We start from the raw sequence: 230,686 nt of genomic DNA on the forward strand, positions 1-230,686 counted from the left end.
ACCCTCTCCATGGCCGACCGCCACCGCATCGACTTCCACAACGGCGTCGACGAGGACTGGGAGATCACCTTCGCCGAGACCGGCCTCGAGGCCGCCACCGGCTCCCGCATCCGCAAGATCGCCCCCTACATCGACACCGACCACTTCTTCCTCACCTACGGCGACGGCGTCGCCACCGTCGACGTCGCCGCGCTCGCGAAGGCACACGAGGAGTCCGGCAAGATCGGCACCGTCACCGGCGTCCACCCGACGTCGAAGTTCGGCGAGATGCACACCGACGGCAACCGCGTCGTCGAGTTCAACGAGAAGCCCACCCAGGTCTCCGGCTACGTCTCCGGTGGCTTCTTCGCGTTCCGCCGCGAGTTCCTCGAGAACTACCTCGGCGCCGAGGGCGACGACAACGTGTGGCTCGAGCACGAGCCGCTGCAGAAGCTCGCCCGCGACGGCGAGCTCAACGTGCGCCCGCACGAGGACTTCTGGTCCGCCATGGACACGTTCAAGGACTACGAGCACCTCAACGGTCTGTGGGCCAAGGGCGAGGCGCCCTGGAAGATCTGGGACTGACCCGCGCGGCGCCGGCGGGCCCGTGCAGGGTGGGCCCGCCGGGCGTCACGACGGCGTGCCGCTCAGCGTCTGCGCCGGATTCAGGTCCGCGAACTGCCGCACGCTGCCGTTGCGCACCGCGTCCCACAGCGACCGCCCGCGCGCCTCGTCCAGGTACACGACCGACTGCGCCCCTTCCCGGCCCAGCCCGGCCACCGGCGCGGTCACGAAGGTGACGTCCGAGCCGCGCAGGTTCCGGTTCGCCAGCGCCAGCTGCACCAGCCCGGTGTTGGACAGCGAGTCGTCGATGCTGACCGCGTCGCCGACGCTGGTGGCGAACGCGTACAGCGACGCCGGGTCGGTGCTCGCCGTGGCCTGCACCTTCTCGAGCAACGCCTTCATCGCGTTCTGCTGGCGCGCGGCTCGGTCGAGGTCGCCGTTCGGCAGGTCGTACCGCTGGCGGACGTATGCCAGTGCCTCCGCGCCGTCGAGGTGGTTGGTGCCCTCGGTGAACTCGACGCCGTCGTTGCTGGTGGCCCGCGCGACGGTCACGTCGATCCCGCCGACCGAGTCGACCAGGCTCGTGAAGCCGGCGAAGTCGACGACGCCGAAGTGGTCCACCCGCACCCCGGTCAGCTGCTCGACGGTCCCGATCAGCAGCGGCGCGCCACCGAACGCGTACGCGGCATTGATCTTGTTCGGGCCGTGGCCGGGGATCTCGACCCAGGAGTCGCGCGGGATCGAGACGACGCTCGCCGACGCGCCGTCCGGGGCGAGCGTCCCCAGCATGATCACGTCGGAGCGCTGGGACCCGGGGTCCGCGCTCGCCGCGGCCCCCGTCGTCGGTTCCGCGGAACGCGAGTCGGTGCCGACGAGCAGGAACGTGGTGCCGCCGAAGCTCGCCGGACGCTCGGTGTTCTCGAGCCCCTTGAACGCGTCGGGGATGCGGGGGACGTCGTTGCCGACCGACGCCACGAGCCAGGCGATCCCGCCGGCGACCAGCAGCAGGAGGGCCACGACGAGCGCCAGCAAGGTCCACAGGACCTTCCGCGTCCGTGTCGCGGGCGGGGCGGTGCGCATGGGTGTCCTCCCGGGACCGGGTCAGGAGGTCCCGGGTGTCCTGTCGGGATCGGACGCGCGACGTTACCGTCCCGGCGTCACGCCGCCGACAACCACGGCTCCCAGGCCGGCAGCGGCTCCACGGCGAGCACCAGCACCCCGCCCCCGTTCCGCGACGGCGGCGCGGGCTTCGTCCGCAGCGTCCAGCCGAGCTCCTCGACGAGGCGGTCGGCCTTGCGCGAGTTGCACGCGCGGCAGGCGGCGACGCAGTTGTCCCAGCTGTGCGTGCCACCCCGGCTGCGGGGGACGACGTGGTCGATGGTGTCAGCACGCCGCGTGCAGTAGGCGCAGCGGCGGCCGTCGCGGCGCAGCACCCCGGCCCGGGTCATGGGGACCGCACGCCGGTAGGGGACGCGGACGTAGCGGGACAGGCGGAGCACCGACGGTGCGGGGAGCGAGAGGTTCTCGGAGCGGAAGGCGGCGCCCTCCAGGGTTTCCTGGAGGCACTCGGCCTTACCGGCGAGCAGGAGGCAGATCGCCCGCTTGGAGGTGACGACGGCCAGGGGCTCGAAGCTGGCGTTGAGGAGCAGGACCCGCGACCCCGCAGGGATCCCCGCGACCGAGCCCGGGGTGGGCCGCTCGGTCGCCGGTGCCGGGGAGCCGTCGTCGGGGAGCGGATCGACCGCTCTCAGGTCGGGGGCGGCGACGGTCTCGGCACCACTGGGAAAGGGTTGTCGGTAAGGCACGCGACCACCTCCGCGAACGCTCGGGTCCGTGATGTAGTCGACCATACGGAAGCGAGGTTTCGCGAGTGTGATATCGGGGCCGACGGTACGTGACCGGCCGGTTCCCGACGATCACCGGTTGCGGGCCCTGACCGCGGTCATCTCGCTGCAACGAGCGGAAACACCCACGTCACAGGGGGCGTGGAGTCGGCCACAGCGGCGTGTCCGTACCCGATCGGGCAGCTATACAGGTGTACATGGACGACAACGCCACGCACACGGAGCCGACGACGCGGGCCGCGACCTGCGCCTGCTGCGGCCGTCGCGGCGTCCACCAGCGGCTGCTCGTGACGGGCCCGGGGGCGCCCCGGGTCGTCACCGCCTGCCCCTACTGCGACCTCCGGCCGGCCGAGCTGCAGGGCTGGCTCGCCGACTTCCCCCGCGCCTGACGACGCGGCCGGTCACACGGCGGCCCGGACCGCCCCGAGCACGTCGGCGACCAGGTCGTCGGTGTCCTCGATCCCGCAGGACAGCCGCACCAGCCCGTCCGGGACCGCGTCGCCCCACCGCGCCCGCCGGTCGGCGGCCGTGCGGAGCCCGCCGAAGCTGGTCGCCGAGTCCACCAGCGTGGTGCGGGACAGGAACTCCGAGACGGCGTGCACGTCGGCCAGGGTGAACCGCAGGACGCCGTTCCAGCGGCGCATCTGCCGGGCCGCGAGCGTGTGGGCCGGGTCGTCGGGCAGGCCGGGCCAGCGGACGTCGTGCACGCCGCCGGTCTCCCGCAGCGCCAGCGCGAGCGCGCGGGCGTTGTCGGCCTGCCGGGCCAGGCGCAGGTCGAGGGTGCCGAGGCCGCGCAGCGCCAGCCAGGTCTCCATCGGCCCGGCGATCGCCCCGCCGCGGGTGCGGAAGCCCCGGATCCGCTCGGCGTGCAGCGGGTCGGCGGCGCTGACGTGCCCGAGCAGCAGGTCGCCGTGGCCGCCGAGGGCCTTCGTGTCCGAGGCGACGACGAGGTCCGCCCCGAGATCCAGGGGCCGCTGGCCGAGCGGGGTGGCGGTGGTGTTGTCGACGGCGACGACCGCGCCCACCTTGTGCGCGGCGGTCACGACCGCGGCGATGTCGCACACCTCCAGCCCCGGGTTGGACGGGGTCTCCAGCAGGACCAGCGCCGGACGGTGCCGCACGATGGCCAGCTCCCAGTCCCCCGCCGTCGCGCAGTAGGCGACCGGGACGCCCAGCGGCCGCAGCTCCTCGTCGGCCAGCGCCCGGGCGACGTAGTAACCGTCCGCGGGGAGCAGCACGCCGCGCTCCGGGGTCCCGAACGCCCGCAGCACGGCCGCGATCGCCGCCATGCCGGACGGGAACACCGTGCACGGGCCGCCGTCCAGCTCGCCGACGGCCGCCTCGAACTCCCGCCAGGTCGGGTTGCCCGCACGGGCGTAGAAGTCCGAGCCGTCGCCGGCGTCCTCCGGCCGGCCGAGGTGGTACGTGCTGGTCAGCACGGGTCCACGGTGGACGGGGTCGCCGATCTCGTGGGTACCGGGCTCGCCGCCGCGCACGCACCGGGTGCCATCGCCGCTCATCACGGGCCGGACGCTACCCCGTGAGTGGTTAGCAGGGCCGGAACCCTGCTAACCACTCACGGGTCACTCGGGTTTCGGCGCCCGGCTGATCAGCTCCTTGGCCATCTGGCGGGCCGTCATCCCCTCGTGGCACAGCCGGCGCACCGCGTCGGCGATCGGGAGCTCGACGCCGTGGCGGTCCGCCAGCTCGCAGATCGACAGGCAGGACTTCACGCCCTCGGCGACCTGCCCGTGGTTGGCCCGCTCCGCCTCGGCCAGGCTGGCCCCGCGCCCGAGCTGCTCCCCGAAGGTGCGGTTGCGGGACAGCGGCGAGCTGCACGTCGCCACGAGGTCGCCCATCCCGGCCAGGCCGGCGAACGTCAGCGGGGAGGCACCCAGCGCCACCCCGAGCCGCGACATCTCGGCCAGCCCGCGGGTGATGAGCGACGCCCGCGAGTTGTCGCCCAGCCCCATCCCCGCCGCGACGCCGACGGCCAGCGCGATCACGTTCTTGCCGGCGCCACCCAGCTCCGCGCCGACGACGTCGGTGTTGGTGTAGGAGCGGAAGTAGCCGGTCGCGCACGCCGTCTGCAGGGCCACCGCGCGCTCGTGGTCGACGCAGGCGATGACGGTGGCCGTCGGCTCCTCGTGCGCGATCTCCGCGGCCAGGTTCGGCCCGGAGACCACGGCCAGCCGGTCGGGGCCGACCCCGGTGACGTCGTCGATCACCTCGGTCATCCGCTTCAGCGTCCCGAGCTCGACACCCTTCGCGAGGCTGGTGAGCGTGACCCCGTCCGGGATCAGGTCCCGCCACTGCTCCAGGTTGGCGCGCAGCGACTGCGAGGGCACCGCGAAGATCACCGCGTCGGCGCCGTCGAGCGCCTCGGCCGGGTCGTGGGTGGCGGACAGCTTCGCCGGGAGCTCGACGTCGGACAGGTAGTCGGGGTTGTGCCGGGTCTCGTTGATCGCGTCGGCCACCTCGGCGCGGCGGGCCCAGAGCCGGACGCCGCGGCCGGCGTCGGCGAGGACCTTCGCGAACGCGGTGCCCCAGCTGCCGGCGCCGAGGACGGCGACCCGCGCGATGTCGTGCACCGGCTCGTTGACCGGACGCTCCTCGAACGCCCGGCTCACCGGCCGGCCTCCCGCTCGGAGCTGCGCCGGTAGAACTCGGCCGGCGCGGCCTCGCCCCGCACCTCGGCCAGCAGGTCGCGCACCCTGCTCATGATCAGGTCCGTCACCTCCCGCAGCACGACGGCGTCCGCCGGGCGCCCCCGGTACGCCGACAGGTCCACCGGATCGCCCGCGCGCAGCACCAGGTCGGTGCGCGGGAGCGGCCGGAACCTCTTCCCGTAGTGGTCGTACACCTCGCGGGTACCCCAGTGCACCATCGGAACCACCGGCACGTCCGAGGCCAGCGCCATCCGCGCCACACCGGTGCGCGACCGCATCGGCCAGCCCTCCGGGTCCCGGGTGATCGTGCCCTCCGGGTAGATGATCACGATTTTCCCGTCGGCGAGCGCCCGGGTGCCGGCGGCCAGGCTGTTCTGGGCGTCGGCGGTGTCCCGGAACACCGGGATCTGCCCGCTGCCGCGCAGGATCGCGCCCAGGAGCGGGACGCCCCACAGGCTGTTCTTCGCCATGAACCGCGGCACCCGGCCCGCGGTGTGCACGAACAGCGCGGTGTGCACCGGGTCCAGGTAGGAGATGTGGTTGCCGACGAGCAACGCACCACCGGTGGAGGGCAGGTGTTCGCGGCCCTGGTAGCGCTGCCGGCCCGTCAGCCACCCCAGCGGGTAGAAGACGGTCGCGGCCAGCCCGATCCAGAATCCGCCCTTCTCGCGGGCCACCGGCGGCCTCCTCCCACCCGCCGGAGCGGGTGCCTCGGTCCCGAACCAGCATGATCCGGTCGTGGGAGTCTCCCCACAAGACGCCCCTGCTGTGAACCCGGCCCCGGCGATCGGCCGGGGGAACCCTCCGGCGAGGTGCGACGATGGGCGCGTGACCCTGCGGGTGGACCTGGTCGTCCCGGTGAAGCCGCTGCCCGGCGCGAAGACCCGGCTGCGCGGCGCCGCGGACGGTGGCGTCGGCGATCTCGGCGCGCACCTCCGGCTGGCACTGGCGCTGGCCCGGGACACCGTGCACGCCGCGGTGTCGGCCGCGGCCGTCCGGGACGTCGTGGTCATCTCCTCCGACCCGGCGGTGGCCCTGGAGGCCGGCCCGCTCGGCGCGGAGGTGGTCACCGACCCGGGGCGGGGGCTCAACGGCGCGCTGCGGCACGGCGCCGGCATCCTGCGCTCCCGGGACGCCGGCTCCGCGATCGGGGCGCTGCAGGCCGACCTGCCCGCGCTGCGCCCGTCCGAGCTCGACGACGCCGTCGCCCGGGCCGCGGCACTGTTCGCCACCGGGGTGCAGCGGGTCTTCCAGCCGGACGAGCCCGGCACCGGAACCACCCTGCTGATCGCCGCTCCGGGGCTCGACCTCGCCCCGCGGTTCGGCGGGGCCTCGGCGGCGGCGCACCGGGCGTCCGGGGCGGTCGTGCTGCCCGGCGACCGGCCCGGCCTGCGCCGCGACGTCGACACCGCGGCCGACCTCGACGCCGCCGCCGTGCTCGGGGTCGGGGACTGGACCCGGGCGGTGATCGCGAGCCGGGACGGCGGGACGCACCGGCGCGGCCATCCAGAATTCATCTGTGACGTCGGGTGTCTGTTTGGCCCGCACGACCCGGGTGCGAAACAATCGCCACGTGAGTGACGACTCGGCTGCCCCGACCGGACGGAACGGCGCCTCTCCCTCCGGAGGGCGACCCCGGGCCGGGGGCCGGCGCGCACCACGTCCCGCCTCCCGCCGGGTGCACACCGCCGGACGCGCCGTCACCGAGCAGAAGGCGCCGGCGGCCGAGATCCCGGTCCAGCAGGCCCAGGCCGGCCCGCCCGCGCCGCCCGCCGCACCGACCACACCGCCGCCGAACCTCGGGGCCGCCCCGATCGCGCCGCCCGCGGGCGCGACCGCGCCGACGGCCGTGCAGGACGTCCTGCCCGACGACCGCTACCTCAACCGCGAGCTGTCCTGGCTGGACTTCAACGCGCGGGTGCTGGCGCTCGCCGAGGACTCCAGCCAGCCGCTGCTCGAGCGCGCCAAGTTCCTGGCGATCTTCGCGTCCAACCTGGACGAGTTCTACATGGTCCGGGTGGCCGGGCTGAAGCGGCGCGACGAGACCGGCCTGTCCGTCCGCAGCGCCGACGGGCTCACCCCGCGCCAGCAGCTGGCCCGGATCGCGGAACGCTCGCGGGCGCTGTCCCGGGCGCACGCCGAGGTCTTCATGGACGAGCTGCGCCCCGAGCTGGACGCCGCCGGCGTGCACATCCGCGCCTGGGACGACCTCACCGACGCCGAGCGGCTGCGGCTGTCCGACTACTTCTCCGAGCACGTCTTCCCGGTGCTGACCCCGCTCGCGGTCGACCCGGCGCACCCGTTCCCGTACATCTCCGGGCTGTCGCTCAACCTCGCGGTGACGGTGCGCGACCCGGAGGGCCGCACCGAGCGGTTCGCCCGGGTGAAGGTCCCGAACAACGTGCCGCGGCTGGTGACGGTCGACCCGCCCGACTCCGACGCCCGGGCCGGGAGCCGGCACGTGACGTTCCTGCCCATCGAGGACCTCATCGCCGCGCACCTCGGTGACCTGTTCACCGGCATGGAGGTCGCCGAGGTCCACCCGTTCCGGGTCACCCGCAACGCGGACCTGGAGGTCGAGGAGGACCGTGACGAGGACCTCCTGCAGGCACTGGAACGGGAGCTCGCCCGGCGGCGGTTCGGCCCGCCGGTGCGGCTCGAGGTGCTCGACACCATGTCCGAGCACGTGCTGGAGCTGCTGCTGCGGGAGCTCGACGTCGACCCCAACGACGTCGTCACCGTTCCCGGCCTGCTGGACCTCACCGGGCTGTGGCAGGTGCACGGCGTCAACCGGCCGGACCTGAAGGACGACCCGTTCCGCCCGGCCACGCACCCGGCGTTCGCCGAGCGGGAGACCCCGCGCAGCGTGTTCGCGACGCTGCGCGAGGGCGACGTGCTGGTGCACCACCCGTACGACTCGTTCTCCACCAGCGTCCAGCGGTTCATCGAGCAGGCCGCCGCCGACCCGAACGTGCTGGCGATCAAGCAGACGCTGTACCGGACCTCCGGTGACTCCCCGATCGTCAACGCGCTGATCGACGCCGCCGAGGCCGGCAAGCAGGTCGTCGCGCTGGTCGAGATCAAGGCGCGGTTCGACGAGCAGGCCAACATCCGCTGGGCCCGCCAGCTGGAGAAGGCGGGCGTGCACGTCGTGTACGGCCTGGTGGGGCTCAAGACGCACTGCAAGACCTGCCTGGTCGTGCGCCAGGAAGGGTCGGAGATCCGCCGGTACTGCCACATCGGCACCGGCAACTACAACCCGAAGACGGCCCGGCTCTACGAGGACGTCGGGGTGCTCACCGCCGACCCGACGATCGGGGCCGACCTCACGGATCTGTTCAACTCGCTGACCGGCTACTCGCGCCAGACGTCGTACCGGAGCCTGCTCGTCGCGCCGTACGGGATCCGGCGCGGCATCGTCCGGCGGATCGAGGACGAGATCGAGGCGCACCGGGCCGGGGAGCCCGGCGCCCGGGTCCGGATCAAGGTGAACTCGATGGTCGACGAGGCCGTGATCGACGCCTGCTACCGCGCGTCCCGGGCCGGTGTGCCGGTCGACATCGTCGTCCGCGGGATCTGCGCGATCATCCCCGGGCGCGAGGGCCTGTCGGAGAACATCACGGTGCGCTCGATCCTCGGCCCGTTCCTCGAGCACTCCCGGGTGCTGCACTTCGGCTCGGCCGACGAGTACTGGATCGGCAGCGCGGACATGATGCACCGCAACCTGGACCGCCGGGTCGAGGCGATGCTGCGGGTGGCCGACCCGAAGCTCGCCGACCAGCTCGGGGAGATGTTCGACTCCTGCCTCGACCCCGCCACCCGGTGCTGGACGCTCGGGCCGGACGGCTCGTGGACGCCGTCGCCCGCTACCGGGGGCGACAACGTCCGGGTTCGCGACCACCAGATCGAGATGATGAACTCCCGCCGCGGGACGGACGAGGACTGATGCGCGTGCTGTCCCCGCTGCGCACCGACGGCGCAGAGGTCGACCCTGCCGGTCTCGCCGACGTCGTGGCCGCCGGGACGCTGCCCTACCGGCGTACCGCGGACGGGTCGGTCGAGGTCGCGCTCGTGCACCGCCCGCGCTACCACGACTGGTCGCTCCCCAAGGGACACCAGGACCCGGGCGAGCCGCTGACCCTGGCCGCGCTGCGCGAGACCGCCGAGGAGACCCAGCTGCACTGCCGGCTCGGCGGGCGGCTGGGGCACACCACCTACGAGGTGACCGGCAAGGGCCGCAAGGTCGTGCACTACTGGGCGGCCGAGGTCGTGCACGACGACGGGTTCGTCCCGAGCGACGAGGTCGACGCGCTGCGCTGGGTGCCGGTCCGGCTCGCCGGTGACATGGTCAGCTACGAGCACGACCGCTCCCTGATCACGCGGCTCGCGACCGTGGGGGTGCCGACGGCGACCGTGGTGTTCGTCCGGCACGCCAAGGCCGGCAGCCGCGACGACTGGGACGGCGACGACGACCTGCGCCCGCTGTCCGGGACCGGGTTCAGCCAGGCCGACCGGCTCGCCGACTTCCTGCCGCGGTTCGGGCCGGACCGGCTGTACAGGGCACCACCGCTGCGGTGCGCGCAGACCATCGCGCCGCTCGCCGAGAAGCTCGGCCTCCCGGCCCCGGTCGCGGAGCCGCGGCTCGGGGAGCGCGGGTACTGGGTCGACCCGGGCGCCGGCCGTGCCCGGTTCCGGGAGCTGGCGGCGCAGCCCGGGGTGACGCTGATCTGCAGCCAGGGCGGGGTGATCCCGGACGTCGTCGAGGACCTGCTCACCGGGTCCGGCACGGACCACGCCGGCGTGCCGTCGCACAAGGCGAGCACGTGGGTCCTGGGGTTCGACGCCGGCGAAACCCTGCTCTTCGCCGACTACTACCGCCGCCCGCCCGCCTGACGGCGAGTCCGGGTGGGGCCGCACCGGGATCGATCAGCACGAAGCCGACCCGGGAGGGGCGCCAGGGTTCGGACGCGCCCTCGGCTGTCGATCATCACGATGGCGCCCGGGGTACGGCCAGAACGCGCGCCTCGAGCACCCCGCGCCCGTCGATCATCACGAAACCGCCCCGAGAAGGGCGCCAACGTGCGTCTCGACATGCCACACGTCGGTCGATCAGCACGGTCCCGCCTCCGCCACGGCCACAACGCGCACCGCGAGCACCCCGTGCCGATCGACCAGCACGATCTTCCCCCGCGACGGGCGCCAAAGTGCGTCTCGAAGATCGCGCGCCCGAGGCCGAGCGGCAGGTCATCGCCGGGCCAGGCCGGACGCGCGTCTCGTCTGTCGGCGGGGCGACCGGGCCAGTCCGCGCTCGCCGCGGCGGGACAGCTACTTCTCGGCGGTCGCCCTCTTCCGCGGGGCGGGTTTCTTCGCCGCGGACGACTCGGTCGCGCCGGGAGCGCTGGTGTCGGGTGGGATCGTCTTCTTGGTGGCCGTCGTGCGGCTGGTGCCCGCCGGCTTCGCGGCGCGCTGCCGGGTCCCGCCCTTCGCGGCCGCAGCCTTACCGGAGGAGTTCGACGACGCGGTCCCCTTCGTGGCGGTGCCCTCCGCCGCAGCCGTCCTCGCGGTGGCTCCCTTCGCCGCGCCGTCCTTCGCGGTGGCGCCCTTCGCGGCGGTCCCCTTCGCGCTCGTGCCCTTCGCCGCGGCACCCTTCGCGCTCGTCCCCTTCGCCGCGGCACCCTTCGCGCTCGTCCCCTTCGCCGCGGCGCCCTTCGCGCTCGTCCCCTTCGCGGAAGTCCCCCGCGCCGCGCGGCTCGTCGCGGTGGTTCCCTTGCCCCCCTTGGCCGACACGCTCGCCGACGCGTCGGAACGGGACCGGCGGGTGCTCGCCGGGGCGGATCCGGAGGTGTCGCGCGGGGCCCGGCGGGGCGCGCTCGTCGCCCCCTCCGCGGCGGCCTCGCTACCGGCCACCCGCTCCTTGAACGCAGCCCCCGGCCGGAACGACGGCACCACCGTCTCGGCGACCGGGACGGTCTCGCCGGTGCGGGGATTCCGCGCGGTCCGCGGCGCCCGACGGCGCGGCTCGAAGACCCCGAACCCGGTCAGCGTGACCGAGCCGCCCGAGCCGACCGTGTCCACGATCACCTCGACCATCGCGTCCACGGCGGCCGCCGCAGCACGACGGTCACCGAGCCGGGTGGTCAGCGCATCGACGAGCTGAGCCTTGTTCATGGTCACGAACGGTAGGGCTGCGGCCCTGCCCTGCACCAGATCCCGCCGGAAGTCCAGGACGCATACCCCCCGGTCGGGCAGGTCCATCCGGGTGGTCGCGCCACCGGCCGATCCGGCGGGACGACCACCCGGAGCGACCTCAGACCGTGGTGCGCGGCATCCGCGCGGGGCGGGCTCCCTCGAACGCCGTGATCGCGTCCTCGTGGCGCAGCGTGAGCCCGATGTCGTCCAGGCCCTCCAGCAGCCGCCACCGGGCGTAGTCGTCGATCTCGAACGAGACGGTCAGGTCTCCCGCCTGGACCGTCTTCTCGACGAGGTCGACGGTCACCTCGGTGCCCGGCTCGTTCTCGAGCTTCTTCCAGAGCAGCTCGACGTCCGGCTGCTCGACCTGCGCGGCAACCAGACCGGCCTTCGCCGAGTTGCCGCGGAAGATGTCCGCGAACCGCGACGAGATCACGACCCGGAAGCCGTAGTCCATCAGGGCCCAGACGGCGTGCTCGCGCGACGACCCGGTGCCGAAGTCCGGCCCGGCGACGAGCACGGACCCGCGGTCGTACGGCTCGTTGTTCAGCACGAACGACGGGTCCTGCCGCCACGCGGAGAACAGGCCGTCCTCGAAGCCGGTCCGCGTGACCCGCTTCAGGTACACGGCCGGGATGATCTGGTCGGTGTCTACGTTGGACCAGCGCAGGGGCACGCCGATCCCGGTGTGGGTCTCGAACTTGTCCATCAGTCCAGGTCCTCCGGGCTGCTCAGCGTTCCGCGGACGGCGGTGGCCGCGGCCACCAGCGGCGACACCAGGTGCGTACGGCCGCCCTTGCCCTGCCGCCCCTCGAAGTTCCGGTTCGACGTCGACGCGCACCGCTCACCGGGGGCGAGCTGGTCCGGGTTCATGCCCAGGCACATCGAGCACCCGGCCGAGCGCCACTCCGCGCCGGCCGCGGTGAAGACCTTGTCGAGGCCCTCCTCCTCGGCCTGGAAGCGGACCCGCATCGAGCCGGGCACGACCAGCATCCGGACGCCCTCCGCGAGCGAGCGCCCGTCCAGGATCTCCGCGACCGCGCGCAGGTCCTCGATCCGGCCGTTGGTGCAGGAGCCGACGAACACCGCGTCCACCGCGACCTCGCGCAGCGGGGTGCCACCGGTCAGCCCCATGTAGTCCAGCGCCTTCTCGACCGAGGCCCGCTCGCCCTCGTCGACGATCGTCGAGGGGTCCGGCACGCGCTCGCCCAGCGGCAGGCCCTGGCCGGGGTTGGTGCCCCAGGTGACGAACGGCGTCAGCTCGTCGGCGTCGATGTCGACGACCTTGTCGAACTCGGCACCCTCGTCGGTCCGCAGCGAGCGCCAGTCGGCGACGGCGTCGTCCCAGTCCGCACCGGACGGCGCGTGGTCGCGGCCCTTCAGGTAGGCGAACGTCGTCTCGTCGGGGGCGATCATCCCGGCCCGGGCGCCCGCCTCGATCGACATGTTGCAGATCGTCATCCGGGCCTCCATCGAGAGGTTCTCGATGACGTTGCCCCGGTACTCCAGCACGTGGCCCTGGCCGCCACCGGTACCGATCTTCGCGATGACCGCGAGGATGACGTCCTTGCTGGTCACCCCGGGGCGCAGGGTGCCGTCCGAGGAGTTGACGTTGATCGCCATCGTCCGGAACGGCTTGAGCGGCAGCGTCTGGGTGGCCAGCACGTGCTCGACCTCGGAGGTGCCGATGCCGAACGCCATCGCGCCGAATGCACCGTGCGTCGAGGTGTGCGAGTCGCCGCAGACCACCGTGGTGCCCGGCTGGGTCAGGCCCAGCTGCGGGCCGACGACGTGCACGATCCCCTGCTCGGGGTCGTTCATCGGGTACAGCCGCACGCCGAACTCGGCGCAGTTGCGGCGCAGCGTCTCGACCTGGGTCCGGGAGACCTCGTCGGCGATCGGGGCGAGGACGTCGAGGGTCGGGACGTTGTGGTCCTCGGTGGCGAGGGTCAGGTCCGGCCGGCGGACCTTCCGGCCGGCGAGCCGGAGCCCGTCGAACGCCTGCGGGCTCGTGACCTCGTGCACCAGGTGCAGGTCGATGTAGAGCAGGTCCGGCTCGTCACCGGAGCCCCGGCGGACCAGGTGCCGGTCCCAGACCTTCTCGGCCAGCGTCCGCGGCGTCGTCGCTTCGCTCACGCCGCCTCCTTCTCTCGCGTGGGTCACAACGTGGTGGACTTCCCAGATATTGGAAAGTTAGTATCGGAACGTGGGACAGTCTAGCGGGATCGGCGTGCTCGACAAGGCGGTGGGGGTGCTCCGTGCGACGGCGGAGGGGCCCTGTGGGCTGGCCGAGCTCTGTGAGCGCACCGGCCTGCCCCGCGCGACCGCGCACCGGCTGGCCGTCGGCCTCGAGGCACACGGCATGCTGCTGCGCACCCCCGACGGCCGCTGGCACCCCGGCCCCACGCTCGGCCAGCTCGCCGGAGGCCGCCCGGACCCGCTGCTCGACGCCGCGGCCGGCGTCCTGCCCCGGCTGCGCGACATCACCGGCGAGAGCGTCCAGCTCTACCGGCGCGACGGCGTCCACCGGATCTGCATCGCGCACGCCGAGCCCCCGTCCGGGCTGCGGGACACGGTGCCCGTCGGCTCGCGGCTGCCGATGACGGCCGGGTCCGGCGCCAAGGTGCTCGCCGCCTGGTGCGACCCGGCGACCCAGCGGCTCATCCTCGCCGACGCCACCTTCTCCGAGCGGGTGCTGATCGACGTCCGCCGGCGCGGCTGGGCCCAGAGCGTGGCCGAGCGGGAGGCCGGGGTCGCCTCGGTGTCCGCGCCGGTCCGGGACGGCACCGGCCAGGTCGTCGCCGCGGTGTCGGTGTCCGGGCCGGTCGACCGGATCGGGCGCCGCCCCGGCGTGCGGTGGGCGGCCGATCTGCTCGCCGCGGCCGACGCCCTGCACCACCGCCTCGCCTGAGGTCCGGGATCACACCTCCACTACCGTGTGGGGGTCCGGCACCGGGCCGGACCCGTGGCGACGGTGGAGTGCATTCCGGGGAGACAGTGCAGACCAGCACATCGGCGGGTTACCTGCTGGGCATCGACGTCGGCACGACCAGGACGGCGGCCGCCGTCCTGCGCTCCGGCACGTCCGGCCCCGAGATGGTCACCCTCGGCGACCACTCGGTGGACGTCCCGTCCGTCGTGTACGTCGCCGCCGACGGCTCGCTGTTGTTCGGCGACGCGGCCGAGCGGCGCGCGCTGACCGAACCGGACCGCGTCGCGCGCGAGTTCAAGCGGCGCATCGGCGACCCGACCCCGATCCCGCTCGGCGAGCACTCGTTCACCGCCGAGCAGCTGTCCGCGCTGCTCACCGAGCACGTCGTCGACATCGTCTCCCGGGTCGAGGGCGGCCCGCCGGAGCGGGTGGCGGTGTCCCATCCCGCGTCGTGGGGCTCGCACAAGTGCGACCTGTTCGCCGACGCGCTCGCCGAGCGCGGGCTGGCCGTCACCTTCCTCACCGAGCCGCAGGCCGCGGCGCTGCACTACGCGACGAACGAGCGGGTCGAACCCGGCGCGACCGTCGCCGTCTACGACCTCGGCGGTGGGACGTTCGACGCCGCGGTCGTCCGCAAGGAGGCCGCCGGCACGACCGACACCGGTGGCACGGTGGTCGGCGGGACGCTGTTCACGCTGCTCGGCCGGCCCGACGGCGTCGAGCAGCTGGGGGGCGCGGACTTCGACCAGGCCGTCGTCGACCACGTGCGCGACGCGGTGCCGCAGGCGTTCGAGGGGCTCGACGAGGCCGACCCGGACGTCCTCGCCCAGATGGCCCGGCTGCGGCGCGAGTGCCGCGAGGCCAAGGAGGCGCTGTCCGCCGACACCGAGGTGTCCATCCCGGTGTGGCTGGGCGAGGTGCGGACGACGGTGCGCCTGCACCGCAGCGACCTCGAGGACCGTATCCGGCCCCGGCTGGAGGAGTCGGTGGAGGCGCTGCAGCGGGCGATCGCGTCGGCCGGGCTGGCCGCGTCCGGCCCGTCGGTCGTGCTCCTGGTCGGCGGCTCGTCGCGGATCCCCCTGGTGGCGCAGCTGGTGTCGTCCGAGCTGGAACGCCCGGTGCAGGTCGACGCCGACCCGAAGAACGCCATCGGCAAGGGCGCCGTCCTGGCGCTGGGCCCGGTCGACCCGGTGACGGCGGCACCGTCCGGCACCGGGACCGCCCTGCCGGCGACCGCGCTCGGCGCGGCCGCCGCGGGCGGCGGGACCGTGCTGGCCCCCGACCCGGGTCCGCTGCCGTGGGAGGAGCCCGGCGCCGCCGCACCGGCGGCGTACGACGAGGGGCCGACCGCGCACCTGACCGGCGCGGACGCCGACCCGCCGACCCAGCCCGTCCCGGTCGTCCCGGCGTACGGCGGGACGGAACCGGCGACCGCCCTGTACGGCGACGGCTACACCGACCCCTACGACGACGCCGACGGGGACACGGCCGTCTCCCCCGAGCCGTCACTGGCGCGCCGGTCCCCCGGCATGCTGATCGGGGCCGGTGGGGCCGTCGCCGCGGTGGCCGTGCTGGGCGCGGTGTTCTTCTGGCCGCAGGACCGGAACGTGAGCAACGCGACCCCCGAGCTGCCGGCGATGCCGACGACGACCGTGGCGCCGCCGCCCCCGACGGAGGAGCAGGAGCCGGTGGAGCAACCGGAGCCGACCCGGGAGCGGACCAGCACGCCGCGGACGACGTCCGACACCCCGGCACCGGCGCCCCCGCCGCCTCCGCCGGTGACGACGCCGGCGCCCCCGCCGGTCACCTCGTCCAACCCGCCGCCGACCACCCCGCAGCCGACCCCGACGTCGACGTCCACGACCGGCGACGTCAGCATCCAGCCAGTTCCTCCCGAACAGCGGTGATCCTCCGATCGGTGCCGGACCCTGCAGCGGACGGCACCGAACCCGTGTTCCCGGCGTGCCCGGGCGCGACTCCCACGCACGACGAAGGCCCCCGCTCCGGAGAGCGGGGGCCTTCGTTTCCGGTAGTCCCGACGGGATTTGAACCCGCGCTACCGCCTTGAGAGGGCGGCGTCCTAGGCCGCTAGACGACGGGACCAGGGACATCGATATTCATCTGTCGTGTGCGCGACATCTCGCGTAGTAGCCCCGACGGGATTTGAACCCGCGCTACCGCCTTGAGAGGGCGGCGTCCTAGGCCGCTAGACGACGGGGCCGAGACGAGATGATGTCGATGTCAGAAACCGGGATCCGCGGAACTGGATGAACCGGGAGGCGGTTTCCGCTGGGGTACCAGGACTCGAACCTAGACTAACTGAACCAGAATCAGTCGTGCTGCCAATTACACCATACCCCACCGAAAATCGGGGCTCAGCCGCTCAGTATCTGATCACACTCAGTGTCTGGTCACTGCGTGCGGGCCGCGCCCCGATCTCCGTGATGCCAGTACTCTAACCCATGCCCTGAGAGCGCCTGACACCGGCCCCCAGGCGGGCGAGCGAGCGCTCCCGTCCCAGCAGCTCCATGCTCTCGTACAGCGGGGGCGACACGGTCCGGCCGCTGATCGCGACCCGCACGGGGGCGAACGCCTTCCGTGGCTTGAGGCCCAGGCCGTCCACCAGCGAAGCCTTGAGCGACTCCTCGATGGCGGCCGCGTCCCACGAGGTGAGCTCGCTCAGCCCGGCCACGGCGGCGGTGAGGACCGGCTCCGCGTCGGCGTTCAGGTTCTTCGCGGCGGCGTCCTCGTCGGGGGCGAAGGTGTCCTCGTCGCGGAACAGGAACGCCAGCATCCGGGCGGCGTCGGAGAGCACCTGGCTGCGCTCCTGGACCAGCGGTGCGGCCGCGGCGAGCAGCTTCTCCTCCTCCGGCCCGACGGCGACGCCCTCCGCCTCCAGGTAGGGCACGATCCGCGCCGCGAAGTCCTCCGGCGCCAGCAGCCGCAGGTGCGCCGCGTTGATCGCCTCGGCCTTCTTGAGGTCGAACCTGGCGGCGTTGCCCGACACCCGGGAGACGTCGAACGCCGCCACCATCTCGTCGAGCGTGAACACGTCGCGGTCCTCGGCGATCGACCAGCCGAGCAGGGCCAGGTAGTTGAGCAGCCCCTCCGGCACGAACCCGCGGTCCCGGTAGTGGAACAGGTTCGACTGCGGGTCCCGCTTGGAGAGCTTGCGGCTGCCCTCGCCGGTCACCAGCGGCAGGTGCGCGTAGGTGAAGGGCCCGTGGCCGATGCCGACCCGCTCCAGCGCCTCGAGCAGCGCGATCTGCCGCGGCGTCGAGGCCAGCAGGTCCTCGCCGCGCAGCACGTGCGTGATCTCCATCAGGGCGTCGTCGACCGGGTTGGTCAGCGGGTACAGCGGGGTGCCGTCGCCGCGGGCCAGCACGAAGTCCGGCACCTGGCCGGCGCGGAAGGTGACCTCCCCGCGGACCAGGTCGGTGAACGTGATGTCCCGGTCGGGCATCCGCAGCCGGTAGACGGGCGTGCGCCCCTCGGCCCGGAACGCGGCCCGCTGGTCCTCGGTGAGGTCGCGGTCGGCGTTGTCGTAGCCCAGCTTGGGGTCGCGGCCGGCGGCGCGGTGCCGGGCCTCGATCTCCTCGGCGGAGGAGAACGACTCGTACACCTCGCCGCCGTCGATCAGCCGGCGCAGCGCGTCGGCGTAGAGCTCGCCGCGCTCGCTCTGCCGGTACGGGCCGTGCGGGCCGCCCTTGACCACGCCCTCGTCCCAGTCCAGGCCGAGCCAGTTCAGCGCGTCGAGCAGGGCCTCGTACGACTCGGCGGAGTCCCGCTGGGCGTCGGTGTCCTCGATGCGGAACACCATGGTGCCCCCGTGGTGGCGGGCGTGCGCCCAGTTGAACAGGGCGGTGCGGATGAGGCCGACGTGCGGGATTCCGGTCGGGGACGGCGAGAACCGGACCCGGACCTGGGCAGGAGTACTCATGAGGTGGTCCTTCGGACTCGTGAGTGGTTGTGAGGGCTCTGGCCCTGCTAACCACTCACGGGCGCCTCGTGCGAGGACACCAGCGCGGCCAGCCGGTCCCCGATCGACGACGTGTTCCCGGTCGCCGAGTGGTCCCGGGTGGCGAGGTCGAACGCGACCGCCGCCTCGATCCGGCGGGCCGAGTCGCGGTGGCCCAGGTGGTCGAGCATCAGCGCCACGGACAGCACCGCGGCCGTCGGGTCCGCGATCCCCTGGCCCGCGATGTCCGGCGCCGAGCCGTGCACCGGCTCGAACATCGACGGGTTGGTCCGGCTCGCGTCGAGGTTGCCGCTGGCGGCGAGCCCGATGCCGCCGGTCACCGCGGCCGCGAGGTCGGTGAGGATGTCGCCGAACAGGTTGTCGGTGACGATCACGTCGTAGCGACCCGGGTCGGTGACCATGTGGATCGTGGTCGAGTCGACGTGCTGGTAGGCCACCGACACCTCGGGGTACTCCAGCGACACCTCCTCCACGATCCGCGACCACAGCGCGCCGGCGTAGCTCAGCACGTTGGTCTTGTGCACCAGGGTCAGGTGCTTGCGCGGGCGCCGCTGGGCGCGGGCGAACGCGTCGCGCACGACCCGCTCGATGCCGAACGCGGTGTTCTGGCTGACCTCGGTCGCGATCTCGTGCGGGGTGTCCTTGCGGAGCAGGCCGCCGGTGCCGACGTACGGCCCCTCGGTGCCCTCGCGGACCACCACCATGTCGATCTCCGGGTTGCCGGCCAGCGGGCCGCGCACGCCCGGGTACAGCCGGGCCGGGCGGAGGTTCACGTGATGGTCCAGCTCGAAGCGCAGCCGCAGCAGCAGGCCGCGCTCCAGGATGCCGCTGGGCACCGACGGGTCACCGACCGCTCCCAGCAGGATCGCGTCGTGCTGCTTGATCTCGGTCAGCACCGACTCGGGGAGCAGCTCTCCCGTGGAGTGCCAGCGGGAGGCGCCGAGGTCGTACTCCGTCGTCTCCACGTCGCCCGCGACCTCACCGAGGACCTTGAGTGCCTCAGTGATCACTTCCGGGCCGATGCCGTCACCAGGGATGACCGCAAGGCGCATGACCTCGTCCTCTCGTCGTACTGCAAGACCGCACGCTACCGCCTGCCGACGCAGGGTCATCGGCTGGCCACCTGGTGGGGCGTACTCGACCGGGTGAGAGCTGCGCCTCACCCGGTCGGCGCGCCGCCGTACCCAGGCCGGACGGGTCCGGCGTCCGGGCGCCGGGTTCCCCCGGCCGGTCGGCCGCCACCCGTTCGGGGGCCGCCGGGTCCGATGGCTCAGCCGTCGAACGAGATCAGCCGGACCGTCCGCGCCCCGACCGACGCCCCGATCGGCTCCAGCACCGCCGGGTCGATGCGCCGGTCCACCCGCAGCAGCATGATCGCATCGGTGCCGTCGGTGGTCTGCGAGATCTGCGCGGCCTCGATGTTCACCGCCGCCTCGCCGAGCAGCGAGCCGACCCGGCCCATGACACCCGGACGGTCGGCGTACTCCAGGAGCATGACCTCGCCCTCGGCCCGCAGGTCGAAGTGCCGGCCGTTGATCTCGACGAGCTTCTGCACCTCGGCCCGGCCGGTCAGCGTGCCGGAGACGGTGATCGACTCACCGTCCGGCATGGCGCCGCGCAGCTGCACGACGCTGCGGTGGTTCGCGCTCTCCGGGGTGGTCGTCAGGTCGACCGAGACCCCGCGCTCCTCGGCGAGCTGGGGCACGTTGACGAACGTCACCTGGTCCTCGACGACGTGGGTGAACACCCCGCGCAGGGCGGCCAGCGACAGCACCGACACGTCCTCGCCTGCCAGCTCGCCCGCCACGTCGACGGTGACCGAGCTCGGGGTGCGCCCCGCGACGGCGTGCAGCGTGGTGCCCAGCTTCTGCACCAGTGGCAGCCACGGCCGGACCTCCTCGCCGACCGCGCCGTGGGCCTGCACGTTGACCGCGTCCGGCACGAACTCGCCGGCCAGCGCCAGCTGCACCGACCGTGCGACGTCCGTCCCGGCCCGGTCCTGCGCCTCGGCGGTGGAGGCCCCCAGGTGCGGGGTGACGACGACGTTCTCCAGCTCGAACAGCGGGCTGGCGGTGGTCGGCTCGGTGACGTAGACGTCGATCCCGGCGCCGGCCACGTGCCCGGACCGGACGGCCTCCGCGAGCGCGACCTCGTCGATCAGGCCGCCACGGGCCGCGTTCACGATCAGGACGCCCGGCTTGGTGAGCGCGAGCTGGTCCTTGCCGATCAGGCCGACGGTCTCGGGCGACTTCGGCAGGTGGACCGTGATCATGTCGGCGGTCCGCAGCAGCTGCTCGAGCTCGACCAGCTCGATGCCGAGCTGGGCGGCGCGGGAGGGCGCGATGTACGGGTCGTAGGCGACCAGCTTCATGCCGAACGCGGCCAGCCGCTGCGCGACCAGCTGCCCGATCTTGCCGAGGCCGACGATGCCGGCGGTCTTGCCGTTCAGCTCCACGCCGCCGTACGCCGACCGCTTCCACTGGCCCTGGCGCAGCGACGCGTCCGCGGCCGGGATGCGCCGGGCGGCCGCCAGCAGCAGGGCGATCGCGTGCTCGGCGGCGGAGACGATGTTCGAGGTCGGCGCGTTGACCACCATCACGCCGCGGGCGGTCGCGGCCGGGACGTCGACGTTGTCCAGGCCGACACCGGCCCGGGCGACGACCTTCAGCCGGGTGGCGGCGGCGAACACCTCGGCGTCCACCTGGGTCGCGGAACGCACCAGCAGCGCGTCGGCGTCGGCGATCTCCGTCAGCAGCGCCTGCCGGTCGGTGCCGTCGACGTGGCGGATCTCGACGCCGTCGCCCAGCTGCTCCACCGCGGACGGCGCGAGCTTCTCGGCGAGCAGGACGACGGGACGAAGGGGGGTGGCGACTGTGCTCACGGTGTGAACGTGCTCCCGGGGCTCGGGTGGTGGTCGTACGGGGTCGGGACTGGCTCCATCCTAGAGCCAGCCGGTCGGTCGGCGGAGGCGTCGGCGTCGGCCGATGCCCCGTTACACGGGAAACCCCCGCCCGGTGTGCCGGTGCGGGGGTTCCACGTGTGCCTGCCCGAGTGGGTGCGCCCGGGTCAGACGTCCGCGGGCCGTCCGGCCCGCGAGCTCATCTTCCTACTTGGCCTTCTCGCCGACCCAGCTCATCAGACCGCGCAGCTTCTCGCCGACCTGCTCGATCGGGTGGTCCTGGCCCTGCTGCTGCAGCTTGGTGAAGTTCGGCCGGCCGGCCTCGTCCTCGGCGACCCACTCGCGGGCGAAGGTCCCGTCCTGGACCTCGGCGAGGATGGCCTTCATGTTCTCCTTCACCTCGGGGGTGATCACCCGCGGGCCGCGGGTGAGGTCGCCGTACTCGGCGGTGTCGGAGATCGAGAAACGCTCGTTGGCAATGCCGCCCTCGTACATGAGGTCGACGATCAGCTTGAGCTCGTGCAGGCACTCGAAGTAGGCGATCTCGGGGGCGTAGCCCGCCTCGGTCAGCACCTCGAAACCGGTCTGGACCAGCGCCGCGGCACCGCCGCAGAGCACGGCCTGCTCGCCGAACAGGTCGGTCTCGGTCTCCTCCTTGAAGGTGGTCTCGATGACGCCCGCGCGGGCGCCGCCGATCCCGGCCGCGTAGGAGAGGGCGAGCGCCTTGGCGTTGCCGGTGGCGTCCTGCTCGACGGCGATCAGGGCCGGGACGCCCTTGCCGTCGACGAACTGGCGGCGGACCAGGTGGCCCGGGCCCTTCGGGGCGACCATCGCGACGTCGACGTCGGCCGGCGGCTTGATCAGCTCGTAGCGGATGTTGAAGCCGTGGCCGAAGAACAGCGCGTCGCCGGCCTTCAGGTGCGGCGCGATGTCCTGCTCGTAGATCGCCCGCTGCTTGGTGTCCGGCGCGAGGACCATGATCAGGTCGGCCCAGGCGGAGGCCTCGGCCGGCGTGACGACCTCGAGGCCCTCGTCGGCAGCCTTCTGACGGGACTTGGACCCCTCCGGCAGACCGATCTTGACCTCGACCCCGGAGTCACGCAGGGACAGCGAGTGCGCGTGCCCCTGGGAGCCGTAGCCGATCACGGCGACCTTGCGGCCCTGGATGATCGACAGGTCGGCGTCGGCGTCGTAGTAGATGTTGACACTCATGACGGAAGGATTCGTTCCTCTCGGGGGTGTGCGTATCGAGGTCTGTCTAGCGGACGGCCGCGGCGGTGATGGAGCGGGGGCCGCGCCCGACGGCGACCATCCCCGACTGGACCATCTCGCGGATCCCGTACGGCTCGAGCATCCGCAGCAGGGCGTTCAGTTTGTCCGCGGTGCCGGTGGCCTCGATCGTGACGGCCTCCGGGGAGACGTCGACGACCTTGGCCCGGAACATCTGCACCGTCTCCAGCACCTGGCTGCGCACGGTGGCGTCGGCCCGGACCTTGACCAGCAGCAGCTCGCGCTGGACCGACGTCCCCGGCTCCAGCTCGACGATCTTGATCACGTTGATGAGCTTGTTGAGCTGCTTGGTGACCTGCTCCATCGGGAGCTCGTCGACCTCGACGACGATCGTCATGCGGGAGACGTCGGGGTGCTCGGTGGGCCCGACCGCCAGCGAGTTGATGTTGAATCCGCGGCGGGAGAACAGCCCGGCGACCCGGGCCAGGACACCCGGCTTGTCCTCGACCAGGACCGAGAGGGTGTGCAGCTCGCTCACTTGTCGCCCTCCAGGGCCTTCCCGGCGACGTTCGCGACGTCCTCCACGGACGCGGCCAGGTCGTCGTCGTCGTACTCGGGCCGGATGTCCCGGGCCACCTTGATCTCGTCGTTGCTGGTGCCGGCGGCGACCATCGGCCACACCTGGGCGTCTGCACCGACCACGAACTCGACCACGACCGGCCGGTCGTTGATCTCCATGGCCTGGTGGATGACCCGGTCGACGTCCTCCTTGGACTCGACCCGCAGCCCCACGCAGCCCATGGACTCGGCCAGCATCGGGAAGTCCGGGATGCGCAGCTTGTGCGTGTTGAGGTCGGTGTTGGAGTACCGCTCGCCGTAGAACAGGTTCTGCCACTGCCGGACCATCCCCAGGTTGCCGTTGTTGATCACGGCGACCTTGATCGGGATGCCCTCGATCGCGCAGGTGGCCAGCTCCTGGTTGGTCATCTGGAAGCAGCCGTCGCCGTCGATGCACCAGACGACGGTCTCCGGCTCGCCGACCTTGGCGCCCATCGCGGCCGGCACCGCGTAGCCCATCGTGCCGAGGCCGCCGGAGTTCAGCCAGGTGCGCGGCTTCTCGTACTTGACGAACTGTGCCGCCCACATCTGGTGCTGGCCGACGCCGGCGGCGTAGATCGCGTCCGGGCCGGCGATGGCGCCGATCCGCTCGATGACGTACTCCGGCGACAGCGAGCCGTCGGCCGGCTCGGTGTAGCCGAGCGGGTACCGGTCGCGCAGCCCGCCGACCTGCTTCCACCAGGCCGACAGGTCCGGCGCGCCCTGCTCGGCCCGGTCGGCCCGGACCGCCTCGATCAGCTCGGTGATGACCTCCTTGCAGTCACCGACGATCGGGACGTCCGCCCGCCGGTTCTTGGAGATCTCCGCCGGGTCGATGTCGGCGTGCACGATCTTCGCGTCCGGCGCGAAGCTCTCCAGCTTGCCGGTGACCCGGTCGTCGAACCGGGAGCCGAGCGCGACGAGCAGGTCGGAGCGCTGCATCGCCGCGACCGCCGCCACCGTCCCGTGCATGCCGGGCATGCCCAGGTGCTGCGGGTGGCTGTCCGGGAACACCCCGCGCGCCATCAGCGTGGTGACGACCGGTGCACCGGTCAGCTCGGCCAGCTCCCGCAGCTCCGCGGCCGCCTCCGCCTTGAGCACCCCGCCGCCGACGTAGAGCACCGGCTTGCGGGACTCGCGGATGAGCCGCGCGGCCTCCCGGATCTGCTTGCCGTGCGGCCGGGTCGTCGGCCGGTAGCCGGGCAGCTGCAGTGCCGGGGGCCAGGAGAACGTGGTCTGCTCCTGCAGCACGTCCTTCGGGATGTCCACCAGGACCGGCCCGGGCCGGCCGGTGGACGCCAGGTGGAACGCCTCGGCGATCGCCCGCGGGATCTCCGCCGGGTCGGTCACCAGCACGTTGTGCTTGGTCACCGGCATGGTGATGCCGGTGATGTCGGCTTCCTGGAAGGCGTCGGTGCCGATCAGCGCCCGGGTCTGCTGGCCGGTGATGGCCACGAGCGGCACCGAGTCCATGTGGGCGTCCGCGATCGGGGTGACCAGGTTCGTGGCCCCCGGCCCGGACGTCGCCATGCAGACCCCGACCTTGCCGGTGGCCTGCGCGTAGCCGGTGGCGGCGTGCCCGGCGCCCTGCTCGTGCCGGACGAGGATGTGCCGCACCTTCGTCGAGTCCAGCAGCGGGTCGTACGCCGGCAGGATGGTGCCGCCGGGAAGCCCGAAGACCACCTCGCAGCCGATCTCCTCGAGCGAGCGCACCAGGGACTGGGCGCCCGTCATGGGCTCGTCGACGATCCGCGGGCCCGGCACGGTCGCGTCGCCGCGGGGGGACTCGGTCCGCGGCGCCGCGGCCCGGCCCGGGGGCGGGCCCGGTTTCGGGCCGGTCGAGCCGGACTTGGAGGGGGCGGTGGTCATCTCGGTCTGCCTCGCTGGAGATCGTATTTGTCGATCAGAGCCTGTGCTGGACACAAAAAAGCCCCCGCCGCCCGGTGGGCTGGTGCGAGGGTGAGCGCGTCGTCGGGTGCGTTCGAGTACGTCGAACTCAGGCGGCGACGCGCCCGGGAAGTACGGTAATTCGAACGGCGAACATGGCGGCGACGCTAGCACGGATCCCACGCGCGGCGTCAATCGGCCCCGCGCATCCGGGCCGTGAACCGGCCGTCCGGCGGTGTCACACTGGGGACGTGAGCAGCACCGACGATCGCGAGGCCGACCACGTCACACGGGCGGGCGACCCCACCCCCGCACCCGCGCCGTCCCGCGATGTGGACCTCGGTGTCGCGGCCACGCCCCGGGTCCGGAACGAGGGCCGCCAGGTTCGCGAGGGCGCCCGCGCCCTCGTGTTCAAGCCGTCCCGGCTGACGATCGTGGTCGCGCTGGTCGCCGTCGTCGGCGGGCTGCCGCTGCTGTTCAGCGTGCCGTACTTCTGGCTGGCGCTGGTCGTCCCGGCCGGGATCGCGGTCTGGGTCCTGCGGACCCGGACGACCGTCGACCCCGACTCGCTCACCGTCCGGACCGTGACCGGGTCGCGGACCGTGCAGTGGGACGACGTCCGCGGGCTGCGGCTGGGGAAGCGGTCCTCGGTGAGCGCGGTGCTGGCCGACGACGCCGAGCTGACCCTGGCCGCGGTGAAGGTGCGGGACCTGCCGGCGCTGTCGCTCGCCAGCGCCGGCAGGGTCGCCGACCCGACCGGGGGCTGAACGCCACCGGCTCGCTCGCCGGACCGCGCCGCGGCGCCTCGGACCACGTCTCGCGACGGGGCCGCATCTCGTGGGCTCTGTCGCCGGGCTCGCAGACACTGTCGCCGGCTGCACGGGCCGGCGTCCCCGGTCCGGGCCCGGCGCCGCGGGGCGTACCGTTACGGGCGACCTGCACGCGCGCGGCCCGGGGCGCGGACCCGTCCCGCCGGCCGCCGCGCGCCGATCCCGGGCCGGCCCGCGCGCCCACCACCCCTGTGCCGCGCCCACCCGGCGTCACCGCGCGACCGGCCCCGGCCGTCCCCGACCCGACACCCGCTGGAGACCCGACCACATGCCCGCCCTGCGTTCCCGCGTCACCACCCACGGCCGCAACGCCGCCGGAGCGCGCTCGCTCTGGCGCGCCACCGGGATGGGCGACGACGACTTCGGCAAGCCGATCGTCGCCATCGCCAACTCCTACACCCAGTTCGTGCCCGGCCACGTGCACCTCAAGGACATGGGTGACCTCGTCGCCGGTGCGGTGAAGGAGGCCGGCGGGATCGCGCGGGAGTTCAACACGATCGCCGTCGACGACGGCATCGCCATGGGGCACGGCGGGATGCTCTACTCGCTGCCGTCGCGCGAGATCATCGCCGACGCCGTCGAGTACATGGTCAACGGGCACGCCGCGGACGCGCTGGTCTGCATCTCCAACTGCGACAAGATCACGCCCGGGATGCTGAACGCCGCGATGCGGCTCAACATCCCCACCGTCTTCGTGTCCGGCGGGCCGATGGAGGCCGGCAAGGCGGTCGTCGTCGGCGGGGTCGCGCAGGCACCCACCGACCTGATCACCGCGATCGCCGCGTCGGCGTCGTCCGAGGTGGACGACGCCGGCCTGACCGAGGTGGAGCGCTCCGCCTGCCCGACCTGCGGGTCGTGCTCGGGCATGTTCACCGCGAACTCGATGAACTGCCTGACCGAGGCGCTGGGGCTCTCGCTACCCGGCAACGGGTCCACTCTGGCCACCCACGCCGCGCGCCGCGAGCTGTTCCTGAACGCCGGCCGGACCGTGATGGACCTGGCCACCCGCTGGTACCGGGACGACGACGCGTCCGCGCTGCCGCGCAACATCGCGACCCGCGCGGCGTTCGAGAACGCGATGGCGCTCGACGTCGCGATGGGCGGCTCGACGAACACCGTGCTGCACATCCTGGCCGCCGCGCAGGAAGGCGAGATCGACTTCGACCTCGCCGCCATCGACGAGGTCTCGCGCCGGGTCCCGTGCCTGTCCAAGGTGGCCCCGAACTCCGACTACCACATGGAGGACGTCCACCGGGCCGGCGGCATCCCCGCCATCCTGGGCGAGCTGTGGCGCGGCGGGCTGCTCCACGAGGACGTCCACAGTGTCCACTCGCCGTCGCTGGCGCAGTGGCTCTCCGAGTGGGACGTCCGCGCGGAGAACCCGTCCGGGACGGCGATCGAGCTCTACCACGCGGCGCCGGGCGGGGTCCGGACCACCGAGGCGTTCTCGACCGAGAACCGCTGGTCCTCCCTGGACCTCGACGCGGCCGGCGGGTGCATCCGCGACGTCGAGCACGCCTACTCCGCCGACGGCGGACTCGCCGTGCTGCGCGGCAACCTGGCCGTCGACGGCGCGGTCATCAAGACCGCCGGGATCCCGGAGGACATCTGGCAGTTCGAGGGCCCGGCCGTCGTCCTGGAGAGCCAGGAGGAGGCGGTCTCGGCGATCCTCAACAAGGAGATCACGCCCGGCGACGTGCTCGTCATCCGCTACGAGGGCCCGTCCGGCGGGCCGGGGATGCAGGAGATGCTGCACCCGACCGCGTTCCTCAAGGGAGCGGGCCTCGGCAAGGTGTGCGCGCTGATCACCGACGGCCGGTTCTCCGGCGGGTCGTCCGGCATCTCGGTCGGCCACATCTCGCCCGAGGCGGCCGACGGCGGGACGATCGGCCTGGTCGAGAACGGCGACCGGATCCGGCTCGACGTCCGCGCCCGCTCGCTGGAGCTGCTGGTCGACGACGCCGTGCTCGCCGACCGCCGCGCCAAGATGGAGGCGAGCGAGCGGCCGTGGCAGCCGAAGGACCGACAGCGCCCGGTGAGCAAGGCGCTGCGGGCCTACGCGCACCTGGCGACGAGCGCCGACACGGGGGCGGTCCGGCGCGTTCCCTAGGGTGGCCGCCATGGCCCTCGGAACCAGGACGCTCGGCTCGCTGACCGTCTCCGCGCAGGGACTCGGCTGCATGGGCATGAGCCAGAGCTACGGCGCCGGCGACGAGGCCGAGTCGATCGCGACGATCCACCGCGCGCTCGACCTCGGCGTCACCCTGCTCGATACCGCGAACGTCTACGGCGACGGCGCCAACGAGGAGCTCGTCGGGCGCGCGATCGCCGGCCGCCGGGACCGGGTGGTGCTCGCGACCAAGTTCGGGATCGTGCGTGACGCGTCGGGGGCCCAGGCCGCGCAGGGTGACCCCGCGTACGTGCGACGGTGCGTCGAGGAATCGCTGCGCCGCCTCGGCGTCGACCACATCGATCTCTACTACCAGCACCGGGTCGACCCGGACACGCCGATCGAGGAGACCGTCGGCGCGCTCGTCGAGCTGATCGAGGCCGGCACGATCCGGCACTACGGCCTGTCCGAGTGCAGCGCCGAGACCGTCCGCCGGGCGCACGCCGTGCACCCGCCCGCGGCGGTCCAGTCGGAGTGGTCCCTGTGGACGCGGGGCATCGAGGAGTCGGTCGCGCCGGTGTGTGCCGAGCTCGGCGTCGGGATCGTGCCGTTCTCGCCGCTCGGCCGCGGCTTCCTCACCGGCGCGATCACCTCGACCGGCCAGCTCGCCGAGGGCGACATGCGCCGCGGCCTGCCCCGGTTCAGCGACCAGAACCTGACCGCGAACCTGGCCATCGTCGAGGCGCTCACGGTGATCGCCGCGCGCCGGGGCGTGACGCCCGGCCGGCTCGCGCTGGCCTGGGTGCAGGGCCGGGGCGAGCACGTCGTCCCGATCCCGGGGACGAAGCGGCGCCGCTACCTGGAGGAGAACGTCGAGGCCGCGTCGCTGGAGCTCTCGGCCGGGGAGCTGGCGGAGATCGAGTCCGCGGCCGCGACCGTCGCCGGGGAGCGGTACCCGGCGCACCTGCAACGCAACGTCGGGCGCTGATCCCGGCCGGCGGTCAGCGGCGGGCGCTCGCGAGCAGATCGCCCAGCTCGTCGACCGCGGCCGCCGCCACCCGCACCATCGACGCGACCCGGTCCGGCCCCTGGTGGTCGGCCGCGAACGGCAGGTACTGGACGTGCGCCTGCGCCCGCGCCCACACCGCCTCGACCGCGACCATCGCGGGCGGGTCGGGGGCGCCGAGCGCCTCGTGCAGCGTGTCCCGGTACAGCGCCGGGACCGCTGCCGGTGCGGCGTCCGCGGGGCCGTCGTCCGGCGGTGCGGTGAGGACGACCGTGTCCAGCGACCCGGCGGCGACGCGCGCGTTCCCCCAGTCCAGCAGCAGCGCGCCGCCCGGTCCGGTGTGGATGTTGGCGCGGTGCGCGTCGCCGTGGCACAGGGTGCGCGGCAGCACCCGCAGCGCCAGCCCGACGCGGTCGTCGCGGGCCCAGGCGCGGACGGCCGCGTCCGCGTCGAGGTAGGCCCGCGCCCCGGTCCGGTCGGCCGCCGACCGCAGCCGTTCGGAGGCCAGCCCGCACAGCCGTTCCCACCAGCCGGCGTCGACGACCGGCACCCCGCGCGGGCGGTTCCGCCGCCAGTGCGCGTGGACCAGGGCCAGGGTCCGCCAGACGTCGTCCGGGACCGGGGCGCCGGCCGGCAGCGGGCCACCCGGCTCGTGCGCGAGCAGCACCCACCCGTCGCCGTGGGCGAGCATGCGGGGCAGCCGGACCGGGCCGTTCACCACCGCGACGGCCCGCAGCGCGGCGGCCTCGACCGGCCCGCCGTGCTTGAGGACGACGGCCGTGCCGTCGTCCAGGTCGATCCGCTCGGCGCCCCCGGAGGCGTAGCCCCCGCCCAGCGGCGTGCGGGCCGCCACCCGCACCTCGCGGCGCAGCCGCCGCGCGAGCGGGCGCAGCCAGGCGTCGTCGCCGCTCACGTGCGCAGCACGAACAGGACCAGCAGTGCCACGCCCACCGCGACGACCAGGCAGAGCACCGACCACGGCAGCGGGCGGCGCTGGTAGGTACGGCCGGCGTCGAGCGCGATCCGCCCCGCCCCCGCGAACAGCAACGCGGCGGCGCCCGCGCCGAGCAGCAGGTGCAGCTCGAGCGAGTTCGGGCCGTCCGCGGCGAACAGCGGGACGGCCGGCACCCCGCCCGGGCCGAGCGACAGAACGATCGCGACGAGCTTGACGGCGAGCAGGCCCGCCGCGGCGAACGGCGTCAGCAGGCCGAGCACGAGCAGCGCGCCCAGTGCGAGCTCGCCGACCCCGAGCAGCCACGCCAGCGGGCCCGCGAACGTCGTGAACCCCAGCCCGTCCAGGGCGGCCGCGGTGCCGGCCGGACCGAGCCCGCCGAGCAACCCGAACACCTTCTGCGCGCCGTGCGCGGCGAAGATCCCGCCGACGACGACGCGCAGGATCAGCAGCCCGATGTCCGACGACACGTGGGCGGGCACCGGCATGCGCTCCGGCCGGGTCCGCTCCCGCGGTTCGTCGCCGGAGATGCTGCCCCAGTCGTAGTGCTCGGTGGGCCCGCTCATACCCCTGGACCCTACCGGCGTTCAGCCCGGCGACCTGGGGGTTTCCCCCGGCGAGTCCCCTAGTAGGCCCCGGTGACGAGGTTCGGGGGCCGTTCCCCGCGGGCGAACACAGCCAGCTGCTCGGCGGCCACCCCGTACGCGCGGCGCATCGCCAGCGGCACGCTCCCGCCGACGTGCGGGGTCAGCAGCAGGCCCGGTGCGGAGAACAGCGGATGTCCCTCGGGCAGCGGCTCCGGGTCGGTGACGTCGACGGCCGCGCGGATCCGGCCGGACTGCAGCTCCGCGAGCAGCGCGTCGGTGTCGCAGACCGGGCCGCGGGCCCCGTTGACCAGCAGCGCGCCGTCCGGCATGGCGGCCAGGAACTCGGCGTCGATCATGCCCCGGGTCTCGTCGGTCAGCGGGACGACGACCACGGTGGCGTCGTGCTCGCCGAGCAGCCGGGGCAGCTCGTCCCAGCCGTGCACGCCGTCGCGGGCGGTGCGGCCGACCATCGTGACCTCGACGTCGAACGGGGCGAGCCGGGCCCGGGTCTTCTCCCCGACGTCGCCGGCCCCGACCAGGAGGATCCGCTTCCCGGCGAGCTCCTCGGTCTGGTGGTAGTCCCAGACGCCGCGGTCCTGGGCGCGGACGAACCGGTCCAGGTGCCTGTAGACGGCCAGCAGCACCGATACCACCCACTCGGCGGTGGCGCCGCCGTGGGCACCACGGCCGTCGGAGAGGGCGATGCCGTCGCGCAGCCGCCCGATCCACGCCTCGGCCCCGGCGGTGAGCAGCTGCACGATCTCCAGCTGCGGCATCGTCGTGGTCAGCTCCACCGCATCCGAGCTCGCGAGGAACGGGGCGACCAGGGCCCGGGCGGTGGCGGCCTCGTCGGGCAGCGGCTTCTCCGGGTCGTAGACGACCGGATGCAGGCCGTCCACCTCGGACAGGATCTCGGCTCCTTGGGCGTGCGGCACCAGAACGGTCACAGGGCTCATGTCCCGCGACCGTACTCACCTGCCGCTCACGCCGGGCCGCCTAGCGTGGCCGGTGTGACCGCCCGCCTGACGCTGCTGGTCGCGGCGCTGCTCGCGTCGCTGGTGCTCGTGTCCGGCTGTGCGACGTTCCCCGACCAGGGTGCGCGGGAGTGGCGGCCGAAGGCCGAGGGCGAGGGCGAGCTGGGCGGGCCGCCGGAGCTGGCGCCGACCGAGGAGCCACCGTCGTCCGGCCCGGCGCCGCCCCAGCAGCCCGGGGCGCAGCCGCCGCCCGGGCCCTGCGAGGACCCCGACCCGCAGGTCGTCGCGGCCTGCCTCGGTCCCGTCGGCGCCGTCGCCGTACTGCCGCCCGGGGATCGGGCCCTCGTCGCCGAGCGCCGCACGGGCCGGGTGCTGCAGGTCCGGAAAGGCGCCGACCCGGCGCCGGTGGCGACCGTCCCGGTCGATCCCGCCACCGGGATCAGCGGTCTGGTGCTCTCCCCCGGGTACGCCGAGGACCGCCTCGTCTACGTGCTCGCCGGCACGCCGTCGGGGGGCCAGGTGCTGCGGATCGCGCCGGGGGAACCGCCGAAGCCGGTGCTCACCGGGCTGCCGAACGGCGGGGGCGCGCTCGCCGTCGACGGGTCGGCGCTGGTCGTCGCCACCGGTGCGGGCGCCGGCCCGCTGGCCGGCGCGGTGCTGCGGATCGACACGCTCGGGCGCCCTGCGCCCGGCAACCCGGACCCGGCGTCGCCGGTGCTGGCCCGGGGGCTGGCCGCGCCGGGCGGGGTGTGCGTCGACCCGGCCGCGCGGACGACCTGGGTGACCGACCGGACGCCGGGGCGCGACGTCCTGTACCGGGTCTCCCCCGGCCGGCTCGGCGCACCGGCGTGGACGTGGCCGGACCGCCCCGGTGTCGCCGGGTGCACCGTCCTGCCGGGGACCCTCGTCGTCGCCCAGCGGACCGCCGGGGCGCTGTTCGTGCTGACCCCGGGCCAGGACGGCACCTTCACCGGCGACCCGATGCCGGTGCTGCAAGGCGTCTACGGGTCGATCGGCCCGGTCGCCGTCGCCCCGGACGGGCTGCTGTGGCTGGGCACGGTCAACCGCGACGGCGCCGCGCCCGGCCGCACGGACGACCGCGTGGTGCGGATCCAGCCGCCTGCGGGGGGCGGGGAGTCGGCGGCGTAGCCGCCCGTGAGTACTTAGGCGGGCTCTGACCCTCGGAACCACTCACGGGCGACGCAGTCGCTGCACGGCCTCAGCTGCCCCGTCCACCCTCGCCGATGCAGGACGGCAGCGATGTCCCAGGCTGCAGCGCACGGATCCGACGCCAGATCGCGCCAGCCGAACACGAGCCGGGACCGGCCACGGAGCTCTGCCGCGTTGTCCCGGCGCCGGTCCCGGAAGGCCACGTCGGCACGCAGATGGGTGCGGCCGTCGAGTCTGACGGTGAGTGCACATCCGCTGTCGTCGTACGTGACGTCCTCCCAGCAGGTGATCCCGTCCACCGAGAACGGTGTCTGTCTCCGGCCCACCGGCAGACCGTGCGCCTGCTCCACCGCCGTCAGATAGAGGTCCTCCAGTGCCGACTGCACTCCGTCGCGCACCGTCCGGATCGCGGATTCCATTGCGCGGCGGTACCGGCGAGGTGGACGTTCGACGAGGCGTTGCTCGACCTCGAGCGGCGACACCCGCCCGCCGGTGAGCAAGGACAGGAGCACGCCGCGCGCTTCGCGTGCAGACGGTTCCTCGACGGCGAGATCGATCGCCGTGTCCGCCCGAGAGGTCCGCGGCGGGTGCGTCTTGACGGCGATGTGCCGGTGGGCGCGGGAACGGTGAACCACGATCTCGGGTTGGCAGACGGCCGACGAGGTGTAGGGCACCGTGAGGTGGACCGGCCCCGCCACCACGGGAACCAGCCCCCACTCCTCGGCCGCGGTCCGGTGACTCAGCACGGCGACGGGGCCGCCGTAGAGGAGTGCCCCGGCAATGAGCGACTCGCGAGGCAGCGGACCGGTGAAGGTCGCGTACACCGCACGGACGAATCCGTTCCAGCGGCCGGCCGCCACCTGGGCCAGCACGTCGTCCTTCGTCAGCCCGAGGGTTCGGAGCTGCTCGATGTGCACCATCCCGGCCTGGGCAAGCAGCAGGTGACGCCACTCGCCGTCGCGGCCGCCGTCGCGGACGGCTCGGGGGACGACGGGCCGATTCGTTCGCATGGGAAGACTGTGCGACCGGATCGGCCCGTCGGACCCCGCGACTTCGCAGCCTGTGGATAGGTCTTCGCCCTGTGAGTGGTTAGGAGGGTCCAGGCCCTCCTAACCACTCACGGGCGCGCAGCGCTCGATCACCAGCTCCCGCACCCGCTTGGCGTCGGCCTGCCCGCGGGTGGCCTTCATGACCGCCCCGACGATCGCGCCGGCCGCCTGGACCTTCCCGCCGCGGATCTTCTCCACGACGTCGGGCTGCTCGGCCAGGGCCGCGTCGACGGCGGCGACCAGCTCACCCTCGTCGGAGACGACCTTCAGGCCGCGGGCGGCGACCACCTCGTCCGGGGAGCCCTCGCCGGCGAGCACGCCGTCGACGACCTGCCGGGCGAGCTTATTCGTCAGCTCCCCGGCCGAGACCAGCTCGATCACCCGCGCGACCTGCTCCGGGGTGATCGGCAGGTCGGCCGGCTCGATCTCGCGGGCGTTGGCCTGCTGGGCCAGGTAGGAGACCCACCAGGACCGGGCCTCCTGGGACGGCGCCCCGGCCGCGACGGTCGCCTCGACCAGGTCGAGCGCGCCCGCGTTGACCAGGTCGCGGATCTCCTCGTCGGACACGCCCCACTCGGCCTGGATCCGGCGGCGCCGCTCCCACGGCAGCTCCGGCAGGGTGCCGCGCAGCTGCTCGATCCACTCGCTCGACGGGGCGATCGGGACCAGGTCGGGCTCCGGGAAGTACCGGTAGTCCTCCGAGGTCTCCTTGCGGCGCCCGGCGCGGGTGTGCCCGGTCTGCTCGTCGAAGTGCCGGGTTTCCTGCACGATCTCGCCGCCGGCGTCGAGCACGGCGGCCTGCCGGCTCATCTCGTGCCGGACCGCACGCTCCACCGACCGCAGCGAGTTGACGTTCTTCGTCTCGGTGCGGGTGCCCAGCAGGCCGGACCCGCGCGGCGACAGCGAGAGGTTCACGTCGGCGCGCATCGAACCCTGGTCCATCCGGACGTCCGAGACGCCCAGGGACTTCATCAGGTCACGCAGCGCGGTGACGTAGGCGCGGGCGACCTCGGGCGCGCGGGCGCCGGTGTCGGGGATCATCTTCGTGACGATCTCGATCAGCGGGACGCCGGCCCGGTTGTAGTCGAGCAGCGAGTGGTCGGCACCGTGGATCCGGCCGTCGGCGCCGCCGACGTGCAGCGACTTGCCGGTGTCCTCCTCCATGTGCGCGCGCTCGATCCCGATCCGGACGACCTCGCCGTCGTCGAGGGTCAGGTCCAGGAACCCGTCGGTGGCGATCGGCTCGTCGTACTGCGAGGTCTGGAAGTTCTTCGGCATGTCCGGGTAGAAGTAGTTCTTCCGGGCGAACCGGCCCCACGGGGCGATCTCGCAGTTCAGGGCCAGCCCGATCCGGATCGCGGACTCCACCGCGGCCCGGTTGACGACCGGCAGCGCCCCGGGCAGCCCCAGGCACACCGGGCAGACCTGGGTGTTGGGCTCGGCGCCGAACCCGGTCGGGCAGCCGCAGAACATCTTGGTGGTCGTGGACAGCTCCACGTGCACCTCGATGCCCATCACCGGATCGAAGCGGGCGACGACGTCGTCGAAGTCGACGAGCTCGACAGCCGCGGTCATGCGGACACCTCCGGAACCCGGGCGATCAGCGGTCCGCCCTCGTCGGCGTCGCGGGCGGCCTCGAAGGCGGCCCCGACGCGGTACATGACGGCCTCGCCCAGCGCGGGCGCCATCACCTGCAGCCCGACCGGCAGCCCGTCGGCCAGGCCGGACGGCACCGACATGCCGGTGACCCCGGCGAGGTTGGTGGGGATCGTGGCCAGGTCGTTGAGGTACATGGCCAGCGGGTCGTCGACCTTGTCCCCGATCGGGAACGGCACCGTCGGGGTGGTCGGCGACACCAGGACGTCGGCCTGCTCGAACGCCTTCGCGAAGTCCCGGCTGATCAGCGTGCGGACCTTCTGCGCCTGGCCGTAGTAGGCGTCGTAGTAGCCGCTCGACAGCGCGTAGGTGCCGAGCATGATCCGGCGCTTGGCCTCGGCGCCGAAGCCCTGCTCGCGGGTGTTCGCCATGACCTCCTCGGCGCTGCGGCCCTCGGCGGCGCGCAGGCCGTAGCGCATGGCGTCGAACCGGGCCAGGTTCGACGACACCTCGCTCGGCAGGATCAGGTAGTAGGCGGCCAGCCCGTACTCGAAGTGCGGGCAGCTCACCTCGACCATCTCGGCGCCGAGCTTCTCCAGCAGCCGCAGCGACGCCTCGTACGCGGCGCGCACGCCCGGCTGGTAGCCCTCACCGCCCAGCTCCCGGACGACGCCCACGCGCAGCCCGGACAGGTCCCCGCGCGCACCGCTGCGGGCGGCCGCGACGACGTCGGGCACCGGGCGGTCGATCGACGTCGAGTCCCGCGGGTCGTGCCCGGCGATCACCTCGTGCAGCAGCGCCGCGTCCAGCACGGTGCGCGCGCACGGGCCGGCCTGGTCCAGCGACGACGCGCAGGCGACCAGGCCGTAGCGGGAGACCCCGCCGTAGGTGGGCTTGACGCCGACGGTGCCGGTGAAGGCGGCCGGCTGGCGGATCGAGCCGCCGGTGTCGGTGCCGATCGCCAGCGGCGCCTCGTAGGCGGCCAGCGCGGCCGCCGACCCGCCGCCGGACCCGCCGGGGACCCGCGTGGTGTCCCACGGGTTGCGGGTGACGCCGTACGCCGAGTGCTCGGTCGACGAGCCCATCGCGAACTCGTCCATGTTCGTCTTCCCGAGGACGGTGACCCCGGCCGCGCGCAGCCGCTCGGTCACGGTCGCGTCGTACGGCGGCTGCCAGCCCTCGAGGATCTTCGACCCGCAGGTGGTGGGCATGTCCGAGGTGGTGAACACGTCCTTGAGCGCCAGCGGCACCCCGGCCAGCGGCGACGCCGGCGCGGCACCACGGGCGAGCGCGGCGTCGACCCGCTCGGCGGAGGCCAGCGCGGCCTCGCTGCCGATGTGCAGGAAGGCATGCACCCGGCCGTCGACGGCGGCGATCCGGTCCAGGTGGGCCTGCGCGGCCTCGACCGCGGAGACCTCCCGCGAGTGGATCTTCTCGGCGAGCTCGGCTGCGGTGAGGCGGATCAGCTCGCTCACTGCTCCTCCCCCAGGATCCGCGGCACCATGAAGCGGCCGTCCTCGGCGGCGGGCGCGCCGGCGAGTGCCTGCTCCTGGCTCAGGCCGGGGCGGTGCTCGTCGGGCCGGAAGACGTTCTCCAGCGGGACGGCGTGCGAGGTCGGCGGGATGTCGTCGGCGGCGACCTCCCCGACCCGGGCCACCGCCCCGATGATCACGTCGAGCTGGCCGGCGAACACGTCCAGCTCCTCCTCGGTGACGGCCAGGCGGGCCAGCCGGGCGAGGTGCGCGACCTCGTCACGGGTGATGGCCCCGCCCGGAGCGGGGGAATCGGCGGTCATGCCCCTCCTCGGGATGATTCGGAAGTCGCGCCCGGGGCCGTCCGCGGCCCCGGCTGCCCGGTCGTTCCGGGCCGGAGCCGCGACGGCGGCGGTGCGGCGACGACGATGCTGCGGCCCACCCGGAACACCGCCCGACACGCCTCGCGGGCGGACGGGTGCGCCGGTGCGCATCCAGTCTATTCCCGCCGGTCCGGCGCCCGGCCGCCCCCCGGTGACCGGCCGCCCGCCCGCACCGGCGGGGGGAGATGGTGACCGGCGCGCGCCGGGGGTGGCAGGATCACGGTTCCCGCCCGGAACTCCGCACCCGCGGAGGCGGCGCCGTCGTCACCCGCGCGGGGTCACCGGCATGCCGCGAAGGCGTCCGCGCCGAGGGAGAGGATCCGTTCGTGTCGTTCCTGCTCCGGGTCATCCTCCCGGACACGCCCGGAAACCTCGGAGCCGTCGCCTCGGCACTCGGCGGCGCCGGCGCGGACATCCTCAGCATCGACGTCGTCGAGCGCAGCGGCGGGCAGGCCGTCGACGACATCGCGATCGAGCTGTCCGCGAACCGCCCGCCGGACGTGCTGATCACCGCCGCCGAGTCGGTGCCGGGCGTGACGGTGGAGTCGGTCCGCCCGCACACCGGCCTGCTGGACACGCACCGCGAGCTGGAGCTGCTCGACGAGATCGCCGGGAACCCCGGCCACGGGCTGGACCTGCTCACCGCGGAGGTGCCGCGGCTGTTCCGGGCCGGCTGGGCCCTCGTCGCGGTCAGCGAGCTCGGGCGGTCCTACCGGATCGCGGAGAGCTCCACCGCGCCGGAGACGCGCACCGGTGACCTGCCGTGGCTGCCGCTGGACCGGACGATCGCGCTCGACGAGAGCCACTGGGTGCCCGAGCCGTGGCGAGCGATGGACACCGAGCTGGCGGCGGCGCCGTTCGGCACCGGGGCCCCGCCGAAGACGCTGGTGGTGGGGCGTCCGGGCGGCCCGGTGTTCCGGCCCTCGGAGCTGGCGCGGCTGGCGCACCTGGCCGGGATCGTCGCGACCGTGCTGAAGGCCTGAGGTCCGGCGGTCGAGGGCCGAAGCAGCGGCACTGAGGCCCGGCGGTCGAGGGCCGAAGCAGCGGCCCTGAGCCCCCGGTCAGACCCGGATGGACAGGGCGGTCCGGACGAGGTCGTCGTTGCCGGTGGCCAGCCAGCCGTCCGGGCGGACCAGCACGTCCTCGAACCCGATCCGGGTGTCGATGTTGACCCGGGTCGCGTACTCGAGGACCGGCCAGGCGCCCTCCTCCTCGCCGTGCAGCAGCACCGGCACCGGGGGCTGACCGAGCGCGCGCAGGATGCGGATCCCCTCGGCGACCGCGGTCTCCGGGTCGACGACGGTCGACTCGGCGATCACCCGCCGGGTCCCGGGCGGCAACCCGTTCTGGCGGAGGGTCACGGCGTCGCCGCTGGTCCAGACGCCCAGCTCGACGGCGATGCCGACCGACCATGCGGCCTGGCAGACGTCGGTCCAGCCGAGCTCGTGCACGTTCACCCCGCACACGTCGGGCTTGCCGGATCCGAGCCGCCCCCAGGCCCGCACGGTCTCGACCCGGTCCTGCGGGTCGGGCACGATCCAGCGCCCGGTCGGCACACCGATCTCGACGCCGGGCGCCTCCTGCCGGATGAGTGCCACCACGTCCCCGATGACGGCCGGGTCCAGCGTCTCCGCACCGCTGTCGTCGCGCGGGTGGACGTGCACCGAGGTGACGCCGAGCCGGGCGACCGCGCGGGCGTCGCGAGCGAGGTGGCGGGGCAACACCGGGAGGGCGGGATGTGCGTCCGCCGGCCGTGACCCGTTGAGTGCCGCCTGCAGCACCGTGTTCCCCCGCTTCGTCGTGCCGGCTCCGGGCCGAACGGCCCGGTGACCCCGAGAGTAGGCGCCGGATCCCGGGTGGGGACGGCCGGGCGCGCTCGTCGGGCGGGGGTGTCGCCGTCCGGCGGAGTTCCCGCGCCGGACGGCGACACGCCGGGTGAGCGGGCGATCACGCACGGCGTGCCGTCCGGCGACGCCACCCGGACGCGCCGTCTCCCCGCCCGACCGGTGCCGGTCGAACCGCCGCGGCGCACTCGACCGCACCCTTCACTCGGCGGCAGCGTGCTCGGCCGCACCGTTCGCTCGGCGGCGTCGTGCTCGGCCGTACCCTTCACTCCGCAGCCTCCGCAGCGTCGTGCTCGGCCGCGCCGCTTCACTCCGCCACGGCGCTCGGCCGCGCCGCTCACTCCGAGGCGGCGTGCTCCCGTGCGGCGTCCGGCCCGCGGTCGAGCAGGGTCCGGAACCCCACCTCGTCGAGTACCGGCACGCCGAGCTCCTTCGCCTTGTCGTACTTCGACCCGGGGGCCTCCCCCGCGACGACGAACGCGGTCTTCTTCGACACCGACCCGGCGGCCCGGCCGCCCCGGGCCATGATCGCCTCCTTGGCCTCGTCCCGGGACCAGCCCTCCATCGAACCGGTGATCACGATCGACAGGCCTTCCAGGAAGCGGGGTACCGAGGTGTCGACCTCGTCCTCCATCCGGACGCCTGCGGCCCGCCACTTCTCGACGACCTCGCGGTGCCAGTCGACGGAGAACCAGTCCCGGACCGCGGCCGCGATGGTGGGGCCGACCCCGTCCACGCCCGCGATCGGGGCGAGCGCCTCGGCGACGGCCTTCGCCCGCGCCCGCGCGGCGGCCTTCTCCTGCCGGCCGGCCTCGGCCACGGCGGCGTCCGCGTCACCCTGCGCCTCGGCGGCCTCGCCTTCCTGGGTGGTCGCCGGCGCCGCGGAACCGGCCGCGCCCTGCGCACCGGGCCCGCCGTCGCCGTCGGGCGTGCCGTCCTCCCCGAGCCCGCCGGCCTCCTCGATGGCGCCGCCCTCGTCGGGTGTGTCGGCACCCCCGATGGTGCCGCCGCCGGGGGTGCCGGTCTCCTCGCCGCCCTCGCCGGGCGTACCGGCGTCCTCGCCGGGCGCGCCGTCCTCGCCCGCCGTGCCGTCCGAGACGATCTCGACACCCGCCGCCTCGGTGCGCTCCCTGGCCCGCGCTGCCGCCAGCTCCAGCGCCTCCATCGAGCCGAACTCGCGGGCCAGCGCCTGCGCCGCCGTCGGGCCGACGTGGCGGATGGACAGCCCGACCAGCACCCGCCAGAGCGGGCGGTCCTTCGCCGCCTGCAGATTGGCGAGCAGCTTGCGCCCGTTCGCCGACAGCGCACCGGCCTTGGTCCGGAACAGGTCGGTGCGCAGCAGGTCGTCCTCGGTGAGGGCGAAGACGTCGCCCTCGTCGGTCAGCACCCCCGACGTCAGCAGGGCGACGGCCGCCTCGTAGCCGAGCCCCTCGATGTCGAACGCGCCCCGGCCGGCCACGTGGAACAGCCGTTCCCGCAGCTGCGCCGGGCAGGAGCGGGCGTTCGGGCAGCGCCGGTCGACGTCGCCGGCCTTCTGCCGGACCAGCGCCGTCCCGCACTCCGGGCAGTGCGTGGGCATGACGAACTCGCGCTCGCTGCCGTCCCGGACGTCGGTGACCGGGCCCAGCACCTCGGGAATCACGTCGCCGGCCTTGCGGATCACGACCCGGTCGCCGATGAGCACGCCCTTGCGCCGCACCTCGTCGGCGTTGTGCAGGGTGGCCATCTCGACCGTGGACCCGGCGACCTTGACCGGTTCCATCACCGCGTACGGCGTGACCCGTCCGGTCCGGCCGACGTTGACCCGGATGTCCCGCAGCGTCGTGGTCGCCTGCTCGGGCGGGTACTTGTAGGCGATCGCCCAGCGCGGGAACCGGGAGGTGGCGCCGAGCCTGCGCTGCAGGGCGACCTCGTCGACCTTGACGACCACGCCGTCGATCTCGTGCTCGACGTCGTGCCGGTGCTCGCCCCAGTGCTCGACGAACTCGATCACGCGCTCGATGCCCTGCAGCACCGTGGTGCGCGGGGAGATCGGCAGCCCCCACGCGACCAGCGCGTCGTAGGCCTCGGACTGCGTCCGGGGGGTGAACCCTTCCCGCTTGCCCAGGCCGTGGCAGATCAGCTTCAGGTTCCGCGAGCCGGTGACCCGCGGGTCCTTCTGCCGCAGCGACCCGGCCGCGGTGTTGCGGGGGTTCGCGAACGGCGGCTTGCCCGCGTCGACCAGCGCCGCGTTCAGCTTCTCGAAGTCCTCCAGCCGGAAGTAGACCTCGCCGCGCACCTCGACCAGCTTCGGGACCGGGAAGTCGTCGGTGCCGGTGAGCCGCTCGGGCACCTCGTCGAGGGTCCGCATGTTGAGCGTGATGTCCTCGCCGGTCCGGCCGTCACCGCGGGTCAGGGCCCGGGTCAGCCTGCCGTCCTCGTAGAGCAGGTTCACCGCCAGCCCGTCGATCTTGAGCTCGCACAGGTAGTGGAGGTTCTCGCCGACCTCCTTGGTGACCCGCTCCTGCCAGGTGCGCAGGTCGTCGACGGAGAACGCGTTGTCCAGCGACAGCATGCGCTCGAGGTGTTGGTACGCAGTGAACTCGGTGGAGAACGTGCCCCCGACCCGCTGGGTGGGCGAGTCCGGCGTGGCCAGCTCGGGGTGCTCCTCCTCGAGCGCGAGCAGCTGCTGCCAGAGCTCGTCGAACTGGCCGTCGGAGATGACGGGCGCGTCCAGCACGTAGTACCGGAACTGGTGGTCGGCCACCTCGGTGGCCAGCTGCGCGTGCCGCTCGCGGGCCTGCTCGTCGGTCTGGGAACTCACGACGGCAGGTTAGCCGCGACCGCCGACAGTCCACCCGTCCAGACGGCGAGCCGCACGCGTCGCGGTGGGAGGCTGCATGCCCGTTCTCGAGGAAAGGACAGTGACATGGGTGGTCGGGTCGTGCACTTCGAGATCCCGTTCGACGACGGGGACCGCGCCCGCGCGTTCTACCGGGACGCGTTCGGGTGGAACGTCCAGGAGATGCCGGAGTTCAGCTACACCATGGCGGCCACCGGACCGGCCACCGAGCAGGGGATGCCGAGCGAGCCGGGCTTCATCAACGGCGGGATGTTCGCCCGGAGCGAGGAGTGGCCCGCGGCCGGACCCGTGATCGTCGTCGACGTCGAGAGCATCGACGACACGATGGCCCGGCTCACCGAGCTCGGGGCGACGTCGGTCGTGGACAAGCAGCCCGTCGGGGAGATGGGATTCGCGGCGTACTTCCGGGACCCCGAGGGCAACGTCATCGGGCTCTGGGAGAGCGCCGCGGCGTGAACCCGCGGGTTGACAACCAGGTAAGCCTTACCTAATGTCTGCGGTGTCGCTTCGTGGTGGGAGCGGCGCGTCAGTTCGGGACGGACGGCCCGGTCGCACCCCGGTGCGGCCGGGCCGTCGAACGTCGGCGGGATGGGCCGGGATCTCGGTGAGCACGACGTCCGGGCCGGAGTCCGGCGGGTGACGGCCCCGGAGCTGCGCCCGGACGCGCAGCACCGCGCGACCGTCGCTGAGATGCGCGATGTGGGCCCGACGGGGACGGATTCGCGGTGATCGACTCCGTGGGGCCGGTCGAGGCGCACGTTCCCGCCGCGACCCAGGCGCATTCGCGCTGATCGACTCCGTCGAGGCCGATCGAAACGCACGTTCTCGCCCCAGGCCCGGCAAGTTCGCGCTGATCGACTCCCCGACGCCGGCCGAAGCGCACCTTCTCGCCCCAGCCCCGGCGAGACCGCGCTGATCGACTCCCCGACGCCGGCCGAAGCGCACCTTCTCGCCCCAGCCCCGGCGAGATCGCGCTGATCGACTCCCCGACGCCGGTCGACGCGCACGATATCGCCGCCGCAACGGCAGGTTCGCGCTGATCGACTCCCCGAGGCCGGTCGAAACGCACGCTCTCGCCCCAGCCCGGCAGATTCGTGCTGATCGACCCGCCGAGGCCGGTCGAGGCGCACACCCTCACCCCCACCCCCGGCGAGATCGCGCTGACCGATTCCCGACGCCGGTCGAGGCGCGCGATCTCGCCGCATCCCGGGCGCATCCGCGCTGATCGCATCCCTTGGAGCCACGCCGGATGCCCGGCAGAGTCGTCGCATGTTGCGTCTCGGGTTCCCCGTCGTCGGCGTCACCGATCCGGACCGCGCCGCCGCCTTCTGGTCGGCCGCACTGCACCTCGAGGTCTCCGACGAGTGGGCGAGCCCGCGCTGGCGCACCCTGACCGGCCCGGACGGCACCCATGTCCTCGGCCTCATGCGCAGCGACTCCCCGCCCGAGCCACGACCCAGGCTGCACCTGGATCTGCTGGTCGACTCCACCGACGAGCAGGCCGCCGAGGTGGAGCGCCTGACCGGCCTGGGCGCCACCGTTCCCGACTGGAACGGCTATCCGGCCGATCCGGACTTCGTGGTGCTGGCGGACCCGGACGGCAACCTGTTCTGCGTCGTCGACCTGAGCCGGGCGCCGTCGTCCGGCTGAGGATCGCCGCACCTATCCTGGTGAGCGTGACCGACCCGCAGGACGCCCATGTGATCGGCGAGACCGCGCGCCGGCGCACCTTCGCCGTCATCTCCCACCCGGACGCCGGCAAGTCCACCCTCACCGAGGCGCTCGCCCTGCACGCCGAGGTGATCGACTCGGCGGGAGCGGTCCACGGCAAGTCCGGCCGCAAGGGCGTGACCAGCGACTGGATGGAGATGGAACGCGCCCGCGGCATCTCGGTGTCGTCGGCGGTGCTGCAGTTCGCCTACCGCGACTGCGTGATCAACCTGCTCGACACCCCCGGCCACGGCGACTTCTCCGAGGACACCTACCGGGTGCTCGCCGCCGTCGACGCCGCGGTGATGCTGCTCGACGCGGCCAAGGGCCTCGAGCCGCAGACCTTGAAGCTGTTCGACGTCTGCCGGTCCCGCGGCGTCCCGGTCATCACGTTCGTCAACAAGTGGGACCGGCCCGGCCGCGAGGCACTGGAGCTGCTCGACGAGGTCGAGCAGACGATCGGGCTGCGCCCGATGCCGCTGACCTGGCCGCTCGGGATCGCCGGCCAGTTCAAGGGCCTCATCGAACGCGAGACCGGCGAGTACACCGCGTTCACCCGCGCCGCGGGCGGCGCGACGAAGGCCACCGCGACCGTCGTGGACGCCGGCACGATCGCCGCGGCCGAGCCCGAGTACTGGCAGACCGCGCAGGACGAGCTGGGCCTGCTCGACGAGATCGGCGCGAGCTGGGACGAGAAGGACTTCCTGTCCGGCACCGCGACCCCGGTGCTGTTCGGGTCGGCGCTGTCCAACATCGGCGTCGCCCGGCTGCTCGACGCGCTGGTCGATCTCGCGCCCGCCCCCGCCGCCCGGCCGGACGCCGAGGGCAACGACCGCCCGCTGGACGCCCCGACCGCCGGGCTGGTGTTCAAGGTGCAGGCCGGCATGGACAAGGCGCACCGAGACCGGATGGCGTTCCTGCGGATCTGCTCCGGCCGCTTCGAGCGCGGCATGGTGCTCACCCACGCCGCGACCGGCAAGCCGTTCGCCACCAAGTACGCCCAGTCGGTGTTCGGCGCCGAACGCAAGACCGTCGAGGAGGCCTTCCCCGGCGACATCGTCGGGCTGGTCAACGCGACCGCGCTGCGCCCGGGCGACACCCTCTACGCCGCGGACCGGGTGGAGTTCCCGTCGATCCCGGCGTTCGCCCCCGAGTACTTCGCGGTGGTCCGCGCCCGCGACGCCGGCAAGTACAAGCAGTTCCGCAAGGGCATCGAGCAGCTCGGCAACGAGGCCGTCATCCAGGTCCTGCGCTCCGACCTGCGCGGCGACCAGGCCCCGGTGCTGGCCGCGGTCGGGCCGCTGCAGTTCGACGTCGTCACCGGCCGGCTGGAGACCGAGTTCAACGCCCCGGTCACCCTGGACCGGCTGCCCTACCAGATCGCCCGGCTGACCGAACCGGACGCCGTGGAGGTCCTGTCCGGGCAGTCCGAGTGCGAGGTGCTGCGCCGCGACTCCGACGGTGCCCACCTCGCCCTGTTCAGCAACAAGTGGCGGATGGACATCATCCAGCGCCGGTTCCCGGACCTGCGGTTCGAGGCGATGCCGGCCGGTTCGACGATCACCTGAGGGCGGCGAGGGCGCTCAGTCCGCGTGGCAGCTCGCCGGCGCGCAGGCGAGCGTCCCGCCTGCCGGGGCGGGGTCGGCCGTACCGCCGCCGCCCAGCGTGACGATCACGAACACGGCCAGCCAGATCAGCCCGCCGGCCAGCCCGGCCACCGCCACACCGGCCGCCGAGACCGGGATGCGGTTTCCCCGCCGTGGCCCGCGGACGGCGCCGATCGTGCCGAGCACCAGCCCGACGCCGTCGAGCATCAGCCCGGCGCAGACCAGCGCCAGGCCCCACATCGTGGGGGGCCCGGCGATCAACAGGGCCACCGCGACGGCCACCAGCCCCGTGCCCAGCGCGGCGGACACGAGGGCGGGGCGCCCCGAACCGCCGCGCGGCGCGGGGCGCCGGGCGTCGGGACGGTCGCGGAGCACGGCACCAGCATGAGGACCGGACCCCCGGCACGCGCCCGGGAGCCGAAGAGATCCACAGTTCTGGGTACGGGGCGCTGCGCGCTCGTGAGTGGTGATGAGGGCCCTGGCCCTGTTTTCCACTCACGAGCCGGAGGCATTCAGGTCGCGCCGCCGGTAGCCGGCCGCACCGACAGCGGCGGCGACGAGCGCGACCACCGTCGTCACGGCCGCCGCGCGCGGGTCGGCCGGTTCCGCGGGCACCGCAGACAGGTGCGCGAAGGGCGACATCGCCCGCACCGGTGCCGGCGCGTCCACGCTGTCGGCCAGGACCTGCCAGAGGAACCCGCCGGCGCCGGGCAGCACCCCGGCCGGCAGGGCCATGCCCGGCCGTACGCCCAGCCCGAGCGCGGCGAACCCGGCACCCAGCAGCGAGATCGGCACCGTGACCGCAGCCCCCGCCAGCACGTCCGCGACGCCCAGCGGGGCGCCCGCGGCCGCCATTCCCGCCCACAGCGCGAGACCCCCGGCGACGGTCAGCGCGGTGGCCCCGGCCGCGGCGACGGCGAGGTACCCGGCCAGCAACCACGGCCGGGACAGCGGGCCGGCCAGGAGCAGCGGCAGCCGCGCCTCGGTCTCGTCCTGGGCGAGCACCGCGATCCGGCGGGCGGCGAACGCCCCGACCGGGACCGGCAGCAGCGCGAGCAGGGCCGCCGCGAAGCCGGCGGGGGTGCCGAGCGCGGCGAACCCGGCTCGCGCGGCGAGCTCCGCGAACGTCGGGTTCGCGGCCAGGAAGTCGGTCGCGGAGACCACCAGCAGGCCGACCAGCAGGTAGTAGGCGGCGATCCCGGCGGCCCAGGCCGCCAGCGGCCGCAGCGCCGTCCGGGTGGCGAACCCCGGCACCGACCCCAGCAGGAGGAACCGGGACCGGCGCACCGATCGTCCGGCCAGCAGGCCGGATCCGGTGTCCCGCCGGCCGGACAGCAGCGCCGCCGTCACGAGCAGCACGACCCCGGCCGTGGCGAGCACCGCCAGCGGCCCGACCCTGTCCGCGTGGAACGGCGCCACCATCGCCGTGAGCCCGAACGGGCCGAGCCACCGCAGCCACCCGAGCTCGGGCACTCCGTCACCCACCATCCGCAGCATCAGGGTGACCAGCAGGACGCCGATCCCGGCCCCGGCGGCGCCCGCCCGGTTCCCGGCGACCTGGGCCGCGACCGCGCCCACCCCGGTGAAGACCAGCCCGGTCAGGCCGACCCCGGTCCCGTGCAGGACGGCACCCCGCGTCGTCGCCCCGGCCGCCACCATCGCCACCCCGACGGCACCACCGGCGGCCAGCGCGAACACCGCCACCACACCGCCGGTGACGGCCACCGCGACCTCGCGCCGCACCCGTCCGGCCAGCATCAGGTTCCAGCGGCCGGCGTCCTCGGCTCCCCGCAGGACCACCGAGACGGCGAGGACCGCCCACACCCCGACCAGCACCCCCACGGCGACGCCGGTCCGCCACACCGCGAACCCGCCCGGGTCGTCGAGCGCCACCGGTTCCCCGAACAACGTCCGGATCGCCGGGTTGCCGGCGAGCACCGCGAGTGCCGCCGCGCCCCCGGGAGCCTGCCCGACGACCGCGTCGTAGCTCGCCACGACGGCCGCGGTCATCCCCGCGGACGCCACGACGACGGCGACGCCACCGCGCCGGACGTCCCGCACGGCGACCCGGGCGACCGACCGGGCGGGTCCCGTGCCGGACGCCGGGACGGCGGTGGCCCGCGGCCGACCCGTCACGGTGCTCATCGGGCCTCCGCTCCGTAGTAGCCGAGGAAGATCTCCTCGAGCCCGGGCTCGCGCACGCGCAGCGTTCCGACGTCGGCACCGGCGAGCGCGCGCAGGGCCGCGGACGGCGGTCCCGCGAGGGTGAACCGGAGCCGGCCGGCGTCCGGCCACTCCAGGTCGGCGACCCCGAGCACCCCGCCCAGGTCCGGTGGGGCGCCGGTGAAGGTGACCTCGACCTCGGTGCGGTGCAGGGCACGCAGCGCCGCGACGTCGGCGACGTCGACCAGCCGCCCGGCACGCAGCAGGCCGACCCGGTCGCAGACCGCCTCGACCTCGGCCAGCTGGTGCGAGCTGAGGAAGACCGTCTGACCCCGGTCACGGGCCTCCCGCACGGCGGCCCGGAATTCCTGCTCCATCAGCGGGTCCAGGCCGCTGGTCGGCTCGTCCAGCACGAGCAGCGGCGCACGGGTGGCGAACGCGGCGACGAGCGCGACCTTCTGCCGGTTCCCGGTGGAGTAGGTGCGGGCCGGCTTACCCGGGTCGAGCGCGAACCGTTCGACGAGCTCGTCGCGGTACCGCCGGTCGACGCCCGGGCCGAGCCGCCCGAGCAGCTCGAGGGTCTCGGCGCCGGTCAGGCGCGGCCACAGGGCGACATCGGCCGGGACGTGGGCCAGCAGCGGGTGGGCCCGCACGACGTCGCCGCACGGAACGCCGAACACGTGCGCCGAGCCGGCCGTCGGGCGGGCCGCGCCCAGCACCAGCCGGATCGTGGTCGACTTCCCCGCCCCGTTGGGGCCGAGGAACCCGAACACCTGCCCGGCGGGGACGGCCAGGTCCAGCGGGTGGAGGGCGACGGTCGCGCCGTAGTGCTTGGCGAGCCCGTCGGTGCGCAGGGCGTCGACGCCGGGGATCACGGTGGCCTCCGAGGGACGGCAGGGCAGGACCTGCCGACCAGGCTTCCCGGCTCACCTGGACGGAGACGTGACTCCCTCCGAGGGGCGCTGCGGGCTCGTGAGTGGTGATGAGGGCCCTGGCCCTGTTTTCCACTCACGAGCCGGAGGCCTCGTCGGGGTCGGCGAACGCCTTCCCGAGCTCGCGGGACAGGGACAGTGCCCGGCGCGCCCACGCCGGGGTCGCCCCGGCCAGCCCGCACGCCGGTGTCGGGACGGCGAGCCGCGCGAGCCGCTCCCGGGCGAAGCCCAGGCGGTCGGCGAGGTCGTAGCCGGCCCGGGCGAGGTCACCGATCGCGGGCTCGCGGTCGGGCGCCGTGCCGGGCACCAGCCCGAGCAGCAGCGGGATGCCCTCGTCCCAGGTCTCGCCGACGGCGTCGAGCGCGCGGGGCTCGGCGGTCGCCCCCGTGAACGCGGGCCGGGTCGCGTCGATCCCGACGGCCGCGGCGCCGGTGCCGGCGAGCAGCCGGATCGGCGGCCGGTCCGCGCAGCAGTGCACGACGACCGGCGCGTCGATGTCCGCGATCAGGTCCCGCAGCAGGTCCTGGGCGTCCGGTGCGCGGACCGCGCGCACGGTCCCGTAGCCGGACGCGGTGGGCAGCGACCCGGCGATCACCGCGGGCAGGCCGGGTTCGTCGAGCTGGACGACGACCCTCGCCCCGGTCCGCTCGGCGATCTCCGCGACGTGGGACCGCAGCCCCTCACCGAGGCTGGCCGCGAACTCGCGGACGGCGCCGCGATCGGTGAGCACGCGGTGCCCGGAGGCCAGCTCGACCGACGCCGCGAGCGTCCACGGACCGGCGACCTGGATCTTGACCTGGCGGGGGTGGATCCGGTCGCACGCGTCGTCGAACGCGTCGACGTCGCCGGCCAGCAGGTCGCGGGCCCGGCGCAGGTCACGCCCGGGCCGCGCGGTGACCCGCCAGCCGGTCGGGACGACCTCGACGGCGAGGTCGACCAGCAGGCCCGCGGTGCGGCCGATCATGTCCGCGCCGACGCCGCGGGCGGGCAGCTCGGGCAGCGCCGGGAACTCCGGGGTCTCCCCGGTGACCAACGCCGACGACTCGCGCGGGTCGGTCCCGGGCAGCGAACCGACACCGGTGGCGACGCCCTCGGGCCACCGCTCGCGCGGGGCGGGCGGCTCCTCCGGCTCGTCGTGGGAGACCTCGATGCGGGGCTCGGGCGGCCGGGTCTCGCCGGGGCGGACGTCGCCCAGGCCTGCGGCGGCGAGCGCGGCGGCCAGCGGGTCTTCGGAACTCACGTGCCCAGTCTGCCCCGCAGCCGGCACGATCCGTGCCCGGGGAGCGGGAGCGGGTCAGGCGGTCGCGGCGATCGTGGCGCTGCCCAGGACGACGTCGCCGCCCGGGTCCGGCCGGTAGAACGCGACCGCCTGGCCGGGCGCGACACCGCGCAGCGGCTCGCCGAGGGCGACGCTCACCCCGTCCCCCGCCGGCGTGACCTCGGCCGGTGCGGTCCCGCCGTGCGCCCGCACCTGGACGACGCAGCCGAACGGGCCGTCCGGCGCGGCCCCGGAGGTCCACACCGGTCCCCGGGCGGTGATCGAGGTGACGTCGAGCGCCGAGTCCGGGCCGACCCGCACGGTGCCGCTGACCGGCTCGATCCCCAGCACGTAGCGGGGCCGGCCGTCGGCGGCGGGCCGGTCGACCCCGAGCCCCTTGCGCTGGCCGACGGTGAACCCGTGCACGCCGTCGTGGGTGCCGAGGACCTCGCCGGTGGCGTCGTCCACCAGCGACCCGGGCGTGCTGCCCAGCCGGTCCCGCAGGAAGCCCTGGGTGTCCCCGGTCGGGATGAAGCAGATGTCGTGGCTGTCCGGCTTGCGCGCGACCCGCAGCCCGAGCCGCTCGGCCTCGGCGCGGATCTCCGGCTTCCTGGTGTCGCCGACCGGGAACATCGCGTGCCGCAGCTGGTCGGCGCGCAGCACGGCGAGGACGTAGGACTGGTCCTTGCCGTCGTCGGCCGACCGGCGCAGCTCCGGGACCGACGGGTCGAGCCGGGCGTAGTGGCCGGTGCAGACCGCGTCGAAGCCCAGCGCGAGCGCCCGGTCCAGCACCGCCGCGAACTTGATCTTCTCGTTGCAGCGCAGGCAGGGGTTCGGGGTCTCACCGGCGGCGTAGGCGGCGACGAAGTCGTCCACCACGTCCCGGGCGAACTCCTCGGAGAGGTCCCAGACGTAGTACGGGATACCGAGCACGTCGGCGGCGCGGGCCGCGTCCGCCGCGTCCTCCCGGGAGCAGCAGCCGCGGGAACCCGACCGCATCGCGTCCCGGGTGCGGGACAGCGCCAGGTGCACCCCGACGACGTCGTGCCCGGCGGCGACCGCCCGCGCGGCCGCGACCGCGGAGTCGACGCCACCGCTCATCGCAGCGAGGACGCGCACGGCTCAGCCCGTCACCGTGGCGGGCGTCCGGCCGGCGCGGCGGGCGCGCTCGACCACGGAGGCGATCGCGCCGGCCAGCGCGGCCACGTCGTCCCGGCTGCTGGTGTGCCCGAGCGTGAACCGCAGCGAGCCGCGGGCGGTGGCCTCGTCGGCGCCCATCGCGAGCAGCACGTGGCTCGGCTGCGAGACCCCCGCGGTGCACGCGGAGCCGGTCGAGCAGTCGATGCCGTGCGCGTCGAGCAGCATCAGCAGGCTGTCGCCCTCGCAGCCGGGGAACGACAGGTGGGCGTTGCCCGGGAGCCGGCCAGGGCCGCCGTCGATCCGGGAGTCGAGCGCGTCGCCGTTGAGGACGGCGGTGGGCACCTCGGCCAGGACGGCGCCGACGAGCTCGTCGCGCAGCGCCGCCAGCTCGGCGCGGCGCCGCGGCGCGGCGGCGACCGACTCGGTGACCGCCGTTGCCAGCCCCACCAGCGACGGGACGTCGAGCGTCCCGGAGCGGACGTCGCGTTCCTGGCCGCCGCCGTGCAGCAGCGGGGTGCAGGCGACGTCCCGGCCGAGCAGCAGCGCACCGGCGCCGTACGGGCCGCCGAGCTTGTGGCCGGTGAGGGTGAGCGCGTCGGCCCCGGAGGCACCGAAGTCGACGTCGAGGATCCCGACCGCCTGGACCGCGTCGGTGTGGAACGGCACCCCGAACTCGTGCGCCACCTCGGCGAGCTCCCGCACCGGGTTCACCGTGCCGACCTCGTTGTTGGCCCACATCACCGAGACCAGCGCGGTGCCGTCCGGGTCCTCGGCGAGCGCGGCCCGCAGCGTCTCGGGCCGGACCCGCCCGAACTCGTCGACCTCCAGCAGCCGCAGCCGGGCGCCCTCGTGCGCGACCAGCCACTCGGCGGCGTCGATCACGGCGTGGTGCTCGACCGCGGACACCAGCACCCGGCTGCGGCGCGGGTCGACGGTGCGCCGCGCCCAGAACAGGCCCTTGACCGCGAGGTTGTCGCTCTCGGTTCCGCCCGTGGTGAACACGACCTCGGACGGGCGCGCACCGGTCACCTCGGCGATCCGCTCGCGCCCCTCCTCGACCTCGCGCCGGGCCCGGCGGCCCGACGAGTGCAGCGACGACGCGTTGCCGGTGCGGCCGAGCGCCTCGCTCATGGCGGCGACGGCGGCGGGCAGCATCGGAGTGGTCGCCGCGTGGTCCAGGTACGTCATCGACGACCAGGGTAATCCCCGCGCCCGGCGACCGGTCCGCTCACCCGGTACCACCACCGGCCCCGCCGTGCCGGACCCGGTCCCGGGCGCGCGCCGCCAGCGCCCGCCGGTCCCCGGCCCCGGGCTCGATCAGCGCGCCGACGGTGACCTCGCAGACCAGCCCGGGCAGCCGCAGCACCCGCCCGACGGTGTCGCCCAGCGTCTGCTCGCCGACGAACGCGGCGGCCGTCGTCGGACGGCCGTCCCGGGTGGTCAGCGCGACCGTCACCGGGCGGACCGGGGCCCCGGCGTCGATGGCGGCCTGGAACGGGGCCCGCCGGTAGTCGCCGCCTGCGGCGCCGCACCAGGTCGTCGCCTCCGGGAAGACACCGACGAGTACCCCGGACCGCAGCGCGTCCGCGGTCGCGGCGACGGTGCCCGGCAGCCCCGACAGGCCCTCCCGGTGCACGAACAGCGTCCCGGTCCGGGCCGCGAGCGGGCCGATCAGCGGCCAGTCCCGCACCTCCTGCTTGGCCAGCATGGTGAGCGGGCCGAGCGCGCCGAGGGCCGGGACGTCGATCCAGGACGTGTGGTCGGCGACGACGAGCGCGCCCCGCCCGTCGGCCGGGGCCAGCGGCCCGCCCCGGACGACCAGCCGTACCCCGGCCGCGGCGAGCACCCCGCGGTGCAGGGCCCGCAGCACGGGGCCGAGCACCCGGCCGCCGAGCAGCGCGGCGAGCGGGACCAGCACGGTGGCGGCGGCGAGCACCGCCAGCAGGGCCACGGTGCGCCGGGCGAGCCGCCACCGGCCGGTCCGTGCCCGCGCCGGGAGGCACTCGCCGGGGGTGCACGGCGACCAGATCGCCCACGGCCCGCCCGGGCGTTCGGTCGCGGGCAGGGTGGCCGGGTGGGTGGGGTGCTCGATCCCCGCAGGGGTGCGGCCGGTGGGCCCGGCCGGGCGGGCCGGAGCGACCGGTGATGCGGGTTCCGGCGACGGGCCGCGAGCCGGCGCCGGGGGGTGGTGCGTGGTGGTGAGCAGGGCAGAGCGGGCCGGCTCGGGGGCGGTGCGATCCGCTCCCGGCCCGGCCGTGAGCGTCATGCGGGCACCCCCGGGCCGGCGGCTTCGCCGAGGAAGAACCGCAGGTAGCGCTGGTCGATGTGGTCCATGCCGAGCAGGATCGGGAAGTCGGCGACCCCGAAGTCCGGGTCGTGCGCGGGCGGGCCGCACACCCAGGTCCCGAGCCGGAGGTAGCCGCGCAGCAGCGGCGGGACGGTGGTCGTGCGGTGCGGCGGCGCGCCCGCCGGGTCCCACGGCCGGTGCGGCGTCGTCCGGTACTCCTCGGGCGCCAGGTGCTTCGCCCGCACCTTCTCCCAGACGCCCGCGGCCCGCATGCCGCCGTCGGCGAGCGGGACGCTGGCGCAGCCGATCAGCCAGCGGTGCCCGGTGAGCAGCATGTAGCGCGCGATCCCGGCCCACACGAGGCCGACGACGGCGCCGGCCCGGTGGTCGGGGTGCACGCAGGAGCGCCCGGTCTCCACCATGGAGGCGCGCAGCGGGTCGAGCCGGGACAGGTCGAACTCGCCGTCGGCGTAGAGCCCGCCGGCCGCGTGGGCGCGCTGCGGCGGGAGCATCCGGTAGGTGCCGACGATCTCGCCGGTGGCGTCCTCGCGGACGACGAGGTGGTCGCAGAACCCGTCGAAGCGGTCGGTGTCCCGCCCGGGTTCGGCGACGTCCAGGCGGGCACCGAGTTCCTCGGCGAACACCCGGTACCGCAGCGCCTGCGCCGCGGCGACGTCGTCGGCGTCGGTCGTGAGCAGCAGGGAGTACCGCCGGGCCGCGGTCTCCGGGGTCGAGACGATCACCTGGTTCACGCCGGTGTTGGTACCGGTCCCCCGCGACGCCCGGACGGTTCCGCGACGACACGGTGATGGCGTCCGCATGAACGCCGTCCGACGCGTGTCGTCGCAGGTAGCGCCAGGTGAACGGGCCCGTCATACGCGGCGACGCCCGGGTGCACGCGGCACCCGGGCGTCGCCGGAAGGGGCTCGGAGTGGGTCAGCCCTTGCGCTTGGTGACCTCGTCCTGCAGCTGCGGTGCGACCTTGAACAGGTCGCCCACGACGCCGAAGTCGGCGATCTCGAAGATCGGCGCCTCCTCGTCCTTGTTCACCGCGACGATCGTCTTCGAGGTCTGCATCCCGGCCCGGTGCTGGATCGCACCGGAGATCCCGAGCGCGATGTAGAGCTGCGGCGACACCGACTTGCCGGTCTGGCCGACCTGGAACTGGGGCGGGTAGTAGCCCGAGTCCACCGCCGCCCGGGACGCACCCACCGCGGCACCCAGCGAGTCCGCCAGGGCCTCCACCACCGAGAAGTCCTCGGCCGAGCCGACACCCCGCCCACCGGAGACGATCACCGTCGCCTCGGTCAGCTCCGGGCGCGACCCGCCCTGGATCGGCTCCCGGCCGGTCACGGTCGCCTGCCGCCCGGACGGCGCCGGCACCTCGACCGACTCGCGCGCCCCGGCACCGGTGGACTCCTCCACGTCGACCGCACCCGGCCGCACGGTGATCACCGGGTGCGCGGTGTTGGCCTTCGCCTCCGCGGTGTACGCGCCACCGAAGATCGAGTGCTGCACACCCTCGGCGGTCACCCCGACCACGTCGGAGAGCAGCCCCGAGTTCGTGCGCACCGCCAGCCGCCCGGCGACCTCCTTGCCGTTCGCCGACGCGGTGATCAGCACCCCGGCCGGATCCACCGACCCGACCAGGGACTCCAGCACCCCCACCTCGGGTGCGAGGAAGTCGGTGGAGTCGGTCTCGGCGACGTAGATCTTCTCCGCGCCGTGCGCGGCCAGCCCGTCGGCCAGCTTGTCGGCCACCCCGGCCGCGCCCACGACCACCGCGGACGGCGATCCGAGGGCCTTCGCGGCGGTCAGCAGCTCGTAGGTGGTCTTCTTGACATCCCCGTCGACGTGGTCGACGAGAACCAGAACCTCAGCCATGACTCTCTATCTCCAAACCAAGCAGGTACAGGGGGACGGGGCTCAGATCAGCTTCTGGCCGACCAGGTACTCGGCGATCTTCGCGCCGCCGTCGCCCTCGTCGGTGACCTTCTCACCGGCCTGCTTCGGCGGCTTCGGCGCCGAGCTGGTCACCGTGACCAGCGCGTTCGCCAGCCCGACCTGCGACGACTCGATCCCGGCACCGGCCAGGTCCAGCTTCTCGACGGGCTTCTTCTTCGCCGCCATGATCCCCTTGAAGCTGGGGTAGCGCGGCTCGGTCGACTTCTCGCCCACCGACACCACCGCCGGCAGCTCCGCCGACAGCCGGGTCACGCCGTCGTCGGTCTCCCGCTTCACCGACACCGTCGACCCCTCGACCGACAGCTCGTTCGCCCACGTCAGCGCCGGCACCCCGAGCAGGTCGGCGATCATCGCCGGCACCGCGGCCACCTGCCCGTCCGAGGCCGAGTTCCCGGCGATCACCAGGTCCCAGCCCTCGACCCGGCCGATCAACGCCGCCAGCGCCCGCGCGGTCTGCACCGCGTCCGAGCCGTGGATCGCCTCGTCCGACAGGTGCACCGCCGAGTCCGCGCCCATCGACAGCGCCTTGCGGATCGCGTCCGACGCGCCGTCCGGGCCCATGCAGACCACGACCACCTCGCCCTCGCCGGCGGCCTCCTTCAACTGCAGCGCCTGCTCCACGGCCCGCTCGTTGATCTCGTCGATGACCGCCTCGGTCCCCTCCCGGTCGAGGGTGTGGTCAGTCCCGGACAGCTTCCGCTCCGAGTAGGTGTCAGCCACCTGCTTCACCAGGGCCACGATCTTCATAGGACCTCTTCGACCTCCTGCCGCGGCGGCCTGCGCCCGTGCGCACACCGCGTCGTCCTCGTTCGCGGTGACCGGCCCCGGTCGCCCGGTTCCGGCCCCGCATCGCGTCACCGCGACGGTGCTGGGCCGCGCGCTCGTTGCGAGCGGAGGTGGGCCGCGGCGTCGCGCCCGTCGTGTAGCCGATGACTCTGCCAGCGTCGTGCCCTAATGGCACGCCGTGCCACTGTGACGTTCATTGTTACCAGTGAGTAGCCTGCGGGCGAAATGCCCGCACCCGGTGACCGTACTCACGCGCGCCGCCGGTCACCGCGGGACGTGCGACGTCACACCCGGCCGGACGGCGCACCTTCGCTACCGTCGGGACCTCGCGCACCGGCAGGAAGGAACCGACGTGCAGGTGACGGGGTTCGACGATCGCTCGGGGACCGGCTACGTGCTGAGCACGGGCACGCACGCGGACGAGGACGTGCCCGGCAGCCGGGTCGTGCACCACGACGGGGTGACGATCCGGGCCACCGAGGGCCTCGCCGCACTCCTCGAGGACGCGCTGGCCCACCGGCCGACCACCCAGCTCGCCTGGGGTGGACCGGAGGTGCCGCTGACGCTGGACGACGCCACCCTCCTGGCCTGGCTGCGCAACGACGTCGGCGGCGTGGTGACCGTCACGGGCGAGCCCGGCTGATGGCCGCGTCCTCGCTGCTGCTGTCCCGCGCCGACCTGGACTTCCTGCTGCACGACTGGCTCGACGTCGGCTCGCTGACCGCCCGGACGCGCTTCGCCGAGCACTCCCGGGAGACCTTCGACGCCGTCCTCGACGTCTGCGCCGAGATCGCCGCCGAGCGGTTCCGCCCGCACAACAAGCGCAACGACACCGAGGAGCCCCGCTTCGTCGACGGCCGCGTGGAGCTGCACCCGGAGGTCCGCCCGGCCCTCGAGGCGCTGGCCTCGACCGGGCTGCTGGCGGCGACCGCGGACGAGTCCGCGGGCGGGCTGCAGCTGCCGCACGTCGTCCACTCGGCCTGCACCGCGTGGTTCGCGGCGGCCAACATCAGCACCTTCGCCTACGCGATGCTCACCACGGCGGGCGCCAACCTGCTGCTGGCCCACGGCTCCGACGAGCAGGTGGAGCGGTTCGTGCGGCCCATGCTGGCCGGCCGCTTCCACGGCACGATGTGCCTCTCCGAGACCCAGGCCGGCTCGTCGCTGGCCGACATCACGACGCGTGCCGAGCCCCGCGACGACGGCACCCACCGGCTGTTCGGGACCAAGATGTGGATCTCCGGCGGGGACCACGAGCTGGGCGAGAACATCGTCCACCTGGTGCTGGCCAAGATCCCCGGCGGGCCGGCGGGGGTGAAGGGGATCTCGCTGTTCGTGGTGCCGAAGTTCCTCGGCTCCGGGGAGCGCAACGACGTCGTCCTCGCCGGGCTCAACCACAAGATGGGCTACCGGGGCACCACCAACACCGTCCTGAACTTCGGGGAGGGCACGCACACCCCGGGCGGCGAGCCGGGCGCGGTGGGGTACCTGGTCGGCGAGCCGCACACCGGGCTCGCGCAGATGTTCCACATGATGAACGAGGCCCGGATCGGCGTCGGGGCCGGCGCGGCCGCGCTCGGCTACACCGGCTACCTCGCATCGCTCGACTACGCCCGGACCCGGCCGCAGGGCCGGCCCCTCGCCGGCAAGGACCCGCACGCACCGCAGGTGCCGATCGTCGAGCACCCGGACGTCCGGCGGATGCTGCTGGCCCAGAAGTCCTACGCCGAGGGCGCGCTGGCGCTGGTGCTGTTCTGCGGGCGGCTGCTCGACGAGCAGGAGACCGCGGAGGACCCGGCGGAGCGGGACCGGGCCGGGCTGCTGCTCGACGTCCTCACCCCGATCGCGAAGAGCTGGCCGTCGCAGTGGTGCCTGCACGGCAACGACCTGGCGATCCAGGTGCTCGGCGGCTACGGCTACACCCGCGAGTACGACGTCGAGCAGCACTGGCGGGACAACCGGCTCAACCCGATCCACGAGGGCACGCACGGCATCCAGGCCGTCGACCTGCTGGGCCGCCGGACCGCGGTGCGCGGCGGCGCCGGGCTGGACGCCCTCGACGCCCTGCTCGCCGGGACGATCGCCCGGGCCCGCGCGCACGGCGGCGACCCGGCCGGGTACGCCGACGAGCTCGACGCCGCCCGCGCCCGGCTGGTCGAGGTCACCCGCGCGCTGCACGCCGAGCCCGACGTGACCGCCCGGCTCGCCAACGCCTCGATCCACCTGGAGGCGACCGGGCACGTCGTCGTCGCCTGGATCTGGCTGGAGCAGCTGCTCGCCGCCGGCGGCCGGGACGACGACCTGGGCCACGGCAAGCGGGCCGCCGCCCGCTACTTCTTCCGCTACGAGCTGCCCCGGACCGGACCGCAGCTCGACCTGCTCGCCGCCCTCGACCGGACCACCGTGGACCTGGACCCGGCCTGGCTGTGACCCGGGCCGGGTGGCCGGCGTCCCGGTGGCGCGTGATGGAGTCTCGACCGTGACCAGCAGCCTGCCCCTGACCGGGGAGCGGACCGTCCCCGGCGTCGCGCACGAGAACTACTGGTTCCGGCGCCACGAGGTCGTCTACGCCGCGATCGCCGCCGACTGCTCGGGTGCGGCGGTGCTCGAGGCCGGCTGCGGCGAGGGCTACGGCGCCGCCCTGCTCGCCGGGACCGCGCGGCGGGTGCTGGCGCTCGACTACGACGAGACGACCGTCGCGCACGTCCGCCGCCGCTACCCGCGGGTGGCCGTGGCCCGGGCCAACCTGGTGGCGCTGCCGGTCCCGGACGCCGCCGTCGACGTCGTCGTCTCGCTGCAGGTCATCGAGCACCTGTGGGAGCAGGAGCGGTTCCTCGGCGAGTGCCGGCGGGTGCTGCGCCCGGGCGGGACGCTGATCGTCTCGACGCCGAACCGGATCACGTTCTCGCCGGGCCGGGACACCCCGCTCAACCCGTTCCACACCCGCGAGCTGGACCCGCGGGAGCTGGCCGGGCTGGTGCACGACGCCGGGTTCTCCCCGGTGGCGGTCCGCGGGCTGCACCACGGCCCCCGGCTGCGCGCGATGGACGCCCGGCACGGCGGGCTGATCGAGGCGCAGACCCGGCTGGCGCTGTCCGGCACGCCGTGGCCCGCGGAGCTGGCCGCGGACGTCGCGGCCGTGAGGAGCTCGGACTTCGCGCTGCACGACCGCGACCTCGACCGCTCGCTCGACCTGCTGGTCACGGCGGTACGCCCACGATGACGCCGCCAGTCGGGACGTTCTGCCTGGTCCTGCACTCGCACCTGCCGCTGCTGGCCCGGCACGGGCGCTGGCCGGTCGGCGAGGAGTGGCTCTACCAGTCGTGGGCGCAGTCCTACCTGCCGGTGGTGGCGACGCTGCGCCGGCTCGCCGCCGAGGGGCACGGCCAGCTGGCGACGCTCGGGGTCACCCCGGTGCTGGCCGCCCAGCTCGACGACCCGTACTGCCTGCGCGGGGTGCACGACTGGCTGGGCGGCTGGACGCTGCGGGCGCACTCGGCGGCGGCCCGGCTGCCCGACCTCGCCGCGCACGAGCACCGGGTGTCGACGGCCGCGACCGAGGAGTTCGAGGCGCACTGGCGGCACGGCGGCTCCCCGGCCCTGCGCGCGCTGCGCGACACCGGTGCGGTCGAGCTGCTCGGCGGGCCGGCCGCGCACCCGTTCCAGCCGCTCCTGGCGCCGCGGGTCCGGCGGTTCTCGCTGCGGGCGGGGCTGGCCGACCACGCGCTGCGGCTCGGCGCGCGGCCGGCCGGGATCTGGGCCCCCGAGTGCGGCTTCGCGCCGGGCATGGAGCACGACTACGCCGGCGCCGGCGTGCGCCGGTTCCTCGTCGACGGTCCCGCACTGCGCGGCGACACCGCGCTCGCCCGGCCGGTCGGGGACTCGGACGTGCTGTGCGTGGGCCGCGACCTCGACGTCACCTACCGGGTCTGGTCGCCGCGCAAGGGCTATCCCGGATCGGCCGAGTACCGCGACTTCCACACCTGGGACCACCCGTCGGGGCTCAAACCGGCCCGGGTCACCGGGCGGCGGGTGCCGCCGGAACGCAAGAAGCCCTACTCCCCCGCGCTCGCCGCCCGGGCCGTGGAGCGGGACGCGCAGGACTTCGTCGCCACCGTCGTCGCCCGGCTGCGGGCGCTGCGGGAGTCCACCGGGCGGCCCGCGCTGACCGTCGCCGCGTTCGACACGGAGCTGTTCGGCCACTGGTGGCACGAGGGCCCGGACTGGCTGGCGGCGGTGCTGCGCCTGCTGCCCGCGGCCGGGGTGGCGGTGCGGACGCTGGGCGGCGCGATCGACGACGGCCTGGTCGGCAACCCGGTGGCGCTGCCGGAGTGCTCCTGGGGCTCGGGCAAGGACTGGCGGGTCTGGGCGGGCCCGCAGGTCGCCGACGTCGTGGCGGGCAACGACGCGGTGCAGCACGACCTGCTGTCCGCCGTGGACGCCGACCGGACGGGACCGGGCCGGGACCCGCTGGCGGACCTGCTCGCCGACCAGGCGTTGCACGCGCTGTCCAGCGACTGGGCGTTCATGGTCACCAAGGACTCCGCGGCCGGCTACGCCCGAGCCCGTGCGGCGCTGCACGCCGGCCGGGTCGCCGAGCTGTCCGGGCTGCTGCGGGCCGGCCGCCGGCGGGCGGCGCACCGCCGGGTCGCGCAGTGGGCCGACACCCCGGCACCCGCGTTCGGGCACGTCGACGCCCGTGACCTCGCCCACATCGCTACCCCGGGGTAACCGGCGGTACGGCGTTTGCCAGTATCTCCACGATGCGGGTGCTGATGCTCAGCTGGGAGTTCCCGCCGGTCGTCGTCGGCGGGCTGGGCCGGCACGTGCACGCGCTGGCCCGCGAGCTCGCCGTGGCCGGGCACGACGTCGTCGTCCTGTCCCGGGCGCCCACCGGCACGGACGCGGGCACCCACCCGACCGTCGCCGAGACCGTCGACGGTGTGCGGGTGCTGCGCGTCGCCGAGGACCCGCCGCACCTGGACTTCTCGCACGATCTCGTGGCCTGGACCCTCGGGATGGGGCACGGCCTGCTGCGGCACGCGCTCACCGAGCTCCTGCCGCGCTGGCGCCCGGACGTCGTGCACGCCCACGACTGGCTGGTCGCGCACCCGGCGATCGCGCTGGCCGACGTCGCGGGTGTCCCGCTGGTCGCGACCCTGCACGCCACCGAGGCCGGCCGGCACTCGGGCTGGCTGCCGGGCCCGATGAACCGCCAGGTGCACTCCACCGAGTGGTGGCTGGCCCACCGCGCGGACGAGGTGATCACCTGCTCGGCGGCGATGCGCGCCGAGGCGGCGACGCTGTACGACCTCGACGCCGGCGCCGTCCACGTGGTGCACAACGGCATCGACCCCGGGCGCTGGCGGACCCGCTCCCGGGCGGCGCCACCGGTACCCGGCCGCGGGCCACGGCTCGTCTACTTCGGACGCCTGGAGTACGAGAAGGGCGTCCAGGACCTGATCGCGGCGCTGCCCCGGATCCGGCGCCGGCACCGCGGGACGCGGCTGCTCGTCGCCGGGACCGGCACCCAGCAGGAGATGCTGGCGGCCCGGGCGGCCGAGCACCGGGTGAAGACCGCGGTGGACTTCCTCGGGCACCTGCCCGACGCCGAGCTGACCGGGCTGCTCCGCGGCGCCGACGCCGTCGTGCTGCCCAGCCGGTACGAGCCGTTCGGGATCGTGGCCCTCGAGGCCGCGGCCGTCGGCGCGACGCTGGTCGCGTCCACCGCGGGCGGGCTCGGCGAGCTCGTGCGCGACGGCGAGACCGGGCTCGGTTTCGCGCCCGGGGACGTGCCCGGGATCGTCGAGGCCGTCGACCGGGCGCTGGCCGACCCGCGGGCCGCGCGGCGCCGGGCCCGGGCTGCGCGCGCCCGCCTGCGCACCGACTTCGCCTGGCCGGCGATCGCGGCCCGCACCGCGCAGATCTACGCCGGGGCCGTCGCAGGCGGTGCCCGGGACCTGCCCCGCCCGAAGATCCCGACCGGCAACCTGTTCGGCCGGGAGCCCTGAGCCGCGCGCTCCCCGGGGCGGGTCAGGCCCGGTCGAGGCGGGTGCGCAGGGCCCGGTCGGCCTTGCGGGCCATGTCGGCGACGGCGGCGCGCTGCGCGGCGGCGGCCTCGTAGTCGGCGCGCCGGTCCCGCACCACCCGGGCCGGGGTGCCGACGGCGATCGAGTCGGCCGGGAGGTCGCCGCGGGCGACGGCGTGCGCGCCCAGCACCGAGCCTGAGCCGATCCGGGTGCCGCGCAGCACCGTCGTCTTCACCCCCAGCCAGCAGCCCTCCCCGATCCGCACCGGCGCTTTCACGATGCCCTGGTCCTTGATCGGCCGGTGCACGTCGGAGGTGCGGTGGTCGAAGTCGGTGACGTACACCCAGTCCGCGACCAGGGTCGCCGCGCCCAGCTCGACGTCGAGGTAGCAGTTCACGGTGTTGTTCCGGCCGAAGACGACCTTGTCGCCGATCCGCATCGAGCCCTCGTGGCAGCGCAGCGCGGTGCCGTCGCCGATGTGCACCCAGCGCCCGATCTCCAGCCGGCCGAACCCGGGCCGGGCCTCGATCGTGACCCCCTTGCCGAGGAAGACCATGCCGCGCAGCACGACGTGCGGCTGCCGGATGCGCAGCACCAGCAGCCGCCAGTACCGCAGCAGGTACCACGGCGTGAACGCCCGGTGGCGCAGGATCCAGCGCAGCGAGGTCAGGGTGAACAGCCGGGCCTGCTCCGGATCGGGCTGCGGTCGCACGGGAGGAGACCCTAGTGCCCCGTCAGGCAGCGTTCGGCACGGAACTCGGCGGCCCAGGCGCCCGCCGACGGCGTTGCCGACCAGGCCGAGTACCTCCGGTACTGGGCCCGGCCGGCGCCTTGCCGGCGAACCCCTGGATCCACCGATTTCCGCACCAACGTTGCCTGACGAGGCACTCGGCGTGTGCACCGGGTGTTCCGCGGGTACCTCCCGGCGGGCACCACCGACCCGAGGGAGCACAGCACGTGAGCGAGCACCGCGAGCCCGACGACGGATCCGACGTCGGCACCGGCGAGCTGACGGCCGGGGGCACCGGCACCGTCCGCGACGAGCAGGACCACGCGGGCCGGCCCCGCCCCGCCGCGGGCACCGACGACGCCGGCGCCACCGAGGCCGCCGCCCGCGAGCTGGACGCCGAGAACGAGGACGAGCCCACCCGCACCGAGTGAGCCACGGGACACTGGGCCGGTCGTTAGGCTGCCGCCCGTGAGCCCGCGCCCGCTGATCATCGACACCGACCCGGGTGTGGACGACGCCGTCGCGCTCGTCCTGGCCCTGCGCAGCCCGGAGGTGGACGTCCGGGCGGTCGTCGCTGCGTACGGCAACGTGGGGCTGCCGCGCACCCTCGACAACGCCGGCCGGCTGCTCGCCCTCGCCGGCCGCGACGACGTCCCGCTCGGCGTCGGTGCGGACCGGCCGCTGGTGCACCGGCTGGAGCGCCGCGCCGGGCACGTGCACGGCGCCGACGGGCTCGGCGGGCGTGCCGCGCACCTGCCGGGTCCGGTCGCGCCGCGGCCCGGGTCCGGGATCGCGCTGATGGCCCGGGTCCTGGAGGAGGCGACCGAGCCGGTCACGATCGCCTCGATCGGCCCGCTCACCGACACCGCGCTGCTGCTCGCGACCCATCCGGGCCTGGCGGACCGGATCGAGCGGGTCGTGGTGATGGGCGGGGCGATCGGCGGCGGGAACGTCACCGGTGCCGCGGAGTTCAACGTGCACGCCGACCCGGAGGCCGCGCACCGCGTCCTCACCCAGGACCGGGTGCCGGTCGCGCTGGTGCCGCTCGAGACCACGCTGACCTGCGCGGCCGGGCCCGACTGGGTGGCCGCGCTGGCCGGAGCGGACCCGGTGTGCGCCGAGCTCGCGGCGATGATCGCGCCGTACCGGGACCACTACCGCGACCGGTACGGCCGTGACATGGTCGCCCTGCACGACGCGGTCGCGCTGCTGGAGTGCGTCGCCCCCGGGTCGCTGGCCGCGGCCCCGGCCCCGCTCGCCGTCGACACCGGGTTCGGCCCGGCTCGCGGCGCGACCGTCCCGCAGCAGGTCCCGGAGGGCCCGCCGGTCGACGTCCTGTCCGCACCGGACGTCCCGGCCGTCCTCGACGCCGTCCTGGGGCGGCTGACCTACGCGAGCCCCTTCTCGATGGCGTAGCGGACCAGCGCACCCCGCCCGGGCACGTCGAACTTGCGCAGCAGCCGCTGCACGTGGTTCTCCACGGTGCGTGGCGAGAGCACCAGGCGGGCCGCGATCTGCCGCGCGGTCAGGCCCTCCACGACGAGCCGCAGCACCTCGGCCTCGCGCGGGCTGAGCTCCGGCACGGCGTGGGCGGGTGCGGCCACCGACTCCAGGACGACGGCGGCCAGGCCCGGCGAGAACGCGGGCCGCCCCGCGGCCGCGGCCCGGGCGAGCTCCGCCAGCTCGGCCGGGTCCGCGGTCGTCGCCACCCCGGTGGCACCGGCCCGGACGGCGTCGAGCACCAGGGTGTGGTCGGCGTCCGGCGCGGCGACCGCGAGCACCGGTGTCCCGGGAAGCCGGGCGACCAGCGCCTCGATCACCGGCAGGGCCACCTCGCAGGGCGCGGCCAGATCGACCAGCACCAGGGCCGGCGCCTGCCGGGCGACGGCGGCGGCGACCGCCTCGGGCGGGCCGAGCGGGACGCGACCGGCGACCCGCGGCCCCGCGGGCACGTCCGCGTCCCCCACCACGACGACGGCGCGGGCCCGGTCGGTGTGGTCGTGGTGCACGTGCCGGTCTCCCGCTTCCCGTCCGATTCGCCCGGACCGGCCAGCCTGCCATGCCGCACGGCGCGACGGGCACGGCCGAACGTGCGGTACGCGGCCCGGGGCCGCCGGACCGTCAGGCGGCCGGGGTGACGCGGCGGCGGGCACGCAGGAGGCGCCGGGTCACGGCCGCGACGGCCCCGACGACCACCGCGAGCCCGATCCCGGCGAGCACCGACCGCACCGGGTCACCCCCGGTGAACGGCCCCACGGCCACCCCGATCCCGGTCATCCACCCGCTCCACAGCACCGAGCTGGCCAGCGTCGCGGGCAGGAACGCGCGCAGCGGGAGGCGGACCCGGCCGGCCGCCGTCACGCTCGCGAGCCGCCCGCCCGGCACCAGCCGGGTCGCGACCAGGGCGAGGATCGGACGCCGGTGCAGGTGCCGCCGCACCCACGCGCCCACGCCGTCGTCCCGCGCGCGGCCGCGCACGATCGTGTGCGACGAGCGCCCGGCGCCGTACAGCAGGCCGTCGCCGAGCAGCGACCCGGCCACGGCGGCACCGAACAGGGCGGCGATCCGCCAGCGGTCGCCGTCGGCGAGTGCGGACGCGGCCGCGCTGAACAGCACCGGTTCGCTGGGCAGGAACGGCATCGGGCCGTCACACAGCACGGCGAGCGTGAGGAACGGCAGCAGCCACGGGCTGTCCAGCAGGTACCCGATCAGCGCGGTCGGGTCGGTCACGGGGGCTCCAGGGGCGGCGTCGGGCGGGGCGGGGCCGAGTCTGCCCGGTGTCGTGATCCGATCGTGACCCGGGTGGCCGGCGCGGAGCGGTTCAGTCGGCGAGTCAGTCGGCGAGCCCCTGCTCGATCGCGTACCGGACGAGCTGGCTGCGGTTGTGCAGCTGCAGCTTGCGCAGGGTGTTCTGCACGTGGCTCTCCACGGTGCGGTGCGACACCACGAGCTTCGCGGCGATCTGCTTGGCCGTCAGGCCCTTCGCGACGAGCCGCAGCACCTCGGTCTCCCGCTCGGTCAGCGCGGGGACCGCGGGCGCGCCGTCGGCCGGCGCGGGGCCCTCGGCGAGGCGCCGGTACTCGCCCAGCACCAGCCCGGCGAGGCCGGGGGTGAACACCGCCACGCCGCGGGCCGTGCGCCGGATCGCGTCGATCAGCTCGTCGACCCCGGCGGACTTCACCAGGTAGCCGAGCGCGCCCGCCTTCAGCGCCTCCAGGACGTCCGCGTGCTCGCCGGACGCCGACAGCACCAGCACCCGGGTGTCCGGGCTCTTCTGCGCGATCTCCGCGATCGCCTCCACACCGGACGTCCGGCCCAGGTTGAGATCCATGAGCACGACGTCCGGCCGGACCGCGGTGGCGATCCGCACCGAGGCCGGGCCGTCCGGGGCGGTGGCGACGACGTCGAGCCCCCGCTCGGTCAGGTCCCGGGCCACCCCCTCGCGCCAGATCGGGTGGTCGTCGACGACCATCACCCTGACCGGTGTCTCCTCGCTCACGTGTCCCCCCTGTGCAGCCGGATGACCCATTCAGTACCGACGTCCGGACCCGTGTCCAGCGTCAGCGTGCCGCCGATCTCCTCGACCCGGCCGCGGATCGAGCGGGACACGCCCAGCCGCCCCTCCGCCTCGGCCTCGGCGAGGCGGCCCTCGGGGATCCCCGGCCCGTCGTCGCGCACGCTGACCTCGACCGCACCGGGCAGCTCCTCCACCAGCACCCACGCGCGGGCGGCCGGCCCGGCGTGCAGGGCGACGTTGGCCAGCGCCGCCCGCACGGCACCCTCCACCTCGTCGACGACGGCCGCGGGGAACTCGACCGGGCGTCCCGGCGCCGCCACGGTCACCCGCTCCGAGGCGAGGATCCGCAGCGCGGCGGCGAGGTCGCGCCGGCCGTGCGCGTCGGTCGTCCCGGAGCCGCTGAGCAGGGCCCGCACCGCGGTCTCCTGCTCCCCGGCCAGCACACCCAGCTCGGTGGCGGCCCCGCCGATCTCGGCGCCGCGCCGCCGGACGTGCGCGAGGACCTGCAGGACGCCGTCGTGGATGGACCGGGTGAGCCGCTCCCGCTCCGCGGCGGCGGCCTGCTCGGCGGCGAGGCGGCGCAGCCGGGACGCGGTGCGTTCCAGCACGTGCGAGGCGAACCCGACGGTCAGCCCGGCCAGCACGAGCAGCTGGATGTCGCCCAGCTCGAGGACGCCGAAGCGCTCCTTGGACAGCACCAGGGCAGCGGAGATCACCAGCGCGGCGGCCGTCCCGCCGCGGACGCGGTACGCGACCGCGCAGGCCAGCACCGCCCCGGACGTCCAGATCGACCCCATGCCGGGCCCGCCCGCGTCGAGGTGGTCCACCCGCACGACCCACGGGGTCGTGGCCATGATCGCGACACAGACCGCGAGATCGGCCAGGGCGAGCCGCCCCCGCCGGTCCGGGGCGCCCGGCAGCCCGCCCAGGTAGCCCCAGGACGTCACCGCCGTCCAGGCCGCCATCACCAGCAGCACGCCGACGGCGGCCGCGGGACGCTCGTAGCCGCTGCCGAGGTGGTACACCGTCACGCCGGCGACGGTGAGCAGCGTCAGCAGCCGGTAGGCGATGACCCCGCGCCAGAACGGCTCCAGCGGGTGCTCCACGTCGACGAGTGTCGCGCCCCGCACCCGCGAGCGGGCCCGTTCCGGCAATCCGGTCATCGCGGCGCGGTGCCGGTGATCAACGCGTTGTAGAACCAGCTGCGCGGCACGACCCGGGACAGGACGTGCGCGTCCAGCCAGGACAGCCGCTGCCAGCCGTGGTAGGCGAACATCGCCCAGTTCCAGCCGAGCTTGCCGGCCGGGACGGCGGCCTCGAACGTCCGCACCGGCCAGCCGAGCATCGCCGCCGAGAACTCCTCGGTGCTGGCCCGCACGGACTCGAACCCGGCGGCGCGGGCGGTGCGCTCCAGGTCGGCCGGGTCGAACGTGTGGATGTCCACGACCGACTCCAGCGCGGCCGCGCGGGACGACTCGTCGAGCTCGTGCTGGGGGCGCCGCCAGCCCTGCAGCGGCGGCAGCTTCGTCAGCGTCGTGGTGGCCTTCCAGGTCCACTGCCCCAGCGTGCGCGCGTAGGCGTCGCCGACGGTCGTCGGCTCGCCGGCGAAGACGAACCGGCCACCCGGCTCCAGCACCCGGTGCACCTCGCGCAGCGCGGCCGCCACGTCCGGGATGTGGTGCAGCACGGCGTGCCCGACGACGAGGTCGAAGCTGTCGTCCGGGAACGGGATGTGCTCGCCGTCGACGACCCGGCCCTCGACGTCGAGGCCGAGGCCCTCCGCGTTGCGCGTCGCGGCAGCCACCATGCCCGGGGAGAGGTCGGTGACGACGCCGCGCTCGGCCACCCCGGCCTGCATGAGGTTGAGCAGGAAGAACCCGGTACCGCTGCCCAGCTCCAGTGCCCGCAGGTAGGGACGCCCGTCCCACGGGGCGGCGGCGCGGAACCGGCCGACGGCGTAGTCGATGCAGCGCTCGTCGTAGCTGATCGACCACTTCTCGTCGTAGGTGCCCGCCTCCCAGTCGTGGTAGAGCACGTTGGCGAGTTTCGGGTCGTGCCAGGCCGCCTCGACCTGCTCGGCGGTGGCGTGCGGGGTGGGCGCCGGGTCCGAACTCATGAGTAGGAGTCTGGCAGAGCGGCCCGGCGTGCCACGACCTGCTCCCGGCCGCTCCGCTCAGCATCGATGTTCGCTCCGCAAGCTCCGCTCAGCATCGATGTTCGCTCCGCAAGCTCCGCTCAGCATCGATGTTCGCTCCGCAAGCTCCGCTCAGCGGCCGGTGAAGGTCGCCTTCCCGGGGCCGCTCTCGACGAACGACGCCATGCCGGCCTTCGCGTCGTCGGAGGCGAAGACCCCGGCGAACAGCTCGGACTCGAGGTCCAGACCGGTGCGCAGGTCGGTCTCCAGGCCGTTGTCGATCGCCTTCTTCGCCGCGGCGTAGGCCAGCGCGGGCCCCTGGGCGAACTGCGCCGCCCAGGCCACGGCCCGCGGGTAGACCTCGTCGGCGCCGACGACCTCGTCCACCAGGCCGATCTCCAGCGCCTCCTCGGCGGCGACCATCCGGCCGGTGAAGATCAGGTCCTTGGTGCGCGGGGCACCGATCAGCCGGGCGGCCCGCTGGGTGCCGCCACCACCCGGGAAGATCCCCAGCAGGATCTCCGGGAAGCCGAGCTTGGCGTTGTCGCCCGCGATCCGGCGGTCGGCACCGAGCGCGATCTCCAGCCCGCCGCCGAGCGCGTAGCCGGTCACCGCGGCCACCGTCGGCTTCGGGATCGTCGAGATCGCCCCCAGCCCGGCGGACAGGCTGCGGGCCTGCGGCGCCATGTCCGCGTAGGACATCGCCGCCATCTCCTTGACGTCCGCCCCGGCGGCGAAGGTCTTCTCTCCACCGTGGACGACGACGGCGCGCACGTCGGCGCGGGCGCTCGCCTCGGCGGCCACCTCCAGCAGCTCACCCTGGATCTGCCGGTTCAGGGCGTTCATCGGCGGGCGGTCGATCCGGATCGTCCCGACGCCGTCGTCCACGGACAGGCTCACGAATTCGGTCACGCCGCGGACCCTAACGGGGACGTGGCGACGGGTCAGCGCCTGCGGTAGGCGCCGAACCGCCCGCCGTCGCGCCGCTCGACCGTCAGCGGCAGCCCGAAGGTCTCCGACAGCGGCTCGGAGGTCATCACCTCGTCGAGCAGCCCGGCGGCGACGACCTTGCCGTCGCGCAGCAGCAGCCCGTGCGTGTAGCCCGGCGGGATCTCCTCGACGTGGTGGGTGACCAGCACCGACGCCGGCGCGTCCGGGTCCTCGGCCAGGTCCGACAGCCGGGCGACGAGGTCCTCGCGCCCGCCGAGGTCCAGCCCTGCGGCCGGCTCGTCGAGCAGCAGCAGCTCCGGGTCGGTCATCAGCGCCCGGGCGATCATGGTGCGCTTGCGCTCGCCCTCGGACAGGGTCCCGTAGGCGCGGCCGGCCAGCGGGCCCATCCCGAGCTGGGCGAGCAGCTGGTGCGCGCGGCCGGTGTCCTGGTTCTCGTACTCCTCCCGCCAGCGGCCCAGCACGCCGTACCCGGCCGAGACGACGACGTCGGCGACCTTCTCGTCACCGGGGATCCGGATGCCGAGGTGCGCCGAGGTGAGGCCGATCCGCGGGCGCAGCTCGAACACGTTGACCCGGCCCATCCGTTCGCCGAGCACGTGCACGACGCCGGAGGTCGGGTGCAGCTCGGCGGCGGCCAGGCGGAGCAGGGTCGTCTTGCCGGCGCCGTTCGGGCCGAGCACCACCCAGCGCTCGTCCAGCTCGACCCGCCAGTCGACGGCGTCGAGCAGCGTGGTGGAGCCGCGCCGGACGGTCGCGGCGTCCATCCCGACGACGAGGTCCTCGTCGTCGACGGCAGTGCTGGTTGTGACGCCGGACGCGGGCGAGGTTCGGGGCGAAGTCACGGCCCTATCCTGGCCGATCGTGCCTGTCTTCCCGCTCGGTGCCCACCCCGACGACCACGGGACCCGCTTCGCGGTCGCCTCGACCAGCGCGGAGATGGTCGAGGTGTGCCTGGTCGACGGCCCGGAGCACGGCGGAGCCGGGGAGCTGACCGAGCGCCGGGTCGAGCTGGTCGAGCACACGTTCGGCGTCTGGCACGGGCACGTGCCCGGGGTGAAGCCGGGGCAGCGCTACGGCTACCGCGTGCACGGGCCGTACCGGCCGTTCCACGGGCTGCGGGCCAACCCCCACAAGATCCTCGTCGACCCGTACGCGACCCGGATCACGGGTGCGGTGACCGATGTCGTCGCGGCCCGCGGCTGGCACGGCGACCCGATGTCCGGACCGCCCAGCACCCGCGACTCGCTCGGCTCGGTGCCGCTGTCGGTGGTCACCGCGCCGGACCTCGCGCCCCGCCCGCCCCGCCCGGACGTGCCCTGGTCCGAGACCGTGATCTCGGAGATCCACGTCAAGGGCTGGACGGCGCTGCACCCCGAGGTCCCCGAGGCGCACCGCGGCACCTACCTCGGGCTGGCGCACCCGGCCGTGATCGCGCACCTGCAGCGGATCGGGATCACCGCCGTCGAGCTGCTGCCGGTGCAGGCGAACGCGCCCGAGCCGCCACTGCTGGAACGCGGCGCGGTGAACTACTGGGGCTACTCCACGCTCGGGTTCCTCGCCCCGCACCCCGGCTACGCCGCCGTCGAGGGCAACGAGGCCGCCGAGTTCCGCTACCTCGTCGACGCCCTGCACGCGGCCGGGATCGAGGTGATCCTCGACATCGTCCCGAACCACACCTGCGAGGGCGGGGTCGGCGGCACGACGCTGTCCTACCGCGGGCTGGACGCGCCGGCGTACTACTCGCTGGGCGGCTCGGGCCACGACGCCGACATCACCGGCACCGGGAACACCCTCGACGCCGGCTCGCCGACGGTGATCCGACTGGTCTGCGACGCGATGCGGCACTGGGTGCACGCCTACGGTGTCGACGGCTTCCGGGTCGACCTCGCCTCGGTGCTGGGCCGCCCGCGGTCGGGCGTGTTCTCGCCGGACTCCGCGCTGCTCACGGCGATCGCCCAGGACCCGACGCTGTCGACCTGCAAGCTGATCGCCGAGCCGTGGGACGCGACCGGGGAGGGCTACCGCGTCGGCGGGTTCGGCGTGGCCTGGTCGGAGTGGAACGGGCGCTACCGCGACGCCGTCCGGGACTTCTGGCGCGGGAACGGCGGCGGGATCGCCGAGCTCGCGTCCCGGCTCACCGGCAGCTCCGACATCTACGCGGCGTCCGGGCGGCGGCCGTGGGCCTCGGTCAACTTCGTGACCGCGCACGACGGCTTCACGCTGCGCGACCTCGTCTCCTACGAGCGCAAGCACAACGAGGGCAACGGCGAGAACAACCGCGACGGCACCGACGACAACCGCTCGCAGAACTTCGGGGCCGAGGGCGAGACCGACGACGCCGGCATCCGCGCCGCCCGGCTCGCCACCGCGCGCGCGATGCTGGCGACCCTGCTTCTCTCGATCGGCACCCCCATGATCACCGGCGGGGACGAGCGCTGGCGCACCCAGGGCGGCAACAACAACCCGTACTGCCGCGACGACGAGACGTCCTGGGTGGACTGGACCGCGAGCGCCGAGACCGCCGCGCTGGAGGCGTTCACCGCGAAGGTGGCCGCGCTGCGCCGGGAGTCCCCGGTCCTGCACCGCGACCAGTTCTACGTCGACGGCGAGGTCCTCTGGTGGGATCCCTCCGGGCGGCCGATGGAACCCGCCGACTGGCACGACGGGGACCGGCAGACCCTGGTCGTGCTGCTCGCCGACTACTGGCTGCTCGTGATGCACGCCGGGGACAAGCCGGTGGATTGCGTGCTCCCGGCCGGGCACTCCTTCGACCCGGTCCTGGACTCCACGACCGACGACGGCGAGCCCGCCGACGCCTCGCCGGTCGACGCCGGGGCGACGGTCGTGCTCCCGCCGCGCTCGGTACGCCTCCTGCGCAGCCGGTAGCCCGTCCGGCACCCGGCCTCCCCGATCGGGCGTCGTCGCCTGCTTCGACCCGCGCTGGAACCAGCCGGCCGACACCGGTGGCGGCACCGGGCTGCACTACGTCCACGACGTGCGCGACGCGGTCGGCGGGCAGGTCGGCGGGGGACGACCACCGACTCGGCGGCCGGGGTCTTCAGCGCCGACCGGTCGCCCGGGTTCTGCCGGGTCTCGCGGCGGCGCATAATCCCGGCATGCCGCGCTACGAGTTCCGCTGCCGGGAGTGCAGCTCGACGTTCGAGGTGGACCGCCCGATGGCGGCGGCCTCGGATCCGGCGCCCTGTCCGGTCGGGCACGCCGACACCGTCAAGCTGCTGTCCACCGTCGCACTGGGCGGACGGGCCGGCAGCGGGGCGCCCGCGCCGCTCCCGGCCGGGGGCGGGGGCTGCTGCGGCGGAGGGTGCTGCGGGGGCTGACGGCCGCGCCGTCACACCGGCCACTCCGGACACGACACCACGGGCAACCGGTGCCGCGTCGAGGCGAGGAGTCCGCGATGGACGTTCCCACCGGGCGGGCCGCCTGCGCCCGCCTCCACACCGGCCTCGGCCGTGCTCTGGCGGTGGCCGTGCTGCTCACCGCGTGTTCGGGCGCCCCGGCACTCACGCCCGCGACCTCCGTGGCCACCGCACCCGGGCCGACCGCACCGCTGAGCAGCCACACGCCCGCCGGGACCGCCGCAGCCGGGCCGGAGCCGGTGCTCGGCGCGGCCCGGCCGCGGGCGAGCGGGCTCGGCACTGCACGCCCGTCCGTGATCGACCTGGGCGGGGCGAGCTCCACCGGCGTCGTCGAGGATGTCGTCTGGCAGTCCTGGGGCACGCCGACCGCCACCGGGACCGGCACCGCCGCGTACGCCGCGCCGGGCGAGGCTCTCGCGGCGGCGACCCGGCAGCGGGCGGCCGTGGTCGCCTCCGACCTCGGGACCTGCGACGGCCGGCCCGCCTACCGGTCGCTGACCTGGTACTTCCCCCAGCACGGGGAGGTCCCGGACGCGCGTCCCCCGCTGGACGTCTGCCCGTGAGTGGTTCGGAGGGCCCCGGCCCTCCTAACCACTCACGGGCGGCTCCGCCGCCACCACGATCCGGCCCAGCTCCACCGACGACGCCAGGTGCGGGTGGTGCGGCAGCACGCGGACCGTGTAGCCGGTCAGCCCGGCGTGCGGCAGCGGCACCTCGACCTCCCAGCTGCCGTTGCCGCGGTGCTCCATCGCGGCGGTCACCGGGTCCGCGAGCTCGTCGGCGTCGTTCACCCGCCCGACGACGGCCTCCACCACGACGTCCGAGGGGTCCAGTCCGGCCAGCTCCACCCCGGCTCGCACCGTCATCGGCGATCCCACGACCGGGGTGTCGGGCAGCCCGGAGGCGTCGACACCGGTGATCCGCACGTGGTTCCAGGCCTTGGTCAGCCGGGCCCGGTACTGGGCGAGGTCCCGGGCCGCGGCGTAGTCGTCGGCCGCGGCGTCGGCGGCGGCGCGGGCCGCCGGGGCGTACCAGTCCTGCACGTACTCGCCCACCATCCGGGTCGCCTGGACCTTCGGGCGCAGGGTGGTGAGGGTGTGACGCACCATCTCCACCCAGCGCAGCGGGACGCCGTCGGTGCGGTCGTAGAACGCCGGCCCGACCTGGGTGGCGATCAGCTCGTACAGGGCGTTGGCCTCCAGGTCGTCGCGCCGGGCCGGGTCCTCGACGCCGTCCGCGGTGGGGATCGCCCAGCCGTTGCCGCCGTCGTAGAACTCGTCCCACCAGCCGTCCCGGATGGACAGGTTCAGGCCGCCGTTCAGCGCGGACTTCATGCCCGAGGTCCCGCACGCCTCGAGCGGGCGCAGCGGGTTGTTCAGCCAGACGTCGCAGCCCCAGTACAGGTAGCGGGCCATCGACATGTCGTAGTCGGGCAGGAACACGATGCGGTGCCGGACACCGGCGTCGTCGGCGAACCGCACGATCTGCTGGATCAGCGCCTTGCCGCCGTCGTCGGCGGGGTGCGACTTCCCGGCGACGATCAGCTGGACCGGCTGGTGCGGGTCGAGCAGCAGGGCCCGCAGCCGCTCGGGGTCGCGCAGCATCAGGGTGAGCCGCTTGTAGGTGGGGACGCGGCGGGCGAAGCCGACCGTAAGCACGTCCGGATCGAACACGTGATCGGTCCAGCCGAGCTCCGGCTCGGACGCGCCGCGTTCCAGCCAGGCCGCCTTCACCCGGCGCCGTACCTCGTCGACCAGCCGGGACCGCAGCGTGTTCCGCAGCGCCCACAGGTCGGCGTCGGAGGTGCCGCGGACCTCGTCGCCCGGCTCCCCGATCACCTCGGTGACCTGACCGGCCTCCCAGGTGGGGCCGTGCACACCGTTGGTGACCGACCCGATCGGCACCTCGTCGCGGTCGAAGCCCGACCACAACCCGCCGAACATCTCGCGGGACACGATCCCGTGCAGCCGGGAGACGCCGTTGGCGCGCTGGGCCAGGCGCAGGCCCATGTGTGCCATGTTGAACATCTCCGGGTCGTCCTCCGAGCCGAGCGCGAGCAGCCGGTCGGTCGGCAGCCCCGGCAGCAGCCGGTCGGTCAGGTAGTGCCGGACCAGGTCGATGCCGAACCGGTCGATGCCGGCCGGCACCGGGGTGTGGGTGGTGAACACCGTCCCGGCGCGGACGGCGGCGAGCGCCTCGTCGAAGTCCAGCCCGGTCCCGGACGCGGTCGCCGCCGAGCTCGACGACGGGCCCGCCCCGTTCGACGTGACGGCCGCACCGGTGCACAGCTCCCGGATCCGCTCCAGCCCGAGGAAACCGGCGTGCCCCTCGTTGGTGTGGAAGACCTCGGGTGCCGGGTGCCCGGTCGTCCGGCAGAACGCCCGGACCGCGCGGACCCCGCCCACTCCGATCAGGATCTCCTGCTGGATGCGGTGGTTCTGGTCGCCGCCGTAGAGCCGGTCGGTGACCCCGCGCAGGTCGGGTTCGTTCTCCTCGATGTCGGTGTCGAGCAGCAGCAGCGGCACCCGCCCGACCCGGGCCAGCCAGATCCGCGCCGCCAGCGTCCGGTCGCCGGGCATCGCGACCCGCACCAGCACCGGGGCGCCGTCGGGCTCGGCGAGCAGCTGCAGCGGCAGCCCCTGCGGGTCGATCGCCGGGTAGTGCTCGAGCTGCCAGCCGTCGAGGGAGAGCGACTGCCGGAAGTACCCGGATCGGTACAGCAGTCCGACGCCGATCAGCGGGACGCCCAGGTCCGATGCCGCCTTGAGGTGGTCACCGGCCAGCACGCCGAGCCCGCCGGAGTAGTTGGGCAGCACCTCGGAGACGCCGAACTCCATCGAGAAGTAGGCGACGGCCGCGGGCAGCCGCGGGTCATGCTCGTCCTGGTACCAGCGCGGCTCGTCCAGGTAGCGCTCCAGGCCGGCCGCCTCCTCGGCGACCCGGGCCGCGACGGTCTCGTCCTCGGCGAGCTCGGCGAGCCGGTTGCTCGGGATCTCGCCGAGCAACCGGACCGGGTCGTGGCCGCAGGCGTCCCAGGCGTCCGGGTCGAGCGAGGCGAACAGGTCCCGGGTGGGCGCGTGCCACGTCCACCGCAGGTTCGTCGCCAGCGTCTGCAGCGGCGCGAGCGGCCCGGGGAGCTGGGCACGGACGGTGAATCGGCGGAGGGCTCTCACGGCGCGGACACTAGTCGTGACCGCGGCCGGGCGTCTCCCACCCCGCTCCGCGACCGCGGCCGGCGACCCACCCACGAACGATCACTGAACCGATGCCGAACGGCCCGTGCCGCGCCGTGTCCCGTCGCACACGACACTGGACCCGATGGGTACGGTTGTCCCGTGCGCCACACAGGTCCCGGCGTACACATCCGCTCGAATCAGGAACCGGGGGTGACGTCCGATGACGGGGCGGCTCGGGATCGACGACGTGACCCCGTTCGTGCAGACGGGCGACCCGGCGAAGGCGGTCGTCGGCGAGGTGGTCCCGATCCGGGCGACCGTGTGGCGCGAGGGCCACGACGCGGTCGCCGCGAACGTGGTGTTCACCCCGCTCGGCGCGAACGGCGAGCCCGGCACCCCGCGCTACGTGCGGATGCAGCCCGACGGGATCGGCACCGACCGGTTCGTCGCGTGGGTGTGCCCCGACGCCGAGGGCCGCTGGACGTTCCGGGTCGACGCCTGGAGCGACCCGTGGGCGACCTGGCGCTCGGGCGTCGAGAAGAAGCTCGCCGCCGGGCAGTCCGCCGACGAGCTGGCCAACGACCTCGAGCTCGGCGCCCGGCTGCTGTCCCGGGTCGGGCGGCGACCGTCCGAGAAGGACAGCCGGGACCTGCTCCTCGGTGCGGCGAACACCCTGCGGGACACCGCCCTTCCCCTGCGCGCGCGGGTCGCCCCGGCCCTGTTCGACGCCGTCGTGAAGATCATGACCGAGCGCCCGGTCCGGGAGCTGATCACGCACGGGCCGGAGCGGGAGATCCACGTCGACCGCAGGCGCGCCCTGTACGGCTCCTGGTACGAGTTCTTCCCGCGCTCGACCGGCGGGCGCGACGAGACCGGGCGGCCGGTGCACGGCACGTTCGCGACGGCGTCCAAGGAGCTGGACCGGGTCGCGCGGATGGGCTTCGACGTCGCCTACCTGCCGCCGATCCACCCGGTCGGCACGGTGCACCGCAAGGGCCGCAACAACTCCGTGCACGCCGAGCCGGGTGACGTCGGCTCGCCGTGGGCGATCGGCTCCGCCGCGGGCGGGCACGACGCCATCGATCCCGAGCTCGGCGACTTCGACGACTTCGACGCGTTCGTGGCCCGGGCCGGGGAGCTCGGCCTGGAGGTCGCGCTGGACCTCGCCCTGCAGTGCGCGCCGGACCACCCGTGGGTCGCCGCGCACCCGGAGTGGTTCACCGTCCGCCCGGACGGGACGATCGCCTACGCCGAGAACCCGCCGAAGCGCTACCAGGACATCTACCCGCTGAACTTCGACCGCGACCCGGAGGGCCTCTACGCCGAGTGCCTGCGCGTGGTCCTGCTCTGGGTCGAGCACGGCGTCACGATCTTCCGGGTCGACAACCCGCACACCAAGCCGCCGAACTTCTGGCACTGGCTGATCTGGGAGGTCAAGCACCGGCACCCCGAGGTGCTCTTCCTGGCCGAGGCGTTCACCCGCCCGGCCCGGCTGTTCGGGCTCGCACGGCTGGGCTTCACCCAGTCCTACACCTACTTCACGTGGCGGACCGAGAAGGACGAGCTGATCGACTTCGCCACGATGCACGCCGAGCACGCCGACGAGTGCCGGCCGAACCTGTTCACCAACACCCCGGACATCCTGCACGAGTCGCTGCAGACCGGTGGGCCGGCGATGTTCGCGATCCGCGCGACGCTGGCCGCGACGATGTCGCCGACGTGGGGGGTCTACTCCGGGTTCGAGCTGTTCGAGGGCACCCCGGTGAAGCCCGGCAGCGAGGAGTACCTCGACTCGGAGAAGTACGAGCTGCGCCCGCGCGACTTCGAGTCGGCGCTCAACCAGGGCCGGTCGCTGGAGCCCTACCTCACCCTGCTCAACGAGATCCGGCGCGCGCACCCGGCGCTGCAGCAGCTCCGCGAGATCCACTTCCACGAGGTCGACAACGACCGGCTGATCGCCTACTCCCGGCTCGACCCGGCGACCGGCGACCAGGTGCTCGTGGTGTGCACGCTGGACTCGTACGAGACGCAGCAGGGCACGGTCAAGCTGGACATGCCGGCGCTCGGGCTGCGCTACACCGACGTCGTCGACGTGCACGACGAGATCTCCGGCCAGACGTTCCGGTGGGGCGAGTACAACTTCGTCCGGCTGATCCCGCAGGACAGCGTGGCGCACGTGCTGCGGCTGCCGGCGCAGGTCCCGCTGGTCTGACCGGCGCGCCCGGGGGCGGCGTTCGCGTTTCCCGGGCACGACCGACATGCGCGTTGTCGCCCCCGATCGGGGCGAGTTCGCGCAGATCGACAGCCCGCCCGCTCGGCCGACACGCACGATTCCGCCCTCGACGGGGCAAGTTCGCGCAGATCGACTCCGCCGGAGCGGCCGACCAGCACGTTTCCGCCGTCGCCGGGGCGAATGAGCGCAGATCGACAGTCCGCGATCAGCCGACACGCACGTTCCCGCCCCGCTGCGGGCGAGTTCGTGCTGATCAGCGGTCGACGGGCCCGTCCTCGGCACCCGGACCCTCGACGGTGACCCACGCGGTCCGGGCCGTGTCGGTCAATCGCCGGTCATAGGTCACCAGCACCGTCGGCTCGCGACCAGCGCCGCGGTGTCGAGGTAGATCATCAGTAGCGCTCGTCGTCCCCCATCTCCCGGAGCACGGCGGTCGAGTCGGATGCGGCCGGTCCGCCCGGTCGGGGCGAGAGGCCGCGCCGGGTCGGCAGGGTCACCACCCCCTCGGAGACGAGGTCGGCGAGCGGGTGTGCCGGCACCGGCACGAGCCGCCCCGCTCGGTCACGTCGATCTCCTCGCCGCGCTCGACCCTGGCCAGCACACCCGCGGGGTGTCCTGGTTCAGCTCGCGAACGGCACCTCGGCCATGCCCGAACGGTACTACCGGATGTGCTACGAGTCCCGGTCGTCCTCCTCCGGCGGCGGCTCCAGCACCACCGCCGCCGAGCGGAACGGGGTCATGTCGAGGCGGAAGCCCTGCAGGTCGTCGACCGTCCCGACCGTCTCGGAGGAGAACAGGTCCACGACCGGGGAGCCCGGCGTGAAGTGGTCGGAACGCACGGCGGCGTCGACGTGCTCGTCGGAGAAGTTGAGCACGGTGGCCTGGGTCCGGCCGTCGTCGAGGACGTGCACCATGACCAGCAGGCCGCGGTGTGCGACGTCGGGGATGTCGACCTGCCGGGCCGTCGCCACGCCGCAGTGCTTGCGCACCTTCAGGATCGCCTGCATCTGCCGGGCGAAGCTGGTCTCGTCGGCGAGCTGGGAGGGCAGGGTCCCGTAGAGGCTGCGCCCGCGCGGCATCCCGGACGACGACGTCTGCGCGTCCGGCCGGTGCCCCATCAGGTCGTGCGCCGGCCGGGAGATCCACCGGGTGTCCCCGGAGGCGAGCAAGTCGGAGACCTGCTGCGGGGGCAGCGTCAGCATCCCGAGCAGGTCCCAGCCGGACAGCGCGAACACCCCGGGCTGGAACGCGTTGAACATGACCAGCAGCAGGTGCACCCGGCGGATCCGCTCGACGTCCTCGGGGCCGATGTCGTCGAGCGCCGGGATCCCCAGCGCCGCGGCGATCACGGTCGCCGTGGTGCAAGCGATCCCGTTCGTCGTGAAGATCAGGTTGTAGGGCGCGTCCGGCCCGGTCAGGTGCTCGCACAGGTCGCGCCGGATCGTGTCCGCCAGGTCGCCGCCGGTGATCTCCTCGCCACGGAAGTGGAAGACGTCGTCGGTGTGCCCGGCGGTCCAGTGCACGAGCTCGTAGGTGAGCTCGTCGTGGTTCTGCAACGCGTGCACCAGCGACGCTGGGTCGACCCCCAGGTCCAGCGCGGTGCGCAGGGTGAGCCGCAGGAACTCGGTGTCCGCGGTCGCCAGCGCGTGGTGGTAGGCGGGGCGGTTGACGAAGTCGTAGGACAGGTCCGCGCCGGCCTCGGAGGTGACCTTGATGTCGTCGACGGTCAGGTTCAGCTCCTGGAAGGTGAACCCGCCGACCTTGCGCACCATCGAGGCGATCAGGTGGTTCGCGGCCTCCGAGAGCGGGTGCCCCTCCGACCAGCCCGGCATCCCGCCTGCGGACTTCTCGACGCCGAGGAAGCCGTTCGCGTCCAGCCGCAGCGCCCCGGAGCCGAGGTCGGCCAGCGAGTGCAGGGCGTCGCCGATGACCATCCGCATCCCGGCGAACGTCGGGTCCAGCCAGTTCACCGAGGGCTGGCCGTCCTTGAAGTAGTGCAGGTAGACCCAGCGCCGGGTGACGCCGTCGGCCCCGGTCACCTCGCCGGTGGCCGACCAGTTGGTCTCCTTCACGCCCTCCCGGTAGAAGATCACCCGCTGCAGCGCGCCGACGATGTAGCCGGCCTTCTCCAGCGACTCCTCGGTGGCGACGTCGAGGTTCACCGAGTCCCGCCCGGCCGGGACCTCCGGAAGCATCCCCCAGTCGGCGGGCTCGATCTCGACCATGTGGTAGATGCCCGGGTAGTCGCCGTAGCCGAGCTCGGCGAGCCGGAAGTCGGGGCCCTTGCCGGTGTGCCCGGGCACGATGTCGTCGATGATCGTGCCGCCGTACCAGGTGGCGGTGGCGCACATGGCACGGAACTCGTCCTCGGTGCCGAACTCGGGATCGATCTCGTTGGAGATCCGGTCGAAGTGCCCGTCGACGCTCGGGGTCGGCTGCCAGCCGGTCAGCCCGCCCGCCTTCTTCACCGGCCCGGTGTGGACGGCCTCGATGCCGATCGTCTCGAACGCCTGCCAGAGCTCGGTGTCGCCCAGCGCGCCGAGGAACGACACGCCGTCGGCGGTGATCAGCGAGATCGGGTAGGCGGTGAACCACACCGACGCGGTCTCCACGGCGTGCCGCGGGCCGGGGCTGGCGAACGGGTTCTGCCACATCGAGCCCATGCCGGAGAACTGGCGGGCGAGCTCGTCGGCGTGCCCGAGCATCGACTGGGCCAGCAGCCACGACACGTACACCGGGTTCTCGCCGGTCGCGGGGCCGTCCTGGGCCACCGAGCGGCGCCGCACCGTGGACCGGACCCGGGTCCGGTGCCGCAGGGTGCGCGGCCGCGCCTCGTGGAAGTACTCCGCGAAGTTGACCTCCAGCGGTTCGTGCGCGTGCTCCGGTTCCGCAGGCTCCGCCACCGGATCGGCCGCCTGCCGGTCGGGCTCGGGGATCTGGGCCATCGGCTCTCGCTCGGTCACGCCGCCGGTCCTCCGGATCGCTGTCGGGGCCTCGCCGTGCCCGCGGTGCGACCCGACCGCGGTGCCGCACGCCGGACGTGCGGCACCCGTCGCGGAGCACGGGCACCGGGATCAGTATGGGTTTCCGGGCACGGGGATGCCCGGGCAGAACGTGGTGACCGCCCGTGACCAACCCGGTGGCTCACCGCCACGGACCGTACCAGTGGCCGGGGCGCGCACCAGGCCCGGATCGGCAGGTCCGGATAGGGTTCCCGGGGCGGAGCGTCGCGGCACGCCGCGACGGTGCCGCGCTGACCACGGCCGGGTGCACCGGCCGGCGAAAGGGGGACGACGCGTGCGGCCGATCGGAGCTTCCGACCACCTCTCGGCGCTGCCCGAGCTGCTCCGGAGCTGGCTCCCAGCGCGGCGCTGGTTCGCCGAGAAGGGACGGCCGCTGCAGGACGTCCGGGTCGCGTCCCGGGTCGCGCTGCCGCCGCCCCCCGGCCTGGCCGGGCTGGACGTCCTCGTGCTCGCCGTGTCCTTCGCCGACGGCCCGGACCGCCACTACCAGCTGCACCTGGCCCGCGCCGAGTCCGCCCCGCTCGGGGCCGCCCCGGTCGGCGAGCAGGGCGGCCACGTCCTCTACGACGGGCTGCACGACCCGGCCGTCACCGGCTGGATCCTGCGCGCGATCGCGGACGGGACCACGGTGGACGGCCTGGCCTTCGTCCCGGAGCCGGGTGCGGAGCTCCCGCTCACCGAGACCGGCCGGGTCGTCGACGCCGAGCAGTCCAACACCTCGGTCCGCTGGGGCGAGAGCTCGATCCTCAAGATCTACCGGCGGCTGTCCCCCGGCCTGAACCCGGACCTGGAGCTGCACCGCGCCCTGCGCGCGGCCGGCTCCACCTCCGTCGCCGCGCTGCAGGGCGGCATCGAGGGCTCGCTCGGCGGCGAGCCCGCCACCTACGGGCTGCTGCAGGAGTTCGCGGTCGGCTCGGAGGACGGCTGGGAGCTGGCCACCGCCGCGGTCCGGGACGGTGCCCCCTTCACCGCCGAGGCGCGGGCGCTCGGCGAGGCGCTCGCCGAGGTGCACGTCGCGCTGCGCGACGAGCTCGGCACCGCCGAGGCCGACCCGGCCGCGATGGCCGCGTACTGGACCCGGCGGTGCGAGACCGTCGCCGGGCAGGTGCCGGTGCTCGCCCCGCACGTCCCCGCGATCCGCGCCGTCTACGACGAGGTCGCCGCGCTCGGATCCCCGGTCGTCGTGCAGCGGGTGCACGGCGACCTGCACCTCGGCCAGACCCTGCGCCGCCCCGACGGCCGCTGGCTGATCATCGACTTCGAGGGCGAGCCGGCTGCCACCCCGGCCGAGCGCCGGGCGCCGGACGCGGCGGTGCGGGACGTCGTCGGGATGCTGTTCTCGTTCGACTACGCGGCGTTCCACCACCTGCTGACCCGCCCCGGCACCGACACGCCCGGGGAAGGTCTCGGTTCGGACACTCCGCAGGCGCGTGCGGCGCACGCCTGGTCGGCCCGCAACCGGGACGCCTTCTGCGACGGCTACGCCGCGCGCACCGGCTCCGACCCGCGCGCGCAGGCGGCGCTGCTGCGCGCCTACGAGCTGGACAAGGCCGTCTACCAGGTGCTCTACGAGACCCGCAGCCGCCCGACCTGGCTGCCGATCCCGCTGACGGCCATCGCCCGTAGCACGTCCGCGCCGCTCGCGTAACCCGGAAGCCACCGGACCTTCGCGATACCGACTCCCGGGCAACGCCCGACCCACCGGGCGACCGGCCGCGGGATCGTGGAATCCTCCGAGAAGGAGGATTTGACCATGACACGACAGCTCCGGGCGCACTCATGGCACCGGCCGTGAACGTCGCGTCCCCGGCGGTGGAGGAGGTGCTCGGACTGGTGCTCCGGCCGAGCCCCGGCACCGTCGGGATCGTGCTGGTCGCGCTCGCCGTCGGCGTGCTCCTCGAGGGCCCCGTCGTCACCGTCGTCGCCGGGTCGCTGGCCGGGGCCGGGCTGCTCGACTGGTGGGTGGTCTGGCTGGTCGTCCTCGCCGCCGACGTCGTCTCCGACACCGTCTTCTACCTGCTGGGCCGCGGCGGGCGGCGGCCCCGGGTGGCACCGCTGCTGGTGCGGCTCGGCCTCACCGACCGGCGCCGGGACGCGCTGTGCGACACCGTGCAGGACAAGCTCGGGAACGTGGTGACCGGGGCGAAGCTGGTCGACGTGGGTGCCATCCCCGCGTTCCTCGCCATCGGCCTGGCCGGGGTGCCCTACCACCGTTTCCTGGCATGGGCCGCTCCGGTCGCCGCCGTCCGGACGGCCGTGCTGGTCGCCGTCGGCTGGGGCGTCGGGGGCCGGTTCGCGTCGGAGCTCGCCGACCGGCCGTGGATCATCGTGGCGGTCGGTGCCGGAGCCGGCCTCGTCCTCATGGCCGGGCGCGCACTGTGGGTGCGCGTCGCGGCCCCGCGGAAGGAGAACGTGTGCGCGTCCTGATAGGCGCCGACACCTGGACCCCGAACGTCAACGGCGCCTGCTACGCCGCCCGCCGGCTGGCCGCCGGGCTGGCCGACCGCGGGCACGACGTGCACGTCGTCGCACCGGCGACCGGGTTCCGCAGCCGGCCCGCCGAGCGGGTCGGGCCGATCACCGAGCACCGGGTCCGCTCGATGCCGGTGCCGCGGCCCACCGGGTTCCGGATCTGTCCCCCGCCGGGCCTGCACCGCACCTGCCGTGCGCTGCTGCGGCGGGTCCGCCCGGACGTCGTGCACGTGCAGAGCCACATGATCCTCGGCCGGATGCTGCTGTCGGCGGCCCGGGAGCTCGGCATCCCGGCGATCGCGACCACGCACATGGTCCCGGACAACATCCTGCCCGCGATCAGCTTCCTGCACCTGCCGGCGGGCGGGCTCAAGCGGCTGTTCTGGTGGGACGCGGCGCGGGTGCTGGACCGGGCCGGCGTCGTCACCGCCCCGACCCCGCACGCGGCGATGCTCGCCGAGACCCACGGGGTGCCCGGCCCGGTGTTGCCGGTCTCGAACGGGCTCGACACGTCCCGGTTCCGGCCGGACGACGGGGAGCGCGGGCCGGCGTTCCGGGCCCGGCACGGCATCCCGGACGGCCCGCTGGTCGGCGTCGTGGGCCGGCTCGACCACGAGAAGCACGTCGACGAGATCATCCGGGCGCTCTCGGTCGTGCGGCGCAGCATCCCGGACGCCCGGCTGCTGGTCGTCGGCGACGGCAACGAGCAGGGCCGGCTGCTGGCCACGGTCCGCGCGGAGGGCCTCGAACGGGCGGTGACCTTCACCGGCCGGCTGCCCGACGACGAGCTCGCCGACGTCTACGCCGCGATCGACGTGTTCGTCAACGCGGGCACCGCCGAGCTGCAGAGCCTGGTCACGCTGGAGGCCATGGCCACCGCCCGGCCGGTCGTCGCCGTCGACGCGGGCGCGCTGCCGCACCTCGTGCGGCACGGCGAGAACGGCTTCCGCTACCCGCACGGCGACGTCGACGCGCTGGCCGCCCGCGTGGTGCAGGTGCTCGCCGACGCCGACGGTGCGGCCCGGATGGGCGAGGCCGGCCTGCGGATCGTCGCCGAGCACACGCTGCCGGCCACCCTCGACGCGTTCGAGTCCCTCTACCGTGCCCAGCGGGCCGCCCTGGTGCCCGACACCCGCCGCCGCGCCGACCGGCCCGGCCTGACCCGGACCGGCCGGGGACGCTGACGCCGTGCACATCGCGTTCTTCAGCGACCAGCACCCGGCCACGCTCGGCGGGCTGCAGGTCTCGATGGGCCTGCAGCGGGACTACCTCGAGCGGGCCGGGCACACGGTGACCGCGTGCGCGCCCACGGCCCGGCGGACGCCGTCGGCGCGCTACGGGCGCGGCGACGACGTGCTCCTGCCCGCGGCCCCGGTCGGCGAGTACTCGTTCGCGGTCGCCGGCGCGGCCGCCGACCGGGCGGTCGACCGCGGGTTCGCCGGCCGGCCACCGGTCGACGTCGTGCACGTCCAGGCCGACTTCTGGGGCGCGTGGACCGGCTACCGGTTCGCCCGCCGGCACCGGCTGCCGGTCGTGCACACCATGCACACCAACGTCGAGGTCGGGCTGCCGGCGGTCATGCCGTTCCCGCGCGCGGTGCTGCGGATCATGTACGCCGCCCACCGGCACCACCTGCGGTGCGGGCCGGTCCGGGACGTCGCGGGCTACGTCCGCGCGTTCGCCGGCGCCGCGGACGCCGTGGTCGTCCCGAGCAGCCACTTCGCCGACCGGCTCGCCGGGTACGGCGTGACCCGCCGGCCGCACGTGATCCCCACGGGCGTCGACGACGACCGGGTCTCGGCCCTGCTCGCCGAACCCGACCGGCCCCGCGCGCGCCCGCTGCTGGTGTGGCCGGGCCGGGTCAGCCGGGAGAAGCGGCTCGACGAGTTCCTGGAGGCATTCGCCCGCTCCCGCGCCGACGCCGACCTGGCCGTCTACGGCGGCGGCACCGACCTCGGCCGCTGCCGCGCGCTGGCCGGCCGGCTCGGGATCGGCGACCGGGTCCGGTTCACCGGCTCCGCCCCGCACGACGCCGTGCTCGCCGCGATGAGGCACGCCGACCTCGTCGTGCAGAGCTCGCTCGGCTACGAGACCCAGGGCCTCACCGTCTACGAGGCCGTCTCGCTGGGGACGCCCGCGCTGGTCCGCGACCCCGCCGTGGCCCGGGACGTGCCGGCGCCGTGGTGCCGGCTCGCCGCCGACGCGAGCGTGGACGCCCTGGCCACCGCGATCCGGGACGCGGCAGGCCGGCCCCGCCCGGCCGTCGCCCCGCCGGCCGAGTTCGCGCAGAGCCGGCTCACCGCGCGGCTCGTGGCCGTCTACGACGACGTCCGGTCCCGCCACGCCGGTCCCACCGGGGTGCACCGTGCGGCCTGACCCCGGCACCGCGGAGCCGGCCGCACCGGACCGGTCCACCGTGGAGGCCGCCGGGAGCCGCACCGCCGTGTTCGCCTACGGCGACCCGGCCGCGCCGGCGGTCCTCGCCGTGCACGGCTTCCGCGGGACCCACTTCGGGCTGGAGCCGGTCGCCCGCGCCCTCGCCGCCCGCGGCCACCGGGTGCTGGTGCCGGACCTGCCCGCCACCGGCGCGTCCACCCCGCTGGACGGCCCGCACGACGCCGCCGGGTACGCCCGCTGGCTCGCCGCGGTGTCCGGCCGGCTGGGCACCCCGCCGGTGCTGCTGGGGCACTCGTTCGGCTCGGTCGTCGTGGCCGCCGCCGTCGCCGCCGGGATCCCGCACCGGGCCGTGGTGCTGGTCAACCCGATCGCCACGCCCCCGCTGGAGGTGTCCCGGCGCGGCGCGGTCGCCGCGACCCGGGCCTACTACGGGCTCGCCCGCCGGCTGCCCACCCGTCCCGCGCGGTCGCTGCTGGCCAGCAAGGCGGTCGCGGTGCTCACCAGCGAGCTGATGGCCACGAGCACCGACCGGGAGCTGCGGCGCTGGATGCGCGGCGAGCACGTCCGCCAGGCCGGCCTGTTCGCCGACCGGGACGCGGTGCTGGAGGCGTTCGCGGCGTCCACCGGCGGGACCGTGCGCGACTTCGCCGGGCGGTTCCCGGCGCCGACCCTGCTGGTCGCCGGGGAACGCGACGACCTCGGACCGGTCGAGACGCAGCGGCGGCTGGCCGCGCTGATCCCGGACGGCACGCTGCACGTGCTGCCCGGGGTGGGGCACCTGATCCACTACGAGGCCACCGACGCCGCCGCCGGGGTGGTCGCCGGCTGGCTGGGCGAGCGACTCGGACCCGGTCAGGCCTCCGCCGAGCCGTAGCGGTCACGCAGCACCGGCTTGACGACCTTGCCGCTCGGGTTGCGCGGGAGCGCGTCGACCAGCCGCAGGTGCCGCGGCCGCTTGTAGGCGGCCAGGCGCTCCCGCGCGAACGCCTCGATCTCGTCGGCGGTGGGCGGGTCGGCCGGGTCGCGCGGGGCGACGACGGCGAGCGGCGTCTCGCCCCACTTCGGGTCCGGCACGCCGATCAGCGCCACCTCGGCGATCTTGGGGTGCCCGGCGAGGACGTTCTCCACCTCGGCGCAGTAGATGTTCTCCCCACCGGAGATGATCATGTCCTTCTTGCGGTCGACGACGTAGAGGTAGCCGTCCTCGTCCTCCCGCACCAGGTCGCCGGAGTGGAACCAGCCGCCGCGGAACGCCTCGGCCGTCTCCTCGGGCTTGTTCCAGTACCCGCTCATCACCATCGGGCTGCGGTAGACGATCTCGCCGACCTCGCCGCGCGGGACGTCGTTCATGTCGTCGTCGACCACCCGGACCTCGACACCGATCATCGGGGTCCCCACCGAACCGATCTTGCGCAGCGAGTCCTCACCGCGCAGGTAGGTGGTCACGGGGCTGCACTCGGTCTGGCCGAACGCGGTGCACACCTCGGCCTGCGGGAACGAGTCGATCATCGTGCGGAGCAGCGTGGTGGACGCGGGCGCGGCACCCCAGGAGATCCGCCGCAGCCGCGAGAGGTCCTGGCCCGCCAGGTCGGGCACGGCGCACACGGCCTGCCACTGCGCCGGCACCATGAAGCACGACGTGACGCCCTCCTCGGCGAGGGTGCGCACCGTGGCCGCCGGGTCGAACCCGCCCGAGGGCGGGATGACGATCTTGCCGCCGGTCATCAGCACGGGCAGCATCCCGGACAGCCCGGCGATGTGGAACAGCGGCGCCGCCGACATCCACACCCGGTCGTCGGCGGTGATGCCGAGCGTGGCCACCGAGCAGAACGCGTGCAGGTAGAGGTTGCGGTGGGTGAGCACCGCACCCTTCGGGAACCCGGTCGTCCCCGACGTGTACATGATGTAGGCGGGGTCCTCGTCGGCCACCACGATCTCGTCCCACGTGGACGGGGCGGTGGCGAGGCGCTGCTCGTGCCCGGCGCCGTAGGTGAGGACCGCGCGGACGTCCGGCGCCGACTCCCGGGCCTGCTCGACGGCCGGGGCCAGTCCCTCGTCGACGAGCACCAGGCAGGCCCCGCTGTCGCGCAGCACGTAGCCGATCTCGCCCGCGGTGAGCCGGAAGTTGACCGGCACCGCGATCGCGCCGATCCGCAGCACGGCCAGCCAGGACTCGACGACCTCGATGCTGTTGACCCCCAGGACGGCGACCCGGTCGCCGTGCCCGGCCCCGTGCCCGGCCAGGACGTGGGCCAGCCGGGTCACCCGGTCGTCGAGCTCGGCGTAGGTCCGGCGGTGCCAGGGGTCGACCATCGCAGGCGCGTCCGGGGCGACCCGGGCGTGCCGGGCGACGAGGTCGCTCATCGTCATGCCCCGGCCGGGCGTGGTCGTCCCTGTCGTCGTCGGTGTCGTCGGTGCGGTCCGTGTCGCGGTCATCGGCGTCCTCGGCGTGCTCGCGGGTGGAACGGTGCGTCGTGCTGCGGACAGTCAGAAGATCGAGTACGCCCCGTCGACGACGATCTCGTCGCCGGTGTGGAAGCCCCCGATCCCGGCGGCGAGGTAGACGGCGAGCCGGGCGAAGTCACCGGGCTCGCCCCACCGCCGCTGCGGCATGCGTTTCAGGACGTTCTTCTCGAACGTCTCGTCGTGCAGCGTCGACGAGGCCAGCGGGGTCTCCGTCCAGCCCGCGACGATCGCGTGCGCGTTGATCCCGTACCGGGCCAGCTCGACGGCGCAGCCCTTGATGATCGCGGTCAGCCCGGCCTTGCTCGCCGCGTAGGCCTGGTTGCGGGGCGCCCCGTGCACGGTCGACACGCTGGAGGTGCCGACCAGCACGCCACCGCCGCCGCGCTCGACCATGTGCCCGGCCGCGGCACGCAGCGTGAGGAAGGCGCCGTCGAGGTTGATCCGGGTGACCCGGCGGAACTCGTCGAGCCCGGTGTCGACGAACCGGGTCCCGGACCCGTTGACGCCGGCGTTGGCGAAGCACGAGTCGACCCGGCCGAAGTGCTCGAGGGTCGCCGCGAAGGCCGTGGTGACCGCGTCCTCGTCGCCGACGTCGCAGTGCAGGGCGCGCACCCGGGTGCCGTGCGCGGCCAGCTCGGTCGCGGCCTTCTCGTTGCGCTCGGTGTTGGTGCCCCAGATGCAGACGTCGGCGCCGCACTGCGCGAGCCCGCGCGCCATCCCCAGCCCGATGCCGGAGTTGCCACCGGTGACCAGCGCGACGTGCCCGGTCAGGTCGAAGAGTCCACTCATCTCACGGCCCATTCCCCGGTGAACTCCGGTTCTCGCTTCTCGTTGAACGCCGCGAACGCCGCCGGTGCGTCGGCGGTGGCGAAGTTGACCGCCTGCGTGCGGGCCTCGCTCGCCAGCGCCTCGCGCATCGTGCGGTCGGCGTTCTCGTGCAGCAACGCCTTGGACTGCGCCACCGCCACCGGGGCCGCCGCGGCCAGCCGGGCCCCGAGGTCGGCCACGAACCCGTCGATCCCGGCGGCGTCGACGACCCAGGTGACCAGGCCGAGCCGGTGCGCCTCCGCGGCGTCGATCGTCTCGGCGAGCAGCGCGAGCCGCTTGGCCTGCTGCATCCCCACCAGGCGGGGCAGCAGCCACGAGCCCCCGAAGTCCAGCGACAGCCCGCGCCGGGCGAAGATCTGGGAGAACCGTGCCGCCGGCGTGGCGACGACGAGGTCGCAGCCCAGCGCCAGGTTCCAGCCCGCGCCGACGGCGACGCCGTCCACCTGCGCGATCGACGGCACCGGCAGCTCGTGCAGCAGCAACGCGACCTCGTTGACCCGCCGCATCCGGTCCAGCGGATGCCCGGCGGAGACCCCGCCGGACAGGTCGGCGCCCGCGCAGAACGCCCCGCCGGCCCCGGTGAGCACGACCGCACGCACGTCCGCGTCGTCGCGGGCCACGGTGAGCTGGTCCCGCAGCGCGCCCCACAGCGCGGCGTCGACGGCGTTCTTCCGCCGCGGCCGGTTCAGGGTGAGCGTGAGCACCCCGCCGTCGCGGCGGGTGAGCAGGACGTCCTCGCCCATGGCCGTCCTACACCCCGATCCGGTCGGCGAGCCGGGCGCGGTGGCCCGACGGCGGGCCCAGCAGCTGCTCGGCGCTCTTGGCCCGCTTGTAGAACAGGTGCGCGTCGTGCTCCCAGGTGTAGCCGATCCCGCCGTGGTACTGGATCATGCCGGTGGCGGTGGTGAACGCGGCCGGGCCGATGTAGGTCTGGGCGAGCGCGGCGGCCACCGGCAGCTCCGCCCGGTCGTGGTCGGCGGTCCAGGCGGCATGCCGCAGCACCGAGACCGCGAGCTCCCAGGCGCTGTACATGTCGGCGCAGCCGTGCTTGACCGCCTGGTAGGAGCCGATCGGGCGGCCGAACTGCACCCGCACCTTCGCGTGGTCGACGGTCAGCTCCATCGCGCGCTGCAGGAGGCCGGCCTGCTCGGCGGCCAGTGCCACGGCCGCGAGGTCGGCCACCAGGTCCACCGCGGCCGCGGCGTCGGCGGTCGCGAGCCGGCGGGCCGGGGTGCCGTCGAACTCGAGGCGGGCGACGCGGCGGGTCGGGTCCAGCCCGGTCAGGCGCGTGCGGGCGAGCCCGGCGGCACCGGCATCGACGGCGAACCACCCCGGCCCGTCCGGGGTCCGCGCGACGACGAGCACGACGTCGGCGGTGTCCCCGGCGAGCACCGGCGTCTTGACCCCGGTGAGCTCCCACCGGCCGTCCCGCTCGGCGGCCGTGGTGTCCCCGCCGGTCCGGTCCCACTCCCCGCCGTGCTCGGCGACGGCCACGGTGCCGACCAGCTCGCCGGCCGCGAGCCGCGGGAGCAGCTCGGCGCGGGCACCGTCGTCGTCGAGGGCCAGGAGGGCGTCGGTGGCCAGCACCGCGGAGGCGAGGAACGGCACCGGGGTGAGCGCGCGTCCCAGCTCCTCGGCGACGACCGACCGGTCCACGTGGCCCGCGCCGGCACCGCCCAGCTCCTCGGGCACCACCAGCCCGAGCACGCCGAGACCGGCGAGCCCGGTCCACACCGCAGGGTCGTGGCCGGGGTCGCCGTCCATCACGGCGCGGACCCGCTCGGACGGGGCCCGGTCGGCCAGGAACTTCCGCACCGCCGCGCGCAGGTCCTCCTGCTCGGCGTCGAGCACGAGCTTCACCGGTCCCCCTCCCGTCGCCGGGTGCCGACCGCGAGATCGCGGAACGGCACGTCCCGGTCCACCTGGGGCTCCTTCGGGAGCCCGAGGATCCGCTCGCCGATGATGCTGCGCTGGATCTCGTTGGTGCCGCCGGCGATGCTCGACGCCGGGGCCGAGTTGATCGCGAGCGCGAGCTCGGCGGCGCGCTCGTCACCCGGGTCCCAGGCCACCGCGTCCGCCCCCGCGATCTCGCCCGCGACCTCGATGGCCCGCCGGGCCTGCAGCGCGCCGGCCAGCTTGGCGACCGACCCGCGGGCGCCCGGCGACCGTCCCGCCGCGGCCTCCTGCCGCATCCGGACGTTGAGCAGCTCGAGCGCGCGCTCGTGCGCGTAGAGCTCGGCGAGCCGATCGCGCCGCACCGGGTCGCGGCCGGCACCGGTCCGGCGGGCCAGCTCGGCGAGCGAGGCGAACTCGAGCGGGTTGGACCGCGCCCGCTGCCGGCCGCCGATCGACACCCGCTCGTGCCCGAGCATCGTCACGGCGGCGGCCCAGCCCCCGCCGATCTCGCCGAGCACGTCCTGCGCCGGGATCTCGACGTCGTCGAAGTAGACCTCGTTGAACGGGGCCCGCCCGGACATGTCCTTGAGCGGGCGCACCGTGACCCCGGGCGCGTGCATGTCGACGACGAACATGGTCAGCCCGGCGTGCTTGGGCCGGTCCGGGTCGGTGCGCGCGAGCAGGGCGCCGAAGTCGGCGAACTGGGCGTTGGTCGTCCACACCTTCTGGCCGTTGACCACCCACCGGTCCCCGTCGCGGACCGCCCGGGTCTGCAGGCTCGCGACGTCGGAGCCGGCGCCGGGCTCGGAGAACAGCTGGCACCAGATCTCCTCGCCGCGCAGCAGCGGCGGCAGGTAGCGCCGCTGCTGCTCCGCGGTGCCGAGGTCGACGACGGTCGGCCCGCACATCCCCATCCCGATCATGAACGGGTACAGCGGGAGGTCGTACGCGGCGGCCTCGTCGGCGAACACCTGCTGCTCGGCCTGGCCGAGGCCCTGCCCGCCCATCTCCCGCGGCCAGGTGATACCGGCGTAGCCCGCGTCGTGCAGCGCGGCCTGGAACTCCCGGGCCGTGCGCAGGTACTCCTCACCGGACAGCCCGGCGACCGGGCCGGGTGCGTGCTTCTCGAGCCAGGTCCGCAGCGCGCGGCGGTACTCCTGCAGCACCGCGCTCTCGTTCCCGGTCTCCTCGACCGCGGTCATGCGCCGCTCCCTCCACGTCGACGGGGGCGCGCCGAACTTACCGATCAATCGTTAAGTGCACAACGCTCCGCCGGCCGCCGGGATCGGTCATGCTGTCGCGGTGAGCACCGCACCCGCCGAGCCGGACGTTCCCGAGAGGAGCGCCAGCGGAACGAGCATCGATACCGCTTCGCCCCCGCGCGGCGGCGGCCGGGACGCCATCACCGCGGCCGCGCGCGAGAGCTTCGCCGAACGCGGGTACCACGGCACGTCCATCCGGGACATCGCCCGCCGGGCCGGCCTGTCGCTGTCGGCGCTCTACTACTGGCACCCGAGCAAGCAGCACCTGCTGGCCGCCCTGGTGGAGGAGATCACCCACGACTACTTCGAGCGGTGCGACCGCGCGCTGCGCGAGGCCGGCGACGACCCCGCCGACCGGCTGCGCGCGCTGGTCCGGGTCACCGTCGAGTACCGGGTGAGCCGGCGGGTGGAGAGCAACATCGCCACCCTCGAGTGGCGCAACCTCGACCCGGACAACCGGGAGCGCCTCGCAGGGCTGCGCCGCGCCGCCACCGAGCTCTGGGCCGGGATCATCGCCGACGGCGTCGCGCGGGGCACGTTCCGCGTCGCGTACCCGGACGACGCCCGGCGGGCGATCGTCGCGGCCTGCAACGCGATCGCCCAGTGGTACGAGCCCGGTGGGGAGATCACGTTGCCGGAGCTGGTCGACCGCTACACCGCGATCGCGCTGCGGGTCGTCGACCACCACGACCGAGCCCCTTCTTAACGATCGTTCAGCTAAGGTGGCCGGCATGAGCGGGATCGACGGCGCCGACCGGGTCCGTGTCACCGTCACCGGCGGGATCGCCGACGTCCGGCTGTCCCGCCCGGACAAGCGCAACGCGCTGGACCCGGCCATGTTCGAGGCCCTGGTCACCACCGGCGAACGGCTGCGCACCGAGCCGAGGGTGCGCGTGGTCGTGCTCTCCGGGGAGGGCCCGGACTTCTGCGCGGGGCTCGACTTCGGCGCGTTCCGGGCCATGGCCGAGGGGGAACGGCTGTCGGCGCGCGTGCAGCTGCCGCCCTCGGACGGCCCGGCCCGGGCCACCGGGCAGCGGGCGGCCCACGTGTGGGCGGAGCTGCCGGTGCCGGTGATCGCCGCGGTGCAGGGCAACGCGCTCGGGGGCGGGCTGCAGATCGCGCTGGGTGCCGACATCCGCATCGTCGCCCCGGACGCCCGGCTGTCGGTGCGGGAGATCGTGTGGGGGCTCGTCCCGGACATGACCGGCAGCCAGCTGCTGCCGGAGCTCGTCGGCCGCGACGTCGCCAAGGAGCTCACGCTCACCGGTCGCACGGTCGGCGGCACCGAGGCGGTGACGATCGGGCTCGCCACCCGGGCCGACGCCGACCCGCTCGGTGCCGCGCTGGCGCTGGCCCGCGAGATCGCCGGCCGCAGCCCGCACGCGGTGCGTGCCGCGAAGCGGCTGCTGGACCTCGCCGGACGGGTCGACCTCGCGACCGGGTTCGCCGCCGAGCAGGCCGAGATCGGGGCGCTGATCGGGAGCCCGAACCAGGTGGAGGCCGTCACGGCCGGCTTCGAGAAGCGCGCCCCGGTCTTCGACGAATCCTCCTGACGACCGGCACCGGACTGCGATCCGGCAACGGTCCCCGACCGCGCTCGGCGGGCACCGGCCGGGGCCAGTACGGTTCCGCAGGTGACCTCCGATGAGCTGCGAGCGACCCGCGACGACGAGACCGCTGCTCACGCGCCGGATCAGGCGACGATCGACCGGCTCCTGGGCGGCGCCCACCACGACCCGCACTCGGTGCTCGGCGCGCACCCGCACGCCGACGGCACCGCCATCCGCGTCCTGCAGCCGCACGCGACCTCGGTGGCCGTGCTGCCCAACGGGGAACGGGAGCTCGCCCACGAGCTGACGAAGGTGCACGACGCCGGGCTGTTCTCCGGTGTCGTGCCCGGTTCCGGTGGCGACTACCGCCTGCTGGTGCGGCACGGTGACGACGAGGAGGTCACCGACGACCCGTACCGCTGGCTGCCGACCCTCGGCGAGATGGACCTGCACCTCATCGGCGAGGGCCGGCACGAACGGCTGTGGGGCGTGCTCGGCGCGCACGTCCGGGAGTACGACACCGCCTCCGGCCCGGTCTCGGGGACCAGCTTCGCCGTCTGGGCGCCGAACGCCCGGGGGGTGCGCGTCACCGGGGACTTCGACGGCTGGGCCGGCTGGACGCTGCCGATGCGCTCGCTGGGCAGCTCCGGCGTCTGGGAGGTGTTCCTGCCCGGCGTCGGCGTCGGCGCCCGCTACAAGTTCCGGATCCTCGGCCAGGACGGCAACTGGCGGGACAAGGCCGACCCGATGGCGTTCGCGACCGAGATCCCGCCGCAGACGGCGTCGGTCGTCACCCGGGACGTCCACGAGTGGGGCGACGCGGAGTGGATGGCGGCGCGCGCCGGCCGGCGACCCCACGAGGAACCCATGAGCATCTACGAGATGCACCTCGGGTCCTGGGTGCCGGGGCTGGACTACCGGGAGATGGCCGACCGGCTCGTCGCCTACCTCGACGGCACCGGGTTCACCCACGTCGAGCTGCTCCCGGTCGCCGAGCACCCGTTCGGCGGGTCCTGGGGCTACCAGGTCACCTCCTACTACGCGCCGACCGCGCGGTTCGGCACCCCGGACGACTTCCGGTACTTCGTCGACCGGCTGCACCGCGCAGGCTACGGCGTGATCGTCGACTGGGTGCCGGCCCACTTCCCCCGTGACGAGTGGGCGCTGGCCCGCTTCGACGGCACCGCCTGCTACGAGCACGCCGACCCGCGCCGCGGCGAGCAGCCGGACTGGGGCACGCTCGTCTTCGACTTCGGCCGCAACGAGGTGCGCAACTTCCTGGTCGCCAACGCGCTGTACTGGCTGGAGTCGTTCCACATCGACGGGCTGCGGGTTGACGCCGTCGCCTCGATGCTCTACCTCGACTACTCCCGGGCCGACGGCCAGTGGCTGCCCAACGTGCACGGCGGCCGGGAGAACCTCGACGCCGTCGCGTTCCTGCAGGAGATGAACGCGACCGTCTACCGGGAGCACCCGGGCGTCGTCACGATCGCCGAGGAGTCCACCGCCTGGCCCGGTGTCACCCGCCCCACCTACATGGGGGGCCTCGGGTTCGGGTTCAAGTGGAACATGGGCTGGATGCACGACACGCTCGACTACACCGGGCGCGACCCCGTGCACCGCAGCTACCACCACAACCAGATGACGTTCTCGCTGATGTACGCGTTCAGCGAGAACTACGTGCTGCCGATCAGCCACGACGAGGTCGTGCACGGCAAGGGCTCGCTGTGGACCCGCATGCCCGGCGACGACTGGAACAAGGCCGCAGGGGTGCGCGCCCTGCTGGCCTACATGTGGGCCCACCCGGGCAAGCAGCTGCTGTTCATGGGCAGCGAGTTCGGGCAGCCCCGGGAGTGGTCCGAGCAGCGGTCGCTGGACTGGCACCTGCAGGAGGACCAGCTGCACGGCGGGATCACCACCCTCGTCGGCGACCTCAACCGGGTCTACCGCGAGCACCCGGCGCTCTGGTCGCGCGACACCACCCCGGACGGCTTCGCCTGGATCGACGCCAACGACGCCACCGGGAACGTCTTCTCGTTCCTGCGGCACGGGGTCGACGCCGAGGGCCACGCGACCGTGCTGGCCTGCATCGCGAACTTCTCCGGGGCGCCGCGCGAGGACTACCGGGTCGGCCTGCCGTTCCCCGGGAACTGGACCGAGCTCGTCAACACCGACGCCACCGGCTACGGCGGCTCGGGCGTCGGGAACCTCGGCCGGGTGACGGCCGAGCCGGCGATGTGGCACGGCCAGCCCGCGTCGGCGGTGCTGCGGCTGCCCCCGTCGGGCGTGCTGTGGCTGGTGCCGGAGGAGACGGGCGGGCCGGTGACGTCCGCGCCGGCCACCGCGACCGGGACCGTGCCGCCGCCGCTGCCCGCCGACGAGCTGCCCGACGAGCCCGAGGACACCGACCTCGAGGCCCCGCCGACCCCGGACGACGGCTACCGGGCGGCGGCGCCGGCTCGGGAGTCGGCATCGGCCGCTGCCGGGGACTCCGCGGCGGAGCCGGCGTCGGACGGCGAGCCGGCGACGGAGCGGGTGTCGACCAGCGTCGCGCCCGCCCCCGGCACGGTGGGCGCGCGGGCCGTCCGCAACGGCTCGTTCGTCACCGGCACCTCCGGCACGGGTGGCTCCGACACGGGCACCGCGTCACGCGACTAGTCCCCCCGGCCACCCGGGTGATCAACGATCCGGCATGGACACCGGCCAGATCTGACCGCTTTCCCTGCCGGATCGGCGATCACCCGGGCTGCGTCGCCCCCGCGTCCGCGCGGCGGACGCCCAGCACGGCGGCCGCCCCAAGCGCCGCGACGGCGGCGAAGGCGAAGAAGCCCCACGGGTAGGCGATCCCGGCCTGCAGCAGGAGCCCGCCGAGCACCGGCCCGGAGATCGCGCCCAGCCGGCCGATCCCGCTGGCGGCGCCGATCGCGGACGCCCGCGCGTGCGCCGGGTAGTGGCGGCTGATGTAGGCGTACACGAGAACCTGCGAGCTGAACACGAACACCCCGGCCAGCAGCACGCCGACGTAGACGCCGACCCCGGGCATCCGGACGGCCAGCAGGGCCAGGAACACCGTCGCGGCGCAGAACCAGGCGACGGTCGCCGGGCGCAGCCCGACCCGGTCCGCGACCGGACCGGCGACGAGCAGGCCGAGCACCGCGCCGACGTTGAGCACGAGCAGCTGCGACAGCGCCGCGCCGAGGCCGTACCCCGCGGTCCGCATGATCTGCGGCAGCCACGTGTTGAGGCCGTAGACCAGCAGCAGGCCCATGAACGACGCGACCCAGAACGCGATCGACGACGGCAGGTAGCCGTCCTTGACCAGCTGCGCGACCGGGTTGCGGGGCGCCGCGCGTCCGGCGGCCGGCGCCGCGGCGGGGGCCTCGTCGGGCAGGAAGCGGGCCAGCAGCGGCACCAGGACCACCGCCGGCAGCGCGCCGAGCACGAACATCCACTGCCAGCCGAACGCGGGGATCACGCCGATGCCCAGCAGCGACGTGGCCACCGCTCCGACGTGGTAGCCGGTCATGAGGATCGTCGTCGCGCTGCCGCCCCGGCCGGGCCGGCCGTGCTCGTTGACCAGGGCGATGGCGACCGGGAGCACACCGCCGAGGCCGAGACCGGCCAGGAAGCGCAGCACGCCGAACGTCCACGGACCGGCCGCGAACGCGCACGCGAGGCTGAGGACCGAGAACGACACCACGGTGATCAGCATGGCCGTGCGACGGCCGACGCGGTCGGCCAGCGGCCCCGCGGACAGCGCGCCGACCATCACCCCGACGAGGCCCGCGGTCGAGATCAGCGAGGCGGTGGCCGGGTCCAGGCCCCACGCCGGTTCGTCGAGCAGCGCGGGCAGCACGACACCGAGCACGACCAGGTCGAAGCCCTCCAGCGCCACGGCCGCCCAGCACAGCGGCGCGATCCAGCCGCGGCGCACCGTCCTGTCCTGTCCTCCGGCCGTCACCCTGCTCCGGGATCCGTCGGTCACCGCGGGCCTCCTCGCTCGATCGGTGCCGGGGAGTGTGCGAGCTCAGCGAGCGAGCCGGGGCGACGCTTCCGCAGAGCGGAAGGCCGGCCGGTCGACGGGCGGAGCAGCGACCACCACGTCGCGAGCAGGACCGCGGTGTAGAGGGCCCGGGCGAGCGGGGCGAGCAGGTGACCGTCCGGCCACAGGTCCACCCAGCCGACCGGCACGACGGCCAGCGCCAGGATCGCCGCCACCACCCGGCGCCGGGTCGCGCCCCGCGGCGCGCTCGCGACCAGGACCACCAGCCCCGGTACGAGCAGCAGCAGGTAGTTGTGCCAGGCGATCGGCGCGGCGAGCAGCCCGGTCGCGACGACGGCGAACGGTGCCGTCCCCGCCGGGTCGGTGCCGGCCGCGGCCGACCGCCCGTCGCGGGCGCTCCGGCGGGCGTAGTGGCAGAGGGTGCCGGCCAGCAGCAGCCCGCCGGCGACGGTGCCGACGACCGTGGGCAGCCCCCAGCGCAGCGCGAGCCCGGGCAGCGACGCGTTGTCGGGCGTCGGGCCGACCGGCTCGGTGAGCACCATCGCGATCCACTGCCACGCCGTCGCCGGGCCCGCGACGGCCACACCGGCCAGCGTCGCCGTCGCCGCGGCCGCGATGCCGGCGAGGAACGGCCGCCACCGGCGCTGCGCGGCCGGCAGGAGCAGCAGCGGTCCCAGGGACGGCTTGAGCGCGACGGTGACGCCGTAGCACGTGGCGGCCAGCCGGGGGTGCCCGCGGCGCTCCGCGAGCCAGCCCGCGACCAGCCCGGCCAGCAGCAGCGGGTAGATCTGGCCGAGCAGCAGGGTCCCGTGCAGCGGCGAGGACGCGAGCACGCCGCCGAGCACCAGCCACGTCCAGGTCAGGCCGATCCCGGTCTCCCGGCAGGCCACGCCGACCGCGCCCACGACGAGGGCGACCGAGAGCGCGGTGAACAGCCGGTACGCGGTGACCGGTTCCAGCAGGCCGAACGGGGCCAGCAGCACCGACAGCAGCGGCGGGTTCAGGTTGTTCAGGCGGGCGCCGGTGTCGTAGATCGCCGCACTGCCGGGCCCCTGCTCCACGAGGGCGTGGGCCGACTGCCAGAAGGTGTCGAAGTCGACGTGCATCGTCGCGAGATCCGTCGCCGGGATCCAGCGCAGCAGCGGGGGCTGACCGAAGGCGAACAGCAGGACCGCGGTGAGCAGGGCGGCCCCGGCGACGACCGGGGCCCCGGCCCGGACCAGTCGATGCGGCCACGCGGCTCCGGTGGGGTGCGACGCCGGCGGGGCCGGCTCGCCGGGGCCGGGCGCAGGTTCCGTCGCGGGGTCTCCGGCCGCCGGCCGGAGCGCGTCGGTCACGGCGCGGGCGGGATGGGAACCGTCATCGCCCGGTCAGAACAGCGCCCGGGCGAGCGCCCGGCGCGCCGTGCTGACCCGCTGGTCGTCCGCGGGGAACAGCTCGAACAGGCCGACCAGGTGCCCGCGGACGCGGTCCCGGTCGTCCCCGCCCGTGCGGGCCACCGTGTTCACCAGCCGGGTGAACGCGGCCTCGACCTGGTCGGCGGCCATCTCGGCGTCGGCCGCCGCGAGCTGGGCGTCGACGTCGTCCGGGTTCGCGTCGGCGCGCTCGATCGCGGACGGGTCGGCCTGCTCGGCACGGGCCAGGAACCGCACCTGCGCGAGCGCGGCCTTGGCCTGCTCGTTCGCCGGCTCCGTGTCCAGGATGCCCAGGTAGGCGGACTCCGCGGCCGCGTAGTCGCCCTGTTCGAGGGCCTCCTCGGCCGCCGTGAACCGCGGGTCCTCCGGCTCCTCGGCGGGTTCGGCACCGGCCTCGTCCGCCGCCCGGCGCTCCCCCTCGGCGATCGCCGGCATCCGGTCGCGGAGCGCGTCGAGCAGCGACCGGACCCACTCGGCGGCCCGGTCGTCGGGGATGGCCCCGTTGACGGCGTCGACCGGCTGGCCACCGACGAGCACGACGACCATCGGGACCTGCTGCACCCGGAAGGCCTGCGCGATCCGCGGCTGGGTGTCGATGTCCACCCGGGCCAGCAGCCACGCGCCCCCGCCGGTCGAGGCCAGCCGCTCCAGCTCCGCGGAGAGCTGCTCCTCGCGCGGGTAGCGGCTGGCCCAGAGCTCCACGACCACCGGGACCTGCAGCGAGGGCTCGACGACCTCGTTCTGGAAGCCCGCCTCGGTGGCGTCGACGACGTACGCACCGCCGCCGCCCCCACCTGCGGCCGGGGCACCGCCGGACGAGGTCTGCTTGTTGGCCGCCTCGGCCCGCGCCTTCAGACCGGAGAGATCGACCGCTCCGGCCATGGCCGAGGACATCGCTGCACGCTGGGCCGCCTGACGAGGATCTGGGCGAGACACGCCGCCCATCCTGGCACGCCCGCGTGTCGGGCGTGACGCACCCCGCCCCTCCGCCGTGCGGGCCGCCGGCCGGACCCGTTCCATCCCATGGACGATCACCGGACCGGCGGAGCAACACCCGGCCACCCCACTCGTTGAACACGGTGCAGGGCCATCGTGGTGACCCTGCGTGACCGGGCCCCGGGCGCGCGCGGCGCGTCCACCCCCGAGTGACATCCCCCAGAAGACGAGTGAGAACGCCGGACCACCGGTGAACGACGGAGGAATCCCGAAGATGAGCAACGTTCAGTCCGCCGCCAAGCCGACCCTCGCGTACGTGTCGCTTGCGCTGGGCGCCCTCGGCGTGATCGCCGGGTTCCTCGTCCCGCTGTTCGCCTGGATCCTGGGCGCGGCGGGTCTGGTCACCGGTTTCCTCGCCTACCGCCAGCCGGCGCTGGCGAAGCTGGGCCAGATCGGCATGGTGCTCGGTTTCGTGGCGATCCTCGTGGGCGTGTACCACTTCAGCAGCATCATGGCCTGACGGCGGCGCCGCCCCGATCGCGGGACGGCACCCCGCACCACCACGAGCGGGCCCCTCGTGGGAACAGTTCCCACGAGGGGCTCGCTCGTAAAGATCCCGGGAACTCGCGCCACGGGCTCGCGCGGGGTCGGAGCCGTCAGCCGGGGGCCGCAGCGACGCCGGCCAGCAGCCCGGCCAGTTCACCCGGGCGCGTGCACATGGGGAAGTGCCCGCCCCCGAGCTCGACGACCTCCGCCCCGATCCGAGCGGCCTCCCGGCGGCTGCCGTCCGGGTCGACCACACGGTCGCCGGTGCAGATCACCGACACGGTCCGGACGGTCGGCCAGGTGGTGAGCGGGCACGGCTCCGCGAGCAGGGTCCAGTCCTGCGGGCGCAGGTCCGCGACCGCCGCCGCGACGGCGGCCCGCCCGCCCCCGGCCGGCTCCTCGGCGACACCCCGGTACAGCCCGGTGGCGGCGGTCTCCGCGTCCGGCCAGTAGGTGATCCGCCCCTCGCCCCGGCGCACCCCGGCGTCGTACCCGGGAACCATCAGCTCCGGCTCGGCCCGCATCCGGTCCCGGTAGGCCCGGCCGGGCTCGGGGACGAGCGCGCCCACCAGCACCAGCGCCCGTACCCGGGCGGGGTCGAGCCGGCCGGCGACCGCGGCCGCGACCAGCCCGCCCAGGGAGTGGCCGGCCAGCACCACGGGACCGTCCGCGCCGGCCGCCGCGAGCACCGGTGCCATCAGGTCCTCGTGGCCCGTGCCGGGGGTGTCCGCCGGCAGGTCGGGCGCGGACGCCGGCATCCCGGTCCGCTCCAGCTGGGCCACGACGGGCGCCCAGGAGGAGCCACGGTGCCAGGCGCCGTGGACCAGGACGACCTGCGCCGTCACGCGCCCGACTCCCGCAGGTGTTCCTCGACCCGGTCGACCTTGGCTCGCAGCTGCCCGTGGTGGCCCGGCCGGATGTCGGCCTTGAGCACCAGGCTGACCCGCGGGGCGACGGCGGCGACCGCCTCGACGGCAGCCTTGACGACCGCCATCCCCTCGTCCCAGGTCTCGGACTCGATCGTGGTGAACATCGACGTGGTCTCGTTCGGGAGACCCGACTCGCGGACCACCCGGACCGCCTCGGCGACGGCGGCGCCGACGCTGCCGTCACCGGAGGCCGAGCCGGAGGGCGCGATGCTGAACGCGAAGAGCATGGCGCCAGCCTGCCACGCCGCACCGGCACCTCACCGGCACGCGGGCCGGGCGTGCGGCTCCACTTGCTAGCGTCGTGCCATGGCAGCACACGGGTCGCTCCCCTTCGACCCGATCCAGCGCGCGGCCGATCTGTGGGAGGAGCGGATCGGCCCGTCGCGCACGATGGCCGCCGTCACCAGCGTCATGCGGGTCCAGCAGATCCTGCTGTCCGAGGTGGACGGTGCGCTCAAGCCGCTCGGCCTGACCTTCGCCCGCTACGAGGCACTGGTGCTGCTCGACTTCGCGCGCCGCGGCAGCCTGCCGATGCGGGTGATGGGTGAGCGGCTGCAGCTGCACCCGACGAGCGTCACCAACATCGTCGACCGGCTGCAGGGCGACGGTCTCGTCCGCCGGCTCCCGCACCCGACCGACCGCCGCGCGACGCTGGTCGAGCTGACCCCGGAGGGCCGTGACCGGCTGGCGAAGGCGACCGCGGCCGTCACCGCGATCGGATTCGGCCTCACCGGCCTGGACGACGCGGAGCAGGACCAGCTGACGGCGCTGCTGCGGACCGTGCGGCGCTCGGCCGGCGACTTCGACCAGTAACCGCACCTCCCTCCCTCCCTCACCCGCCCCGCCCGCGACGACGGCGCCGGGGCCTGCGTGGCGGTGGCGGCACACCGTGACCATGGCCGGGCCAGCCGCGCATCACCGACCCGCGTGGCGGGACCGGTGCCCGCAGCATCCGCCGCACGGTCGCCCAGCCCGCTGCAGCGCCGGAGCCACCGGACAGCGCGACGCAGACGAGGTAGTCGATCAGGTCCATCGAGCACGCTCCGAGCGGGGTTGACGAGGTGCTGCGGCAACGGCGTTGACCCTACGGCGGGGGACCGACAGAATCGGTGTCGTGGACCCGGGCGACACCGCACCGACGGGGTCCGTGACACCCGGAGCCCGCTCCGCGCTGCGCGCCGCCCGGCAGGAGCGTGGCTGGTCCCAGACCGACGCCGCGCGGCGGCTGGCGGAGCTCGCCGCCCGGCGCGGCGGGAGCACCGCGCGGCCCGGCAGCCTCAAGACCCAGCTCTCCCGCTGGGAGAACGGGCACGCGACCCCGGCCCCGGAGCACCGGGCGCTGCTGGTCGAGCTGTACGGGGGCACCCCGGCCGAGCTCGGTCTCGAACCGGCGGCCCCGGAGACCGCCCACGGGGCCGACGACCGGCTCCGGGCCGCACTCGCCCGGGCCGCTGCACTCGACGACGCCGGCCTGGCGCTGCTCGCCGACCAGCTCCGCGGCACGGCGGCGCTGGACCACCGGCTCGGCACGGCTGCCGCGCACGGCACGCTGACCAGCCAGGTCGAGCAGCTCCGCGAGCTGCTCACGCACTGCGTCGATCCCGGCACCGCCGAGCGCCTGGCCGAACTCCTGGCCGGGGCGGCGCTCCTGGCCGGCGACCAGGAGCGCGACCGGGGCGCGCCGGACCTGGCCTGGCACGCCTACGTGCTGGCCGGCGAGGCGGCCGGGCGGGCCGCCCGCAGCGATCTGGCCGCACTCGCGCACGGCCGCCGCGAGCGGCTCCGGCGAGAGCTGGACCGACCGGCCGTCGACCGCGCCGTCCCGCCGCCCGGCCGGATCGACGTGCACGCACCCCCGGTGCCCATCTGGGCCGAGCTCGGGCACGACGACGGCGGCGAGAGCTCGATCCGGGACCGGACGGAGGCCGCGCTGCGCGAGGCGACCGAGGCGGCCCGGGCCGGGCGCGCCGAGGACGCGGGGGCTGCGGCGGCCCGTGCCCGGCGGCTCGCCCTGCGCTCCGGGTCGGCGCGCACGCTCACGCTGCTCCGGCAGGCGCAGCGACCCTCCTGAACTGCCGACTCATGGAGCTTTGGTCCCGTGGCACGGGACCAAAGCTCCATGAGTCCCAGCCCGGGAAGGCGGCGGCACGCGGGTGGGCGTCGCGGCGGGGTGGGCGTCAGCCGGAACTCTCGAGCAGCTCGTCGGCGGCAGCCCACGGGTCCAGCTCCCCGGCCAGCACCCGGCCGGTCAGCGCGTCGAGCGCCGCCCCGCCGCGCACCTGCTCCATCCGGGCCCGCACCTGCTCCATCCCGATCGCCTCGATCTCGCGGCGGATCCGCTCGCGCCGGCGCCGCTCGCGCTCACCGGACTTCTCGGCCCAGGTCAGGTGCTCGTCGAGGGCGTCGGCGAGCGCGTCGATCCCCTCGGCCCGGGAGGCCACGGTCGACAGGACCGGCGGCGCCCAGGCCTCCGCCCCGGCGTCCTCGCGCAGGTGCAGCATGTTCCGCAGCTCGCGGACGGTGCGGCGGGTGCCGTCCCGGTCGGCCTTGTTGACCACGAAGACGTCACCGATCTCCAGGATCCCGGCCTTCGCCGCCTGGATGCCGTCGCCCATGCCGGGTGCGAGCAGCACGACGGTGGTGTCGGCCAGCCCGACGATCTCGACCTCGGACTGGCCGACGCCGACGGTCTCGACCAGCACGACGTCGCAGCCGGCCGCGTCGAGCACGCGCAGCGCCTGCGGGGTCGCCCAGGACAGCCCACCGAGGTGGCCGCGGGTGGCCATGGAGCGGATGAAGACGCCGGGGTCGTCGGCGTGCTCCCCCATCCGCACCCGGTCGCCGAGCAGCGCGCCCCCGCTGAACGGCGACGACGGGTCCACGGCCAGCACGCCGACCGTCCGGCCGCGGGCGCGGAGCTCGGTGACCAGCGCCGAGGTCGAGGTGGACTTCCCGACGCCGGGCGAGCCGGTCAGCCCGACCACGTGCGCGCGCCCGGTGTGCGGGGTCAGCGCGGCGGACACCTCCCGCAGCCGCGGGCCGGCGTTCTCCACCATCGAGATCAGCCGGGCGACGGCGAGCTGCTCGCCGGCGCGTGCCCGCTCGACCAGCTCGCCGGGGTCCGGGGGTCCGCCCACGGTCGTCCTCCTCCTCGACGCCGGGGCGCGCGGGACGCCCGGCGCAACGGGCCGGGATGTGCGTCGGCCCCCGCCGCAGCGGGGGCCGACGAGCAGATCCGGGATCAGGCCTTCGGCACCCGGACGATCAGGGCGTCGCCCTGGCCGCCACCGCCGCACAGGGCGGCCGCGCCGACGCCGCCGCCGCGGGCCTTGAGGGCCAGGGCGAGGTGCAGCGCGATCCGGGCGCCGGACATGCCGATCGGGTGGCCGAGGGCGATCGCACCGCCGTCGACGTTCACCTTGTCCTCGGCGATGCCCAGCTTGCGGGTGGAGACGATGCCCACCGCGGCGAACGCCTCGTTGATCTCCACGAGGTCCAGGTCGGCGGGCTGGATGCCCTCCTTCTCGCAGGCCTTGGCGATCGCGTTGGCCGGCTGCTCGTGCAGCGAGGCGTCCGGGCCGGCGACGACGCCGTGCGCACCGATCTCGGCGATCCAGTCCAGCCCCAGCTCCTCGGCCTTGGCCTTGCTCATCACGACGACCGCGGCGGCACCGTCGGAGATCTGCGACGCGGAGCCCGCGGTGATCGTGCCGTCCGCCGAGAACGCAGGCCGGAGCGCGCCGAGGCTCTCGGTGGTGGTGTCCCCGCGCACGCCCTCGTCGGTGGTGAACTGCACCGGGTCGCCCTTGCGCTGGGGGATCTCGACCGGGGCGATCTCCTGGTCGAAGGTGCCGTCCTGCGCGGCGCGGGCCGCGTTCTGGTGCGAGCGGGCGGCGAAGGCGTCCTGCTCCTCGCGGGTCAGGCCGTAGCGCTCGTTGTACTTCTCGGTCGATGCGCCCATCGCAACCTGGTCGAACGCGCAGAACAGCCCGTCGTAGGACATGTGGTCGGTGAGCGTGGCGTCACCGAACTTGGTGCCCTCGCGGGACTTGGTCAGCAGGTGCGGCGCCTGGGTCATCGACTCCTGGCCCCCGGCGACGACGACGTCGAACTCCCCGGCCCGGATGAGCTGGTCGGCGAGGGCGATGGCGTCGATCCCGGACAGGCAGACCTTGTTGATGGTCAGCGCCGGGACGTCCATCGGGATGCCCGCGGCGACGGCGGCCTGGCGGGCGGGGATCTGGCCCGCGCCCGCGGTCAGCACCTGACCCATGATCGTGTACTGGACCTGGTCGGGAGCGACGCCCGCACGCTCCAGCGCGGACTTGATGGCGACCCCACCGAGCTGGGCTCCGGAGAACCCTTTCAGCGAGCCGAGCAGGCGGCCCATGGGCGTGCGGGCCCCGGCGACGATCACGGTTCCGGACACGGGTCCTCCAGCAAGCTTCGTTGACAGGTGGGCGGCCACCATACCCACGTCTCACGGTCGTACGGCACGACCCGAACGGTGGGGGTGACCAGCGGCACATCGCCCTACTCGCGAGTAGAACGGGTACCTTCTGCCCCCATGACGACAACCGAGGACGCTCTCTCACCGCTGGTCGTGGCCGTGGACCACGTGGGCATCGCGGTGCCCGACCTGGACGAGGCGATCCGCTGGTACGCGGAGAACCTGGGCCTCGTCCCGGTGCACGAGGAGACCAACACCGAGCAGGGGGTGCGCGAGGCGATGCTGGGCGCCCCCGGCGAGGCGGCGGGGGCCACCAAGGTGCAGCTGCTCGCCCCGCTCGACGGGAACTCGACGATCGCGAAGTTCATCGACCGCAACGGCCCCGGCCTGCAGCAGGTCGCCTACCGGGTGGCCGACGTCGCGGCCGCGGCCGACGCATTGCGCGCCAAGGGGCTGCGCCTGCTCTACGACGAGCCGCGCCGCGGGACCTCGAACTCCAAGGTCAACTTCGTCCATCCCAAGGACGCCGGCGGCGTGCTGGTCGAGCTCGTGGAACCGGCCGCCGAGGGCCACTGACACCGCTCACGCAGTACGGGCGTCCGGTGGCCTGGATCACGAAACCGGGTGCCGGATGTCACGCCCACCCAGCCGGCTTGGATACGATACTACGCAGTAACTTGCGGTATCCCAAGCAAACGGGTCCGATGTACCCGGATCACTCCCCTAGCAACGTCGCCATCGGAGGCCACCAGTGAAGGACATCCGCGACGCCATCCTCGCCGGGCAGTTCGCCGACGTCGGCGGCCTGGAGGTGCCCGAGACCTACCAGGGCGTCACCGTCCGGGCCGAGGACGCCGACATGTTCGAGGGTCTGCCCACCCAGGAGAAGGACCCGCGCAAGAGCCTGCGCGTCGAGGACGTCCCGGTCCCCGAGCTGGGCCCGGGCGAGGCGCTGGTGGCCGTGATGGCCAGCGCCATCAACTACAACACGGTGTGGACGTCGATCTTCGAGCCGCTCTCGACGTTCAACTTCCTCAAGCGCTACGGCAAGCTCTCCCCGCTGGCCGCCCGGCACGACCTGCCGTACCACGTGGTCGGCTCGGACCTCGCCGGCGTGGTCGTGCGGACCGGGCCGGGAGTCAACTCCTGGAAGGCGGGCGACCAGGTCGTCGCGCACTGCCTGTCGGTCGAGCTCGAGAGCCCGGACGGGCACTCCGACACGATGATGGACCCGGAGCAGCGCATCTGGGGCTTCGAGACGAACTTCGGCGGCCTCGCCGAGCTGGCACTGGTGAAGTCCAACCAGCTCATGCCCAAGCCCGACCACCTCACCTGGGAGGAGGCCGCCTCCCCCGGCCTGGTCAACTCGACCGCCTACCGCCAGCTGGTGTCGCGCAACGGAGCCGACATGAAGCAGGGCGACGTCGTGCTGATCTGGGGTGCCTCCGGCGGCCTCGGCTCCTACGCCACCCAGTTCGCGCTGAACGGGGGCGCCACCCCGGTCTGCGTCGTCTCCTCCGAGGAGAAGGCCCAGATCTGCCGGAACATGGGCGCCGAGCTGGTGATCGACCGCAACGCCGAGGGCTACAAGTTCTGGAAGGACCCGCAGACCCAGGACCCCAAGGAGTGGAAGCGCTTCGGGGCCCGGATCCGGGAGCTGACCGGCGGTGAGGACCCGGACATCGTCTTCGAGCACCCCGGCCGGGAGACCTTCGGCGCCTCGATCTACGTCACCCGCAAGGGCGGCCAGATCGTCACCTGCGCGTCGACCTCGGGCTACATGCACGAGTTCGACAACCGCTACCTGTGGATGAACCTCAAGCGGATCGTCGGCTCGCACTTCGCGAACTACCGGGAGGCCTTCGAGGCCAACCGGCTCGTCGCCAAGGGCATGATCCACCCGACGCTGTCGCGGGTGTACCCGCTCGCCGAGACCGGCCAGGCCGCGTACGACGTCCACAAGAACACCCACCAGGGCAAGGTCGGCGTGCTGGCGCTGGCCCCCGAGGAGGGTCTGGGCGTGGCGAACCCGGAGAAGCGGGAGAAGCACCTCGAGGGGATCAACCGCTTCCGCGGGGTCTGACCTGCCGTGCGAACCGACGCCGGGTCCGGTCGTGCTGCACACGACCGGACCCGTGTCCAGGGGTGGGTGAAGCTGGTGACCCTCGGCGCGGGAACACACGGCCCCGCTACGCGCTCGGCGGTACGGTGACGCCATGGCCGGTGACCACGATGTGCCCGTACCCCGGACCGGTTTCTCGATCGCGCGCCGCGGATACGACCAGGCGCAGGTCGACAGCCACCTGCGCCGGCTCGACGCCGAGGTGCGGATGCTGGCCGCCGACCGGGACGCCGCCGTCGCCCAGAACACCCGGCTGAGCCGCGAGCTGGACGACGCCCGGACCCGCGTCGAGGCCCTGCAGCAGCAGGTGAACCGGCTCGCCGGGCCCCCGCAGAGCGTCCAGGGCATGAGCGAGCGGCTCCGTTCGATGCTCCGCCTGGCCGAGGACGAGGTCGCCGAGATGCACTCCCGGGCCGACCGGGAGATCGCGGAGCAGCGCCGGCAGGGCGAGGAGCACGCCCGCGCCGTGATCGCCGACGCCCGCGCGCGGGCCGAGCAGCTCACCGCGGACGCCGAGGCCCACCGCGCCGACCTGGACCGGCAGGCCGAGGAGCGGGACCGCGCCCTCGACGAGAAACAGGCCCGGATCGAACGGGAGCTCGCCGAGCTGCGGGAACGGACCGAGACCGAGCTCGCCGAGCTCCGCGACAGCACCGAGCGCTCGCTGGCCGAGCAGCGGGAGAACACCCTGCGCGAGCTCTCCGAGCAGGAACGGGTCGTCACCGAGCGGCTCACCCGCGAGGACGCCCAGGCCCGGGAGAACCGCGAGCAGATCGAGCACGACTTCCGGATCGCGATGGACCAGCGTCGCGCCGAGGCGCTGAGCGCGCTGTTCGCCGAACGGGACGGGCTGACCGACGAGATCACCCGGCGCAGGCGGGAGACCGACGAGGAGGTCCGGCAGGCCCTCGACGAGGCGCGCTCCGAGGCCGAGCGGCTCCGCTCGGATGCCCGCCGGGACGCCGAGGAGACCACCACGCGGGCCCGCTTCCGCGTCGAGCAGCTCACCGACCTGCGCAGCAAGGTGGCCGAGCAGCTACGCACGACCCGGGCGCTGCTCGACACCGAGGCCACCGCCCTGGAGGCCGGGCCGTCCCTGGCCGACGTCCCGGAGCAGCCCGATCCGGCCGGGTCCGGCCAGGCCACGACCGGGCAGACCGCGGACCGCCCCGCGCGCCCCTCACCCGCGCCCCGCTCCCACGCCTACGCCGAGCAGGGCTCGCACGCCCGCTGACCCCGGGCCGGCCTCCCGCGCCGCGCCCGGGCAGACGGCCGGGCCACGCCGGCCCACCCGAGCGGGCCGCCCGCCGTCAGCGCCGCCGGGAGCCGGGCCGGCGCCGGTCGCGGGCGTTCCAGCAGGGCAGGTGCCAGTGCCTGCGATCCTCGACGCCGCCGGTGTCGTCGGCCGGCCACGCCACCACGTGCGGCGTGCCCGCTGGCAGGACCTGGTCGCAGCCCGGGCAGCGGTAGTCCTTCACCGACGACCCGCCGGGGACCCGGCGGACGTTCCACTCGCCGTCCCGCCCGCTCTCCCGGGACGTGATCATGCCGCTGCCGAGCGGCGGCGCGACCGGGCGGCCCCGCCCCCGTTCCGTGGGGCGGGGCCGTCTGGCGCGTCCGCGGGCCATCCGCTCGTCGCTCGCCGGGCGGGTCAGCGCTGGGTGTAGTCCCGGAAGCCGTGCCCGGTCTTGCGGCCCAGCCGGCCCGCCGTCACCAGGTGCTCCAGCAGCGGCGCCGGCGCGAAGCCGGACTGGCGGAACTCCGAGTACAGCGACCGCTGGATCGCCAGCGACACGTCGAGGCCGACCACGTCGAGCAGCTCGAACGGCCCCATTGGCAGCGCGCAGCCGGTCTTCATGGCCGCATCGATGTCGTCGGCGGTCGCGTAGTGCGCCTGCAGCATCTTCACCGCGTCGTTGAGGTACGGGAACAGCAGCGCGTTGACGATGAACCCGGCCCGGTCACCGCAGCGCACCGGCACCTTCTTCAGGTTCTTGGTCACCTGCACCACGGTGGCGGCGACGTCGCGCGAGGTGCCGATGGTCGACACGACCTCGACCAGCTTCATCACCGGCGCCGGGTTGAAGAAGTGCATCCCCACGACGTCGGCGGGCCGCCCGGTGGCGGCGGCGCACTCGACGATCGGCAGCGACGACGTCGTGGTCGCGAGGATCGCGCCCGGCTTGCAGATCTCGTCGAGCGCGCCGAACATCGCCCGCTTGACGTCGATCTCCTCGGCGACGGCCTCGACGACCAGGTCGACGTCGGCCATGTCCTCGAGCCGGGTGGTGCCGGTGATCCGGCCGATGATCGCGTCGCGGTCGGCCTCCTCGAGCTTCCCGCGGGCGACCGCCTTGTCCAGCGACCGGCGCACCTGCCCGACCGAGCCCTCGACCTTGGACTCGCTGCGGCCGCGGACGACGACGTCGTACCCGGCCTTGGCGAACACCTCGACGATGCCCGACGCCATCGTGCCGGTGCCCACGACGCCGACCCGGTTGACCTCCCGCAGCGTGACGTCGTCGGGGACGTCCGACGACGGCGTCTCGCCGTCCGGCACCACGGCCGAGGAGTGCGGCGCCTCGTAGCTGTAGAAGCCGCGCCCGCTCTTCCGGCCGAGCAGCCCGGCGCTGATCATCTGCTTGAACACCGGGTTCGGCGCGTGCATCAGGTTGCGCGACTCCCGGTACATCTGCTCGAGGATCTCGTAGGCGGTGTCCAGGCCGATCAGGTCGAGCAGGGCCAGCGGGCCCATCGGGTAGCCGCAGCCGTAGCGCATGCCGGCGTCGATGTCCTCGCGGCTGGCGTAGCGCTCGGCGTACATCCGCGCGGCGTGGTTGAGGTAGCCGAACAGCAGCGCGTTCGCGATGAACCCGGCCCGGTCGCCGATGACGACCGGGACCTTGCCCAGCGAGTCGGCGAACGCCTGCACGTCGTCGATCACGTCCGGCTCGGTGACGACGGTGCGCACCACCTCGACCAGCTTCTGCACCGGCGCCGGGTTGAAGAAGTGCATCCCGACGACCTTGCCGGGACGCGTGGTGCGCACGGCCAGCTCGGTCACCGACAGCGACGAGGTGTTGGTGCAGAGGATCGCGTCCTCGGCGACCACCTCGTCGACCGCGGCGAACGCCTCCGCCTTCGCCTCCAGGCTCTCCGGGATCGCCTCGACGACGAGCTGGGCCGGGGCCAGCTCGGACAGCGACGTGGTGATCGTGATGCGGCCCAGCAGCTCGTCGGCCTGTTCCTGGGTGAGCTTGCCCCGCTCGACCGCACGGCCGGTGGAGGCGGCCAGGTGCGCGCGGCCCCGCTCCCCCGCGGCCTCGTCGATCTCGACGGCGATCACTTCGAGACCGTTGCGGGCGAAGACCTCCACGATCCCCGCCCCCATCGTGCCGAGGCCGAGCACTCCGACCGTCCGGAACTCGCGTGCCACGCTGGAACCTCCTGGTTCGACGTCACTGTCTCGCGCGCGATCCTGCCATCCGATCCCCACCCGTGAGTGGTTCGGAGGGCCGTGACGCTGCTAACCACTCACAGGCGGCCGTGCCGCACCTTCACGATCCCGAGCAGCGCCTGCATGGTCTTCGCCGTCCGCCGGAAGCTCGTCACCACGATCGGCATCGCGAACCGCTGCCGGGCGATCGACTGGGCCCGGGTGAACTCGCGGAGCCCGTCGGCACCGTGGATCCGGCCGAAACCGGACTCGCCCACACCGCCGAACGGCAGCGCCGGGATCCCGGCGAACGAGATCACGCCGTTGATCGACACCATCCCGCAGCGCAGCCGCTCGGCGATCTCCTCGCCGCGCTTCGCGGAGAACACCGTGGCGCCGAGGCCGTAGCCGGTGGCGTTGGCCCGGCGGACCGCCTCGTCGACGTCCGGGACCCGGTTCACGACCAGCAGCGGGGCGAACGTCTCCTCGGTGACGGCGACCGACTCCTCGGGGACGTCCGCGATCACCACCGGGTCGATCCGGCCGTCGTCGCGCACCGAGTCGGCGCCGCCGACGATCGCCCGCCCGCCGGACGACAGGGCGTCGCCGACGTGCCGGCGCACGATGTCGGTCTGCGACGGCATCGTCATCGGCCCGAGGTCGCCCTCGTTCGCGGCCGTCCCGGTCCGGAGCTTCGCCGCGGTCGCGCGCACCTTCTCGAGGAATCGCCCGGCGACCGCGTCGACGACGTAGACCCGCTCGACGCCCACGCAGGTCTGGCCGGCGTTGGACATGCCGCCCCAGACGGCGGCGTCCGCGGCGGCGTCCAGGTCGGCGTCGGCGTCGACGATCAGCGGGTCCTTGCCGCCGCACTCCATCAGCACCGGCACCAGGTTCTCCGCGCACGCGGCCATCACCCGCCGCCCGGTGGCGGCCGACCCGGTGAAGGCGATCTTGCCGATCCCCGGGGCCCGGCACAGCTCGGCGCCGGTCGGCCCGAACCCGGTGACGACGGTCAGCAGCGGGTACCGGCCGACCTCCGGCACGGCCTCGGCGAGGGTCCGGGCGAGCTCGTGCCCGACCCCGGGAGTCAGCTCGGAGGGCTTGAACACGACGGTGTTGCCGGCCGCGAGCGCGTACGCGATCGAGCCCATCGGCGTGAAGACCGGGTAGTTCCACGGCCCGATGACGCCCACGACCCCGAGCGGCCGGTACGCGACCGACGCCGCCTGGTTGGCCATGAGCAGCCCCGGCGAGACCGAGCGCTTCCCGAGCACCTTCTGCGCGTTGCCCGCGGCCCAGTCCAGGTGGTCGATCGCGAGGACGACCTCGAGCCGCGCGTCGTCGAACGGCTTCCCGGTCTCGTCGGCCACCACCCGCGCCACCCGGTCCAGCTGGGCGACCAGCACCTTCTTCCACGCAGCGAGGCGGCTGCGCCGGCCGGCGAACCCGAGGCCGTCCCACCAGGCGGCGGCCTCGGCCGCGGCGCGGACGGCGGCGCGGACGTGCTCGCCGTCGTGCACCGGGTAGCGGGCGAGCTCGGCACCGGTCCGCGGGGACAGCGAGGCGAACTCGTCCGGGGCGGGCGTCGTGGTCGCGGAGTCGGCAGCGGTGGCACTCACGTGATCAGCGTAAACGCACCGGCCGGGTCCGGTCGTGCCCGCGCTGGCCCGGTGGGGCCGGGCCTCAGCCGCGGCCGAGCACCGCGCGCAGGAACTCCCGGGTGCGTTGCTCGTGCGGGTCGTTGAACAGCTGCTCCGGGGGCCCCTGCTCCACGATCCGGCCGCTGTCGAACATCATCACCCGGTGCGCGAAGTCCCGCGCGAAGCCCATCTCGTGGGTGACGCAGAGGATCGTGATGTCGGTGGCCGCACCGATCTGCCGCAGGACGGCCAGCACGCCGGCGACCAGCTCCGGGTCCAGGGCCGAGGTGACCTCGTCGAGCAGCAGCACCTGCGGGCGCATGGCCAGCGCCCGGGCGATCGCGACCCGCTGCTGCTGGCCGCCGGACAGCCGGGTCGGGTGCTCGTCGATCTTCCCGGACAGCCCGACCAGGTCCAGCAGCTCCTCGGCGCGGGCGTCGGCCTCGGACCGGGACAGCCCCAGCACCCGGATCGGGGCCTCGGTCAGGTTGCCCCGCACGGTCATGTTCGGGAACAGGTTGAACTGCTGGAACACCATCCCGATGGGCTTGCGGACATCCCGCAGGTGACGCTCGTCCGCGGGCACCAGGACGCCGCCCTGTTCGCGGTGCGTCAGGCACCGCCCGGCCACCGTGATCGTCCCGGCGTCGACCCGTTCGAGGGTCATGAGCAGCCGCAGGATCGTGGTCTTCCCGGATCCCGACGGCCCGATGAGCGTGACGTGCTCGCCCGGTGCGACCGTGAAGTCCAGCCGGTCGCACACCACGGTGTTGCCGAACCGCTTCTCGACGTGATCGAAGACGATCATCGGGTCAGGTGCCGACACGGTTCCGCTCCAGTCGTCGGACCAGCATGGACGCCGGGTAGCTCAGCAGCAGGAAGAACAGCCCGGCCAGGGTGTAGGGCTCGACGTACCGGAACGTCTCCGACCCGACCTGCCGCCCGGCGTTGACCAGCTCCACGACGCCGATCGCCAGCAGCATCGGGACCTCCTTGAACATCGAGATCACGTAGTTGCCCAGCGCCGGCAGCACCCGCGGCACCGCCTGCGGCAGGATCACCGCCGTCCACACCCGGCTGCGCGGCAGGTTCAGCGCGGTCGCCGCCTCCCACTGCCCGCGCGGCACCGCATCGATCCCGGCCCGGTACACCTCCGAGGTGTAGGTGGCGTAGTGCACCCCGAGCGCGAGCACCCCGACCGTGAACGCGCCCAGCGTGATCCCGAACCCGGGCAGCACGAAGAACAGGAAGAACACCTGCACCAGCAGCGGCGTCGAGCGGACCACCTCGACGAACGCCCACAGCAGCTGGTCGAGCACCGGGATCCGGGCCCGCCGCAGGACGGCGATGACCAGGCCGAGCACCAGGGCCAGCACCGACCCGAGCAGGGTGATCTCGACCGTGGTGACCAGCCCGCCCAGCAGCACCGGCAGGATCTCGATCGCGAAGCCCCAGTCCCAGAGCGGCATCACGAACCCCCGCCCACTCCGGCCGGCAGCACCGGCCGCTGCCGCCCGACCGTGCGTCCGACGCGGGCCGCGGCCACCCGTTCCGCGAACCGCATCCCGGCCGTGATCAGCGCCGCGAGCAGCAGGTAGATCAGGAACACGATCCCGAAGATGAGCAGGGTGTCCTGGCCGAACGCCGGGATGAGCACGTCACGGGCCTGCCGGGTCACCTCCTCGACGGTGATCAGGGAGAGGATCGCGCTGGACTTCAGCAGCTGGATGAAGAGGTTGTTCATCGGCGGCAGCGCCTCCACCACGGCCTGCGGCAGGATCACCCGGCGCATCCGCTGGACCGGTCCGAGGCCGAGCGCGATCGCGGCCTCGTACTGCGCGCGGGGCACCGACTGGACCGCACCGCGCACGACCTCCGCCCCGTACGCGCCGTGGTTGAGCCCGAGCACGATCACGCCGGCCCACAGCGGGACGAGCTGGTAACCCACCAGCACCGGCAGCACGAAGTAGATCCAGAACATCTGGACCACCTCGGACGTGCCGCGGAAGCCCTCCACGTAGATCCGGGACAGCACCCGCACCCACCGCTGCGGCGCGAGCAGCATCAATCCCGCGACCACCGCGAGCACGATGGTCAGCACGATCCCGCCGACGGTGGCCACCACCGTCTGCGGGAGTCCCTCGGCCAGGACGGCGAGGATCGTCGGCAGGTTGTCCAGCACGAGCGTCGCCCGCGGTCAGGCCGCGCAGAGCCGCTCGGTGGTGACCTCCGGCCCCGGCAGGTTCTCCTCGGTGAAGCCGAACGGGCCGGCCAGCTGCAGCCACCGCCCGCTCTCGTGCAGCTTGCGGAGCTCGCCGTTGAAGGCGTTCCGGAACTCGTCCTCGCCGTGGCGGAACACGAACGCGCCGGCCGAGATCGTCTCCTCGCCGTTGATCACGGGGAAGAAGCCCGGCGTGACCTCGACCGCGGCGCCCGGGTTCTTCTTCACCACGTCGTTCAGCGAGATGTTGGTCAGCGCGGCGGCGTCGGCCCGGCCCGCGGTCACCGCCTGCAGCAGCGAGTTCTGCGCGTCCAGCACCTGGATCTGGGCCTCGGGCACCCCGCTGTCGGTGGCGTACCCCTGCTCGACCGCGCCGCTGAGCACCGCCAGGCGCAGCCGCTTCGTCCGGACGTCGTCGAAGGTCGCCACGCGCTGCGGGTTGCCCCGGGGCACGAGGAACGCGGTGGGCGCGGTGTAGTCCGGGATCGAGAACGCCGCGTTGCGGCAGCGCTCGGGGTTGATGAACATGCCGGCGGTGACCAGGTCGAACTGGCGGGCGTTCAGCGCCGGGATCAGCGAGCCGAAGTCGACGGGCGTCGCCTGGACCTCGGGGACACCCAGTGCCTGCAGCACCGCGCGCCCGACCTCGACCGACTCCCCGGTCACCCGCCCGCTCGGGTCGGTGAACCCGTAGGGGGCCTCGTTCGCGATACCGATCTTGATCGTCCCGGCCTCCCGGGCGGCGGCCAGCGTGCCGCCCTGGCCCCCGCCCCCGCCGGTCTGGGTGCAGGCCGAGAGCACCGCGGGCCCGCCGAGCGCCACCGCCCCGGCCACCGCGACACGCCGGAAGAACTGCCGCCGGGTGTAACCACCATCGGACATGAGGGCCTCCTTGCCGGTGTCCTGCACGGCATGCCGGTAGGCAGCAGAACCTAGGGGGCACTCGATCGTGGCGGCATAGTCGTTACCGGACCGCAATCCGAATTAGGGCGTGTCGTGGCCCGGAGACCTGCGGCCGGCGAATCAGAACAGCAGCAGGTCGTCGCGCTGCATCCCGCGCAGCGCGTCGTAGTCCACGGCGACGCAGCGGATCCCCCGGTCGGTCGCCAGGGTCCGGGCCTGCGGCCGGATCTGCTGCGCGGCGAACACGCCCTGGACCGGGGCGAGCAGCGGGTCGCGGTTCATGAGCTCGAGGTAGCGGGTGAGCTGCTCGACGCCGTCGATCTCGCCGCGGCGCTTCACCTCGACCGCGACGTGCCCGCCGTCGGCGTCACGGCACAGCAGGTCGACCGGGCCGACGGCCGTCATGTACTCGCGGCGGACCAGCGTCCAGCCGTCGCCGAAGGTCTCCGGGTGCGCGGCGAGCAGCTCCTGCAGGTGCGCCTCGACGCCGTCCTTGACCAGGCCGGGGTCGACGCCGAGCTCGTGGGACGAGTCGTGCAGCACCTCGTCGATGGTGATCACGAGCGACTCGTCGGCCTTGTTGCGCACCGTCCACACCCCGGACTCCTCGGTGAGCCAGCACGGCGGCGACATCCAGTTCAGCGGCTTGTAGGCGCGGTCGTCGGCGTGCACGCTCACCGAGCCGTCCGCCTTGACCAGCAGCAACCGGGGGGCCATGGGGAGGTGGGCGGTCAGCCGTCCGACGTAGTCCACCTGGCAGCGGGCGATGACGAGACGCACCCGGCTCACTGTAAGGCGACGGCGGCGGGCCGGGTGGGGCGGGTGAGCGGTGCTGCGCCAGGCTGGGCGGGTGATCGAGCAGACCGCCACCCGCCTGGTCTACGCGAACAGCTGGATGACCGTCCGGGAGGACCGCATCCGCCGCCCGGACGGCACCGAGGGGATCTACGGCGTCGTCGACAAGCCGACCTACGCGCTGGTCGTCCCGCGCGACGATGCGGGACGGCTGCACCTCGTCGAGCAGTTCCGCTACCCGGTCGGCGAGCGCCGCTGGGAGTTCCCGGCCGGCACGGCGCCGGACCGGGACGACCAGGACCCGGCCGAGCTGGCGGTCCGCGAGCTCGTCGAGGAGACCGGCCTGCTGGCGACGACGTGGACGATGCTCGGCACCCTGGACGTCGCCCCCGGCATGTCCAGCCAGCGCGGCCACGTCTACCTGGCGACCGGGCTGACCGCCGGGCCGCCGCAGCGCGAGCACCAGGAACAGGACATGCGGGCCGCCTGGTTCACACCCGCCGAGTTCGAGGAGATGGCGCTGCGCGGCGAGCTCACCGATGCGCAGAGCCTCGCCGCGTACACCCTGCTGCGCCTGCACGACGCCCGGCGCTGACCGAGGGACGGGACACCGGTGGCGGCCGCCTCTATCGTGGGCGCCATGATTCCGGCCTCACCGCTGCGGCCCGCCGTGACCAGGTGGTTGCCGTGACGGCCGGCCGCGGCCTCGGGCTCGGCGACCCGGAGCGGGAGAACGCCGTCCTGCTCGACATCATCGAGGCCACCGCATCCGGCCCCGGGGTGGAGCCGCTGGCCGCCGCCGTCGCCCGGGTGATCACCGAGGCGACCGCCACCGACGTCTGCTTCGTGCACGTCCTCGACGACACCGACACCGCGCTCACCCTGGCCGGTGCGACCCCGCCGTTCGACGCGCTGGTCGGCACCGTGCACCTGCCGCTCGGCCACGGGGTGAGCGGCTGGGTGGCCGCCCAGCGCACCCCCGCCGTCATCCAGGACGACAAGACCTCCGACCCGCGCTACCTGCCGATCCCGGAGCTGCGCGGGGAGGACTACACCTCGATGGTGTCGGTGCCGATGCTCTCGGAGCCGTACGGCCTGGCCGGGGTGCTGAACGTGCACACCGTGCAGCGGCGCGAGTTCGGTGACCGGGACGTGCGGCTGCTGCTGGCGATCGGCCGGCTGCTGGCGGCGGCGCTGCACCAGGCCCGGATGCACCGGCGGCTGGAGGCCAGGGAGCGGGTGCACGAGCGGTTCGCCGAGCAGACCGTCGCCGCGCAGGAGACCGAGCGGCGCCGGCTCGCCCGCGACATCCACGACGGCATCTCGCAGCGGCTGGTCACGCTGTCGTTCCACCTGGACGCGGCCGGCACCCTGCTGTCGCAGGGCGAGGCCGGCGAGGCGCGCACCCAGCTCGCGCGCGCCTCCGAGCTGGTCGGCACCACCCTGGACGAGGCGCGGGCGGCGATCGGCGCGCTGCGCCCACCGGTGCTCGACGACCTCGGCCTGGCCGGCGCGCTGGCCGGGCTGGCCCGCGACGTCCCCGAGGTGGACGTCCGGCTCGACCTCGACGAGCGGCGGCTCGCCGACCACGTCGAGGTGGCGCTGTACCGGATCGCCCAGGAGGCGCTGCAGAACGTGCACAAGCACGCCGGCGCCGGCCGGGTGCTGCTGCGGCTGGCGTGGGGCGACACCGGTGTCCGGCTGGAGATCGGCGACGACGGCGCGGGGTTCGCCACCTCGGGCGACGGGTACGGCATGACCTCGATGCGCGAGCGCGCCGAGCTGATCGGCGGGACGCTGGAGGTCCGCTCGCTGCCCGGCTCGGGCACGACGGTCGTGGTCACCGCGCCGTCCGGCACCGACCCGTCCGGCGACGAGCTCACGCCGGCAGACCTGCCCGGCCCCGGCGCACGTACGGGGTCACCGGGCTCAACCGGAGCGACGCCGGCAACCGGACGAGCACCTCTCGACGACCGGTGAGCGTGAGCCGCCCGTCCCGGGCGGCCGCCAGCAGCTCCAGCATTCCCTCCCAGACCTGGTAGAGCACGCCGAGCGGCGACTCGATCGTCGCGTCGACCTCGTAGCCGGGGTCGGTGAAGCACAACGAGACGTCGTGCGGCTCGACCACGAACCAGAACCGGGTGCGCCGCGCGTCCGGCACCCGCACGTGCACCACCACCCGCCGACCCCCGAACGGAGCCGGGTCGATGCCGCCGCAGATCCACCACATCAGCACGACCGGGTCCAGCTCGTCCGGGCGCGGCTCCCCGAACGCCCACCGCGCACCCCATTCGGCCAGCCCGAACAGCATCGGGCGGAGCTCCTCGCAGGCCGGTGTCGGCAGGTACCGGCCCTCGGAACGCACGATCAGGCCGTGCCGCTCCAGGTGGTCGAGCCGCTTGGACAGCAACGCCCGCGACATCCCGGCAGGCCACGGGCGAGCTCGTTGAACCGGGTCGCGCCCACGAGCAGGTCCCGGATCACGAGGAACGTCCACCGGTCGCCGAGCAGCTCGATCGCCCGGGTGATCGGACAGTACTGCCCGTAGCGTGTCATGCCCCGAAGGATGCTCCCGGCGGTTCATTTTCAGAACTGGGCGAGCCCGCGCGGCCGCCCCACGCTGAGCTCCATGACCACCACATGGGCACCCACCACGATCACCGACGACGCCGTGTCCGCCCTGGCCACGGCGGTCGGGCAGGCCGCTGCTCCGTTCGAGGAGCAGCACGACCGGGACGCCACGTTCGTCACCGAGGCATACGCAGAAATGACGACCCGCGGGTACCTGCGGCTCGCGGTCCCGGCCGAGCTCGGCGGGCTCGGCGCGGACACCCGCCAGGTGCTGCTCGCCGAGGAGGAGCTGGGCAGCTGGTCCGGCGCGGCCGCGCTGTCCGCCGCGATGCACCTGTACCTGACGCTGCTGCAGCGGCGCCGGTGGCGGGGCGGGGCACCCGACGCGGAGCGGGTACTGCGCCGGGTGGCCGAGGACGGCCTGATCCTCGCCACCAGCGGGGGCTCGGACTGGGTCCGGCCCACCACCGTCGCGACCGAGGTCGAGGGCGGGTACCGGTTCGACGGCCGGAAGACGTTCTGCAGCCAGGCCCCGGTCGCCGGTGCGCTGTCGACCTCGGCGGTGCTCGGCCCACCGGGGCCGGGGGCCACCGTCCTGCACGCCGGGGTGCCGATGACCGCGCCCGGCGTCACGGTCGTCGAGACCTGGGACACGCTCGGCATGCGGGCACCGCCAGCCACGACGTCGTGCTCGACGGCGTGTTCGTGCCCGCGGGGGCGTCGTCGGCACGCGGCCCTACGGCGAGCTGTCCGGCCCCCTGCTGGCGGCCGCGATCCACTTCGCGCCGGTCGCCGCGGCGGCCTACCTCGGGGTCGCGCGGGGTGCGCTCGCCGAGACCGGGCGGCTGCTGGCCGCCCGGACCGATCCGCCGGCCTCCGCGGTGCGCCGGCTCGGGGAGGTCACCGCACGGGTCCGCGGGGCGCGCTGGGCGCTGCACGGTGCCGTCGCCGAGGTCGGCGAGTACCCACCGCTCGACGAGGCGACGCTGGCGACCGTGATGACCGCCAAGCGGCAGGCCGTGCTGGAGGCCCGGGCCGCCGTCGACGGGGCGATGGAGATCGTCGGCGGGCCCGCGTTCCATCGCGGCTCGGCGCTGGAACGGGCCTACCGCGACGTGCGTGGCGGCCCGTTCCACCCGCTGCCGCCGGAGTCGACGCTCGAGCTCCTGGGTACCCGTGCCCTGCGGGCGGCCGCGCGGACCTGAACCTCAGGACGTGCGGACCGGCAGTTCCGCGACCCGGCTGAATCCCGGCTGCACCATCCACGGGATCTCCCGGGCCGGGACCGCGAGGGCGAGGTCACCGAACCGCTCGAACAGCATCCGCAGGGCCACCTCGCCCTCCTGCCGGGCCAGCGCCGCGCCCAGGCAGTAGTGCGCGCCCTGCCCGAACCCGAGGTGCCCCTCGCCGCGCCCGGTCTCCCGGCGGACGTCGAGCTCGTCGGGCCGCTCGTAGGCCCGCGGGTCGTGGTTGGCCGCGAGCAGCCCGGCGGTCACCGGGGTGCCGGCCGGGATCGGGACCCCGCCCAGCTCCACGTCCTCGACCGGGTACCGGAACTGGGTGAACTGGACCGGCCCGCGCGTCCGCATCAGCTCGTTCACCGCCTGCGGCCAGCGGTGCGGCTCGGCCCGCAGCACGGCGAGCTGGTCGGGGTGGGTCAGCAGGGCCAGCACGCCGTTCGAGATCAGGTGCGCGGTCGTCTCGTGACCGGCGATCACCAACGCGAAGATCATCGTGACCATCTCGCGGTCGGAGAGCCGGTCGCCGTCCTCCTCCTGCGCGGCGATCAGCGCGCTGACCAGGTCGTCGGCCGGTTCCGCGCGGCGGGCGTCGATCAGCGCGTGCGTGTGGTCGACGGCCGCGCGCAGGACCCCGGACATCCGTTCGGGGTCCCGGCTGGTCAGCACCCGGCCCCACTCGTGCCACTGCGGCCGCTGGGCCTCGGGCACGCCGACGAGCTCGCAGATGACGGTGATCGGCAGCGGGTAGGAGAACGCCTCGACGAGGTCGACCCGCCCGGCCGCGGCGATGTCGTCGAGCAGCCGCGCGGTGATCTCCTCGACCCGGGGGCGGAGCGCCTGCACCCGCTTCACGGTGAACGCGCGGGACACGAGCTTGCGCAGCCGGGTGTGCTCCGCGCCGTCGGTGGTGAGGATGTTCCGGATCAGGTAGCCGGCCAGGTCGTCGTCCAGCCCGAGCTTCTGCAGGATCAGCTCCCGCACGCCCGGCCCGCCCGCGAGCTCGGGGTCGTTGACGAACCGCGGGTCGGTGAGCACGGTCCGGACGTCGTCGTACCGGGTGACCAGCACGACCGGCGGCGAGCCCAGCATCGTCACGTGCGTGACCGGCGCCTGCTCGCGCAGCCGGGCGAACCCCGTGTAGGGGTCGGCGGTGAACTCCGGTGCCGTCAGGTCCTGCACCTCGGTCGGCGTGCTCATGGCGTTGCTCCCCCTCGTGGTGGTGGCGCGTCGCGGCCGGGATCACCGGACGCGGCGGCGCCATTCGGTGTCGATGTGGTCGATCAACGGCCGGTACAGCGCGGCCACCTCCGCCGCGACCCGCGCGGCGCCGGACTCGGGGGCCGGGCCCGCCAGCAGGCGGCGGACGGCGTGCTCGATCAGCTCGCCGCGGCGGCCGCTGTCCGCGGGCACGAACGTCCCGGACTGCGGCAGGCCGCCCAGCACGAAGAACCCGTAGGTGACCGCGGCCCAGCTGTGCACCTGCTCGTCGACGTCCAGGTCGTCGGCGACCAGCCCCGCCTCGCGCAGCAGCCGGAGGTAGCGGCGGGACACGTCGTTGCGCTGCGCGGCGAGCTCGCCGAGCGTCTCCGCCGCCTCGTGGACGAGCCGGCCCAGCACCTCGACGTCGCCGAGGTACAGCACCCGGGCGACGTCGTCGCCGAGCATCCGCTCGTACATCAGCCGTGACATCCGCCAGGGCAGCGCGACCGCGGGCTCGGCGAGGATCCGGTCGGCCAGGTCGGCCAGCATCCGTCGCTGCGCGCGCAGCAGGACGGTCAGGAACAGCGCGTCCTTGGTGCGGACGTGCAGGTAGACGGTCCCCTTGCCCACCCCGGCCCGGCGCGCGACGTCCTCGATCGTCACCCGCCGGTAGCCCTGGCGGACGAGCAGCTCACCCGCCGCGTCGAGCACCCGCTCCATCCGCGCGGTGTCCCCGGCCGGCGGCGCCGCTGTGACTGGATTGACGGATCCGGTCATGCGGTCAGAGTAGCTCCCGCCCGGGGCGCTGTCGAGATACCGTCGAGCCATGTCCGACTACGAGCATCTGCTGGTCAAGCAGGACGGCGACACGGTCCGGATCACGATGAACCGGCCCGCACGCCGGAACTCGCTGACCGAGGAACACCTGCGCGAGCTGCTGGACGCCTTCGAGTCCGCGGGCCGCAGCGACGCGACCGGCATCGTGCTCGCCGGTGAGGGCAAGGCGTTCTCGTCCGGCCACGACTTCGGCGACGTCGCCGGCCGCGACCTCGCCCGCGTCCGCGACCTGCTCCGCCTCTGCACCACGGTGATGCGGACCGTGCAGGAGGTCCCGCAGGTGGTCGTCGCCCGGGTGCACGCCACCGCCTGGGCGGCCGGCTGCCAGCTCGTCGCGTCCTGCGACCTGGCCGTCGCCGCCGAGTCGGCGACGTTCGCCCTGCCCGGCGGCAAGGGCGGCTGGTTCTGCCACACCCCGGCCGTCCCGGTGGCCCGCAACGTCGGCCGCAAGCGGCTCATGGAGCTGGCGCTCACCGGCGACCCGATCGCCGCGGTCACGGCCGCCGAGTGGGGCCTGGTCAACTACGCCGTCCCGGACGCCGAGCTGGACGCCCGGGTCGACGAGCTGCTCGCCCGCGCCACCCGCGGCAGCCGGCTGTCCAAGGCGGTCGGCAAGCAGACCCTCTACGCGCAGCTCGACCGCCCCGAGGCCGACGCCTACGCCATCGCCTCCGAGGTCATGACCTCGATGTCGCAGTCCGGCGGCGCCCGCGAGGGCATGGCCGCGTTCCTGGAGAAGCGCGCCGCGCAGTGGCCCGACTAGGAGATCCCCTAGGCTCGGCCGGACCATGGGGGATCCGGGCCGACTGAGCAGGCGGGGACTGCTCGGCGCCGCGCTGGCGCTGGGCGGTGCCGCGCTGGCCGGCGGCTGCGGCCGTGAGTCGTCCGATCCGCTGGCCCGGTTGCGCAGCGGCGGGGACGTCGTCGTCGGGCTCTCCGGGGAGCGCCCGTTCGGCTACACCGACGGGTCGGGCCGGCCGACCGGGGAGAGCCCCGAGGTGGCCCGCGCCGTCGTCGCCGAGATCGGCGGCGGCGGGCTGATCGCCGTCCAGGTCGCGTTCGACCAGCTCATCCCCGACCTGCTCGACGGCCAGTTCGACGTCATCGCGGTCGGGCTCACCGTGACCCCGCTGCGCTGCCAGCAGGTCGCCTTCTCCCGGCCGGACTACGTCGCCAGCACCGCGCTGCTCGTCCCGGCCGGGAACCCGCTCGGCGTGGCCACCCTGGCCGGGGTCCGGCGGGCCGGTGCGACGCTCGGGGTGCTCCGCGGATCGGCCGAGCAGGAGTTCGCGTACGCCGCGCACATCCCGGCGGACAGGATCGTCACGTTCGACTCGCAGGGCGCGCTCGTGCGCGGGGTGGCCGCGGGTGAGGCCCAGGTCGGCGCGCTGACCCGGATCGCGCTGCTCGACGAGGTCCGGCGCAACGCCGGCATAGGCCTGGAGGTCACCGCCGGGTTCACGCCCGAGGTCGGCGGGCGCCGGGTCGCCGGAGCCGGCGCGTTCGCGTTCCGGCCGGGCGACGCAGCGTTCCGCGCCGAGTTCGACCGCGGCCTGACCGCGCTGCAGGAGTCCGGACGCTGGCTGGAGATCGCCCGGCCGTTCGGGTTCACCGAGCACAACCTGCCGCCGCGCGACCTCACGATCGACGAGCTCTGCGCCCGCACCCCCGAGTCCTGACCGCCCCGGCGGGCGCGGGATGCGAGGATCCGCCCATGGTGCTGCGCATCGCCGGCTTCCCGGTCCCCGGTCCGTCCGAGCTGCTCACCGGGGCGGCCGGTGTCCTCGACCGGACCGGTGAGCTCGCCGGATCGGTCGTGGCACTGCCGGCCCGCGCCGGTGAGCTGATCGACGAGGCCGGGTCGCTGGTCGGGCGGATCGCCACGATCGCCTCCCGCGCGGAGGACCTGCTGGACCGGGTGGACGGCGTCGTCGCCCGCGCGGACGTCCTGATCGGGACCGTGGAAGGGGTCGCCGCGGAGGCGACCGAGGTGGTCGGGCAGGTGCGGCCGGTGGCCGACCGGGCAGCCGACCTCGTCACGCGGGTCTCGGGAGTAGCCGACGACGCCACCGGCCTGATCACCCGCGTCTCCGGGGTCGCCGACGACGCCGGCAGCCTGATCACCCGAGTCTCGGGGGTCGCCGAGGACGCGGACGGCCTGGTCCGCACCGTCACGACGGTTGCCGGTGAGGCCGAGGGCCTGGTCCGCACGGTCACCGGTGTCAGCGACCGCGCCGGGCACCTGATCGCGCAGGTGGAGCAGGTGACCGGGGACGCGACCGGCGTCGTCGACGCGGCGAACCGGGTCGCAGCCCGGGCCGGCGAGGTCGTCGACCAGGCCGCGGGCACCAGCGACCAGGCCGGCCGGCTGCTCGACGTCTACGGCCCGCTCGCGCACCGGGCAGCGCCGCTGGCCACCCGGTTCGTCGACGAGCTCTCCGAGACCGAGGTGCACGCCGCGATCAAGCTCGTGGACCAGCTCCCGGTGTTCACCGAGCACATGGAGAACGACATCATGCCGATCCTGGCCACGCTGGACCGGGTCGGCCCGGACGTCCACGAGCTGCTGGACGTGCTGAAGGAGGTCCGGCAGGCGATCGTCGGGATCCCCGGCTTCAAGCTGCTGAGCCGCCGCGGCGAGAGGGACGAGGCCTGACCCGCCGCTCCCCCAGCACCCTAGCCGCCAGCACCCCCACTCATGGAGCTTCAGTCCCGTGGCACAGGACTGAAGCTCCATGAGTGTGAGACCGGGCGGGGGCGCGGGCTCAGGAGAGACCCTGGGCCTGCCGGATCAGCGTGACGATCTCGTCCATCATCTCGGTCAGCCGGAAGTTCTTCGGCGTGAACACCGCGGCGACCCCACCCTCGCGCAGCCGCTTCTCGTCCTCCGGCGGGATGATCCCGCCGACCACGACCGGGATCTCCCCCGCGCCGGCGTCCCGCAGGCCCTGCACGACGGCCGGCACGACCTCCAGGTGCGACCCGGACAGCACCGACAGCCCGACGGCGTGCACGCCCTCCTGCACCGCCGCCGCCACGATCTGCGACGGCGTCAGCCGGATGCCCTGGTAGACGACCTCGAACCCGACGTCCCGGGCCCGGACGGCGACCTGCTCGGCGCCGTTGGAGTGCCCGTCGAGGCCGGGCTTGCCGACCAGCAGCCGCAGCCGCTGGCCGAGCTCGTCGCCGGTGTCCCGGACCCGCGCGCGGACGTCGGCGATCTCGGCGGCACCCTCGCCGGACGCGGTCGCCGCGGACACCCCGGTCGGGGCCCGGAACTCGCCGAACACCTCGCGCAGCGCGCCGGCCCACTCGCCGGTGGTCACGCCCGCCTTCGCGCAGTCGATCGAGACCTGCACGAGGTTCCGGTCGGTCTTGGCCGCGTCCCGCAGCGCGCGCAGCGCCTCGTCGACGGCGGCCTGGTCGCGTTCCGCACGCCACCTCCTGATCGCCTCGACCGCGGCCCGCTCGGTCTCCGGGTCGACGGTGAAGATCGCCTCGGCGCCCTCGGCCTGCAGCGGGCTGCGCTCGGTGGTCTCGAACTTGTTGACGCCGACGACGACCTCGTCGCCGGACTCCAGCCTGCGGCGCCGCGCGGCCAGCGAGCTGACGAGCTCGCCCTTCATGTAGCCGCTCTCGACGGCCGCGACCGCGCCGCCCATCTCCTGCACGCGGTCGATCTCGGCGCGGGCGCCGTCGACGAGCTCGGTCACCTTCGCCTCGACGACCCGCGAACCGTCGAAGATGTCCTCGTACTCGAGCAGGTCGGTCTCGTAGGCCAGCACCTGCTGCATCCGCAGTGCCCACTGCTGGTCCCACGGCCGCGGCAGGCCGAGGGCCTCGTTCCAGGCCGGCAGCTGCACGGCGCGTGCCCGCGCGTCCTTGGAGAGCGTGACGGCCAGCATCTCCAGCACGATCCGCTGGACGTTGTTCTCGGGCTGGGCCTCGGTCAGCCCCAGCGAGTTGACCTGGACGCCGTAGCGCAGGCGTCGCTGCTTGGGGTTCTCGACGCCGTAGCGCTCGCGGGTGATCTCGTCCCAGAGCCGGGCCAGTGCCCGCATCTTGCACATCTCCTCGACGAACCGGATGCCGGCATTGACGAAGAACGAGATGCGGCCGACGACGTCGCCGAACTTCTCCGGCGGGACCTGGCCGGAGTCGCGGACGGAGTCGAGCACCGCGATCGCGGTGGACAGCGCGTACGCCAGCTCCTGCTGCGGGGTCGCCCCGGCCTCCTGCAGGTGGTAGCTGCAGATGTTGATCGGGTTCCACTTGGGGATCTCCGAGACCGACCAGGCGACCATGTCGGTGATCAGCCGCAGGCTGGGCCCGGGCGGGAACACGTAGGTGCCCCGGGACAGGTACTCCTTGACGATGTCGTTCTGGGTGGTGCCGGCGAGCTTCCTCCGCACGTCGGCGTAGTCGAGCCCCTGGTCCTGCGCCTGCTCCTCGGCGACGGCGACGTAGAGCGCCAGCAGCCACATCGCCGGGGCGTTGATCGTCATGGAGGTGTTGGCCTCGGCGACCGGGATGCCCTCGAACAGCGCCCGCATGTCACCGATGTGGCTGATCGGCACGCCGACCTTGCCGACCTCGCCCTTGGCGAGCTCGTCGTCCGGGTCGTACCCGGTCTGGGTGGGCAGGTCGAAGGCGACCGAGAGGCCGGTCTGGCCCTTGGCGAGGTTGCGCCGGTAGAGCTCGTTGGTCTTCTCCGCCGACGAGTGCCCGGCGTAGGTCCGGATCACCCACGGGCGGTCGCGCTCACGATCGGTCGGGTACGGCACCGGACACCTCCGCGTCGTCGTCGGCACAGCCGGTCCAGATTCTACTGGCGAGTAGGGCACGGCGGGCGTCGAGTCGCCCCTCGTCACACCCTCCTGCGCGGAAAACTACGCGATCTGCGCGACATATCAAGCGCTGGATCGGTTCACCCCGCCGGCCGGCCAGGACCCGCGAACCCAGCGGGACCGTCCCGGGGATGCGACCATCGGCCGGTGGCGTTCGACCTCGTCCCCCGTCTGGGCACGATCGTCGGCATGCTCGTGGCCCTGGTCGTGATCTGCCTGCTGTTGCGTTGGACCTTCGGTCACCACAAGAACCTGCTGCTGCCCACCGAGGACCCCGACGACCCGGTCGCGACCGGGCTGCTCACCGAGGTCGCCCGGCGGCCGGACGCCGACGCCGCCGCGACGCTGCGCGAGCGGCTGCGCTCCGAGGGGATCCGCTCGACCGTGTCCCCCGCCGACGACGGCGGCTACGCCCTGCTGGTCTTCCCGCGCGACGTCCCCGGCGCCACGGCCGTGCTCGGCCGCGACCACCCGCCGGGCTGAACCGGGTCAGGACACCCGGTGGTACCGGGCGTCGAAGAAGCAGAACAGGCCGTAGCAGGCGATCCCGAGCCCCACCGCGAGCAGCAGGACCACCCCGTAGGGCTGCTCACGCAGCGTCTTCAGCGCCGCGTCCAGCCCGTTCGCCCGCTGCGGGTCGTAGGTCAGCGCCGCACTCACCAGCAGCACGCCCACCACGCCGATCGCGACCCCCTTGGCGATGAAGCCCACCTGCCCGGTACGGGCGTTGAGCCGGCGGGTCCGCAGGCTCGCCGCGAAGAGGTCCTGGTCCTCGGTGAACTGCTTCCGCCAGCCGTTCCTGATCATGTTCCCGCCGACGGCCAGTACGACGACCCCCACCACGGCGATCAACACCGGACCGCCCGGCAGCCCCAGCACTCCGGCGGCCGCCCGGCTGCCCCCGGACGAGGTGCGCCCCTGGACCGCCGTCGTCGCGGCGGCGGCCCCGAGCGCGGCGTAGACCACCGCGAGCCCGGCGGAGGCGATCCGCTTCCAGATCCGGAACCCGCGGCTGCCCACCACGCCGACACCGCGGACCGCCACCAGGGCGCGCCACAGCACGACCGCGGCGAACCCGGCCACCACCACCCAGAGCAGGACCCGGCCCATCGGCTCGGCGGCGATCGCGGTGAACGCTCCGTTCTGGTCCGCCGGGGCCCCCGATCCCAGGGCGACCTGCACGGCCAGCCAACCGATCAGCAGGTGCAGCACCCCGTAGGCGGCGATGCCGACCCGCGCGGCGACCCGCACCGGCGCCGAGCGTGCCGCGGCCCGCGCGCCCCGGTCCGCCGTACGACCGGCCCGGTGCACGTCCTCCGCGTCGGGGGTGCTCACCATGGCCGGCCTCCTCCGCTCTCCGGTGGTGAGCCTGCCACGACCGGGTGGCGGCGGCAGCGCCACCGGGCCGGCCGCTACCGCTCCGGCTCGCCCGCGACCCGCCGGATGTCCGCGCCCAGCGCGGACAGGTTCTCCACGAAGCGCGGGTAGCCGCGGTCGATGTGCGCGACGTCCCACACCTCGGTGGTGCCCTGCGCGCACAGCCCGGCCAGCACCAGCCCGGCCCCGGCCCGGATGTCGCTGGCCCACACCGGGGCGCTGGAGAGCTCCGGCCGCCCCCGGACGACGGCGTGGTGCCCGTCGGTGCGGGCGTCGGCGCCGAGCCGGACCATCTCGTCGACGAACCGGAACCGGGCCTCGAACACGTTCTCGGTGATCATCGAGGTGCCCTCGGCGACCGCGGACAGCGCGATCGCCATCGGCTGCAGGTCGGTCGCGAAGCCCGGGTAGGGCAGCGTGACGAAATCGACCGCCTGCGGCCGCCCGTCCATGGCGACCGAGAACTCCTGGTCCCCGACGGTGATCCCGGCGCCCGCGCTGCGCAGCTTGTCCAGCACCAGGTCGATGTGGTGCGGGTCGACGCCGCGCACCGTGACCTCGCCGCGGGTCATCGCGGCGGCGAACGCCCAGGTGGCCCCCACGATCCGGTCGCCGATCACGCGGTGCGTGGTCGGCTGCAGGCCGGCGACGCCGTGCACCGTCAGCGTCGACGAGCCGACACCCTCGAGCTTGGCGCCCATCTGCTGCAGCATCACGCAGAGATCGACGATCTCCGGCTCGCGGGCGGCGTTGTCGATGACGGTCGTCCCCTCGGCGAGCACGGCCGCCATCAGGATGTTCTCGGTCGCGCCCACGCTGGGGAAGTCCAGCCACAGCTGCGCGCCGTGCAGGTCACCCGCCGTCGCGGTGACGCTGCCGTGCACGATGTCGGTCGTCGCACCGAGCTTGCGCAGCCCGTTCTGGTGCATGTCCAGCGGCCGGGAGCCGATGGCGTCACCACCGGGCAGCGGGACGACCGCCCGCCGGCACCGGGCGACCAGCGGGCCGAGCACGCACACCGATGCCCGCAGCTTCGACACCGAGCGGTAGTCGGCCTCGGCGCCGGGGTGCGCCGGCACGTCGATGTGCACGGTCGACCCCTCGATGGCCACCGTGCAGCCCAGGCTGCGCAGGACGTCGGCCATGAGCGGCACGTCCAGGATCTCGGGGCAGTTGGTCAGCGTCGTCCGGCCCTCGGCCAGCAACGCCGCCGCCATCAGCTTGAGCACGCTGTTCTTCGCCCCGACGACGTCGACGGACCCGCTCAGCCGGGCCCCGCCGCGGACCGCGAAATGCTCCACCACGCCAGGAACGGTAACGGGACGGAGATCGTGGCCCGGCCACACCCCGACGTGCCACGGCCCGGTACGCCGTCCGGCGCAGCCTGCCGCCTGGTCGTCGTGCCGGGCCGAGGCACTAGCCTGTCGGGGTGGCGGTTCACCTCACCCGGATCTACACGAAGACCGGCGACGACGGCACGACGGCCCTGGGCGACTTCAGCCGGGTCCGCAAGACCGACCCGCGGCTGGCCGCGTACGCCGACACCGACGAGGCGAACGCCGCGATCGGCGTGGCGGTGACCGTCGGCGGGCTGGACGAGCGGGTGGTCGACCCGCTGCGGCAGATCCAGAACGACCTGTTCGACGTCGGCGCGGACCTGTGCGCGCCGATCGTGCCCGAGCCGGAGTACCCGCCGCTGCGGGTCACCGAGGGCTACGTCACCCGCCTCGAGGCGTGGTGCGACGAGTTCAACCCCGAGCTGCCGAAGCTCAACTCGTTCATCCTGCCCGGTGGGACGCCCGGTGCCGCGTACCTGCACGTCGCCCGGACCGTGACCCGGCGGGCGGAGCGGTCGGTGTGGGTGCTGCTGGAGGCCGACCCGGAGCGCACCAACCCGCTGACCGCGCGGTACCTGAACCGGCTCTCGGACCTGCTGTTCATCCTGGGCCGCGTCGCGAACCCGCAGGGCGACGTGCTGTGGCAGCCGGGCGGCCCGCACGGCGCGCCCGACGCCGGCCCGGCCTGACCCACCCGCACTCCGACAGGCGCCCCACCGGAGCGGGGGCTCCAGCGTGGTCCTACGAGGCCTGGCTGTAGTGGCTGCGGCCCGGCGGCGTGGACTCCAGCCAGGCCAGAAAACCGGTACGGACGTCCCGGGACATCGCGAGCTCGACGTCGATGGCCCGGCCGCCGGCGTCCCGGCCCCGGCAGCGCAGCACCTCGACCGCCATCGGGATCGCGAACTCCTCGGAGCGGTGCGGGGGCCTGCGGTCGACGATGTCCAGCGCGGCCCGGTCCAGCACCACGGTGGGGCCGATCCGGAAGCTCGTGAGCCGGTACCAGGCGAACCGCTCGCCCTCGTAGCGGCCGACCCCGAAGTGCCAGTCCGTGACGGCGAAACGGCGGCGCAGACACAGGTCCACGCCGCCGTTCCGCATCAGTCGTACCCGCCGTACGGCGAGCCAGGCCAGAGGGACGACCAGGCACAGCAGCAGAACTCCGACGATCGCCGCGATGAGATCCACTGCCGTGCCGGTCCCCGGTCTAGCGGGCCTCGGCCGCCCGCAGGCGGGCCTCGGCCCGTGCCTTCGCCGCCTTGCCGTCGTCGGAGTCGTCGGCGCGGTCCAACGCCCGGCGGGCGCGCTCCACGTCGATCTCCCCGGCGTGCTCGGCGAACTCGGCCAGGATCGACACCCGCTCGGCCGACACCGACAGGAACCCGCCGTGCACCGCGATGGTGTTCTTCGCGCCGTCGGTCCCGTCGATGCGGACGGTCCCGGCCTCCTCCAGCTGGGCCAGCATCGGCTGGTGGCCGGGGAGGATCCCGACCTCGCCGACGGTGGTGCGAGCGATCACGAAGCGTGCATTGCCCGACCACAGCCGGCGCTCCACGGAGACCAGCTCCACGGTCATCTCAGCCGGCATACGCTGCTCCGATGTTCACTCCGCAAGCTCCGTTCATCAGCCTTCCAGCTTCTTGCGGTTCTTCTCCAGGTCGTCGAGACCGCCGCAGAGGAAGAACGCCTGCTCGGGCACGTCGTCGAACTCGCCCTTGGCGATCTTGTCGAACGCCTCGATGGTCTCCTTCAGCGGGACCGTCGAGCCCGGCTGGCCGGTGAACTGCTCGGCGACCAGCAGGTTCTGCGACAGGAAGCGCTCGATCCGGCGGGCCCGGCCGACGAGCTGCTTGTCCTCCTCGGACAGCTCGTCGATGCCGAGGATCGCGATGATGTCCTGCAGGTCGTTGTACTTCTGCAGGATCCGCTTCACCTCGTTGGCGACCCGGAAGTGCTCGTCGCCGACGTACTGCGGGTCGAGGATCCGGGAGGTCGAGGTCAGCGGGTCCACCGCCGGGTAGATCCCCTTCTGGGAGATCGGCCGGGAGAGCTCGGTGGTCGCGTCCAGGTGGGCGAACGTCGTCGCCGGAGCCGGGTCGGTGTAGTCGTCCGCGGGGACGTAGATCGCCTGCATCGAGGTGATCGACCGGCCGCGGGTCGAGGTGATCCGCTCCTGCAGCTCGCCCATCTCGTCGGCCAGGGTGGGCTGGTAGCCCACCGCGGACGGCATCCGGCCCAGCAGGGTGGAGACCTCCTGGCCGGCCTGGGTGAACCGGAAGATGTTGTCGATGAACAGCAGGACGTCCTGGTCCTGCGCGTCACGGAAGTACTCCGCCATGGTCAGCGCGGACAGGGCGACGCGCATACGGGTGCCCGGCGGCTCGTCCATCTGGCCGAACACCAGGGCGGTGTTCTTCATGACGCCCGACTCGGTCATCTCCGTGATGAGGTCGTTGCCCTCACGGGTGCGCTCGCCGACACCGGCGAACACCGAGGTGCCGCCGAAGTTCAGCGCGACGCGCTGGATCATCTCCTGGATCAGCACGGTCTTGCCGACGCCCGCGCCGCCGAACAGGCCGATCTTCCCGCCGACCACGTACGGGGTCATCAGGTCGAGGACCTTGATGCCGGTCTCCAGCATCTCGGTCTTGCCCTCGAGCTGGTCGAACCGCGGCGCCTTCTGGTGGATCGACCGCAGGTCGCCGGTGAACTGGAGGCTCGGGTCGTCCAGGCAGTCGCCGAGCGCGTTGAACACGTGGCCCTTGACCTGGTCACCCACCGGCACCGAGATCGGACGGCCGAGGTCGGTGACCTCCTGGCCGCGGACGACGCCGTCGGTCGGCTGCATGGAGATCGCGCGGACCAGGTTGTCGCCCAGGTGCTGGGCGATCTCCAGGGTCAGCTTGCGCTTCTCACCGGAGAGGTCGACCTCCAGCGTGAGCGCGTTGTACAGCTCCGGCACCTGGTCGCGCGGGAACTCGACGTCGACGACCGGGCCGGTCACCTGGACGACGCGCCCGGTGATCGTTCCGGTGGCCGAGCTTTCGGCGGTTGCGGTCATCAGCTCTCACTTCCTGCGCTCGCGAGGGCGTCGACACCACCGACGATCTCGCTGATCTCCTGGGTGATCTGCGCCTGACGGGCCTGGTTGGCCTCCAGGGTCAGACTACGGATCAGTTCGTTGGCGTTGTCGGTCGCGGCCTTCATGGCCCGCTGCCGGTTCGCCGACTCGGACGCCGCGGACTCCAGCAGGGCCGCGTACAGCCGCGCGCCGATGTACTTCGGCAGCAGCGCGTCGAACAGCGTCTCCGCGTCCGGCTCGAACTCGTACAGCGACGGGATCCCGGCGGTCCGCGTCTCCGACGGGTAGTTCTGCTGCGCCTCGGCGTCGGTCGCGTTCTCCGGCTCGGCCGAGGCCGAGATCCCGCCGGCGTACTCGACCTGGAGCGGAGCCATCCGCCGCGCGGTGGGAACCTGCGTGATCATGTTCTTGAAGCTGGTGTACACGAGGTGGAGCTCGTCGACACCCTGCTCCGCGTCGCCGTCCTCGCCCGCCATGAAGGCGTCGACCAGGGTCCGCGCCGCCTCGGCCGCGTTCTCGTAGGCGGGCTGCTCGGAGAAGCCCGTCCACGACTGCTCGATCGGCCGGTTCCGGAACCGGTAGTACGAGACGCCCTTGCGGCCGATCACGTACACCACCGGTTCCTTGCCCTGGTCCCGCAGCTGGTTCTGCAGCCGCTCGGCCTCCTTGAGCACGTTGGCGTTGTAGCCGCCGCACTGGCCGCGGTCGCTGGTGACGACCAGGACGGCCACACGCCGCGGCTGCTCACGCTCGACGAGCAGCGGGTGGTCGAGGGCCGAGTTGGCGGCGAGCTCGGAGAGCGTGCTCGTCATCAGCTCGGCGTACGGCCGTGCCTCCTCCACCCGCGCCCGGGCCTTCGCGATCCGCGAGGTCGCGATGAGCTCCTGGGAGCGGGTGATCTTCTTGATGGACTGCGTCGACCGGATACGCCGGCGCAGCACCCGGATCTGTGCCGCCATCTGCTACCAGCCTCAGCTCTTGGGAGCGGACTTGTTGACCGTGACCTTTTCCTGGTCCTCCTCGGTCTCGCGCGACTCCTCCGGCTCCTCCACCACGGACGACCCGTCGGCGGCGGTGAACTCGTTGCGCTTGAACTCGTCCACGGCCTTCGTCAGCGCCTGGACGGCGTCGTCGGAGAGCTGGCCGGTGTCGGAGATCTCGGTGAGGGCCACCGACGCGTGCCGGCGGGCGTAGTCACGGAACTCCGACTCGAAGCGGGAGATGTCGGCGACCGGCACCGAGTCCAGCTTGCCGGAGGTGCCCAGCCAGATCGAGACGACCTGGTCCTGGACCGCGACCGGCGCGTACTGGCCCTGCTTCAGCAGCTCGACCAGGCGCTCGCCGCGGCCCAGTGCCGCGGCGGACGCGGCGTCGAGGTCGGAACCGAACGCGGCGAACGCCTCCAGCTCGCGGTACTGCGACAGGTCCAGCCGCAGCGACCCGGAGACCTTCTTCATCGCCTTGACCTGGGCGTCGCCACCGACCCGGGACACCGAGATACCGACGTTGATCGCCGGCCGGACGCCCTGGTTGAACAGGTCCGACTCGAGGAACACCTGGCCGTCGGTGATGGAGATGACGTTGGTCGGGATGTAGGCCGACACGTCGTTCGCCTTGGTCTCGATGATCGGCAGGCCGGTCATCGACCCCGCACCGCGGTCGTCGGAGAGCTTGGCGCAGCGCTCCAGCAGCCGCGAGTGCAGGTAGAAGACGTCACCCGGGTAGGCCTCGCGGCCCGGCGGGCGGCGCAGCAGCAGCGAGATCGCGCGGTAGGCCTCGGCCTGCTTGGAGAGGTCGTCGAAGACGATCAGGACGTGCTTGCCCTGGTACATCCAGTGCTGGCCGATGGCCGAGCCGGTGTAGGGGGCGAGCCACTTGTAGCCGGCCGGGTCGGACGCCGGGGCGGCGACGATCGTCGTGTAGTCCAGCGCGCCGGCGTCCTCGAGGGACTGCCGGACACCGGCGATCGTGGAGCCCTTCTGGCCGATGGCGACGTAGATGCAGCGGACCTGCTGCTTCGGGTCGCCGGAGTCCCAGTTCTCCTTCTGGTTGATGATCGTGTCGACGCAGACCGCGGTCTTGCCGGTCTTGCGGTCGCCGATGATCAGCTGGCGCTGACCGCGCCCGATCGGCGTCATGGCGTCGATCGCCTTGATGCCGGTCTGCAGCGGCTCGTGCACCGACTGGCGGTCCATCACGGACGCGGCCTGCAGCTCGAGCACGCGGCGGGACTCGGTCTCGATGTCACCGAGGCCGTCGATCGGGTTGCCGAGCGGGTCGACGACCCGGCCCAGGTAGCCCTCGCCGACCGGGACCGAGAGGACCTCGCCGGTCCGGGTGACCTGCTGGCCCTCCTCGATGCCGGTGTAGTCGCCGAGGATGACGGCACCGATCTCGTTCTGCTCGAGGTTCAGGGCGACGCCGCGGACGCCGCCCTCGAACTCGAGCAGCTCGTTGGTCATGGCCGAGGGCAGGCCCTCGACGTGGGCGATGCCGTCGCCGGTGTCGGCCACGATCCCGACCTCGCGGCGGGACGTGCCGCTCTCCAGCGACGAGACGTAGCTGGAGATCGCGCTCCGGATCTCCTCGGAGGAGATCGTCAGCTCTGTCATGCTGCGTCGTTCCTTCTCTCGAACGGGTCCTGGGTCGGGCCGCCGTGGCGACCGTCTGGAGCAGGTCAGCTGGGCAGGGACCGGCGCGCGGCGGCGAGTCTGCCCGCCACGCTGCCGTCGATGACCTCGCCGCCGACCTGCACGACCAGTCCTCCGAGGAGGTCCCGGTCGAGCTCGACCTGCAGGGAGATCTTGCGGCCGTAGATGCGGCCGAGGGTGTTTTCGAGGGCCGCCGCCTGGTCGGGGGTCAGCTCGACGGGCGTGCGGACCTTGGCCACCGAACGGTCCCGGCGGGCCGCCGCGAGCTCGGCGAGCTCCTCGGCGAGCGCGTCCAGCTGCCGACCGCGCGGCAGGCGGACGGCCTCGCGCTGCAGCGTCGCCGTCACCGGGTAGACCTTGTCGCCGAGGATGCCGTCCAGCAGCCGGATGCGTCCCTCGACCGGCTTCGTGGTGTCGGCGAGCAGGCCGTTCAGCTGCGGCTCGCGCGCCAGGATGCGGCCGAAGCGGAAGAGCTGGTCCTCGACCTCGTCGAGGGAGCCGGTCTTCTCCGCGATGGCGACGGTGGCCTGGCGGGCCAGCGACTCCGCGGCGGTGGCGACGTCCCGGGGCCGGGACCAGCGCTGGCGTGCCAGCTCGGCGACCAGGTCGACGGTCGGCTGCGAGAGCTGCCCGCCGAACAGGCGCCTGACCAGGTCGGCCCGCGACTCCTCCGGCGAGGCGGCGTCGGCCAGCAGCCGCCGGATCGCACGCTCGCCGTCCAGGAACCGGGCCACCGCGAACAGCTCGTCCGCGGTCGCGGTCACCTCTCGCGCCGACGCGCCGTCGACGTAGGCGTCCAGCCGCTCGGTCAGCGCGGCGAGCGCGTCCCGGGACGCGGGCTGCAGGACGGCTGCCATCAGTTCGCCCCGCTCCGCTGGGCGCCGGCCGACTGCTCGAGCTCACCCAGGAACGAGTCGATCGTCGAGGACCGGCGCGAGTCGTCGGCGAGCTGCTCGCGCAGCAGGCGCTCCGCCAGCTGCACGGACAGTCCCCCGACCTCGTTGCGCAGGGAACGCTGCGCGGCGTCACGGGCCGCGACGACCTGCTCCTCGCCGCGGGCCTTGATCCGGGCGGCCTCCTGCTCGGCCTCGGCCCGCAGCTCGGCCTTGATCTGCTGACCCTCGGCCCGGGCGTCGTCGCGGATGCGCGCCGCCTCGGCCCGCAGGCCGGCCAGCTGCTCCTCGTACTCCCGCTTCAGCCGGTCCGCCTGCTCCTGGGTCTCCTGAGCACGCTTCAGGCCGCCCTCGATGGCGTCGGTCCGCTCCTCGTAGAGCTTCTCGAAGCGCGGAACCGCGAACTTCCAGAGCACGAAGAGCAGGATCGCGAACGCCACGATCCCGAGGACGAGCTCGTTCCCGTGCGGGAGAATCGGCAGCGGTTCCTCGGCGGCGATAATCAGTTCCACCGTGTGTCCTTCCCTGACGTGGCCGCCGGTGACTGGACCGGCATGGGTGTGATCAGCCGCCGGCGATGAAGAACAGCACCAGGCCGATCAGCATGACCAGCTCGGCGAGCACGAAGGTGGTCCAGCCGATGCCCATCAGCTGGCCACGGGCCTCCGGCTGGCGCGCGGTGCCGCTGATGACGGCCGACCAGATCAGGCCGACGCCGATGCCCGCGCCGATGGCGCTGGCACCGAAGCCGATGGCCGCGAGGCCCGGGTTGATGTCGGCGGCCTGGGCCAGAACCTGGGTCGTGTTCACTTCGTTTTCCTTCCGTCGGGTCCGCGGGGTGCGGGTCGTTCGGTGGGTCGGGCCGGACGAGCCGGCGGATCGGATCGGCGCGCGGGCGCCGGGGTCTAGTGTTCCTCCGAGATCGCCGCGCCGATGAAGACGGCGGCGAGCAGGGCGAAGACGTAGGCCTGAATGACCTGGACCAGCGCCTCCAGGAAGGTGAACGCGATACCGGCCACGAAGACCAGCGGCGCGGGAATCGTGAGCGCGCCACCGGCGAAGAGCAGGAACTCGGCCCCCACCGCGGTCAGCGCCAGGATCAGGTGGCCGGCGAACATCGCGGCGAACACACGCAGTGCCAGCGAGAGCGGCTGCACCAGGAACTTCTGCAGGATCTCGATGACGATGATCAGCGGCGCGATGAAGACGGGCACGCCCGGCGGCAGCGCCGCGTGCTTGATGTAGCCCGCGAAGCCGTGCTTCTTGAACCCGGCGTAGTGGTAGAAGACGTAGACGAACAGCGCCAGCGCGATCGGGAACCCGATCCGCGACATCGTCGGGAACTGGATCACCGGGATGATCGCGAACAGGTTGTTGACGAGAATGAAGCTGAACAGCCCCAGGATCAGCGGGATGAACGGCTTGAACTCGGCGGAGCCGATCTGGTCCCGGGCCATCCCGTTGCGGGCGACGTTGTAGAAGGACTCCAGCGCGAACTGGCCCTTACCGGGGACGATCGCCATCTTCCGGGTGCCCAGGGTGAACACCGCGATCACGATGATCAGCGACAGCACGGCGAGGACCATCGGCTTCGTGACGACACCGAAGATCGGCGGGTAATTGAAGAGTCCCTGGCCGGGCGGCGTGAACTCCTCTGCCGCCAGTACGAACGTACCCAATGGGGGTCCTTCCGGTGCTCGGTGTCCCCGCGTCCGCGCGAGCCGGGGGATCGCCTGCAAGGTGCCTCGTGGCGCGATGCCTCCGGACGTCCGGGCCGAAACGCCGGAAGTCACCCACATCGCCTACGGGCGGATGCTATCAGCCGTACTTCTACAGCTTGTAGGGGGCTGGCACGCAGCTCACCTGGGCCTTCGCTCTGCAAAATGATCTTGAATGGCCTTCCGCGACCCTTCGCGTGATCCTTCGTTAACACGGGCGGACCGGCCGTGGGCGCGCCGGTTCCCCGGCGGTTCCGATGCGGGGTGGTCCGCGGCACCGAGGCCCGGACGGCGTCGCGGGCGGCCCGGCTCCGCGGGCGCCGATCACCCAGGTCAGGCCTGCGGTGAGCCCGGATCCGGCCCGATGAGGATCTTGAGCTTGCTGCCTGCCCAGGCCTCCGCGGCGGTCGTCGCGACGAACACGACGAGCAGGGTGATCGCCAGGGACATCCGGTCCAGGCCGGGCGCACCGCCGAGGGTGAACAGGACCGCGAGCAGGATGACGGCCTTGCCGGCCAGCCCCGCAAATGAGGCCAGCATCACATGCCCGGGTTCGAGGTGCGTCGTGCGCAGCATGAGCGCCGGGGTGAGCAGCGCGGACCCCGTGGCGACCAGCCCGCCCAGGCCGGAGCCGTAGAGACCGGGAAGCCCCTGCACGAGGGTGGCGACGGCGAGGCAGAGCAGCGAGGTCACGCCCCCGACCAGTGCCGCCCCGCGGGCCATCGACCCGGCCAGCCGGCGGACCACCTGCGCCTGACCGACGGCGGGACCGCTGTAGTCCACCGTTCCCCACCGGTCCCAACGCCACACGGCCCGTCCGCCCCTCCGGATCGGCGCCCCACCTGCCGGGACGCACGTCTCCACGGTATCTCGCCCGCGCCGGTGCGGGCCGCCCGCCTCCGCGCGATCACCCCGTGATCACCCGTTGTGGAGTGCAGCGCCCGCGTCGCGAACGCTGCACTCCCCAACGGGTGATCTCCCGGTGTGCGGCCCGGTCCGTGACGGCGGGCACCCGCCCGAACGGCCAGGAGACCCGCGCGCCCGCGCCACGGGAACCGACCGCCGCCGTCCGGGGTGGGCGGCGCAGGTCGCTGCCGCACGGCCCGGCGCGCCGCACCGCCCCGGCGCGCCGCACCCGTGCCCGGCGTGCCGCACCCTTCCCGCGGGGTGCGGCACGCCGGGACGGGGTGCCGCAGGGCTCAGTCGTCGGTCACCGGGCGGCTCGAGCGCGTCGACGTGGGCACGGTCGGGGACTCCGCGCGTTCCCCGTCGGTCGCCGGTACGCGGCCGTTCCCCTCGACCGGGCCCACGTCCGGGGACCGAGGCGATTCCTGACGGCCGAGGTCCGGTGCGCGGCCCGCTCCGGGGGCGCCCGCGCTCCCGGTCCGCCGGCCGGGCACGGCGTCGCGCGCTCCGGGGTCGGGAGCGGGCTCCCACGCCCCGGTGCCGGGCGCCCCGGTCCGCGCATCGGACGCACCGTTCCGCTGGCCCGTCGAGCGGATGCCCCGCGCAGGCTCCGGCACCCCGTTCCGGGCACCCGGCCCCGCGGCGCGCCCCGAACCGGGTCCGTGATGCCCGGCCGAGGACGAGCCGCGCGGTGGCGGACCGCCGGGCGGCGGCGCGGACCCGGGAGGCCGTGCGGACCCGGGCGGTGATGTGGCCCCAGGCGACGATGAAGGCCCGGGCGACGAGGCCGACCCGGACGGTGCCGTGGAGCCAGGCGGCCGTGCAGACCTAGGCGGCGATGCGGGCCCAGGCGGAGATGCAGCCCCGGACGGCCGTGCGGAGGCGGGCGGCGATGCGGAGGCGGGCGGCCGCGCCGACCCGGTCGGACGCGCCGCGGGCGGGCCGGGGGCCACCGGATTCGCGGCGGCACCGGGCCGCACCGGCGGAGGGGCACTGCCGCGCCCGACCCCCGGACCCCGCCCGGAGGCGCCGGTCCGGGGCCCGGACCCCCCGGGAACCGGGCCGCCGCCACGCCGTACACCGCCCCCGCCGGGACCCGGGGCGCGGCCCGGCTCGTCGTTCCGCGGAACGCCGGGAGCGGGGCCACGGCCGTCCACCGGCCCCCCGGGCCGGATCCGCCCGCCCGCGGACGGGTGCGGCCCGTCCGGCTCGGGGACGTCGTCGGACGAGGCGACCGACGCGGCCGCGGCGGCCGCCCGGACCCGGGACCGGTAGGGCACCGCGGAGGCGACGAACGCGATCCCGAGCGCGATCGCGGTGGCGGCCAGCACCAGCCCGGTGTGCGGGACCAGGGCCAGCGCGACCGCACCGAACGCGATCACCGCGACCCACAGGTAGGCCAGCAGCACCGCCCGCCGGTGGCTGTGCCCGACCTGGAGCAGCCGGTGGTGCAGGTGCATCTTGTCCGGGCTGAACGGGCTGGTCCCGGCCCGCGTGCGCCGCACGACCGCCATCAACAGGTCGAGCGTGGGGATGAAGACGATCCCGATCACGACGAGGATCGGCGCGACGAGGGCGACCAGGTCGGTCCCGGACGTCTCGTCGCTGTACGGGAGCCGCCCCGACGCGCTGGTGATCGCCGCCGACAGCATCACCCCGACCAGCATCGAGCCGGTGTCGCCCATGAAGATCCGGGCCGGGTTGAAGTTGTGCGGCAGGAACCCGAGGCAGGCCCCGGCCAGCACCACGGCGATCAGCGCGGGCGCGAACGCCGCCGGGTCGTTGCCGTTCTCCCGGATCAGCCCGATGCAGAACACCGCGGTGGCCAGGGTGGTGATGAGCCCGATCCCGGCGGCCAGCCCGTCGAGGCCGTCGACGAAGTTCATCGCGTTGACCAGGCCGACGGTCAGCAGCACGGTGAGCAGCACACCCTGGCTCTGCCCGAGGGAAAGCAGCGACCCGGAGATCCCCGTCCCCCCGCCACCGAGCGGGATCCAGATCATCAGCCATTGCACGCCGTAGAGCACGAGCAGGCCACCTGCCGTGACCTGCGCGGCGAACTTGGTGATCGCGTCGAGGTCGTAGCGGTCGTCGAGCATGCCCACCCCGACGAGCAGGGCCGTCGCCAGGACGACGCCCATCACCTCGGAGCTGCCCTCGAAGTACGCCAGCCGCAGCGCGGGCAGCTGCAGCGAGAGCACGAGCCCGGCGAGGATCCCGCCGAACATCGCGAGGCCGCCCCACCGCGGGGTCGGGGTGACGTGCACGTCCCGGCCCCGCGGCCAGGCGACGGCGCCGGCCTTGAGCGCCAGCATGCGGACCGGGCCGGTCAGCAACAGCGTCACGACGGCGGTGACCAGCCCGACCAGCAGGAACTCCCGGATGGGGAGTCCGTGGCTGAGCTGGTCCACCGGCACGTCGCGCGCCTTTCCCGGTCCGGGAGTTCGTCGGTCAGCCCCGAGGGTAGGCGGGTGCCTTGCGGACGAGTGCGGTGACCGCCTCGGCGACGTCGCGGAGCTCCGCGTCACCGGCCGGGGTGTCGTGCTCGGCCTTGACCGCACGGGCCAGCAGGGAGCCGACCTCGGCCATGTCGGTCTCGGTCATCCCCTGCGTGGTGACGCTCGGCGAGCCGACCCGGATGCCGGACGGCTTCATCGGCGGGGCCGGGTCGTACGGGATGGCGTTCTTGTTGAGCGTGATGCCGGCCCGGTCGCAGCGGGTCTCGGCGTCGCCGCCGGAGATGCCGATCGGCCGCAGGTCCAGCAGGGCCAGGTGGTTGTCGGTGCCGCCCGAGACGGCCCGCATGCCCTCGGTCTCGAGGCTCTTGGTCAGCGCCTGGGCGTTCGCGATGACCTGCCGGGCGTACGCCTGGTACGCCGGCTGCGCGGCCTCCTTCATCGCGACGGCCTTCGCCGCGACCGCGTGCATCAGCGGGCCGCCCTGGGAGAACGGGAAGACCGCCTTGTCGATGGCCTTCGCGTGCTCCTCGCGGCACAGCACCATGCCGCCGCGCGGACCGCGGAGCACCTTGTGCGTGGTGGCGGTCACGACGTCGGCGTACGGCACCGGCGACGGGATCGCCTGGCCGGCGACGAGCCCGATGAAGTGGGCGGCGTCGACCATGAGCTTGGCGCCGACCTCGTCGGCGATCTCCCGGAAGGCCTTGAAGTCGATCAGGCGCGGGTACGCCGTCGCGCCGGCAATGATGATCTTCGGCTGGTGCTGCCGGGCCAGGTCGCGGACCTGGTCGTAGTCGATGAGCTCGGTGTCCTCGCGGACCGTGTAGGACACGGGGTGGAACCACAGCCCGGAGAAGTTGACCTTGCTTCCGTGCGTCAGGTGGCCGCCCTGCTTGAGGTCCATGGCCAGCACGGTGTCGCCCGGCTTGGCGAACGCGGCGTAGGCCGCGAGGTTCGCGCTGGCACCGGAGTGCGGCTGCAGGTTGGCGTGCTCGGCGCCGAAGAGCTCCTTCGCCCGCGCGTTGCCGATGTTCTCGGCCTCGTCGACCACGCTGCAGCCGCCGTAGTATCGGCGGCCGGGGTAGCCCTCGGCGTACTTGTTGGACAGGGTCGACCCGAGCGCCGCCAGCACGGCCGGGCTGGTCAGGTTCTCGCTCGCGATGAGCTGGAGACCGCCACGGAGGCGCTCCAGCTCGTCCAGCAGGACACCCGCGATGTCGGGATCCTGCTGTTGCAGTGCGGAGAAGTCCGGGCCCCAGAAGGTCTGCTCAGTCACGCCCGGAGAGGCTACCCGCAGCGGCCGTCCCTGGCTGTGCCACGGACCACCCGATCAGACCGGATCGACCTCCTGGCCGACGACCTCCTGCACCTGGGCCGCCGTCACACCGCCCTCGCGGAGCAGCCGGGGGCGAGAACCGGTCAGGTCGACGATCGTGGACGCGACCGGTTCGCCGGACGGGCCGCCGTCGAGGTAGACGCCGACGCTGCCGCCCAGCTGGGTGATCGCCTCGGTCACGGTGGACGCCGGCGGGTTGCCCGAGGTGTTCGCGCTGGACACGGCCATCGGCCCGACCTCGCGCAGCAGCTCCAGGGCGACCGGGTGCAGCGGCATCCGCAGCATCACCGTGCCGCGGGTGCTGCCGAGGTCCCAGGCCAGCGACGGCGCGTGCTCCAGCACCAGGGACAGCTCACCCGGCCAGAACGCCTCGATCAGCGCCCGCGCGGACTGCGGGACCGTGCCGACCAGGCCGTCGATCGTCGTCCAGGACCCGACGAGCACGCCGACCGGCATGTCCGGGCCCCGCCGCTTGGCGGCGAGCAGGTTGCGCACCGCGGTGCCGTTGAAGGCGTCGCAGCCGATGCCGTACACCGTGTCGGTGGGCAGGACGACCAGCTCACCGGCCCGGACCGCACGGGCGGCCGCGTCCAGGCCGCGCTGCCGTTCGGCCGGATCGCTGCAGTCGTACAGCGGCTGGGTCTGCGGTGCGCTCACGGTCGGCGAGGATACGACCGTCCCTGGTCACCACCGGAAGGCACCCGGCGCGCGGTGACGAACCGGGGACGCCCGGTCAGGTCGTCGTGCTCGGTCACGTCGGCCAGGGTCCGCCTGCGGCGCAACAGTTCGGGCACGGTCTCACCGTGTGAGTCGTCGTGCTCGACCGCGAGCGCCCCGCCGTGCCGCAGCCAGCCGGTCGCGCCCCGCACGACCGCCTGGATGATCTCGGTGCCGTCCGGGCCGCCGAACACCGCGCCCGGCGGGTCCCACCGGGCCACCTCGGGCGGGACCGGGGTGCCGTCCGGGACGTAGGGCGGGTTGCACACGACCAGGTCGACCTTCGCCTCGAGCTCGACCAGCAGGTCGGGCCGGCGGACGTCCGCGACGTGCAGGGTGACCGGGCGCCCGCCCGACCGGGCGTGCGCGTCGAGGTTGCGGCGGGTCCAGACCAGCGCCGACGGGTCGGCCTCGAGGGCGTGCACCTGCGCGTCCGCCCGGGACACCGCGAAGGCCAGCGCGAGCGCCCCGGTCCCGGTGCACAGGTCGAGCACGACCGGCCGGTCGACGTCCCGGATCGCCCCGAGCCCCCACTCCAGCAGCAGCTCCGTCTCCGGCCGCGGGGTGAACACGCCCGGCCCGACGGCCACCTCCACCGGCCCGAGCACCGCGGTACCCAGGATGTGCTGCAACGGTTCCCGGGTGGCACGCCGCTTCACCAGCACCGCGAGCCGCTCGACGACGTCCGGGTCGACCAGCGGGATCATCGGCAGCATCGCGCGGGTCGAACCCAGCACGTGCGCGGCGAGGAGCTCGGCGTCCACCCGCGGGGAGGCCACCCCGGACGCGGCCAGGGTGCGTTCCGCCTCCGCGATCGCCACCCGGAGCGGGCGGCGGGTCATCCCATCGCCTCCGCGCGCTCGGCGGCGGTGAGCGCGGCGAGGACGTCGGCCAGGTCACCGTCGAGCACCGAGGACAGGTTGTACGCCTTGAACCCGACGCGGTGGTCGGAGATCCGGTTCTCCGGGAAGTTGTAGGTCCGGATCCGCTCGGAGCGGTCGACCGTGCGGACCTGCAGGCGACGCTGCTCCGATGCCGCCTCGGCGGCCTCCGCCTCGGCCTTCGCCTGCAGCCGGGCCCGCAGGACGTCCATGGCCCGTGCCTTGTTCTGCAGCTGGGAGCGCTCGTTCTGGCAGCTCACGACGATCCCGCTGGGCAGGTGGGTGATCCGCACCGCGGAGTCGGTGGTGTTGACGCTCTGCCCCCCGTGCCCGGACGCCCGGAACACGTCGACCCGGATGTCGGAGTCGGCGATCTCGACGTCCGGGGTCTCGTCGGCGTCCGGGAACACCAGGACACCCGCCGCGGACGTGTGGATGCGGCCCTGCGACTCGGTGACCGGCACCCGCTGCACCCGGTGCACGCCGCCCTCGAACTTCAGCGACGCCCACACGCCCTGCGCCGGGTCCTTCGAGCGCACCGACAGCGTGATGTCCTTGAACCCGCCCAGGTCGGACGGGGTGGAGCTGAGCACCTCGACCTTCCAGCCGCGGGACTCGGCGTAGCGGGTGTACATCCGCACGAGGTCGCCCGCGAACAGCGCGGACTCCTCGCCGCCCTCACCGGACTTGACCTCCATGAGGACGTCGTCGGAGTCGTGCGGATCGCGGGGCACGAGCAGCTCGGAGAGCTCGGTCTCCAGCTCGACGACCCGGCCGTCCAGCGCGTCCGCCTCGGCGGCGAACGCCCGGTCCTCGGCCGCGAGCTCGCGGGCGGCGTCGCGGTCGTCGCGGGCCCGGGCCAGCGCCCGGGCGCACCGCACGATCGGGCCGAGCTGGGCGTAGCGCTTGCCCAGCTTCCGGGCCTGCACCTGGTCGGCGAGCACCTCGGGGTCGGCGAGGCGCTGCTCGAGCTCGGCGTACTCGTCGAGCACGGCGTCGACCGACTGGGTGGGGCTGGCCATGGCGCGGGTCCTTCCGGGGGCGGGAAAACGCGAAACGGCGCCCGCCTCCTCGCGGGGCGAGGGGACGGGCGCCGTGTCGGGAGCTACTTGCCGGCGGGCCGGCGCTTCCCGTAGCGGGCCTCGAAGCGGGCCACGCGGCCGCCGGAGTCCAGGATCTTCTGCTTGCCCGTGTAGAACGGGTGGCAGGCGGAGCAGACCTCGACGGTGATCGCACCGTTCGACTTCGTGCTGCGGGTGGTGAACTGGTTGCCGCAACCGCAGGTGACCTGGGTGTCGACGTACTGAGGGTGGATGCCCTCGCGCATGGGATTCTCCTCTCGATGGCCGCCGGGTCCCGCCGTCGCGCACGCGGGTGAACCGGAGCCGGGAAGCTGACGGTCCATTGAACCACCCGGGCCGCGGCGGAATTCCCACCGGGGCCCGGGCGCCCCATGGAGCTAGTCGTCGTCCTTGCCGGGTGCGTTCTTCGCGACCTGCATCAGGAACTCGATGTTGGTCTTGGTCTTCTTCAGCCGGTCGAGCACCAGGTCGATCGCCTGCTGGTCGTCCAGCGCGGCGAGGACGCGGCGGAGCTTGACCATCACCGCGTGCTCGTCCGGCGACATCAGCAGCTCCTCCTTGCGGGTGCCGCTGTCGCCCACGTCGATCGCCGGGAAGACCCGCTTGTCGGCGATCTTGCGGTCGAGCTTGAGCTCGGCGTTGCCGGTGCCCTTGAACTCCTCGAAGATCACCGTGTCCATCGTGGACCCGGTCTCGACCAGCGCCGTCGCGAAGATGGTCAGCGAGCCGCCGTCCTCGATGTTGCGCGCCGCACCGAGGAACCGCTTCGGCGGGTACAGCGCGGTCGAGTCGACACCACCGGAGAGGATCCGGCCCGAGGCCGGCGCCGCCAGGTTGTACGCCCGGCCGAGGCGGGTGATGTTGTCCAGCAGGACGACCACGTCGTGGCCCATCTCGACCAGCCGCTTCGCCCGCTCGATCGAGAGCTCGGCGACGGTGGTGTGGTCCGACGGCGGCCGGTCGAAGGTGGAGGCGATGACCTCGCCCTTCACCGACCGCTGCATGTCGGTGACCTCCTCCGGCCGCTCGTCGACGAGGACGACCATGAGGTGGCACTCGGGGTTGTTCGTGGTGATCGCGTTGGCGATCGCCTGCATGATCGTGGTCTTGCCGGCCTTCGGCGGCGACACGATCAGCGCACGCTGACCCTTGCCGACCGGCATCACCAGGTCGATGACCCGGGTGGTGAGCTGGGTCGGCTCGGTCTCCAGGCGGAGCCGCTCGTTCGGGTACAGCGGCGTCAGCTTGGTGAACTCGGCACGCTGGCGCGCGCTCTCCGGGTCCCGGCCGTTGATCGTGTCCACCCGGACCAGCGGGTTGAACTTCTGCCGCTGCTGCTCGCCCTCGCGGGGCTGGCGGACGGCACCGGTGATCGCGTCACCGCGGCGCAGGCCGTTCTTGCGCACCATCGACATCGAGACGTAGACGTCGGTCGGGCCGGACAGGTATCCGGTGGTCCGCACGAACGCGTAGTTGTCCAGGATGTCGACGATGCCGGCGACCGGCAGCAGGACGTCGTCGTCGCGGATCTCGGTGTCGACGTTGCCGCCGCCACCGCCGCCCCGCTCGCGGTCCCTGCCGCGGCGGCGGTCCCGGAACCGGCGCCCGCGACGGCCGCGGCCGTCACCGTCGTCGTCCTGGTCGTCGCTCACCGCGGTGCGGCCGCCGGCACGGTTGTTGTTGCGGCCGCCGCCGTCGTTGTCGTCGTTGTTGTTGCGGTTGCGACCGCCGCGGCCGCCGCCGTCGCGGTCGCTCGCGGCGCCGTCGTTGCGGTTGTCGCTGCGGTTGTCGTTGCGGTTGCGCCCGCCCCGGCCGCCGTCGCCACGGCCACCGTCGTCGGTGCCGGAGTCGGACTGGGCGTCCTTCTGGGCGTCGCGCTGGCCGGCGTCGCGCTGGCCGTTCTCGTCGGGCTGACCACGGCGGCGGGTGCGGGAGCGACGGCCGCCGTCCTCGGTCCTGTCACCCTTGCGGTCGTCGCCGGACGGCGTCTCGTCCGTCTTCTCCGGACGGTCGCCCGTCACCGGGGCCTCGGCCGGGGCGGAGGCCTTCGCCTCGACGGGCGGTGGCCCGGTGGGAGCGGACTCGGCGGGCTTGGACTCCACCGGCTTCGTCCCGGCAGGCGTCGACTCCACCGGCTTCGACTCGGCGGGCTTCGTCCCGGCCGGCGTCGACGGGGCGGCCTCGGACGCGGCGTCGGGCGCACCGGCCGGGCGGCTGGCTGCACGACGGCGGCGGGTCCGCGGCGCGGGTGCCTCGGCCTGCTCGGCGTCCGCGGCCGGGGCCGCACCGTTGGTGGAGGTCTCGCCGAGGGGAAGCTGCTGCGACCCCTCCGCGCCGGCGGACCCGGCCTTCGGCTTCGACTTCCTCGCCGGGGCGGCCGCACCCCCCTGACGCTCCTTGATGGCCGCGATCAGGTCGCCCTTTCGCATGCCGGAGATGTCCGGGACGTTCAGCTCGGTGGCCAGCTGGCGCAGCTCGGCCAGCACCATGCCGGACAGGCCGCCGCGACGGCGGGGCGCCGCCTCGTTCGATGCGGTCCCGGTTCCGGCGAGATCGGTCTCGCTCACAGGGTTCCTTCCTGACCGACCCGGTTGTCCTGTCCAGGTCAGGGGATGTCACACGCTCGGCCGGCACGGAGAGCCCGCACCGGCAGCATTCACAGATGGAGTCCACGACGACGTCGCGGGAGTCAGGCCGCCCGTTCGGGATTCCGAGTCCGGTCAGAAAGGAGATCGGGCGAGCGGGCCCGGCCGCAAGACTACGCCGATGTCGCGTGGATCGCCATGCAGAGTCGAGACTAGACGTCTCGCCTCCGCCCGGCAACAACCCCCCACCCCCGGCGCGCCGCCGCACGGGTCGTGTCGCTCACATCCACGGGCTGACCAGCGGAAAGGGATCTCGGATCGCGGCCGGTGGGCGCCAGGACGCGCTCGCGTGCACCGGATCCGTGGGAGTCAACGGCATGACCGCTCCGGGTATTCCCGTCCGTTCGGCGACCGGCTGCCCGGCACGGCCCGCACGCCGTGTCGATCAGCACGCTGCTGTCCGCCGGCACGTCGACACGCGCACCCCGATCATCGCCGGGAGTCGACCAGCACGGTTTCGCCCGCCGGCCGGCCGAGAAACACGCGCCCCGCCCATCGCCCCGGGGGTCGGCCAGCACGTTGCTTCCCGCCGACCTGCCGGCACGCGCTCCCCGACCATCGCGCCGGCGTCGACCAGCACGTTGTCGCCCGTCGAAGGGCCACAACGTGCACCTCGACCACCATCCCCGAGTCGATCAGCACGAATCCGCCCGCCCGCGGGCCGAAACGCGCGCCTCGACGACAGCGGTCGACTCGACCGGCACGTTTTCGCCGCCCGGAGGACGGAAGCGTGCGCCTCGCTCGCCCCCGCTGAGTCGATCATCACAGTGTCGCCGCTCAAGGGGCCTCAACGGGCGCCTCGACCAGCATGCCCCGGTCGATCAGCACGCAGCCGCCGCTCGACAGTGCGAAACGTGCACCTCGGCCACCGCACCCGAGTCGATCTGCACACTCTCGCCGCTCACGGGGCCGGAACGCGCACCTCGGCCGGCGTCCCGGAGCCGCGCTCGCCACGAACGGGTCGTTCGTTGCGCTCCTCCCACGAAGGGTCCGCTCGTGAAGGGCCTGCGAGGCAGGGCCGTGCGGGCAACGACCGTGCGAGGCGAGGGCAACCCCCCGGGCGAGGAGTCAGAGCACCTCGACGTGCACACCCTCGGTGTCCACCGGCAACGGCAGCACTGCGAAACCTTCGGTGTCGACGTCGTCGGGCACCTCACCGTCGGTGGTGAGCGCCAGCACCGTCGGTCCGGCGCCGGAGATCGCCGCGGCGATCCCCCGCTCGCGCAGGCTCTCGACCAGGCGCAACGAGTCCGGGTAGGCCGGCCGCCGGTAGGGCTGGTGCAGCTTGTCCTCGGTCGCGGCCAGCAGCAGGTCGGGGCGCCGGGTCATCGCGAGCACGGCGAGCGCGCACCGGCTGCCGGTGAAGGCGGCGTCGGCCAGCGGGACCTCCTCGGGGAGCAGCCCGCGGGTGCTCTTCGTGGACGACTCGATCCCGGCGACGAACGCGACCGGGCGCACGTCCGGGTGCACGTCGAGCTTCTCCGCGTGGAACCGGCGCGCCGCGCCCCGCGTCTCCCAGGCCACCACGAACCCGCCGAGCAGGCTGGCGGCGGCGTTGTCCGCGTGGCCCTCCATCCCGGCCGAGAGCTGCAGCACCGCGTCGCGCTCCAGCTCGAGGTCGCGGCCGGCGAGGACGGCGGCCGCGGTCACCCCGGCGACGGCCGCGGCCGCCGAGCTGCCGAGACCGCGGGAGTGCGGCACGGCGTTCGTGCACCGCAGGCGCAGCCCCGGAGGCGCCCCACTACACCCCCCGAACAGCTCGAACGCCTGTCGCATCGCGCGCATGACCAGGTGCCGCTCGTCCCGGGGGACGAACCGGGCACCCTCACCGGCGACGTCGACGAACAGGCCGGGCGTCTCGAACACCTCGACGTCGATCTCGTCGTAGAGGCCGAGCGCCATGCCGAGGCAGTCGAACCCGGGCCCGAGGTTCGCCGTCGACCCGGGCACGCGGATCCGCGCGCGCGTCGGGCGCCCCATCAGGCCAGCTCGAGGGCGGCGGCGACCGCGCCCGGGTCGATCGGCACGATCTCCGGATCCGGCGCGGTGAGCAGCGCGGTGTCCGGGTCCTTCAGCCCGTGCCCGGTCACCGTGCACACCACCAGCGAGCCCGCCGGGAGCGAGCCGTCGGCGTGCGACTGCAGCAGCCCCGCGACGCTGGACGCCGACGCCGGCTCCACGAAGACGCCCTCCTCCGCGGAGAGCATCCGGTACGCGGCGAGGATCTCGTCGTCGGTGACGGCGGCGAACTTGCCGCCGGACTCGTCACGGGCCGTGGTCGCGCCCTTCCAGGACGCCGGGGCCCCGATCCGGATCGCGGTCGCGATCGTCTCCGGCGCCGCGACCGGTGCACCGTGCACCAGCGGCGCGGCACCGGCGGCCTGGAACCCGAACATCCGCGGCAGTGCCGGGATCAGCCCGTCGGCGTGGTAGCCGCGGTAGCCGTGCCAGTAAGCGGTGATGTTGCCGGCGTTGCCGACCGGGAGGCAGTGGACGTCCGGGGCCCGGCCGAGCTGGTCGCAGATCTCGTAGGCGGCCGAGGCCTGCCCGGCGATCCGGGTCGGGTTCACCGAGTTGACCAGCGCGATCGCCGGGTAGTCGGCGGTCGTCTTGCGGGCCAGCTCCAGGCAGTCGTCGAAGTTGCCGTCGATCTGCAGGATCCGGGCGCCGTGCGCGACGGCCTGGGCGAGCTTGCCCAGCGCGATCTTGCCGCGCGGGACGAGCACGGCGCAGGTCATCCCGGCGCGGGTCGCGTACGCCGCCGCGGACGCCGAGGTGTTGCCGGTGGACGCGCACAGCACGCTCTGCTTGCCGTCGGCCAGCGCGGCGGTGACGGCCATCGTCATCCCGCGGTCCTTGAACGACCCGGTCGGGTTGGCGCCGTCGACCTTCAGGTACACCTGGCAGCCGGTCCGCTCGGACAGCCGCGGTGCCGGCAGCAGCGGCGTGCCGCCCTCACCGAGGGTGACGACCGTCCAGCCCTCCCGCACCGGCATCCGGTCCCGGTAGGCCTCGATGACCCCGGGCCAGTGTCCGGGCGGCGGGGGCGCCACCGCACCCGCCACCTGCCTCGCGAGCTCCGTGCCGCCGGCGGCCGGCCCCCGGACGTTCTGCACGCTGCCGGTCATCGCCGACGCCTCCACCTGGTTCGAGAACTCATTCGCCCATGCCGAGCGCGCTCACCGCGCGACCCAGGCCCTCCACCCGCAGCACACCCGCCACGCCGTGGACCTGCTCGAGGTCGAGCAGCGCGGACACCGTGGCCGACAGCGCCGCCTCGGGCGCCGAGTGCGTGACGACGGTGAGCCGGGCCTGGCCGGCGTCGCCGTCGATGGCGCCGTTGGTCCCGCCGGTCTGGCGGACCGCGGCGATCGAGACGCCGTGGTGGGCGAACTCACCGGCGATCGCGGCGAGCACGCCCTCGCGGTCGGCGACCTCCAGGTCGACGTGGTAGCGGGTGGGCACCTCGCCGATCGGGCGCACCGGCAGGCTCGCGTACGCCGACTCGCGCGGCCCGCGGCCGCCACCCACCCGGTTGCGGGCCACCGCGACGAGGTCGCCGAGCACCGCGGACGCGGTCGGCGCGCCACCGGCGCCCTGGCCGTAGAACATCAGCTGGCCGGCGGCCTCGGCCTCGACGAACACCGCGTTGAACGCGCCGTCGACCCGGGCCAGCGGGTGCGCGTCCGGCACCATCGCGGGGTAGACGCGGGCCGACACGGACTCGTCCCCGTCGCCGGTGACGATCCGCTCGCAGATCGCCAGCAGCTTGATCGTGCAGCCGAGCCGGCGGGCGGCCCCGACGTCGGCGGAGCTGACCTCGCGCATGCCTTCGCGGTGCACGTCGGCGGCCGTGATCCGGGTGTGGAACGCCAGCGTGGCGAGGATCGCGGCCTTGGCGGCCGCGTCGTAGCCGTCGACGTCCGCGCTCGGGTCGGCCTCCGCGTAGCCGAGGCGGGTGGCCTCCTCCAGGGCGTCCGCGTACGACGTGCCGCCGGCCGCCATGGCCGACAGGATGAAGTTCGAGGTGCCGTTGACGATCCCGGCGACCCGGGTGATCCGGTCCCCGGCCAGCGACTCGCGCAGCGGGCGCAGCAGCGGGATCGCCCCGGCGACCGCGGCCTCGTAGTAGAGGTCGGCGCCGGACGCGTCGGCGGCCTCGGCCAGCGTCGGGCCGTCCTCGGCCAGCAGCGCCTTGTTCGCCGTGACCACCGACTTGCCGGCCTTCAACGCCTCCAGCAGCCAGCCGCGGACCGGCTCGATGCCGCCGATGACCTCGACGACGACGTCGACGTCGTCCCGGCCGACCAGCTCACCGGCGTCGGTGGTGACCAGGTGCGGGAAGTTCTCGGTCAGCCACGGGTGCTTGTGCGGGCGCCGGACGGCGACGCCGGCCAGCTCGACCGGTGCACCGACCCGGGCCGCCAGCTCGCCGGCCTGCTCGGTGATCAGCCGGACCACCTCGGTGCCGACGGTCCCGCAGCCCAGCAGTGCCACCCGGACGGCGCTGCTCTCGCCCCTCGCCACAAGCCCTCCTCGCGTACCGCACCCGCTCCAGCGGGCGCCGATCATTCCTGGTCAGGCCGGTCCCGGGCAGACCGGGGTGGCCGTTCTCACCCGGCTCCCGCCCGGCTGTCGCCCGGCACCGTGCGCAGGTGCGTTCACACCTCGAACCGGAACTGGTCCTCCAGTGTCTCGCGGCGCAGCAGGGTGCGGTCGGCCCCCTCGCGCACCGCGACGACCGCGGGCCGCGGCAGCCGGTTGTAACCGGATGCCATCGCGTAGCAGTACGCCCCGGTGGCCGCGACCGCCAGCAGGTCACCCGGCGCGAGGTCCGCCGGGAGCCAGCAGTCGCGCACCACGATGTCACCGGACTCGCAGTGCTTGCCGACCACCCGGGACAGCACCGGCCGGTCCCCGCCCGGCACCGAGTCCCGCTCGGAGGAACGGGACACCAGGCGCACGTCGTACTCGGCGTCGTACAGCGAGGTGCGGATGTTGTCGCTCATCCCGCCGTCGACGCTGACATAGCGCCGGGAGTGGCCGCCCAGCGGCACGTCCTTGATCGTCCCGACCTCGTAGACGGTGACGGTGCCCGGCCCGGCGATCGCCCGGCCCGGCTCGACGGCGATCGCTGGTGCGTCCAGCCCTGAGGCGGCGCACTCGCGCTTGACGATGGCCCGCAGCTCCTCGGCCAGCGCGGGCATCGACAGCGGCGTGTCCCCGGAGCGGTACGCGATGCCGATGCCGCCGCCCAGGTCGAGGGTGCGCAGGCTGGTGAGGTGCTCCGCGCCGTGCTCGGCGTACAGGTCCGCGAGCACCTTGACGACGCGGCGGGCGGCGGCCTCGAAGCCCTCGGTCTCGAAGATCTGGCTGCCGATGTGGCTGTGCAGCCCGACGAGCTCCAGGTGCCGGGCGGCGAGCACGCGGCGGGCCGCCTCCAGCGCCGCCGAGCCCTGCCCGCCGAAGGAGTCGCCGGCGATCGAGAACCCGAACTTCTGATCCTCGTGCGCGGTGGCGATGTACTCGTGGGTGTGCGCCTCGACGCCGACGGTCAGCCGGATCAGCACCGGCGCCCGCACCCCGCGCTCGGCCGCGACGGCATCCAGCCGGGCGATCTCGTCGAAGCTGTCCAGCACGATCCCGCCGATCCCGGCGTCGACGGCGGCCGCCAGCTCGGCGACGGACTTGTTGTTGCCGTGCAACGCGATCCGCTCCGGCGGGAACTCCGCGCGCAGGGCGACCGCGAGCTCGCCCCCGGAGCAGACGTCCAGCGACAGGCCCTCCTGCGCGACCCAGCGGGCCACCTCGGTGCACAGGAACGCCTTGGCCGCGTAGTGCACGGCGGACGCGCCGAACGCGGCGGCGAACTCGGCGCAGCGGGACCGGAAGTCGTCCTCGTCGAGCACGAACAGCGGGGTGCCGTGGCGCTGGGCGAGATCGCGGACGTCGGCCCCGGCGACCCGCAGGGCACCGTCGGCGCCGCGGGCGGCGTTCCGCGGCCAGACGGCCGGGTCGAGCGCGTCCAGCTCGGCCGCCGACCCCGGGTGCGGCCCGGCCGACTCGTGCTCGGGGGTGATGCCGGCGTGCAGCGGTCCGGCGGGGTGGGCTCTCATCTCGTCACATCCGTTCGGGTGCGCTGACGCCGAGCAGGCCCAGCCCGTTGGCGAGCACCCGGCGGGCGGCCACGCAGAGGGCGAGCCGCGCCCGGTGCAGGTCGGTGACGTCCTCGTCACCCTGGGGCAGGACACGGCAGGTGTCGTAGAACTTGTGGTACGCGCCGGCGAGGGACTCCAGGTAGCGGGCGATCCGGTGCGGCTCGCGCAGCTCGGCCGCGGTCCGGACGACCTCCGGGAACTCGCCGAGCGTCCGGATCAGGTCGCCCTCCCGGTCGTGGGACAGCAGGCCGTAGCCGTCGCCCGGCTCGACGCCGAGGTCGGCGGCGTTGCGGGCCAGCGAGGCCAGCCGGGCGTGCGCGTACTGCACGTAGAACACCGGGTTCTCGTTGGTCCGGCTCGTCAGCAGGTCGAGGTCGATGTCCACCGAGGAGTCCACCGAGGACCGCACCAGGGAGTAGCGGGCGGCGTCGACCCCGACGGCGTCGACGAAGTCCTCCAGTGTGACGATGGTGCCGGCCCGCTTGCTCATCCGGACCGGCTCGCCGCTGCGGACCAGGTTGACCATCTGCCCGATCAGGACCTCGACGACCGACGGGTCGTCACCGATCGCGGCGGCGACCGCCTTCAGCCGCACCGTGTAGCCGTGGTGGTCGGCGCCGAGCATGTAGATGCAGCGGTCGAACCCGCGGGAACGCTTATCCCGCAGGTAGGCGATGTCACCAGCGATGTAGGCCGGGGTCCCGTCGCTCTTGATGACGACGCGGTCCTTGTCATCGCCCTGCTCCGTGGAACGCAGCCACCACGCGTCGTCCTTCTCGTAGAGGCTGCCGTTGTCCTTGAGCTGCTGGATCGACTCCTCGACCGCGCCCGACTCGTGCAGCGACAGCTCACTGAACCACACGTCGAAGTCGGTCCCGAACTCGTGCAGCGAGCGGCGCATCTCCTCCAGCATCAGCGCGACCCCCACCCGCCGGAACGCCTGGTGCCGCTCCGCCTCGGGCAGGTCCACGATGCCCGGCTCGGCCGCCACGACCTTCCCGGCGATCTCGCCGATGTAGGCGCCGCCGTAGCCGTTCTCCGGGGTGGGGAGGCCGGTGGCGGCGGCGATCAGCGACTCGGCGAACCGGTCGATCTGGGCGCCGGCGTCGTTGATGTAGTACTCGCGCGCCACGTCGGCGCCCCGGGCGGCCAGCACCCGGCCGAGCGCGTCGCCGACGGCGGCCCAGCGGGTGCCGCCCAGGTGGATCGGGCCGGTCGGGTTCGCGGAGACGAACTCCAGGTTCATCCGGGTACCCGCCAGCTCACCGCCGGTGCCGTAGGCGGCGCCCGTCGCGAGGATCTCGCCGACGATCGCCCCCTGCGCGTCCGCGGCCAGCCGCAGGTTGATGAAGCCCGGCCCGGCGATCTCGGCGCTCGCGATCCCGTCGCGGCCCGCCAGCTCCTCGGCCAGCCAGGATGCGAGGTCGCGCGGGTTCACCCCGGCCTTCTTGGCGGTGCGCAGGGCGACGTTGGTGGCGTAGTCGCCGTGCTCCGGGTTGCGGGGGCGCTCGACGCCGGCGTCGGTGGGCAGGGCGGAGACGTCCAGGCCGCGTCGGGTCAGCACGTCCCGCGCGACGTCACGGACCAGATCGGCGAGCACGTCGGGATTCACCGTCAGGATTCTAGGAGGTGACCGCGGGCACCTTCATGCAGGTCTCGGCCGTGGCCCGCGCGTGCGGGGCGCGTAGCGTCGGCCGCTCCCCCGCCGGTCGACGCGCCGGCCCCGATCCCCCGGTCGCCGCGCGAGCCCTCGCGCTCGACCGTCCGGAGGTTCCATGGTCGACCGCCGACCCCGGACGCCCGACGGCGGCGCCCCGGGACGCCCCGCGAGCCGCGGGTCCGAACCGTCCCGGGGGCCACGCGCCCGGCTGGTCGCCGCCCTCGACCGCCCGCTGGTGGCCGCGGGCGGGTGCGGGATCCTCGCGCTGCTGCTGGGAGCGGCGTTCGTGGCCGTGTCGCTGGCGTACAACGAGGGCAACCTCGTACCCCCGCTGGACGACGTCTACATCCACCTCCAGTACGGCCGCCAGTTCGGCCTGGGCGAGCCGCTGCGCTACCAGCCGGGCGAGCCCGTGACGACGGGCGCGTCGAGCCTGCTCTACGTGACGCTGCTGGGCGCGGCGTCCGCGCTCGGGCTCCACGGGCAGGGACTGCTGGCGTTCGCGGTCGGGTCCGGCCTGGTGGCCGTGGCGGTCACCGCCGCGTGCACCGTCGTCGCCGGGTACCGGCTCGGCGGCCGGGCCGCGGGCCTCTGGGCGGGGGTGCTGACGGCGTCGTCCGGCCCGCTGCTGTGGGGCGCGGCGAGCGGCATGGAGGTGGGGCTGCTCGCCGCGCTGCTCACCGGCACCCTGGCCTGCTACCTGCGGGAACGGCCCCGGTTCGGCGGGACACCGGTGCTGGCCGCGCTGCTCGCCCTGACCCGCCCCGAGGGTTTCCTGGTCGCCGCGGCGCTGGTCGCGGCGATGCTGTGGGCGGCGTGGCGGTCCGGGCGGCTGCGGTCGTGGCGGACCCCGCTGCTGGCGCTGCCGCTCGTCGTCTTCGCGGGGCAGCTGCTGCTGTACCGGCTGCTGACCGGCACGGCGCAGGCGAACGGCGTCGTCGCGAAGTCCTGGCTGCACGCCGGGCTGCTGCGCCAGCCCACCGAGATCGCCGACCACACGCTGCACAACCTGCAGGCCATGGTCGCGGCGCTGGCCGGCCTGTCCGGGCAGGACGTGCTGCCGCCGCTGACGCTGGCGGTCGCCGTCGTCGGGCTGGGCGTGCTGGCCGCCCGCCGGGAGCGGACCCTCGCGGTCGCGGTCACCCTCGGCCTGTCGCTGGTGCTGCTCAGCGTCGCGACGCTCACCACCGCGCGGTGGCAGGACCTGCGCTACCTGCAACCGTTCCTGCCGCTGGTCGTGCTGCTCGCGGTGCTCGGCACGGGCGCGGTCGGGCACCGACCGGCCCGGCACGGCATCCTCGCGGTGGGGCTGCTGTTCACCGTGATCGTGACGCCGACCTGGGCGCTGCGGCTGGGCCAGCAGGCGTCCGCGATGCGCGAGGGGCCGGTGAGCGTCGGGCAGTGGATCGCCGGGAACGTGCCGCCCGGTGACGTCGTAGCGATCAACGACGCCGGCGCGGCCGCCTGGTTCGGCGGGCGCCGCACCGTCGACCTCGTCGGGCTGACGACGAACGGCATGGCCGCACCGGCGCTCAACGGTCCCGGCACGCTCTACGAGGCGCTGCGCCGGCTGCCCGAGCGCGAACGCCCGCAGTGGTTCGCGATCTTCGACGACTGGGGCGGGATCCCAGTCGCCGACCTCGGACGGGCCGCGCTGCTCGGCGACGAGCCCGTCATCACGTTCCGGCTCGCCGGGCCGGCCCGCCCGATCTCCCCGGCCGCGCCGCAGACCTGCCAGATCGACCGCAGCTGCGACCGGGTCAGCGTGTGGCGGGCGGACTGGAGCCTGGACGGCTCGGCCGACCTGCCCGACCGCGGGGTCCCGGGCCGGATCGTCGACCACCTCAACGTCGGCGACATGACCGACGAGGCCGTGCACGGCTGGGCGCCCGGCCCGCCGGTACTGGGCCTGCAGCCGGCCGGCGTGCTGGACCGGACCGTCGTCGACGGGCGGGTGGTCGCCGACTCCGGCCGGCACGTCGTCGGCGGGGAGATGTTCACCCTGCGCGGGCTCACCCCCGGCCGTCCGGTGACGCTCACCGGACGGATCGGGGCCGCCACGCCCCTGGCGGGCGACCGCACCCGGGTGGTCGCCGTCGACGCCGGCGGGGTGCGGGCCGGGACCTGGACCCTGCCCGAGGGGATGCCGTGGGAGCAGGCGTCGTTCACGATCCCGGGCGAGCTGGTCACCGGCCCGGATCTCACCGTGACGACGAGGGCCGAGCACCCGTTCCTCGCGCCGTACCCGGACTACCGGTCCTACGGCTGGTGGGTGAGCCAGTGATCCGGCGGTGACCCCCGCGCGGGGCCGAGCGGAGCGGTGCGCTACGGTTCTCCCATCGCACGGCCCCCGTAGCTCAGGGGATAGAGCACCGCCCTCCGGAGGCGGGAGCGCAGGTTCGAATCCTGCCGGGGGCACCCACTGCCTCATCAGCCGAATCGGCCTCTCACCATCCGCAGCACGGTGAGGGGCCGATCCTGTTCTGCACGGCAGCGCCCGGCCTCGCCCGGGCGTTCGACCGGTTCGAGTCCGACACCGAGCACGACGACGACTTCCTCGCCGACTCCATGCCTCCCGCCGAGCCGACGTCGAGTGAGCGTCGTCGACACCGACGTGGCCACCGCGATCGCCGACGCGGCCGGCCGGTCGAACCGGTGCAGCACCCGCACTCGCGACGCCATGATCACCCGCTGTGGAGTGCAGCGCTCGCCTCGCGAACGCTGCACTCCACAACGGTCGATCATCGGGTCGTGCGGGACCGGTCAGCGCGCCCGGAGCGCTCGTGCCAGGCGATGAACCCGGCGGCCCGAGCCTCGTCCGAGCCCATGAAGGAGGCGACCGGCCTCGACACCGACGTCGCGCCGGCCGTTCTCAAGGACCACATGCCCGTCCACGGTCCGGCCGTCCGTTCCGGTCGCTACGTCGACAACCCTGGGGATCTCCAACAGGAACATGGTCGACCGGCGCCATGCGGCGGATACGCTCGCCGCCCCCGGCGAGAGGAGCCCGACATGCGGACGCCGATCCGAGCTGCCGCTCTCTCCATCACCGTCCTCGGGCTCACGCTGGCCGGCGCCACTGCCGCGGTGGCCGCCCCGGTCGACGGCGTGGGGCCGTGTTCGGCCGAGTGCACTGTCGGCGGCCTCGGCCAGGGCGGGACGAGTTCGGACGGCGCCGCGCAAGGTTCGTTCCGCGCCGGGCCGGGCCGGATCCCTGAGGTGAACGCCACGGCTGCCGGAACCGAGGAGTCGGGACGCCTCGAACTCAGTGGCGCGATCGAGGGGACGCTCAGCGGGACGTTCCACCGCGGCGGTGGTTTCCGCGGCCACACCACCGGCTCGGAGTTCGGGGAGTGCAGCGGGCAGTGCGCGCCGTGAGCTGAGCGGCGCGCACGATCGTCCTGCTTGGACCGTGCGCCGGGCAGCGGGCACTCGCGAGGACCGGCCGTATCTCCCGCGCGCCTGCGGCCCCGACACCGCACCATTGGCGAAATGGCCACTCCTCCCGGCACCGTCCTGCGACCGATGACTCCCGACGACGTGCCGCGCGCCTCGCAGCTCCTCGCCGATGCGTTCGCGGACTACGCGTGGACCCGGTGGACCGTCGCCGCGGACGACCACGCCCACCGGCTGCGGGAGCTGTACTCCACGTTCCTGACGGCGGTCGCCCTGCCGTACGGCGTGGTCGACGGCGCCGACACCCTCGACGCAGGCCTCGGCGCGGTCGCCGTGTGGACGCGCGCGGGTGCTGTGCCCGACACGGTGCGGGAACGCGTCGGCGCGGTGGCCGTGGAGCTCACCGGCGATCGGGCCGCCGCGGCAGAGGCGGCCGACACCGCCTTGGCCCCGAAACGCCCCGCGATCCCGCACGTATCGCTCGATGCCCTGGGGGTGGACCCGCGCCTGCAGGGTCGCGGTCTCGGGAGCGCGCTCCTGCGCGCCGGCCTGCGGGCCGTCGACCGTGCAGGTCTGCCGGCGTATCTGGAGACGAGCGAACCAGGCAACGTGCGCCTGTACGAGCGACACGGCTTCGTCGTCACGGGTGTCGTCGATCTGGAGGGCGGCGGCCCGCGCACGTGGTCGATGCTGCGGGCGCCGGCATCCGTCTCGTGATCGAGGTGTGTTAGCCGCCGCGGCCGAAGGGCGGCGATCGCAGCCCGTGCCGCGACGTTCCGTCCCGAGCCCATGGGAAGCCGGCCGCGGGCATGCGGGTACGCGGGTACGCGGGTACGCGGGTACGCGGGTACGCGGGTACGCGGGTACGCGGGTACGCGGGTACGCGGGTACGCGGGTACGCGGGTACGCGGGCAATCGCACCGCGACCGAGGTTCGTGCCCTGATCGCCGGCGAGTCAGGCCGCGGTGGCGGGGCGGGGTTGGCGGCGTGGTTGTTGCAGCGGGTCGATCCAGCGGGGTGGGACGAACTCGGGGAGCCCGTCGCGGATCCGGACGATCCATCCGGGGTGGTGCAGTAGCCGGTGGTGCAGCTTGCACACCATGACCGTGTTCGACAGTGCGGTCGGTCCGTCGATCTCCCACGGGACGATGTGGTGGACCTCGCACCAGGACGGGGGCCGGTCACAGCCGGGGTGGGCGCAGCCGCGGTCGCGGGCGGTGATCGCGCGGCGCAGCCCGTCCGGGATGGTGCGTGTGGCCCGGCCGATGTCGAGGGGTTGGCCGGCGCCGTTCATCACGATCGGGACGACGGCGGCGTCGCAGGCCAGCATCCGCAGGCTCTCCGGGGTGAGCCGGCCGCCGAAGTCCAGCAGCGCGCCCGTCGCCCGGCGCTGCAGGTCCTCCAGCCCGATCAGCACGTTCAGCATCGGCCGCCGCCCACCGGTCTCGGGCAGCTCCCCGCGCTCGAGGACCTGCGCGCACAGCTCGGACAACGCGTCGGCCTGGCGTTCCTCGGGGCGGCGCTCGTCGAGGTGGTCCCGCGGCGCGGCGCAGCGGATACTCCTGGCCGATTCGGTCGTCCGTCGCAGCCCGCGGTTCCGGAGGAGGGCACATGGCTCCTTCAGCACACGGTCAGATCACGGTCCCCGTGGTGGGAGCCGAGCGGCTGTGCCGAGTCCTCGTGGCCGTCTCCGTCGTCGGCGGCCCGCTCGGCTACCTCGCCGGGTCGGCGCTGCACCCTCCCGTCCAGGAGATCGGAGCCGGGCAGCTGACGATCTCGGCGAACGCCGGCGCCGACCCGGTCGTCAACAACGCACACCTGGTCGCGTACGTCGTCGCCTGTTTCCTCCTCCCGATCGGAGCGGCCGGCCTCGGCCACCTCGCCTTCCGCCGGAGCCCGTGGCTCGCCACGGTCGGTGGCATCCTCGGGGTGGTCGGCTGGCTCCCGTTTGCCGCCCTGACCGCGCTGGACGATCTCGCGCGGACCATGGCGCTGCTCCCGGACGATGGCCGGTACGCCGACCTCTACTCGCGGTTCGAGACCGGGCCGGTCATGACGTTGTTCCTGCTCGTCTACGTGATCGGTCATCTGGTCGCGTACGTCCTGCTCGGAGTGGCTCTCGACCGGGCACGCGCCGTCCCCCGGTGGTCGGCCTGGTGCTTGGTCGTCAGCAGTCCGGTGACGATGGCGGGTTTCGTCCTGCCGGGTCGCCCGGTCTCCACAGTGGGCATCGCCGGTCTCGCCCTGCTCTTCGTCGGCAGCCTCCCCGCGGCCCGGGCGATCCTCCGGCGCCCCTGACCGACGGGAGCGATCGCCGGCGTCGATCCGCAATCGCTGCCGCCCGCGGCTTCAGCAGTCGAACACCGACCAGCAGAGGTCGTTGCGCAGCCTCTGGTCGTCGAGCACGAGCTCCCGGATCGCGTCCGGGAGCTGGTCGCGCTGCCACCGGCACTCCCGCCGCCCGGCGACCTCCCCGAGCCCCTCCGGGGCGGCCGCCCGGACCGCCTTGATCGCGTAGGCGGCCGCGCCGAGCTCGTGTGCGGCGACGTGTGCCACGCAGCCGGCCTGCCCGGCGGCGTACGCGGCGTACCGCGGCGCCCCACGCAGCTCCCTGGCCGCGCCCATCGCGTGGCCGCCGGCGGCGCGGGCCTGCATCATCCTGACCTCGCCACGCACCCAAGCGCGGGCGTGCTCGATCGCCTCACGTGGGCGCCGGTCCTCGGGACGGGCGGCCTCGAAGAGCCCGCGCACGTGCTCGGCACAGGTGGCGGCCCACAGCGCGAGCAGATGGTGGTCGGGGTCCGTGAGGGTCCCGCCGCGGCGGATCGTGACGAATCGGGGGTCCCGCACTTCGGGAAGGATCACAGCGGCTTTCCCACTCTCACCTTATACACGATTCACGACTCCCATGAGGATTCTTTTCACGTTCCATAATCGGCCGTCGCAAGACCCGGGCGGACGGCATGGAGTGGCAACGGGTGGAGTACGTGGTGGGCCTCGACGAGGTCGGGCAGGGACAGGTCGCCGAGGTCGGCGGCAAGGCGGCCAACCTGGGTGAGCTGACCCGGCTCGACGGCATCCGGGTGCCACAGGGCTTCGTGGTGACGGTGGACGCGTTCCGGCGGGTCGTGGCCGGGGCGCGGCCGGTCGAGGTCGCGATCGGACGGTTGGCCGGCCTGGCGCCGGACGACCGCGCGGCGATCGGCACGGTGAGCGCCGGGATCCGCCGGGTGATCCACGAGCTCCCCCTTCCCGACGATCTCGTGGCGGCAATCGGCCGCCGGATCGCCCGGCTCGGCGGGCAGACGGCCTGCGCGGTCAGGTCCAGCGCGACCGCGGAGGACCTGCCGACCGCGTCCTTCGCAGGTCAGCAGGACTCCTATCTGGACGTCGTGGGGCCGGAGGCGATCCTCGAGCACGTCCGGCGGTGCTGGGCGTCGCTGTTCACCGAGCGGGCGGTGAGCTACCGGCTGCGCAACGGCGTCGACCACGGACACGTGCACATGGCCGTCGTCGTGCAGGAGATGGTGTTCCCGCAGGCGGCCGGGATCCTGTTCACGGCGGACCCGGTGACTTCGAACCGGAAGCTCGCCACCGTGGAGGCCGTCCGGGGCCTCGGCGACACGCTGGTCGCCGGGCGGGTGAACGGCGACACCTACACCGTGCGCGACGACGAGGTCGTCGCGAGGACGGTCGAGCCGCAGCAGCGTCCGGTGCTGACCGACGCGCAGGTCGTGCGCCTGGTCCGGCTCGGCCGCCGGGTCGAAGCGCACTTCGGCCGGCCCCAGGACATCGAATGGTGCCTGGCGGGCGAGGTCGTCCACATCGTGCAGAGCCGGCCGATCACCACGGTGTTCCCGGTCCCGGCGACCGGCGACGACGAGAACCACGTCTACATCTCCGTCGGTCACCAGCAGATGATGACCGACCCGATGAAGCCCCTCGGCATCTCGCTCTGGCAGCTGACGACTCCCCTGCCGATGGCCGAGGCCGGTGGCCGGTTGTTCGTCGACGTCGCCGACGCCCTGGCGGCACCGGCGAGCCGCGCGCGCATCCTGGACGGCGCCGGACGGTCCGATCCGCTGATCGGGGACGCGCTGCGGACCCTCCTCGAACGCGGCGACGTCGTCCGGGCGCTCCCGGACGAGGGCCGCGCCGGTGCGGTGCCGGACAGCAGCCCGGAGCTGATCGAGGCCGATCCGGCGCTCGTCACCGAACTCGTCGATCACACCCGGGCGTCCCTCGCCGCCGTGGAACGGGGCATCCGCACCCGGTCCGGGCCGGAGCTGTTCGACTTCGTGCTGGCCGACATCGCGGAGCTGCGGCGGATCCTGTTCGACCGGCGCGGCCATCAGGTGATCACGACGGGGATGGAGGCGGCCTGGTGGCTCAACGACCACCTCCACGCGTGGCTCGGCGAGAAGAACGTGGCCGACACGCTCACCCGGTCCGTTCCGCACAACGTGACGTCGGAGATGGGGCTGGCCCTGCTGGACGTCGCGGACGTGATCCGGCCGAACCCGGACGTCGTCGCGTTCCTGCAGGAGGTCGAACGCAGCGGGGCCGACGACTTCCTCGACGAGCTCGGGGCGGTCGCGGGCGGGCGCGAGGCGCGAGCCGCGCTGCGGAACTTCCTCGACCGGTACGGCATGCGCTGCGTCGGCGAGATCGACATCACGCGGCCACGCTGGAGCGAGCGGCCGGCCACGCTCGTCCCCACGGTCCTCGGCAACGTCCGGAACCACGAGCAGGGCGCCGGCAGGCGGCGCTTCGAGCAGGGACGGCAGCAGGCACTGGCGAAGGAACGGGACGTGCTGCACCGCCTGCGGGCCCTCCCCGACGGGCGGCGGAAGGCCGAGGAGACCAGGCGGATGATCGACCGCGTCCGCACCTTCGCCGGGTACCGGGAGTACCCCAAGTACGGCATGATCTGCCGCTACTTCGTCTACAAGCGAGCGCTGCTGCGGGAGGCCGAACACCTCGTGCGGGCCGGCGTGCTGCGTGAGGCCGAGGACGCCTTCCACCTCCGCTTCGAGGAGTTCCGCGAGGCCGTGCGCACGCGCCGGGTGGACGACCGGCTGATCCGGGCCCGGAAGGACGAGTTCCGGGCGCACCGGGCGCTCACGCCACCCCGGGTGTTCACCTCGGACGGCGAGGTCGTCACGGGCACCTACCGTCGCGACGGCCTTCCGGCCGGGGCGCTGGCCGGCCTGGCCGTCTCCGCCGGCACCGTGGAAGGGCGGGCCCGGGTCGTCACCGACATCGCACGGGCCGACCTCGACGCCGGCGACGTCCTGGTCACCGCGTACACCGACCCCAGCTGGACCCCGCTGTTCGTCGGGATCGCGGGACTGGTCACGGAGGTGGGCGGCCTGATGACCCACGGCGCGGTGATCGCGCGGGAGTACGGCCTGCCGGCCGTCGTCGGGGTGGAGGACGCGACCCGGCTGATCCGCGACGGGCAGCGCATCCGCGTGCACGGGACGGACGGGTACGTCGAGCTCCTGTCCTGACCTGCGGCGCCGCTCCGCGCCCGCTGATCGGTGCCATCGATCAGGTCATCGGCACAGCAGTGGGCTCGCGATCTTGTCGGCCCGGGGTGGCGTTCGCCACGATCTGGAGCACAGTCACACCGACGCAAGGAGGCGCCCGTGACGGCCGTTCCCGGTACCCACCTTTCCGGCCCGGCCGACGCTCGCCTCCCCACACCACCCCCGGACGCTCCCATCAGGATCGTCGTGATCGACGACCACGAGATGGTCATCGCCGGCATCACGGCGATGCTGGAGCCGTACCACCAGCGGGTGGAGGTGGTCGCCACGTCCACGACGCCCGGGGACGCCGTCCCCCTCGTGACGGAGCTCCGGCCCGACCTGGTGCTCTGCGACGTCGACCCGCAGGAGCTGGCGGGGCCGGGCCTCTGCCGGACCCTGGCGGACCGGCTGCCCGGCTGCCGGGTCGTGCTGCTGACCGACCGCGAGGAGGAGCGCCACCTCTTCACCGCCCTGCGGGCCGGTGCTGCCGGCTACATCCTCAAGAGCGTCGGCGGAGCGGAGCTGGTGCGGTCGCTGGAGGTCGTGCACGCCGGGACCACCGTGATCGATCCGGTGCTGGCCGGCCGCACCCTGCGCAGGGCCGCCCAGCAGCTCAGCGACGAGTCCTGGCCGGGCATGCGGCAGGGACTGACCCACCGCGAGAGCGAGGTGCTGTCGATGACGGTGGCCGGGCTCTCCGCTCGTGGCGTCGCCAACCGGCTCGCGGTCGACGACCGCGCCGTCGGCGTCCATCTCCGTTCCATCTATCGCAAGCTCGACGTGGACGACCGGGCCGGAGCCGTCGCGGCGGCCCGACGCACCGGCATCCTGGTGTAACGCCGGGTGAGCGACCGGCACGTATGGTCCAGTCGTCCTCCCCCACTCGCTCCCCACCCGGGGGGATGAACTCACCACCGAAAAGGGTGAGGCTGCAGCCCGGGCAGGCCGGGAACCGTCGGCGAGCACAGCCGGCGTCGCGACGCTCTATCCTGCCCGTTCCGTACCGGTCGTCCACCCGCCGCGAGGCGGAAGGCCGGATCCCATCAGGAGGTCGTGCAATGACTGCAGGATTCCTGGAACGGCGGCGGATCGTCGCCCGACCGGGCTGGAGCCGGTGGTTGGTTCCCCCGGCTGCGCTGTCGATCCACCTCGCGATCGGACAGGCCTACGCGTGGAGCGTGTTCAAGTCCCCGCTCGAGGCGGGCCTGGGCATCTCGGGCGTGGCCAGCGCGCTGCCCTTCACCCTCGGCATCATCATGCTGGGCCTGTCCGCCGCCGTGTTCGGCACCAAGGTGGACACCAACGGCCCGCGGTGGGCGATGGTGGTCGCCACGTCCTGCTTCGTGTCCGGGTTCCTCATCTCGTCGCTCGGCCTGTACCTGGGCCAGTACTGGATGGTGGTGCTCGGCTACGGGGTCATCGGCGGGATCGGGCTGGGCGTCGGCTACATCTCGCCGGTCTCCACGCTCATGAAGTGGTTCCCGGACCGGCCCGGCCTGGCCACCGGCATCGCCATCATGGGATTCGGCGGCGGCGCGCTCATCGCCTCCCCGCTCACGGCGGCTCTGCTGTCCGCCTTCGGTGCGACCGGCCCGGAGCCGGCCGTCAACGGCATCGCCACGACGTTCCTCGTCATGGGACTGATCTACGCGGTGTTCATGTCCGTGGGCTGGCTGCTGATCCGGGTGCCCGCCGACGACTGGCAGCCCCCGGGCTGGAGCCCCGAGCACGCCGCCATCCACGGCCCGACCACGAAGGGCCAGGTGTCGGCGGCCAACGCCATCAAGACACCGCAGTTCTGGCTGCTCTGGGTGGTCCTGACCTTCAACGTCACCGCGGGCATCGGCATCCTGGAGCGTGCGGCGCCGATCTACAAGGACTTCTTCCCGGAGGCCACCACACCGACCGCGCTGGCCGCGGCGGCCGCCGGGTTCGTCGCGATGCTGTCGCTGGCCAACTCGCTCGGCCGGATCCTGTGGTCGACGACCTCGGACTGGGCCGGGCGCAAGAACATGTACCGGATGTACCTGGGTGTCGGGGCGCTGCTCTACCTGACGGTCACGTTCACGACGAACAGCAACAAGGTCGTCTTCCTGATCTGCTGCATCCTGATCCTCTCGTTCTACGGCGCCGGATTCGCGACCGTGCCCGCCTACCTGCGTGACCTGTTCGGCACCTACCAGGTCGGCGCCATCCACGGGCGGCTGCTCACGGCCTGGTCCACCGCGGGCGTGCTGGGTCCGGTCATCGTGAACGCGGTCGCCGACGCCCAGATCGCGCAGGGCGTCCAGGGGCCCGACCGCTACACGACCGCCTTCTACATCATGATCGGGCTGCTGGCGGTCGGCTTCGTCTGCAACGAGCTGATCCGGCCGGTCCACCCCCGCTTCCACCAGCCCGAGGACACCAGCACACCCGCGGAGGCACGCGCATGAGCGAGCAGGTCCACGCCCGTCAGGGCAACATCCACCCGGTCATGGCCGCGCTGGCATGGCTGTGGGTGCTCGTGCCGTTCGGCTACGGGCTGCAGCAGCTGCTCATGAAGATCCCGGCGCTGTTCGGCTGAGGCCGGCTGCCACCCACGACACCACCCCAGCACGAACGAGGCGGTGAGCCCGACCGGGCTCACCGCCTCGTGGCGTGCGGGGCGGGGCGGGGTCGTGGGCCGGCGTGAGGAGCGAACGACCCTGCACGAAGCACGAAACGCCCCCTGCACGAACGAACGGCCCCGCCCGGTGATACCGGGCGGGGCCGTTGCGCGGGGAGGGACGCTCTGTCTCAGCCCACCGAGGCGGCCCGCTTCCGCTCCATCAGCCGCATGATCATCGGCGTGAAGATGAGCTGCATGGCGAGGTCCATCTTCCCGCCCGGGCAGACGATCGTGTTGGGACGCGACATGAACGAGTCGTGCAGCATCGACAGCAGGTACGGGAAGTCGATCCCGTGCGGGTCGCGGAACCGGATGATCAGCATCGACTCGTCCGCGGTCGGGATGGTGCGCGCGATGAACGGGTTCGACGTGTCGACCACGGGCACCCGCTGGAAGTTCACGTCGGTGTGCGTGAACTGCGGGCACATGTAGTTCACGTAGTCCGGCATCCGGCGCAGTATCGTCTCGGTCACCGCCTCCGTGCTGTACCCGCGGGACGCCTTGTCCCGGTGCAGCTTCTGGATCCACTCGAGGTTGATCACCGGGACGACGCCGATCTTGAGATCGGGATGCCGGGCGATGTCGACGCCGTCGGTCACGACGGCGCCGTGCAGGCCCTCGTAGAAGAGCAGGTCCGTGTCGGGCGGCAGGCTCTCCCAGGGCGTGAACGTCCCGGGCTCCTGCCCGTACGGCGCCGCTTCCACGTCGTCGTGCAGGTACTTGCGCACCTTGCCCGTGCCCGTCTCGCCGTAGGTGCGGAAGAGCTCCTCGAGCTGGTCGAAGAGGTTCGCCTCCGCGCCGAAATGGCTGAAGGCGTGGTCACCGCGGTCGTGCGCGTCGCGCATGGCCGCCTTCATCTCGGCACGGTCGTACCGGTGGAAGCTGTCGCCCTCGACGAACGCGGCGTCGACCCCCTCCCGCCGGAAGATCTGCTTGAACGTGCGCATCACCGACGTCGTGCCGGCGCCGGACGATCCGGTCACCGACACGATCGGGTACCTGCGTGACATGCTCCAACCTCCTTGTCGTGTCGCTGCTCAGCCGCCCGCCACCCGGAACAGGCCACGCTCCCCGTAGAGCGGGGAGTCGTAGGGGTGGTCGTTGTGCTCGCGGTGGTACCGGTCGATCAGCGCGACCTCGTCGGCCGACCCGAAGATGAACGGCACGCGCTGGTGCAGGCCGGTCGGGGCGACGTCGAGGATCCGCTCCCGCCCCGTGCTCGCCGCGCCGCCGGCCTGCTCGATGAGGAACGCGACCGGGTTGGCCTCGTAGAGCAGCCGCAGCCGGCCCGGCTTGGCCGGGTCCTTCGTGTCGCGCGGGTAGAGGAACACCCCGCCCCGGGTCAGGATCCGGTGCGTCTCGGCCACGAGCGAGGCGATCCACCGCATGTTGAAGTCGCGGTGCCGCGGCCCGGACCGGCCGGCGAGGCACTCGTCGACGTAGCGGCGGACCGCGGGCTCCCAGAACCTGCGGTTCGAGGAGTTGATCGCGTACTCGCCGGTCTCCCGGGGCACCTGGATCGACTCCCGGGTGAGGATGAACTCGCCCAGGGCCGGGTCGAGGGTGAACGCGTGCACCCCGCGCCCGGTGGTGAGCACCAGCATCGTCGCCGGCCCGTACAGCGCGTAGCCCGCGCAGACCTGCTCCGTGCCGGGCTGCAGGTAGTCCTCGGCCGTCGCGTCCTTCCCCGGCTCGGGGGCGCGCAGCACGGAGAAGATGCTGCCGACGGAGACGTTCACGTCGATGTTCGACGACCCGTCCAGCGGGTCGAAGACCAGCAGGTACTTGCCGCGCCCGTACTCGGCGGGGAGCACGTAGGGCTCCTCGAGCTCCTCCGAGACGGCGCCGGCGAGCCGGCCGCCGCGCTCGGTCAGCCGGAGGAACAGCTCGTTGGCGAGGATGTCCAGCTTGTACTGGACCTCGCCCTGGACGTTCGTGTGGTCGCTGCGGCCCAGCCCGTCGCGGAGCGCGCCGAGCGCCACCCGGTTGGCGACCGCCTTGCAGGCCACCGCCACGTCCAGGACGACCGAGTTGAGATCACCGCCGGCATCGGGATGGTGACGCCGCTCCTCGATGAGGAACTGCGCGAGGGTCGTGTGGTCGGCGAGCATGGTCTTCCCTCCTCGGTGGGGCGGATCCGCCGGCCCCGGCGGTACCCACCGGCCGGCGACCGCCCGGAACCGCGACGGCCGGTTCCGAGCCTGTCCCGCCGGGCCGCGCCGGTCATCCCCCTGCGTGGGGGTCGGCCGGGGGGTGTGGCGTCAGGACCCGCTCCCCGACCACCCGAGCTCGGGTGCGGCGAGCACGTGCTCGATCAGCAGCCGGGTCGACGACGTCGGCCGCGGCTGGCTCACCAGGTGCCACGGCCGGTCGAGCGGGACCCCGGGGACCGGCAGCTCGACCAGCGCACCCGAGGCCAGCTCCCGGCGGACGGCCTCCCGGGAGACGAGCGTGATGCCGAGCCCCGCGACGGCGGCGGCGATGACGGCACCGTTGGACCCCAGCGTCATCTGCGGGGGTGCGACGTCCAGGGTCTCCAGGAGGGCGGTGCAGGTGGCCCGCATCCCGGACGCCGGCTCGCGGAGCAGCCAGGTGACCCGTGCGGGGTCGAACCCGGCACGTTCGTCGGGGTTGCCGACCACGATCAGGTCGTTCGGGCGGACGGCCTGCGCCCTGGCCGCGTACAGGTCCTGGGGCGGCCGCCCGGCCACCACCAGGTCCACCTCGTGCCGCGCCAGCATGGGCCAGACCAGCCCGCGGGGCGCCACCTCCAGGTGCAGCACCACACCGGGATGCTTGGCCCGGAACGAGGTCAGCATGCCGGGGATGAGGAACTCGCCCGCGGTGGTGACGGCGCCGATCCGGACCGCGCCGTGCTCGGGGTCCGCCTCCGTGCGGGCCGCCAGCACGGCCTCGTCGTGCAGGCCGAGGATGCGGCGGGCGTACTCGGCGTAGCGCTCCCCGGCCGGGGTCAGCCGGACCCCGCGACCCTGCCGGGTCACGAGCGGCGTGCCGACCTCGGCGGCCAGGATGCCGACGGCCGACGAGACCGACGACTCGGTGACGACCAGGCGTTCGGCCGCGCGGCGGACCGAGCCGGTGTCAGCCAGCTCGACCAGCGCGCGCAACCTGGCGTTGGTCGTCACCTCGTCGTCGGTCCTCTCGTCAGGCCGAGCGCACCGTCCCGGTGTCGGATTCCTCGCGGAACACCCGGCTCGCGAGCAGGTCTTCCGCCTCGATCGTCATGAGCGCCTGCAGGTCGACCTGCGTGTCCTGCTCGACGAGCCTACGCGCCTGCCGCAGCCGGGCCCGCTCCATCGCGTTGCGGACGCTCCGCGCGTTGGCGAACCACGGTTGCCCGACCCGGCGCTCCAGGTACCGGCGCAGCACCTCACGTGCCTCGTCGGAGAACCGGTAGGACAGCTCGTCGGTCATGAGGACCGCGATCTCCTCCAGCTCGCTGACGGTGTAGTCCGGGAACGTGATGTGGTGCGCGATCCGGCTCTGCATCCCCGGGTTCGCCGCGAAGAAGACGTCCATCTTGTCGGCGTAGCCGGCCAGGATGACGACCAGGTCGTCCCGGTTGCCCTCCATGACCTGCAGCAGGATCTCGATGGACTCCGAGCCGTAGTCCCGCTCGTTCTCCGCCTTGTACAGGTAGTACGCCTCGTCGATGAACAGCACGCCGCCCATCGCCCGCTTGATGACCTCCTTCGTCTTGGGCGCGGTGTGCCCGACGTACTCCCCGACGAGGTCGTCGCGGGTGACGCTGACGAGGTGCCCCCGGCGCAGGTAGCCCAGCCGGTGCAGGAGATCGGCCATCCGCAGCGCGACCGTCGTCTTGCCGGTGCCGGGGTTCCCGGTGAAGCACATGTGCAGCGTCGGACGCTGCGCGGTGATCCCGAACCGCTCCCGCATCCGGTCGACCAGCAGCAGGGAGGCGATCTCCTCGATGCGGGTCTTCACGGGCGTCAGCCCCACCAGCTCGCTGTCCAGGCTCTTCAGCACCTCGTCGATGCCGGCTTCCCGCCGCGCCACGCTCAGGTCGACCACGGCGCCGGGGGGAAGTGGCTCGGGCGCGGCGTCCTCCTCGGGGTCCGCGCCCTGGCGGAACCCGAAGGAGACGCGGCCCGTCTCGTCCTGTGCGGTCACGTCGATCACCCCTGGGTGTAGCGTTCCCCGGCCGGACGATCGGTCGCGTAGGCGCGGGTGGTGTAGCGGATCTGTCGGTCGGCGACCTCCTGCCGCTCGATCTGGAAGCCGGGCTCCTCGGCGGGCCGCTGCACGATGAACGACAGCGCCACCGTCTGGCGGCCGAGCCGGGCGTCGTAGGCGTTGAGCCGGATGTAGTGGTTCGGCTTGGCCTTCCGGCAGGCGTTCACCTCGAGCAGGACGCCGGCCGGGTCCTTCAGGTCGAACATCGGCAGGCCCCACATCTCCCAGTACACGTTGCGGGGGTGCGGGTCGTCGGTGAACTCGACCGACAGCGGCCAGCCGTTGTCGAGGCAGTACTCGATCTGCTTGGAGATCTCCTCGTCGGTGAAGTCGGGGAGGTAGGAGAAGGTGCCCTGGGTCACGCGCATGTCGACTCCTGATCAGGCGGTCGTCGGGGTGGCGACGACGTCGGCGGTGTCGGTGGACTCGTAGTTGAACGTGATGTCGCCCCACGTCGCCAGGGCCATGTCGAGGGCGCGGTTCTTGCCCGCCGCCTTCTTGAGGATGTTCTCGCCCTCCTTGAGGAGGTCGACGCCCTCGTTGCGCGCCTTGATGGTCGCCTCGAGCGCCACGCGGTTCGCCTCGGCGCCGGCCGCGATCCCCATCGGGTGGCCGATGGTGCCGCCGCCGAACTGCAGGACGACGTCGTCGCCGAAGAGGTCCACCAGCTGGTGCATCTGGCCGGCGTGGATGCCGCCGGAGGCCACCGGCATCACCGGGGGCAGGGACTGCCAGTCCTGGTCGAAGTACAGGCCCTTGACCGGGTCGGCGTCGATGTAGTTCTTGCGCAGCGTGTCGTAGAACCCGAGGGTCGTGTTCTTGTCGCCCTCGAGCTTGCCGACGACCGTCCCGGCGTGGATGTGGTCCACCCCGGCCAGGCGCATCCACTTGGAGATGACCCGGAAGCTGATGCCGTGGGTCTTCTGCCGGGTGAACGTGCCGTGCCCGGCCCGGTGCAGGTGCAGGATCATGCCGTTGGCCCGGGCCCAGTTCGCCATCGACTGGATCGCGGTGTAGCCGATCGTCAGGTCGATCATGATGATGACCGAGCCGAGCTCCTTGGCGAAGTTCGCCCGCTCGTACATCTCCTCCATCGTCCCGGCGGTGACGTTGAGGTAGTGACCCTTGATCTCACCGGTCTCGGCCTGCGCCCGGTTGACCGCCTCCATCACGAACAGGTACCGGTCGCGCCAGCGCATGAACGGCTGCGAGTTGATGTTCTCGTCGTCCTTGACGAAGTCCAGGCCCCCACGGAGGGCCTCGTAGACGACGCGGCCGTAGTTGCGTGCCGACAGGCCCAGCTTCGGCTTCGTGGTCGCGCCGAGCAGCGGACGGCCGTACTTGTTCAGGTACTCGCGCTCCATGATGATGCCGTGCGCGGGACCCTGGAAGGTCTTCACGTAGGCCACCGGGATGCGCATGTCCTCGAGCCGCAACGCCTTCAGCGGCTTGAACCCGAACACGTTGCCGATGATCGAGCTCGTGAGGTTCGCGATCGAGCCCTCTTCGAAGAGGTCGATGTCGTAGGCGATCCAGGCGATGTACTGGCCGGGCGTGCCGGCGACCGCCTCGACCTTGTAGCACTTGGCCTGGTAGTGCTCGTGCGCGGTGAGCCGGTCGGTCCAGACGACGGTCCAGGTCGCGGTGCTCGACTCGCCCGCGACCGCGGCGCCCGCCTCCTCCGGCGGCACTCCCTCCTGGGGGGTGATGCGGAACGTGCAGAGCACGTCCGTGTCCTTCGGGACGTAGTCCGGCTGCCAGTAGCCCATCTCGGCGTAGGGGATGACCCCGGCGTTCCATCGGTTCGACATGACTCCATGGTCGGGGTCACATGCCTCGCCGTCTATCGACACTTTGCCGCGAACACTTGAGTGATCACTGAAGAATCGCCCTCCCCGACCGGCTCCCCGGAAAGGGTGAGGTCACGGCGGGGGCGCGGCACGTACGGTCGGCGACCACGTTCGCCACGGAAGGAGCTCACGACATGGACTCGTGCAGGGAGATCGCGGCGCAGATGGTCGCCCCCGGGAAGGGCGTCCTCGCCGCGGACGAGAGCATCGGCACGATGTCGAGCCGGCTCGAGAAGGCCGGGGTCGAGGCGACCCCGGAGAACCGCCGCCGCTACCGCGAACTGCTGTCGACGGCGCCGGGGCTCGCCGACGGGGCGTCCGGGATCATCTTCTGCGACGAGACGCTGCGCCAGACCTTCACCGACGGCAGGCCGTTCGCGGAGGCGGTGCACGCGCTCGGCATCCTGCCCGGCATCAAGGTCGACACGGGGGCGAAGCCCTGTCCGGGCCTGCCCGGCGAGACGGTCACCGAGGGCCTCGACGGCCTGCCCGGCCGCCTCGAGGAGTACGCCGAGATCGGTGCCGCGTTCGCCAAGTGGCGCGCCGTCTACGTGATCGACGTCGAGCGGCCCAGCCCGGGTGCGATCCGCAGCAACGGCAACGCGCTCGCCCGGTACGCGGCGGCGTGCCAGGCCGCCGGGATCGTGCCGATCGTCGAGCCCGAGGTCCTGATGGACGGCGCGCACACGATCGAGCGCTGCGCCGAGGCCACCGCCGCGGTGCACGCCGATCTCCGCACCGAGCTGGAGCTGCTGCACGTCGACCTCGCGGGGATCGTGCTCAAGCCCAACATGGTGATCGAGGGCAAGGACGCCGCCGAGCAGTGCTCGCCCGAGCAGGTCGCCGACGCCACCGTGCAGGTGCTGCGGGCCTGGCCGGACGAGCTCGCCGGGGTGGCGTTCCTGTCCGGCGGGCAGTCGCCGGAACGCGCGACCGCGAACCTGGAGGCCATGCAGCGCCATGACACGCCGTGGCCGCTGACGTTCTCCTTCGGCCGGGCACTGGTCGATCCGGCACTGGCGGCCTGGCACGGCGAGCCCGAGCTGGTCGAGGCCGGCCAGGCGGCCCTCGCCGAACGGGTTGCCGCGAACGCGACCGCGGTGCGCAGCCGTGACCCGCTGCAGCCGGCCTGATCCGGGCCACCCGGCCGGCCGGCCGCCGGGGCGCGGCGCCGGCCGGGTTCAGCGGAAGATCCCCTCGCGCAGGGCCGTGGCCACCGCACCGGTCCGGTCCCGGACGTCGAGCTTGCGGTAGATGGCCCGCAGGTGGCTCTTCACCGTCTCGTCGCCGATCAGCAGGCGCGACGCGATCGCCCGGTTCGACAGCCCGGAGACCACGAACGAGAGGATCTCGCTCTCCCGCTGGGTCAGCCCGTGCCGCGCACCGGGCCAGTACTCGTCGCGCTGCAGGCGGGCCGCGGTGTCCACGGCCCGGGCGGCCAGCCCGGAGTCGATCACGACCTCACCGGCGCCCGCCCGCTCGATCTGGGACACCAGCTCCTCGCCGGTGATCCGCTTCAGCAGGTAGCCGGACGCCCCGGCGCGCAGCGCCTGGAACAGGTACTGCTCGTCGTCGTAGACGCTCAGCAGCACGACCTTGCGCTCCGGGTCCCGTTCGTGGAGCGCGCGGCACAGGTCGAGCCCGCTGGACCCCTGCATCTGGACGTCGCACAGCACGACGTCGGGCTCCAGCCCGGCGACCACCGACAGCGCGCTCTCGACGCCGACCGCCACGCCGACCACGCGTACCCGGCTGCGGTAGGCGCCGAGCATCGCCTTGAGTCCCGCGATCACCATCTCGTGATCGTCGACGAGCACCACGCGGACCGGGCCGTGTTCCGGCGTTCCCATGCCGCGAAGCGTAGGCCGCACGCGGGTCGGGGCGAACGGGCCTGCCGGTCCGCGACCTTCCCCCCACCGGATCCCCGGTGAGGGGGACGAGAAACCACCCCGGTGTGCCTAGCGTCGGCGCTCCGGGATCGACAGGAGGTGGCGCGATGGCGCCGGGAGACACGACGATGCTGGTCGCATCGGTTCTGCCCGCGGACTTCGCCGAGCTGGGCCGGCAGGTGCAGGAAATCGAGAAGGCCGGGATCGAGCGCATCCAGTGGGATGTCATGGACGGCGTGTTCGTGCCCAACCTGACCTTCGGGCCGGACGTCATCCGGTCCTGCCGGGACCGCGCCGGCATCGGGTTCGAGGCACACCTGATGGTCGCCGACCCCGACCCGCTGCTGCCCCTCTGGATCGACGCCGGCTGCGAGATCGTCATCGTGCACGCGGAGACGTGCCGGCACCTGCACCGCACCCTCGGCCGGATCCGTGAGCTGGGCGCCCGGTCCGGGGTCGCGCTCAACCCGGCGACGCCACTGCAGGCCGTCGAGCACGTCCTCGACCTCACCGACCTGCTGCTGGTGATGACGGTGAACCCGGGCTTCGGCGGCCAGGCCTACCTGTCCGGGATGGAGCCGAAGATCGCCGCGGCCCGCGCCGAGATCGACCGCCGCGGGCTGGACGTCGAGCTGGAGGTCGACGGCGGCATCGGCCCGGACACCATCGGCGCCGCCGCCCGGGCCGGCGCCCGGGTCTTCTGCACCGGATCCGCCCTCTTCCGCGGCCCGGGAACCATGGCCGATCGCGCGGCCGCGATGCGCGCCGCGGCCCGAGGAGGAATCGCATGACGAGCCGCATCGAGACCACCGCGCCGTCGCCGGAGCTGGACGGCGGCCCGCCGCAGCCGTCCGGTGTCGACGACCTCGTGGTGGAGACCATCCGTTTCCTGTCCGCCGACGCCGTCCAGGCGGCGAACAGCGGGCACCCCGGCCTGCCGCTGGGTGCCGCCCCCACCGCGTGGACACTGTGGTCGCGTCACCTGCGGCACGACCCGACGTGGTCGGAGTGGCCCGACCGCGACCGGTTCGTCCTCTCCGCGGGGCACGGGTCGGCGCTGCTGTACTCGCTGCTGCACCTCACCGGGTACGACCTCCCGCTCGACGAGCTCCGGAACTTCCGCCGTCTCGGCTCGCGGACCCCCGGGCACCCCGAGTACGGCCTGACCACCGGGGTGGAGACGACCACCGGGCCGCTCGGCCAGGGACTCGCCAACGCCGTGGGCATGGCCCTGGCCGAACGGATGCTGGCCGCACGCTGCAACACCGACGGCCACCAGGTCGTCGGCCACCGGACGTGGGCCCTCGTCGGCGACGGCTGCCTGATGGAGGGCATCAGCCACGAGGCCGCCTCGCTGGCCGGCCGGCTCGGGCTCGGCAAGCTCACCGTGCTCTTCGACGACAACGACGTCACGATCGACGGCCCCGCCTCGGCCAGCTGCCACGACGACGCCGAGGCCCGGTTCCGGTCCTACGGCTGGCACACCCTGCGGGTCGCCGACGGCACCGACCTCGAGGCGATCGACCAGGCCCTCACCGAGGCCACCCTCGAGGAGGGGCGCCCGACGTTCATCGCGATCCGGACCACGATCGGGCACGGCGCCCCCGGGATCGAGGGGACCTCGAAGGCGCACGGCAGCCCGCTGGGCGAGGCCGCGCTCACCGAGATGCGCCACCGGGCCGGCTGGCCCGACACCGCGTTCCACATCCCCGACGCCGTCGGTGAGGAGACGGCCCGGCTCCGCGAGCGCTGGACCGCCGAGCGGGAGGAGTGGGAGCGCACCCACGCGGAGTGGCGGTCCGCCCACCCGGGGACGGCCGCGGACTTCCCGCTGGACCGGGTGCCCCCGCCCCCCGACCTGACGGTGCTCGCCGACCGTCCGGAGCAGGACGGGCCGGTCGCCACCCGGAAGGCGGGCGCGGCCGTGCTGCGTGCGCTCGCCGAGGTGTACCCGGCGCTGGTGGGCGGCTCCGCCGACCTGGCCTCGTCGACCGGCACCACGCTCCCGGGCGGGGAGGCCGTCCCGGGCCACTACGCAGGGCGGAACATCCCGTTCGGGGTCCGCGAGCACGCCATGGCAGCCGTGCTCAACGGCCTCGCCCTGCACGGCGGGCTGCGCCCGTTCGGCAGCACGTTCCTGGTGTTCTCCGACTACCTGCGCCCGGCGCTGCGGCTGTCCGCGCTGATGGGGCTGCCGGTGGTGCACGTGTTCACCCACGACTCCGTGCACGTCGGCGAGGACGGCCCCACCCACCAGCCCGTCGAGCACATCGAGTCGCTGCGGCTGATCCCCGGCCTGACCGTCCTGCGCCCGGCCGACGCCGCCGAGTCGGAGCTGGCCTGGGAGCTCGCCGCCGCCGACCTGAGCGGGCCCACCGCGCTCATCCTGAGCAGGCAGGACCTGCCCGGGCTCGGACGGGCCGGCCTCGAGGACGTCCGCGAGCGTGGTGCGCGGACCGTCGCCGACCCGCCCGGCGCGGTCGAGGTCGTCCTCGCGGCGAGCGGGTCCGAGGTGGCCACCGCGACCGCGGCCGCCGAGCTGCTCGCGGCCCGGGACGTCGGTGCCCGGGTGGTGTCGGTGCCCTGGCGGGAACGCTTCGCCGATGCGCTGCGCGCGGGGAACGCGGGGCTGCCGGACGTCCCGGTGGTCTGGGTGGAGGCCGGAGTGCCGACCGGCTGGCGGGCCGTCGCCGCCCCCCGCGACGTCGTCGTCGGGCTGGAGCGGTTCGGCGAGAGCGGGAAGGGCGCCGCCGTCGCCGAGCACGTCGGGATGTCGGCCACCGCCGTCGCCCGCGCGGCCTGGCAGGCGCTCGACCGCGAGCCGGCCGCGTTCGACGAGGTCGGCTAGCGGTGGCCCCCGCGCTCCGCGCCGTCGTGTTCGACGTCGACGGCACGCTCGCCGACACCGAGCGGGACGGCCACCGGCCGGCGTTCAACGAGGCGTTCGCCCGGCACGGGCTGGACGTCGAGTGGGACGCCGCCACCTACGGCCGCCTCCTCGAGATCACCGGGGGACGCCGGCGGATCGCCGCGGACCTGCGCGCCCGCGGCACCGACGAGGCCGAGGCCGACCGGCTGGCCGCCGAGGTGCACCGCACCAAGACCGACCTCTTCCGGGAGCGCATCACCCGGGGCGGGATCGCCCCGCGCCCCGGGCTGCGGGAGCTGGTCGGCGGTCTCGCGGTCGACGGCGTCCGGCTCGCGGTGGCGACCACCGGCCGCCGGTCGTGGGTCGAGCCGCTGGTCGAGCAGGTGCTCGCCGGTGTCCCGGTGGAGGTGGTCGTCACCGGTGACGACGTCAGCGAGCTCAAGCCGGACCCGGAGGCGTACCTGCGCGCGCTGGAGCGGCTCGGGCTGCCCGCCGACGAGGTGATGGCCGTCGAGGACTCGGCGGTCGGGCTGCAGGCCGCGACCGCCGCAGGGCTGGCGACCGTGGTGGTGACCAACGGCTACACCCGGGAGCAGCGGTTCGACGGCGCGGTCGCCGTCCTGCCCGGGTTCACCGGCCCGCCCCCGCTCGACGCCGACCGGATGCGGGCGCTGCACCGGGCCGGTCTCGATCACCGGTCCGCGAGCCCCACGAACGGACGGTGATCGGGGCCGGCCCCGGCTTCGTCCCGCCGGCCGCCACGGCCGGTCCGCGGGTGTGACGGTCAGGTAGTGGTTCGACGGCCGGCCGCGCGTCTGACGGCCGGCCGCGCGTCTGACGGCCCGGTCGCGCGTCTGACGGCCCGGTCGCGCGTCGGACGGCCCGGTCGTCGGCGCGGCCCGGGCTTCGGCGAGACCCGGCGTCAGCGCGGCCCGGACACCGGCACCGACCCGGCGTCGGTGTCCCGCTCCAGCTCGGCACCGACACCGGCCGTCTCCACGGCGTCGAGGAACGCCCGGGCGACGTGCGAGGCCGGGCCCCTGTCTCCCAGCACGAGCCCGACGACCGGGCGGGACCCGGGATCGTCGAGCGGCAGGGCCCGCATCCCGGCGGGCACCCCGAACGCGCGCAACCAGGTGTGCGCGATGACGGCCGACCACTGCCCGGTGGCCAGGTGGGCGTAGAGGGCGGCGACGGTGTCCGCCTCGACGTCGACCTGCGGAGTCACGCCCGCGGCGACGAGCGCCCCGTCGACGATCTCGCGGTTCCGCATCCCGCGGCTCAGCGCGCACAGCCGCAGCCCCGCCGCCTCCCGCCACGCCAGCGTGTCCCGGCCGTCGAGCGCGGGCCGGTCGGGGGTGAGGAGCAGGTAGCGCTCCCGGTACAGCGGCAGGACGTGGCTGCCGGTCGCCCCGGGGTCCACGTAGGTCAGGCCGACGTCCAGTTCGAACTCCGTGAGCAGCCGGTGGATCTCCCGGGCCGAGAACACGTCGATCCGGGTGCGCGCCTGCGGGTACGCGCCCACCCAGGCCAGCGTGAGCACCGACGTGGCGGGGACCGCGGTGGGGATCGCGCCGATCCGGACGGTCGCGGTCAGCCCGTGCCGCAACCGGTCCAGGTCGGTCCGCAGCGCGTCGCGCTCGGCCAGGATGCGGTGCGCCCAGCCGACGACCCGCTCCCCCTCACCGGTGAACCCCTGGAACCGCCGGTCGCGCTGGACGATCGTGACCCCCAGCTGCCGTTCCAGCGCCCGCAGCGCCGAGGAGAGCGTCGACTGGCTGGCGTGACACGCCGCGGCGGCCCGGCCGAAGTGGCGTTCCCGGGCCAGGGCCACCAGGTACTCGAGCTGCCGCAGCTGGACGTCACCGGCCATTCCGGGAGCCTATCGGCCGAGGAACGGGACCGGTGGCGTCCGAGCCGGAGATGCACAGGGGCCCGGCTCCGCGGAGCCGGGCCCCTGCGACGTCGTGCCTGGTCAGGGACGGAACCAGCCCAGCGGCCCGTCGACCTCGTAGCCAGCGTTCTTCATGTTCTCGACGTTGGCCGGCGTGTCGGTCAGCACCCGCCACTTGCCGTCCTTGCTGAACCGCACGAGGCCGACGTCGCCGGAGTCCTCGTGCCCGTCCAGGTAGCCCGCGACTCCCTCGTCGACGAACTTCGGGCTCTTCCACTCCTCCGGCGAGATGGACAGCATGTAGCTCGGGCCGCCCTCCTTGAGCCGGAGGCGGTGCACCGGGTTGCTGCCCTCGGTCGGTGCCAGGTCGATCCGGCCGACCTGCGTGGCGTCGGTGAACCCGTGGGCCTTCTCCGCGGTCACGGCCTCGTCCGCGCGCGCCGTGTAGAACCAGCCCTTGTCACCCGCGGTCCGCATCTCGGTCAGCGGCGCCGAGGTGGTCCCCCGCTCGGACGGGTCCGCCTGCGCGATGCCGGAGAGTGCGGTGGCCAGGACGGCGCCGATCACCGCGATCCCCCCGGCGAGTGCTCGAAACCTCATGATCAATCCCCCCTGCTGACGTACGGTCACTCATCTCTCCGAACGAGTGGTCGCCGGGTGCGATACGGCACACCGCGTGAACAGGACCTGGCCACCCGGTGAACGGCACGCCGCCGGCCCTCCCGGCCGAGCACCCAACGGACCCCGGTGTGACGCCCGTTACCACTTCCGTAACGGGCGGGACACCCGGGCCACGCACACCGCGGGTGCCGGCCGGGATGCCCCGCCGGTCGCGTCGCAGTAACCGTTGCCTGAATTCCTCACCTCATCGGTGGAACAGCCGGGCGCTCCGCGTTGCTCCGTCCGGACGTGTGGGGGAAGCATCCGGCCCTGGCATCGCGAGATCGCCACCGATCAGTCCACAGAGGGGATCAGCTCATGGGTTACGAACGGGACGACAACGCCGGCGAGGCCGGCGGCTTCGACCGCGAGCAGGGCGGCTTCGGCGGGAACGAGCGCGAGTCCGGCGGCTTCGGCGGCGGCGACGACCGCGGCGGCGAGTCGAGCGGCTTCGGCGGGCAGCGCGAGTCCGGCGACAGCTTCGGCGGCAACGAGCGCGAGTCCGGCGGCGGCTTCGGTGGCAGCGAGCGGGAGTCCGGCGGCGGCTACGGCGGTGGCGAGCGCCAGTCCGGCAGCTTCGGCGGCAGCGACGACCGCGACCGCGGCGGCGACTCGGGCGGCTACGGCGGCAACGAGCGCGAGTCCGGCGGCGGCTACGGCGGCAGCGAGCGCGAGTCCGGCGGCGGCTACGGCGGTGGCGAGCGCCAGTCCGGCGGCTACGGCGGCAGCGACTACCGCGACCGCGGCGACTCGGGCGGCTACGGCGGCAACGAGCGCGAGTCCGGCGGCAGCTTCGGCGGTGGCGACCGCGACCGCGGCGGCGACTCCGGTGGCTTCGGCGGCCAGCAGGAGTCCGGCGGCGGCTTCGGCGGTAACCAGCGCGAGTCGGGCGGATTCGGCGGCGACGACCGCGGCGGCGACTCCGGCTTCGGCGGCAGCCGGCGCGAGTCCGGCGGCTACGGCGACGACCGCGAGTCCGGCGGCAGCGGGCGCGAGTCCGGCGGGTTCGGCGGCGAGTCCGGCGGCGGCTACGGCGGCGACGACCGCGACCGCGGCGGGGACTCCGGCAGCTACGGCGGCCAGCGGGAGCAGGGCGGCTTCGGAGAGCGCTGACCCACGGAACGCCCCGGCCGGGCCGCGCGAGGCCCGGCCCGGCCGGGGTGCCCCGCCGTCCACGGTGGGCCCCGCCGCTCGGGCCCCGTCAGACCGGCCCGGACCGGCCGCCGAGGCGCTCGACGAGCTTGTCGAGGGTGTCGTGGTCGACGCTCAGCCCGTGCATCGACGCGAGCGCGGACATCGGCGCCGGCCCGAGGAGCGGCAGGAGCTCCGGATCGCGGGTCGGGTCCGGCTGCCCCGCAGCGGCCGCCTCGGCGAGGAGCCGCGCCCCCACCGGGTCGGCCAGCCACTCGTGCAGCGTGGAGTCCGGGCCCAGCGGCTCGGCGATCGACGGCGCGTCGACGGTCACGGTGTGCACGAGCGGCAGGTCGCGCGAATGGCGACCGACCTCGATCGCGAACTCGCCGGCCTCCACGACCCAGCCGTTCCGCCGGATCGACCAGAACGAGAAGGCCCGCTGGTCCAGGGTGAGGGTGACCCGCTCGGATCCGCCCGGCTCCAGGTCCACCTTGGTGAACCCCTTCAGCTCGCGTACCGGGCGCGCCACCGAGGCCTCGAGGTCACGGACGTAGACCTGCACGACCTCGGCCCCGGCGACCGCACCGGTGTTGGTGACCGTCACGCCCACCTGCGCGGCGAGATCACCCCCGGCGACCGAACCGGTGAGCGTCACGTCGAGGTCGGTGAGCGCGAACTCGGTGTAGGACAGGCCGAACCCGAACGGGTACGCGACGTCGCTGCGGGTGGCGTCGTAGCCGCGGTAGCCGATGAAGATCCCCTCGCCGTAGCGCACGACCCGGGAGTCCCCCGGGAAGTTCAGGTACGACGGGTTGTCCTCCAGCCGGTGCGGGACGGTCTCCGCGAGCCGGCCCGACGGGTTGACCGCGCCGGTGAGGACGTCGGCGATGGCGCCCCCGGCCGCCTGGCCACCGAGCCAGGCCTCGACGAGCGCGGCGGCGTGCGGCTCGACGTCACCGAGCAGCACGGTGGCCCCGTTGACGAGCACGACGGCGACGGCGGTGTTCGCCGCGGCGACGGCGCGCAGGGTGGCGATCTGGTTGGCGGGCAGGTTCATGTGGGTGCGGTCGAAGCCCTCGGACTCGTCGGCGCCGGGCAGGCCGAGCAGCATGACGACGGTGTCGGCGGCGGCCGCCGCGGTCACGGCCCCGGCGCGCAGCGCGTCGTCGGCCGCGCCGTCCCCGCCGATCGTGTAGCCGGGCGCGAAGGTCACCTCACCGTGGGCCGCGGTCAGCTCGTCCAGCAGGGTCTCCAGGCTGGTCGGGTTCACCTGGGAGCTGCCGGCGCCCTGGTAGCGGGGCGTGCGGGCGAACTCGCCGACGACCGCGACCCGCTCCGACGGCGCCAGCGGCAGCACCGGCGTGCCGCCGGCCGTCGACCCGTTCTTGAGCAGCACGACCGACTCGGCTGCGGCGGCCCGGGCGAGGCGGTGGTGGGCGTCGGCGTCGAAGCCCTCGTCCAGCTCGAGCACGGCCATGCCCTTGTCGACCAGCTCGAGGACGGCCCGCACCCGGGCGTCCAGGACCGCCTCGTCGAGCTCGCCGGCGCGGACCGCGGCGACGACCGCCTCCGGGCTCCGGGGCAGGTCGGGCGGCATCTCCAGGTCCAGCCCGGCCCACAGCGCGGGGACCCGGTGGTAGGCCGCGCCCCAGTCGGACACGACGAGCCCGTCGTAACCCCACTCGTCGCGCAGCACCGTGGTCAGCAGCCACGGGTTCTCCGACGCCGAGGTGCCGTTGACCTTGTTGTACGAGCACATCACCGTCCACGGCCTGCCGGCCGTCACGATCCGCTCGAACGCCGGGAGGTAGATCTCGCGCAGGGTCCGCTCGTCGACCTGCGCGTCGACCCGCATCCGGTCGGTCTCCTGGTTGTTGGCTGCGAAGTGCTTCAGCGAGGTGCCGACACCACGGGACTGGATGCCCTCGACGATGCCCAGCCCGAGCTCACCGGCGAGGTGGGGGTCCTCGGAGAAGTACTCGAAGTTGCGCCCGCACAGCGGCGAGCGCTTCATGTTGATCCCCGGGCCGAGGACGACCGACAGGTTGCGGGCGCGTGCCTCCTGGCCCAGCGCGGCACCGATGCGGCGCAGCAGCGCGGGGTTCCAGCTGGACGCGACGGCCGACGCGGTGGGGAAGCAGGTGGCGGGCACGCTGTCCCCGAGCCCGACGTGGTCGCCGGCCCCGGGCTGGGCACGCAACCCGTGCGGGCCGTCCGCGACCATGATCGCGGGGATGCCGAGCCGTTCGACCGGGGCGGTGAACCAGAACGAGGAGCCGGACGTCAGCGACGCCTTCTCCGGCAACGTCAGGTCGTCGAGCAGTGCGGTGACGTCGAGGCTCACGGGCGGTCCCTTCGGCGGCGGTGCGGGTGGCTCACCAGACTGCCGATGCGGCGCAGCCGACGCACCTGATCGCCGCCCGGGCACCGGCCGTGCACACCGACCGTCACCTGCGGCGCCCCCGGTCGGGGTATCGCCGTGACCCTCGTTCGGACCGGCCCGGGTGGGGTCTAGGTTTCGGCGGCGAACGCCGTGACAGGGAGGATCGCGTGGCGGGGTCTGTCACCGCCGGGGACGGCCGGAACGGGCACGTCCGCCCCCGCGCGAACCCGCGCCCGGACCCGGCGGCGCGACGGCGCCGGTTGTCCGAGGCCGCCGTCGTCCGTGCGGTGGTGTGGGCGGCCCGGATCGTCGGCCTGCTCACCGTGCTCACCGCGGTGCTGCCCGCGCCGCGCCGGATCCTGGGCGGTGAGCTGCGGAGCACCCTCGGCCTGCCGTCCGGGGTCGGGCTGGCCGCCCTGGTCGTGACGACGGTCGCGGGCGTCGGCCTGCTGCTGCTGGCGACCGGGTTGCGCCGCCGCAAGCAGCGCGCCTGGTGGGTCGCGACCGCGACGACGGCCTTCCTGGTCGTGGTCAACCTGCTGCACGTCCTCGACCAGCGGCACGGCCTCGTCCCGACCCTGCTGGTCGCCGCGCTGCTGGTCGCCCTGCTCGTCACCCGGCGCTACTTCGTCGCCGAGCAGGACCCCGGCGGCCTGGGCCGCGCGATCCGCACGGTCGTCCAGTTCGGGCTGTCCGGGTTCCTCGTCGTGTGGGTGCTGCTGGCGCTGAACCCGCGCCGGCTCGCGGACGACCCGCCGGTCGCAGCCCAGGCCGTGCACGCAGCGCTGTCGCTGGTCGGCGTGACCGGGCCGGTCTCATTCACGGCGGGTGCCGGCTGGCTGGACGACCTCACCGCCGCGGTCGGGCTCACCTTCGGCCTGGTCGCCGTCCTCACCGCCGGGTACCACCTGCTGCGCTCACCGGAACCCCGGCCGGTGCTGGAACCGGCGGACGAGCAGCGCCTGCGGACCCTGCTCGCGCAGCGCGGCGGCGACTCGCTCGGCTACTTCGCGCTGCGCCGCGACAAGGCGGCGGTGTTCTCGCACGGCGGCAAGTCGGCCGTGTCGTACCGGGTGCTGGCGGGGGTCGCGCTGGCCTCCGGGGATCCGGTGGGCGACGTCGGCGCGTGGCCGGGCGCGATCGAGGCGTTCCTCGCCGAGTGCACCCGCTACGGCTGGTCCCCCGCGGTGCTGGGGTGCTCCGAGCGTGGGGCGACGGCCTGGTCGAAGGCCGGGCTGGACGCGCTGGAGCTCGGTGACGAGGCCGTCCTGGAGACGGCGACGTTCACTCTGGACGGGCGCCCGATGCGCGGCGTCCGGCAGACCGTCAAGCGGATGCAGCGGATCGGGCACACCGTCTCGGTCCGGCGGCTGGGCGAGTACACCGACGACGAGCGGGCCGCGCTCGCCGAGCAGGCGCGCCGCTGGCGGGGTGGCGAGCACGAGCGCGGGTTCTCGATGACGTCGTCCCGGATCGCCGACCCGGCCGACCCGGATGCGGTGATCGTCACCGCGTTCCGGGAGGGGGAGCCGAGCGGGATGCTGCAGCTGGTGCCGTGGGGCCCGGACGGGCTCTCGCTCGACCTGATGGTCCGTGACGCCGGCGCCGACAACGGCGTCAACGAGCTCATGATCGCCGAGCTGATGGCGGCCACGGCCCGCCTCGGCGTGACCCGGGTGTCGCTGAACTTCGCGGTGTTCCGGTCCGCGCTCGAGCGTGGCGAGCGGCTCGGGGCCGGTCCGGTGGCCCGGATCTGGGCCCGGCTGCTGCGGCTCGCGTCGCGCTGGTGGCAGATCGACTCGCTGTACCGGTTCAACGCGAAGTTCCGGCCCGCCTGGTACCCCCGCTACGTGCTGTTCCCTTCCGTGCGGGACCTGCCGCGGATCCTGCTCGTCGTGCTGGAGGCCGAGGGGTTCGGCGGGCGGCCATCCGCGCTGCTGCATCTGCTGCGCCGGTGACGACCGCACGGACCAGCGCCGGGTGCACCGTTCCGTCCGCCCGGATCACCCACGCCGACGTGCAGCTGAGCGTCCCATGGAGATCGACAATTCGCGCTCAGCTGCATCTCGGCGGGATTCGCGAGAGCGGGGGCGGCGCGGCGCAGGGCGGGGCGGGGCGAGCCGGCGCGGGACCGCCGTGACGCCCGGTGCCGGTGGCGCGCACGGCGGATCGCCACAATGGCCCCGTGGACTTCCGCTCCGTCTATCGCCACCACTTCCTGCGGGCCGCCGCGACGACGCTGCACACCGCGATGGCCCGGCCGGACGCGAACGCCGCCGCCGTGCTGGACATCGCGCGCGAGTGCCACGACGACGGCGTCGGGCTGGTCGTGTTCCCGGAGCTGACCCTGTCCGGCTACTCGATCGAGGACATCCTGCTGCAGGACACGCTCCTCGAGGCCGTCGAGCGGGAGCTGGTGACGCTGGCGGAGGCGACGACCGACCTGCTGCCGGTGCTGGTCGTCGGGGCGCCGCTGCGGTACCGGCACCGGCTGTACAACTGCGCCGTGGTCATCCACCGGGGCCGGATCCTCGGGGTGGCGCCGAAGTCGTACCTGCCGACCTACCGCGAGTTCTACGAGCGCCGCCAGGTCGCGGCCGGTGACGACGTCCGCGGGGCGACCATCCACATCGGGGGCGACGGGTACCCGTTCGGCCCCGACCTTCTCTTCGCCGCGGAGGACCTGCCGGGGTTCGTGCTGCACGTCGAGATCTGCGAGGACGTCTGGGTGCCGATCCCGCCGTCGGCCGAGGCCGCGCTGGCCGGGGCCACCGTGCTGGCGAACCTGTCCGGCTCGCCGATCACGGTCGGCCGCGCCGAGGACCGGCGCCTGCTGTGCCGGTCGACGTCGTCGCGCTGCCTGGCCGGCTACGTCTTCGCCGCCGCGGGCGAGGGCGAGTCCACGACGGACGTCTCGTGGGACGGCCAGACGATGATCTACGAGAACGGCGAGCGGCTCGCCGAGTCCGACCGCTTCCCGGAGGGGCCCCGCCGGGCCGTCGCCGACCTCGACCTGGACCTCATCGCCGCCGAGCGGCGCCGGCAGGGCACCTTCGACGACAACCGCCGCACGCACGCCGCCCGCACCGGCGGCTTCCGGACGGTGGGCTTCCGGCTCGACCCGCCGGGGCACGACATCGGCCTGCGCCGCACCGTGGAGCGCTTCCCGTTCGTGCCGGCGGACCCGGCGCGGCTCGAGCAGGACTGCTACGAGGCGTACTCGATCCAGGTCGCCGGGCTGGAGCAGCGGTTGCGCGCGATCGGCCAGCCGAAGGTCGTGATCGGGGTGTCCGGGGGGCTCGACTCCACCCACGCCCTCATCGTCGCGGCCCGCGCGATGGACCGTCTGGGACGCCCGCGCAGTGACGTCCTCGCGTTCACGATGCCCGGGTTCGCCACCTCCGACCACACCCGCTCCAACGCGGTCGCGCTGTCCAAGGCGCTCGGGGTCACGTTCTCGACCCTCGACATCACCGGCACCGCGCGCACGATGCTCGCCGAGATCGGGCACCCGTTCGGCCGCGGCGAGCCGGTCTACGACGTCACCTTCGAGAACGTCCAGGCCGGGCTGCGCACCGACTACCTGTTCCGGCTGGCCAATCAGCGCGGCGGGATCGTGCTCGGCACCGGGGACCTCTCCGAGCTGGCCCTGGGCTGGTCGACCTACGGCGTCGGCGACCAGATGTCGCACTACAACGTCAACGGCGGAGTCCCGAAGACGCTGATGCAGCACCTGATCCGCTGGGTGATCTCCTCGAAGCAGTTCGACGACACGGTGTCCGGGGTGCTGCAGTCGGTGCTCGACACCGAGATCACCCCGGAGCTGGTGCCCGCCGACGGCACCCGGGAGATCCAGTCCAGCCAGGCGACCGTCGGGCCGTACGCGCTGCAGGACTTCACGCTCTGGTACACGCTGCGGCTCGGCTTCCGCCCGTCGAAGATCGCCTTCCTCGCCGGGCACGCCTGGTCCGACCCGTCAGACGGCGCCTGGCCGCCCGGGTTCCCCGAGGGCGAGCGCCCCGCCTACACCGCGGCGGAGATCCGGAGCTGGCTGCAGGTCTTCGCGAAGCGCTTCTTCGCCTTCGCCCAGTTCAAACGCTCGGCGCTGCCCAACGGTCCGAAGGTCTCGGCCGGGGGCGCGCTCTCGCCGCGCGGGGACTGGCGGGCGCCGTCGGACATGTCGGCGGCGCTGTGGCTCGCCGAGATCGAGCGCGAGGTCCCGGAGACCTGACCCGGCGCCGCCCGCGGGGGTGGTCCGCTCGCACGTCCAGCGTCTCCGGCATGCCTGTCGTCGTGCCCGTCACACCGGTCACCGATCGACGGCGCATCTCACCGAGCGGTGTGCGGTGCCACGTGCCGCCCGTGGCCGGCCCCTGCGTTCCGGTGCCCGGGGCCTGGCGGCCGGCCGGTCCGGGCCGTGAGCTGGGTGGAAACACCCTCGACTGTGGATCTGCAGGGCCGCGCGGCGGCGGCCGTGAGGGCCGGAGGGCGCCCACTCCCCTGAGCCGGCCGGGTGATCAGGACTACTACTGTCGCCGGCAATCGACCTGGAGGTGAGTCTTGGCGCTCGCGAACATCCTGTCCGAGATGCCCGATCTGCTCGCGCGGACCCTGGAGGAGCACACCCCCGATTCCGAGGGGTTCTGCCGGGAGTGCCGGGACGCCACCGGCGTCAGCGCGACGTGGCCGTGCGTCACCCGCGAGGTCGCCGAACGGGCTCGCTCCCTGAACGGCACCGGCGCCGGCAGCGACACCGACACGGTCGCCGCGCGCCGCCGGGCCCGGGACCTCAACGGCGCCGGGACCGGCCGGCACACGTCCGCCTGACCCGCGTCAGGACAGCCGGGCCGGCGCGTCCGGGCGGTGCGTCTCGCGGATGAACACGATCGCCACCAGCGAGATCACCGCGACGACGACCATGTAGACCGCGACGGCCGTCGACGTGCCGTAGCCCTGCTGCAGCGCGGTGGCGATCAGCGGCGCGAAGCCGCCGCCGAGCACCGCGCCGACGGCGTAGGAGAACGAGGCCCCGCTGTAGCGGTAGCGCGCCTCGAACATCTCCGCGAACAAGGCCGACTGCGGCCCGTAGGACAGCCCCAGCGCGGCCGTCAACACGACCACGGCGACCACCATCGCGGGGAACGCCGTCGTGTCCAGCAGCAGGAAGAACGGGACCGGCCACAGGACCAGCAGCACCGAGCCGACGAGGTAGGCCCGCTTCCGGCCGACCCGGTCCGACCAGATCGCGCCGCCGACGATGCTGGCCAGCCAGCTCACCGAGCCGATGACCACCACGACGATCATGATGTTGCGCGGGACCTTTAGCACCTGAGTCCCGTAGGACAGCAGGTAGGCCAGGAAGATGTAGCCGATCGCGTTGTTCGCGATGAAGCTCAGCGAGGCGAGCACCAGCTCGCGCGGCCGGTGGGCGAACACCTCGACGATCGGCGCGCGGCTGCGCGTGCGGTTCTCCCGCAGCATCGCGAAGACCGGGCTCTCCTCGACCCGCAGCCGGATCACCAGGCCGACGACGACCAGCAGGATCGACAGCAGGAACGGGATCCGCCACCCCCAGGCCGCGAACTGCTCCGGCGTGGTCAGGTTGGAGACGGCGAGGAACACCAGCTGGGCGAGGATCAGCCCGGCCGGGACACCGACCTGCGGGAACGAGCCGTAGCGGCCGCGCCGGTCGGGCGGCGCGTGCTCGACCGACATCAGTGCGGCGCCGCCCCACTCGCCGCCGGCGGACAGTCCCTGCAGCAGCCGCAGGACGACGAGCAGCACCGGCGCGGCCACCCCGATCTGCGCGTAGGTCGGCAGCAGCCCGACGCCGACCGTCGCGAAGCCCATCAGCAGGAGCGAGGCGACCAGCATCCGTTTGCGGCCGACGAGGTCACCGAAGTGCCCCCAGACGACGCCGCCGAGCGGCCGGGCGACGAGGCCGACGCCCAGCGTCGCGAAGGCGGCGAGCGTGCCCGACGCCGCGGACAGCGTCGAGAAGAACTGGCTGTTGAACACCAGGGCCGCAGCCGTGGCGTAGATGAAGAAGTCGTACCACTCGATCGTCGTGCCGATCGCGCTCGTGACGGCGACGCGGCGGACCTGCTGTGGAGCGGAGCCGGTGGTGTCGGCGACGCTCCCGCCACCCGCGTGCGGGTCGGTGGATGCCATGCGGATTCTCCCCCGGGCCGGACTCCGGTGTCCCGGCCCGGCGGATACTCTGCACCGAACGTCCGGTCGGGTAAAGGGGTGGCGTCCGACGAGTAGCGGCACCCGCCGGGCTACACCCCGATCTTCGCCGGTCGCCCGCCCTCCAGGTGCCGGATCGCGACGACGGCCGGACGCGGCTGCGCGGCACCCCCGTCCGGCCAGTGCGAGGCCGGGGCCTCCGGCGAGGCGTCGTCGACGTCGCCCGGGTGCTGCACCGAGATCAGCACGAACGTCTCGTCGACGACCGGTCCGCAGCACTCCGCCCCGACCGGCACGCTGGCGAACAGCCGGGTCGAGCCGCGCTGCGGCCCGTCCAGCACGACGCCGTAGAGCCCGTCGTTGATCTCCAGGGCCTGGCCGGAGTCGGTGGCCAGCCACAGGTTCCCGTAGCCGTCGAACGCGACGTTGTCCGGCGAGGTGATCGGGCTGACCTGCGACTTGTCGAACCCTCCGAAGTAGGTCGACGGGTCGTCCGGGTTGCCGCAGACCAGCAGGATGTTCCAGCCGAACGTCGTCGCCGCCGGGTCGTCGGCGGTCTCGGTCAGCTCGATGACGTGCCCGTGCTGGTTGGCGTTGCGCGGGTTGGCCTCGTCGGCACCGGCCTCGCCCGCCTTGCCGCGGTCGGAGTTGTTGGTGCAGGCGAGGTAGACCTTGCCGGTCCGCGGGCTCGGCTCGACGTCCTCGGGGCGGTCCATCTTGGTCGCCCCGACCCGGTCGGCGGCGAGACGGGTGAACACGAAGACGTCGGCGACGCTCATCCCGTCCACGTAGGACTTGGTGGTGGATGCGAGCGGCTTCCACACGCCTGCACCGTCGAACTGCCCGTCACGCGGCAGCGCCCCGTTGCCGGTGATCTCCGCAGGCGGGCTGTCCCCGGTGAAGACCGCGACGTAGAGCGTGCCGGACGACAGCAGCGTCGCGTTGTGCTCGCGCGCCTCCCGGCTGGTCCCGCGGCGCATCCGCTTGTCCGACACGAACTTGTAGACGTAGTCGAAGCGCTCGTCGTCTCCCATGTAGACGACCGGGCGGCCGTCCTCCGTGAGCTGGACGCCGGCCCCCTCGTGCTTGAAGCGGCCCAGCGCGGTGTGCTTGACCGGCTTCGACGACGGGTCGTGCGGGTCGATCTCGACGATGTAGCCGAACCGGTTCGCCTCGTTGGGCTCCTGCGCGAGGTCCCAGCGCGGGTCGACGCGCTCCCACTTGCGCTCCGAGGAGCCCTGCTCGATGCCGTAGCGCTCCTGGCGCGGGTCGGTCACCGGACCGGAGGCGAAGTAGCCGTCGAAGTTCTCCTCGCCGGTCAGGAACGTGCCCCACGGGGTGGTGCCTCCGGCGCAGTTGCCGACCATGCCCTTGACCGTCCGGCCGGAGGGGTCGGCCTTCGTCCGCAGCGCGGCCGAGCCGGCGGCCGGGCCGTCGAACGCCATCTCGGTGTCCGCGGTGATCCGGCGGTTCAGCGCCCCGGCGCGGTCGTGGTGCAGCTCGCCGGTCCGCGGGTCCCGGGTGACCTCGACGATCCCGCCGCCGTGCGCGGCCATGCCGATCCGGATCTGCTCCTCGGTGGGGTTCTCCTCGTCGTAGCCGCGGAACATCAGCGGCTCGAGCGTGTACTCGTGGTTGGAGTACATGACGTAGCGGGTGCCGGCGCCGTCGATCGGCAGGATCCCGCAGAAGTCGTTGTTGTAACCGAACTGGCGGGCCTGGGCGGCGGCCGTCTGGTGCTCGAAGTCGAACTCCGGCGCGTCCGGGAAGATCGGGTCACCCCAGCGGATCACGACGTTGGAGGCGTAGTCCTCCGGGACGCGGATCGTGTCGTCGAGGTTCGGCTCGACCGTCCCGTAGCGCAGCCCGCGCGGCGGCTCCGGCTGCTCCGCGGGCGCCAGCGGGTGCCGCTGCTCCAGGGCCGGGGTGCCCGCCGACGCGGTGCCGGCCAGCGCGGCGCCGGTCCCGGCGGTGAGCCCGACAACCGCGCCCGCGCGCAGGACCCCGCGCCGGTCGAGCACGGTCTGCAGGACGTCCCCGAAGTACCCGTTCGACGACCGGTTCGGCTCCGGCTTCGCACACGCGTCGCCGCACTTGTACCGGCAGGTCAGACCCTGGCGTCCGGGCCGGAGGCGGTCGATGACGGGGAGCGTGCGGCGGGCGCCGGCGTCCGGGGTGTCGCCGGGGCAGCGGTCGGCCACGGTCGTCCTCCTGGGGTCGTGGTGGGATGACGTCGGCGGGCGGAGCGGAACGCTCTCCGCCCGGTCCCCCGCATCTCAGCAGCCCTGTCCTCCGTACGGGTGAGGAGCAGGTGGCCGCGGGGTGAACGGGCGCGTGGGCTCGGCCACCCTGCGCACCCGCAGGGCGCTCCCGACACCCGCGACGGGAACGCGCGGATCGACACCCTCCACCCGAGCCGCACGCCCCGCCCCGCCGGGGGCGGCAAGGTGCTGATCAACACGCGCGACACGGCCGCCCCTGCTCGCGCGCGCCGCGCACCAGGCAGAAACGCGCTGATCGACACACGCGACGCCGCCGACCCGCACCCTTCCGCCCTCGGCACGGCCAGGACGCGCAGATCGACACCGCCGACGCCGCCGACCCGCACGCTCCCGCCCCGACACGGGCGACAACGCGCTGATCGACACGCTCGGCCCGACCGAGCCGCACGCTCCCGCCCCGCCCGGGGCGACAATGCGCTGATCAACACACTCCACCCGACCGAGCCGCACGCACCCGCCCCGCCCGGGGCGACAACGCGCTGATCAACACACTCCACCCGACCGAGCCGCACGCTCCCGCCCCATCCCGGGCGGCATCGTGCAGATCGACACACTCCACCCGGCCGACCCGCACGCTCCCACCCACTCCGGGCAGAAACGCGCTGATCGACACGTTCGACCCGGCCGGCCCGGCACCCTCCCACCACACCCGCGACGGGAACGCGCAGATCGACACACGGCGTCGCGGCGAGGGAGGCGACCACGAGCGCACCGCACGCGACTGCGCGCGACTGCGCGCGACGGGGCGCGATGCGCAGCGGCCTGCAGGGAGCGGGGCGTCTCGAGCCCGGGCCGGGGCGGGAATCTCCACGCGCCCCGGCCCGGCGGTCCGGTCCCGGCGCCGCTGCGCGCACCGGCGTGCACTATCCGCTCCGGGCGCCGCTGCGCGCACCGGTATGCACGATCCACTCCGGGCGCCGCTGCGCGCACCGGCGTGCACGATCCCCTCCGCGCACCGCTGCGCACGACGGCATGCGGGATCCGGCACCGCAACGGGCGCCGGCGTGCGGATCAGACGATGCCCTGCCGTGCGGCCGTGTAGACGATCTCGGTGCGGCGCCGCACCTCGAGCTTGTCGCGCAGGTTCCGGACGTGGAACTTGACGGTGGCCTCGGAGATCCGCAGCCGGGCACCGATCTCCCGGTTGCTGAGCCCGACGGCGAGCAGCCGCAGCACCTGGTTCTCCCGGTCGGTGAGCAGGGAGGTCTTGCACAGGTCGGGGCCCGGGGCCCGGGACGGGTCACGCAGCACCTGCAGCGGCGGCCCGGCGCCGCCCGTGCCCGGGTCGAACACGCCCTCGCCGCGCAGCACGGTGCGCAGCGCACGCACGATCTCGGCCGTGTCCGCGCCCTTGCGCAGGTAGCCGTGCACCCCCAGCCGGACGGTCCGCATCATCGAGTCGCGGTCCCGGCAACCGGTCAGGACGAGGACCTTCACCCCGCGGCAGCGGTCCAGCAGCGTGCGGATCAGGTCCAGGCCGGGGCGCTCGTCGCGACCGAACTCGATGTCGACGACGATCGCGTCCGGCCGGGTCCGCTCGGCGGCCATGAGCGCGTCCCGCGGGGAGGCGGCCTCCCCGGCCGGGACGAGGTCGGGCTCGGCGGTCAGCAACGCGCGGATCCCGTGGCGCACGACCGGCTCGGAGTCGACGACGAGAACCCGGGCCGCGCGACGGATCACCTCCGCGCCGTCGTGCCCGCGAACTCGCAGATCGGTGGCCTCACGAATGGCATCGAGCGTCATCGCTGTCCTCCGGGGTGCGTCGCGCCGCCTCCGTGGCGGTCCGCACACGGTAGGAACCGTCACGTTGCCCACACGTTGCGCGCCGCGGCGGCCGGCCGCGGGACCGCGCCCGCGACCCGGCCTACGAGCCTCGATCAGCAGGTATGCTCCCCGCTGCCGGACTCCTGGCCGGGCGGTGTGGTGCTCCGGCGACGGAACGACAAGGGTGTCCACCGGCGGGACGGAGGCGACATGCTCGGTGCGGACGGCACGTCGTCGGCCGACGAGCTCGTCGAGGATGCGGTCCGGCTGCGCCGGATCTACGAGGACGGCCTCGGCAGCGGCTCCGCCGGCGCGCCCCGCCCGGTGGTCTCGGACTCGTGGCAGCGCAGCCTTGCCGCGCACGTCGATCCGGAGAGCCGGCTCCCCCCGCTCGTCTACCAGGCGGACGAGCTGCGTGAGGTGCGGGAGCACCATCCGCTGCACTCGGTCATGCCGCTGCTGCGGAGCACGCTGGTCAGCATCGCCGATGAGGCGATGCACGTGATGCTCGTGACCGACGCCGACGGCCACGTGCTCTGGCGGGACGGTGCGCACGGGCTGCTGCACTCCGCCGACGACGTCGGGCTCTGCGAGGGCACCCGCTGGACCGAGGACGCGATCGGCACCAACGCGATGGGCACCGCGCTCGCGCTCGACGAGCCGGTCCGCATCCACTCGGCCGAGCACCTGGTCCGCACCTACCACGACTGGACGTGCGTGGCCGCACCCGTGCACGACCCGGACACCGGCGACACGATCGGCGCCATCGACATCTCCGGTCCCCTGCACACCGTGCACCCGGCGCTGGTCCAGCTGGTGACCGCGACCGCGCAGCTCGCCGAGAACCAGCTGCGGGTCCGCCTGGCGATCGCCGACGAGCGGCTGCGGGTGAAGAACATGCCGCACCTGGCCGCGCTGCGCGGCGCCGAGGGCGCGCTGCTGTCCGCGACCGGCCGGGTCATCGCGAGCGAGCCCTACGGCCGGTTCCCGGAACGCGTCCGGCTGGAGGAGGGCGCCGACCGGGTGCAACTCGGGGACGGGCGGGAGATGGCCGTCGAGCCGCTGGCCGAGGGGTACCTGCTGGTGCCGCCGTCGCGCCGCCGGGGACGGGTCGTCACCGGTGCGCCGGAGCTCGCGTTGCGCTTCACCGGTGGTGCCGGCCCGCGGATCACCCTGAACGGGACCGAGACCGCCGCGACGCTCCGGCCGGCCGAGGTCCTCACCATGCTGGCGCTGCACCCGGACGGGCTCTCCGGCGATCAGCTCACGCTGATGCTCTACGGGGACGACGGCAACCCGACCACCGTCCGCGGCGAGATCCACCGGTTGCGCTCGTCGCTCGGCACCGACCTGCTGCTGACCCGCCCGTACCGGCTCGCGACCGCACCGGACGCCGACTTCCTCCGGGTGCGGGTCGCGCTGCGGGAGGGCCGGGCCGCCGAGGCGCTCGACGCCTGCGCGGGTGCGCTGCTGCCCCGCTCGGACGCCCCGGCCGTCCGGGAGCTCCGCGACGAGCTCACCGCCGGCCTGCGGCACGCCGTGCTCGACGCCGACGACGCCGAGCTGCTGCACCGCTTCACCGGGCACCCCCTCGGCGAGGACGACCTGGAGGCGCACGAACGGCTGCTCGAGCTGCTCGGGCACGACGACCCGCGGCGGGCCGCCGTCGCGGCCCGGGCCGAGCGCCTGCTCGACTGATTCCCGCCGGGTGCGACCGCGGCCCGGCCGAGCCGTGCCGCGTGGCTCCGGACCGTCCGGGACCTGCCCGGCGCGGTCAGGTCCGTGCCGCCAGCGGGCTGTCCGGCTCGGGCTCCAGCTCCCCGGCGCGCCACAGGGCCGCGTACGGGCCGCCGGCGCGGACCAGCTCGTCGTGCGGGCCCTGTTCGACGATCCGGCCCCCGGCCAGCACGACGATGCGGTCCGACCGGCGGGCCGTCTGCAACCGGTGCGCGACGACGAACGCGGTCCGCCGCGCCGCCACCCGCTCCCCCGCGGCCAGCACGGTGGCCTCGGTGGCCGGGTCGAGCGCCGCCGTCGCCTCGTCGAAGATCAGCAGGTCGGGGTCGACGAGCTCGGCGCGGGCGAGCGCGACCAGCTGCCGCTGGCCCGCCGAGAGGCCCTGGCCGCGCTCCCCGACGGGGGTCCGGAACCCGGCCGGCAGCGACCGCACCAGGTCGTGGGCCCCGACCGCCCGGGCGGCCGCCTCGATCCGTTCCGGTGACGCGTCCGGGCGGCCGTAGGCGATGTTGGACGCCACGTCCCCGGTGAACAGGTGCGCCTCCTGCGGCACGACGCCGAGCCGGGACCGGTACCCGGCGAGCGGGTACCGGCGCACGTCGACGCCGTCCACTCGGACCTGCCCCTCGCCGGCGTCGTAGAACCGGGCCAGCAGCTTGATCAGCGTGGACTTGCCGGCCCCGGTCGCACCGACCAGTGCCACGGTCTCCCCGGGCGACACCCGCAGCGAGACGTCGTCCAGCGCCGGGGTCCCGGCGCCGTCGTAGGAGAACGTCACGTGGTCCAGCTCCACCGCCCCGCGGATCCGCTCCGGCACCGGGACCGGGTGCTGCGGCACGTCGGGCACCGACGTGGGCGTCCGCAGCAGCTCGGCGATGCGGTTCAGGCCGACGCGGGCCTGCTGGTAACCGTCGAAGACCTGGGACAGCTGCTGGACCGGGCCGAAGAACAGGGTCAGGTACAGCAGGAACGCGGTCAGCACCCCGGCGGTGATCTCCCCGGAGAGGATCATGGCTCCGCCGGCGCCGAGCACCACCGCCGACGCGATGTCGGACAGGAACGCCACGAACGGGAAGTAGAGTGCGATGTAGCGCTGCGCCCGCAGCCGGGAGCGGCGGTAGGCGTCCGAGCGTTCGCCGAAGCGGTCGTAGCTGAGCTCCTCCCGGACGTGGGCCTGCGCGATCCGGACCCCGGTCACGTTCTCCTGCAGGTCGGCGTTGACCACGCTGACCCGCTCGCGCGCCTCCGCGTAGGCCCGCGAGGAGAACCGGCGGAACACCACGGTCACGACCGCCAGCAGCGGCAGCAGCCAGCCCAGCGCGTACAGGGCGAGCTCGGCGTCGGTCGCGACCAGTGCCACGGCGACACCACCGATGGTGAGGACGCTGACCAGCGCCTGTGCCAGGCCGGTCTGCAGGAACGTGGACAGCGCGTCCACGTCGGTCGTCATCCGGGTCATGATCCGGCCCGCGAGCTCGCGCTCGTAGTAGTCGAGCCCGAGCCGTTGCAGGTGGGCGTAGCTGCGCAGCCGCAGCAGGTACAGCAGGCTCTCCCCGGCGCGGGCCGTGACGAGCGTCTGGAACCCGACCACGACCGCGTCGGCCACGACGATCAGGAGCCCGGCCAGTGCCGCGACCAGCAGCACCCGGGTCGACCCGTGAGCGATGCCGGAGTCGACCGCGACCCGGGCGATGCTCGGCAGGGCCAGCGTGGCGAGCGCGTCCGCGGCCATCAGGACCACACCCAGCACCAGCAGCAGCCGGACCGGGCGCAGCAGCGACGACAGGCGGAAGTGCGGGTCGGGCGCGGTGGGGTCGCCCTGGCCGCGCAGCCGTGGCGACTCGGTGGCCGGGGGCAGCCGTGCGACCTTCTCCAGCAGCTCGGGGGTGGCGCTGACCGTGCCGGCCCAGCCCGCGGGGCCGCCGGCCTCCCGGCCGAGCGCCCGGTCCGGATCATCGGTGCGCTCGACGTCCGGCCACAGCTCGGGCGTGATGCCGCCGATCCCCGCGGGCGCGGTCCCTCCGGCTCCGACGGTCGCCGGCACGGCATCGACCGGCACGGGGGCGCTCCGGCTGCCGTCGGCCCGGCTGCGGTCGCCGCGGCTGCCGTCGACCCGCCCGGCGTGGCCCGGCGCGAGATCGTCCGGCGCCGGACGATCCGGCGCGGCCGGGTCCGCGCCACCCAGCTCGTCCGCCGGACCGGTCGCCAGCAGCTCCCGGAACAGCGGGCACCGGCCCCGCAGCTCGTCCTCGGTGCCGATGTCGACCACCCGGCCGCGGTCCAGCACGGCGATCCGGTCGGCCAGCGCCAGCGTCGACCGGCGGTGCGCGACCAGCAGCGTCGTCCGCTCGGCGGTCAGGTCCCGCAGCGTCCCGTGGATCGCCGCCTCGGTGGCGGTGTCGACCGCCGACGTCGCGTCGTCGAGCACCAGCACCCGGGGCCGGGTGAGGACCGACCGGGCCAGCGCGATCCGCTGCCGCTGCCCGCCCGACAGGGTCAGGCCGCGCTCGCCGACCTCGGTGTCGTAGCCGTCGGGGAGGTCCTCGACGAACCCGGCGACCTGCGCGGCCTCCGCGGCGGCCCGGATCTCCGCGTCGGTCGCGTCCGGCCGGCCGTAGGCGATGTTGTTCCGGATGGTGTCGGAGAACAGGAACGCCTCCTCGAACACCACCCCCAGCTCGGCCCGCAGGTCACGCAGCCGAAGCTCGCGCAGGTCGATCCCGCCGATCCGCAGGCTGCCGGCCTGCGGGTCGTAGAAGCGCGGCAGCAGCAACGCCACCGTCGACTTGCCGGACCCGGGCGGGCCGACCAGGGCGAGCGTCTCGCCCGGCTCGACCCGCAGCGACAGCCCGTCCAGCACCGGATCGGGCGCGGCATCGCCATCAGGGCCGGAGCCGGCCGGCTCGTAGCCGAACCGGACGTCGTCGAGCTCCACGGCCAGCGGCCCCTCGGGCAGGGTGCGTGGCCGCTCCGGGTCCACGATCTCCGGCTCGGCGTCGATGATCTCGAAGACCCGCTCCGCCGCGGCCCGGGTGAGCTGGCCGGTGACGACCAGCGCCCCGATCAGCCGGGCCGGCCCGACCAGCATGCCGACGTAAGCCGTGAACGCCAGGAAGGTGCCGAGGTCGATCGTGCCCTGCGTGGCCAGGTACCCGCCGACCCCGATCACCGCGACCTGCCCCAGGCCGGGCAGCGCGAGCAGGGCCGGGTTCAGCCGGGCGGTCAGGCCGGCCGCCCGCAGCCGCTCGCCGTAGAGCCGGTGCGCCCGGCGCTCCAGCGCCGCGATCTCGCGGCCCTCCTGCCCGAAGCCCTTGACGACCCGGACGCCGGTCACGGTCTCCTCGACCTGCTGGGCGATCTCGGCCGCACGCTGCTGGGCCGACCAGGTCGCCGGGAACAGCGCGCGCCGGATCCCGTTGGTCGCCAGGAACGCGACCGGCAGCATCACCAGCGCGACCACGGTGAGCAGCGGCGAGAGCCACAGCATCGCCGCCACCGCCACCACCACGAGCACGACCGTCCCCGCGGACAGCGGCACCATCGACAGGAACCCCTGCACCAGCTGCAAGTCCGAGATGGACCGCGAGGCGACCTGCCCGGTACGCAACCGGTCCTGGCGCACGCCGTCCATCCGCTGGACCGCGGCGAACACCGCCCGCCTCAGGTCGTGCTGCACGTTCAGGGCCATCGTGCCGCCCAGGTAGCGGCGGACGAACGCGCCCGCGAACTTGGCGGCGCCGAGCACCAGCAGCCCGAGCACGACCGGGGCCAGCACGCCCGCGTCGCCGCCGACCACGCCGTTCACCCCGGACCGGATCAGCAGCGGGCCGACCGCCTCCAGCCCCACCCCGGCCATCGACGCCCCGAGCGCACCGAGGGTGACCCGGCGGTGCACGAGGCAGGCCCTGGCGAGGCGGCTGATCCACCCGGGTCGGGCCGGGCGGGCGGTTCGGGAGCGGAGCACACGATCAGGCTAGGCCGGGCCCCCGACAGATCCGGGCGCGGTGCCGCTCCGGTGAGGTCTCAGGTGATGTCCCGCCGCCCGCCGACGACCACGGCGAGCGCGACCGCGGCCGCCGCCCACGCGGCCAGCACCAGCAGCGCCACCCAGCCCGGCGGCGGCGCGCTCACCCCGGCGAGGAACTCCAGGACCATGCGGGCGTCGGCACCGGCACCGGCCGCGCGGACCGGGGCCTCGTAGAGGGCGAGGTCACCCGCGTTGCCGGGCAGGAACGGGGTGAGCCGGGCGAACACCGACGGTTCCCCGAACGACGAGTCGCCCGCCCGCAGTACCCCGGCGACCAGGTTCTCCCCGATCAGCAGGTAGCCCACGGTCAGCGCGACCGCGCCCGCCTGGTTGGGCACGAGCGTGCCCACGGCGACACCCAGCGCACCCCACAGCGCGCACACCAGGACCCCGATGGCGCCGATCCCGGCCAGCTCGCCCCAGCCCGGTAGCTGCTGGCCACCGAGCACCGCGCCGCCCAGCAGGGGGCCCAGCACCGCGACCACCAGGCCGTACAGCCCGGCGACGACGACGGCGACCGCCACCTTGGCCCCGAGCACCTGGACCCGGGTCCCGGTCAGGAACGCGAGGGTGATGGTGCGGTGGCGGTACTCCCCGGCGGCGAGCAGCGCACCGTGTGCGGCCCCGAGGATGGCGGTCATGCCCAGCGCCGACGCGAGCCCGGTGAGCATGAGGATCGGCGACGTCTCGGTGGCGGTCGGGACCAGCAGGGTGACCAGGCTGCCGAACAGGCTCGTCGCCAGCGCCAGCAGCACCACCGGGATCAGCAGCAGCCACCACGTCCTCGTCGACAGCGTCCGCCGGACCTCCCCGGTCAGCACCGCGCTCCAGCGGTGCGCCGCACCGAGCTTCATGCCGCCTCCTCCCCGGACAGGAGCCGGAGGAACATCTGCTCCAGGCCGACCCGTTCCTCGGTCATCCCGTACACGGCGACGCCCGCGGCCAGCGCCAGGTCGCCCACCCGGACGGCGTCGGTCCCGGCGACGGCCAGCCAGCCGTCGTCGACCTTGTCGACCTCGGTGATCCCGGCACCGGCCAGTACCTCGGCCAGCGCCGCCGGGTCCGCGGACCGGACCAGCACCCGGGCGCCGTGCCCGGCGCGCAGCTCGGACACCGCGCCGTCGAACCGGCAGCGGCCCCGGTCGATCACGACGAGCCGCTGCGCGGTCAGCTCCATCTCCGCGAGCTGGTGCGACGACACCAGCACGCTGCGCCCGGACGCGGCGAACGCGTTGACGAACGACCGCAGCCAGGCGATGCCGTCCGGGTCGAGCCCGTTGCCGGGCTCGTCGAGGACCAGGATCCGCGGGTCGCCCAGCAACGCGGCGGCCAGCGCGAGCCGCTGGTTCATCCCGAGCGAGAACCCGCCGGCCGCGCGGTCGGCGGCCGCGGTCAGGCCGACCAGCTCGAGCACCTCGTCGACCCGCGAGTCCGGGACGCCGATCGCCGCGGCGGCCGCCCGCAGGTGCGCCCGGGCGGTGCGCTTCGGGTGCACGCCCTGCACCTCGAGGACGGCGCCGACGACCTTCCCCGGCGACTCCAGCTCCGCGAACGGGACCCCGTCGATCAACGCCCGCCCGGTCGTCGGGACGACCAGGCCGAGGATCATCCGCAGCGTCGTCGTCTTGCCCGACCCGTTCGGCCCGAGGAAGCCGGTCACCGACCCCGGCTCGACGGTGAAGGACAGGTCCCGCACCGCCTCGACCGGCCCGAACCTCTTGCCCAGGCCCTCGACGGTGATCCGCCCGGGCCCGGGTGGTGCCGTCTCCTGCACTCCAGGTCTCCGTTCGTCCGAGCGGACCCCGCGGAGCGCGTCCGCTCTGCCTCGGTCCGGGTGCCCACACCCGGATCCGCGTGCCCGGCCATCCTGACCGAGGCCCGATCGCCCCACGCCAGGGGGACCCCGCTCGGTGTTGATGCGCGCTCCGCGCTCGGTACTGATGCGCGCTCCGCACGCTCCGCGCTCGGTACTGATGCGCGCTCCGCGCTCAGTACTGATGCGCGCTCCGCACGCTCCGCGCTCAGTACACGGCGCGCACCCGCAGGTCGGGAAGGTGTCGGCGATCCGGTCGAAGTCGCGGTCGCGATGCACGAGCACGGCGCCGGTCCGCATCGCCACCGCGGCGATCAGGCAGTCCCCCGGCTTCCGCACGGTGTCCGCGGGCACGGACGGCGCGGTACGCCAGCGCGGCGGAGCGGTAGTCGAGCGCGGCCTCCACCGTGACCAGGCGCAGGCCGCTGGTCAGGAGGTCCAGTTGCTCGAACGCCCGCCCCGGGGGCGCTCCCGCCAGCAGCTCCATGATGCCGAGGTGTCGATCAGCTCCACGCGCCGCGCCCGGCCCCGCGCATCTCGTCCAGGTCCCCCTCCCGGCCGATGCCCTCGAGCGAATCGACGAGCTCGGGAGACAGCCGGGGGCCGACGAGCCGGCGAAGTGCGAGGTTGGCCCGGGTTGTCCACAGGCCCGCACACCGCCCTGGCGCGGGCGCCGCACGGCAGACAGGATGACCCGCGTCACACACCCGGCGCCGAGCCCGGAGGAGGGCCTTGTGATCGAACCGGACAGCACCGTCTCGTCGCTGCTGCGCCAGCACGCCCGCACACGCCCCGACGAGGAGGCGCTGCGCTTCGGGGACGTCCGCCGGACCTGGTCCGAGCTGGACGAGCGGGTGCGCAGGCTGGCCGCCGCGCTGCGTGCCGAGGGCATCGGCCCGGGTGACCGGATCGCCGTGCTGGACCTCAACCACCCGTCCTGCCTGGAGCTGTCGCTGGCCTGCGCGTGGATCGGCGCGGCGAACACGGTGGTGAACTTCCGGCTCGCGCCGCCGGAGATCCTCTACGTGATCGACGACGCGCAGGCACGGCTGCTGCTGGTCGGGCCGGAGTTCGCCGGGGCGGCCGAGCAGCTGCGGGACAAGCTGTCGACCGTGCGCCGGATCCTGCCCGTCGGCGGGGAGGCCGACGAGTACGAGGCGTTCCTCGCCGCGCACGAGCCGGACGCGAACCCCTACGACGCCGCGCCGGGTGACTGTTTCGTCCAGCTCTACACGTCCGGGACCACCGGGTTCCCGAAGGGCGCGATGCTCACCCACGGCGCGATGCTGGCGCACGCGGCGCACGTCGCGGCGGACTTCGAGCTGGGCCCGGCCGACGTCGTGCAGGTGGCGATGCCGCTGTTCCACGTCGGCGGGACCAGCTACGCGTTCGTCGCGCTGACCACCGGCGCGCGGATCGTGCTGGCCCGCATGCCGGACCCCGAGGCGCTGCTGGACATGGTCGCCGCCGAGGGCATCACCCACACGTTCTGGGTGCCGGCGCTGATGGCCGCCATGGTGCGGGTCCCCGGCGCGAAGGAGCGCGACTACTCGTCGTTGCGGGCGATCTCCTACGGCGCCTCGCCGATGCCGCTGCCGGTGCTGCGGGCGTCGCTGGACCTGTTCGGCCCGCGGCTGCACCAGGTCTACGGCATGACCGAGGCGTGCGGTGTCGTCAGCTCGCTCGGCCCGGAGGACCACGCGGACCCGGCCGTCGAGCACCGGCTGATCTCGGCCGGGACGCCGATCACCGGCGTCGAGATCGAGATCCGCGACCCCGCCACCGGGGAACGGCTCGGGACCGACGAGCCCGGCGAGATCTGGGTGCGGACCGACCAGCTGATGAGCGGGTACTGGCAGAAGCCGGAGGCGACCGCGGCGACGATCACCGCCGACGGCTGGCTGCTCTCCGGCGACGGCGGGCACATGGACGCCGACGGCTACCTCTACGTCACCGACCGCATCAAGGACATGATCGTCTCCGGTGGGGAGAACGTGTACCCGGCCGAGATCGAGCGCGTGCTGGCCGAGCACCCGTCGGTGGGGGACGTGGCCGTCATCGGCGTGCCGGACGAGCGGTGGGGCGAGGTCCCGAAGGCGTGCGTGGTCGCCGCGGAGGGCACGACGGTCGATCCCGAGGCGCTCCTCGCCCACGCCCGCGAACACCTGGCGTCGTTCAAGTGCCCGAAGTCGGTGGACGTGCTCGACGAACTGCCCCGCAACCCGACCGGCAAGGTCCTCAAGAAGGATCTGCGGGCGCCGTACTGGGCCGGACACGAACGGCGGACCGTCTGAAGACGAGACACCACAAGACTTGACTCATTCCAGAAACACCGGCAGGCTCACCGCCGTGTCGATCGCTTCGGACTACGAGGACAGGTTGCGCGGAGCCGCGCTGCGCGTGACGCGTCCTCGCCTGGCCGTGCTGCACGCCGTCCACGACCATCCGCACGCGGACACGGACTCGATCATCCGTGCGGTGCGGGCGGACCTCGGTGAGGTGTCCCACCAGGCCGTCTACGACGTCCTGCGGGCGCTCACCCACGCCGGTCTCGTGCGACGCATCCAGCCGACGGGATCCGTGGCGCGGTACGAGGCGCGGGTCGGCGACAACCACCACCACGTCGTCTGCCGGTCCTGCGGGGCCATCGCCGACGTGGACTGCGCCGTCGGCGCCGCGCCCTGCCTCACCGCTTCCGACGACAGCGGCTTCGTGATCGACGAGGCCGAGGTCGTCTACTGGGGACGGTGCCCCGCCTGCTCCACCACCACTGACCCTGGAAGGAATTCCCGTGTCTGACGACCACGTGACCGTCGAGAGCGAACTGAACGACGAGGCGAGCGGCGGCTGCCCGGTCGCCCACGGCGCCCTCCGCCACCCGACCGAGGGCGGCAACGCCAACTCGGGCTGGTGGCCGAACCAGCTCAACCTGAAGATCCTGCGCAAGCACGCGCCCGCGTCGGACCCGATGGACCCGGACTTCGACTACGCGAAGGAGTTCGCGACCGTCGACCTCGACGAGCTCGCCCGCGACGTCGACGCGGTCATCACCACCTCGCAGGACTGGTGGCCGGCCGACCACGGCAGCTACGCCGGGTTCTTCATCCGGATGGCCTGGCACTCGGCCGGCACCTACCGCACCTTCGACGGCCGCGGCGGCGCGGGCGCCGGCATGCAGCGGTTCGCCCCGCTGAACAGCTGGCCGGACAACGGCAACCTGGACAAGGCCCGCCGCCTGCTGTGGCCGGTCAAGCAGAAGTGGGGCCGCAAGATCTCCTGGGCCGACCTGATGATCTTCGCGGGCAACCGGGCCCACGAGATCTCGGGCTTCCCGATGTTCGGCTTCGCCGGCGGCCGTGCCGACGTCTGGGAGCCGGACGAGGACGTCTACTGGGGCGCCGAGACGACCTGGCTCGGCAACGAGGCGCGCTACAACGGCAACACCGACATCAACAGCCGTGAGCTGGAGGCCCCGCTCGGCGCCTCCCACATGGGTCTGATCTACGTCAACCCGGAGGGCCCGGACGCCAGCGGTGACCCGATCGCCGCGGCCCGCGACATCCGCGAGACCTTCGGCCGGATGGCGATGAACGACGAGGAGACCGCCGCGCTGATCGTCGGCGGGCACACCCTCGGCAAGACCCACGGTGCCGCGAACCCGGACGAGAACGGCAACGTCGGGCCGGAGCCCGAGGCCGCCGACATCACCGAGCAGGGCCTGGGCTGGAAGCAGAACTTCGGCACCGGCAAGGGCCGGGACGCCATCACCTCCGGCCTCGAGGTGATCTGGAGCCGCACCCCGAACCGGTGGAGCCACGACTACCTCAAGCACCTCTACGGCTACGAGTGGGAGCTCGAGGAGTCGCCGGCCGGCGCCAAGCAGTTCGTCGCCAAGGACGCCCCGGAGATCATCCCGGACCCGGAGCCCGGTTACCCGAACCGCAAGCCGCGGATGCTGGTCACCGACGTCGCGCTGCGGGTCGACCCGATCTACGGCGAGATCACCCGCCGCTGGCTGGACAACCCGAGCGAGTTCGAGGACACCTACCGGCGCGCCTGGTACAAGCTGACCCACCGCGACATGGGTCCGCGCGAGCGGTACCTCGGCCCGTGGGTCCCGCAGGAGGAGCTCCTGTGGCAGGACCCGGTCCCGGCCGTGGACCACGAGCTCGTCTCGGACGACGACGTCGCCGCGATCAAGGCGAAGGTGCTCGAGTCCGGCCTGACGACCTCCGAGCTGGTGGCGACGGCGTGGGCCGCGGCCTCGTCGTTCCGGTCCAGCGACAAGCGCGGCGGCGCCAACGGCGGCCGCATCCGGCTGGAGCCGCAGCGCAGCTGGGAGGTCAACGACCCGGACCGCCTGAACACCGTGATCTCGAAGCTGGAGTCGCTCCAGGCCGAGATCAACGGCTCGCTCGGCGGCGGCAAGAAGATCAGCTTCGCCGACCTGGTCGTGCTCGCCGGTGCTGCCGGTGTCGAGAAGGCCGCGAAGGACGCGGGGTACGACGTCACGGTGCCGTTCGTCCCGGGCCGCACCGACGCCACCCAGGAGAAGACCGACGTCGAGTCGTTCTCCTACCTGGAGCCGTCCAGCGACGGGTTCCGGAACTACCACGGGAAGGGCCACCGCCTGCCCGCCGAGTACCAGCTCGTGGACCGGGCGAACCTGCTCGGTCTGTCGGCCCCGGAGATGACCGTGCTCGTCGGTGGTCTGCGGGTGCTGGGCGCCAATACCAAGGGCTCCACCGCCGGTGTGCTCACCGAGCGGCCGGGCACCCTGAGCAACGACTTCTTCACCAACCTCCTCTCGATGGACATCGAGTGGAAGTCGGTCGCCGGTGACGAGAACGCCTTCGAGGCGTTCGACGCCACCGGGGAGAAGAAGTGGACCGGCACCCGGGCCGACCTGGTGTTCGGCTCCAACTCCGAGCTGCGTGCCGTGGCCGAGGTCTACGCCAGCGCCGACGCCGGCGAGAAGTTCGTGCGCGACTTCGTCGCCGCGTGGGACAAGGTCATGATGGCCGACCGCTACGACGTGGCCTGATCATCGCCTGACACCCGGGTGAGCCCCGCAGCGGCCGGTCCGCTGCGGGGCTCACCCGTATCGACCGCAGCTCGGCGGGCTGGCCAAGGTGGTCTGGCCAGGTTAGCTTGATGGGGTGTCCATGCAGGTGAACGTCCAGGACGCCAAGACGCGGCTCTCCCAGCTGCTGGCTGCCGTGGAGCGTGGAGAGGACGTCGTGATCGCCCGGGACGGTCGGCCGGTCGCCCGGCTGGTCCCGATCGACGCACCCGCGCCTCGCCGGGTCGGGTTCGTCGCAGGCAGCGTCCCCGACTCGTTCTTCGAGCCGCTCTCCGAGGACGAGCTGGCGCGCTGGGAATGATGCTCGTCCTGGACACCCACGCGTTGCTGTGGACGCTGCTCGATCCCACGCGGATCCCGGAGCGCACACTGGAACGGATACGGGACCCGCGCACGGACCTCGCGGTGTCGGCCGCCAGCGCGTGGGAGATCGCGACCAAGGTCCGTCTCGGGAAGCTCGCCGGCGCCGAGGCCGTCGTCCACGGCTATCTCGCGCACCTGGAGCTGCTGGGCGCGGGCGAGCTCCCGATCACGTCGTCGGACGCGCTGACCGCCGGGTCGCTGACCTGGACACATCGTGACCCGTTCGACCGGATGATCGTCGCGCAGTGCATCGCACGGTCGTACCCGCTGGTGACCGCCGACGAGGCGGTCACCGCGTTCGGAGCGGTCACGACGATCTGGTGACGGCGTCCCCGCGTCGGCGAGGCGCGCCGGGATGCGGTCCCGTGCTGCGGCGCGCGACATCCTGACCGTCTGCACGGTCGCACCCACCCACGACCGTGCCCGGCGACCCGGTGGCGCGACCGGCAGTCAGGCGGGGTGCACCCCGTCCAGCACCGCGGCCAGCCGCTCCGGCTCGGAGAACATCGGCCAGTGCCCGGTCGGAAGCTCCGCGAACGACCACTCCGGGCCGCCCATCTCCGCGAAGCCGGGGACGCCCCCGTCGATCAGCGGGCGCACCTGGTCCGCGGTGAAGCTGCAGGCCACGACGGTCTTCGGCAACGTCGGGTCGGGCGCCCCGCGACGGACACCGGACAGCACCGCCCCGGCCGGCTCGACCAGCGACCGGGCGCGGACCTCGTCGAACAGGGCGTCCGGGATGCCGTCGGTGCTCGTGCCGAGCGCGGCGAACTCGTCGCGCGTGGGCATCGGCAGGCCGGATCCGTGCGCGGCGATCGCGGCGCGGGTGCGCTCCTGCTCGTCGGGCGCGGTGAACTCGATCTGCGGTACGCCGTCGGGCAGCACTCCGGTGTCGACGAACACCAGGTGCGCGACCCGCTCCCGGGCCCGCTCGGCGGCGGCCGCGCAGACCGGGCCACCACCGCTGTGCCCGACCAGGACCGCCGGCCCGCCGAGCGGGGCGAGCGCGGCGAGCACGTCGTCCACGTGGGACTCGGCGGTGTCGCCGGGCGCGTGCCCGAGCTCGACCGGCACCACCTCGTGCCCGCGGGACCGCAGGTCGGCCGCGACCGCGTCCCACGCCCATGCACCCAACCAGAACCCCGGGACCAGCACGTACGTCGTCATGAGGGAACTCTCGCACCGATCCAGGACAGGAACGGCCCTCAACGGTGTGCCGCCGGTCGATCAACACGAATCCGTCCCGGCAAGGACACCAATGCGCTGATCGACCACGCGATCACCGTCGATCAGCACACTTCCGCCCCGTCGAGGGCGACACCGTGCATCTCACCGGCAGCCTCCACCCGACCCGCACGCATCCGCCCGTCCCGGGACCGGAACGCGCTGATCGACAACTCGCTCGATGTCGATCAGCACGGATCCGGCGCGAGCAGGGCGACACCGTGCGCCGCAGATCACGTTCCCCCTGCTGCGCCGGCACGAACGCGACGAGGCCCCGCACCGGCGGTGCGGGGCCTCGTCGGATGACGCGGGACGTCAGGCGGCGGCAGCCTGCTTCCGGGCCGCCAGCTTCTCCAGCCGGCGGGTGGTGGGCCAGCGGACGTTGGTCGCCCAGCCGAGCTTCTCGAAGCCGCGGATGACGACGGCCGAGATGTCGACCTGACCCTTCTTCACGCCGTGCCGGGCGCAGGTCGGGTCGGCGTGGTGCAGGTTGTGCCACGACTCGCCGAAGGACAGGACGGCCAGCCACCACACGTTCGCGGACTTGTCCCGCGAGGCGAAGGGGCGCTCGCCCCAGATGTGGCAGATCGAGTTGATCGACCAGGTGACGTGGTGCAGCACGGCGACGCGGACCAGGCCGGCCCAGAAGAACGCGGTGAACGCGCCCCACCAGGACATCGTGACCAGGCCGCCGATCAGGGCCGGGCCGAGCAGGCTGCCGACGACGATCAGCGGGAACGCCTTCTGCAGCCGATCCATGTCCTTGTCGGCGACCAGGTCGGGCGCGAACCGCTGCATGTTGGTCAGGTCACGCTCGAACAGCCAGCCCATGTGCGAGTGCCAGAAGCCCTTGACCAGGGCCTTCGGGCCGGTGCCGTAGAGCCACGGCGAGTGCGGGTCGCCCTCCTTGTCGGAGAACGCGTGGTGGCGGCGGTGGTCACCGACCCAGTCGAGGACGCCGCCCTGCAGCGCGATGCTTCCGGCGATCGCGAGGCCGATCCGCAGCGGGCGCTTCGCCTTGAACGAGCCGTGGGTGAAGTACCGGTGGAAGCCGACCGTGACACCCAGGCCGCTGACCACGTAGAAGAGCGCGAAGAGCGCGACGTCGACCCAGCCGAGCCCCCAGCCCCACGCGAACGGGACGGCGGCGGCCAGCGCCAGGGTGGGGAGCAGGACGAACACCCCCACCAGGAACATCGCACCGGGCGGGCGCTGCCCGTCGGTGACCGGTGCCGGCGTTCGCTTCGTGGGAGCGGAACGGGGAGGTGCGGCCTCGAGCGTCATGTCTCCATGAGACCGGCGGGCGGGCCGGGCGGGCAGTGGCGCTAACCCCCCTATCCCGTTTCGGGTTCTGCGCCGCAGAGTCTTGACCCGACAGTAACTTACGACTACTGAACTTCAGAGTGAAGCTCTCCACTGTTCTCCCCTACGGCGACGACCCGATCCGTAACGCGGACGCGGTCACCGACATGGAACGGGCCGGTCTGGACGTCGTCTGGGCTGCCGAGGCGTACAGCTTCGACGCCGTCTCCTTGCTCGGGTACCTCGCGGCCCGCACCGAGCGGGTCGAGATCGGCTCGGCGATCCTGCCGATCTACTCCCGCACCCCCACCCTCACCGCGATGACGGCGGCCGGCCTGGACGCGCTGTCCGGCGGCCGGTTCAACCTGGGCCTCGGCGCGTCCGGCCCGCAGGTCATCGAGGGTTTCCACGGCGTGCCCTACGACAAGCCGATCGGCCGCACGCGGGAGATCATCCAGATCTGCCGGAAGGTGTGGCGGCGCGAGGAGAAGCTGACCAACGACGGCCTCTACCCGATCCCGCTGCCCGGCGGCACCGGCCTCGGCAAGCCCCTGAAGATCATCAACCACCCGCTGCGCGCCGACATCCCGATCTGGGTGGCCGCGCTCGGCGAGAAGAACCTGCAGATGACCGCGGAGCTGGCCCACGGCTGGCTCCCGCACGTCGTGCTGCCGGAGAAGATCAAGGAGGTGTTCGGGCCGTCGCTGGAGGCCGGGTTCGCCGAGCGCGATCCCGAGCTCGGCCCGCTGCAGATCACCGGCGGCGGGATCTGCGCTCTCGAGGAGGAGTACTTCGAGCCGGCCCGCCAGGCGGCCCGCGGTCTGTACGCGCTCTACATCGGAGGGATGGGGGCGCGCGGGAAGAACTTCTACAACACGGTGTTCGCCCGGCAGGGCTACGCCGACGCCGCCCGGACCGTCCAGGACCTCTACCTGGACGGGAAGAAGGAGGAGGCGATGGCCGCCCTCCCGGACGACTTCATCGACCGGGTCACGCTGATCGGGCCCGAGGGCCACGTGCGGGAGCGGATCGCGGCCCTGCGCGAGGCCGGGGTCACCCACCTGCACGTGAACCCGATGACCTCGGACGTGAACACCCAGTTCGAGAAGCTCAAGAGCTGGATCTCCTGACGGCGCCCGGACGCCGTCGATCACTCGTCCGTTCGGCCCAGTAGCGGGGGGTCGCGTCACGGCTCGTATCCGGCGTGTACAGAATGTGTGACGTCGTCGACGGTCACGGCGTCCGGGGCCCGCACGGCCCGGGCACGACGAGGAGGAGCACGACTTGCTGGAGCTGGCCATCCGGACCTCCGACGAGCCGATCTCCCCGGGGCAGTACCGGCACGCGGCCACCCACGCCTGGTGGATGGGCACCTGGTTCGCCGGTGACGAGTTCTGCGCCCACTACTCCGAGCACCTGCTGCAGCAGTGGACCCCGGTCGACCTCAGCGAGGACTGGCTGCTCGACCGCGAGCTGACCGGCCGGCTGCACTGGCTCTGCGGGGACGGGCCCCGGGCCGTCGAGGAGGGCTTCCAGCTCGCCGACCAGTGGCCGACCGGCCGGTTCCGGGCCCCGCACGGTGACTTCTACGCCGAGCTGCACGGGCGCCGGCCCACCGCCCGGCCCGGCTCGTGGTCGAACCCGACCGAGCCGTTCCTGGCCGCGCTGCCCCGGGACCCGGACGCGCTGCTCCGGCGGCTGATCGACGAGAGCCCGCCCGGCCGGGGCTACACCGGCCCGTTCCAGAGCGCGGTCGACGCGCTCCGCACCTGCCGGGTCCCCGCCGAGCTGCGGGCCGTGATCTACACCGCGCTGCGCAGCCTGCCCGCGGTCGAGCTCGGCGAGACCGAGAACCTCGACGGGGAGCTGCACCCGACGCTCGTGCACGACGACGGCCCGGTCCGCAGCGAGCTGCTGATCTCCCCGGTCGACGGCCAGTACGCCGGTGAGCGCGACACGATCCGCCGCCCGGCCCGCGTCGGCCCCCCGGTGGGGACGGTCATCGCGGAGACGGCCGTCCAGACGTCCGTGGTCGACGTGCTCGGCTCGCCGCCCGGCTTCTGAATCGTGTCGCGTCGCCGTCCGCGACGGACGGTCACGAAACGATCACGAAGTGGGACCCGGCACACTGCCACTGCTCGCGCACAGGGGACTAACCTGGTAGCCGGTCGCGACAAATTCGAGCAGCTAACAAGGCGGTTGACGCAGAGTGTCATCGAGCAGTACCTCCCCACAGGCGAGCGGCTTCGGTCCCAACGAGTGGCTCGTCGAGGAGATGTACCAGCGCTTCCAGGAGGACCCGTCGGCCGTGGACCCGGCCTGGCACGAGTTCTTCGCGGACTACGGCGGCAAGGGTGGTGAGCAGGGCGCGACCGAGGTCGACACCGCCGAGTCCGACACCTCCGGCAACGGGGCCGCACCCGCGGCGAGCTCGGGGCGGGTCACCCGCGGCTCCGCCACCGAGGACGACGAGGACGCCGACACCGCGTCGGCCCCCACCCAGAAGGCGGTCCGCTCCGGGTCCACCGAGACCGGCCGGTCGTCCGGCTCGACGCGGGACGTCCCGCCGCCGGTGACGCCGAAGGCGGAGCCGCCGCCCGTCGACGAGGCGTTCCCGGGCCCGCTGTCCCGGCCCACGGTGAAGCCCGCCGCGGGCAGCGGTTCGAAGGCCGCCAAGCCGGCGCAGGACGGGGGTGGAGCGACCACCATCCCGCTGCGGGGTGCCGCGAACGCCATCGCCAAGAACATGACCGCGTCGCTCGAGCTGCCGACGGCGACCAGCGTCCGTGCGGTCCCGGCCAAGCTGCTGGCCGACAACCGCATCGTCATCAACAACCACCTGAAGCGGACCCGCGGCGGGAAGCTGTCGTTCACCCACCTGATCGGCTACGCGCTGGTCAAGGCGCTGGCCGACTTCCCGAACATGAACCGGCACTTCGCGCTGACCGAGGACGGCAAGCCGTCGGTCGTCGCCCCCGAGCACGTCAACCTCGGCCTGGCCATGGACATGCCGGGCAAGGACGGCAGCCGGTCCCTGATCGTGGTGTCGATCAAGGGCTGCGAGCACATGTCGTTCGCCCAGTTCTGGGCGGCCTACGAGGGCATGGTCCGCAAGGCCCGCGACGGGAAGCTGACCGCCGAGGACTTCTCCGGCACCACGATCAGCCTGACCAACCCGGGCACGCTGGGCACCAACCACTCGGTGCCCCGGCTGACCGTCGGCCAGGGCGCGATCATCGGCGTCGGCGCGATGGAGTACCCGGCCGCGTTCCAGGGCGCCTCCGAGGAGCGCCTGGCCGAGCTCGGCGTCAGCAAGATCATCACGCTGACCTCGACCTACGACCACCGGATCATCCAGGGCGCCGAGTCCGGCGACTTCCTGCGCCGCGTGCACCAGCTGCTGCTCGGCGAGGACCGCTTCTACGACGAGGTCTTCGCCTCGCTGCGGGTGCCCTACGAGCCGATCCGCTGGGTCCAGGACTTCCCCGAGGGCGAGGTCGACAAGACCGCGCGGGTGCTCGAGCTGATCGAGTCCTACCGGACGCGCGGCCACCTGATGGCCGACACCGACCCGCTGAACTACCGCCAGCGGCGGCACCCGGACCTCGACGTCCTCTCGCACGGGCTGACCCTGTGGGACCTCGACCGGGACTTCGCGGTCGGCGGCTTCGGCGGCCAGAGCCACATGAAGCTCCGCGACGTGCTCGGCCTGCTGCGCGCGTCGTACTGCCGGACCATCGGCACCGAGTACATGCACATCGCCGACCCCGAGCAGCGCAAGTGGCTCGAGGAGCGGATCGAGGTCCCGCACGTCAAGCCGGACCAGAGCGAGCAGAAGTACATCCTGTCCCGGCTGAACGCCGCCGAGGCGTTCGAGACGTTCCTGCAGACCAAGTACGTCGGGCAGAAGCGGTTCTCGCTGGAGGGCGGCGAGACCGTCATCCCGCTGCTGGACGCCGTGCTCGACAAGGCCGCCGAGCGGGAGCTCGACGAGGTCGTCATCGGCATGCCGCACCGCGGCCGGCTGAACGTGCTGGCCAACATCGTCGGCAAGCCGATCAGCCAGATCTTCCGCGAGTTCGAGGGCAACCTCGACCCGGGCCAGGCCCACGGCTCCGGCGACGTGAAGTACCACCTCGGCGCCGAGGGGAAGTACTTCCGGATGTTCGGCGACGGCGAGACCACGGTGTCGCTGACCGCGAACCCGTCGCACCTGGAGGCCGTGGACCCGGTGCTCGAGGGCATCGTCCGCGCCAAGCAGGACATCCTCGACAAGGGCGACGGCGGGTTCACCGTCCTGCCGGTCCTGCTGCACGGCGACGCCGCGTTCGCCGGCCAGGGCGTGGTCGCCGAGACGCTGAACCTGGCGCTGCTGCGCGGGTACCGCACCGGCGGCACCGTGCACGTCGTCGTCAACAACCAGGTCGGGTTCACCACCGCGCCGGAGCACTCGCGCTCCTCGCAGTACTGCACCGACGTCGCGAAGATGATCGGGGCGCCGGTCTTCCACGTGAACGGCGACGACCCGGAGGCCTGCGTCTGGGTCGCGAAGCTGGCGGTCGAGTACCGCGAGCGGTGGAACAACGACGTCGTGATCGACATGATCTGCTATCGGCGCCGGGGCCACAACGAGGGCGACGACCCGTCGATGACCCAGCCGTCGATGTACGACATCATCGACGCCAAGCGCAGCGTCCGGAAGATCTACACCGAGTCGCTGATCGGCCGCGGCGACATCACGATGGACGAGGCCGAGCAGGCGCTCAAGGACTTCTCCAGCCAGCTCGAGCACGTGTTCAACGAGGTCCGCGAGCTGGAGAAGACCCCGCCGGTGATCTCGCCGTCCATCGAGGACGTGCAGCGGGTCCCGAGCGACCTCGACACCTCGATCCCGCTGGAGATCGTCCACCGGATCGGTGACGTGCACGAGAACCTCCCCGAGGGCTTCTCCGTCCACAAGCGCGTCGAACCGGTGCTCCGGAAGCGCTACAAGATGTCCCGCGACGGCGACATCGACTGGGCCTTCGCCGAGCTGCTGGCCATGGGGTCGCTGGCCATCGACGGCCGCCTGGTCCGGCTGTCCGGGCAGGACTCGCGGCGCGGCACGTTCGTGCAGCGGCACTCGGTGCTGATCGACCGCCGGACCGGTGCCGAGTACTTCCCGCTGCGCAACCTGGCCGAGGGGCAGGGCCGGTTCCTGCCCTACGACTCGGCGCTGTCCGAGTTCGCGGCGGTCGGCTTCGAGTACGGCTACTCGGTCGCCAACCCCGAGGCCCTGGTGATGTGGGAGGGCCAGTTCGGCGACTTCGTCAACGGCGCCCAGCCGGTCATCGACGAGTTCATCTCGTCCGGTGAGGCGAAGTGGGGGCAGCTCTCCGACATCGTGATGCTGCTGCCGCACGGCCTCGAGGGGCAGGGCCCCGACCACAGCTCGGGCCGCATCGAGCGGTTCCTCCAGCTGTGCGCGGAGGGCTCGATGCGGGTCGCGCTGCCGTCCGAGCCGGCGAACTACTTCCACCTGCTGCGCCAGCACAGCCTCGACGGGGTGCGCCGGCCGCTGGTGGTGTTCACGCCGAAGTGGATGCTGCGGGCCAAGCAGGTCGTCAGCCAGCTGTCCGACTTCACCGAGGGCCGGTTCCGCCCGGTCATCGACGACCCGGAGCACCGCGGGGAGAGCGGCCCGGTCTCGTCGGTCAAGCGGCTCCTGTTCTGCTCCGGCAAGATCTACTGGGAGCTGGCGGCGGCCAGGGACAAGCGCCGCAAGAACGGTGACTCGTCGGTCGACGACACCGCGCTGGTCCGGGTCGAGCAGCTCTACCCGATGCCGACCGAGCAGATCGCCGCGATCCTGGAGCGCTACCCGCAGGCGGACGACGTCCGCTGGGTCCAGGAGGAGCCGGCCAACCAGGGCTCGTGGCCGTTCTACGGCCTGGAGCTGCCCCAGAAGCTCCCGGAGCTGCAGGGCAAGCTCACCCGGGTGTCCCGGCGCCGGATGGCCGCCCCGGCGGCCGGCTCGTCGAAGGTGCACGAGGTCGAGCAGGCCGAGCTGCTGGACAAGGCCTTCGCCCCGTCCTGACCGACGCGGTCACACGACGGCCGGGCACGTGGAGTGCCCGGCCGTCGCCGTGTCCGGCCCCGCTAACCTGGGTGCGTGTACTTCACCGACCGCGGCATCGAGGAGCTCGTCGACCGGCGCGGTGACGAGCAGGTCAGCGTCGAGTGGCTCGCCGACCGGCTGCGTGCCTTCGTCGACCTGAACCCCCAGTTCGAGACGGCCGTCGAGCGGCTGTCCAGCTTCCTCGCCCGGGACGACGCCGACGACGAGTGAACGCGTGAACACAACGACCACTGCGTGAGCTGTGTCCGCAAGCGTGGCTCCGGGCGGCACGGGCCCTAGCGTCCCTCCTCGTCACCACAGGAGGAGGAGCACCGATGCTCATCGTTCTCGGGTCCGCGATGATCGCGGTCTTCATGTACCTGATCCTGTCGAAGCGGCTCGCTCCGACGCTGGCTCTGGTACTCGTCCCTCTGACGTTCGCGTTGGTCACCGTCGGCACCGGGCTCGCCGAGCCGGGTGAGGAGGGCGTCGTCGACTCGATCATGTCGGCGATCTCCGACTTCGCCCCCACCGCCGTCCTGCTGTTCTTCGCGATCATCTTCTTCGGCACGATGATCGACGTCGGGTTGTTCGACCCGCTGATCCGGTTCGTGCTGCGCACGGTGAAGAACGACCCGGTCCGCCTGGTCGTGCTCACCGCCGTGCTGGCCGGCGTCGTCTCGCTCGACGGCGACGGCTCGACCACCTTCATCATCACCGTCTCCGCGCTGCTCCCGATCTACCTGCGCCTGGGCATGAGCCCGGTCGTGCTGACCGTGGTCGCGAACCTGGCCAACGGCGTGCTCAACATCGTGCCGTGGGGCGGGCCGACCGTCCGCGCCGCGACCGTCCTCGGTGTCTCGCCGTCGGAGCTGTTCAACCCGATGATCCCGGGCATGGTGCTCGGCATGGTCACCGTGCTGGTGCTGGCCTGGTTCCTGGGCCGCTCGGAGCGCCGGCGGCTCGTCGCGTCCGGCCGGACGCTGCAGGTCGTCGCGCACGAGATGGACCCGGCCCGCGAGCCCGTCCTGGCCGGGGTCGGCGGGGGCGGCGGGACCGACCGGCCGTCGTCCGGCACCGGTAGCACGGGCGGCACCGGTGGCACCGCCGACGGACCGGTCGGCGACGACGCCGGCGTGGCCGGGATGCTCGACCCGAACCGGCCCACCCTGCGGCCGAAGCTGATCTGGTTCAACCTGGCCCTGACGGCGTCGCTGCTGGTGCTGCTGGGCATGGACGTGCTGCCGCTGTCGCTGCTCTTCGTCGTCGCCACGGCGATCGCCCTGGTCGTGAACTTCCCGAAGCCCGAGGACCAGGTCAAGGCGGTGACGTCGCACGCGGCGTCGATCGTCGCCGTGGTCGCGATGGTGTTCGCCGCGGCCGTGCTGGTCGGCGTGCTGAGCGGCACCGGCATGGTGACGGCGATGGCGAACGGGATCGTCGCGGCGGTCCCGCCGTCGGTCGGCAGCTGGTTCGCCGTGATCACCGGCGTGCTGAGCATGCCGCTGACCTTCTTCCTCACCAACGACGCGTTCTACTTCGGCATCCTGCCGATCCTCACCGAGGCGGCCGGCCACTACGGCATCACGCCGGTCGAGATGGCGCGGGCGTCGATCATCGGGCAGCCGGTGCACATGACCAGCCCGCTGGTACCGGCGCTGCTGCTGCTCGTGTCGCTGGCGAAGGTCAACCTGGGCGACCACCACCGGAAGGTGATCTGGCGCTCGGCGGTGTGCTCGCTGGTCATGCTCGTGACGGCCGTGGCGCTCGGCGTCATCCCGCTGGGCTGATCGCCACCGGGCCGCCACCGGCCGTCTCCCCCGTCGAGGTGCACCTCAGCGCAGCGCTGAGGCGCACCTCGGCGGGGTTTCGCCGTTCAGCGGCGACGCCGGAACAGGCGCCGGTCCGCGGCGGCACGCAGCGCCTCCAGCGCCTCGTCGGCCGCCCGCTCGAGATCCGCGTGCCGGGCCGGGTCGGCACGGTGGTCCGGCCGCGGCCGGGGCTTGCCGGGCTCCTCGGCGGTCCACATGACCTGCAGCGCCGCCTCCCAGCGGAGCTCGGCCATCCCCCGGGCGAGGGTGAGCCGGTCGGCGGCGGCACGCAGCTCGCCTTCGGTGTCGCGCAGCTCCCGGCGGAGCTCGGCGGCCCGCGCGGCGTCCCGTTCCCGCAGCTCGACGACGGCCCCGGCCAGCTGGGCCACCACCTCGCGGTACCGCTCCGGTGCGCTCATCCGCCACCACCCCGGTCGGTCAGGATCACCAGCTGCGGCCGGGAGTACCGGGCCCGGTCGAGGAACAGGCCGCGCCCCGGGGCCGGGGTCCAGTCCAGTGGCTGGCCCCCGAGCAGCGGGGTCAGGTCGGCGCCCTGGACGCCGGTCGCGATCCACGCCCCGAGGTCGTCGATCGCGGCGCCCGGCGGGGCGAGCAGGGTCTTCAGCCGCTGCGCGGCCTGCCACCAGCCGAGGACGTGCACGCCGGCCCCCGGCCCGTGCCGGAGCACCGCGCGCAGGTCCTCGGTGCCGGTGCGGTCCAGCATCGGCTCCGCGGCGTCGGCCCCGAACAGGACGACCACCAGCGGCGCGTGCCCGGCCGTGCCGCCCGCACCGGTCCGGTCCCGCACGGTGGCCGCGAGCTCCCGGACCCGGTCGGCGAACCCGTCGGCGAACACCTTCTCCACCTCGCCGCGCAGCCGGCCGGCGAGCTCGTCGGCGTCCGGGGCGGCGTCGGGGGCCAGCGGCGCCAGCAGGACGCGGGCCCCGTCGTCGGGCAGGCCGTCGACGTAGGACTCCACCGCCGAGCACAGCAGCGGGACGGCGACCCGCGCGTCCGGCCCGATCACGCCCAGGTTGCGGCCCGGGGCGTCGGCCAGCCCGGCCGCGGCGGGACTGCCGTGGACGTCGACGAACTGGCCCACGAGCGCCCGCGGCACGCCGTCGACCGGGAGCCGGGCCACGAGCGCGTCGTGCGCGGGGGCGCGGGCGCCGTCGAACACCACCGGCTCGGGTTCGTCCGGGTAGGACGCGAACGCGACGCGCTGCACGTCGCGGACCAGCGCGGCCCCCGCCTCCGGGACCTTCACCACCTGGTTGCCGTGCTCCACACCGGAGTCGTGGTTGACGATCGCGTGCCAGCGCGGCAGCTCCAGCGCCGCCTCGTTGTCCTGGGCGAGTATCCGCCGGGCCCGCGGCAGCGCGATCCGCAGCACGAACTGCTCGAAGATCGCCGACCGGCCCCAGAGCGCGTCGATCCCGGAGATGTCCTGGCTGGCCAGCACCAGGTGCACGCCCTGGGAGCGGCCGCGCCGGGCGACGTCCTCCAGCAGTGCGGTGGCCTCGGCGCTGACCGCGTCCCGGCCGGTGAACAGGAACTGGAACTCGTCGATCACGGCCACGATCCGCGGCAGCCGCGCCTCCGGGCCGGTGATCCCCCGGTCGGCCAGCTCCGCGCGCAGCTCGGCGAGCTTGGTCGCGCCGTACCGGCGGGCGGCCTCGGCCCGGGACCGCATCACGTCGGACAGGTGCCGCAGCAGCGCCAGCCCGAACTCCCGGTCGGTGTTGACGTTCACCCCGATCAGCCGGGCCTGCGGCAGCCGGTCCGGGCGGTGCCCGTCCGGATGGGGCGCGAACTGGGTGAACGAGACGCCCTCCTTGAAGTCGAGCAGGTACAGCTCGACCTCACCCGGGCCGTAGCGGGCGGCGAGCCCGGAGATCCAGGCCAGCAGCAGGTTCGTCTTGCCCGACCCGCTCGGCCCGCCGACCAGCGCGTGCGGGGAGTGGTCGTCGAGGCACAGCTGCGCCGGCATGCCGTCGGCGAACCCGATCTCGGTGACCAGGCCCTGGTGCGAGCGTTCCCGGCCGCGGTCCTCGGCGGCGGGCAGCAAGTCGGCGAACGCGCCGAGCCGGCCGCGCCACTCCTCGTGCGCGGCGGCGATCGCGGTGGCGATCGTCGTGACCTCGTCCTGGGGCACCGGCGGATCCGGTTCGACGCGCACGTGCGGCCCGGTCAACGAGGTGTGCGCCGGCACCGGCGCGGACTCGTCCGCCGGGTCGACGCCGGGCGGGTCACCGAAGGTCACCGACTCGACCGGGCGGCGCAGCGCCACCGGCACGTCCAGCAGCATCAGCACCACCCCGGCGGCGATCCCGCCGCGGGCAACCCGCTGCAGCTGGCGCAGCTCCGCCTCGGGCAGCTCGCGGCCGTTGCCGACCAGCACCGCGACCATCCACGACTCCGGGCGCTTGCCGCTCTGCTCGGCCAGCTCCCGCAGCGACGTGCTGCCCGCGGCCAGCACCCGGGTCTGGACCCGGCGGATCCGGTCGGCCAGCTGCGCGAGCAGCGCCTCCAGCCGGGTCGGGTCGTGCACCGTGAGCAGGCCGGTGCGGGTGAGCGGGTAGAGCCCGGGCAGCGCGCCGGCGAGCTGGCCGACGTCCCACACGTGCACTCCGACGACGCCGGGCCGGAAGTGGCGCAGCATCCGCAGCACCAGCTGCTCGACCATGGCCTCGGCCCGCTCCCGGGTCCGCGGCGAGGACACGACCTGCAGGTGGGCGCCGTCGAGCAGCGGGACCGCGACCCGGAACGGCGCGCCGCCCTCCACCGAGCCGGTCCCCAGCGCCCACATCTCCGGCACCTCGCCGACCGCCTCGGCCTCGCCGGCGACGGCCTTCCACTCCGCGGGGTCGTCACCGGCGGCTCCGGGGGTGGCACCGGCGACGATGTCCGACAGCAGCTGCGGCGAGTCGCCCTGCCAGCGGTCGAACGCGTGCGCGCGGTCCTCGGCGACGCGGGCGACGACGTCGGCGAGCTGCGGGTTCGCCAGCACCCGGGCCAGCTCGGGGTCGTGCTGGGCAGCGTCGTGACCGGTCTCCCGCAGCCACAGCTCCGCCATCGCCTCCGCGTGCGCGCGGGCCGCCCGGTCCCGGCGAACCTCCGCGGCCCCGAGCGCGGCCGCGGCGGCGGCGTGGAAGTGCTCGAAGGCGGCGCGGATGCGGTCGCGGCGGCGGGCCATCGGTCGACGGGCGGGGGTCCGGCGGATCAGAGCCGGGCGGCGACGTCGTCGGCGGACTGCATCGCGACGTGCAGGGCCTGCTCGACCTCGTCGATCTTCTCGGAGGCGGCGGCGAACCGGGCGCGGGCGTCGTCGGCGTCGTTCTGGGCGGTGCCGTAGATGTTCTGGGCGAAGGCCGCTCCGGCCTCCTCGATGGCCTGGCGGGCGTGGCGCAGCGCGCCCAGGCTCTCGGTGGCCTGCTGGTTGGCCCGCCCGATCCCGGCCCGGATCTCGTCGATGTTCGCCATGCCGCCCTCCGTGCGTGCGCGTCCGCGCGGCCGGATGTCCCGGTCGCCGTGGGAAACCTATCGGCCGGTGTCGTCGTCACCATGGTGAGCCGCGCGGTCACCGGGCGCAACGCTCGCCGAACGTGACGCTCGGCAGGACGAACGGGACATCGTGATCCGTTCGCGCTGGAGCACGGCCACCGCCTGGCCTAGCGTGCACCCGAACGGCCGGGCCCGGACCGGCCGGTTCCCGCACCGCCGGCGATTCGGAGTGTGACGATGGCCCCGACCGGTCCGCAGACCGAGTTCCTCGACCCTCCGACCGGATCCGCGAAGATCCGTTCGATCGGGCCGGGCCTGGTGGCCGCGGCGACCGGGGTCGGTGCCGGCGACCTCGTCGCGACCCTCGTCGCCGGGGCGAGCTTCGGCACGACCCTGCTGTGGGCGGCGATCGCGGGGACCGTCGTCAAGCTCGCGCTGGGTGAGGGTGTCGGTCGCTGGCACCTCGCGTCGGGCGCCACCATGCTCGACGGCTGGCGGCGGCTGGGCCGCTGGGCGACGATCTTCTTCGGCGTCTACATCGTCATCTGGGGCTTCGTCTACGGCGCGACGGCGATGTCGGCGGTCGGGCTCCCGCTCAACGCGTTGTTCGGCGGCCTGTCGGTGCGCTACTGGGGCATCATCGCCGGCGTCGTCGGGCTCGTGCTGGTGTGGGCGCAGCGCTACGGCGCCTTCGAGAAGGTCATGACCGTGCTGGTCGGGGTGATGTTCATCTCGGTCATCGGCATCGCCGTGCTGGTCCGGCCCGATCTCGGCGCGCTGTTCTCCGGCCTGGTCCCCCGCATGCCGAGCGGGTCCGCGGTGTACGTGCTCGGCCTGATCGGCGGCGTCGGCGGCACGATCACGATGTCCAGCTACGGCTACTGGCTCTACGCCAAGGGCTGGAAGGGCCCGAAGTGGCTGTCGATGATGCGGCTGGACAACCTCGTCGGGTACGTCCTCACCGGCCTGTTCGTCATCGCGATGCTGGTGGTCGGTGCGACGATCATGCTCGGGGCGGAGATCACCGAGAGCGACCGCGGGCTGCTGGTGCTCGGCGACCGGCTCGGCGAGCTGTACGGCCCCGGGATCCGGATCCTGTTCCTCGTCGGCTTCCTGGCCGCGTCGGTGACCTCGCTGCTCGGTGTCTGGAACGGTGTCTCGCTGCTCTTCACGGACTGGACGCGTGCGGTCCGGTTGCCGCACGGGAAGGACGCCGTGATCGGTCCGGAGGACACGGTCGTGGGCCCCGAGGACGAGCGCGGCGACGGACCGGGCCGCGCAGGCGCCTACGAGGCGACGACGGCCGACCGCTCGTGGCCGTTCCGCGGCTACCTGCTGTGGCTCACGTTCCCGCCGATGCTGCTGCTGTTCCTGGACCGGCCGTTCGCGCTGACCCTGGTGTACGGCGTGCTGGGCTCGTTCTTCATGCCGTTCCTGGCGATCACGCTGCTCCTGCTGCTGAACACGAAGCTGGTGCCCCAGGAGGGCCGTAGCGGATGGCTGTCGAACGCGATCCTCGGAATCTCCTCGGTGCTGTTCCTGATCCTGCTGGTCACCGACGTGCAGTCGCGGCTGTTCTGATCGGACCGGGCATCGGCGATCCATGCCCGGAAAGTCCGTGTCCGGACCACTCTCGCCGAGATGCAGCTGAGCGCTCGGTGGAGATGGCGGATTCAAGGAGCGGTCGCAACACTGCTTGTAGACGAGGTGTTGTGGTGTCTGGTCGTCCGCGGTTGCCCCGTGATCGTGTGCGGGCGTTCTGGCGGGCCCGGCTCGATGGAGCATCGCTCGATGAAGCGGCCGAGGCCGTCGGCACCCTGTTCGGTCTGTGGGACCGGGTGTCCCCGGGCGCAGCGATCGCGGCTCCCCATCGCCGTCTGGGAGTTCTCACTCGGCGTCTACCTGACACCAGAGGCTTCGCGTCCTCCCCGACCGCGGCGGCTCCCACGACAGGAGCTGTCCGATCAACGGTGTAGAGCCGGACCGATCACTGTCCCGACGGTCGTTGCACGGACACCTGGTCGAGCACTCCTCCACCGCGTGCACGCAATCCGAGCGACCGGAGGTGTGAGGGCGACGGATGGGGCGGGACGGGCGCACCGGTCGTTCGGACGGCCGCTCGTCGGTCATGACGTCATGCAGCCCGGGTGACCAGCCGGCCAGGTCGGTGACCGAGGGATCCGGTGCATGCGGGACTCGGAGTCGTGTCATGTCTCAGGACATCGGTGACGGTCCTGTGTCAGGACATCGGTGACGCTGTGGGTGTTGTTGGTGGTGACACTTCCGTCGTGAGGCTGTGGCGGTGGCCGCCCATGACCCCATCGACCCTCGTGTCCGCCTCGCGATCTCGCAGTGGCCTGATGACGCGCCGCGGGGGGCGGTTTCGACGTTCTGCATCGAGCACAACATCTCGCGCAAGTCGTTCTATGAGCTGCGGAAGCGCGCTCGCGTTGACGGGCCCGCAGCAGTGCTCGTGCCCAGGTCCAGGCGTCCGGGATCGAGTCCGTCGAAGCTGACCGAGCAGGTCAAGGCCCACGCTGTTGCGGTGCGGGCCGCGCTTGAAGCGTCCGGTCTGGACCACGGCCCGATCAGTGTTCACGAGAAGATGTGCGCGATGGGCCTGGGATCGGTGCCCTCGACGGCGTCGTTGGCAAGGATCTTCCGTGAGGCCGGTGTCGCCCGACGCGAGCCGCGTAAGAAGCCCCGCTCGGCGTGGCGGCGGTTCGTCTACCCGGCGCCGAACGCGTGCTGGCAGCTCGATGCCACCGAGTACGTGCTGACCGGCGGTCGCAAGTGCGTGATCTTCCAGCTCATCGACGACCATTCCCGCTACGCGCTTGCCTCTCACGCCGCGGCCGGTGAGACCGCCAAGGACGCGATCGCGGTCTTCGACAAGGCCGTGGCCGCCCACGGCGTGCCGCAACGGCTGCTGTCGGACAATGGGCTCGCGCTCAACCCGTCGCGACGGGGCATGGTCGGCCGGCTCGTGGCACATGTCGCCGCGCTGGGCACCGAGGCGATCACCGGCAAGCCGCACAAGCCGACCACCCAGGGCAAGAACGAACGCTTCCACCAGACCCTGTTCCGCTACCTCGACAAGCAGCCGCTGGCCGCCACACTCGCCGAGCTCCAGGCCCAGATCGACGCGTTCGACCACCTCTACAACTCCGAGCGCCCTCACCAGGGGCTGCCCGGACGGATCACACCGCTGGCTGCGTGGGAGGCCACTGCCACGGCCGACCCACCCCGCCCGAAGCCGGACCGGCCCGTCTACCGGCCACCGGCCCCCGTCGTGGCGCCCCGGCCGACCCCGCCCGCAGACCTGCCCGCCGGCACACGGCTGAGAACGGTGAACTCCGCCGGAGTCCTCTACCTCGACAAGGTGCACTACAAGATCGGCGGCGAGCACGCGTTCGGACAGGTCCTCATCGTCACCGACGGAGACCAACCAGGCGACAAGATCATCGTCACCGACCTCGACGGCGAGATCCTCGTCGAGCGAACCCGACCCGCTCCCGGCATCCGCTACGTCGGCAACGGCCGCCCCCGCGGAAGACGCCCGAAGAACCCGGGAACGTCACCGAAGTCCTGACACATCAACCGTCACCGATGTCCTGATGCAGAGCTGTCACCCATGTCCTGAGACATCACACGGGACTCGGAGTCGCGAGAATGTCAGGCCTCGAATGTATGTTCGAGGCATGCTGGTGGACACGGTTCCCGACGGCCTGGCGGAAATCCCGCCCGGCCCGGAACTGTGTGCCCTGCTGGCCGGGCTCGACCCGGACCGGGTGCCCAACGGCGACACCGTCACGCTGTTGCAGGCGCTGCGGCGGCTGCGCTCGTACGTCGACGCCCACGAACTGGCCGCCATGGCCGCGGTCGGGCGGTGTGACCCGGACGCACCGCTGTGGTCGACCACCCGGCTACCGGAGCCGGACCCGGACTGCCGGATGGAGATCGCGGTCGCGCTCACCGTGACCGAGCTGACCGCCTGCCGCGAACACGCCCTGGCCGAGATGCTGGTCCACCGCCTACCCGCCGTACACGCCGCCCTGGCCGCCGGAGACATCGACAAGGGCCGGGCCGCGGTGTTCGCCGACCTGCTCGAACCGCTGACCGACACCCAGAACGCCACGATCGTGGCCGACCTGCTGCCCAAGGCCTCGGGCTGGACCAGCGGACAGCTACGGGCCCGGCTGCAGCGACGGGTGATCGCCATCGACCCCGACGCCGCCCGCCGCCGCTACCGCCGCGCCCTGCGCGAGCGGCGGGTGATCTGCTACCTCGACCCCGAGGGCACCGCCACCATCACGGCCAGCGGGCTCGACCCCACCGCCGCCCAGGCCGCCTGCGAACGCCTCGACGGGCTGGCCCACGCGATCCGCGCGGCCGGGCACCCGGCGTCGTTGTCGTGCATCCGGGCCGACCTGGCCACCGCGCTGCTGGACGGCAGCCTGCACACCCTGACCCAGGACCAGATCATCACGACCATGCTCGACCGCGCCACCGAGCACGACGACCCCACCGACCCCGACCCCGACGACCCCGCGGGTGCCGCCGACCCCGCGGGCGCCGCCGACACCGACAGCGACCCCGACACCGGCCAGGACGGCGGCGGAGACGGCGGCGAGGACGACGCCGAGGAGGACCAGGACGACCGCGCCCACGGCGGCGCCGACGGCGAGGACGACGGCGACGACGGCGAGGACGACCGGTACGGCGGTGCGGACGGCGGAGACGGCGGCCAGGAGGACGAGGGCGAGGAGGACGAGGGCGGGGGCGGCAACGGTGGTGGCGGGGACGGCCCCCGCGATCGGGGCCCGCACGACAGCACCGGCCCCGCCGGGAACGCCGGCGGGAGCGACGACAGCACCGGCACCGCTGCCAGCACGGGCGGCAGCAGCACGGGCAGCGGCAGCTCGGGCGGCAGCGGCAGCAGCACGGGCAGCGGCAGCACCGGCAGCAGCGGCAACACCGACGGCAGCGGCAGCACCGGCCGCAGCGACAGCACCGCCGGCGGCGACAGCGGTGGGAGCGGCGATGGCAGCGGTGAAGGTGGCGGTGGGTCGGACGGCCCTGGCTCCGCGGCGTCCCCACCGGTCCCGGAGCCGGCCCGGCCCGGCATCGAGATCCGGATCCGGCTGGCGACCCTGCTCGGACACGACGACCACCCCGCCGAGATCCCCGGCCTGGGCCCGGTCCTGGCCCCCACCGCCCGGGCCTGCGTGACCCGCCACCGGCACGCCGAGTGGCGGTTCGCGATCACCGACCCCCACGGCCACCTCATCCTGGCCGGCACCACCCGCCACCGCCCACCCACCGACCCCACCCGCCACACCGACCCCACCGGCCACACCGGGGCCGGCGGGGCCACCGGAGCGGCCAGGACCGGCGGGGCGGCCAGGACCGGCGAGGGCCCGCGGCCACGGACACGGCAGGCCCACGGCGGCACCGTCGAACTCCAGATCCCCGCGGACCTGCTGGCCGCACTCGCCGCCGACCCGCCACCCGGCTGGGCACCCCTGCTCGCCGACCTGGCCGCCCAGTACGCCCGCCGCGACCAGCTCCACACCGACCTCGACGCCCGCCCCGGCGACCGGTTCCCACACCCCGCGCTACGCCGCCACATCGAAATCCGGGACCGCCATTGCACGTTCCCGGGCTGCCGCCGCCCGGCCCGCAAGACCCAGCAAGACCACACCCACGACCACCGCCACGGCGGCCACACCGTCGCCGGCAACCTCGGCCCGCTCTGCGTCCTGCACCACGCCCTCAAGACCGCCGGACGCTGGCAGCTGCACCAGCCCGCACCCGGAGTGTTCCGCTGGCGCAGCCCCCTCGGCCACATCTACCTCACCCGCGGCGAACCGGTCAGCGAACCCCTCGGCGACCCGATCCCCGACCCCGGCGCCGACCACGACCCACCCCGACCACCGGACCCCGAACTCGACGAGCGACCGTTGTTCGACCCGACACCCCGACCAGCGCCACGACCACCACCGGACACACCGACCAGCGACCGCGCCCCACCGGGGCAACCCGCCGACGATGACGCCCCGCCGTTCTGACCCGGTTCCGTGGGTGGGCGACCAGCCCTGCTCACGGACCCGGGCCGGATCGAGCTGCACCGGGACGGCGGATCGGGGACCGCACATGCCGGGCCGTGCCATGCCGGGGCCGCGGGCCGCGACACGGCAGGACGCGATCGAGGTGATCGCCCCGGTCCAGGGGAACGGTCGAGGTGACATACCGCGCTCGGGTGCGGGGCCGTTGAGTCCGGTACCGACGGTCGCACCCGCTCGCCACCGATCCCGCGGTCAGGCCACCTCCACGAGGTCGCCCCGGCGGATCGAGCCGGTGACCTCGACCCGGGCGTAGAGACCGGCGCACGGCAGCACCCCGAATCCCTCGACCTCGACCCGGTTCCGGCCGGCGGGGCCGCGCAGGGCCTCGGGGGCGCGCGGCAGGTCGCCGTGCTCCAGGGTCGGCACCACGCAGCGCGGCGTCGGGAGCGCCCCGACCAGCGTCGCCCCGCCGATCGTCAGCCTGCGGCCCGGCCAGGCGTTCTCGACGAACGGCGGCGTACCCGGCCCGGTCTCGAGCACGATGTTGGGCCGGTACCGGACGGCGTCCACCCCCAGCGCGTCCAGCGTGGCCGTGGTGATCAGGTGCACCGGCGAGTGGTCGACGAACCGTCCGCCGGGAGTTCCCTGGGCGATCTCGAGCAGCGGCGTGTCGACGTCGGCGTCGAGCCCGTGCTCCAGCAGGCCCTCCGGGTCGGGCCGCTCGACGACCGCGCCGTCCGCGCGGCGGCCGCTCAACGTCACCGCGCGTCCCAGCAGCTCGCTGAGCGGACCCGCGGCCGCCGCAGCCGGCATGCCGCGCCCGTCCGGCAGCGTGACCCGCACGGCCGCCCCCGTCCCGGCCGACCGGCAGCGCAGCAGGGCCCGCCAGTGCCGCGGCTGCTTCGCCGTCGCGACCCGGCCCCGCTCCGCGTCGATCAGAGCGAGTGCACGGTCGCCGACCACGCCGTGGCCGTCGAGGACGGCCGTGGCGAGGTCCTCGCCCAGCATGGACTTCACGGGGTACCGGTACAGGGACCGGATCTTCACGACGTACCTCCGGTGATCTGCTTGCGCGCCAGCCAGTCCGCGGCGACCGTCCGGAGCGCGGGCTTGTCCGGCCCGGCAGCCTCGGCGTTCATCGCCAGCAGCTCCTCGGTGGACAGTGCCGCCGAGATCCGGTCGAGCACCGCCCGCACCCGCGGGGTCGCCTTCCGCTCGGCCAGCACCGGCACGACGTTCTGCGCCGCGAAGTTCTCCTTCGGGTCGGCGAGCGGGACGAAGTCGTTCTGCGGCAGCGCCGGGTCCGTGGTGAACAGGTTCGCCGCCTGCACGTCGCCGCCGCTCAGCGCGGCCACGGTCAGCACCCCACCGGAGTCCAGCGACCGGTACCCCCCGAACGCGCAGCCGTAGTTCCGCGCCAGGCCGGTGATCCCGTCCGGGCGGGTCTGGAACTCCGGACCACCGCCGAAGGTCATCGCCGGGCAGTGCGGAGCCAGGTCGGCGATGGTGGTCAGGTTCAGCCGGTCCGCGGTCGCCCGGGTGACGACGACGGCGTCCTTGTTCTCCGCCTCGGAGCGCTTCCCGAGCACGAGGCCCGGCGGCAGCGTGGCCTGCAGGTCGCGGTAGACGTCGTCCGGCTCGACGGCCGCCGCCGTCTCGTCGAGATAGGTCAGCAGGGCCCCGGAGTAGTCCGGGATCAGGTCGACCGACCCGTCCTGCAGCGCGGGGAAGTACGCCTCCCGGGACCCGATGGCGACGGGGTCGACGACCTCCACCCCGGCGTCGCGCAACGCGAGCGCGTACACCTCGGCGAGCAGCTGCGACTCGGTGAAGTTCCCGGAACCGATCGCGATCACGTCGGGGTCGGTCTCGCCGCCGGCGAGCGGGTCGCCGCCGCACCCGGCCAGCGCGAACGCCGCCACCAGCAGCACCGCCACGAGGGCTCTCATGCCGCCTCCCCACGCACGACCCGCAGCCGCCGGCCGGGACCGCCGATGACCTGCTGCCGCAGACCGGGCGAGACGAGCAGCCGCTGCAGCCCGCCCAGCACCAGGTCGGCGACGACGGCGAGCACCGCGACCAGCACCGACCCGCCGATCATCGCGCCGAAGTCGCGCTGGCCGAGGCCGTCGATGATGAACCGGCCCAGCCCGCCGATGCCGACGTACGCGGCGACGGTCGCCGTCGAGATCACCTGCAGGGTGGCGCTGCGGATCCCCCCGATGATCAGCGGCAGGGCGTTCGGCAGCTCGACCTTGCCCAGCACCTCCGGACCGCGCATGCCCATCCCCCGCGCCGCATCGACCACGGCCGGGTCGACGTTGCGCACGCCGGAGTACGCCCCGGCCAGCAGGGGCGGCACGGCCATGACGACCAGTGCGATCAGCGGACCGAGCAGCCCCAGCCCGACGAGCAGGAACAGCAGCACCAGCAGGCCGAGGGTGGGCAGCGCGCGCAACGCGTTCGCCACCGCGACGA

General features: G+C 73.8%; 198 protein-coding genes, 4 tRNA genes and 3 pseudogenes (2 of these 205 running past the window's edge). 80 read left to right on the top strand and 125 right to left on the bottom strand.

The window, feature by feature from the left end; all coding sequences use genetic code 11:
- Positions 1-564, top strand: the 3' portion of a protein-coding gene (locus tag H7X46_RS20800) for a glucose-1-phosphate cytidylyltransferase (protein WP_186360996.1). It extends 234 nt beyond the left edge of the window; the window shows 564 of its 798 coding nt (coding positions 235-798); the start codon falls outside the window, past its left edge; its stop codon occupies positions 562-564.
- Between the two features lie 45 nt (positions 565-609).
- On the opposite strand, the gene H7X46_RS20805 is transcribed toward H7X46_RS20800, so the two are convergent.
- Both H7X46_RS20805 and H7X46_RS20810 read right to left on the bottom strand, forming a co-directional pair.
- Positions 610-1,623, bottom strand: a complete 1,014-nt coding sequence (locus H7X46_RS20805) for an LCP family protein (RefSeq protein WP_186360997.1) — start codon at positions 1,621-1,623, stop codon at positions 610-612.
- A 77-nt stretch (positions 1,624-1,700) separates the two neighbouring features.
- On the bottom strand, positions 1,701-2,348 hold the full coding sequence (locus tag H7X46_RS20810) for an HNH endonuclease (protein ID WP_186360998.1): 648 nt from the start codon (positions 2,346-2,348) through the stop codon (positions 1,701-1,703).
- A gap of 236 nt (positions 2,349-2,584) precedes the next feature.
- Between H7X46_RS20810 and H7X46_RS20815 the strand changes: the two genes are divergently transcribed.
- Complete coding sequence (locus tag H7X46_RS20815) at positions 2,585-2,776, top strand: hypothetical protein (protein WP_186360999.1); 192 nt, start codon at positions 2,585-2,587, stop codon at positions 2,774-2,776.
- A gap of 12 nt (positions 2,777-2,788) precedes the next feature.
- On the opposite strand, the gene H7X46_RS20820 is transcribed toward H7X46_RS20815, so the two are convergent.
- The 3 genes from H7X46_RS20820 to H7X46_RS20830 form a co-directional block, all read right to left on the bottom strand.
- Positions 2,789-3,907 (bottom strand): cystathionine gamma-lyase, encoded by a 1,119-nt coding sequence (locus H7X46_RS20820; protein WP_186362804.1) that lies wholly within the window; start codon positions 3,905-3,907, stop codon positions 2,789-2,791.
- A 63-nt stretch (positions 3,908-3,970) separates the two neighbouring features.
- Complete coding sequence (locus H7X46_RS20825; protein ID WP_370588882.1) at positions 3,971-5,017, bottom strand: NAD(P)H-dependent glycerol-3-phosphate dehydrogenase; 1,047 nt, start codon at positions 5,015-5,017, stop codon at positions 3,971-3,973.
- On the bottom strand, positions 5,014-5,733 hold the full coding sequence (locus H7X46_RS20830) for a lysophospholipid acyltransferase family protein (RefSeq protein WP_186361000.1): 720 nt from the start codon (positions 5,731-5,733) through the stop codon (positions 5,014-5,016). The genes H7X46_RS20825 and H7X46_RS20830 overlap by 4 nt, the downstream gene beginning before the upstream one ends.
- A gap of 151 nt (positions 5,734-5,884) precedes the next feature.
- Between H7X46_RS20830 and cofC the strand changes: the two genes are divergently transcribed.
- The 3 genes from cofC to H7X46_RS20845 all read left to right on the top strand — a co-directional run bounded on the left by cofC (position 5,885) and on the right by H7X46_RS20845 (position 9,949).
- Positions 5,885-6,637: a 2-phospho-L-lactate guanylyltransferase gene (cofC, locus tag H7X46_RS20835; protein WP_186361001.1), complete on the top strand. Its 753-nt coding sequence runs from the start codon at positions 5,885-5,887 to the stop codon at positions 6,635-6,637.
- Between the two features lie 97 nt (positions 6,638-6,734).
- A complete protein-coding gene (locus H7X46_RS20840; protein ID WP_186361002.1) occupies positions 6,735-9,002 on the top strand; it encodes an RNA degradosome polyphosphate kinase in 2,268 nt (755 codons plus the stop codon).
- Positions 9,002-9,949: an NUDIX hydrolase gene (locus H7X46_RS20845; protein WP_186361003.1), complete on the top strand. Its 948-nt coding sequence runs from the start codon at positions 9,002-9,004 to the stop codon at positions 9,947-9,949. Before H7X46_RS20840 ends, H7X46_RS20845 begins: the two co-directional genes overlap by 1 nt.
- Positions 9,950-10,381: 432 nt before the next feature.
- On the opposite strand, the gene H7X46_RS20850 is transcribed toward H7X46_RS20845, so the two are convergent.
- From H7X46_RS20850 to leuC, 3 genes are all read right to left on the bottom strand, one after another.
- On the bottom strand, positions 10,382-11,224 hold the full coding sequence (locus H7X46_RS20850; RefSeq protein WP_186361004.1) for an HU family DNA-binding protein: 843 nt from the start codon (positions 11,222-11,224) through the stop codon (positions 10,382-10,384).
- Between the two features lie 139 nt (positions 11,225-11,363).
- On the bottom strand, positions 11,364-11,954 hold the full coding sequence (gene leuD / locus H7X46_RS20855; RefSeq protein ID WP_186361005.1) for a 3-isopropylmalate dehydratase small subunit: 591 nt from the start codon (positions 11,952-11,954) through the stop codon (positions 11,364-11,366).
- Positions 11,954-13,381 (bottom strand): 3-isopropylmalate dehydratase large subunit, encoded by a 1,428-nt coding sequence (gene leuC, locus H7X46_RS20860; RefSeq protein WP_186361006.1) that lies wholly within the window; start codon positions 13,379-13,381, stop codon positions 11,954-11,956. The genes leuD and leuC overlap by 1 nt, the downstream gene beginning before the upstream one ends.
- Before the next feature lie 70 nt (positions 13,382-13,451).
- On the opposite strand from leuC, the gene H7X46_RS20865 reads away from it, so the two are divergent.
- Positions 13,452-14,156, top strand: a complete 705-nt coding sequence (locus tag H7X46_RS20865) for an IclR family transcriptional regulator (protein ID WP_186361007.1) — start codon at positions 13,452-13,454, stop codon at positions 14,154-14,156.
- Between the two features lie 86 nt (positions 14,157-14,242).
- Positions 14,243-16,084 (top strand): Hsp70 family protein, encoded by a 1,842-nt coding sequence (locus H7X46_RS20870; RefSeq protein ID WP_370588883.1) that lies wholly within the window; start codon positions 14,243-14,245, stop codon positions 16,082-16,084.
- Between the two features lie 123 nt (positions 16,085-16,207).
- Here the strand turns inward: H7X46_RS20870 and H7X46_RS20875 are convergent.
- The 9 genes from H7X46_RS20875 to H7X46_RS20915 form a co-directional block, all read right to left on the bottom strand.
- Positions 16,208-16,280: transfer RNA gene (locus tag H7X46_RS20875), tRNA-Glu, on the bottom strand.
- 45 nt (positions 16,281-16,325) lie between these two features.
- A tRNA-Glu gene (locus H7X46_RS20880) sits at positions 16,326-16,398 on the bottom strand.
- Positions 16,399-16,466: 68 nt separating this feature from the next.
- Positions 16,467-16,538, bottom strand: a tRNA-Gln gene (locus H7X46_RS20885).
- Positions 16,539-16,632: 94 nt separating this feature from the next.
- The gene (gene gltX, locus H7X46_RS20890) at positions 16,633-18,117 is read right to left on the bottom strand and encodes a glutamate--tRNA ligase (RefSeq protein ID WP_186361008.1); all 1,485 of its coding nucleotides are present in this window, start codon (positions 18,115-18,117) and stop codon (positions 16,633-16,635) included.
- A gap of 47 nt (positions 18,118-18,164) precedes the next feature.
- Positions 18,165-19,208: a 3-isopropylmalate dehydrogenase gene (locus H7X46_RS20895; RefSeq protein ID WP_186361009.1), complete on the bottom strand. Its 1,044-nt coding sequence runs from the start codon at positions 19,206-19,208 to the stop codon at positions 18,165-18,167.
- 218 nt (positions 19,209-19,426) lie between these two features.
- Positions 19,427-21,037, bottom strand: coding sequence for a phosphoglycerate dehydrogenase (gene serA / locus H7X46_RS20900; RefSeq protein ID WP_186361010.1), 1,611 nt, complete (start codon positions 21,035-21,037; stop codon positions 19,427-19,429).
- A gap of 225 nt (positions 21,038-21,262) precedes the next feature.
- Positions 21,263-22,267 (bottom strand): ketol-acid reductoisomerase, encoded by a 1,005-nt coding sequence (ilvC, locus tag H7X46_RS20905; protein ID WP_186361011.1) that lies wholly within the window; start codon positions 22,265-22,267, stop codon positions 21,263-21,265.
- Between the two features lie 46 nt (positions 22,268-22,313).
- Positions 22,314-22,823 carry an acetolactate synthase small subunit gene (ilvN, locus tag H7X46_RS20910; RefSeq protein ID WP_186361012.1) on the bottom strand — a complete coding sequence of 170 codons (510 nt, stop codon included), beginning with the start codon at positions 22,821-22,823 and terminating at the stop codon, positions 22,314-22,316.
- Entirely contained in the window at positions 22,820-24,751 is a 1,932-nt protein-coding gene (locus tag H7X46_RS20915) for an acetolactate synthase large subunit (protein ID WP_186361013.1), read from the bottom strand. Before H7X46_RS20915 ends, ilvN begins: the two co-directional genes overlap by 4 nt.
- A 269-nt stretch (positions 24,752-25,020) precedes the next feature.
- On the opposite strand from H7X46_RS20915, the gene H7X46_RS20920 reads away from it, so the two are divergent.
- From H7X46_RS20920 to H7X46_RS20930, 3 genes are all read left to right on the top strand, one after another.
- On the top strand, positions 25,021-25,536 hold the full coding sequence (locus tag H7X46_RS20920) for a PH domain-containing protein (protein ID WP_186361014.1): 516 nt from the start codon (positions 25,021-25,023) through the stop codon (positions 25,534-25,536).
- A 331-nt stretch (positions 25,537-25,867) separates the two neighbouring features.
- Positions 25,868-27,709 (top strand): dihydroxy-acid dehydratase, encoded by a 1,842-nt coding sequence (gene ilvD, locus H7X46_RS20925; protein WP_186361015.1) that lies wholly within the window; start codon positions 25,868-25,870, stop codon positions 27,707-27,709.
- 10 nt (positions 27,710-27,719) lie between these two features.
- Positions 27,720-28,697, top strand: a complete 978-nt coding sequence (locus H7X46_RS20930; protein ID WP_186361016.1) for an aldo/keto reductase — start codon at positions 27,720-27,722, stop codon at positions 28,695-28,697.
- A 13-nt stretch (positions 28,698-28,710) separates the two neighbouring features.
- Here the strand turns inward: H7X46_RS20930 and H7X46_RS20935 are convergent, their stop codons facing one another.
- The 3 genes from H7X46_RS20935 to H7X46_RS20945 are packed head-to-tail and all read right to left on the bottom strand — an operon-like array spanning position 28,711 to position 31,210.
- Positions 28,711-29,628: a phosphotransferase gene (locus H7X46_RS20935; protein ID WP_186361017.1), complete on the bottom strand. Its 918-nt coding sequence runs from the start codon at positions 29,626-29,628 to the stop codon at positions 28,711-28,713.
- Complete coding sequence (locus tag H7X46_RS20940) at positions 29,625-30,233, bottom strand: DoxX family protein (protein WP_186361018.1); 609 nt, start codon at positions 30,231-30,233, stop codon at positions 29,625-29,627. The genes H7X46_RS20935 and H7X46_RS20940 overlap by 4 nt, the downstream gene beginning before the upstream one ends.
- 59 nt (positions 30,234-30,292) lie before the next feature.
- Positions 30,293-31,210, bottom strand: coding sequence for a 2-hydroxyacid dehydrogenase (locus tag H7X46_RS20945; RefSeq protein WP_186361019.1), 918 nt, complete (start codon positions 31,208-31,210; stop codon positions 30,293-30,295).
- Positions 31,211-31,264: 54 nt separating this feature from the next.
- Here H7X46_RS20945 and H7X46_RS20950 point away from each other — a divergent pair, with 54 nt between their 5' ends.
- Positions 31,265-32,377: a sorbosone dehydrogenase family protein gene (locus H7X46_RS20950; protein WP_370588884.1), complete on the top strand. Its 1,113-nt coding sequence runs from the start codon at positions 31,265-31,267 to the stop codon at positions 32,375-32,377.
- 14 nt (positions 32,378-32,391) lie between these two features.
- Here H7X46_RS20950 and H7X46_RS20955 read toward each other — a convergent pair whose 3' ends face one another.
- From H7X46_RS20955 to gatC, 4 genes are all read right to left on the bottom strand, one after another.
- Positions 32,392-33,408, bottom strand: coding sequence for a hypothetical protein (locus tag H7X46_RS20955; protein ID WP_186361021.1), 1,017 nt, complete (start codon positions 33,406-33,408; stop codon positions 32,392-32,394).
- Positions 33,409-33,507: 99 nt separating this feature from the next.
- Positions 33,508-35,022: an Asp-tRNA(Asn)/Glu-tRNA(Gln) amidotransferase subunit GatB gene (gatB, locus tag H7X46_RS20960; protein WP_186361022.1), complete on the bottom strand. Its 1,515-nt coding sequence runs from the start codon at positions 35,020-35,022 to the stop codon at positions 33,508-33,510.
- Positions 35,019-36,518 (bottom strand): Asp-tRNA(Asn)/Glu-tRNA(Gln) amidotransferase subunit GatA, encoded by a 1,500-nt coding sequence (gatA, locus tag H7X46_RS20965; protein WP_186361023.1) that lies wholly within the window; start codon positions 36,516-36,518, stop codon positions 35,019-35,021. Before gatA ends, gatB begins: the two co-directional genes overlap by 4 nt.
- Positions 36,515-36,838: an Asp-tRNA(Asn)/Glu-tRNA(Gln) amidotransferase subunit GatC gene (gatC, locus tag H7X46_RS20970; protein WP_186361024.1), complete on the bottom strand. Its 324-nt coding sequence runs from the start codon at positions 36,836-36,838 to the stop codon at positions 36,515-36,517. Before gatC ends, gatA begins: the two co-directional genes overlap by 4 nt.
- Positions 36,839-37,224: 386 nt before the next feature.
- Between gatC and H7X46_RS20975 the strand changes: the two genes are divergently transcribed.
- On the top strand, positions 37,225-37,881 hold the full coding sequence (locus tag H7X46_RS20975; protein WP_186361025.1) for an amino acid-binding protein: 657 nt from the start codon (positions 37,225-37,227) through the stop codon (positions 37,879-37,881).
- A gap of 78 nt (positions 37,882-37,959) precedes the next feature.
- Here the strand turns inward: H7X46_RS20975 and H7X46_RS20980 are convergent, their stop codons facing one another.
- Positions 37,960-38,679 (bottom strand): 3-keto-5-aminohexanoate cleavage protein, encoded by a 720-nt coding sequence (locus H7X46_RS20980; RefSeq protein WP_186361026.1) that lies wholly within the window; start codon positions 38,677-38,679, stop codon positions 37,960-37,962.
- Positions 38,680-39,079: 400 nt separating this feature from the next.
- Entirely contained in the window at positions 39,080-41,545 is a 2,466-nt protein-coding gene (gene ligA / locus H7X46_RS20985; RefSeq protein WP_186361027.1) for an NAD-dependent DNA ligase LigA, read from the bottom strand.
- Between the two features lie 105 nt (positions 41,546-41,650).
- Between ligA and H7X46_RS20990 the strand changes: the two genes are divergently transcribed.
- The 3 genes from H7X46_RS20990 (at position 41,651) to H7X46_RS21000 (ending at position 44,862) form a co-directional block, all read left to right on the top strand.
- Positions 41,651-42,040, top strand: coding sequence for a VOC family protein (locus tag H7X46_RS20990; RefSeq protein ID WP_186361028.1), 390 nt, complete (start codon positions 41,651-41,653; stop codon positions 42,038-42,040).
- A gap of 813 nt (positions 42,041-42,853) precedes the next feature.
- On the top strand, positions 42,854-43,234 hold the full coding sequence (locus H7X46_RS20995; RefSeq protein WP_186361029.1) for a VOC family protein: 381 nt from the start codon (positions 42,854-42,856) through the stop codon (positions 43,232-43,234).
- 26 nt (positions 43,235-43,260) lie between these two features.
- A complete protein-coding gene (locus H7X46_RS21000; RefSeq protein WP_186361030.1) occupies positions 43,261-44,862 on the top strand; it encodes a peptide chain release factor 3 in 1,602 nt (533 codons plus the stop codon).
- Between the two features lie 15 nt (positions 44,863-44,877).
- On the opposite strand, the gene H7X46_RS21005 is transcribed toward H7X46_RS21000, so the two are convergent.
- From H7X46_RS21005 to H7X46_RS21050, 10 genes are all read right to left on the bottom strand, one after another.
- Positions 44,878-45,276 carry a hypothetical protein gene (locus H7X46_RS21005; RefSeq protein ID WP_186361031.1) on the bottom strand — a complete coding sequence of 133 codons (399 nt, stop codon included), beginning with the start codon at positions 45,274-45,276 and terminating at the stop codon, positions 44,878-44,880.
- Between the two features lie 120 nt (positions 45,277-45,396).
- Positions 45,397-47,046 carry a polyketide antibiotic transporter gene (locus tag H7X46_RS21010; protein WP_186361032.1) on the bottom strand — a complete coding sequence of 550 codons (1,650 nt, stop codon included), beginning with the start codon at positions 47,044-47,046 and terminating at the stop codon, positions 45,397-45,399.
- Positions 47,043-47,939 carry an ABC transporter ATP-binding protein gene (locus tag H7X46_RS21015; protein WP_186361033.1) on the bottom strand — a complete coding sequence of 299 codons (897 nt, stop codon included), beginning with the start codon at positions 47,937-47,939 and terminating at the stop codon, positions 47,043-47,045. The genes H7X46_RS21010 and H7X46_RS21015 overlap by 4 nt, the downstream gene beginning before the upstream one ends.
- Positions 47,940-48,072: 133 nt before the next feature.
- Positions 48,073-49,236 (bottom strand): methionine synthase, encoded by a 1,164-nt coding sequence (locus tag H7X46_RS21020; RefSeq protein ID WP_186361034.1) that lies wholly within the window; start codon positions 49,234-49,236, stop codon positions 48,073-48,075.
- Positions 49,237-49,290: 54 nt separating this feature from the next.
- A complete protein-coding gene (gene mnmA / locus H7X46_RS21025; protein WP_186361035.1) occupies positions 49,291-50,373 on the bottom strand; it encodes a tRNA 2-thiouridine(34) synthase MnmA in 1,083 nt (360 codons plus the stop codon).
- A gap of 3 nt (positions 50,374-50,376) precedes the next feature.
- Positions 50,377-51,582, bottom strand: a complete 1,206-nt coding sequence (locus H7X46_RS21030; RefSeq protein ID WP_186361036.1) for a cysteine desulfurase family protein — start codon at positions 51,580-51,582, stop codon at positions 50,377-50,379.
- A gap of 40 nt (positions 51,583-51,622) precedes the next feature.
- On the bottom strand, positions 51,623-52,660 hold the full coding sequence (locus tag H7X46_RS21035; RefSeq protein WP_186361037.1) for a 1-acyl-sn-glycerol-3-phosphate acyltransferase: 1,038 nt from the start codon (positions 52,658-52,660) through the stop codon (positions 51,623-51,625).
- Complete coding sequence (locus H7X46_RS21040) at positions 52,657-53,433, bottom strand: GNAT family N-acetyltransferase (protein ID WP_370588885.1); 777 nt, start codon at positions 53,431-53,433, stop codon at positions 52,657-52,659. The genes H7X46_RS21035 and H7X46_RS21040 overlap by 4 nt, the downstream gene beginning before the upstream one ends.
- Before the next feature lie 184 nt (positions 53,434-53,617).
- Entirely contained in the window at positions 53,618-54,565 is a 948-nt protein-coding gene (locus H7X46_RS21045) for an electron transfer flavoprotein subunit alpha/FixB family protein (protein WP_186361039.1), read from the bottom strand.
- 42 nt (positions 54,566-54,607) lie between these two features.
- Positions 54,608-55,393 (bottom strand): electron transfer flavoprotein subunit beta/FixA family protein, encoded by a 786-nt coding sequence (locus tag H7X46_RS21050; protein ID WP_186361040.1) that lies wholly within the window; start codon positions 55,391-55,393, stop codon positions 54,608-54,610.
- A 391-nt stretch (positions 55,394-55,784) separates the two neighbouring features.
- Here H7X46_RS21050 and H7X46_RS21055 point away from each other — a divergent pair, with 391 nt between their 5' ends.
- Genes H7X46_RS21055 through H7X46_RS21075 form a run of 5 tightly spaced genes read left to right on the top strand, consistent with a single transcriptional unit; the run spans position 55,785 to position 61,443 of the window.
- Positions 55,785-56,075 (top strand): hypothetical protein, encoded by a 291-nt coding sequence (locus tag H7X46_RS21055; protein WP_186361041.1) that lies wholly within the window; start codon positions 55,785-55,787, stop codon positions 56,073-56,075.
- A complete protein-coding gene (locus tag H7X46_RS21060) occupies positions 56,075-57,862 on the top strand; it encodes an acyl-CoA dehydrogenase (protein WP_186361042.1) in 1,788 nt (595 codons plus the stop codon). Before H7X46_RS21055 ends, H7X46_RS21060 begins: the two co-directional genes overlap by 1 nt.
- Before the next feature lie 49 nt (positions 57,863-57,911).
- Positions 57,912-58,655 carry a methyltransferase domain-containing protein gene (locus H7X46_RS21065; RefSeq protein ID WP_370588886.1) on the top strand — a complete coding sequence of 248 codons (744 nt, stop codon included), beginning with the start codon at positions 57,912-57,914 and terminating at the stop codon, positions 58,653-58,655.
- Positions 58,652-60,163 (top strand): 1,4-alpha-glucan branching protein domain-containing protein, encoded by a 1,512-nt coding sequence (locus tag H7X46_RS21070; RefSeq protein WP_186361044.1) that lies wholly within the window; start codon positions 58,652-58,654, stop codon positions 60,161-60,163. The genes H7X46_RS21065 and H7X46_RS21070 overlap by 4 nt, the downstream gene beginning before the upstream one ends.
- A gap of 32 nt (positions 60,164-60,195) precedes the next feature.
- Complete coding sequence (locus H7X46_RS21075; protein WP_186361045.1) at positions 60,196-61,443, top strand: glycosyltransferase family 4 protein; 1,248 nt, start codon at positions 60,196-60,198, stop codon at positions 61,441-61,443.
- Positions 61,444-61,465: 22 nt separating this feature from the next.
- Here H7X46_RS21075 and H7X46_RS21080 read toward each other — a convergent pair whose 3' ends face one another.
- Entirely contained in the window at positions 61,466-62,173 is a 708-nt protein-coding gene (locus H7X46_RS21080) for an acyltransferase (protein ID WP_186361046.1), read from the bottom strand.
- 245 nt (positions 62,174-62,418) lie between these two features.
- Here H7X46_RS21080 and H7X46_RS21085 point away from each other — a divergent pair, with 245 nt between their 5' ends.
- Complete coding sequence (locus tag H7X46_RS21085) at positions 62,419-62,622, top strand: hypothetical protein (protein ID WP_186361047.1); 204 nt, start codon at positions 62,419-62,421, stop codon at positions 62,620-62,622.
- Positions 62,623-62,659: 37 nt separating this feature from the next.
- Positions 62,660-63,607 (top strand): nucleoside hydrolase, encoded by a 948-nt coding sequence (locus tag H7X46_RS21090; protein ID WP_186361048.1) that lies wholly within the window; start codon positions 62,660-62,662, stop codon positions 63,605-63,607.
- Here H7X46_RS21090 and H7X46_RS30855 read toward each other — a convergent pair.
- The 7 genes from H7X46_RS30855 to H7X46_RS21125 form a co-directional block, all read right to left on the bottom strand.
- Positions 63,580-64,200, bottom strand: a complete 621-nt coding sequence (locus tag H7X46_RS30855) for a response regulator transcription factor (RefSeq protein WP_186361049.1) — start codon at positions 64,198-64,200, stop codon at positions 63,580-63,582. The two genes, H7X46_RS21090 and H7X46_RS30855, sit on opposite strands and share 28 nt — an antisense overlap.
- 112 nt (positions 64,201-64,312) lie before the next feature.
- On the bottom strand, positions 64,313-64,921 hold the full coding sequence (locus H7X46_RS21100) for a VTT domain-containing protein (RefSeq protein ID WP_186361050.1): 609 nt from the start codon (positions 64,919-64,921) through the stop codon (positions 64,313-64,315).
- Between the two features lie 103 nt (positions 64,922-65,024).
- Entirely contained in the window at positions 65,025-65,663 is a 639-nt protein-coding gene (locus tag H7X46_RS21105; RefSeq protein ID WP_255426761.1) for a response regulator transcription factor, read from the bottom strand.
- A gap of 23 nt (positions 65,664-65,686) precedes the next feature.
- Positions 65,687-66,871 carry a MacS family sensor histidine kinase gene (macS, locus tag H7X46_RS21110; RefSeq protein ID WP_186361052.1) on the bottom strand — a complete coding sequence of 395 codons (1,185 nt, stop codon included), beginning with the start codon at positions 66,869-66,871 and terminating at the stop codon, positions 65,687-65,689.
- Positions 66,868-67,824 (bottom strand): class I SAM-dependent methyltransferase, encoded by a 957-nt coding sequence (locus tag H7X46_RS21115; RefSeq protein ID WP_186361053.1) that lies wholly within the window; start codon positions 67,822-67,824, stop codon positions 66,868-66,870. The genes macS and H7X46_RS21115 overlap by 4 nt, the downstream gene beginning before the upstream one ends.
- Positions 67,825-67,974: 150 nt before the next feature.
- Entirely contained in the window at positions 67,975-68,754 is a 780-nt protein-coding gene (locus H7X46_RS21120; protein WP_186361054.1) for an enoyl-CoA hydratase/isomerase family protein, read from the bottom strand.
- Between the two features lie 32 nt (positions 68,755-68,786).
- Positions 68,787-69,557: an ABC transporter ATP-binding protein gene (locus H7X46_RS21125; RefSeq protein ID WP_186362806.1), complete on the bottom strand. Its 771-nt coding sequence runs from the start codon at positions 69,555-69,557 to the stop codon at positions 68,787-68,789.
- A 97-nt stretch (positions 69,558-69,654) separates the two neighbouring features.
- Between H7X46_RS21125 and glgX the strand changes: the two genes are divergently transcribed.
- The 3 genes from glgX to H7X46_RS21140 all read left to right on the top strand — a co-directional run bounded on the left by glgX (position 69,655) and on the right by H7X46_RS21140 (position 72,733).
- A complete protein-coding gene (gene glgX / locus H7X46_RS21130) occupies positions 69,655-71,679 on the top strand; it encodes a glycogen debranching protein GlgX (protein WP_186361055.1) in 2,025 nt (674 codons plus the stop codon).
- 230 nt (positions 71,680-71,909) lie between these two features.
- Entirely contained in the window at positions 71,910-72,131 is a 222-nt protein-coding gene (locus H7X46_RS21135; RefSeq protein WP_186361056.1) for a zinc ribbon domain-containing protein, read from the top strand.
- Positions 72,132-72,208: 77 nt separating this feature from the next.
- Complete coding sequence (locus H7X46_RS21140) at positions 72,209-72,733, top strand: hypothetical protein (RefSeq protein ID WP_186361057.1); 525 nt, start codon at positions 72,209-72,211, stop codon at positions 72,731-72,733.
- A 24-nt stretch (positions 72,734-72,757) separates the two neighbouring features.
- On the opposite strand, the gene glgP is transcribed toward H7X46_RS21140, so the two are convergent.
- A complete protein-coding gene (gene glgP / locus H7X46_RS21145; RefSeq protein ID WP_186361058.1) occupies positions 72,758-75,343 on the bottom strand; it encodes an alpha-glucan family phosphorylase in 2,586 nt (861 codons plus the stop codon).
- A gap of 223 nt (positions 75,344-75,566) precedes the next feature.
- On the opposite strand from glgP, the gene H7X46_RS21150 reads away from it, so the two are divergent.
- Positions 75,567-77,558, top strand: coding sequence for an alpha-1,4-glucan--maltose-1-phosphate maltosyltransferase (locus tag H7X46_RS21150; RefSeq protein ID WP_186361059.1), 1,992 nt, complete (start codon positions 75,567-75,569; stop codon positions 77,556-77,558).
- A 413-nt stretch (positions 77,559-77,971) separates the two neighbouring features.
- Here the strand turns inward: H7X46_RS21150 and H7X46_RS29980 are convergent, their stop codons facing one another.
- Positions 77,972-78,118 carry a hypothetical protein gene (locus tag H7X46_RS29980; RefSeq protein WP_255426184.1) on the bottom strand — a complete coding sequence of 49 codons (147 nt, stop codon included), beginning with the start codon at positions 78,116-78,118 and terminating at the stop codon, positions 77,972-77,974.
- A 132-nt stretch (positions 78,119-78,250) separates the two neighbouring features.
- Positions 78,251-80,542 carry a maltose alpha-D-glucosyltransferase gene (gene treS / locus H7X46_RS21160; RefSeq protein ID WP_370588887.1) on the bottom strand — a complete coding sequence of 764 codons (2,292 nt, stop codon included), beginning with the start codon at positions 80,540-80,542 and terminating at the stop codon, positions 78,251-78,253.
- Between the two features lie 334 nt (positions 80,543-80,876).
- Here treS and H7X46_RS21165 point away from each other — a divergent pair, with 334 nt between their 5' ends.
- The 5 genes from H7X46_RS21165 (at position 80,877) to H7X46_RS21185 (ending at position 86,345) form a co-directional block, all read left to right on the top strand.
- Positions 80,877-82,250, top strand: coding sequence for an aminoglycoside phosphotransferase (locus tag H7X46_RS21165; protein ID WP_370588888.1), 1,374 nt, complete (start codon positions 80,877-80,879; stop codon positions 82,248-82,250).
- 143 nt (positions 82,251-82,393) lie between these two features.
- A complete protein-coding gene (locus H7X46_RS21170; RefSeq protein ID WP_370588889.1) occupies positions 82,394-83,029 on the top strand; it encodes a hypothetical protein in 636 nt (211 codons plus the stop codon).
- Positions 83,017-84,258, top strand: a complete 1,242-nt coding sequence (locus H7X46_RS21175) for a glycosyltransferase (protein WP_186361062.1) — start codon at positions 83,017-83,019, stop codon at positions 84,256-84,258. Before H7X46_RS21170 ends, H7X46_RS21175 begins: the two co-directional genes overlap by 13 nt.
- A gap of 4 nt (positions 84,259-84,262) precedes the next feature.
- The gene (locus tag H7X46_RS21180) at positions 84,263-85,450 is read left to right on the top strand and encodes a glycosyltransferase (protein WP_186361063.1); all 1,188 of its coding nucleotides are present in this window, start codon (positions 84,263-84,265) and stop codon (positions 85,448-85,450) included.
- Entirely contained in the window at positions 85,440-86,345 is a 906-nt protein-coding gene (locus tag H7X46_RS21185) for an alpha/beta fold hydrolase (RefSeq protein WP_186361064.1), read from the top strand. The genes H7X46_RS21180 and H7X46_RS21185 overlap by 11 nt, the downstream gene beginning before the upstream one ends.
- Here the strand turns inward: H7X46_RS21185 and H7X46_RS21190 are convergent.
- From H7X46_RS21190 to H7X46_RS21210, 5 genes are read right to left on the bottom strand one after another with little or no spacing between them, the layout of a single operon-like run.
- Positions 86,324-87,907 (bottom strand): long-chain-fatty-acid--CoA ligase, encoded by a 1,584-nt coding sequence (locus tag H7X46_RS21190; protein WP_255426185.1) that lies wholly within the window; start codon positions 87,905-87,907, stop codon positions 86,324-86,326. The genes H7X46_RS21185 and H7X46_RS21190 overlap by 22 nt on opposite strands.
- A 51-nt stretch (positions 87,908-87,958) precedes the next feature.
- On the bottom strand, positions 87,959-88,726 hold the full coding sequence (locus H7X46_RS21195) for an SDR family NAD(P)-dependent oxidoreductase (protein ID WP_186361065.1): 768 nt from the start codon (positions 88,724-88,726) through the stop codon (positions 87,959-87,961).
- Positions 88,723-89,508 (bottom strand): enoyl-CoA hydratase-related protein, encoded by a 786-nt coding sequence (locus H7X46_RS21200; protein ID WP_186361066.1) that lies wholly within the window; start codon positions 89,506-89,508, stop codon positions 88,723-88,725. Before H7X46_RS21200 ends, H7X46_RS21195 begins: the two co-directional genes overlap by 4 nt.
- Before the next feature lie 7 nt (positions 89,509-89,515).
- Positions 89,516-90,625 carry an acyl-CoA dehydrogenase family protein gene (locus H7X46_RS21205; protein ID WP_186361067.1) on the bottom strand — a complete coding sequence of 370 codons (1,110 nt, stop codon included), beginning with the start codon at positions 90,623-90,625 and terminating at the stop codon, positions 89,516-89,518.
- Entirely contained in the window at positions 90,622-91,863 is a 1,242-nt protein-coding gene (locus tag H7X46_RS21210; protein WP_186361068.1) for an acyl-CoA dehydrogenase family protein, read from the bottom strand. The genes H7X46_RS21205 and H7X46_RS21210 overlap by 4 nt, the downstream gene beginning before the upstream one ends.
- Positions 91,864-91,963: 100 nt before the next feature.
- Between H7X46_RS21210 and H7X46_RS30860 the strand changes: the two genes are divergently transcribed.
- The 3 genes from H7X46_RS30860 (at position 91,964) to glgB (ending at position 96,131) form a co-directional block, all read left to right on the top strand.
- Positions 91,964-92,629, top strand: a complete 666-nt coding sequence (locus H7X46_RS30860; RefSeq protein WP_186361069.1) for a TetR family transcriptional regulator — start codon at positions 91,964-91,966, stop codon at positions 92,627-92,629.
- 25 nt (positions 92,630-92,654) lie between these two features.
- A complete protein-coding gene (locus tag H7X46_RS21220; protein WP_186361070.1) occupies positions 92,655-93,476 on the top strand; it encodes a crotonase/enoyl-CoA hydratase family protein in 822 nt (273 codons plus the stop codon).
- Positions 93,477-93,572: 96 nt separating this feature from the next.
- Positions 93,573-96,131, top strand: coding sequence for a 1,4-alpha-glucan branching protein GlgB (gene glgB / locus H7X46_RS21225; RefSeq protein WP_222132248.1), 2,559 nt, complete (start codon positions 93,573-93,575; stop codon positions 96,129-96,131).
- Between the two features lie 79 nt (positions 96,132-96,210).
- Here the strand turns inward: glgB and H7X46_RS21230 are convergent, their stop codons facing one another.
- Genes H7X46_RS21230 through H7X46_RS21240 form a run of 3 tightly spaced genes read right to left on the bottom strand, consistent with a single transcriptional unit; the run spans position 96,211 to position 99,785 of the window.
- Complete coding sequence (locus H7X46_RS21230) at positions 96,211-97,458, bottom strand: MFS transporter (RefSeq protein WP_370588890.1); 1,248 nt, start codon at positions 97,456-97,458, stop codon at positions 96,211-96,213.
- Entirely contained in the window at positions 97,455-98,813 is a 1,359-nt protein-coding gene (locus H7X46_RS21235) for a glycosyltransferase family 87 protein (RefSeq protein ID WP_186361072.1), read from the bottom strand. Before H7X46_RS21235 ends, H7X46_RS21230 begins: the two co-directional genes overlap by 4 nt.
- A 33-nt stretch (positions 98,814-98,846) precedes the next feature.
- Complete coding sequence (locus H7X46_RS21240) at positions 98,847-99,785, bottom strand: tetratricopeptide repeat protein (protein ID WP_255426186.1); 939 nt, start codon at positions 99,783-99,785, stop codon at positions 98,847-98,849.
- A 316-nt stretch (positions 99,786-100,101) separates the two neighbouring features.
- On the opposite strand from H7X46_RS21240, the gene H7X46_RS21245 reads away from it, so the two are divergent.
- Positions 100,102-100,347 (top strand): hypothetical protein, encoded by a 246-nt coding sequence (locus H7X46_RS21245; RefSeq protein ID WP_186361073.1) that lies wholly within the window; start codon positions 100,102-100,104, stop codon positions 100,345-100,347.
- A gap of 136 nt (positions 100,348-100,483) precedes the next feature.
- Here H7X46_RS21245 and H7X46_RS21250 read toward each other — a convergent pair whose 3' ends face one another.
- Positions 100,484-101,218 carry an alpha/beta hydrolase gene (locus H7X46_RS21250; protein WP_186361074.1) on the bottom strand — a complete coding sequence of 245 codons (735 nt, stop codon included), beginning with the start codon at positions 101,216-101,218 and terminating at the stop codon, positions 100,484-100,486.
- The gene (locus H7X46_RS21255; RefSeq protein ID WP_186361075.1) at positions 101,215-101,529 is read right to left on the bottom strand and encodes a thiamine-binding protein; all 315 of its coding nucleotides are present in this window, start codon (positions 101,527-101,529) and stop codon (positions 101,215-101,217) included. The genes H7X46_RS21250 and H7X46_RS21255 overlap by 4 nt, the downstream gene beginning before the upstream one ends.
- 79 nt (positions 101,530-101,608) lie before the next feature.
- On the opposite strand from H7X46_RS21255, the gene H7X46_RS21260 reads away from it, so the two are divergent.
- Positions 101,609-102,115: a MarR family winged helix-turn-helix transcriptional regulator gene (locus tag H7X46_RS21260; RefSeq protein WP_186361076.1), complete on the top strand. Its 507-nt coding sequence runs from the start codon at positions 101,609-101,611 to the stop codon at positions 102,113-102,115.
- Between the two features lie 19 nt (positions 102,116-102,134).
- Here H7X46_RS21260 and H7X46_RS21265 read toward each other — a convergent pair whose 3' ends face one another.
- Positions 102,135-102,335 carry a hypothetical protein gene (locus H7X46_RS21265; RefSeq protein WP_186361077.1) on the bottom strand — a complete coding sequence of 67 codons (201 nt, stop codon included), beginning with the start codon at positions 102,333-102,335 and terminating at the stop codon, positions 102,135-102,137.
- Between the two features lie 114 nt (positions 102,336-102,449).
- On the opposite strand from H7X46_RS21265, the gene H7X46_RS21270 reads away from it, so the two are divergent.
- Positions 102,450-103,373, top strand: coding sequence for a helix-turn-helix transcriptional regulator (locus H7X46_RS21270; protein ID WP_186361078.1), 924 nt, complete (start codon positions 102,450-102,452; stop codon positions 103,371-103,373).
- A gap of 106 nt (positions 103,374-103,479) precedes the next feature.
- Here the strand turns inward: H7X46_RS21270 and meaB are convergent, their stop codons facing one another.
- Together meaB and H7X46_RS21280 are read right to left on the bottom strand one after the other, a co-directional pair.
- Positions 103,480-104,439 carry a methylmalonyl Co-A mutase-associated GTPase MeaB gene (gene meaB, locus H7X46_RS21275; RefSeq protein WP_186361079.1) on the bottom strand — a complete coding sequence of 320 codons (960 nt, stop codon included), beginning with the start codon at positions 104,437-104,439 and terminating at the stop codon, positions 103,480-103,482.
- Between the two features lie 104 nt (positions 104,440-104,543).
- Positions 104,544-105,731, bottom strand: coding sequence for an acetyl-CoA C-acetyltransferase (locus tag H7X46_RS21280; RefSeq protein ID WP_186361080.1), 1,188 nt, complete (start codon positions 105,729-105,731; stop codon positions 104,544-104,546).
- A gap of 138 nt (positions 105,732-105,869) precedes the next feature.
- Here H7X46_RS21280 and mce point away from each other — a divergent pair, with 138 nt between their 5' ends.
- The 3 genes from mce (at position 105,870) to H7X46_RS21295 (ending at position 109,108) form a co-directional block, all read left to right on the top strand.
- Positions 105,870-106,328 carry a methylmalonyl-CoA epimerase gene (mce, locus tag H7X46_RS21285; RefSeq protein ID WP_186361081.1) on the top strand — a complete coding sequence of 153 codons (459 nt, stop codon included), beginning with the start codon at positions 105,870-105,872 and terminating at the stop codon, positions 106,326-106,328.
- Between the two features lie 175 nt (positions 106,329-106,503).
- On the top strand, positions 106,504-107,835 hold the full coding sequence (gene ccrA / locus H7X46_RS21290) for a crotonyl-CoA carboxylase/reductase (RefSeq protein ID WP_186361082.1): 1,332 nt from the start codon (positions 106,504-106,506) through the stop codon (positions 107,833-107,835).
- Between the two features lie 133 nt (positions 107,836-107,968).
- Positions 107,969-109,108, top strand: coding sequence for a hypothetical protein (locus H7X46_RS21295; RefSeq protein ID WP_186361083.1), 1,140 nt, complete (start codon positions 107,969-107,971; stop codon positions 109,106-109,108).
- 76 nt (positions 109,109-109,184) lie between these two features.
- On the opposite strand, the gene H7X46_RS21300 is transcribed toward H7X46_RS21295, so the two are convergent.
- The 8 genes from H7X46_RS21300 to nucS form a co-directional block, all read right to left on the bottom strand.
- Positions 109,185-109,421, bottom strand: a complete 237-nt coding sequence (locus tag H7X46_RS21300; protein ID WP_186361084.1) for a hypothetical protein — start codon at positions 109,419-109,421, stop codon at positions 109,185-109,187.
- A 104-nt stretch (positions 109,422-109,525) separates the two neighbouring features.
- Entirely contained in the window at positions 109,526-111,310 is a 1,785-nt protein-coding gene (locus tag H7X46_RS21305; protein WP_186361085.1) for a 3-hydroxybutyryl-CoA dehydrogenase, read from the bottom strand.
- A gap of 98 nt (positions 111,311-111,408) precedes the next feature.
- Positions 111,409-112,932, bottom strand: a complete 1,524-nt coding sequence (locus H7X46_RS21310; protein WP_186361086.1) for an aldehyde dehydrogenase family protein — start codon at positions 112,930-112,932, stop codon at positions 111,409-111,411.
- 64 nt (positions 112,933-112,996) lie between these two features.
- The gene (gene ehuA / locus H7X46_RS21315) at positions 112,997-113,761 is read right to left on the bottom strand and encodes an ectoine/hydroxyectoine ABC transporter ATP-binding protein EhuA (protein ID WP_186362811.1); all 765 of its coding nucleotides are present in this window, start codon (positions 113,759-113,761) and stop codon (positions 112,997-112,999) included.
- A 4-nt stretch (positions 113,762-113,765) separates the two neighbouring features.
- Positions 113,766-114,422 (bottom strand): ectoine/hydroxyectoine ABC transporter permease subunit EhuD, encoded by a 657-nt coding sequence (ehuD, locus tag H7X46_RS21320; protein ID WP_186361087.1) that lies wholly within the window; start codon positions 114,420-114,422, stop codon positions 113,766-113,768.
- Positions 114,422-115,135, bottom strand: a complete 714-nt coding sequence (gene ehuC, locus H7X46_RS21325; protein ID WP_186361088.1) for an ectoine/hydroxyectoine ABC transporter permease subunit EhuC — start codon at positions 115,133-115,135, stop codon at positions 114,422-114,424. The genes ehuD and ehuC overlap by 1 nt, the downstream gene beginning before the upstream one ends.
- Before the next feature lie 15 nt (positions 115,136-115,150).
- A complete protein-coding gene (gene ehuB / locus H7X46_RS21330; protein ID WP_186361089.1) occupies positions 115,151-116,056 on the bottom strand; it encodes an ectoine/hydroxyectoine ABC transporter substrate-binding protein EhuB in 906 nt (301 codons plus the stop codon).
- Between the two features lie 141 nt (positions 116,057-116,197).
- Positions 116,198-116,857: an endonuclease NucS gene (gene nucS / locus H7X46_RS21335; protein WP_186361090.1), complete on the bottom strand. Its 660-nt coding sequence runs from the start codon at positions 116,855-116,857 to the stop codon at positions 116,198-116,200.
- Positions 116,858-116,930: 73 nt separating this feature from the next.
- Between nucS and H7X46_RS21340 the strand changes: the two genes are divergently transcribed.
- Together H7X46_RS21340 and H7X46_RS21345 are read left to right on the top strand one after the other, a co-directional pair.
- Complete coding sequence (locus H7X46_RS21340) at positions 116,931-117,467, top strand: NUDIX domain-containing protein (RefSeq protein WP_370589078.1); 537 nt, start codon at positions 116,931-116,933, stop codon at positions 117,465-117,467.
- A 92-nt stretch (positions 117,468-117,559) separates the two neighbouring features.
- A complete protein-coding gene (locus tag H7X46_RS21345; RefSeq protein ID WP_186361091.1) occupies positions 117,560-118,852 on the top strand; it encodes a GAF domain-containing sensor histidine kinase in 1,293 nt (430 codons plus the stop codon).
- On the opposite strand, the gene H7X46_RS21350 is transcribed toward H7X46_RS21345, so the two are convergent.
- Positions 118,752-119,294 (bottom strand): helix-turn-helix domain-containing protein, encoded by a 543-nt coding sequence (locus tag H7X46_RS21350; protein ID WP_222131378.1) that lies wholly within the window; start codon positions 119,292-119,294, stop codon positions 118,752-118,754. The two genes, H7X46_RS21345 and H7X46_RS21350, sit on opposite strands and share 101 nt — an antisense overlap.
- Entirely contained in the window at positions 119,240-119,428 is a 189-nt protein-coding gene (locus tag H7X46_RS29135) for a helix-turn-helix domain-containing protein (protein WP_222131379.1), read from the bottom strand. Before H7X46_RS29135 ends, H7X46_RS21350 begins: the two co-directional genes overlap by 55 nt.
- Positions 119,429-119,501: 73 nt before the next feature.
- Here H7X46_RS29135 and H7X46_RS30865 point away from each other — a divergent pair.
- Together H7X46_RS30865 and H7X46_RS21360 are read left to right on the top strand one after the other, a co-directional pair.
- Positions 119,502-119,726, top strand: a pseudogene (locus H7X46_RS30865) (acyl-CoA dehydrogenase family protein); the annotation flags it as partial.
- A gap of 490 nt (positions 119,727-120,216) precedes the next feature.
- On the top strand, positions 120,217-120,648 hold the full coding sequence (locus H7X46_RS21360; RefSeq protein WP_370589079.1) for an acyl-CoA dehydrogenase family protein: 432 nt from the start codon (positions 120,217-120,219) through the stop codon (positions 120,646-120,648).
- Between the two features lie 3 nt (positions 120,649-120,651).
- Here the strand turns inward: H7X46_RS21360 and H7X46_RS21365 are convergent, their stop codons facing one another.
- Both H7X46_RS21365 and H7X46_RS21370 read right to left on the bottom strand, forming a co-directional pair.
- Positions 120,652-121,881 carry a cytochrome P450 gene (locus H7X46_RS21365; protein WP_186361092.1) on the bottom strand — a complete coding sequence of 410 codons (1,230 nt, stop codon included), beginning with the start codon at positions 121,879-121,881 and terminating at the stop codon, positions 120,652-120,654.
- Positions 121,882-121,923: 42 nt separating this feature from the next.
- Complete coding sequence (locus H7X46_RS21370; protein WP_186361093.1) at positions 121,924-122,661, bottom strand: TetR/AcrR family transcriptional regulator; 738 nt, start codon at positions 122,659-122,661, stop codon at positions 121,924-121,926.
- A 49-nt stretch (positions 122,662-122,710) separates the two neighbouring features.
- On the opposite strand from H7X46_RS21370, the gene H7X46_RS21375 reads away from it, so the two are divergent.
- Genes H7X46_RS21375 through H7X46_RS21385 form a run of 3 tightly spaced genes read left to right on the top strand, consistent with a single transcriptional unit; the run spans position 122,711 to position 125,377 of the window.
- Positions 122,711-123,484, top strand: coding sequence for an enoyl-CoA hydratase-related protein (locus H7X46_RS21375; RefSeq protein WP_186361094.1), 774 nt, complete (start codon positions 122,711-122,713; stop codon positions 123,482-123,484).
- 25 nt (positions 123,485-123,509) lie between these two features.
- The gene (locus H7X46_RS21380; protein WP_186361095.1) at positions 123,510-124,400 is read left to right on the top strand and encodes a transporter substrate-binding domain-containing protein; all 891 of its coding nucleotides are present in this window, start codon (positions 123,510-123,512) and stop codon (positions 124,398-124,400) included.
- A gap of 35 nt (positions 124,401-124,435) precedes the next feature.
- A complete protein-coding gene (locus H7X46_RS21385; protein WP_186361096.1) occupies positions 124,436-125,377 on the top strand; it encodes a hypothetical protein in 942 nt (313 codons plus the stop codon).
- A 109-nt stretch (positions 125,378-125,486) separates the two neighbouring features.
- Here H7X46_RS21385 and H7X46_RS21390 read toward each other — a convergent pair whose 3' ends face one another.
- On the bottom strand, positions 125,487-127,505 hold the full coding sequence (locus H7X46_RS21390) for a protein meaA (protein WP_186361097.1): 2,019 nt from the start codon (positions 127,503-127,505) through the stop codon (positions 125,487-125,489).
- A gap of 210 nt (positions 127,506-127,715) precedes the next feature.
- Here H7X46_RS21390 and H7X46_RS21395 point away from each other — a divergent pair, with 210 nt between their 5' ends.
- On the top strand, positions 127,716-128,051 hold the full coding sequence (locus H7X46_RS21395) for a hypothetical protein (protein WP_186361098.1): 336 nt from the start codon (positions 127,716-127,718) through the stop codon (positions 128,049-128,051).
- A gap of 6 nt (positions 128,052-128,057) precedes the next feature.
- On the opposite strand, the gene H7X46_RS21400 is transcribed toward H7X46_RS21395, so the two are convergent.
- Both H7X46_RS21400 and murA read right to left on the bottom strand, forming a co-directional pair.
- Positions 128,058-128,906: a DUF1206 domain-containing protein gene (locus tag H7X46_RS21400; protein ID WP_186361099.1), complete on the bottom strand. Its 849-nt coding sequence runs from the start codon at positions 128,904-128,906 to the stop codon at positions 128,058-128,060.
- 74 nt (positions 128,907-128,980) lie between these two features.
- Complete coding sequence (gene murA / locus H7X46_RS21405) at positions 128,981-130,249, bottom strand: UDP-N-acetylglucosamine 1-carboxyvinyltransferase (RefSeq protein ID WP_186361100.1); 1,269 nt, start codon at positions 130,247-130,249, stop codon at positions 128,981-128,983.
- 125 nt (positions 130,250-130,374) lie between these two features.
- Here murA and H7X46_RS21410 point away from each other — a divergent pair, with 125 nt between their 5' ends.
- Positions 130,375-130,971, top strand: coding sequence for a cob(I)yrinic acid a,c-diamide adenosyltransferase (locus tag H7X46_RS21410; RefSeq protein ID WP_186361101.1), 597 nt, complete (start codon positions 130,375-130,377; stop codon positions 130,969-130,971).
- Between the two features lie 52 nt (positions 130,972-131,023).
- On the opposite strand, the gene H7X46_RS21415 is transcribed toward H7X46_RS21410, so the two are convergent.
- The 22 genes from H7X46_RS21415 to argS form a co-directional block, all read right to left on the bottom strand.
- Positions 131,024-131,470 carry a DUF2550 domain-containing protein gene (locus H7X46_RS21415; RefSeq protein WP_186361102.1) on the bottom strand — a complete coding sequence of 149 codons (447 nt, stop codon included), beginning with the start codon at positions 131,468-131,470 and terminating at the stop codon, positions 131,024-131,026.
- 19 nt (positions 131,471-131,489) lie between these two features.
- The gene (locus H7X46_RS21420) at positions 131,490-131,858 is read right to left on the bottom strand and encodes a F0F1 ATP synthase subunit epsilon (protein WP_186361103.1); all 369 of its coding nucleotides are present in this window, start codon (positions 131,856-131,858) and stop codon (positions 131,490-131,492) included.
- A gap of 48 nt (positions 131,859-131,906) precedes the next feature.
- Positions 131,907-133,343 carry a F0F1 ATP synthase subunit beta gene (gene atpD / locus H7X46_RS21425; protein ID WP_186361104.1) on the bottom strand — a complete coding sequence of 479 codons (1,437 nt, stop codon included), beginning with the start codon at positions 133,341-133,343 and terminating at the stop codon, positions 131,907-131,909.
- Positions 133,343-134,323 carry a F0F1 ATP synthase subunit gamma gene (locus H7X46_RS21430; protein WP_186361105.1) on the bottom strand — a complete coding sequence of 327 codons (981 nt, stop codon included), beginning with the start codon at positions 134,321-134,323 and terminating at the stop codon, positions 133,343-133,345. Before H7X46_RS21430 ends, atpD begins: the two co-directional genes overlap by 1 nt.
- Positions 134,324-134,335: 12 nt before the next feature.
- The gene (gene atpA, locus H7X46_RS21435; RefSeq protein WP_186361106.1) at positions 134,336-135,976 is read right to left on the bottom strand and encodes a F0F1 ATP synthase subunit alpha; all 1,641 of its coding nucleotides are present in this window, start codon (positions 135,974-135,976) and stop codon (positions 134,336-134,338) included.
- A 65-nt stretch (positions 135,977-136,041) separates the two neighbouring features.
- Entirely contained in the window at positions 136,042-136,872 is an 831-nt protein-coding gene (locus H7X46_RS21440) for a F0F1 ATP synthase subunit delta (protein WP_186361107.1), read from the bottom strand.
- On the bottom strand, positions 136,872-137,420 hold the full coding sequence (locus tag H7X46_RS21445) for a F0F1 ATP synthase subunit B (protein ID WP_186361108.1): 549 nt from the start codon (positions 137,418-137,420) through the stop codon (positions 136,872-136,874). Before H7X46_RS21445 ends, H7X46_RS21440 begins: the two co-directional genes overlap by 1 nt.
- A gap of 52 nt (positions 137,421-137,472) precedes the next feature.
- Positions 137,473-137,718, bottom strand: coding sequence for an ATP F0F1 synthase subunit C (locus tag H7X46_RS21450; protein WP_370588891.1), 246 nt, complete (start codon positions 137,716-137,718; stop codon positions 137,473-137,475).
- A gap of 95 nt (positions 137,719-137,813) precedes the next feature.
- A complete protein-coding gene (atpB, locus tag H7X46_RS21455; protein ID WP_186361109.1) occupies positions 137,814-138,587 on the bottom strand; it encodes a F0F1 ATP synthase subunit A in 774 nt (257 codons plus the stop codon).
- Positions 138,588-138,959: 372 nt separating this feature from the next.
- Positions 138,960-139,409 carry a hypothetical protein gene (locus tag H7X46_RS21460; protein WP_186361110.1) on the bottom strand — a complete coding sequence of 150 codons (450 nt, stop codon included), beginning with the start codon at positions 139,407-139,409 and terminating at the stop codon, positions 138,960-138,962.
- A gap of 416 nt (positions 139,410-139,825) precedes the next feature.
- Complete coding sequence (locus H7X46_RS30870; RefSeq protein ID WP_370588892.1) at positions 139,826-141,949, bottom strand: hypothetical protein; 2,124 nt, start codon at positions 141,947-141,949, stop codon at positions 139,826-139,828.
- A 34-nt stretch (positions 141,950-141,983) separates the two neighbouring features.
- A complete protein-coding gene (gene glyA, locus H7X46_RS21470; RefSeq protein ID WP_186361111.1) occupies positions 141,984-143,267 on the bottom strand; it encodes a serine hydroxymethyltransferase in 1,284 nt (427 codons plus the stop codon).
- A 54-nt stretch (positions 143,268-143,321) separates the two neighbouring features.
- Positions 143,322-143,984, bottom strand: coding sequence for an L-threonylcarbamoyladenylate synthase (locus tag H7X46_RS21475; RefSeq protein WP_186361112.1), 663 nt, complete (start codon positions 143,982-143,984; stop codon positions 143,322-143,324).
- A complete protein-coding gene (gene prmC, locus H7X46_RS21480; protein ID WP_186361113.1) occupies positions 143,981-144,886 on the bottom strand; it encodes a peptide chain release factor N(5)-glutamine methyltransferase in 906 nt (301 codons plus the stop codon). Before prmC ends, H7X46_RS21475 begins: the two co-directional genes overlap by 4 nt.
- The gene (prfA, locus tag H7X46_RS21485) at positions 144,883-145,947 is read right to left on the bottom strand and encodes a peptide chain release factor 1 (protein ID WP_186361114.1); all 1,065 of its coding nucleotides are present in this window, start codon (positions 145,945-145,947) and stop codon (positions 144,883-144,885) included. Before prfA ends, prmC begins: the two co-directional genes overlap by 4 nt.
- Positions 145,948-146,030: 83 nt before the next feature.
- Positions 146,031-146,252: a 50S ribosomal protein L31 gene (gene rpmE, locus H7X46_RS21490; RefSeq protein WP_186361115.1), complete on the bottom strand. Its 222-nt coding sequence runs from the start codon at positions 146,250-146,252 to the stop codon at positions 146,031-146,033.
- 132 nt (positions 146,253-146,384) lie between these two features.
- Positions 146,385-148,496 carry a transcription termination factor Rho gene (rho, locus tag H7X46_RS21495; protein WP_222132265.1) on the bottom strand — a complete coding sequence of 704 codons (2,112 nt, stop codon included), beginning with the start codon at positions 148,494-148,496 and terminating at the stop codon, positions 146,385-146,387.
- A 1,224-nt stretch (positions 148,497-149,720) separates the two neighbouring features.
- Entirely contained in the window at positions 149,721-150,632 is a 912-nt protein-coding gene (thrB, locus tag H7X46_RS21500; protein WP_186361117.1) for a homoserine kinase, read from the bottom strand.
- The gene (gene thrC, locus H7X46_RS21505) at positions 150,632-151,648 is read right to left on the bottom strand and encodes a threonine synthase (protein WP_255426772.1); all 1,017 of its coding nucleotides are present in this window, start codon (positions 151,646-151,648) and stop codon (positions 150,632-150,634) included. The genes thrB and thrC overlap by 1 nt, the downstream gene beginning before the upstream one ends.
- 160 nt (positions 151,649-151,808) lie before the next feature.
- Positions 151,809-153,179, bottom strand: a complete 1,371-nt coding sequence (locus H7X46_RS21510; RefSeq protein WP_186361118.1) for a homoserine dehydrogenase — start codon at positions 153,177-153,179, stop codon at positions 151,809-151,811.
- A 134-nt stretch (positions 153,180-153,313) separates the two neighbouring features.
- On the bottom strand, positions 153,314-154,768 hold the full coding sequence (gene lysA / locus H7X46_RS21515; RefSeq protein ID WP_186361119.1) for a diaminopimelate decarboxylase: 1,455 nt from the start codon (positions 154,766-154,768) through the stop codon (positions 153,314-153,316).
- Between the two features lie 4 nt (positions 154,769-154,772).
- Positions 154,773-156,422, bottom strand: coding sequence for an arginine--tRNA ligase (gene argS / locus H7X46_RS21520; RefSeq protein ID WP_186361120.1), 1,650 nt, complete (start codon positions 156,420-156,422; stop codon positions 154,773-154,775).
- A gap of 163 nt (positions 156,423-156,585) precedes the next feature.
- Between argS and H7X46_RS21525 the strand changes: the two genes are divergently transcribed.
- Entirely contained in the window at positions 156,586-158,754 is a 2,169-nt protein-coding gene (locus H7X46_RS21525) for a hypothetical protein (RefSeq protein ID WP_186361121.1), read from the top strand.
- A 62-nt stretch (positions 158,755-158,816) separates the two neighbouring features.
- Positions 158,817-158,888: transfer RNA gene (locus H7X46_RS21530), tRNA-Arg, on the top strand.
- 12 nt (positions 158,889-158,900) lie between these two features.
- Here H7X46_RS21530 and H7X46_RS21535 read toward each other — a convergent pair.
- Positions 158,901-159,140 (bottom strand): hypothetical protein, encoded by a 240-nt coding sequence (locus tag H7X46_RS21535; RefSeq protein ID WP_186361122.1) that lies wholly within the window; start codon positions 159,138-159,140, stop codon positions 158,901-158,903.
- A 156-nt stretch (positions 159,141-159,296) separates the two neighbouring features.
- Here H7X46_RS21535 and H7X46_RS21540 point away from each other — a divergent pair, with 156 nt between their 5' ends.
- A complete protein-coding gene (locus H7X46_RS21540) occupies positions 159,297-159,848 on the top strand; it encodes a hypothetical protein (RefSeq protein WP_222131382.1) in 552 nt (183 codons plus the stop codon).
- A gap of 114 nt (positions 159,849-159,962) precedes the next feature.
- Entirely contained in the window at positions 159,963-160,583 is a 621-nt protein-coding gene (locus H7X46_RS21545; RefSeq protein ID WP_186361124.1) for a GNAT family N-acetyltransferase, read from the top strand.
- A gap of 238 nt (positions 160,584-160,821) precedes the next feature.
- On the opposite strand, the gene H7X46_RS21550 is transcribed toward H7X46_RS21545, so the two are convergent.
- A complete protein-coding gene (locus H7X46_RS21550) occupies positions 160,822-161,493 on the bottom strand; it encodes an HNH endonuclease signature motif containing protein (protein ID WP_186361125.1) in 672 nt (223 codons plus the stop codon).
- Here H7X46_RS21550 and H7X46_RS21555 point away from each other — a divergent pair.
- Positions 161,478-162,164: a hypothetical protein gene (locus H7X46_RS21555; RefSeq protein WP_186361126.1), complete on the top strand. Its 687-nt coding sequence runs from the start codon at positions 161,478-161,480 to the stop codon at positions 162,162-162,164. The two genes, H7X46_RS21550 and H7X46_RS21555, sit on opposite strands and share 16 nt — an antisense overlap.
- A gap of 51 nt (positions 162,165-162,215) precedes the next feature.
- Here H7X46_RS21555 and H7X46_RS21560 read toward each other — a convergent pair whose 3' ends face one another.
- The gene (locus H7X46_RS21560) at positions 162,216-162,716 is read right to left on the bottom strand and encodes a putative immunity protein (RefSeq protein ID WP_255426187.1); all 501 of its coding nucleotides are present in this window, start codon (positions 162,714-162,716) and stop codon (positions 162,216-162,218) included.
- Positions 162,717-162,844: 128 nt separating this feature from the next.
- Here H7X46_RS21560 and rph point away from each other — a divergent pair, with 128 nt between their 5' ends.
- The 4 genes from rph to H7X46_RS30015 all read left to right on the top strand — a co-directional run bounded on the left by rph (position 162,845) and on the right by H7X46_RS30015 (position 167,966).
- Positions 162,845-165,379, top strand: coding sequence for a rifamycin-inactivating phosphotransferase (rph, locus tag H7X46_RS21565; RefSeq protein WP_370588893.1), 2,535 nt, complete (start codon positions 162,845-162,847; stop codon positions 165,377-165,379).
- Between the two features lie 138 nt (positions 165,380-165,517).
- Positions 165,518-166,237, top strand: coding sequence for a response regulator (locus tag H7X46_RS30875; RefSeq protein ID WP_370588894.1), 720 nt, complete (start codon positions 165,518-165,520; stop codon positions 166,235-166,237).
- A 221-nt stretch (positions 166,238-166,458) separates the two neighbouring features.
- Entirely contained in the window at positions 166,459-167,835 is a 1,377-nt protein-coding gene (locus H7X46_RS21575; protein ID WP_186361129.1) for an OFA family MFS transporter, read from the top strand.
- Complete coding sequence (locus H7X46_RS30015; RefSeq protein ID WP_255426188.1) at positions 167,832-167,966, top strand: hypothetical protein; 135 nt, start codon at positions 167,832-167,834, stop codon at positions 167,964-167,966. Before H7X46_RS21575 ends, H7X46_RS30015 begins: the two co-directional genes overlap by 4 nt.
- Before the next feature lie 212 nt (positions 167,967-168,178).
- Here the strand turns inward: H7X46_RS30015 and H7X46_RS21580 are convergent, their stop codons facing one another.
- From H7X46_RS21580 to H7X46_RS21605, 6 genes are all read right to left on the bottom strand, one after another.
- Positions 168,179-169,060 (bottom strand): phosphoribulokinase, encoded by an 882-nt coding sequence (locus tag H7X46_RS21580; RefSeq protein WP_186361130.1) that lies wholly within the window; start codon positions 169,058-169,060, stop codon positions 168,179-168,181.
- 27 nt (positions 169,061-169,087) lie between these two features.
- Positions 169,088-170,161: a class 1 fructose-bisphosphatase gene (locus H7X46_RS21585; protein WP_186361131.1), complete on the bottom strand. Its 1,074-nt coding sequence runs from the start codon at positions 170,159-170,161 to the stop codon at positions 169,088-169,090.
- Positions 170,162-170,311: 150 nt separating this feature from the next.
- Positions 170,312-171,196, bottom strand: coding sequence for a LysR substrate-binding domain-containing protein (locus tag H7X46_RS21590; protein ID WP_186361132.1), 885 nt, complete (start codon positions 171,194-171,196; stop codon positions 170,312-170,314).
- Between the two features lie 19 nt (positions 171,197-171,215).
- A complete protein-coding gene (gene cbbX, locus H7X46_RS21595) occupies positions 171,216-172,202 on the bottom strand; it encodes a CbbX protein (RefSeq protein WP_370588895.1) in 987 nt (328 codons plus the stop codon).
- 5 nt (positions 172,203-172,207) lie between these two features.
- Positions 172,208-172,633 (bottom strand): ribulose bisphosphate carboxylase small subunit, encoded by a 426-nt coding sequence (locus H7X46_RS21600; RefSeq protein WP_186361133.1) that lies wholly within the window; start codon positions 172,631-172,633, stop codon positions 172,208-172,210.
- A 12-nt stretch (positions 172,634-172,645) separates the two neighbouring features.
- On the bottom strand, positions 172,646-174,076 hold the full coding sequence (locus H7X46_RS21605; RefSeq protein ID WP_186361134.1) for a form I ribulose bisphosphate carboxylase large subunit: 1,431 nt from the start codon (positions 174,074-174,076) through the stop codon (positions 172,646-172,648).
- Positions 174,077-174,249: 173 nt separating this feature from the next.
- Between H7X46_RS21605 and H7X46_RS21610 the strand changes: the two genes are divergently transcribed.
- A complete protein-coding gene (locus H7X46_RS21610; RefSeq protein WP_186361135.1) occupies positions 174,250-175,248 on the top strand; it encodes a class I fructose-bisphosphate aldolase in 999 nt (332 codons plus the stop codon).
- A 48-nt stretch (positions 175,249-175,296) separates the two neighbouring features.
- Here H7X46_RS21610 and H7X46_RS21615 read toward each other — a convergent pair whose 3' ends face one another.
- Positions 175,297-175,965, bottom strand: coding sequence for a response regulator transcription factor (locus H7X46_RS21615; RefSeq protein WP_186361136.1), 669 nt, complete (start codon positions 175,963-175,965; stop codon positions 175,297-175,299).
- A 146-nt stretch (positions 175,966-176,111) separates the two neighbouring features.
- Here H7X46_RS21615 and rpe point away from each other — a divergent pair, with 146 nt between their 5' ends.
- Genes rpe through H7X46_RS21630 form a run of 3 tightly spaced genes read left to right on the top strand, consistent with a single transcriptional unit; the run spans position 176,112 to position 179,598 of the window.
- A complete protein-coding gene (rpe, locus tag H7X46_RS21620; RefSeq protein WP_186361137.1) occupies positions 176,112-176,795 on the top strand; it encodes a ribulose-phosphate 3-epimerase in 684 nt (227 codons plus the stop codon).
- Positions 176,792-178,852: a transketolase gene (gene tkt, locus H7X46_RS21625; RefSeq protein WP_186361138.1), complete on the top strand. Its 2,061-nt coding sequence runs from the start codon at positions 176,792-176,794 to the stop codon at positions 178,850-178,852. Before rpe ends, tkt begins: the two co-directional genes overlap by 4 nt.
- 2 nt (positions 178,853-178,854) lie before the next feature.
- A complete protein-coding gene (locus tag H7X46_RS21630; RefSeq protein WP_186361139.1) occupies positions 178,855-179,598 on the top strand; it encodes an HAD-IA family hydrolase in 744 nt (247 codons plus the stop codon).
- 197 nt (positions 179,599-179,795) lie between these two features.
- Here the strand turns inward: H7X46_RS21630 and H7X46_RS21635 are convergent, their stop codons facing one another.
- Positions 179,796-180,746, bottom strand: a complete 951-nt coding sequence (locus H7X46_RS21635; protein WP_186361140.1) for a LysR family transcriptional regulator — start codon at positions 180,744-180,746, stop codon at positions 179,796-179,798.
- A 102-nt stretch (positions 180,747-180,848) separates the two neighbouring features.
- Positions 180,849-181,367, bottom strand: a complete 519-nt coding sequence (locus H7X46_RS21640) for a hypothetical protein (protein ID WP_186361141.1) — start codon at positions 181,365-181,367, stop codon at positions 180,849-180,851.
- A gap of 378 nt (positions 181,368-181,745) precedes the next feature.
- Between H7X46_RS21640 and H7X46_RS30410 the strand changes: the two genes are divergently transcribed.
- Positions 181,746-182,540 (top strand): hypothetical protein, encoded by a 795-nt coding sequence (locus H7X46_RS30410; protein ID WP_186361142.1) that lies wholly within the window; start codon positions 181,746-181,748, stop codon positions 182,538-182,540.
- Between the two features lie 88 nt (positions 182,541-182,628).
- Here H7X46_RS30410 and H7X46_RS21650 read toward each other — a convergent pair whose 3' ends face one another.
- Entirely contained in the window at positions 182,629-184,905 is a 2,277-nt protein-coding gene (locus H7X46_RS21650; protein ID WP_186361143.1) for a glycoside hydrolase family 3 C-terminal domain-containing protein, read from the bottom strand.
- Positions 184,906-185,111: 206 nt separating this feature from the next.
- Here H7X46_RS21650 and H7X46_RS21655 point away from each other — a divergent pair, with 206 nt between their 5' ends.
- The 3 genes from H7X46_RS21655 (at position 185,112) to H7X46_RS21665 (ending at position 189,771) form a co-directional block, all read left to right on the top strand.
- On the top strand, positions 185,112-186,902 hold the full coding sequence (locus H7X46_RS21655; RefSeq protein ID WP_370588896.1) for a phosphatidylglycerol lysyltransferase domain-containing protein: 1,791 nt from the start codon (positions 185,112-185,114) through the stop codon (positions 186,900-186,902).
- A 227-nt stretch (positions 186,903-187,129) separates the two neighbouring features.
- Complete coding sequence (locus H7X46_RS21660; protein WP_186361144.1) at positions 187,130-189,175, top strand: NAD(+) synthase; 2,046 nt, start codon at positions 187,130-187,132, stop codon at positions 189,173-189,175.
- Between the two features lie 356 nt (positions 189,176-189,531).
- A complete protein-coding gene (locus tag H7X46_RS21665; RefSeq protein ID WP_255426189.1) occupies positions 189,532-189,771 on the top strand; it encodes a hypothetical protein in 240 nt (79 codons plus the stop codon).
- A 6-nt stretch (positions 189,772-189,777) separates the two neighbouring features.
- Here H7X46_RS21665 and H7X46_RS21670 read toward each other — a convergent pair whose 3' ends face one another.
- The 3 genes from H7X46_RS21670 to H7X46_RS21680 form a co-directional block, all read right to left on the bottom strand.
- The gene (locus tag H7X46_RS21670; RefSeq protein WP_186361146.1) at positions 189,778-191,115 is read right to left on the bottom strand and encodes an MFS transporter; all 1,338 of its coding nucleotides are present in this window, start codon (positions 191,113-191,115) and stop codon (positions 189,778-189,780) included.
- Between the two features lie 110 nt (positions 191,116-191,225).
- Entirely contained in the window at positions 191,226-193,334 is a 2,109-nt protein-coding gene (locus H7X46_RS21675; protein ID WP_186361147.1) for a PhoX family phosphatase, read from the bottom strand.
- Positions 193,335-194,426: 1,092 nt separating this feature from the next.
- Positions 194,427-195,158, bottom strand: a complete 732-nt coding sequence (locus H7X46_RS21680) for a response regulator transcription factor (protein WP_186361148.1) — start codon at positions 195,156-195,158, stop codon at positions 194,427-194,429.
- 231 nt (positions 195,159-195,389) lie between these two features.
- Here H7X46_RS21680 and H7X46_RS21685 point away from each other — a divergent pair, with 231 nt between their 5' ends.
- Positions 195,390-196,877 (top strand): helix-turn-helix domain-containing protein, encoded by a 1,488-nt coding sequence (locus H7X46_RS21685; RefSeq protein WP_186361149.1) that lies wholly within the window; start codon positions 195,390-195,392, stop codon positions 196,875-196,877.
- A 76-nt stretch (positions 196,878-196,953) separates the two neighbouring features.
- Here H7X46_RS21685 and H7X46_RS21690 read toward each other — a convergent pair whose 3' ends face one another.
- From H7X46_RS21690 to H7X46_RS30880, 4 genes and pseudogenes are all read right to left on the bottom strand, one after another.
- Positions 196,954-200,880, bottom strand: a complete 3,927-nt coding sequence (locus tag H7X46_RS21690) for an ABC transporter ATP-binding protein (RefSeq protein WP_186361150.1) — start codon at positions 200,878-200,880, stop codon at positions 196,954-196,956.
- 59 nt (positions 200,881-200,939) lie between these two features.
- On the bottom strand, positions 200,940-201,797 hold the full coding sequence (locus tag H7X46_RS21695) for a hypothetical protein (protein ID WP_186361151.1): 858 nt from the start codon (positions 201,795-201,797) through the stop codon (positions 200,940-200,942).
- The gene (locus H7X46_RS21700; protein ID WP_370589080.1) at positions 201,794-202,717 is read right to left on the bottom strand and encodes an ATP-binding cassette domain-containing protein; all 924 of its coding nucleotides are present in this window, start codon (positions 202,715-202,717) and stop codon (positions 201,794-201,796) included. Before H7X46_RS21700 ends, H7X46_RS21695 begins: the two co-directional genes overlap by 4 nt.
- 345 nt (positions 202,718-203,062) lie before the next feature.
- Positions 203,063-203,110 (bottom strand): annotated as a pseudogene (locus H7X46_RS30880) (hypothetical protein); the annotation flags it as partial.
- A gap of 380 nt (positions 203,111-203,490) precedes the next feature.
- Between H7X46_RS30880 and H7X46_RS21705 the strand changes: the two are divergent.
- From H7X46_RS21705 to H7X46_RS21725, 5 genes are all read left to right on the top strand, one after another.
- The gene (locus H7X46_RS21705) at positions 203,491-205,050 is read left to right on the top strand and encodes a long-chain-fatty-acid--CoA ligase (protein ID WP_370588897.1); all 1,560 of its coding nucleotides are present in this window, start codon (positions 203,491-203,493) and stop codon (positions 205,048-205,050) included.
- 55 nt (positions 205,051-205,105) lie between these two features.
- Entirely contained in the window at positions 205,106-205,555 is a 450-nt protein-coding gene (locus H7X46_RS21710; RefSeq protein WP_186361154.1) for a Fur family transcriptional regulator, read from the top strand.
- Entirely contained in the window at positions 205,548-207,800 is a 2,253-nt protein-coding gene (gene katG / locus H7X46_RS21715) for a catalase/peroxidase HPI (RefSeq protein WP_186361155.1), read from the top strand. The genes H7X46_RS21710 and katG overlap by 8 nt, the downstream gene beginning before the upstream one ends.
- 121 nt (positions 207,801-207,921) lie before the next feature.
- Positions 207,922-208,140 (top strand): type II toxin-antitoxin system Phd/YefM family antitoxin, encoded by a 219-nt coding sequence (locus tag H7X46_RS21720; protein WP_222132274.1) that lies wholly within the window; start codon positions 207,922-207,924, stop codon positions 208,138-208,140.
- Positions 208,137-208,526 (top strand): type II toxin-antitoxin system VapC family toxin, encoded by a 390-nt coding sequence (locus H7X46_RS21725; RefSeq protein ID WP_255426191.1) that lies wholly within the window; start codon positions 208,137-208,139, stop codon positions 208,524-208,526. Before H7X46_RS21720 ends, H7X46_RS21725 begins: the two co-directional genes overlap by 4 nt.
- Before the next feature lie 126 nt (positions 208,527-208,652).
- On the opposite strand, the gene H7X46_RS21730 is transcribed toward H7X46_RS21725, so the two are convergent.
- The gene (locus H7X46_RS21730; RefSeq protein ID WP_186361157.1) at positions 208,653-209,369 is read right to left on the bottom strand and encodes an alpha/beta fold hydrolase; all 717 of its coding nucleotides are present in this window, start codon (positions 209,367-209,369) and stop codon (positions 208,653-208,655) included.
- A 372-nt stretch (positions 209,370-209,741) separates the two neighbouring features.
- A complete protein-coding gene (locus H7X46_RS21735) occupies positions 209,742-210,710 on the bottom strand; it encodes an acyl-CoA desaturase (protein ID WP_186361158.1) in 969 nt (322 codons plus the stop codon).
- Between the two features lie 119 nt (positions 210,711-210,829).
- Between H7X46_RS21735 and H7X46_RS21740 the strand changes: the two genes are divergently transcribed.
- The 5 genes from H7X46_RS21740 to H7X46_RS21760 all read left to right on the top strand — a co-directional run bounded on the left by H7X46_RS21740 (position 210,830) and on the right by H7X46_RS21760 (position 218,615).
- Positions 210,830-211,858 carry an LLM class F420-dependent oxidoreductase gene (locus tag H7X46_RS21740; RefSeq protein ID WP_186361159.1) on the top strand — a complete coding sequence of 343 codons (1,029 nt, stop codon included), beginning with the start codon at positions 210,830-210,832 and terminating at the stop codon, positions 211,856-211,858.
- A 154-nt stretch (positions 211,859-212,012) separates the two neighbouring features.
- Positions 212,013-212,792, top strand: coding sequence for a hypothetical protein (locus H7X46_RS21745; RefSeq protein WP_186361160.1), 780 nt, complete (start codon positions 212,013-212,015; stop codon positions 212,790-212,792).
- Positions 212,793-212,937: 145 nt separating this feature from the next.
- The gene (locus tag H7X46_RS21750) at positions 212,938-216,804 is read left to right on the top strand and encodes a multifunctional oxoglutarate decarboxylase/oxoglutarate dehydrogenase thiamine pyrophosphate-binding subunit/dihydrolipoyllysine-residue succinyltransferase subunit (RefSeq protein ID WP_186361161.1); all 3,867 of its coding nucleotides are present in this window, start codon (positions 212,938-212,940) and stop codon (positions 216,802-216,804) included.
- Positions 216,805-216,879: 75 nt separating this feature from the next.
- Positions 216,880-217,056 (top strand): DUF6104 family protein, encoded by a 177-nt coding sequence (locus tag H7X46_RS21755; protein WP_093340837.1) that lies wholly within the window; start codon positions 216,880-216,882, stop codon positions 217,054-217,056.
- Positions 217,057-217,160: 104 nt separating this feature from the next.
- On the top strand, positions 217,161-218,615 hold the full coding sequence (locus H7X46_RS21760; protein WP_186361162.1) for a CitMHS family transporter: 1,455 nt from the start codon (positions 217,161-217,163) through the stop codon (positions 218,613-218,615).
- Between the two features lie 86 nt (positions 218,616-218,701).
- Here the strand turns inward: H7X46_RS21760 and H7X46_RS21765 are convergent, their stop codons facing one another.
- The 3 genes from H7X46_RS21765 to H7X46_RS21775 are packed head-to-tail and all read right to left on the bottom strand — an operon-like array spanning position 218,702 to position 222,119.
- Complete coding sequence (locus H7X46_RS21765; RefSeq protein WP_186361163.1) at positions 218,702-219,055, bottom strand: hypothetical protein; 354 nt, start codon at positions 219,053-219,055, stop codon at positions 218,702-218,704.
- Positions 219,052-221,832, bottom strand: a complete 2,781-nt coding sequence (locus tag H7X46_RS21770; RefSeq protein ID WP_186361164.1) for an FtsK/SpoIIIE domain-containing protein — start codon at positions 221,830-221,832, stop codon at positions 219,052-219,054. The genes H7X46_RS21765 and H7X46_RS21770 overlap by 4 nt, the downstream gene beginning before the upstream one ends.
- 26 nt (positions 221,833-221,858) lie before the next feature.
- Positions 221,859-222,119, bottom strand: a complete 261-nt coding sequence (locus H7X46_RS21775; RefSeq protein WP_186361165.1) for a hypothetical protein — start codon at positions 222,117-222,119, stop codon at positions 221,859-221,861.
- Between the two features lie 258 nt (positions 222,120-222,377).
- Between H7X46_RS21775 and H7X46_RS21780 the strand changes: the two genes are divergently transcribed.
- The 3 genes and pseudogenes from H7X46_RS21780 to H7X46_RS21790 all read left to right on the top strand — a co-directional run bounded on the left by H7X46_RS21780 (position 222,378) and on the right by H7X46_RS21790 (position 228,211).
- On the top strand, positions 222,378-223,721 hold the full coding sequence (locus H7X46_RS21780) for an Nramp family divalent metal transporter (protein ID WP_186361166.1): 1,344 nt from the start codon (positions 222,378-222,380) through the stop codon (positions 223,719-223,721).
- Between the two features lie 763 nt (positions 223,722-224,484).
- Positions 224,485-225,758 (top strand): annotated as a pseudogene (locus H7X46_RS21785) (integrase core domain-containing protein).
- An 83-nt stretch (positions 225,759-225,841) separates the two neighbouring features.
- Positions 225,842-228,211: an HNH endonuclease signature motif containing protein gene (locus tag H7X46_RS21790; RefSeq protein ID WP_186361167.1), complete on the top strand. Its 2,370-nt coding sequence runs from the start codon at positions 225,842-225,844 to the stop codon at positions 228,209-228,211.
- Between the two features lie 249 nt (positions 228,212-228,460).
- Here the strand turns inward: H7X46_RS21790 and H7X46_RS21795 are convergent, their stop codons facing one another.
- The 3 genes in view from H7X46_RS21795 to H7X46_RS21805 are tightly spaced (each overlapping or abutting the next) and all read right to left on the bottom strand, a layout consistent with a single transcriptional unit that may run on beyond the window.
- Positions 228,461-229,255 carry an MOSC N-terminal beta barrel domain-containing protein gene (locus H7X46_RS21795; RefSeq protein ID WP_186361168.1) on the bottom strand — a complete coding sequence of 265 codons (795 nt, stop codon included), beginning with the start codon at positions 229,253-229,255 and terminating at the stop codon, positions 228,461-228,463.
- Positions 229,252-230,157: an ABC transporter substrate-binding protein gene (locus H7X46_RS21800; protein WP_186361169.1), complete on the bottom strand. Its 906-nt coding sequence runs from the start codon at positions 230,155-230,157 to the stop codon at positions 229,252-229,254. Before H7X46_RS21800 ends, H7X46_RS21795 begins: the two co-directional genes overlap by 4 nt.
- Positions 230,154-230,686, bottom strand: partial view of an ABC transporter permease gene (locus H7X46_RS21805; RefSeq protein WP_370588898.1) — the 3' portion only. Its footprint extends 196 nt past the window's final position; only the last 533 of its 729 coding nucleotides appear in the window; its start codon lies beyond the right edge, outside the window; it ends in the stop codon at positions 230,154-230,156. The genes H7X46_RS21800 and H7X46_RS21805 overlap by 4 nt, the downstream gene beginning before the upstream one ends.

Source organism: Pseudonocardia sp. C8, assembly GCF_014267175.1.
Lineage (GTDB): Bacteria > Actinomycetota > Actinomycetes > Mycobacteriales > Pseudonocardiaceae > Pseudonocardia.

Coding starts and splice junctions, on each gene's coding strand:
- H7X46_RS20805 (WP_186360997.1), bottom strand. CDS start 1,623: ATGCGCACCGCCCCGCCCGCGACACGGACGCGGAAGGTCCTGTGGACC.
- H7X46_RS20815 (WP_186360999.1), top strand. CDS start 2,585: ATGGACGACAACGCCACGCACACGGAGCCGACGACGCGGGCCGCGACC.
- H7X46_RS20820 (WP_186362804.1), bottom strand. CDS start 3,907: ATGAGCGGCGATGGCACCCGGTGCGTGCGCGGCGGCGAGCCCGGTACC.
- H7X46_RS20845 (WP_186361003.1), top strand. CDS start 9,002: ATGCGCGTGCTGTCCCCGCTGCGCACCGACGGCGCAGAGGTCGACCCT.
- H7X46_RS20850 (WP_186361004.1), bottom strand. CDS start 11,224: ATGAACAAGGCTCAGCTCGTCGATGCGCTGACCACCCGGCTCGGTGAC.
- leuD (WP_186361005.1), bottom strand. CDS start 11,954: ATGGACAAGTTCGAGACCCACACCGGGATCGGCGTGCCCCTGCGCTGG.
- gltX (WP_186361008.1), bottom strand. CDS start 18,117: ATGAGTACTCCTGCCCAGGTCCGGGTCCGGTTCTCGCCGTCCCCGACC.
- H7X46_RS20895 (WP_186361009.1), bottom strand. CDS start 19,208: ATGCGCCTTGCGGTCATCCCTGGTGACGGCATCGGCCCGGAAGTGATC.
- ilvC (WP_186361011.1), bottom strand. CDS start 22,267: ATGAGTGTCAACATCTACTACGACGCCGACGCCGACCTGTCGATCATC.
- H7X46_RS20915 (WP_186361013.1), bottom strand. CDS start 24,751: ATGACCACCGCCCCCTCCAAGTCCGGCTCGACCGGCCCGAAACCGGGC.
- ilvD (WP_186361015.1), top strand. CDS start 25,868: ATGCCCGCCCTGCGTTCCCGCGTCACCACCCACGGCCGCAACGCCGCC.
- H7X46_RS20930 (WP_186361016.1), top strand. CDS start 27,720: ATGGCCCTCGGAACCAGGACGCTCGGCTCGCTGACCGTCTCCGCGCAG.
- H7X46_RS20940 (WP_186361018.1), bottom strand. CDS start 30,233: ATGAGCGGGCCCACCGAGCACTACGACTGGGGCAGCATCTCCGGCGAC.
- H7X46_RS20945 (WP_186361019.1), bottom strand. CDS start 31,210: ATGAGCCCTGTGACCGTTCTGGTGCCGCACGCCCAAGGAGCCGAGATC.
- H7X46_RS20955 (WP_186361021.1), bottom strand. CDS start 33,408: ATGCGAACGAATCGGCCCGTCGTCCCCCGAGCCGTCCGCGACGGCGGC.
- gatB (WP_186361022.1), bottom strand. CDS start 35,022: ATGACCGCGGCTGTCGAGCTCGTCGACTTCGACGACGTCGTCGCCCGC.
- gatC (WP_186361024.1), bottom strand. CDS start 36,838: ATGACCGCCGATTCCCCCGCTCCGGGCGGGGCCATCACCCGTGACGAG.
- H7X46_RS20990 (WP_186361028.1), top strand. CDS start 41,651: ATGGGTGGTCGGGTCGTGCACTTCGAGATCCCGTTCGACGACGGGGAC.
- H7X46_RS20995 (WP_186361029.1), top strand. CDS start 42,854: ATGTTGCGTCTCGGGTTCCCCGTCGTCGGCGTCACCGATCCGGACCGC.
- H7X46_RS21010 (WP_186361032.1), bottom strand. CDS start 47,046: ATGAGCACCGTGACGGGTCGGCCGCGGGCCACCGCCGTCCCGGCGTCC.
- H7X46_RS21030 (WP_186361036.1), bottom strand. CDS start 51,582: ATGACGTACCTGGACCACGCGGCGACCACTCCGATGCTGCCCGCCGCC.
- H7X46_RS21035 (WP_186361037.1), bottom strand. CDS start 52,660: ATGACGCTCACGGCCGGGCCGGGAGCGGATCGCACCGCCCCCGAGCCG.
- H7X46_RS21045 (WP_186361039.1), bottom strand. CDS start 54,565: ATGGCTGAGGTTCTGGTTCTCGTCGACCACGTCGACGGGGATGTCAAG.
- H7X46_RS21050 (WP_186361040.1), bottom strand. CDS start 55,393: ATGAAGATCGTGGCCCTGGTGAAGCAGGTGGCTGACACCTACTCGGAG.
- H7X46_RS21060 (WP_186361042.1), top strand. CDS start 56,075: ATGGCCGCGTCCTCGCTGCTGCTGTCCCGCGCCGACCTGGACTTCCTG.
- H7X46_RS21070 (WP_186361044.1), top strand. CDS start 58,652: ATGACGCCGCCAGTCGGGACGTTCTGCCTGGTCCTGCACTCGCACCTG.
- H7X46_RS21075 (WP_186361045.1), top strand. CDS start 60,196: ATGCGGGTGCTGATGCTCAGCTGGGAGTTCCCGCCGGTCGTCGTCGGC.
- H7X46_RS21105 (WP_255426761.1), bottom strand. CDS start 65,663: ATGGTCGTCGACGACCACCCGATCTGGCGCGAGGGGGTGGCCCGGGAC.
- macS (WP_186361052.1), bottom strand. CDS start 66,871: ATGACCGGATTGCCGGAACGGGCCCGCTCGCGGGTGCGGGGCGCGACA.
- H7X46_RS21115 (WP_186361053.1), bottom strand. CDS start 67,824: ATGAGTTCGGACCCGGCGCCCACCCCGCACGCCACCGCCGAGCAGGTC.
- H7X46_RS21125 (WP_186362806.1), bottom strand. CDS start 69,557: ATGGACGCCGCGACCGTCCGGCGCGGCTCCACCACGCTGCTCGACGCC.
- H7X46_RS21135 (WP_186361056.1), top strand. CDS start 71,910: ATGCCGCGCTACGAGTTCCGCTGCCGGGAGTGCAGCTCGACGTTCGAG.
- H7X46_RS21140 (WP_186361057.1), top strand. CDS start 72,209: ATGGACGTTCCCACCGGGCGGGCCGCCTGCGCCCGCCTCCACACCGGC.
- H7X46_RS21150 (WP_186361059.1), top strand. CDS start 75,567: ATGACGGGGCGGCTCGGGATCGACGACGTGACCCCGTTCGTGCAGACG.
- H7X46_RS21190 (WP_255426185.1), bottom strand. CDS start 87,907: ATGACCGCGACACGGACCGCACCGACGACACCGACGACGACAGGGACG.
- H7X46_RS21195 (WP_186361065.1), bottom strand. CDS start 88,726: ATGAGTGGACTCTTCGACCTGACCGGGCACGTCGCGCTGGTCACCGGT.
- H7X46_RS21200 (WP_186361066.1), bottom strand. CDS start 89,508: ATGGGCGAGGACGTCCTGCTCACCCGCCGCGACGGCGGGGTGCTCACG.
- H7X46_RS21210 (WP_186361068.1), bottom strand. CDS start 91,863: ATGACCGCGGTCGAGGAGACCGGGAACGAGAGCGCGGTGCTGCAGGAG.
- H7X46_RS21220 (WP_186361070.1), top strand. CDS start 92,655: ATGAGCGGGATCGACGGCGCCGACCGGGTCCGTGTCACCGTCACCGGC.
- H7X46_RS21240 (WP_255426186.1), bottom strand. CDS start 99,785: ATGTCCTCGGCCATGGCCGGAGCGGTCGATCTCTCCGGTCTGAAGGCG.
- H7X46_RS21245 (WP_186361073.1), top strand. CDS start 100,102: ATGAGCAACGTTCAGTCCGCCGCCAAGCCGACCCTCGCGTACGTGTCG.
- H7X46_RS21255 (WP_186361075.1), bottom strand. CDS start 101,529: ATGCTCTTCGCGTTCAGCATCGCGCCCTCCGGCTCGGCCTCCGGTGAC.
- H7X46_RS21260 (WP_186361076.1), top strand. CDS start 101,609: ATGGCAGCACACGGGTCGCTCCCCTTCGACCCGATCCAGCGCGCGGCC.
- H7X46_RS21265 (WP_186361077.1), bottom strand. CDS start 102,335: ATGGACCTGATCGACTACCTCGTCTGCGTCGCGCTGTCCGGTGGCTCC.
- mce (WP_186361081.1), top strand. CDS start 105,870: ATGACGACAACCGAGGACGCTCTCTCACCGCTGGTCGTGGCCGTGGAC.
- H7X46_RS21295 (WP_186361083.1), top strand. CDS start 107,969: ATGGCCGGTGACCACGATGTGCCCGTACCCCGGACCGGTTTCTCGATC.
- H7X46_RS21300 (WP_186361084.1), bottom strand. CDS start 109,421: ATGATCACGTCCCGGGAGAGCGGGCGGGACGGCGAGTGGAACGTCCGC.
- ehuA (WP_186362811.1), bottom strand. CDS start 113,761: ATGATCGTCTTCGATCACGTCGAGAAGCGGTTCGGCAACACCGTGGTG.
- ehuD (WP_186361087.1), bottom strand. CDS start 114,422: ATGCCGCTCTGGGACTGGGGCTTCGCGATCGAGATCCTGCCGGTGCTG.
- ehuB (WP_186361089.1), bottom strand. CDS start 116,056: ATGTCCGATGGTGGTTACACCCGGCGGCAGTTCTTCCGGCGTGTCGCG.
- H7X46_RS21350 (WP_222131378.1), bottom strand. CDS start 119,294: ATGTCGCGGGCGTTGCTGTCCAAGCGGCTCGACCACCTGGAGCGGCAC.
- H7X46_RS29135 (WP_222131379.1), bottom strand. CDS start 119,428: ATGACACGCTACGGGCAGTACTGTCCGATCACCCGGGCGATCGAGCTG.
- H7X46_RS21365 (WP_186361092.1), bottom strand. CDS start 121,881: ATGAGCACGCCGACCGAGGTGCAGGACCTGACGGCACCGGAGTTCACC.
- H7X46_RS21370 (WP_186361093.1), bottom strand. CDS start 122,661: ATGACCGGATCCGTCAATCCAGTCACAGCGGCGCCGCCGGCCGGGGAC.
- H7X46_RS21375 (WP_186361094.1), top strand. CDS start 122,711: ATGTCCGACTACGAGCATCTGCTGGTCAAGCAGGACGGCGACACGGTC.
- H7X46_RS21380 (WP_186361095.1), top strand. CDS start 123,510: ATGGGGGATCCGGGCCGACTGAGCAGGCGGGGACTGCTCGGCGCCGCG.
- H7X46_RS21385 (WP_186361096.1), top strand. CDS start 124,436: ATGGTGCTGCGCATCGCCGGCTTCCCGGTCCCCGGTCCGTCCGAGCTG.
- H7X46_RS21400 (WP_186361099.1), bottom strand. CDS start 128,906: ATGGTGAGCACCCCCGACGCGGAGGACGTGCACCGGGCCGGTCGTACG.
- H7X46_RS21420 (WP_186361103.1), bottom strand. CDS start 131,858: ATGACCGTGGAGCTGGTCTCCGTGGAGCGCCGGCTGTGGTCGGGCAAT.
- atpD (WP_186361104.1), bottom strand. CDS start 133,343: ATGACCGCAACCGCCGAAAGCTCGGCCACCGGAACGATCACCGGGCGC.
- H7X46_RS21430 (WP_186361105.1), bottom strand. CDS start 134,323: ATGGCGGCACAGATCCGGGTGCTGCGCCGGCGTATCCGGTCGACGCAG.
- atpA (WP_186361106.1), bottom strand. CDS start 135,976: ATGACAGAGCTGACGATCTCCTCCGAGGAGATCCGGAGCGCGATCTCC.
- H7X46_RS21440 (WP_186361107.1), bottom strand. CDS start 136,872: ATGGCAGCCGTCCTGCAGCCCGCGTCCCGGGACGCGCTCGCCGCGCTG.
- prmC (WP_186361113.1), bottom strand. CDS start 144,886: ATGACCCGCCGCCCGCTCCGGGTGGCGATCGCGGAGGCGGAACGCACC.
- prfA (WP_186361114.1), bottom strand. CDS start 145,947: ATGGCCAGCCCCACCCAGTCGGTCGACGCCGTGCTCGACGAGTACGCC.
- rpmE (WP_186361115.1), bottom strand. CDS start 146,252: ATGCGCGAGGGCATCCACCCTCAGTACGTCGACACCCAGGTCACCTGC.
- rho (WP_222132265.1), bottom strand. CDS start 148,496: ATGGTGCTGGCCGAGCTGCGCCAGCTGGCCACCGAGCTGAACGTCCCG.
- thrB (WP_186361117.1), bottom strand. CDS start 150,632: ATGGGGCGCCCGACGCGCGCGCGGATCCGCGTGCCCGGGTCGACGGCG.
- thrC (WP_255426772.1), bottom strand. CDS start 151,648: ATGCCGGTGCGGGAGGGCTGGACGGTCGTCACCCTCGGTGAGGGCGGC.
- lysA (WP_186361119.1), bottom strand. CDS start 154,768: ATGAGAGCCCACCCCGCCGGACCGCTGCACGCCGGCATCACCCCCGAG.
- H7X46_RS21525 (WP_186361121.1), top strand. CDS start 156,586: ATGGTCGACCGCCGACCCCGGACGCCCGACGGCGGCGCCCCGGGACGC.
- H7X46_RS21540 (WP_222131382.1), top strand. CDS start 159,297: ATGAAGGAGGCGACCGGCCTCGACACCGACGTCGCGCCGGCCGTTCTC.
- H7X46_RS21545 (WP_186361124.1), top strand. CDS start 159,963: ATGGCCACTCCTCCCGGCACCGTCCTGCGACCGATGACTCCCGACGAC.
- H7X46_RS21555 (WP_186361126.1), top strand. CDS start 161,478: ATGGCTCCTTCAGCACACGGTCAGATCACGGTCCCCGTGGTGGGAGCC.
- H7X46_RS21575 (WP_186361129.1), top strand. CDS start 166,459: ATGACTGCAGGATTCCTGGAACGGCGGCGGATCGTCGCCCGACCGGGC.
- H7X46_RS30015 (WP_255426188.1), top strand. CDS start 167,832: ATGAGCGAGCAGGTCCACGCCCGTCAGGGCAACATCCACCCGGTCATG.
- H7X46_RS21580 (WP_186361130.1), bottom strand. CDS start 169,060: ATGTCACGCAGGTACCCGATCGTGTCGGTGACCGGATCGTCCGGCGCC.
- H7X46_RS21585 (WP_186361131.1), bottom strand. CDS start 170,161: ATGCTCGCCGACCACACGACCCTCGCGCAGTTCCTCATCGAGGAGCGG.
- H7X46_RS21600 (WP_186361133.1), bottom strand. CDS start 172,633: ATGCGCGTGACCCAGGGCACCTTCTCCTACCTCCCCGACTTCACCGAC.
- H7X46_RS21605 (WP_186361134.1), bottom strand. CDS start 174,076: ATGTCGAACCGATGGAACGCCGGGGTCATCCCCTACGCCGAGATGGGC.
- H7X46_RS21610 (WP_186361135.1), top strand. CDS start 174,250: ATGGACTCGTGCAGGGAGATCGCGGCGCAGATGGTCGCCCCCGGGAAG.
- H7X46_RS21615 (WP_186361136.1), bottom strand. CDS start 175,965: ATGGGAACGCCGGAACACGGCCCGGTCCGCGTGGTGCTCGTCGACGAT.
- rpe (WP_186361137.1), top strand. CDS start 176,112: ATGGCGCCGGGAGACACGACGATGCTGGTCGCATCGGTTCTGCCCGCG.
- tkt (WP_186361138.1), top strand. CDS start 176,792: ATGACGAGCCGCATCGAGACCACCGCGCCGTCGCCGGAGCTGGACGGC.
- H7X46_RS21635 (WP_186361140.1), bottom strand. CDS start 180,746: ATGGCCGGTGACGTCCAGCTGCGGCAGCTCGAGTACCTGGTGGCCCTG.
- H7X46_RS21640 (WP_186361141.1), bottom strand. CDS start 181,367: ATGAGGTTTCGAGCACTCGCCGGGGGGATCGCGGTGATCGGCGCCGTC.
- H7X46_RS30410 (WP_186361142.1), top strand. CDS start 181,746: ATGGGTTACGAACGGGACGACAACGCCGGCGAGGCCGGCGGCTTCGAC.
- H7X46_RS21665 (WP_255426189.1), top strand. CDS start 189,532: ATGCCCGATCTGCTCGCGCGGACCCTGGAGGAGCACACCCCCGATTCC.
- H7X46_RS21670 (WP_186361146.1), bottom strand. CDS start 191,115: ATGGCATCCACCGACCCGCACGCGGGTGGCGGGAGCGTCGCCGACACC.
- H7X46_RS21680 (WP_186361148.1), bottom strand. CDS start 195,158: ATGACGCTCGATGCCATTCGTGAGGCCACCGATCTGCGAGTTCGCGGG.
- H7X46_RS21685 (WP_186361149.1), top strand. CDS start 195,390: ATGCTCGGTGCGGACGGCACGTCGTCGGCCGACGAGCTCGTCGAGGAT.
- H7X46_RS21695 (WP_186361151.1), bottom strand. CDS start 201,797: ATGAAGCTCGGTGCGGCGCACCGCTGGAGCGCGGTGCTGACCGGGGAG.
- H7X46_RS21720 (WP_222132274.1), top strand. CDS start 207,922: ATGCAGGTGAACGTCCAGGACGCCAAGACGCGGCTCTCCCAGCTGCTG.
- H7X46_RS21725 (WP_255426191.1), top strand. CDS start 208,137: ATGATGCTCGTCCTGGACACCCACGCGTTGCTGTGGACGCTGCTCGAT.
- H7X46_RS21730 (WP_186361157.1), bottom strand. CDS start 209,369: ATGACGACGTACGTGCTGGTCCCGGGGTTCTGGTTGGGTGCATGGGCG.
- H7X46_RS21735 (WP_186361158.1), bottom strand. CDS start 210,710: ATGACGCTCGAGGCCGCACCTCCCCGTTCCGCTCCCACGAAGCGAACG.
- H7X46_RS21760 (WP_186361162.1), top strand. CDS start 217,161: ATGCTCATCGTTCTCGGGTCCGCGATGATCGCGGTCTTCATGTACCTG.
- H7X46_RS21765 (WP_186361163.1), bottom strand. CDS start 219,055: ATGAGCGCACCGGAGCGGTACCGCGAGGTGGTGGCCCAGCTGGCCGGG.
- H7X46_RS21770 (WP_186361164.1), bottom strand. CDS start 221,832: ATGGCCCGCCGCCGCGACCGCATCCGCGCCGCCTTCGAGCACTTCCAC.
- H7X46_RS21775 (WP_186361165.1), bottom strand. CDS start 222,119: ATGGCGAACATCGACGAGATCCGGGCCGGGATCGGGCGGGCCAACCAG.
- H7X46_RS21780 (WP_186361166.1), top strand. CDS start 222,378: ATGGCCCCGACCGGTCCGCAGACCGAGTTCCTCGACCCTCCGACCGGA.
- H7X46_RS21790 (WP_186361167.1), top strand. CDS start 225,842: ATGCTGGTGGACACGGTTCCCGACGGCCTGGCGGAAATCCCGCCCGGC.
- H7X46_RS21800 (WP_186361169.1), bottom strand. CDS start 230,157: ATGAGAGCCCTCGTGGCGGTGCTGCTGGTGGCGGCGTTCGCGCTGGCC.